Genomic DNA, 230,686 nt, shown 5'->3' on the forward strand with positions numbered 1-230,686 from the left:
GCTTTTAAAGGTCTTCTCTATGCTTGGCGCCGATGTTATGGGTTATGCATTAGCTCCTGAATCTGGCGCTAATCTTTACGAGTTAATAGATGGGGATAAACTCTGCGACTCAGTGATTGCAGACCTTCGCAATCGGGAGGCACTACATGCTGCAGTCAGCTCTTTCCAGCCAGACTATATTTTTCATCTGGCGGCGCAGTCGTTAGTTCGTTTATCCTACGAAATTCCTTCTGAAACTTTTGAGGTAAATGCAATAGGTACTGCAAATTTATTAGATGCAGCTAAACGGTTGAATAAACCCTGCAACTTAGTACTTATTACTACAGACAAGGTATACCAAAATAACGAATGGACCTATCCTTATCGAGAAAATGACAGGCTTGGCGGACATGATCCTTACAGCGCTAGTAAAGCTTGTACAGAACTTGTAATAGATTCATACCGGAATTCCTTCTTCAACTTATCTGGTTATGCTAACCATAAGAAAGCTCTTGCGGTTGCAAGGGCGGGGAATGTTATTGGCGGAGGCGATTGGAGTAAAGATAGATTAGTACCTGATATTGTTAAGGCACTATCAAGGCAAGATGCAGTGATAGTACGAAATCCACGATCGGTTAGGCCATGGCAACATGTTCTTGAACCTTTAGCAGGCTATCTACTTTTAGGTACACAGTTAGCTGCTAATCCACTTAAATTTAGTGGCGCCTTTAATTTTGGACCTTACTTTACTGATTCTTTACCGGTTATCGAAATGGTTCAAATGGCAATTAGCAAATGGGGGGCAGGATCTTTCGAAGTTCATGAGGATCCGGATCAGCCACATGAAGCTGCTTTATTAAAACTTGATATCAGCAAAGCGATCACTGAGTTAGCCTGGCAACCAAAGTTTGATGCTGCACAAGCCGTGGCTTATACAACAGACTGGTATAAAAACTGGCTAGTAAATCCGCAATCAGCTGCGACATATACTGAAAAACAGATTATTAATTTTTTAGCATGAAGTATTATTTGCCGGAAGAAGACTTGCAGCAAATTTTGGCAAGAACCCGCAACCTTTGGCCCCTAGTTGCTGGAAAAAGTATTTTGTTAACGGGAGGTACAGGTTTTTTTGGTAAGTGGATAACTGGTGCTTTTATTTATATAAATAAACAACTTCGCCTTAACGCTAAGCTCTATATATTAAGCAGGCAACCGGAAAAATTTTTATTAACATACCCGGAGTTTGAAGACGATGCTATAACCTTTATAAAAGGTGATGTTACCAGTTTTGAGTTTATATTTGAAAAGCTTGACTTTATTATACATGCAGCAACCGATGCGAATACCGCAATTAACAACGACAATCCAGCTTTAATATTCGATACCATAGTAGAAGGGACGAGGCACGTACTTGAGCTGGCAAAGAATAAGAAGGTTAAATCGGTATTACTAACCAGTAGCGGGGCAGTTTACGGCACTCAACCAGTTTCGGTAACTCATATAAGTGAACATGATTTCTTTGCTCCTGATGTTTTAGCGAGTAATGCTGATTATGGCGAAGGCAAAAGAGTAGCGGAAATGCTTTGTGCTATGTATTATCAAAGATACGGAATAGAATGCAAAATCGCCCGCTGTTTTGCATTTGCAGGTCCTCACTTGCCGTTAAATGAACGTTATGCATTAGGTAATTTCATTTTCAACGCTATTAATAATCAAAAGATAACCATAGTTGGTGATGGCTCTCCATATCGTTCTTATCTTTACGCCGCCGATCTTGTAATTTGGTTGTTTACAGTATTATTAAACGGACGTCCAAACCAAGCATATAACATAGGGTCAGATGAGGAAATCAATATTCTTGATCTTGCTGGGAAGATAAATAATTTAGCGAAAAAGAAATTACAGCTAGACGTAAAACAAGTTGCGCGCAATGGGGATATGCCATCAAGATATGTACCCTCTGTGGAGAAAGCAAAAAATGAATTGGGACTTAAGGTGTACACCGACCTTGATACCACTGTAAAGAAAACGTTAGAATTTTACAGAACAACAACAACGAACACTAATGCTTAGCTAATGTTTTTACCTTGTTATGCGGCTTAGTGTTACAATGAGGTTACTGTTATTAGTTAACCGGATAACTAACAAATTAACAGATAATCATAACTGATGAAGGCATCTGATTTCATAGCTACTTTTTTGGAGAAAAAAGGTGTCACCCATATTTTCGAACTTTCGGGAGGTATGATTACCCATTTGCTCGATTCTTTAAATCAAAAAACAGCAATAAACATTATCACCATGCACCACGAGCAGTCTGCCGCTTTTGCCGCTGATGCTTTTGGACGTGTTACTGGCATTCCAGGTGTGGCACTTGCAACTAGTGGCCCCGGTGCAACCAACCTTTTGACAGGAATAGGAAGTTGTTATTTTGATTCGACCCCAGCTATATTTATTACCGGACAAGTTAACCGGCATGAACAAAAAGGTGAAAGGCCTATACGCCAACTGGGGTTTCAGGAAACGGACATTATAGCAATGGCTAGGCCGGTTACTAAAGCCTGCTTCAAAATTGAAAGCGAACATGATTTGCCAAAGGTACTAGAAGATGCATTCCGAATAGCTACAGAAGGTCGCCCGGGTCCGGTGTTGATAGATGTACCTATGGACGTACAGCGCGCGCAAATAGAGCCGAGGCACGAAGTAGATAGCAACTCAGAGCCAGTTATACTTCTACATGATCAAATGCAGAAGATGATAGTTGATATAGAGAAAGCTAAAAGGCCCCTTTTGCTTGTTGGCCGAGGTGTAAGAGCAGCCTTTGCTATAGGGGAGATGAATGCTTTTCTCGAAAAAACCGAAATACCGGTAGTTACCACTTTGCTTGCTGTTGATGCTATAGCTCATGATAACCCGTTAAGGTTTGGTTTTATAGGTAGTTACGGCAACCGTTGGGCAAACATAGCTTTTGGCGAATGCGATCTGCTTATAGTTGTTGGCAGCCGTTTAGACATCAGGCAAACGGGTGCAGATGTGAAGTTTTTTGAAAATCGTACCATATACCATGTGGATTGCGAAGCCGGAGAAATAAACAATCGAGTAAAAGGCTGTATACCATTAGTTATGGATGCCAGACAGTTCTTCGTTAATTTTAACAATACCGCCCGAGATGTCTCCTTTAAAAGGCCAGATATGTGGTTTGATTATGTAAAGAGCTTGAAAGAGCAATGGCCTGACACCAAAGAACTCGACCCTAAAGGCATAAACCCTAACATTTTTATGCATAAACTTTCGCACAACTCAAGAGCGGCTAAATGTTATGTGGCAGATGTTGGGAGCCATCAAATGTGGGCAGCGCAATCAGTAGAATTGTATGAAGACCAGCTTTTTTTAACTTCTGCAGGTATGGGTGCTATGGGGTATGCATTGCCTGCCGGCATCGGAGCAAGTTTTGCACTTGGTATTAAGCCGGTGATTGTAATCGCCGGCGATGGTTGTATGCAAATCAATATTCAGGAACTTCAAACAATTGTGCGAAACAAACTGCCTGTAAAGGTGGTGATAATGAACAATAAAAACCTCGGAATGATACGCCAGTTTCAAGATAGCTACTTTGAATCGCGCTATCAATCAACTTACTGGGGTTACAGTGCACCGGATTTCCAAAAGGTTGCCGAAGCTTATGGTATAAGTTCTATGACAATAGCCGAACAAACCGAAATAGATGACGCGGTACGATGGATGTGGAATGAAGCCAATGCCGACAAACCTATATTACTGCAGGTAATGATTGATCCACATACAAATACCTATCCGAAGATTGCATTTGGCAAACCCATTACAGAAATGGAGCCTTTTGCCAAGCCGATAGAAATGGAAAGTACCTGATTTATATCAAATATAAAAATGATAAAAAACATTACTACTCCTGAACTGGAACAGAGCCTCCGAGCAATAGCTAAAGCTAAAACCACGCAAGTTATTGTACCGGGGAAAAACTATATACCCGTTACAGGCAAAGTTATTGATGAAGACGATATCTTGCTTGGTGTTGATGCCGCATTAGACGGTTGGCTTACCGCCGGCAGGTTTGCTAATGCTTTCGAAACAGATTTCGCCAGGTACTTTGGCGCATTTAAGGCATTACTGGTAAACTCAGGGTCGTCTGCAAATCTTGTTGCTTTTTACGCCCTTACGTCGCCAAAGCTTGGCGAGAGAGCGATTAAGCCGGGTGACGAAGTGATCACGGTTGCCGCTGGTTTTCCAACCACGGTAAACCCAATGATACAGTTTGGCGCTGTACCCGTTTTTGTGGATATAGATATAGCAACGCACAACGTTTTATCATCTGCTATCGAAGCAGCTGTATCGCCAAAAACTAAGGCCATAATGATAGCGCACTCACTGGGTAATCCCTTCGATTTGGATGAAGTAATGCGGGTTGCTAAGAAATATAACCTGTGGGTGGTAGAAGATGATTGTGACAGCCTTGGCGCCACCTACCGTGGACAAAAGACCGGAACTTTTGGAGATATCTCTACTTTTTCATTCTACCCGGCACATCATATTACAATGGGCGAGGGCGGTGCGGTGCTGATAAATAACCCGGTGCTGGCTAAAATTGCCGAAAGCTTTAGGGATTGGGGAAGGGATTGCTATTGTGAACCGGGAAAGGACAATACCTGCGGATGCCGTTTCTCACAGCAACTCGGCACACTGCCTTACGGATACGACCACAAGTACACCTACTCGCACATCGGCTTCAACCTTAAGGTTACCGATATGCAGGCTGCCTTTGGCGTATCGCAAATAAAGAAAATAGATCATTTTGTGCAGCGCAGGCGTGAAAACTACAAAGCACTATACGAGCGCATGAAGGAGTTGGAGGATATCTTCATCCTGCCGGAACCAACACCTAACAGCGACCCCTCGTGGTTTGGCTTTCTGCTGACCCTGCGGGAGGGTGATGCCGCAGACCGGCATATGCTGGTACAGCATCTGGAAGAAAATATGATTGGAACAAGGCTGCTGTTTGGTGGCAACCTGCTAAAACAGCCGGCCTATGCTAATATTAACCACCGGGTAGTAGGGGAGTTAACCAATACCGACATCATCATGAACCAATCGTTTTGGCTTGGGGTTTGGCCGGGCCTCAACGAAACTCATTATGATTATATTTTGGACGTTTTTAAGGACTACATTGCATAATGTTGTTGTTTGTTGCAGCTTCAATTCAATATTTTATCCAGAAACAAAATGCAGTTTAAAAAAATGTGGTTTTTGAAGGTTTTGGACAATGTAATTATCTGATCAGGAATATGAATTTAACAGAGGTAAAACTCATCAATTTACCAAAGGTGCTGGATGAACGGGGTAACTTGTCCTTTATGGAAGAAGGGGAACATGTACCTTTCGACATCAGGCGTACCTATTGGATATATGACGTTCCGGGTGGTGAACAAAGGGGTGGCCATAGTTACAAAACCAATCAGGAGCTTATAGTAGCGCTATCAGGCAGTTTTGACGTTATCGTTCAGGATGGTACTAGTGCTAAGGCGTTCACGCTAAACAGATCATATTACGGTTTATACATTCCTGCCGGTATCTGGCGGCACATCGAGAACTTCTCCACTAATTCGCTTGCGTTCGTAGTAGCTTCAACAGACTTTGATGAAGACGATTACGAGTGTGAATTTGATGATTATGTAACCTCTAAAGCAGTAGCACGATGAATACCGTTTACGACTGCTCTTTATATGAACTGCCTCGTATTCAGAACCGTACGGGGAACATTACACCAGTGCATAATAACCTGGAGATACCCTTTGCCATAAAAAGGGTGTTCTATTTATATGATATCCCGGGTGGCGAATCTCGTGGCGCACATGCTCATAGAACCTGTCACCAGTTTCTTATAGCAGCCAGCGGCAGTTTTGAGATTTTTTTGGACGATAGTAAGACTAAGCGTATTGTGCAGCTTAATCGACCCTATATAGGCCTGCATATTCCACCAGGAATATGGGCTTCTGAAGTTAATTTTTCCTCGGGTTCAATCTGCCTTGTATTTGCCTCAAATAAGTACGATGAGGCCGATTACATCAGGGAATACCATGATTTTTTGGCGCTCCGCAATAGCAAAAATTTGATCCGCTAATGGTGCAGTTCTTAGATTTATTAAAGGTTAATCAGCCGCATGCTGATGAACTTAGGGAAGCCTTTGAGCGTGTATTAAATTCTGGCTGGTATATACTAGGCAACGAGGTAAAGAACTTTGAAAATGAATTTGCACATTACTGCTGCGTTCAACATTGCATAGGTGTGGCTAACGGCCTGGATGCGCTTACACTCATTTTCAGGGCTTATAAAGAACTCGGCATAATGACCAATGGCGACGAGGTACTTGTTGCTTCAAACGCCTATATAGCCAGTATTTTGGCGATTTCTGCTAACAATCTTGTTCCTGTGCTGGTAGAACCCAATATTGACACCTACAATATTAATCCTTCGCTTATTGAAGAAAAAATTACTTCAAGAACCAAAGCAATTCTACCGGTTCATCTCTACGGACAATTGTGTGATATGGCGGCCATAAACGCCATCGCTCAAAAGCATGGGCTTAAGGTAGTTGAAGATTGCGCACAATCCCATGGCGCTTTACTTGATAACAAAAAGTGTGGCAATCTTGGCGACGCTGCAGGCTTTAGCTTTTACCCGACCAAGAACCTTGGCGCCTTAGGTGACGCCGGTGCAGTTACAACTAACGACAGTAAACTAGCCGAGACTATAAAAGCGCTGCTGAACTACGGTTCACATGTTAAATATCAAAACCTGTACAAGGGCGTAAATAGTAGATTGGACGAGTTGCAGGCGGCTTTTCTATCTGTTAAGCTAAAGTACCTTGATAAAGAGACAGGCATCCGCAGAAAAATAGCAACTTACTACCTAAACGAAATTAAAAATCCCGAGATAATTCTTCCGGAAGTAACATCAGAAGAGTCGCATGTTTGGCATCTATTTGTCATTAGGTGTAAAAATAGGGACAATCTGCAGGCATTTTTACAAAAACACGGCATTCAAACAGTTGTACATTATCCAATTCCGCCGCACAAACAACTTGCTTATCCTGCATGGAACAAATTAAATTATCCCATAAGTGAGAAGATACATGATGAGGTTCTAAGTATTCCCTTAGCTTTCCAGTTATCCAGTATTAATATCAAACAGATAGTGGACGCTGTCAATTTATATGAACGTTATTGCGAGTAAAAATATTTAGCGATACGCAATTTGCTCAGTTAGTTTTTAGTTTATCTAAGGTTAGTTAAAACAAATCCCAAAGTATATTTAACATCTGGTGAATGAAGATGATTTTACATCTTTGTACTAATTGATTCAAGGTTTGGAGTAGTAAATTATCCAACTTTTTCATAGCCCTATGGGCATGGAAGTTAAAAGACCACAACACTTATATCTTATTGGCAAATATGCTTAGAAAAATCTCATTACTAATTTTCATACTCTGGATTAAAATTAAGCAGTTGTTTTCGTTTTCACCAACAACTAAGCATTTACTGATTATAAAAATAGAGGCGATCGGAGACTACATTCTGTTTAGGAATTTTGCTCGTGAACTGAAAGAAAGTGATCAATATAAGCACTATAAGATAACTCTTTTAGGTAATAAAATATGGGGAGAACTTGCAGTTAAGTACGATAGTGATGTTTTCGACAACATCTATTTAATTGATCGTAATACGTTAGAACACGATTGGTTCAAGGTGTTCAATTACCTTAGAAGGATAAATTATGACACAGTTGTCTCCTGGAATTATTCACGTAATCCAATTACTGACATCTTTTCTTATGTTACTGCGGCCAAACACAAAATAGCTGTAGATGGAGACTGCAACAGTATAAGTCCTTTTATTAAAAGTCTCTTCAATGCAATTTGCTACAATCAGTTGATTAATGTTCCGTCGAGTATAAAGTCCGAGTTTGGCTACAATAAACACATAACAGAAACTCTTTTAAAGAAACCGTTAACTATCAGTAAGCCCACATTGGAGCCTTTGAAAATTGAAAATGATCCTAGATTTCACAAAAATCAAAATTATGTGCTATTAGCGCCTGGCGCGGGTGTTTTTAACCGCAAACCGACGGTTGATTTTTTAGCTCAACTTACTAAATACGTGGTTAGCAAATATCCCATTTATTACATTGGTGCTGGTGATGATTATATAACTGTACAGCAAATAGAAGATAAGCTTGATGTAGACGTCCAGTTTAAGTTGGTGAATTTAGTTGGCAAAACCACCTTGGCAGAACTTCCATCAATTTTAAAAAATGCCCGGATGGTTATAGCAAACGATAGCGGTATTTATCATATGGCAGTAGCAATAAATAAACCGGTTTTGTGCATAGCTGGGGGAGGACATTTTGAAAGGTTTGTGGATTATACCGAAAACCCCAATATAAAATTATGTTATGAACCAATGTCTTGTTTCAATTGCGATTGGAATTGCATTTTCAACTTTCAGCCGGAGCAACCTTATCCGTGTATAAAAAATATTTCCGCGACTAGGGCTATCAACGATTTTGTATCTTTGGACAATTTGTGTCACCCAGCTGAGCCTTTCGCTGTGTAAACTAATTAAGATATATACTTGAAATTAGCTAACGGAATAAGCATTATTACTGTTGTATATAATGCTGCATTACCTCTCGAGGAAACAATTAAGTCGGTAATAAAAGAACGCAATCTGGTAGACGAATTTATAATTATTGATGGTGGCTCTACAGACGGCACTGTCGAAGTTTTAAAAACGTATGAGCAACATATAACATCATGGATAAGCGAGCCAGACAACGGAATATACGACGCGATGAATAAAGGCTGGAGCAAAGCCTCCAACACTAATCATATCTTGTATCTAGGCGCAGGTGACACTTTGATTTCGCTTCCTAAGCCGTCAGATTTAAATACCGAAATTGTATATTACGGTAATGTAGTAATGGGTGATGGCAGCATTTTTAAAGGGAAAGCAGATATAAGACTGAAAATTGGAAACACGTTGCACCATCAAGCCCTTCTGATTCCCAAAAAGATAAATATAGATCCACCATTCGATCCTGTTTATAAGGTTTATGGTGATTTTGATTTCAATCAGCGGCTTTATAAAGCAGGTAGACAGTTTAAGCGTAATACTGATATAAAATCGTATATGATGCCTGACGGCGTTAGTCAGGACAACAAAACCATGGAATGGTATTACATTATAAAGCGTAATTATGGGTTAATGGTTGCTGTTTTGGGCTTCATTTACTACCATTTTCAGCGTTTAAAACGGTATTAAATTGCAGTTTACCAAATACCTAAACAATAATTCGGCTTACATTACTTACTCACCACATTGATCAATAGATAGTTATGATAAATCTTCCGTTTAATTAAGATGAACGATACAAAAATCAATATTCTGCTGGTAGTAGTATTATATAAGACAAATCTTATTGAGTCACCTACCTATAACTCTATCCTCAAGTCATTAAAGAAGGGTGGTTACAAAGCAGATATGGTAGTGTATAACAATAGTCCGCAACATGGTGTGTATGATGTTATTAGTGTACCACAACTGGATGTAACATACATTGAAGATGCCAGTAATTCTGGCGTAAGTAAAGCCTACAACGTAGCGGCCAAGATTGCAGAGGAAAAAGAAAAGAAGTGGTTGCTACTACTTGATCAGGATACTCATTTCCCCGAAAACACTATTGCAACTTATTTGAATGCACAAGCACTTTACCCACAGCACAAACTATTTGCTCCTATAGTAAAAGCAGGGCCTTCACGTATCGTTTCACCCTGTAAATTTAGGTTTATGCGTGGAGTTGCATTAACAAGCATTAGTCCTGGCATTTACAAGTTGAAAGGGATGTCTGTTATAAACGCAGGTATGTGTATTAGTTTAAATGCATTTCAACAAAATAATGGCTTTAATGAACTAATTAAATTGGATTTTAGCGATCATGATTTTATCAAAAGATTAGGTGAAAGTGTTACATCAGAATTAGTTGTAGTTGACATGATAGTTAGCCATCAACTATCCTCAGAAAACAACAACAGTATTGAAACTGATAAGGTTAGATTTGAATACTATTTACAAGGAGCAAAAGAAATACCTTCAACAAAGAAGGAGCGCTTTTTTGTTCAAGTAAGTTCTATAGCGCATATGCTAAAATTATCATTTTTGCATAAATCACCTTATTTTATGATGCGATTATTTGAAGTACATAATTCTAATTGATGGAAGAACTAGTATTCTCACTTGATCTCACAACATTATTCCTACTGGCTGCGGGAGTGTTTAGTATTTATTATTTTACTTTAAAGAGATATATATTCTTTTGGTTTGATCCATTGCTGTTTTATTTGGTTTTTAACAGCTGTAGTACTGCTTTTGTACTGTATTTATATTTTTGGGAACGCCAAATTTCAACTTTTTACCTTATCACTTTTGTTGTCTCTACAGTCGGTTTTATGACAGGCTTATTCCTGGGTTCAAAGTTGGCCTTAAAACAGATAGTACTAAATAAGCAGTTCAACACTGGTGTAACACATAAATACAACCAGGTATTTGATATCTTTTTAATCATAAGCATTGTAATTGTCGTCGGTTCGAATTTACTTATGCTTGTTGTTGTAGGTTCATTGCCAATTTTATCAGCTAATCCTTCCGAAGCTAAAATTGATCTTTACACAGGTGGCTGGGGTTTGGTCAGACGAATTGATTTAGTATCCGTAAATTTCATTTTTGCGGTGTCATTGCTAAAGTTATATCATCCCGTCAACTTAATTTCTCTACAAAAAAAGTTGTTTTATTGGCTATGCATTTTAATTGGAATCGGAATATTATTTACGATGGGTGCCAAAGGTTCATTAATAAATATTCTTAACACTTTATTTGGAGTTGCTTTAATAAATGCTTTTTTCAAGAAGGGTAATGAATCAAAGAAAACATTTTATAATATTAAATCAATAAAAAACTTCGGAAAATATGCTTTACTGGGCGCTGTTTGTTATATGTTTTTTGTCATAACAAAATCAGGTGTAGAAACAACGGCTTTTAATACATTTATTACTAGAATGGTGGCAGCTGGCGATACTTTTTATTTTTTTTATGTATATGATATGTACAAAGATTTTAAGGTCACGACGCTTGATTTTTTTACTCACATTGCTAACCCTATTTTAGGATTTTTGAGGATTACACCTTATGAGTATCCTGTGGGAGCTTATATGTTATATTATGCATTTGGATCTCCTCTTGGTTCATTAGGTCCAAACGCTCAGCACCACATCGAAGGATTACTTTATTTCGGTAAATACGGAGCTGTATTTTATTCTTTAGCAGTTGGGTTCATGATTGCTTTTTTGCGGTTATCTTTGTTAAACCGCGCTTTAAAAAAGCCCAATTTTTTAAGACTTTTGATCTTTACCTCGCTTGCATCAATTGCAATATCGGCGGCTGTCGAGTTTAATTGGTTTTTACTTCTATTTTATGATGTGTTGATTTTTGGTACGCTGCAATTTTTGCTATCCCTTGCTATAATGAATTATTTGCGGCAGAGTAAAATTTTTCAGAATGTATCGAGTTAGTGTTTGTATGGCCTCTTATAATGGCGAAAAATTTATTAAAGCTCAAATTGAAAGTATCTTGATACAGCTGTCTGAGAATGACGAGTTGATAATCAGCGATGATGGTTCTACAGATGATACGATAGCTATCGTAAATTCTTTTCAAGATAGCCGTATAAAGGTATTCGCCAATAATAATTGCAAAGGACCCGTGGGGAATTTTGAAAATGCATTATCGAAAGCAGCAGGAGAGATTATATTTTTAGCTGATCAGGATGATATATGGCTATCTAATAAGCTTAATACTCATTTAGCTTTACACCAGAACAATGACCTAGTCATTTCTGATGCCTTGGTAGTAACCTTGCAAGGTGCTGTCCTTCACCCATCTTTTTTCAACGCACGCGGATCTAAAAGGGGTTTTATAAGCAATATTCTCCGTAATTCATACACCGGCTGTCTGATGTCTTTTAATAGAAAGATATTAGATTTAGCTTTGCCATTTCCAAAGCAAATTCACATGCACGATTGGTGGATTGGTTTGGTTGCCGAGTTGAAGGGTACTGTAGTATTTTGCGATGAGAAGCTTATGCACTATGTTAGGCATCAGAGTAACGCTTCGCCTACATTAAGTAACAGCGGTTATTCCTTTGTAAAAAGGTTAAACAATAGGCTGCAATTAATCTACGCTTTATTAAAATTATCTTAGGAGTAGCTTTTTGTTGTGTCTTCTGCAAATACGACAGGTATCTCCGGTTTATATGGCGACTTACAAATTAGATTTACCCGCTTAATAACGCTAGGTAAGTTGTGTCAAGCAGTTTAAATCAATTGACCATTTACCCGCTCATCTAAATAATCAGTTTACCAAATTTATAAAAGTTAAGTACCTTTGACGGCTTTAGCTTACTAAACTTCAGATACCGACTTACTATAATTTAAATTGGATACTAAATACGCTTTGTGTATACCTACCTATAATGCCGGGGCTTTGTGGGAGAATACTCTAAAATCAATTGATCAACAAACTATAAAGGGTCTGCAAAAAATAATTGTTGATTCTGGGTCATCGGACAATACAGTTGATTTAGCCAAGACCCATGGATTTACGGTTATTGAAATAGCTAAAGTTGAATTCAATCACGGTAAAACCAGGCAGTTGCTTGTTAATAGCTGTTTTGCAGAATGCGAAATTTGCGTGTTTTTGACTCAAGATGCAATTCTGTCCCACAAAGATAGTTTAAGGTGGTTGTTGAATGTATTCGACGACCAAAATGTTGGCTTGGCGTATGGCAGGCAATTACCACGTGAGGGTGCAAAACCTTTAGAGGCACATTTAAGAACTTATAATTATCCTGCACTTTCAAATGTTCGTTCTGCAGCGGATATAAATAAATTAGGTTTTAAAGTTTTTTTTTGTTCTAATTCTTTCGCTGCTTATCGCAAGTCAGCCCTTAACAAAGTTGGCGGATTCCCATCAGAGTCAATCATGGGCGAAGATGCCATCGTAGGTGCTAAAATGATTAAAGCCGGCTTAAAGATAGCCTACGTAGCTGAAGCAAGCGTGTATCACTCTCATGATTACACAGCAATTGAAGAGTTTAAACGATATTTTGACACACGTGTTTTTCATGAGCAAAATGACTGGCTCATAAAAGAATATGGTAAACCTACCGGTGAAGGCCTTAAGTTCGTGAAGTCTGAACTGAAATTTGCTCTGTCAAATAATCCCGGGTATTTGTTAAAATCAATAGCGTCTATCGTTGCGAAATGGTTTGGTTATAAAGCAGGCGCTTATTATAAAAAAATCCCCTTTAATGTAGTGAGGAAAATATCTATGCACAAACATTACTGGAAATAAACTTTGACATTACAAAATTTTAAAACATAGCGCTACTTGATTGTGCTGCATCATATGCATTTAATTACATGAAATATACTATAGATGAAGATCTCCGAATTCTTGTGATAGGCGACCTTATGGTTGACCACTACATATACGGTAATTGTAATAGAATATCTCCGGAAGCACCTGTACCGGTGGTGGAGGTAGTAAAAGAATTATATACACTAGGTGCTGCCGGAAATGTTTTAGAAAATTTAAAAGCCTTTAATAGCTTACCTAGCGTTGTTGGTGTGTTGGGTGATGACGAACACGCTATTACCGTGTTGGACCAGCTAGATGCTTTAAAAGTATCATCGACGGGTGTGATAAAAGATAATGATCGCTGTACTATAGTAAAATCAAGAGTTCTTGTGGCGAATCATCAGCTAATTCGTCTCGACCGCGAAGTAATTAAGCCATTAGCCGCTGATAAAGAGAAGCTGATTTTGGAACATTTTAAAAGCTTGGTTAGAAATCATGACATAGTGCTTATTTCAGACTATAATAAAGGGTTGCTTACGCCAACTTTATTAAATGATGTAATCAAGATATGCCGAGATCAAGGTGTGCAAATGCTCTTGGATCCTAAAGGGAGCGATTTTTCAAAGTACCGGGGTATCAACATAATTAAGCCCAACAAAAAAGAGGCGGCTGTAGCATCTGGTATTGATATAACTGATAATAAAAGCTTAACAGCAGCTTGTATAAAGATACAAGAAATTACTCAATGCGATAGTGTAGTAGTAACGTTATCAGAAGATGGAATCGCATTGTTTAACGAAGGGAAATTGGAGATAATTCCTACAAAAGCACTGGATGTAGTTGACGTGACTGGTGCAGGTGACACTGTGTTGGCTTCATTAGGAGTTGCCTTAGCATCTGGTAACAGTCTTTATGATGCATGCCAATTTGCAAACTATGCCGCGGCAATAGTGGTAAGTAAAGTGGGTAGTGCTACTGCAACCTTAGATGAAATGCAGCAAAAGTTTGTGGAAAGATAATGACGATAGATCCTAAATCAACTATTATTATAACAGGAGCGGCCGGCTTTATAGGCTCTTGTATGGTCGGGTACCTTAATAAAAAAGGGATATACAATTTGATTTTAGTTGACGATTTTACGTCAGATACAAAGAAACTTAATCTTAAAGACAAAACGTTTTACAAACTTGTTGAGCGCACTGAGTTATTTAATTGGCTGGCGAGGTTCGATGGTATTATAAATGCCGTTGTGCACATGGGCGCTCGTACAGATACGGCGGAGTTTGATTATTCCATACATCAAAAACTTAATGTGGAATATTCCCAGGATATTTGGAGGTATTGCACCAAACACCAAATCCCTTTTATTTATGCTTCGTCTGCGGCTACTTATGGTGCGGGGGAATTTGGTTATATAGATGACCATGATGTTGTTGCTAAACTTAAACCATTAAACCCATACGGCATCAGTAAAAACGAATTTGATAAATGGGCACTTATGCAAACCGAATGTCCACCCAATTGGGCTGGGTTAAAATTTTTTAATGTATACGGGCCAAACGAGTACCACAAAGGCCGAATGGCTAGTGTTATATGGCATTCTTTCAACCAGATACAAACGGACGGACTGGTGAAGTTGTTCAAAAGCTATAAGCCAGCTTTCGATAATGGATGGCAGCTAAGAGACTTCATTTATGTAAAAGATATATTGAAAGTTGTTTATTGGCTGATGAATGTGATGTTTAATAAAAGCTGGCCTTTAAATAAAAACGGGTTATACAATTTAGGTACAGGCAAAGCCCGTAGCTTTTACGATTTAGTTACGGCTACCTTTAACGGTTTGGGTAAACAACCAGAAATAGAATTTATAGACATGCCTGTTGATATCCGCGACAAGTACCAGTACTTTACCGAGGCAAACATGAATAAACTAAAGAGCATAGGCTACAATGAGAAGTTTTATACCTTGGAAGAGGGTATATCTGATTACGTTAGGAACTATTTATCAAAACAAGAATATTATTAGAATGCAGCAGTATATCCAGTCTACTTTTGAACAGCATATTAACGTAGCCGATAAAACTTTGGTTAAGTTAAAAGAAGATATAGCAATAGCCAGCAAAATAGTGGTTGACGCTATAAGCAACGGAAAAAAAATTTTACTTTTTGGTAACGGGGGCAGTGCTGCCGATGCCCAGCATATTGCTGCGGAGTTTGTAGGTCGCTTTGTTAAAGAACGGCGCTCTTTGCCCGCTTTAGCGCTTACGACTGATACTTCTGCACTTACTGCAATAGCTAACGACTACGGTTATGACCGGGTGTTTGAGCGCCAGGTCGAGGGTCTTGCTACAGCCGGCGACATCCTCATTGGTTTGTCTACGAGCGGCAATAGCCCTAATGTTACAAAAGCCTTGATAAAGGGACGTGAGTTAGGCTGTAAAACAATTGGATTATCCGGGCGTGATGGAGGCGAATTGAATAGATGTTGTGATATCAACCTTATTGTGCCGTCGGATATCACTGCTAGGATTCAGGAAATGCATATTCTAATAGGTCATATTATTTGCGGAGCTGTTGATGAATTAATTGATTAAATAATTGTCTTATCAGTTTATAAAAAGTGAAATCTTGGCATTGTTTTGGAATAACTTATATGTGGTTTTATTGCTGTTTAACTTAATGTTTGAAAAATTTACAATTTTATTTAAGTTTGTACAGCATAAACCTTATCTAAAACAGCTGTCTACATTCATATGAATACACGCTACTCTAAACATCTTCCCGGGCTTGTTTTCCTAAGCGATCTGCTACTTTTGAATATTGCACTTTACACTTCTCATTTTGTAAAGTTCAATAATCTTGTTTTTAGCAATACATCAATCACCTTTATTTTATTGGTAAACATTGCCTGGGTTGTTGTATCGGCACTTTCTAAAAGCTTTTACGTTTTTAGACCATTATGGTTACGTGATAACATCAACAAATTCTTACTAACGCTTATTTATCATCTCCTTTGCGTTTTCGGTATAATTTACTTTTTCAAAATATTTAACATTTCCCGTACTGAGGTAATGCTTAGCTACACATTGTTCTTTTTGTTTGTAGTTGTACAACGTTCGGTACTGTTCTTTTTTCTAGACTATATACGTAAAAATGGATACAATCATAGACAGATAGTAATTATAGGTGATAATAATATTGCTGACCGTTTGATGAAATCTTTTTCTCAGCATCCGGAATATGGATATGACCTTGCAGATTACATCTCTGAGGAGCAAATATCAGGAATGGAAGAGCCTCAGCTTATACAACACCTTTTAAGTAAAAGTCCCAGTGAGATATTTGTATGTTACAAACAAATGAACACCGACTTGCTAAACAGGCTGGTGAGAATCGGCAATACTCATTTCATAAAAATTAAGGTTGTATCAGACCTGATGCTTGGCAATAACTACGCTCAGTTGATAAGTTATGATGATGTACCGGTGTTACAACTGAACTCTCACCCGGAGATAGGACTTAAAATAAGATTTTTAAAGAGGAGTTTCGACATTGGATTTTCGTTGGTAGTTATGGTTTTAGGTGCTCCAATATTTTTCATGTTGTACGTTACCACAAAGCTATCTTCAAAAGGACCTGCATTTTTTAGACAAGAACGTATAGGGCAAAACGAAAAGCCTTTTTACATCTACAAATTCCGTAGCATGAAGGTAAACGCGGAGCTTGCCGGTCCACAGTTGTCCAAGGATAACGACCCCCGAATCACTAAATGGGGACGTATTATGCGTAAAACCAGGTTAGATGAGCTTCCGCAGTTTTGGAACGTTCTAAGGGGCGATATGTCCGTTGTCGGGCCACGTCCGGAACGTCAATATTTTATTGAGCAGATTGTAGAAAAAACGCCTAGTTACAAAAAATTGCTGCGGGTAAAACCAGGTTTAACTTCTATAGGTCAGGTGCATTATGGTTATGCTGAAAACGTTGACCAAATGTGCGACAGGGTGCGGTATGATATGTTGTACCTGCAGAACATGAGCCTTAACTCCGACCTTAACATCATACTCAAAACTGTTAAGGTGATGGTACAGGGAAAAGGTAAATAATTGTGCCTGTCTTTTCAGACCAGCTGAACAGGTCGGTATACACACCGGATTTTCCACAACGAATAATATCTATAGTTCCGTCACAAACGGAACTTTTGTTTTATCTGGGGCTTGGCGAACGTGTTGTCGGTATAACTAATTACTGTATCCACCCGTCACCAGATGTAAGAACAGTTACTAAAATTGGTGGCACCAAAAAGCTTAATATAGATACTATACATAGCCTTAAGCCTGATCTCATCATTGCCAATAAGGAAGAGAATGAACGTAGCCAGGTAGAAGCGCTAATGAAGCATTATCCGGTTTGGGTGAGCGACATAGCAGACCTTAATGATGCTTTAGAAATGATTAAAGGGGTGGGGCAGATTACCGGCAGCACTATAGCAGCAAACCACCTTGTTAACAACATAGCGCTAGCTTTTAACGGCATACTTCCACTTATGCCAGCAAAAACTGCTGCGTACTTTATCTGGCGTAAACCTTACATGGTGGCCGGTAAGGGAACCTTCATTGATCAGATGATGCGGTATTGTGGCCTCATAAATGTTTTTGATGTTGACCGATATCCGGCTGTAACAGCAACGGACCTTATGGCGGCAGCACCAGAAGTTATTCTACTTTCCACAGAGCCATATCCATTTTCCGAAAAGCACCTCGAAGAGTTTAAGCGGATGGTGCCTAATGCCGATATCATTCTAGTAGATGGTGAGATGTTTTCGTGGTATGGTAGCAGGTTGCTACTTGCACCAAAATACTTCAACAGCCTCATTGCCGGCTTACAGCCGTAATTTATTAGCACCGTTAAGCTTCAGGAGTTATAAAATAAAAAGGCCTTTACAATTGTAAAGGCCTTTGTGCGGAAGAAGGGACTCGAACCCCCACGCCTCGCGGCGCCAGATCCTAAGTCTGGTGCGGCTACCAATTACGCCACTTCCGCATTTGGTTTTTAAGAGTTGGCAAAGATAGCTTTAATTAGCAAACTTTAAAACAGATCTTTCATTTTTTAGCTATGTGCCTCATTATGTCTGAATTAAATTTTACATCAGCACTAATAATGTAAAGAATACGTCGGGTTAGCGTTTAAGAGCGCATTGCCTGGGCCAATATCTCGTAAGAACGCAGTTTTGCTTCATGGTCGAATATATGTGATGTTACCATTACCTCATCAATACCGGTGTGTTCTACTAAAGCTCCCATCTTGTCCTTAACAGTTTGCTGCCCCCCAAAAATTGCGTATGACAACATTTGCTCAACAGCTTCCTGCTCGTAAATATTCCAGGCACCGTCCATACTGTCAATAGGCGGTGGGAGCAACTGGCGCTTGCCGGTTACCACGCCTTTTATAAACAATTGTACAGATGTTGCCAGTCGTTCGGCTTCTTGATCAGTATCCGCAGCCACAACATTGATGCAAGCCATCATGTACGGTTTTTCTAAGTGGACAGAGGGCACAAAGTTCTCCCGGTAAATATCAATGGCCTCCAAAAAGTAAGTTGGCGCAAAATGGCTCGCAAAGGCGTAGGGGAGGCCTTTGGCGGCAGCAAGGCGCGCACTATCTGTACTGGAGCCTAATATCCATATCGGGATATCCAGTCCTTCGCCTGGTATGGCCCGTACTTTAGCATCTGCGTTATCTGCCGAAAAAAAGTTTTGCAACCGCTCTACATCTTTTGGAAAGTTAAACGCTGCATTGAAGTTTTCGCCCCTTATAGCCAACGCAGTAAGCTGATCAGTGCCGGGTGCCCGGCCTAAGCCAAGATCTATCCTGCCCGGGTAAAGCGATGCCAGCGTACCAAACTGTTCTGCCACAACCAGCGGCGCATGGTTAGGTAGCATAATACCACCGGAGCCAACCCGGATAGTTTTAGTACCACCGGCTACGTAACCAATAAGAATTGAGGTAGCAGAACTTGCCACGTTCATCATGTTGTGGTGTTCGGCAAACCAATAGCGGTTATAGCCCCAATGTTCCGCATTGCGTGCAAGGTCGAGACTGTTAGGGAATGTATCTGCAGGGGTTTGGCCCTGTACCACAGTTGCCAGATCGAGTACTGAGTAGGGTATATGAGAAAGCGTGTTAGACATATGTAGATATTTACCTCAAAAATAAGGCCTGCTAAATTCAACAATTGTCAATTATTCACAAATGACTTTGCTTACACACTAATAAAACCGAGTTCATGTTACCGTTTTTGTAATATGTTGCTAAATTGTTGTTTTATAGATAGTTATTAGTAAATTCACTTAAACCAAATTAAACCTGTTTACCAATGAAGAATGTACAACACATACTTGCACGTAAAGGGAGTGCCGTTATTGCCGTTCCTGCCGCAACTACCGTATTAGACGTACTAAAGCTAATGGCCGAAAAGAACATTGGCTCGGTAGTGGTAACTGATCATGACAATCAGTATTTGGGCTTGGCGACAGAAAGGGACTATGCCCGTAAGATCATCCTGATGGGAAAGCACTCTGATGACACAACAGTAGGTGAGATTATGAGCATTAATCTGCCGCACATTACACCAAAAACATCAATAGACACGTGTATGCTGCTCATGAGCGAAAATAACATTCGTTATTTGCCGGTATTTGATGATCTGCATGTACTTTGTGGTATTATCTCCATTAATGATGTGGTTTACGAAACCATTCACTCCCAAAAAGAAACTATAGAGCAACTGCATAGCTATATCCACGCTACTTAATTATCTATTGCAAACAAGTTTGATAAAATATACTTTCAATAATTATTGAAAGTATAGATAATTGTTTTACATTTGTATTGTCTTAATCATCAATCAAATGTTCAACAATTCAATCAATAACAACACACTTTTACAGCTTGCCGGCCTTGGACAGGTAGGTCTTGCGCTTGGCTCACTTTTTATTCCTGGTGTATTAAAATGGCGCTCAGAACTGTCTAAGGTCAATCCGCTGATAAGGCAGATGTTTTGGGTGTACGCGGCTTACATATTTGTTATAAACCTCAGCTTTGGTCTGCTATCTATTTTATGCAGCGATGATTTACTTAGCCACTCTAGGTTAGCAACCATAGTCACCTGTTTTATAGCAGTGTATTGGCTATCAAGGGTAGCTATTCAATTCTTTTATTTTGACCGTTCGGCACTTCCTTCCGGTAAATGGCAACGGGTGGCCGAAGTGGTATTAGTGCTACTGTTTACCTGGTTTAGCCTGTTTTATAGCTTTCTGTTCTACGTGAATTTAAAGGGCTTATAAGATGGAAACAATTACACATGTTAGTTGCTTTGCGATAATTAATTTGCTGGTGATATTGGTTGGCTACAGCCTTATACGCGCAAAGGCTATATTGCTTAGCTGGATGCTGCTTATAAGTACCATCGCTCTTGTAAGCTACTTGTTCATTCAGGAGGGTGCAATATTAAGTATGCTGGCCATTATTGCCACAACCTTTACGGGTATGAAGGTGATTGCCGTTGCAGAGGTTTACCGCAACAAGAACCTTACACTTACTTTTAAACAGTGGTGTGTATATGCGATAGGGTGGGTAGGCATGCGTGCCGAACCGTTTGAAACCTTGGGTGCAAAACCGCTCCCGGGCGCCAGATCAATGATTATCACAGGCATCAGCAGGGTTGTGGCTGGTGCTGCGCTTATCTTGTTAGCACGGTATGTGGCGCATCGGTATCATGATGATGAGTTCACCTATTTAGCTGTCACGGCTTTGCTGTTGGTGGGCTTTAGTCTTGTGCTGCACTTTGGCCTTCTTGCTATAAGTGCCGGTATGTGGCGGTTGAGCGGGGTGAATACGTACCTGCTATTTCGGCAACCTGCCAGGGCGCTTAGCTTAACAGAACTTTGGAGCAAACGCTGGAACATAGCATTTAGTGAAATGACGTCTGTGGCTGTTTTCCGGCCGCTACGTAAAAGAATAGGTCCTGCGGCGGCATTACTTATAGCTTTTTTATTTTCTGGTTTACTGCACGAACTTGCACTGAGCGTGCCTGTGAACGCCGGCTACGGCCTGCCCACGTTATACTTCTTGCTGCAGGGCTTGCTCGTCCTCGTAGAAAAGCTTCTCATGAGCAGGAATTTATTTTTCCTAAAAAACAATTTGGTTGCGCGTGTATGGGTGTTCTTTTGGCTGGTATTCCCTATGCCATTGTTATTTCATCCTGCATTTATTAAAGGAATACTGTGGCCTATGGCAGGCTTGTAGCATTGTAATCAGGACTTTGAATAATAATTTTCTTCTGGGTATCTTACAGTCTCATGAATTTAAACGAAAGACAACCCGAATGGGGCTTTTATGCTGCTGATGGTACGCTTGTACCTATATCAGCGTTAACAGCCTCCAGCTTGAAGTATTTAGAGTATTCAGCTACTCAATTGAAGCACCTTTTGGAAGAGAATATCCCCGAAGAGCGTTATGAACAATGTGCCAATATTCGCGATGAGTTGTTGCGAAGAGCTAAGACTTTATAACTTTCTTATCATCTTTATAGCAACACTTACTACAGTCTGCAAATCCTTTCGCGTCTGATAATAGTCGGACTTTACAATTAGCTAGTCTCTTTAATTATTAAATAATTTAATTAGTAATTAAAACAATTGCTCAATTCCTCCTGTTGCTTCTATACAGTTCACGAAAATTGAATATCTAGAAGGTCCATATTACCGGGAAAGGTGTCAACCTATCTCTGATACTTTCCGCTCACCAACAACTAGTTTAACATTAATAATTTATAAAGGAAAGTGTGCATTCCCATATAAGGTATTTCTATGTAGTGTTTTGTTGTTTATTGGCGCCTGCGGTACCGTAATGTAGGGTGACCGCAGGCTCAATTAACGCGTAAATACTATTAAGCATTGTTATAAAACAACTTCTATATCAATATCATCTTAAAACAACATCTAAAAACCATGAAAAAGTTAGCAACCGCGTTTTTAACACTGGCAGCCATGTTCGCGGCACAGTTCACCAACGCACAAACCAATTCTGCCCAGCCGGATACGGCTACGGTAAATTTTATTACACAGGCCAGTACAGGCAGTTATAAAGAAATAGCTACAGGACGGCTTGCTCAAAAGAAGGCGCAAAGCGGACAGGTAAAAGCTTTTGGTACCCGCATGATAGCCGACCACTCGTTAGCCAATAATCTGCTTATGCGAATTGTAAAAGCAAAAGGTTACCAGGTACCTGCGCCACCATCAGCGGATGCGGTAAAAGATCCTATGCTGGACAATGCAAGTGGTGCGGCCTTTGATAAAGCTTATGCGGCTATGATGGTAGTTGACCACCAAAAAACAATAGCATTGTTTCAGCACGCTGCTAACACGTTGCCTGTCGCGAAGGTAAAGGCGTTTGCCAAAGCACAATTGCCCGTGTTAAAGAAACATCTTACCATGATACAGCAAATTAACAATAAGGTGAACGGCGCTAAGTAATAACCTGGAAAATGATACAGCACGGTAGCGCGGTGAGAGATTTGGTTGTGGATGAAGAGTGTTGCTGTGCTGTTTTCATATTCTAACTAAAGCAGACAAATGGAAAGTGAAAATATAAAGCCTGACTGCGACAATGATAACGTTGTACCCGGGCAGCAAAATTACCCAACACCAACCGATCTGGGCAACCACAATGCGCAATCCGGTGAGCAGATCATCCGCGGTGCTTCCCAGGAAGACCAGCTGGACTCGTTAAAGCAGAACGCTGCGGAGACCGGCCCCGGTGCCAACGAAATAGGTGCAACACCAAGCACGGGCGACGGGGAGCAGCACGGAGAAGATTAATTTAACAAACATCTACACAAATGAAAAAGCACTTAATTATTGCAGGCCTTTGTGCCTGTATGGCCTTTACTGCCTGCGGCGGGCAAAGCCAGAAGAACGATGCTGGTGACAGCGGTATGAAAACCGATTCGGCCAGCAGCAATCACGATGTTGGTAATAGTGCCGGTACACCGGACAGCAGCCAAAGTATGGGCAGCGATTCGTCAATGAGCCGTGCTAAGGAAAATGACACTTCACAACGCATGAAATAATCAATCAAATCAATAACTAAATAATGGCAAATTTCAATCCTGAACATAGCGAAGGGCCGGTGGCTAAAGCTATAGAACAACAAACGGCCAAACTGCCGTCAGATTTATTTTTATGGGCTGCATTAGCATCAATGGGGGTGTCAGCAGTTCTTAAAGTAACCAGCAAGCCTCACACTGCACTTTTCGTAGGTCAGTGGGCTGCTCCATTTTTACTATTAGGCCTTTACAATAAATTAGTTAAAGTAGAAGGCAGCGAATAACGCAACATGGCTAAAGTTAGCAACAGTAAAGAGCCCGCTGGTTACCAGCGGGCTCTTTACGTTTATAAAAGACGTTAATATTGTTTATCTATCATTAGATGTGAATGTGTTAACAATAATTATTTATTGTTTATCAATAAATAATTATGTTTGCAATATGACAAGCAAGCTTTATTATTGGCTTAAAGGGATAAAGGTAATCTTAGTTATAGCCGTACTGGGCTTTGGGTTTACCTTGTTTAATGCAGTTAGGCTCGCGGTCACATCTAAGCAAATGCGGGCGGAGGTGCTGCTGCAACATCCTGCAAAACAAGCCGCAGGTGGTGGCACGGTAGAAGTAAACGCCGGCACTTACCTGTTTCAATCCAATAAGGTACCAGACAAACTTATTTTCCGTCACACCTATCAAAACTGGGACTTGCTGCAATCGCTGTTTGCCTTTACAAGCTGCTGTTTATTGCTGTATACAATCAATGGAGTTAATACCGGCGGCCCGTTCAGCTTAAAGACAGCGGATCGGATCAGGACACTTGGTTTGGTTTTCATAGGCTATGGGCTGCTTAACATAGCTGCTTCGTTTTATATGCGCAACAGGCTGGCAGAGCTTACCTCTGCGCTGGATCTGCGCTACAGTACTTTTCCGGCAGATTTATCGTACCTCAAAATGGGTGTTTTTGTTCTCATCTTTTCATTGGTGTACCGCATTGGTGCGGCTTATCAGGAAGAAAATAACCTTACTATATAATATGGCTATCATCGTAAACTTAGATGTAATGATGGCCAAGCGCAAAATGTCGCTTAACGATCTGCAGCAAAAGGTTGGCATCACGCTGGCCAACCTCTCCATATTAAAAACCGGTAAAGCAAAAGCCATCCGGTTTGAAACCTTGCAAGCCATTTGTAAAGCCCTGGATTGCCAACCGGGAGACATACTGGAGTACCAGCCCGATTAACGCTATCTAATAGTCTTAAGCACATACAACTCATGAAGAAATATATCCTGATTGCCTTCGCGATCACCTTGCAGCTCACTACTGCTTTGGCAACTATAAAATCATCGCAACTTATCAGCAACCAACAAGTAAATGACCTTGTGCTGCTGGGGCGTATTTGGGGCTTGCTAAAGTACCATCACCCAGCAATAATAAAGGGCACTTACGATTGGGATGAAGAACTGATTAAAGTGCTGCCGGCCTATCGTAACAGTAAAAATACGAGTGAGCGAAATCAGCTGCTACTAAAGTGGGTAAGCTCCTTTGGCAATGTGCAGGACAGTAAAACTATACCCGACAGCCTTTTGACGAATGTAAAGCTTAAACCGGACTACGGGTGGATAAGCAAAAGCAACTTAATGCCTCAATTGGCTGATTTGCTTACAGCAATAAGTCATTATTCCGGTACGGAAGATCAGCATTACGTTAAGTTCATGGCCGAAGATGATATTGTGTTGCCATCATTTGTAAACGAAGCAGCCTACGCGCAAATGGCTTATCCTGCAGATGAATACCGCCTGCTGGCAGTTTACCGTTATTGGAACATTATTGAATACTGGTATCCTTACAAGTACCTGGCCGGGGTAAAATGGGAAGACTCCCTTAGACCATTTATAAAAGAAGCACTGGCTGCAGATGACGCGCTTGGCTACACCCGTTTTGTACAAAAAATGGTGGGCACTATACAAGACAGCCACGCAGTGGTTAGTTCCAGGCAAACCGAAGAACTTAAAGGGCGATGGGTGATGCCGTTTACAGTAAAATTTATGGATGGCAAAGCTGTAGTAACTTCTAACAGCAAGGACCTTCCCGCCGGTGTTGCTATTAAAACCGGCGACGTTATTGAGGCAATTGGCGGTAAAAGCGTTACTAAGATCATAGCGGATGAGCGCGCATATCTTTCGGCTTCAAATAGAGCGGTTGTACTACGTGAGATAGCTCGCATGATAACTCGCAGCACCGATTCTGTTGCTGATCTTACTATCATTAACAGCCAGGGCAAAAAGTATCCACTCAGGGTGAAGAACAGCCATTATACACTTAATGCAAGTGCACTGTACGACTTTCCTTACCAAAAAGACTCCAGTTGTTTTGTACTGCCTTCGGGCGTTATTTATTTAAATGCAGGTAAGTTTAAAGATAGCCAGGTAGCCTGGATAAAGCAACACTTGCCAGCTGCAAAGGGTTTGGTGCTTGATGCACGCCAATACCCCAGGACAGGAGCAGGGGCTTTGATCAATCTGTTGCAGACCCTTTTGATAGCTGACAAGGGTGCCATGAGCAAGTTCAGCACGGCAGTAAAAGGTTATCCAGGTTTGTTCCGGTTTGCAAAACCTTTTGAGATAGGGAAGGCAAATGCCGGTTATTACCGCGGTAAAGTTGCCGTGGTTGTGAACGAGGAAACACAAAGTACAAGCGAATTTTTAACCATGGCGTACCAATTGGTGCCAGGCATGAAGGTGGTTGGCTCAACCACAGCCGGGGCTGATGGCAATGTTAGCTATCCGTTTGCGTTGCCGGGAGGCTTTACAACTATGATAACCGGATTGGGTGTGTACTATCCTGATGGTAGAGAAACGCAACAGGTGGGTATACCTATAGATGTTAAGGTAAAACAAACAGTTGCCGGTTTCAGGAACCACAAAGACGAACTTTTGGATAAAGCCGTAGAGACACTTTCTAAGTAAAGAAATTAGTGCACCTACTTACTTGCCATGTTCCACAGCGTGAGAAAGGCTAACTGTGTTTGTTTCCTAAGCAGTTCGTAATTTACCTTATCAGGTGTATCTTCCGGCTTATGGTATTCTTTTACAAAGCCGCAATCGATCCGAACAAATGGGACACCTTTAACATAAAAGGGATACTGGTCTGATCCTGTAACCCGTCGTTGTGAAAACTTGGGTTGCTCGTAATAAGTGTCAAGCGTAAGCTTTAAAGCATCATTAGCATCGTATAATGATTGTCGCAAACCCCTGTTCAGTGTGTCCTTCACCAGTATGTAGGCGTAGTTAAGGCTGTCAGGAGCGTTATTCTTTTTATGAAGCGTATCCGGGCGACCAAGCATGTCTATATTGATCACAGCATGTATGTTACCAACCGCCACAACGGGATGCTCCGCAAAGTAGAAGGAGCCAAGCATGCCTCGTTCTTCGCCGGTGTACGATGCAAATATGATGGTTCGTTTTGGTTGGTAACCTTGCTTCGCTGCTTTGTTAAAAAGCGCGGCTACCTCCATTATAGCTGCTGAGCCGCTGGCATTATCAATAGCGCCCGGATAAATTATCTTCCCGTTCATGCCGTCATGGTCGTGGTGTGCAGATATAATTATGGCAGCAGCATTAGGGTCGGTTCCCGGTATCATGCCGATTACATTTGGTGCACTTACCTTAGTAAGTGTGCGGGTTCGGTTTACCGTAACGCTTGTTTTTAATTGCTGATAGGGTTTACTTTCCGGTACAGTCCAGCCATTATCAGCATCAACGTTTATGTTATCAGCCTTTAAAAGCTCCTGCAACATAGCTGCTGTAATGGCAAGTTCTGGCAAAGGTGCAGCTTCTGCAATTGCCTGGTGTTGCTGATAATGAGGTAAGAATTTTAACGCCCGTTTCATACTCGTAACACGTTCTACCCGGGGACTACTCCAAATAACCAACCGGGCGCCTTTAGTTTTTAAGGCCTTTTCCAGGCTGTCGAGATGTTTGGTGTCGGCCATTACCCCGTATTTTAATACAACTGCCATACCTGTAATATTCATTACCGGCAGGGTTTTATTTAATTCATCTATGGTGTTAAATGATGTAAGCACTACCGGTAAACTTGCAGCACTAAATGGAAGGTCGGGATATAGTTGCCATCCTTCAAATTCAGGTATTTCGCGGCCGTTGAGCACCATTGTTGCATGGTCATCAAACCGCGTAGCATCTACCGTTTGATAGAACGACGTGCCATTTGCGTAGGGTGCCTTTAAGTTTTTTTGTTTAAACCAGCCGGCAACATACCGGGCTGCCAATGTATCGCCGTGGCTGGCAAATATTCTGCCTTGCATTTTATTCGAGGCGAGCTTATACACCATGGTGCGCAGCTCGGCAGAGGAGCATTGCTGAGCAATGTTATTAATGGCAGATGGCTGAGCAAGGGATATGGTGACACTTGCCAATAAAAAACGCAACGGCAGGATAAATGTTAAACACTTGTTAATCATATCGCTAATATAATAAAAGGCGCTAAATGGTATTAATAGTCTAACCGGTATCTTAATTGCCGCTTAATCAAAAATTTATAAGTAGGCTATTTATCCGATTGCTGTCCGTTGGAGACATAGACCTGTAAAATGCTTTACCGGCAGCACCAATATGTATCGTTAGTAACGTCGCTATAGTCAATATTTATTTTTCGGGCGGTAACATGGCAGTAATTACTTGTTTACAGCCAAATAGTTGAGCTACTATTGTGTGTCTGAAGTGTCGATGTTATCCAGGCGGGCGTGGAGGTCACCTGGTAAAGCTGTATGCTCATTAAACCGTTTACGCAGCCTTGCATATTCCTGTCGCTCAAAAAGGCCGAATTTACTTTTAACATCATCCAGCAATGCTATAGCATGGTTTAGCAACTCCTTCAGGTTGGCATCGTGTGGTGTCATTAGCTTTGTTTTAGTTTACAAAGCTAATTAACAATTTAATTAAATACTAATTATTTTAGTATTTATGTGGTTGATAGGTTAATCATTTGTGCATGTTTTATAAGCAAGGAGTGATCGCGTAGCTATACTGCACATCAAGTTGCGACCTGAAATTGTTTCAGCAATTTAAAGTGTAACAACATCCTTGAAAAGTGTAACACAAACCTTAAAACTTTAACATGTTTAAAAATGTATATTTCATAGCATATTGGAAAACAGTATGATATGAATTTAGAAGCTAAAAAGGTGTATCAGGTGTAACACGTTTGTATGTTACACCTGATACAAGAAAGGCTTTCCGTTGGGAAAGCCTTTCTTGTTATGCTTATATACCTCCTGAAAGGTGTACGTCGGGCTTATGGCCTTCCGGGTCCGGATCTTCCTGCCAGTTGTTACCGGCAAAATCGCGGCGGTCTTCAGTTGTTTCCTGTTGCTCATCCGCTTGTGATTGCTGCTCCTGTTCGGCGGGTACTTCAGCAACAAATACTTCTTCTACCACTAGTACCGGTGGTTCATCGTAGGTTTCATCGTTGGCGCTGCTGGTTGCGTTGCCGCCGTCCTGCAGGTCCATATATTGTTTAAAGTTGCGTACGTCGCTATCCACCATGTTCTTAAACACCGGATTTAGCAAGTGCGCAACACCGCCGCCAAAGCCACCTGCCGGCGGGCGATAGGAGATAGTAACATCAACCAGGGTGCCATCACCTTCAGGGCTATCCTTAAAAGTAACCTTACCTGCATTATCAACCAATGAATCGGGCAGCGAGCTCCAGCCGATCTGATAACCTGGCGTATCATGCACGATCTCTGCATCCCAGCTTACCGCAGGTACGCCCAGGGGTAGCTTTAACACCCAGTGAGAACGTTTCTCATCAATAACCTCAACGCTTTCCAGGTGTTTCATGAAGAGCGGCAGGTTGTCCAGCTGGCGCCAGAAATCATATATTTCCTGGCGTGGCTTATTAATGAAGTATGATGAACGTATGTTAACGTTAACCGGTTCGGTAGAGTTGCGGCCCATGCGTGCATATAGTTCGCAATGCCCGGTAATGCCGCGGCTAAGCAGGTAACCGCCCGCTCCAATTTTAACTATACTCGAGAACGGGCTTTTAAATATTGATTTCAGCCCCGATAAAGCCAGGCGTGTGCCACCGGCAATAGAGAGGGTACGTTCGGCACTGGAGAGGTTAACCCCCGGCTCCTGATCCCTTACGGGTTCGCGCCATCTGCTGTTTAGTGTTGCTGTTGTTGTCATGGTTTCTAATGTGTTATCAGTTATCTAACAGCACATATACCATCGGGTTTTCTTTTAATGCAATTTATTTCCCTTGCTGTAAATAAACTTAAATTTTGAAAGGTCAGGCAAATACTTTTTCTTTCTAACGAGTTCATGCTGCATAATCAGCTGGCCAAGGTTTTTAAGAAAAGGTAGGCAAACGGTATCGTATTCGTACTTATTATCGTTAAGGATGCCGTCCTCGTTGGACTGTACAACGGCAGTCAGCATAAATTCAACCTTGTTCTTAAAGTCTACTATATAAGAGTTGTCTATGTCATAGCCGTATGAGTCGCCTACCTTATTGAAAATCCTTATATCGGGGTTGATATTAGCCAGGCTGTCGGCGCCATAGTAAAAAAACTTACAATAAGCAGGGTAGTAAGTGGGCCGCGCGTAACCGGGCTTACTGCTTTCTGTAGGGTACATACTCATATACTGGTAAATGAACTTGTAGTCTTCGGCACTTAAAACAAAACGTTCTTTAAAGGGGAACGCTTCAGGAAACAGCAACCTCCTAAGTACCATTTGCTGGTCTTGTAAAGGATACACATTTTTATCAGTGAAATCGAAGGGTTTCATTACCAGCTTGTCTTCGCTGTTAATATAACCGTTACCTTGCTGCATGTTTTCCAGTTGCATAGGATAGTTGTTGCTGTCGCGTTGTGCAGGTTTGGCGTAGACAGCTGCGTTATCTGCATAGAACACGACAGGGTTGGTATTACATGCATTTTCGCCGCCGTCGCCAACTGCTAGCCTCCCAACAACGCGGGTGTTATTAAGCCCATACTTTTTAAGTTTCTTATTGATCTCTTCGCGACCTACAAATTCGTATATGCGGTTATAAGCATCGTTATCGCTTACTAATAATATCTTTTTTATATAGTTGCTTATTGAAGGCTTACCTGTTTCTGATGAGGTATCCGTCATGACCTTCGTTTGGCCGGAGTAAGCACTATCTGTAATCATATCTGCGATTTTCAGGCTCTTAATACCTAACCTGTTCGCTTTTTCAAGAGCGAATATGGCAGCAGGCAATTTTACAGTACTGGCAGGGTAGAAATAATGTTTGGGATTAAGCCGGTAAGCATAAGAGGTAAAGTGCGGGAGGTTATTTTTATCACGATCAATTTGTGTGTAGATGATCTGCACCTCATTTTGAGCAGGATGTTTTAGTATGCTGCCGAACAGATCAGGCCGGGATTGCAACAGTTTTTTCAGGAACACGGTATCAGCCTTTTGGGCACATGCGGCACTGCCTAAAAACACCAGCAATATCAAGAGTCGAGTTGTCATAGGATAAATATAGACCCTTTTATTTGCGGATGATAATTGTTGTTGTACTTTTACCGCGCTTAAGGTTCCCGGTGTTGCCATCGGGATTAAAAGGGAATATGGTGTAAATCCGTAACTGTCCCGCAGCTGTAAGCTCCAACAACCAATGTCCATTCATATGGTCACTGTCGCCGAAAGGTGGCGGGAAGACCGGGCGAAGGGGAGCAAGTCAGAATACCTGCCTCAGCATCATATTATTCATAGCTTTCGTGGATTGAAGCCTGGATGTTACCTGCACTGCCCGTTGTGGCTGCGCGTGTTCCATTCTATTTATTCGTGCTATGTGATGATATGCGGTTTGCGCAATTACTATTTACATATATCACAACATGAACAAAGTTCTACTTAAATTATCCCTTCCTACAGTTTTATTAACCAGCTTGTTATGTGCTGAGTCTAAAGCGCAGGACAGCACCCGCTCCATAAATGAGGTGGTTGTTACCGCTACACGGTCGGCTAAAAAGCTACGTGAGACCGGCCGCGTTGTTACCGTGATTTCCTCACAAGAAATTGCAAGCGCACAGGGCAGGAGCCTTCCCCAATTACTGAATACAGTACCCGGAATTACCTTCTCCGGAGCTCAAAACGCACCTGGTCTTGCCACTTCAGTTTTCCTGAGGGGGGCATCAACCGGTAATACATTAATCCTGATCGACGGCTTCCCGGCCAACAACGCAGGATCTATCGATGGCAGTTACGACCTGAACGCTTTTCCTGTTGACCAGATTGAACGTATCGAAATTTTAAAAGGCAGCGGATCTACCCTTTACGGTTCTGATGCTGTTGCTGGTGTGATTAACATCATCACCAAACACGCGAAAACACAAGGATTGAAGGGGAACCTGCAGGCATCCGGTGGTAGTTATAACACTTTAAGGCAGTCCGCAGGGCTCAATGGCAAGTTAAACAAAACGGGCTTGGCTATTAATCTGTCCAACAATGATAGCAAAGGTTTCCCTGCAGCTGTTGATACCTTAGGTACCGGCACTTTCCGCAAAACTGGATTTCATCAGCGTTCGGCAAGCGTGAACGTTGACCAGGAGCTATCAAGAAAGTTTATATTAAACGGAAACCTGCAGGTAAGCCGCAATACAGGCAATCTGCCTAATGGCACGTTCACCAACGACGAGAATTATGATTATCGCAACACTTTTCTCTTTGGTGGGCTTGGCGCGACCGTGCTTCTGCCGAAGGGTGCTCTGAAATTAAAGGTTACGCAAAATACCGTTAAGAACAACTTTGAGAATCTTGGGCCGGATAACGACTCCACCCACCAGGTTACACGTAATATAGGCCGGATAACCAATGCAGAGGCTGTATTCAACTATGATCTGGGCAAGTACTTGGATATTACAAGTGGCGGCGGTTACAAGTATACCAATAGCAGCCAGTATAGCTTGTTCGAACAGGCTTTCTACCATCCCGAACCAAGTGTAATTCCCGCAGGTGCAGCAAACAACAGCATCAGTAGTGTTTATACATCATTGTTCTTTAAGTCGGATATCTTCCGCATAGAGGTAGGCGGCCGTTACAACCACCACAGTACTGCCGGCAATAAATTCACTTATACTATCAATCCGTCTGTGTTACTGGCAGATCAGTTGAAGATATTTGGAAACCTGTCTTCAGCGTTCAAAGCCCCCTCGCTGTATCAGTTAACGTCTCAATACGGCAACCTGGAACTTAAGCCTGAATATACAAAATCATACGAAGCCGGTTTCGACTGGGAGATCGTATCTAACACCCTGTCGTTCAATACAGCATTCTTCAAGCGTAATACCAGCAATGTTATCTACTTCTTTACCGATCCAAAAACATTCGCGTCAAACTATGAGAACGGCAGCTTTCAAAAAGACAAAGGTTTCGAAACAGAACTTAAATACAACAGTAAGGTGCTAACCGCCACTGCCTGGTATGCTTATGTAACAGGTAAGCTAACCGATGCTAAGGAACTACAAACCAACAATCTATATCGCCGTCCAAAAAACACTTTCGGTGCTAACGTAGCGCTTCAGGCAACCAAGCAAGTTTCTGTAGGTGTAACCTATAAGTACACCGGTGAGCGCCGGGATACTTACTTCAATCCGGTAAGTTTTAAAACAGACATCATCACTTTAAAGCATTACAACCTGGTTGATTTGCACCTGGGCTGGGCTGCAACAAGCAACCTGAGCTTATTTGGTGATGTTAACAACTTGTTGGACGTTAAGTATACAGATTGGGTGGGCTACAATACTATGCGCGCCAACTTCACCGTGGGTGCCAACTACCAGTTTAAATAGTGTTTTACATTGCAGAGGATTATCAATAAATTTGCTTCAACATAAAACTGATATGTCATTACAAAAGATCAATACCCGTAATACCGTACTTATCCTCATGATCATTGCAGCTGCGGCGTTCCGTTTTTTAAGCTACAAGTACACCGCGTTAAGTAATTTTACACCCGTAGGTGCTATTGCACTTTTCGGCGGAGCATACTTTACAGATAAATGGAAAGCTTACCTGGTGCCACTGGTTACCTTGTTTGTGAGCGACATTTTTATTAATTACCTGTATACATTTAAATGGGTATTGTTCTACAGCAGTTCTATATGGCTGTACGTTTGCTTTGCTCTGATGGTATTGGCAGGGTCGTTGATTAAAAAGGTTAACGTTGGCACTGTTGGGCTTGCTTCATTAGCGGCTGTGCTCATCCACTGGCTTATTATGGACTTGCCATGGCTATACGGTACTATGTACCCGCATACGCTTGCAGGATACGGTACTTCGTTGGTTGCAGCTATCCCATTTGAGAAAAATATGGTTCTCGGTGATCTTCTTTTCGGTACAATCCTTTTCGGCGGTTTTGAGTTAGCTAAAAGCAAGTACGCCGTTCTGCAAGGCAGGAAACAACTGGCACTTTAAGCTGGCTCCTGTAAAATATACAAGCGGCTTTGCATTTGCAGGCCGCTTTTTTGTTTTATAAAGACATCTTTTGCGGCCTTAACAATAACGATAAATGAAAAACATAATAGTACTCACCGGTGCAGGAATAAGCGCTGAGAGCGGCTTAAAAACCTTCAGGGATAGCGATGGATTGTGGGAAGGCTACAACATTGAGGACGTAGCAACTCCTGAAGCGTGGCAGCGTAACCCCGAATTGGTTCAGCAATTTTATAACGAGCGACGAAAAACTGTATTGGAGGCACAACCAAACGCTGCTCACCTGGCACTCGTGCGTCTACAGGAAAAGTATAATGTAACCATCATCACCCAGAACATAGATGACCTGCACGAACGGGCGGGATCTAAAAATGTGGTGCATTTACACGGTATTATCACCCGGGCGCAGTCGGGCATAAACCCCAATTTAACTTATCCCATAAATGGCTGGGAAATAAAGATGGGAGAGACCTGTGAACTTGGGTCGCAGTTGCGCGCCCATGTAGTGTGGTTTGGCGAGGCTGTGCCCATGATAGAAACCGCTGCACAGCTTTGTAGCGAGGCTGACGTGTTTATACTCGTAGGTACTTCATTGGCCGTATACCCGGCAGCCGGCCTTATCCACTATGTGCCGGCTGATGTTACCCGCTATATTATAGATCCAAATATTCCGGTTTCATCAGGGGCAAGGGTGGTAGAAATGCCTTATAAAGCTACCATTGGTGTACCTATGCTGGTAGATGAACTGCTCACAAACGCTTAACCTTAAAATTTAATGACGTCTTGTATATTTAACTGGAGCGGCGGTAAAGACAGTGCGCTCGCACTTTACCATTGCCTGAATAATCCGGAACTGGATGTACGATACCTGGTAACTACTGTAAATGATGCTGTTGATAGGATATCTATGCACGGCGTGAGGACAGAATTGCTGTTACAGCAGGCAGAAAGCATAGGCATTCCGTTGTACCAGATTCGTTTACCCGAAATGCCGGGCATGGAAGCGTACGATACAATTATGCGCGCTCACCTGGAGCGTTTTAAAAGTGAGGGGATCACACATTCCATCTTTGGTGACATCTTTTTAGAGGATCTGAAAAAGTATCGCGACGAGCGGCTGGCAGAAGTAGGGCTTACAGGTATTTACCCACTTTGGAAGCGCAATACCCGGGAGCTGATCGGCGAGTTTTTGCACCTTGGTTTCGGCACCGTGATAGCATGTGTGCAGGAGCGGCTGGAAGAATTTGTCGGCCAGGAAATAGGGGAAGAGTTGATAGCCAAATTACCGGATGATGTAGATGTATGCGGCGAGAACGGCGAGTTTCACACGTTTGTTTTTAAAGGTCCCATCTTCAAAAAACCTATCAACTACACCACCGGCGAAAGGGTTTTCAAATCTTATAATGCGCCCAAAAACACTAATGATACCTGCGGCGGCACTGCTCCTGCAAAATCTTTGGGTTTTTGGTATTGCGACCTTTTGCCTGCCTGACTTCGCATTAATTTGGCACATATACTCACCAAATTTAATTATTTAGTATTGTATAAATAACTATAAATCAGGTTTTAATATCTTATTTGGTGAACTTGAATGTTAATTAGACTCTACTTTTGAAGCAGAAATAAGTACTAATTGCAAAATTAAATTCTGTTTATTTGTTTAGTAAACCTGAAACATCTATTTACTAGCTACTTACAAAAGTTAGCGTTAGTAATTATATCTGTAATATGCTTCTTTGTAGTCTTTCAGCATATCAGCAAAACGGTCGGCAACAGTCTTTAGAAAAGCTTTATCCAGCAATTCAAAAACACTGTTTACACCATCGGTTAAATCCATCTCTGGAATTTTAAAAGTTTGCTCAAGAGAGCCTTTTTCTATCTTAACAATGAACTTTTGGTTCATGCTCAATATTGATATTTTAAAATCCGGGTGCGGGAGTTCTGCAATTATTCTCATGTGTTTTTAGTTGTGGTAAGAAGCCCTTGCAAAGGGTCTTGTCCGTTAATAGTTCCTGTACTACTGATGATCTCGAACCTGGCAAAAAGCTCCTCGCTGTACCAGCCCTCACTACGGGTTTTCTTTATCACTTCGGCGTGCTGCTTGCTGCCATAGGCAAAAGCTTTCATCTGGTCAAAACTCTCCCATATAGAAAAGGTAGCTTGCCGGTAAACCGGTGCTTCGCCAACGCCAATGGAGGTAATGTACCCGGGGGCAGTGGTCATTAGGTTAGCTACTTCATCCACGTGCGACCAAAAGTTTTTCAACCGGCTCATTTTAATGGTTGCCCGGGTGAGTACCGCTACTGCACCAGTTGTAATCTTGTTATCCGGTTTTCCAAAGGGTTCTTTGCCGTCCCACTTGCCATGGGCCTGCATTGGCCTGCATAAAATAGTCCAGCTTTCACGTCCCAGTAGCTTCCACCATTTGGCAACAAAAGAGCTTTCAGCAAACCGCTCATAATCTTCTATGCTGTCCCATGCGGCCATCAATCCCCACTGCTGCCAGTCGGGCTGCAGGTCGAACGTGCCGTTTCTGCCGCTGCCCAGCAGTTTCCAAAAGGTACAGCCCTGCTGCAGTGCCATTGGCAGGCGGTGTATGGCCATAGATAGCAATGCAAATGGAACCAGCGATTTTCTGTATCGAACAATGGTGAGGCTAACGATCAATTGAGGTTGTTTTTAGAAGCAAAGGTAAAACCGATAGTGGAAGGCTCGGGCCGATTTACAAGTAGTTTAGTTTTGTAATCTTCCAATTCGGTTTGATTAATTATGTCTCTATCGTATAACCATAAAAGGTTATTTGATATCTGATCTTGAGTTAAATATAGGGTATCATCAATATATCTGTTCAAATAGTACAATTTCTGTTTCGCATAGAATGAATTTACAAATAACTTTACTTCCTCTTCATTTGGAATGTTGTAGTATAAAGAAACGCCTTTGTTGCTGTATAATACCAGCAAGATGACGTTTTCGTATCTCATGTAAGCCAGAAAACAAAAAACACAAGCTAAGATTAGATAAACGATAATGTCGCCTATGCTACTACCTCCTTTCTCGAAGATATGCGAGTAGGTGCAGAATAATGCAAGAAAGCAAAATGCACCGGCAGCACCAGTTGACCATTTGTTATGACTTTTAGAGCGGTTAATCTTTTTAGTGATTTCTTCGAAATCGAACTCTAGCTGTAAGAAACTAAATGGTTTTTTAATTTTAACCTTAAGCGATTTGTCAGTGATCTCAAATATTTTGGTGGTAAACAGCCTTTGTTGCTTAAGTATAGCGGGCATTGCATTAATTTTGTTTCAAATATAACGAAATGGCAGAAGACCTACATATCATCCACTCAGCAACTAAGGCCGAGCAGTACGAATCACTTATTCCCCAGATTGAAGCACTTTTAACCGGAGAACCTGATTTAGTGGCCAACCTTGCCAACGTTTGCGCGGCGCTCAAGGAACAGTTTAAGTGGTTTTGGGTGGGCTTTTACCTGGTTAAAAATGGTGAACTGGTACTGGCGCCGTTCCAGGGGCCGGTAGCATGTACACGCATTGCCAAAGGAAAAGGCGTTTGCGGATCGGCCTGGGAGCAGGAAAAAACCCTGATAGTACCTGATGTAGAACTTTTTCCGGGCCACATCGCCTGTAGCTCCTTATCAAAATCAGAAATCGTTGTGCCTCTGTTTAGCAACGGGCAAGTTGTTGGCGTACTGGACGTTGATGCTGACGAAACCGACCAGTTTGATGAAGTTGACGAAAAGTACCTTACCCAAATAGTTGAGCTGATTAGGTTTTAATGACTAAGGTTTACCTGATTTCCGGCTTGGGTGCAGATAAGCGCCTGTACAAGAACATCGTTTTGCCTGATGGTTATGAGGCTATAACAACTGATTGGCTGCTGCCCTATCCGGAGGATACCCTAATAAGCTTTGCACAACGCATTATAGATACATACAAAATAGTTGATGGCGCTATCGTAATCGGAGTGTCCCTGGGCGGCATACTTGCCGTAGAGATTGCTAAAAAGGTAAAGCTGCAGAAAGTTATTCTGATATCGAGCATCAAAGCCGACAGCGAAGCGCCATGGTATTTTAAGTTGTTCAGGAACGTGCCTGTTTATAAAGGCATTCCGGGCAACCTCATGACCAAAGTCGGCTTTATGGTGCGGCCTGTGTTCGGCAAAATGATGCCCGACGATCTGGTATTGTTCAAAAGCATGCTGCGCAACTCATCGCCGGTATTTATGAAGTGGGCCATGCACGCGGTGCTGCAATGGCGAAACAATATTATCCCACCAAACCTTTATCACATCATTGGCGATAAAGACCAGGTTTTTCCGCCCGGCTACATTAAAGATCCAACAGCGGTGATCAAAGGCGGTACACACATTATGGTGTTCGACCGTGCCGCTGAGATAAATAAGCTATTGGCAGATATACTAAAACTACCGTGAAGTTAACTCCAGAATACTACAACAGCGACGACGTGGTTGCCTTAAGCCGCGACCTTATTGGCAAGTACTTATTTACCTGTATTGATGGTGAAGTTACCGGTGGATACATTGTTGAAACAGAGGCTTATGCAGGCGCAATAGATAGGGCATCGCATGCTTATGGCAACCGCCTTACCCCGCGTACGAAAACCATGTTTGAGCAGGGGGGGCTGGCATACGTTTACCTTTGTTACGGCATACACGAAATGTTTAACGTAGTCACTTCGGAAGCTGGACGCCCGCATGCCATACTCATTAGGGCTATACAGCCTACAGATGGTTTAGAGACCATGATGCGGCGCCGCAACATGGAAACAGTAAAGCCCAACATTACCAAGGGCCCCGGTTCGGTAGCTAAGGCATTAGGCATATCCAGGAACATAAATGCTTACAGTTTACAAGGCGATACCATATGGATTGAGGATAGGGGCCTTGTTTTTCCTGACAAGGAGGTAGCAGCAGGCCCACGTATCGGAGTAGATTACGCCGGAGATGATGCTTTGCTACCTTACAGATTTTATGTGCGTGGCAACATTTACGTAAGCAAACCGAACAAATAATTAACATAGCTGTTATACATTCATCTATAAAGAAAAACAGATGAGTGACTGGTCGAAAACAGAGAGCCTGAAATACCTTCAGGACAAAATTAATGAAGTTAGGACTGCTATGCTTACCACATACAACCCTGAAAAAGGGTTTAGCAGCCGCCCAATGGGTACAGCAGATGTAGACGCCGAAGGCAATATTTGGTTCTTCACCAATGAATTTTCTGCTAAAGTAAGCGAGATATCCGTAGAGAACACCGTATCGTTAACCTATTCGGATCCTAAGAACCATACTTACTTAAGTATTATGGGCGAGGCGGAAATTGTGGAAGACAAAAACAAAATGAAAGACCTTTGGAATCCTTTTATAAAAGCCTTTTTTCCTGAAGGCCTGGATGATCCAAAACTTGCTCTGATCAAAATTGCACCAACCGATGCAGAGTACTGGGACAGCAGCAGTAGCAGCATGGTGGTATTATTCAACATGCTTAAGGCGGCAGTAACCGGCAAAAGGTATGACGAAGGAAACCACGGCAAGATAGATCTGTAGCATAACATTAAATTCTTTAAGGCCGTCCTTTTTGAAGACGGCTTTTTTTGTGCATCAGCAATACGCCTTGTGCTTGAGTTCTCCTGAACTGGTGTCCCACTTTGACTTTTCTCAGGTGTCCCAAGCTATTGAATAACAAATACAATATTTGCCATAACAATTTGTATTACAGTGATCCAAGTATATCTTATTAAAGCTTTTGTACTGTCCCGCACTGTCCCGCCTTCGTTGTTCAACTTACTGTTAGTTAACATGTTAAGTATTTTGGGTGTCCCGGGTGTCCCACTCTAAAAGCGGGACACCTGAAAGAAGATCACGTGCTTGAACCAATACTGTCTATCAATTAATTTTAGCAACGTCAAATAGATCATGTTGATATTAATTTTGCGGTTTCTGCCTGTAAATGGTGAAATTAGTTGCCGATGATGTACCAGAACAATATAGACTTTGCCCGGGAGCTAGATGCTCAGGATGAGCTTAAAGATTTCCGTAACGAGTTCCTGATCCCTCAGCACAATGGTAAAGACGCTATTTATCTTTGTGGTAATTCGTTGGGTTTGCAGCCGCGGTCTGCAGCAGCTTACGTGCAGGAACAACTCAACTCCTGGCAGCACAACGCAGTAGAGGGCTGGTTCATGGGTAATGATCCTTGGCTGAGCTACCATAAGCCACTGCTAAAGCCTTTGGCAGATATACTTGGCACGCAGGAAAGTGAGATAACCATCATGAATTCGCTTACGGTGAACCTCCACTTACTGATGGTAAGTTTTTACAAACCAACCAGCAAAAGGTATAAGATCATAATGGAAGCCGGCGCGTTTCCGTCTGATCAGTACGCGGTAGAAAGCCAGGCGAGGTATCATGGATTTGATCCCAAAGAGGCTATAGTTGAAGTAGCGCCACGGCCGGGAGAACTTACGCTGCGCACCGAAGACATAGTCCAAAAAATAGATGAACATGCTGATTCACTTGCATTGGTGTTGTTCAGTGGAATTAATTACTACACCGGGCAACTGTTCAATATGGAAGCGATTGCCAAAGCCGGGCATGCAGCAGGCGCTTACGTCGGGTTTGATCTAGCACACGCAGCTGGTAACGTACCCGTTAAACTGCATGACTGGAACGCTGATTTCGCCTGCTGGTGTTCTTACAAATACATGAATTCGGGACCAGGAGGGATAAGCGGAGCCTTTGTGCACGAGAAACATTTTGGTGATACTTCTCTTGATCGTTTTGCTGGCTGGTGGGGTTACCGTCGTGATAAGCAATTTTTAATGGCACCCGGCTTTGAGCCCGAAGTTGGTGCAGAAGGATGGAACGTGAGCACGGCACCTATTCCGTTATTAGCGTTACACAAGGCTTCGCTGGATATATTTGCCCGTGCAAATCTAAACAGACTTCGAGCTAAAAGTGAGCTTCTAACAGGTTATTTGGAGTATTTGATTGCAGAGGTGAATGTCAAGATAGGACACGAGCAGTATAGCATAATTACACCAGGTGATAAATTGCAGCGTGGCTGTCAGCTATCGGTGGTTTGCAAAAGCAATGCTAAAGCTACCTTCAACTATTTAGCAGATAACGGCATTATTGGCGACTGGCGCGAACCTGATGTGATCCGCTTGAGTCCGGTTCCGTTGTACAATACATTTACGGATATTTATTCAACCGCAGAATGCCTTTTAAAAGCCTTTACAGACCTTAACTAACAACGATGGTATCTTACAATCCGCGGGAATGGTTCGCGCTCATATTCAAGTTTAACAAAGCCGATACTTTGCGCGAGCTTCTGCCACTGATGGCAACGGTTAGCTTGTATGCCGGACTGGTTACATTTTTAATGTTAGATGTATGGCAGGTACCGGAGACCAGCCTTATTCGCAAGATTATTTATGTGCATCAAACCATTGGATTCGTGTTCTCCTTACTATTGGCATTCCGTATCAATTCTGCTTACGACAGATGGTGGGAGGGCCGCAAACTTTGGGGAAGCCTGGTAAATAATAGCCGGAATTTGGCTATTAAGTTAAAACATCTTGTTGATAATCAAAATGCAACATATTTCAATTACATCATTCCCCTTTATGCCCGCAAGCTACGCGACCATCTGCGCGACCTTTACCGCGATGAAAGCACGCAGTTAATAGTGCTTGAGCCGACTAAACATGTGCCTAACCAGGTTGCTTCTGCTATCATTGGTAGGGTATATCAGCTAAATAACGCCGGAATAATTAACCCTGAGCAATTGGTAAGCATAACTGCAGAGATCACTTCTTTCACTGACATTTGCGGTGCGTGCGAACGCATCAAGAAAACACCAATACCATACTCCTATAGCGTTTTCATCAAAAAGTTCATCTTCATCTATATCATGACGTTGCCGTTTACATGGTGTTTCGATCTCAAGTACTTTATAATGCCAGTCATCGCCATTATTTTGTATGTATTTGCAAGTATTGAGTTGATTGCTGAGGAAATTGAAGATCCTTTCGGTTTTGACGAAAACGACCTGCCTGTTGACAGTATTTGCGAAGGTATCCAAAAGCACGTGGGCGAACTACTAGGCGAATGACTGTGCTTAAAATAGCTTACGATCCCATCTACGCGCACCCGCTGCCACTAGGGCACAGGTTCCCGATGCTCAAATACGAACTAATACCCGCTCAATTACTGCATGAAGGTGTGATTACTGAGGAAAATCTTTTTTCCCCGGAACCTTTGGATGAGGAGACAATTCTCCTGACGCATGATGAAGACTATTGGTATCAGCTTCGTGACCTTACGGTTCCGCCGAAAGAGCAGCGGAGAACAGGTTTCCCGCTGTCAGCAAAACTGATAGAACGGGAGATACGCATTGCAAAGGGGACTATTGATGGTTGTAATTATGCAATGCAGTATGGAGTATCCTTCAATGTTGCTGGTGGTACGCATCATGCGGGAAGTTACTGGGGAGAAGGATTTTGCCTGTTAAACGATCAAGCTATCGCAGCTAATTATCTGATAGATAACCGATCATGTTCATCTATTTTAATTGTAGATTTAGACGTGCACCAAGGCAATGGTACAGCTCAAATCTTTCAGCATGAACCGAGGGTATTTACTTTCTCTATGCACGGCGACAAGAACTTTCCTTTCAGAAAAGAACGTTCTGATCTTGATATACCGCTGGACGACGGCGTTAGAGATGAAGAATATCTTGAGCTACTAAGAAATACCTTGCCGGATCTTATTAAGGCCCGGAAGCCGGAATTTATATTTTATTTGGCAGGGGTAGATGTGTTAGCTTCAGACAAGTTGGGTAAGCTGTCATTAAGCCGGGAGGGTTGTAAAGCACGCGACCGCTTTGTATTAGAGCAATGTAAGCAAAACAATATACCTGTACAGGTAAGCATGGGTGGGGGCTACTCTCCGGACATCAAAGACATCGTTGAAGCGCATTGCAACACTTACAAGGTAGCAGTGGAGCTATTCTTTTGATCAAACGATAGCTCCGCTTCGTGCTTCTTACTCATTTTCTGGAACCGAAAGAACAGCATGATCGATGCAGACATTAGCCCACATACCAACCCGAACCATACGCCGATTACACCATAATTAAGATGTATACCAATCACATAACCTATTGGTAGGCCGATGACCCAGTAAGATAAAAATGTTAATATGGTCGGTACGTTTACATCACCCATGCCTCGCAATATGCCAAGACCAACTACCTGTGCGCCATCAAACAACTGAAAGAAGGCAGCAATGATAAGCAACTGTGCTGCAATGCTTACCACTGTTATATCTGAAGTATAAATATAAGGCAGCCATTGATTAAGTGCTGTGAATATAACTGCGGTAAAGCACATAAATGCTATTACAATGTGATAATTGGATATGGCTGATAATCGCAGTTTAGCATGATCACCAGCGCCGAAATAATTGCCTGACCTGATAGATGCCGCAGCTGATATGCCGGCTGCCATCATGTACGTTGTGGATGCTAAACTTATTGCTACCTGGTGAGCGGCCTGCTGTTTGAGTCCAATAGTGCCGATCATGATAGCAGCCCCACCAAACGCGCTCACTTCAAATACGTATTGCATAGCTACCGGAGCACCAATTTTCACCAGCTGTATAATCCTATCCCATTCAAAATTACTAACTGCAAAATTCCCCAGATATTTTTTGAACAGGGGAGAGCGCATCACATAAAATCCCATTACTATCGCCATCAGCACCCTGTCAAGCATTGTGCTATAGCCCACACCCTTAATACCTTGCGGTGGAATGCCGAACATCCCTTTCACCAGTATAATACCCACAAGAATGTTAAGCACGTTACCCCAAATAGTTATTTGCATAGCTTGTTTAGTGAAGCCAAGCCCTTCCGCAAATTGTTTAAAGCCGTTGAAAATGAGCATAGGGATGAGCGACAAACATAGCATAAAGAGGAATGGCTTAGCTTCGGCAACAACAGCAGGCGCTTGATGCAATTTATCAATGAAAAGCATTACACCGTAATACCCTAAACAAAACAAAATGACACCAGCAATTAAGTTCAGCAGCAAAGTGTTGGATAATAATCTACCGCATTCATCATAATTTTGCCGGCCATTATGTTGTGCAATCAAAGGTGTTATGCCATAGCTTATACCTATTCCAAGCACCATCGGTACAATAAAAATGCTTATTACTAAAGATACTGCGGCTAAAGAAGTGGTACCTGCAAAGTGACCGATGATAATAGTGTCAGACAGCTGCACCAGGGTATGGCCAAGCTGTGATATCACTACTGGTATAGCCAGTTTAAGGCTGTCCTGGTAATAGGGTTTATATTTATTGTAAAAAGCTCTCATTACTTTCGGGGTGCAAAAGTAACTAATTAATCGAGGTGGATGCGTTATGGATAAACTACATCGTGCGAACTTGGCACAAGATAAGTACTGAAGTTACTTGCTAGTTAACTGGCTGTGTAGAACTCTTCTTTCTCTGTTGTATGCACCCTAATTACGCCACTTAGCACCAGGTTCACGAGAATGCGTTGGGCCCTGCGGCGGCCAATGTTCAGCATCTCACAAAATTGCTTAATGTTTATCCGCTCTGATTTATCAAGATGTTCCAATAGAGCTTTTTCTTTTGACGAATATTCAATAAGTACACCTTTATCGCTGGATGATTGCCTTAATACTTCAACTACTATTTTGCTCGCTAACACGCTTTTATCTTTAACCCGTATGTAAACCCACCACTTGCCATCTTCAGCCAGCGAGTAATGCGGTTTTTCGCTGCTTTTAGGTATATCTACAACCAAAACCAATTTATCATCGTAGTAGATCTCCTCAAATATAGGATCCAGTGCGGGGCGGCAAAAGAAAGTTGCGGCACGGGTGATCATGTAACGTTCTTCATCTTCAGATTTCACACCTTTTATTGTACCATCGTCAAGCACGCCTATAAGCAGCCGTCCACCAACATTGTTAGCAAAAGACACCATTGTTTTGGCAATCTTCTCGCAACTGGTAATGGTCTTCTTAAAATCGAGCGATACGCCTTCACCCTCTAAAATCTGTCTCCTTAAGTTCATTGCCGTTTCTTGTTAATCTTTATAAGGCGTATGTATCTGCATCCAGTTCTCAGGATTGCTAACAATGCTGAAGCCAAATTGGCTGTACAATCCATGTGCATCCGACGTAGCTAGAGACCATCTTCGTAGTCCTTGCAATTCTGGGTGTGCAAGAATAGTTTGCATAAGCCATTTGGACAGTCCGGTTCCCCGATGTTCTTCAAGTATAAACACATCACATAGGTAAGCAAATGTCGCTTTATCCGTGATTACTCTGGCTAATCCAACTTGAGCATTGTTTTTGTATACCCCGAAACACATGGAGTTATCCAGAGCTATCCTGAGCTTCTCCTGCGGCATTCCTTTAGCCCAATAAGATTGCTTATCAAGGTAGTCAAATATCAAGTCAAAATCAAGCTTTTGCTTATCTGTAGAGATCTCGTAACCCTTTTTGTGAAAAGCATTATCGTTCATAAATACAGCCATATTTATATAAGGGTTTTAGAAATGTCAAGGTCTCTTACATAAACCTGTACCAGTACAGATACGCATAGCTCGCGTGAGTTGTTATAAAAATCAATTGGGAAGAATTGTTCGTACTTACCCGTTACAATTAACGTTTCCTTAGCTTCTTGTATTACTTTATCGTCTAAACTAATCTCAAAATGCAAATCAGTAAAAGCAGGCTTTAGAAAATTAATCTTAGCAGATTTAGACCATACTTTCAGATTGCGCTTACCATCTGAATTCAAAATTTGGTGAAATAGAACAGGTAAAAACGGATCTGCAGCGGCAAATATAGCCCCGCCGAATATTGAACCGTTATAGTTTTTATTGAGCAAACTTTTGTTTACCCTTACCTTTACACCCTTAAAATCAGGTCGAAAACCTATAGTCCAAATCCTTTGAAAGAGGAGAGGGGGGTACATACGCAAGAGCCACTTGAGGGTAGTTGCCGAAACTAGCATTGAGGCTAATATCAGAAAAAACATCTTCAATTCAGACGGATACTGCGAGTTTAATTTAATGTTGGTACGGTGTTTGCAAACTTTCAACTGATTTGGAAAACAAGTTAAAAGCTAACTGGTTGTACCATTTCATGTAATTAACAAAATCGTCAACTCTAACTTATACTACTATGAAAAAGCAATTTTTAAGTTTCGCGCTTGTCGCGGCAATGATCGGTGGATTGGCAGCAGGATGCAGTTCAGAGAAAGCAGCAGGCAGCGGATCAGATAGCACCAAAACAGATTCAACAGCAACAATGTCGACACCGGCAACTACAACTGATAGTACGGCCAAAACCGATACGACTACAAGAGACACCAGCAAAAAAGTTCCTCAGTAATTTTTTGCCATTACAAAAAGAGCCGGACAGTCGTCCGGCTCTTTTTGTTGTATTAGAATGCCGATTTAAGTACCCCGCCATCTGCCCGTAATGTGGCGCCATTAGTAGCTGATGATAACGGGCTAGCCACAAACGTAACCAGACTGGCTATTTCTTCAGGCTCAATAAACCTTTTTATTAGCGACGTCGGCCTGATGTGAGCGAAGAAGTCAGTTTCTATCTCTTCATGGGATTTGTTTTGTTCTTTAGCCATAGCTTTGATAAAATCTCCAACTCCCTCAGACGCTGTAGGACCGGGTAAAACAGTGTTCACGGTAACGTTTGTGCCGGTAGTAAGCTCTGCTAGTCCACGACTAACCGCAATTTGTGCAGTTTTAGTCATACCGTAGTGGATCATTTCCACAGGAATTTGGTAACCAGATTCGCTTGAAATAAAAATAATACGTCCCCAATTTTTTGTGAGCATTTTAGGGAGATAAGCACGTGATAAACGTACACCGCTCAATACATTCACTTCATAAAACTTGATCCATTCCTCATCAGGTATCTTACCAAATTCCTTAGGATCAAATATTCCAACGTTATTTACAAGAATGTCTACATCTGGTAAAGATGTTATAAGATGATCAATCTGCTGTACGTCAGAAAAGTCGGCAGCAATACCCCGAACGTTTTCATTACCAGTTTGGGACTTTATCTTTTCTACCGCATTGTTCACGCGTTCTGCACCACGACCATTAATAATTACAGTTGCACCTTCGTTTGCCAACGATTTCGCAATAGCATATCCAATACCTGCTGTTGATCCTGTTATTAACGCTACTTTGTTTTTTATTTGTAAATTCATCTTGTTAGTTGTTAAACTGCACAATCTTAAGCATGAATTGATGATAGTTTATCATCCTGATATCATTTAGTTATTTATAAATAACGGCCTGAATTAGGTGGTTTTAAAGCGTAAGATTTCTGATTAATTTATTCACATAATTAACATTATGTTAAGTAATGACGGCGAAATGTTGTCCTATCTTGAATAGTTACTTGCCAGGTTTGATAAACAAAAAAGCCACCTTGCGAGGTGGCTTTTTTGTTTGGTCATTTATTGTAAATCTTTAAGTATCTTATTGTATTTAGCAACGTTGGCGTCATCCTTTTTGCCTTTGTAGTAAATTATTAAATTACCTACCGCCTCAGGATTTTTTGGCTGTAACTCAACCGCCTTTAACAAGTACGGCTTAGCAGCTTCAAATTGTGCTGTCGCTTTAGCCATTAGATCATTATACTCTTTTTGTGTGGCCTTTGTTGGAAGGTTATTAGCCGCATTAAATGTATCAATTGCAGGCGACAGCAATGCTGAACCTAGGTTTAGAAGTGGTTCATAATAGTTAGGATCTAATTCTAAAGCCTTTTTGTACATAGCTACAGCTTTTTCGTAATACCCATCTTTCGTGGACTTTGCTGCTGTTTTAGCCGCTGCATCCTTAGATGATTTAACTTGTTGAACTGCTTGTTCAGCAATTTGCCCATACGCAACTCCCGCATAGTAATATAGCTCCTTACGTTTAGGTTCAGCCGCAATTGAAGCTTGTAACTTGTCAATAACTTCTTTTGATCTTCCTGACGTAATGTAGATTAACACCTCTCTTTCCCGTAATGAAGAACTTTTAGGGTATTTGGTTAAAGCTTCTCCGACTGTTTTAATTGCTCCGGCGGTGTCTTTGTTATTTAACATAGCCGGTAATAGAAATTTGTCGTAAATAGTTTCATTATCCGAGTATTTAGTGGTAACCAGCTTGCTAAAATTTGCTACAGCGGCAGGAAAGTTCTGTGAATTATACGCTGCTATACCAGTATAATAAATTGCCGTGGTATCATCAGGAAGTATGCGTTGATAGTTTTCAAAAGCCTTGAATGCAGAAGCATAATCTTGTTTGGCATAATAAGAAGCTCCTATAGAGCGCTGCTGAAGGGCCAGAGAATTGTAACCTTCTGCTATGATTTTTTTATATTCTCCTTTAGTATCTAACTCTTTAGCTTTTTTAAGCGCTTCTTCTGCAGTATTTGCCAGCGGCGCTGAAGTTGACGGTATACTATCTAGTTGTGCAAGCGTGGCATAAATGGCACCCTTAACGGCGAAGGTCTGTGGCAATGTGGCTGTTTTTTCATTAACAGCGGCTTTGTCAATAGATGTTTTTGCATTCTTTAAACTAGCTTCAGCCATTTTTGGCACCTGCTTTAGTCCCTGATACTTATCAAATTCACTTTGCGCATTATTCAGCTCACCTTTTTGCGCAAATGCAGTCATTGACATAACACCTAAAAGGCCGGCCATTAAAAATTTAATTTTCATACTTTCTGTTTTTGTATTTAAGTTGCGATGAACGTCGGAGCTCCTCTCCTCTTCATCCTAGTTGGTTACTTGTTTTAAACGTTCGGAAATATTCTCCAGCTGTGTTTGATTGCCGGTTTTTGCGTAGGCTAATTGAAGTACTTCCAGGCACTTTTTATCTCTGGGCACCATCTCATTAGCTTTTTCCAGCCAAAGTATTGCGTTAGTTATATTTCTGCCGTCGGTATCAGTTTTTACTTCGCTTTTTTTCAGGTACAGCAAGCCTAAATTGAAAACGGGTTCGTATGCAGCACCATTTAACTCAATAGCTCTTAAGTATAGAGACTCTGCCTTATCATACTGGTTTAGTCTGTCGTAACAATTCGCTGCCACAAATGTAATTTCTGCGTTGGCAGGGTTGTTCTCTATAAGTTGAATTAACAACGGTTCTAACGAGCGATAATCTTTTTTGTTGTTGTAGATATTGGCTTCGTCCTGTAGCAATTGCTTATCATTAGGCAGCAGGCGCCTTCCTCTTTTAATAACTTGAAGCGCCTTTGCAGTATCACCCATGGATTTATAAATTGCTGAGGCGGCGGTTATATACTCTATTCTTGTGCTGTCACTATTTAACAAATTAGTGATGTTTTTTGCTGCTTCCTGCAAATTTCCCTGCTTGTTGCTGGCAAATGCAATGTAGGCGTTTATACGTTTGTGATCCGGCGAGTAGGCTTTGGCCTTCTGGAAAGCAGCAGTTGCTTTTGCGAAATCATTGCTGCTGCTGTATTGAAACCCTCGCCTTATATAAACATTTGTTAGGCAACGTTTTGAATAGTCAATCTCTGGCTGAAATTTATATGCTTTTTGTCGTGCTGCAAGTTTTTCCAGTAAAGCCGATGTCTGATCCAGGAAGTTCTCCGGCTGATTAAGCTTGTTAAGCGAATCAATGTACAGGATACTTGAATTAACGATAAGCCTGTACATGTTCTTGTCCAGATCGTTCGAGTCTGACCGGGTTACGATTAAACTGTCTGCAGATTTTTTCGCTCGTGCTAAAAATTGCAGGTCGTTCTTCTGCTTATAAAAAGCAAGGTTGTTTACTACAACCTTTAACGCTTCTGATTGTGCAGAAGCAAAAGAAGTAATAAACAACCCTACAATTATCAGTAAACCTATTTTACGGGTATGCTGCATAGTAAATTATTATTGTTCTGTTGAATCGTCAGCCGGCTCCTCTCCTTCTTCACCTGTATCGATTTCTGTATCCGGACGAATAGGCAGATCTTCTGTACCTGCTTCAATATCGGCATCTGTTTCCAAAGCTATTTCTTTATCCATTTCTGCCTCAGCTACTATTGCTTCTTCTAAAGCTTCTTCCTCGCTGTGTTCTATTTTAGCAACTGATGCTATTGCGTCATTATCCTTTAATGTTATTAACCTTACCCCTTGCGTTGCACGGCCCATAACACGCAGCTCATTCATAGCTATACGGATAATGATACCTGATTTGTTGATGATCATCAGGTCTTCCTTATCTGTAACACCTTTTATGGCCACAAGGTTTCCAGTTTTTTCAGTTATGTTTAAGGTACGGACACCTTTACCACCACGGTTAGTAACGCGGTAATCTTCAATATCAGTACGTTTTCCATAACCTTTTTCAGATACCACCAACACAGTAGTCTCTTTATCATCAATGGCTATCATACCTACAACAACGTCGTTGTCGCTGTCTAAACTTATGCCACGCACACCTGTTGCGGTGCGGCCCATAGGCCTTACGGTAGACTCATTGAAGCGTATTGCCCTGCCAGATTGGAGTGCCATAACAATTTCGCTGCTGCCAGTGGTAAGTGTTGCCTCTAGTAAAGAATCGCCCTCGTTAATGTTGATGGCATTTATGCCATTAGCACGCGGGCGTGAATAAGCCTCCAGGGATGTTTTCTTGATGACACCTTTTCTGGTACACATGATAATAAAGTTATTATCAAGGTAATCCTGATCTTTAAGGCTCTTCAGTTTAATATAAGCCTTGATGTTCTCCTCTTTTGGTATGTTGATAATGTTCTGTATGGCACGGCCCTTAGAAGTACGTGTACCTTCAGGAATTTCAAATACCCTAAGCCAGAAACAACGACCCGCCTCGGTGAAGAACAGCATGTAATTGTGGTTAGATGCTATTAACAAGTGCTCTATAAAGTCAGCATCGCGACTGTTACTACCGATAGCGCCTTTACCACCTCTTCCTTGTCTGCGGTACTCGGTAAGGGAAGTACGTTTGATATATCCTTCACGTGAGATGGTAATTACAACGTCCTCATCCTCAATAAAGTCTTCTGTTTGCATTTCTGCAGACGAGTGAACTATCTCGGTCTTACGTTCGTCGCCATACTTTTCTTTTATCTCCAGCAACTCATCTTTGATGATCTGCATACGCAAACCCTCGTCAGCAAGTATTGATTTCAAATAATCAATAGTTTTCATCAGCGCATCGTACTCGTCACGAATTTTATCACGCTCCAGTCCGGTTAACCTTCTTAAGGTCATATCAAGAATGGCTCGTGCCTGTATATCGCTTAAACCAAAGTTTGATATCAAACCCTCACGGGCTTCATCAGGTGTAGATGATGCACGAATAAGGCGGATAACCTCTTCTATATGATCCAGCGCTATAAGCAAACCTTCCAGGATGTGGGCACGTTTCTCAGCTTCAGAAAGCTCGTACTTGGTACGGCGGATAACTACCTCATGGCGGTGCTCAACAAAGTGGTGTATAAGATCTTTCAGGTTAAGCAGCATTGGCCTGCCACCTACAAGTGCAATATTGTTTACGCTGAAAGATGTTTGCAGCGCTGTGTATTTATAAAGGTTGTTAAGAACGATAGCTGCGTTAGCATCGCGCTTGATCTCGTAAACCACCCGTATACCCTCGCGGTTACTTTCGTCGCGAATGGCCGATATACCTTCTATTTTCTTTTCGTTAACCAGTTCGGCAGTACGCTCAATCATTAGCGCCTTGTTAACCTGGTAAGGCACTTCAGAAACTATAATGCGTTCGCGATCGCCATTGTAGGTTTCTATTTCGGCGCGGGCGCGGATCACTACACGACCCCGGCCCGTTTCCAGCGCCTGACGAGGGCCTTCAAAACCGTAGATGATACCACCTGTAGGAAAATCAGGGCCTTTAACGTACTTAAGCAATTCGCTGATCTCTATCTGACGGTTGTCTATCAGCGCTACAGTTGCATCAATAACTTCAGAGAGATTATGCGGCGCCATATTGGTGGCCATACCTACCGCAATACCCGAAGCACCGTTTACCAGAAGGTTAGGGAACTTGGCTGGCAGAACCGTTGGCTCCTGCAGCGAGTCGTCAAAGTTCAGCTGGAAATCAATAGTATCTTTATTGATGTCGGCAAGCATTTCTTCTGCAATCTTCTCGAGCCTTGCCTCGGTGTAACGCATTGCCGCTGGTTCGTCGCCGTCTATAGATCCATAGTTTCCCTGGCCTTCTACAAACGGATACCTTAAGCTCCAGTCCTGCGCCATACGTACCATCGCGTCGTATACAGAGGTGTCACCATGCGGGTGGTACTTACCAAGTACCTCTCCCACTATACGGGCAGATTTTTTATAAGGTTTATTATTGCTAAGCCCCAGATCAAGCATGCCGTAAAGTACACGCCTGTGCACAGGTTTTAAACCGTCGCGCACATCGGGCAGCGCCCTTGATACGATAACCGACATCGAATAATCGATGTAAGCTGATCGCATTTCCTCATCAATGTTTATCGAAATTATTCTGTCTTCTCTGTGAGCGCTATCGTTTTCTGTCTCTTCAGCCATTGTGTTTCTAAGTGAGAAATATAATTAGTAAGTCGCTAGTTATAGATGTTTTTACACGACCTGCGAAGGTAAGAATTAATATGCTTGCAGGGGTAACTTTTTGCTAACAATCGGATGTTTTATCCACCTGTTTATACTTAAAACATGGTTAAAAGGCGGCCGGAACAACATGCAGCTACTTCACTTTTTTCCAGTATTCTAATACTGTTGTGCCATTGGGCAGTTTACCGCTGAAAGTAAGTGTGTCATGGCTTATTCTATATTGATAACGAAGTGTGGTGTTAAGCCATTTAGAAGGCTGTGAACTAAATGTTTGTGTTTCCAGGCAGGTGTCGGGTAATAGTTTATAGTCGCCCTTCTCGTATATGATAGTGTCCTCACCGGGTGCTATAAAAGTACCCTGGTAATCGGCCTTGCCATACACACGCTGTAATTTATATTCGGCAGAAGCTTTTTCGGGTTTACCGTTGTATATACCTCCGGCGTATTCGTAAGTGCCCTTGAAAGATTTAATAGTTGTAAAAGCAAATAAAAAACTAATTGCCGCTACAAAACATGCTGTATATCTTTTTAACATTGGATTGAAAGCAAAACAAATAAAACTGCTATAATGAAAATTGTTAGTGAAGGCAGTATCAATAGGCCGTAACTATAAGCGGCAGCCATTTCATCTTTCATATAACTTTGATACCATCTGACTATCATAACAAAAGTAGTTATAATAAAAATCAGGGCAGAGCTTAAAAGTATAGTACCTTGTACTGACTTGTCTTTAAATTAACAATGCTGTATATGCCAGAAAAATGTATACTATTATTGTAGCACCATTCTTGCGGAGTATTTTCTTATCTAAACCCAATTGATACCCTTTTTTAATAACGATAACGTTCTTGCTTCTTCGCTGCCTTCTTCAGGCTGAAAGTTATACGGCCACTTGGATGTTGGTGGTAAACTCATCAGTATCGATTCTATTCGCCCGTTAGTCTCCAGCCCGAACTTAGTGCCTGCATCATACACCAGGTTAAACTCCACATAACGGCCCCTCCGCAGGTATTGCCATTGTTGCTGTGCCGGAGTAAACTGCTTGCTGCGGTTGCGGTTTATTAACTCAACATAAGTCGGGATGAACGACCGGCCAAGCGCTTTGGAAAACTCAAAGATGGTTTCCCAGCTTATTTCATCATTGGCTGTAAGGCGATCGTAAAAAATACCACCGATGCCGCGTGTCTCCTCCCGGTGTTTTATGAAAAAGTAGTCATCCGCCCAAACTTTAAATCTGTGATAAAATTCGGTATTGAACCTGTCGCATACGTCCTTTAACTGCTGGTGGAAAAAACGCGCATCTTCATCAAACACATAATGTGGGGTAAGATCTATACCGCCGCCAAACCATCTCACAGGAGCGTCGCCGTCCTCAGCGGGCATCTCGAAGTACCGTATATTCATGTGAATGATGGGTACCAACGGATGGTTAGGATGTATTACAATTGATACCCCTGTGGCAAAAAAGTTATCATGTGGTACGTTAAGCGCCTTTTGTACCGAGGCTGGCAGCTTACCTTCAACTGCCGAAAAATTAACTCCGCCTTTTTCCAAAACATTACCATTTTGTATAACCCGGGTGCGGCCGCCACCGCCACCATCGCGCTCCCAAAGTTCTTCTTCAAACTTGGCCAGTCCGTCGGCAGCTTCAAGTGCTGCACATATTTCGTCCTGAATTAGGCGGTAATCTTCGGCTATTTGCTCTTTAGTAGGCATATGAGGTTAGTTATGATCAACCGGATAGCTGATCTTATACAAACAATGTCAAGCAGGCAAAGTTGTGAACTATTTAGCCGATAATCAAAAAAAGAATTATCCCGCAGGTACGCCTTCGAAGTGCGTCAATCAGCCTAAGCAGTCGATGCTTCGTCCTCGACGTAATTGAGATCCTTGCCAAAGCTCTCCTTAAGGCGGCTCAAAGAAAATAATGCAACGGCTGTTACGATGAACATCATCACGTACCCTGCTTTTATTATACTGGAATCTTTACCGCCATGTGCGGTAAAGTACCGCACAAACCATTCGAAGATTAGAGTTATGGGAATAAGCGCGCCACGGACAAAGTTGGGCACCGTGGTAGTAACCGTAGACCTGATGTTGGTGCCGAACTGCTCGGAAGCGATGGTGACAAATGTTGCCCAATACCCTACAGAGAAGCCCATAAACAGGCACAGCCAGATAAATTGCTTTTCGGTAATGCCGTACGCGTTGAGATAAAGGATAACGCTGATTAAAGACAGCACCTGAAACACCAGCATAGTAAGCCTGCGCGAGCGTGTTAGCTGTGCAAATATGCCGGCGAAAAGGTCTCCTATGGAAATACCGATGTAAGAATACATAATACCATCTCCCGCATTCAACGGCTCCTTAGCACCAAGCTCACGGCCAAATTCCGGTGATTGGGTGATGAGTATGCCCACCACAAACCACAATGGCATACCGATGAGTATACAATTAAGGTATTTAAAGAAGCGTTTTCTATTGGTAAATAGCATAAGCATATTGCCCTTAGATACTTTGCTGTCTGCCACATTTTTGTACATGCCCGATTCAAACGTACCTATACGTAGCAGCAACAATAGTACGCCTAACCCACCGCCAATAAAGTATGCATTTTGCCAGCCATGCTTAGCTGCCAAATTAGCGGCTGTAGCGCCAAATAAACCTACAACAGCCACTATCATGGTTCCGTAGCCACGGTTCTCTTTACTCAAAGTTTCGCTTACCAGCGTTATGCCGGCACCCAGCTCCCCCGCCAAACCAATACCTGCTATGAAGCGAATGGTTGCATAGGTATTAACATCGTGCACAAAACCATTGGCGAAATTGGCAACAGAGTAGAGCAATATAGACCCGAACAGCACTTTTATGCGGCCGTACTTATCCCCTATAATGCCCCACAAAATACCGCCCAATAGCAAACCAAACATTTGACAATTGATCACAAATTCTCCCTGTACCCGCATGTCTGCGTCGGGTATACCGATATCATGAAAGCTGGCTTTGCGTACAATGGCAAATACCAGCAAGTCATATATATCCACAAAGTAACCCAGCGAGGCTACTATAACCAGGAAGAGCGCGTTTTTGGTGATTTTTGCTGAAGGGGCTTGCGTCATAATGTCAACAAAGAAAATATTAGTTGGGCTAATGTAGATATTGCTGATAATGCAGCCTAATTTTTCTGCACAAAAAAGCCCCTGCTGCATGCAGGGGCTTTTATATTTTAATTATGTCTGATTAAACTTTTTTAACGTTTACAGCCTGTAATCCTTTTCTGCCGTCCTCAACATCATACTCTACAGTATCGTTGTCTTTAATTGCGTTAACACCGCCCTGCACATCTTTGAAGTGTACAAACAGGTCCTTACCATCTTCAGTAACTATAAAGCCATAGCCTTTTTGTGTGTTGAACCATTTTACTTTTCCAGTTTTCATAAATAATAAATTAATGGATTAAAATTTTGTTAAATGATCAGTAAGTAATTCAACTGAGTATAATGGTTTATAGATCAAGTATGGAATGTACAACTATCTACATCAAATATATAAAATTATTAATATCCAAGTAAAATATTTTCCGGGCGTTAAGAAAATGTAAATTAGGCATTTAAACAACAAAAGCCGCCCTGTAAAGAGCGGCCTTTGCCTATAACAATTTTGTGGATTACAGGATTATTTTACAGCCTGGAAAAAAGCTACGTTTGATGATGGAGTAACTTTCAACAAGAACTCGTCGGTACCTTTCTTAAGGTCAACAAAGTACACTGTGTTCTCAAAGCTGTTATCTTCGCCGGTTTCGTATTTGATTACTTCTTTAGCAAAGTAGCCTTCGTATTTAGCTGCGATTTCTTTTTTAGCTTTTTCTGGAAGAGCTTTGTATTGTACAGTTTGTGTTGTACCAAGCAATTCGCCACGCAGGCTGTAGAAAGCTGACATTTGATTACCGTCGATAGTGAAAGTAGCTTTCTGGAAGTTACCTGTAACTTTCCAGGTCACGTTTTCAGCTTTAACAAAATCGGTGTTGAATTTAGTAATGGCAGCGTAAGTTGCATTATCGCCTTCGTTAGTTGTAGCAGCAGTGTTAGCAGCGAATGAGTTAACGGTGAACAGTGCAGCAGTTGCGATGGTTAAAAATATCTTTTTCATATGTCTTTTACTTTTTAATTTCTGCAACAAATTTACACCTGCGTTGAGGAATTTCCAAATAACTGCGTACTTTTAAGATATTTTCACAACAAAACCTATCTAAATGAAAATTTTTTAAAATTAAAGGTGATAGTTAGTGTATATTTTACAATATGCTAATGAAATGTACTCATCCTTATTGTAAAATATACACTAAGTAAATCTATTACCTGTTTAGTTGATGTTTATTACATTATACTGACACGTTGGAGTATTTCAACCATTATCTGCAAAGCCGGGATATAAGGTCATCCCGCCGTCCATGAATATAGTGGTGCCTGTAATGTAGTCCGACTGGTCTGAAGCGAGCCAAACAGCAAGGTTGCCGATATCTTCCGGCTTGCCTATACGGCCATAAGGTATTAGTTCCAATAATTTATTGAGTGCTTCTGGTGTATCCCAAGCCTCCTTATTTATCGGTGTTTGTATAGCGCCCGGCCCAATACCCACTACCCTTATTTTATGTGGGGCAAGTTCCTGCGCCATGCTCTTCATCATCAGGCTTATACCGCCTTTGCTGGCTGCATAGTTTACGTGGCCAGCCCATGGAATAACCTCATGAACGCTGCTTATGCATATGATCTTTCCTGCTGCTTTGCTCACCCCTTCTACCACGCCCTTTTTTATAAACTCGCGAGCAGCTTCACGTGCGCACAGGAACTGGCCGGTTAGGTTCACACTAATAACCTTATTCCATTCGTCAAGTGTCATATCTACCAGCTTGGCGTCCTTCTGCAAACCGGCATTATTTACCAGTATATCTACATTGCCGTATTTATCTTTAGCAGCAGCAAACATCTTTAGTACCTCCGGTTCCTGGCTTACATCAGCCTGAAAGACGAAAGCTTCCCCGCCAGCTTGCTCAATTTGCGCTAAAACTTCGTTTGCAGATTCTTGATTATGAACGTAGTTAACCAATACTTTTGCGCCTGCTGCCGCCAAAGCAATAGCTATGCCTTTACCAATGCCGCTATCTGCACCGGTAACAATGGCAACCTGATTTTTGAGAGTTGTATTTGAGATCATATTTACCTTTTAAAAGGGAATGCCTTTAAGTAAATATGGTTTTAAAAATTTGCAGAATGCTTGTAATTTGAGGTATTCGTTACCAGCTAGAGTGGTTTTGTCTATTGAAGACGGCTTCGTAATAGAGTGATCTTTTAAACTTGTTCTGCTTTACTAATAGCGGCTTATTTGAAGTAAAGAGATAGTGATACTCAGGTTATTGTATGATAACTTTATTGTGAGATACTAGCTCAATCGTGTTGTAGGAGTTTATTCAGCTTACTAATGGCCGATTTACCTTTTAATTTAAGAAGCCAAGTTTTGGGAACGTACGTTTTGAAAGTAGCCCAAGGACTATCTTTTAACTCATTCCCGGAAAATACCGAGATCAGATATGTAAAATGATTTTCATTCCAGGCCCAAACTGTCAAGCCTCTTACATCAACCACAAATCTTAAGCTATATTCTTTCGTTGCGGTCCAATCGCATATAGTTTCTTTCAGGCAACTGTGACATGAAAACTGCCAAAAATTTTCTCTAAAATCAGTATCTGAAAAGTGTTCAAAGCTTGCAGGTGCTTTAGTATGGACAAGTGCTGCTTTATTCAGACATCCAGGACAAACAACATTTAACATCCGCGGGTATCTGTAATGTCCATAACGGATATGGCTACTTCCACCTGATAGCATTGAGCTTTGCATAGTTAATCTTACAACGCTTTTATATAATCTAAAAATAAGTACAAGGCTTTCCTTTTATCTTCAGTAAGATCAAAGTCCAGTCGGTGCATGAGGTAGTCCTCCAGGTCGAAATCTGTACGTTGTGGAAGTTCTTGCAGCAGCTCTTTACGATGATTAAGTCCGTACTTTAATGCTGCATCGAAATCTTTCATGAAGTCGTCAGGGATAGGTTTGTTGGCTATCCAGGCAGCAAATACCATCGGCAAGCCCGTAAACTTCTGCCACTCTTCGGCAAGGTCATATACAAACGGATATTGGTCTGTTTTACCAAAGGTGCGGTCGCCAATTTGTACAAAGGCAGTACGCTCATCAGTAGGCTCCGCATAGTCTGCGGCATCAATAATCAGTTCCGGCGATACTTTCCAATAGTTCTTTAACAGCACTTTCGCGAGGTTGTTAGAACTGCGTGACTGCGGGTCTAACTGAACACGGGCAGCTTCCCTGATGTCGCAGTTGCTAAAGATGAATACCGAGTTTACCGGGCCAACCGCGCCTATACAATAAGCCGAGACAATTTCCCACTGAGGCAGGCTGAGTGTAGCCGCCACGGGTATAAGGCCGATATCGGCTTTGTCATCAATTAGTTTTTGAGCACAGTCCGATGGCATATCAAGGCTCAGGTCTATCCTGTCCATTATGGCCGAGCGCTGTAGTCCGTATAAGAAAGGTTTTGTGTTGGTATAACTAACGGCGGATATTCTGATCTTTCTCACGTATCTGTTCTGAATTCTTTAAATGTTGAGCGTTGTTGAAATCGATGATCTCGTATCTTTCACCATCAAAGGCAACTTTATAAAGTACGAGATTTTGATGGGGAAAGCTGTCCATCTCGGTAAGCGGCTTGCCGGTAAGTACGCATAGCAGCAAACGCAAAGCACGGCCGTGCATACATATCAAAACCGTTTTTTCTTCGGGATGGCTCATGATAACCTTCAAGGCCTCCCGCTGACGAATCTCAACTTCGTTGGGACTTTCGCCACCTTCAAACTTAACGTCGAGGTCGCCGCTTACCCACGCCCGCATTAAGTCAAGAAAAGCACCTTTTGTTTCAGGGCTTGCGGGTTGCCCCTCGTATTTACCCCAGGCCAACTCGTCAAGTCCCTCCAGCTTTTCGTAAGGGATGCCTGCATCAATAAAGGGCTGTATGCTTTGCTGCGTACGCTTCAGCTTAGATATGTATATCTTATCAAAAGGTACATCCTTATAAGCATCATAAAACTGATGCGCTTGGGCCCGCCCCTCCTCGTTAAGATCAGTATCGCGGCCGCGGCCCTGTACTATGCCTTGTCTGTTAAGTTCGGTTTGTCCGTGGCGTACTATGTATAGCGTCTTTATCATTTTGTTAGATGCAGAAGGCCAAGCTTCAGAATTATTCCACTTTAAGCTTTATTCATTCTGCTTTTAGCTTAATTGATTACCGGCAGTTTGTAGTAGCGGGGTTTTTCCTGTTCCTCAAACTGATGATCTTTATAATCAGTTACTACGTTGTACAGCGTATCCCGTTCTATCGGGTGCCGTCCTGCATTTTTTATTAACTCTACCAATTGCCTGGTACTCATAGCAGGATGTTGTTCCTCCGCACCTGCCATAGAGTATATTTTGGTGGTATCATCCAGCGTACCATCAATATCATCCACACCAAAATTAAGTGAAAGCTGTGCCGTTGTCCGGCTGATCATAGCCCAGTAAGCTTTTACATGGTCAAAATTGTCCAGGTAGATACGTGCTATGGCGTAGTTGCGCAGGTCTTCCACTACTGTGGATTCCGGCACGTTGCTCATCTGATTGTCTTGATTACGGAACTTAAGCGGTATAAAGGTTTGAAATCCGCCGGTACGGTCCTGTAGCTCGCGCAGGCGCTCCATGTGGTCAACCCTGTGACAGTATTCTTCTATATGGCCGTAAAGCATGGTAGCGTTTGAGCGCATCCCCAGCTTATGCCATTCCTCGTGTATGGCCAACCACTGGTCGCCTGTACACTTGTCTTTGGCAATTTTGTCACGCACCTCCGGGTGAAATATTTCGGCTCCTCCGCCCGGCATTGATTCCAGCCCGGCATCCTTCATAAGCTTCATGCCGGTAGCATAGTCCAGCTTCGCTTTCTTGAATATATAGTGATATTCTACCGGAGTAAGCGCCTTTACATGCAACTCGGGACGATGCGCCTTGATCCGGCTAAATAGTTCGGCATAAAAGGGAACGTCATACTGAGGCAATACGCCACCCACAATATGTACCTCTGTAACAGGTTGATCATCGTATTTCTTTACAATGTCCAGCATTTCTTCCATGGTGTACTCCCACCCTTCGCCACGCTGTTTAATCAGTCGCGAGTAAGAGCAAAACTTACAATCGTATACGCACAAATTTGTTGGTTCGATGTGGAAGTTACGGTTAAAGTAAGTTTTATCGCCGTGTTTTTGTTCGCGTATGTAGTTGGCTAAAACGCCGAGGTAACCAAGTTCTGCTGTTTCGTAGAGCAGTACGCATTCGTTAAAAGTTATGCGTTCTTTTTGAAGAACCTTTTGAGCGATGGCCTTGAGTTCGGGTGAAAGCTGCGGGTTGTTTATCAACACCTGGAGGGCTTCTGGTGCTTCCATTTAACAAAATAATTTAGGCAAATGTAGCAAAAAGCGTGGGTATGGGGCAAAGTCAATTTAAGCCATTGGTGTTTGAACATCTAAAATGACGGTCAGTTTACCAAATCGGATAACCTCACGCGGGGTGACCTTTATCGAACCTAGCAAATCCTGGTATTTTTCCAAAGTAGATAATTTTAATGCGCCGCCTTGCAGCGTTTCTCCCAAACCATTTTTCTTCTACTAAAAAGTGTGGAAATTGAAGGTTTTGGAACGGCAAAATGTCCTTATATGGCTACTTGATCTCTTTCACAAACACCTTGATTTCTTTTATTTTAATACCGGTAAAACAATCGTCAGCACAGTTTTTTGGCACATAGCCTGCGGATGAAATAACACCGTTGTTTTCAGCTTCGAAGTAGATATCATTTTGCTTTTTGTCGACATTAAGCCATTCGTGCTTAGCTTTGGTATACACTTCATCTATGGTGAGTAATGGGTGCCCGTCGGTGTGGGTGTTTAATGTAGCGCCGCTTTCTGTCCAGCTATTTTCTACCACCAGTTCATTTGTATTTGGCTTGTAATGACCTGATTTATATTCGCGCAGATTTACCTTACCGTTTACAACTGTCAGCTTTGTTTCTGCATGGAAACCTGTCCAGGAGCCGAAGTACGCAATATAAGAGTAGGTATTGTTAGATGAGGACTTAAAATCTGACCATGCCTCGAGACTTTGATCCAGATCTGTGTTAATACCTTCCTTTTTGCAGGCAGAAAGGCTAAATATTGTCAATAGTACAATTGTGTAAAGGTATTTCATCAGTTTAGGGGTTTGATGTCTTGAGGTAATTACGTTGTGGATATGAATAACGCTACAACATTGCTGGATATTTCTTTTTATTTTGGCGGCAGTAATAATGTTGAATATGAATCTGGAAACTATAGCGATACACGCAGGAAACCATATAGATGAAACATCAAAAGCTGTAGTACAGCCTATTATAATGGCTACGACTTTTCAACGCGGCCAGGAGGGCGGTTACCCGGGCGGGCACATGTACAGCCGTGCATCAAACCCTAACCGTGCTTTACTGGAGAACGTATTAGCGAAACTGGAGGGCGGTATAGAGGCTGCAGCTTTTTCTTCCGGTAACGCAGCGGGAATGTCGGTGTTTCAGGCGTTGGAACCTAGTACCCACATTATTGCCCCTGATGATATGTATCATGGGCTTCGTAATCAACTTAAAACACTTTTTGCAGGGATATTGGAGTTTGATTTCGTTGACGTAAATGATCAAGGGGTTTTAAGGTCATACATAAAGCCAAATACAGGTGTTATATGGCTGGAGACGCCCTCTAACCCATTGTTAAAGGTTACAGATATTAAACAAGCTGTTGCAATAGCTAAAGAACACGGCATTAAGGTGGTTTGTGACAATACTTTTGCAACGCCGGTTTGCCAGCTGCCATTAGCTTTAGGCGCAGATTTGGTAATGCACTCTACAACGAAATACTTTGGTGGGCACAGCGATTTGATGGGCGGAGCGCTGATTACCGCAGAGAAGAATGAATGGTGGGAGAAGATACGCAACGTACAAACCATGGGTGGCGCTATCCCCTCGCCTATGGATTGTTACTATCTTACTCGCAGCATAAAAACACTGCCATACCGTGTTCGTGGGCATGTTGCAAATGCGCAGTTACTTACAGCTTATTTGGAAAAACATCCTAAAGTAGAACAGGTACTATACCCAGGCCTGCCATCACACCCCCAACATGAAATAGCAAAAGGGCAAATGACTGCTTTTGGCGCAATGTTCTCCTTTACGGTTAAAGGTGGCGAGCCAGAAGCGCGAAGGGTAATAAACACCCTTAAACTATTCACCCAGGCTACTAGTCTTGGTGGTGTGGAAAGCTTAATAGAACACCGTGCATCCGTTGAAGGTCCTGATACCAAGACTCCTTTTAACTTGTTGAGAGTATCCCCAGGACTTGAGCATATAGATGACCTTATTGCTGATCTGGAGCAAGCTTTAGGTTAATGGCGGTATGTTAAACAGTTGCTACGCGCTATTTATGTATTCAACACAACGCAAATTCACCAAATGTTTATAGCATGTTAATACCTGATTGACTTTTAGTAAACAAGTTTGAAGCATGAAAATTACTATTATAACTGGTGTTTTATCGGTGTTGATGTATACCGTAGCATCCGCTCAAATGAAGAGCTCGTTCGGCTTGGGTGCAGGCGTAAATCAGCCTTTAGCTGCAGGGTTTAAAATTGGATGGGGCGCTATAGCTCAGGGCAGTATTCGTTTAAACGATAAATTGGGGCTTGTACCCGCCATTGGGTACGAACGACTTAATGCTGAAACAAACCATACCTACACAATTAACAATGCCATTTACATTACCCGCAAAGCGGATATTTTGTACGCCGGATTAGCTGCAAAATACTATATAACAAATAGCATCAGCCTTAAGCTGGGAGCTATGGGGTATTTTGTGGCAGGCAGTGACGATGTTGTTGCAGGGGTTTACCCGTCGTTTGCGTTAGCTTACGAGCCTACAATCAACAACAGGAAAAACATCGAAATAAGCCTCAGGGCAGATGCAATAAAGTTGCGGGCCGATCCAGACTATACCAGGGTGATAGTAGGTCTGCGGGTGGTATATAATTTTGCTTTCAGAAGATAGCAATTTAGTTTACTACTTCTGGCAGTAGCTAAAAATTGATTCTCATTGAGGCATGTACAGGTAAGTAATATTTATGATATGACAATAAAATTGAAATATTATTTGGATAGTAAAATTATATCGCCATATATTTGGAACATTATTTGGTAGCGATACCTTGATCAATTCCCCTCAAAAGGATTTTGGTTTATAAAGAAGCGGCGAGAGATCAGGCTCAAAGAACCGCTGGCAACCCTCCGGAATGGAGAAGGTGCCAATTCCTGTCCCGGAAAATAACCCCGGGGGATATAAATTTTTAATCATGAAAAGTACGATCCACTTCCAGCACAATAATAAGCAATCACAAACGGTTAACCGTTCTGCATACAACCATATAAATGGCTGTATTTATATGTGTTGCTGCTGCTAGCCGGTAAACACACGTCCCTTTTATTTCTGAAGAAACGTGAAAAGCAGGATACCTTATCCTGCGCCTCAATCGTAATATTTCAACAAAATCCTTAAAATCTACAGAACATGTCAAGCTTAAAATTCGAAACTTTACAACTACATGCCGGACAGGAAGTTGATGCCACTACAGGTGCTCGCGCTGTCCCTCTTTACCAGACCACATCGTACGTTTTTAACAGTGCCGAGCATGGTGCAAACCTCTTTGCCTTAAAGGAATTTGGGAATATATATAGCCGTTTGATGAACCCCACCACTGATGTGTTTGAAAAACGCATTGCAGCTTTAGAAGGTGGTGTTGCTGCACTGGCAACAGCCTCGGGCCAGGCGGCGCAGTTTATTGCTTTGAATAACATATTACAGGCTGGTGATAACTTTGTTACCTCTCCTTTTCTTTATGGTGGCACTTATAATCAATTTAAAGTTGCTTTTAAGCGCCTTGGAATAGAGGTTAGGTTTGCCGAAAGCGACACTGCTGAGGCTTTAAAAAAGCACATAGATGATAAAACAAAAGCAATTTACGTAGAAACCATCGGCAACCCAGGATTTAACATTCCCGACTTTGAAGAGGTTGGCAAGTTGGCAAATAAACACGAGCTACCACTTATAGTCGATAATACATTCGGCGCGGGGGGGTACCTGTTTCGCCCGTTGCAGCACGGGGCGCACGTGGTTGTAGAATCGACCACTAAATGGGTGAATGGCCATGGTACCAGCATTGGCGGAGCTATAATCGACGGCGGCAATTACAACTGGGGTAATGGTAAATTCCCGCAGTTTACCGAACCTGCAGAAGGTTATCATGGTTTGGTGTTTGCTGATGTATTTGGTGTTAATGGTCCTTTTGGGAACATACAATTTATTATCAGAGCTCGCGTAGAGGGATTGAGAGATTTCGGTCCGTCACAATCCCCTTTTAACGCCTGGCTTAATATACAAGGGCTGGAGACGCTTTCTTTACGTGTGCAGCGTCACGTAGACAATGCACTGGAACTAGCTAAGTGGCTGGAGCAACATCCGCTGGTTGCTAAAGTCAACTACCCAGGTCTGGAGTCATCACTTCAACACACATTGGCAAAGAAATATCTTAAAAATGGTTTTGGCGCCGTACTGTCATTTGAAATCAAAGGTAATAAAGAGCTTGCTTCCAAAGTAATCGACAACCTTAAGCTTGTAAGCCACTTAGCCAACGTAGGCGATGCTAAAACATTAATTATCCAGCCATCGGCTACAACTCACCAGCAACTAAGCGAAGCCGAGCAAGCCGCAGCTGGTGTAACACCGGCAGGGCTTAGGGTAGCTGTGGGAATAGAACATATTGATGATATAAAGGCAGATTTTGAACAGGCATTTGCTAAAATAGAGCAACCTGAACTCGCATAACGATTTTAGTTTTTTTAGTTTTTAAGTGATGTTATCAGGGAGCAACCAAATAAGTTGCTCCCGCGGTAACGATAAAAAAGAAATGAGTTTACAAACTTTTAAATACACAGGCACATTTGAATTTGAAAATGGCCGCAAGTTAAAGGGTCTGCAAATAGGCTATCATACCTACGGTACTTTAAACAAAAAAGCTGATAATGTAATATGGGTATGCCACGCTTTAACTGCAAACTCTGACGTATTTGACTGGTGGAACGGCCTCTTCGGAGAAAATGACCACTTTAATCCAGATGAGCACTTTATAGTGTGTGCAAACATTATCGGTTCACCCTATGGCTCCGATAATCCGCTTACTATAAACCCGATAACAGGTCAGCCTTATTACCTTGCTTTTCCTGAATTTACCACTCGAGATCTGGCGAGAGCGCACCAACTCCTTGCAGATTGCCTGGAAATATCAGCTATAGAGATACTGATCGGCGGTTCGCTTGGAGGGCAGCAAGCTATGGAGTGGAGCATAATTGAGCCTGAACGTATTAAGAATTTGATACTTATTGCCACTAATGCGCGCCATTCACCCTGGGGTATTGCTTTTAACGAATCTCAACGCCTGGCAATCACTGCTGATCGTACTTTCTACGCCGGAGCGCCGGATGGTGGTGCTAAGGGCTTGAAAGCCGCTCGCAGTATAGCACTCCTATCCTACCGTGGTTATAAAACCTACGACATTACCCAGCAGGAAGAGGATAGCACGCTTTTAAGTGACTTTAAAGCATCATCTTATCAAAACTACCAGGGACAAAAACTTGTGAATCGCTTTAATGCATATAGCTACTGGTACCTTACCAAAGCTATGGATTCGCACAATGTTGGTCGTGGCAGAGGTAGTGTCGAGAAAGCGCTGAGCCTGATAAAAGCCCGTACTCTGGTCATAGGCATCAAAACGGACATGTTGTTTCCTATAGAAGAGCAGCAATATCTATTCAGACATATTCCAAAGTCAGCTTTCGCTGAACTGGATTCTTTTTATGGCCACGATGGATTTTTAATTGAAACAGAACTACTAACAAAAATAATCACGTCTTTTTTTAAGACGGACGTTAAAGGAAAAATAATAGAATTGCAAAAGATAGCTTAATGAGTAAGAAATTAAATATTGGCCTCTTCGGTTTCGGAGTTGTAGGCCAGGGACTATATGATATTATCCGTACCAAAAACCTCAACCTCGAAATTGTTAAGATCGCTATAAAAGATCCTAATAAACAGCGTACACTTCCGGAGGAGCTATTCACAACCGACCGTGACGAGATACTTAATAACCCCGAGATAAATACAATTGTAGAGTTGATAAACGATACCGAAGCAGCATTTGAAATTGTTTCGCGTGCACTTAGCTCTGGTAAGAACGTGGTTTCTGCAAGTAAGAAAATGATTGCTACTTACCTGAACGAGCTTATTGAACTTCAACATAAGCATGGTACGTCCCTGCTTTATGAAGGTGCAGTTTGCGGTAGTATACCGATTATTCGCAACCTTGAAGAATACTACGACAACGAACTGTTGCACTCTATTAGTGGCATTTTCAATGGATCATCTAATTACATCCTTTCTAAGGGTTTTTTGGAAAACCTGGATTATGATTCGGCATTAAAGCAGGCACAAGACCTTGGCTTTGCAGAGACGGACCCAACGATGGACGTTGGTGGCTTTGATGCTAAATTCAAGCTCATTATTGCAGCTTCGCATGCTTATGGTGTGATTGTAGACCCTAAAGATGTGCTTAACATAGGGATACAAAACCTTTCTGCTAACGATATCCAATACGCCCGCGAAAAAAACCTGAAGATTAAACTCGTACCAGTTGCTAAGGAGCTTGATGCACGGCATGTAGCAATGTTTGTATTGCCAAAATTTGTTACCGAAAGCGAGTTCCTTTATAACGTGGAATACGAATATAATGGTGTTACTGTACAGGCTGCATTTGCCGATCAGCAATTCTTTTTCGGCAAAGGCGCAGGGGGGCATCCAACCGGCTCGGCTGTATTGTCAGACATTGCAGCATTGCGTTACGATTATGCCTACGAATACAAAAAAGCAAAAGCCGTACGCGACTTAAACTTTACCAACAACGTAGAACTAAACATCTACTTACGTTATGAAGATGAAGAGTTGGTTAATGCGCTCGAATTTATTCATATAAAAGAGCGCTTTTATTCAGGTGATTATAAGTTTGTCACAGGAAAAATCAATTTGCAAAAACTGATCGACAATCAACAGCGTATATCAGACAACAAGGCATTCGTAGCCTTTGCCGATCAGCTAACAGGGGTCAGCTTAGCCTCGGCATAAATGCGAAAACGGAGTTTTTAGTAGATACTCCGGACGATTGAAAACAAAAGGCCCAAATTGGGCCTTTTGTTTTTAGAAAGAAATCACATTTAATTAACTATATCGTTCGGTTGATGTCCCATTTCTCCAGGTAATCCCCAACTTTTCTGACAAACCTCCCACCTAACATTCCGTCTACAACGCGGTGGTCGTAAGACAAGGACAAGAACATCATATGTCTTATTCCAATTGCATCACCTTGTGGTGTTTCAATAACGGCAGGTTTCTTTTTAATAGCACCAACGGCTAGGATAGCTACCTGCGGTTGATTAATAATAGGCGTACCCATCACATTCCCGAAAGTACCAACATTGGTTATGGTGAATGTGCCGTCCTTCACATCATCAGGTAAAAGCTTGCCAATGCGTGCACGGTTTGCAAGGTCATTTACCGATTTTGCCAGACCAAGCAAACTCAGTTCATCAGCCCTTTTTATAACTGGTACAATCAAATTCCCATTTGGCAAAGCTGTAGCCATGCTGATGTTGATATTCTTTTTCTTGACGATCTGTGTTCCGCTTACAGAAATATTGATCATCGGCATGTCAATGATAGCTTTAACTACCGCTTCTATAAAAATTGGTGTTAGGGTGAGTTTTTGTCCTTCACGTTTTTCAAACGGCCCCTTTACCTTATCGCGCCACTCTACTAACTCCGTAACGTCAACTTCCACAAAGGAGGTTACATGTGGCGAAGTATGCTTGCTGTAAACCATATGGTCAGCTATCAATTTACGCATACGGTCCATCTCTATTATTTCATCGCCACCTGAAACGGATACAGCAGGTTTAGACGCCGGTATTGCAGCTTCCGGCGCTGCTTGCTGTTTGACAGCTGCTTTAGCTTGCTCAGGTTCTTGTATTTGCGCTGGAGTGTCTTGTTCGACAGGCTTTGGTAGTGCAGCTGGTTTGGGTGAACTACCAGCCGTTCTATGTTCTAAATATTTAAGCAGATCATCTTTGGTCAGGCGGCCTTCAGCGCCAGTGCCTGGTATACTGTCAAGTTCGGCAGTATTAATTCCTTCCTGTACTGCTATGCTTTTTACTAGCGGAGAATAAAATCGATTTTCAAACTTGCCGCCTGATGCTTTCGGTACTTCTGCTTCAGCAGCATTGCTCTTATTCGTCTCAAGCTGACTTAATCCGGGTATCTTTGATACTACCGGATTGTCCTCTGCTTTTGTCTCCTGAGGTGTAGATGACAAAGGATCAACTGCAACAGGTAGTTGTTGTGCCGAACCCGGTTCTATCTCATTGCCAGGATCGGTTTCTATAACGGCAATGGCTGTACCTACCTGTACTACATCATCTTCCTTGTAAAGCTGTTCAATAAGTTTGCCCGCTACAGGAGATGGCACTTCAGAATCGACCTTGTCGGTCGCAATTTCCATCACTGCTTCATCAATCTCGATGTAATCCCCAAGACTTTTGGTCCATTTGATTACCGTTGCTTCCGCAACGCTTTCCCCCATTTTCGGCAGTAATAATTGGTATTTGGCCATACGCAGACTTTACTTCAAGTGGTCAAAATTATAGAATTTATAACATTATTCTTCAATTTCGTGCAGTAAAGTATTCAACATCGAAAATGCAGCTGTAGCACTTCTTTCAATGTTTTGAATACGCTTATTGCCGAATGTGAATTTCTTTGCTGATGTTTTTGTACCATTAGCAACGGCTATCCACACGGTACCCACTGGCTTATCGTCAGTGCCACCATCAGGACCGGCAATGCCTGTTACAGCAACAGAGTAATCGGACTTAAAGTTCCGTACAGCACCTTCAGCCATTTCAGTAACGGTTTGTTCGCTTACCGCGCCGTAGCTCAGTAAGGTCTCACTCTTGACTCCTAAGATATGTTCTTTCAAGGTGTTTGAATAAGACACAACTCCGCCTAAAAACACCGCTGATGATCCTGCATGTTGTGTTATCAAGTGAGATATATAACCTCCGGTACAGCTCTCCGCTGTTGATAACGTCAGTCCCTTACCAGCCATCAGGTTCAATATTGCTTTTTCCAAAGCAACATCCTCATCTGCAACCACAGCATACTTCACACGTTCAATGATCTTTGCGGCATATTCTTCAACTTGCGCACGTAGTAATGCTTCGTTGCTGCCGTCGGCACTCAAACGTAACCTCACCTGCCCTAACTTTGGCAGGTATGCAAGTTTAATGTTGGAGGGCAAAGCATCTTCTATATCAGCAATTTTCTCGGCCAGGAACGATTCTCCTTCGCCAGCAGTTAAAATGGTCTTGTGGATAATAAAAGGTAGTTTAAAGGTGTCCTTGAGCTTAGGTATAACCTCTTCTTCTACCATGTACTTCATTTCGAAGGGAACGCCCGGCATCGATACGTAAATTTTCTCGTTGTGATTAAACCACATTCCCGGAGCTGTACCATTCTTGTTTAAAATAACTTCGCAGTTGGCCGGCACTTCTGCCTGTTTCCGGTTCACGTCGAGCAAAGGGCGATTGTACTTGGCAAAGATTTGTTGTACGTTTTGTAACGCGGCTTCGTTTTGCACCATAACTACATTAAAATATTCGGCAAGAGTCTTCTTGGTAATATCGTCTTTAGTTGGCCCTAGTCCACCTGTTATCAGGATAATTTCCGCACGGCCGGCAGCTTCTTCCAGCGCTTTTAAAATATGTAAGCGGTCGTCCGAAACAGATGATATCTGCTTTACTCTAATACCAGCCTGATTGAGTTTTTCGGCCATCCATGCAGAATTGGTATCCACAATCTGGCCTATTAATATTTCGTCTCCTATGGTTATAATCTCTGCCAGCATTAGTTAAAAGATTGATTGTTGGTATAGTCGTTACGTTTACTCAGTTTCAAATCCTGCAAGATAGATGCTTTAACTTTCAACGTTACGTTGTACGACTTGTAAAAGCCAAAAGGCAGCCACTGTATCGATAGATCCCAGCAATGCAAGTCGCGATAAATGGCAAAAGAAGTTGCGCTACTTAATTTACCTGCCCTGATATCATAACTTGTATTGTACTGCACTTTCCATTTCTGTGTAAGGCTTACATCGCCGCTTAGCATAACCGTATTGCTAGACGAACTGTTGATGATATTGTTTTGAAAGTTAAATGAATAGTTGATGGATAAATTCCACGGAACGTTAAAGTCGATGTATGCACCTGGATCGCTGTTGATCATTGCCAACCGCTGTTCCTGATCTGGTGTCATGTTTGCGATGGTGTTATCCGTGCGCTGCTTTGGTCGAAACGTTGATGGATTTAAGCTTGCGCTCATGGAAAGATTAAAGTTTTGCAGTAGCGGGAATTTACCGTCGCTAAAACGAAGCTTGTTTATACGGCGAACATAGTTTTGCTTAACACCATTAGATATAGAATCTCTCACGAGAGTTTGGTATGGATCAAACAGACCGCTAAAATTGATATTGACTTTCTGGCTAAATATAGATGTGTGGCCAGACATGTTAATTGTCGAGAGCTTTAATGAGTCTGCTGCAAAATTGTAAAACGTAGAAAATGTTAAACCTTGCAGTATTGGTATTTTCCGGTCAACGCCAGATGTGTCGGTACTTTTCGCCTTTACTTTTGCCTCTATTGTATTATCAAGTGAAAAACCAATACCAGCTTGCTTTCCTATTGATGGTCCGCCATAAACCGACTGCTCAAAAATCGAGTAACGCTGGGCAGTGTATGGGTATGGTACCGATGCAGTGCTCACAGCAGTACGGTAGTAGCCGTAGCTTGGATCGCCATAGTCGGGACGATAATTAAAACTAATTTGTGGTGTGGTAGTAGTACGTATGGCTTTTATATTGCCTTTTTTAAACTGAATGGTGCTGTAAACCTTAGTAGACACACCAGCATTTAAGTTGTATTCGCCAGCACGGGCAAAGCCACCAACCGTATCAGTTATGGGTATCAACTGACCGTTAATACTTCCGCGGTCATAACTTTTCCTGATAGTTTGAAAGTACCAGCGTTCGGTATAACTACCGCCGGTATTAAACTGGAAGTATTTTAAAATGTTAAGGTTTAATGAGATAGGCACCTGGTGCTGGAAACCGTTTTGTAAACGGCGGGTGAGCGTCTCTTTAGTGAATAGCTCAGATTCTGGAACGGCGTTCAACTTATTAGTACCAACAAGGCTGTAACCCACATTTATCTTCTGATACCATTTTTGTTCCCCGACGCGATCTTTAGGATCAAAGGGGCTAATAGTAGCCATGTTAAAGCTAAAAGTGGGTAATTCTAATGTAACTTGTTTTTTTGTTAAGTCCTGAGAATGGCCTAAGCTGACGTTTAAGTTAAATGGCGTACCAGCCCAGGTTTTGCCATAAGTGATACTTGACCGAAGGTTATTCTGAGTTAGTGCTTCGAGGTTATAATTATTTTGACCGGGATTGTTCTGGTAATAGCTTGATGTTCCGGCGTTTACTGATGCACTGAAGGTTGTACCCGGATGTGCATTAGGATCCTGTGAGTGAGACCAATTGATGTTGAAATCTTTACGTGGAGGATCGCCTACTAAACCATAGTTGTGCGAACCGTAACTCAAAGTAAGGTTACCGCCGTATTTATAACGTTTAAGGTATCTTGAGTTAAGGCTTAGCTCGTAAGATCCTTTGGAAAAAATAGATCCCATTAACGTCGCATCAACGTTGTCATTTATAGCTTTATAGTAACCCAGGTTGCGTAGGTAAAAGCCTAAGCGCTGGTCTTCTCCGAAAGTTGGCAAGATCAAGCCGGAGGAGCGTGAATTTGGTTTCGGAAAAAAGCCAAAAGGCACCGCCAGCGGCAATGGTACACCCTCTATCTCCAGGTAAGCAGGGCCAGATATTATACGGTTCTTTTGGCCTATACCTTTTGTGATTACAATACCAAAGTGGGTATCAGGGAACGGCAGCTCACAGGTGCTAAAAATAACGTTTCGGTAAGCAACTTCATCTTCGCTTATGCGCTTAGCCTGCCCACCTGAAATATAGTTACCATCCTGTGTAGTGGCCGGGTTCCATATCTTACCTTTCTTACTGTCATAATTAAACAATAATGAGTCAGATGCTACCGGCTTTTCTTCTTTTTGCTTAGATAGCGGACGACCAATGTAGCGTTTTGTTTTAGGATCAATAGCTCCCCTGGCGAAAATTAAATGTCTTTTTTCATCTATGCGGATGTACTCGGCGTCGAGTTCAAAATCTTCATAGGTTACGTGGGCTTTACCATACAGGTAAGACAACTGATTTACACGATCGGTATGTGTCGAATCTTCCGCCGTAGCTTTAATTATCGACTTTAGTCCCCCCTTTGCTGTTGTATCGCTGCCTCCGGCCGACTTACGTGAAGAAGATTTAGCTGTGCTTTTCTGAATTGGTTTTTTCTTCAGGAGCTTACGGTCCCGTATAGTATCAAGCTTAATAATTGTATCTTTAGGAGCAATTTTGATAGAAATACTGTTTGCAGCAGCTATCGTGTTTGCTGTTAACAGGCTCGCAAGCAGAAAAAAGAGGCTTAGAAATTTCAAAATTAATATTGAATATTATTTTTGCAGATACAGTTAATACGGGTAACAGCGTTCAAAACTAATGAAAAATAAACTATTGAGCAGATTGAAAAAGTTGAACTTTGGTTGTGCAGCATTGGTAATAGCCTTCTCATTCTTTTCTTTAAGGTCGTTTTCGGCGGACAGGGATACGGTTTTAAATAGTCATAAGATAAAAACCATTATTATAGATGCTGGTCACGGCACCAGGTCAAATGGGTCTAGGTCAGGTGCTAATGGGTCATTCTCTTACGAAAGTAATGTAACGTTGTCTATAGCACTTAAATTACAGCAGCAGATAGAAAAATCGTTGCCTGACGTTAAAGTGGTCATGACCAGATCTACCGATGAGGATGTACCCTTCCGTACAAGGGCTAATATTGCTAACACAAATAAGGGTGATCTTTTCATCTCCATACACTGTAACTCACTACCAGATAGGCGGCATACAGAAGTTGTAGGTTATAAAAAAGGCAAACGGGGCAAAAAAACGCCTATTTATAAAACAGTTTCATCAGCAGATCGTTCAGGTAAGGGAGTTCTTTTACTTGTTTATAGTACCAAACGCACCGGACCGCAAGTGGAAGCCTTGCGCGAAAACGCCGATTTGTATGATGATAAGGATTACAAAGATCAGTACAACGGGTACGATCCTAATGATCCTGAATCATTTATCATATTGGAGGCGTTTAAAAACCGGTTCAGAAAACAAAGTATTCACTTCGCTAATTTAATTAATAGCGAGTTTGTTGATACCGACGGCCGCCGTAGCGAAGGTGTACGCGAACAGGTACTATTTGTGCTTGACCATACAGCGATGCCGTCTGTACTTGTAGAGACCGGTTATATTAACAACCCGGATGACGAAGAATACCTGAACTCGGAAAATGGACAGCAAGAGATTGTAAATTCCATTGTTAGGGCAATAACAAACTATAAAAAAGAAGCAGAACAACCACGGACTGAATAACTATAAAACAAAATCTACCTGCCTTGAAAATATCTAATGAAACTAAAGTCGGCGCGTTAACTGCTGTCGCCATTACAGTGCTTATATTATGTTATAGTTTCCTAAAGGGAAATGAACTGTTCTCCAGCTCTAATAAATTCTATGCCGTCTATCGCAGTGTAGAAGGGTTAACTGTATCAAAACCTGTATTGGTTAACGGTTTTCAAATTGGTTCGGTATCAAAAATGCAATTGCATGATGACGGCCGCACGACTGTTGAATTCAAGATCAACAACGATTACAAAATACCTAACAATACACTCGCAAGGCTGGAAAGTACTGATTTGCTTGGCGGAAAGGCGATTGTATTTGAACTGGGTAACAGCCGCGAATATGCTGAAGATAAAGACACGTTGCGCGCTGATATCCAGGGTAGCCTGGCAGAAAGCCTGCAGCCTATCCAGCGTAAAGCAGAAGTGTTGATGAACAAGGTAGACTCCGCAATGGGCGCCATTAACAAGATCTTGAATCCTAATTTCCAAAAGAATGTGGACCGGAGCTTTGCAAGTATTGCCAACTCATTGCAGACACTTGAGGGTACTACCAAAAAGCTTGATGGTATAGTGGGTGCTCAAAGCAATCACATTAATCAGATAATGAGTAATGCCGAAGCTACATCAGGTAATCTTAGAACAAGTACGGCAAAATTGGACGGTATTGCCACTAACTTTCAAAAATTCAGCGGCGATTTATCTAACTCAAATATCCAGCAAACGCTGGAAAACGCGAATAAAGCGGTAGCTGACTTACAAGCTACAATGGCTAAGATCAACAGTACACAAGGCTCTCTCGGCTTGTTAATGAACGATACCAAGATGTACGATAACCTTAACAATGCATCTAAGAGCTTAGACAACCTGCTAATCGACTTTAAAACACATCCATCACGTTACGTACACTTTTCAGTGTTCGGAAAAAAAGGTGACTAGATTATTGAAATTCATTAAGCAACAAAGGGCAATGATTTGATCATTGCCCTTTGTTATTTTAAATCTTTTCTAAAAAAAGGCATTTTAGTACCTATTCGCTTATTACAAATGTCTTGCCTTCTATTGCAAGCTCGGTATTAAGGAATATACTTTTTGCTTCTTCCAATAACTCATTCAATGCTTTATAACGAGCAGAAAAATGGCCTATAACAAGCTTTTCTGCACCTGTCTTTAAAGCTGCTTCACCTGCTTGTAACGCGGTAGTATGGTGCGTTTGATTGGCCCTGTCAAGCATATCGTGCATAAAGGTAGCCTCGTGGTACAACAAAGATGTTGATTGAATCTGATCAAAGTATTTGCCTGTGTACAAGGTATCTGAGCAATAAGCATAACTTTTAGGCTCTTCAGGATCAGTAGTTAAATAGCTGTTTTTGTACACGGTACCATTGGGCGCTTCGTAGTCACTTCCTTTTTTTAATGCCGAAAAATACGGAGTTGGGATGTCCAGCTCTTCTACCCTTTCTTTAATAATTTTCCGCAATCTTTTCTTTTGCTTAAACAGAAAGCCCGTTGTAGGTATTCTATGGTCGAGCGGGATGGTTTCTACTACAATGTCCTGGTTGTCCAGAATTACTGCCGCCTTATCTGCTGATGTAAAAAAATACTCAATAGGATAATGCAGCGTTGTTTCTGAGTATTTTAGTTGTACCTCTATAATCTCCTTTAAAGGTTCGGGGCAAAAAAGCTTTAACGGCTTTTTACGGCCGTTAAGATGCATAGAAGAAAGCAGGCCAACCAACCCCAGGTAATGATCGCCATGAAGATGGCTTATGAAGATGTGGTCTATACGGGCCGCTTTAACGTCAAAACGCAACATTTGCTGTTGCGTTCCTTCGGCACAATCTATAAGGTACAGCTTCTCATTTATATTAAGAACCTGTGCCGTAGGATTGCGATTGAATATGGGTGTTGCAGAACTGCTGCCCAGTATAGTGACTTCGAATTTCATACCGGGAAAACAAACTAATTATCTTGCCTCTTTTTTCAGTTCTTTCTCTATCTCTTCCATGAAAATCAGGTCGATAGCTTCTTCGCAAGAAGGTACAATTGAAAGCACATTATCTAGCTGTGAAATGGTTACTAAGCGGGCTACAGCCTCGTTTAAACCAGAAAGAATAAAAGATCCGCTAGCATTTTTGCAAAGGCGATGACCTACCAGTAAGCTGCTTAAACCTGAAGAGTCAGCAAACTTTACCTGTGATAAGTCAAGTATTATATTACGCTGACCTTCTGTGTTGATCAAGATCAACTCCGATTTTAGCTGCGGGGTAACGAGAGAGTTAAGTTTAGATTCGTTAAGCTTGATAAGTATATACTTCTCGTGCTTATCAACAGTATATTTCATTTTCGTTGAATTAAAGAGCTAAGATATAATTAATTTATCTTTTAATAAAAATTAGAGTTCCAGCAGCGCGCTGTTTATGTTGCGTTCTACACGTTGCAACACGTCTTCATCCCCCGGCTTAACAAAGGCTTCACCGGTAATTTGCTGGTAAAGCTCGATATACCTTTCTGATATAGATAGTACAATCTCGCGGGTCATCTCCGGGACAGTTTGCCCGTCTTTCCCCTGGAACCCATTGTCAATAAGCCACTTTCTTACAAACTCTTTAGATAGTTGTTTCTGAGGCTCGTTATTTTGCTGGCGCTGCTCATAACCATCGCTATAAAAGTAGCGGGACGAATCAGGCGTGTGTATTTCGTCGATCAAATATATCTGGTCGCCTACTTTGCCAAACTCATATTTGGTATCCACCAGTATAAGTCCCTGCCCTGCGGCTATCTCTGTACCACGAGCAAATAGTTTACGGGTAAAGTCTTCCAGTTGTAGATAATCAGCCTCTGTAACAATGCCTTTAGCTAATATGTCCTCACGGGAAATATCCTCATCATGACCAACCGACGCTTTTGTGGTTGGTGTTATAATCGGTTCAGGCAATTTGTCGTTCTCCTTTAAGCCTTCTGGCAGGGTAACACCACAAAGCATACGTTTGCCGGCAGCGTATTCACGCGCTGCGTGGCCGGCCAGATAACCGCGAATGACCATCTCTACTTTAAACGGTTCGCATATGCGGCCAATGGCAACGCTTGGGTCAGGCGTACTTATCACCCAGTTGGGTAAAATATCTTCGGTAGCTTTCAGGAATTTAGCTGCAATTTGATTGAGTACTTGTCCCTTGTACGGTATCGGCTCCGGTAAAACAACGTCGAAGGCAGAAATTCGATCTGTAACTACCATCGCCAGGTACTTATCCTTGATAGTATAAACGTCTCTTACCTTACCTTTATAGAAGGCAGTTTGCCCTTCAAATGCAAATTTTGTCTCTTTTATAGCGTTCATGTTAGTTGATGAGAGGTTAGTTAAATAGAGGTTAGTTACCGTTTAAGAACTGATTTAACCTCTAAACTCTAATCATTTATTGTATGTCACCGTAAGCTTCCAGTATGCGTCGTACCAATTTATGGCGCACTACGTCCTCTCCGCTCAGGTACACAATGTCTATACCTTTAATATCTGTAAGTATACGCAAGGCAGTGTATAAGCCAGACTGCTGCTTTTTAGGGAGGTCTATCTGTGTAACATCTCCGGTAACAATGAATTTCGCCGAAGGTCCCATACGTGTAAGAAACATCTTTAGCTGCATATCGGTAGCGTTCTGCGCCTCATCCAATATCACAAAACAGTTGTCCAGGGTACGGCCACGCATAAATGCGAGCGGAGCAATTTCAATTGTGCGGTTCTCCAGGTAAAGCTTTAGCTTTTCTGCAGGAATCATATCGTCCAGAGCATCGTACAATGGCCGCAGGTATGGATCGATTTTCTCTTTAAGGTCGCCGGGTAGAAAGCCGAGGTTCTCCCCTGCTTCAACAGCCGGTCGGGTAAGAATAATACGCTTGATTTCCTTATTCTTAAGCGCCCTTACCGCTAAAGCTACAGCTGTATAGGTTTTACCTGTACCTGCAGGTCCGATAGCAAAAAGTATATCGCTCTTGTTGATGCTATCCACCATTCGGCGCTGGTTGGTGGTACGCGCGCGCACCATAATGCCATTAGGGCCAAATACCAGTACTTCTCCGCTGGCAAACTTATCTGCAGGCGCACCCTCACTGGTAGCAGATGCAGGTACTGGTTTTGCACCAAGTATACGCTCTACGTCTATTGAAGTGAGATTTTGGAATTTTTCTACGTGTTGTACCAGGTGATTAAATTTATCCTGGAAAATGGCAAGTTCATTTTCATCACCTAAAACTTTTACATCGCTGCCGCGCGCAACTATTTTAAGCTTAGGGTATTGCTTTTTAATGATCTCGAAATGGTCGTTATTTGGTCCCCACAGTACAGCGGGATCTATGTGTTCAAGTGAAATTTTTAGCTCGTTCAATACTATTGATTTTTCAGTTGGCCGATTTTTATGAATTAAAAATTGAATATTTGCACCTTTAAATGCTATCACAAGATTAGCAATAAATATTTACAAAATTAATGGCAATTATAACTTTAACTACCGACTTGGGCGATAAAGACATTTATCAGGCAGCCCTTAAAGGTAGCATCTTAAAGTTGCTCCCAAGTGTAAATATTGTCGATATCACCAATAATGTGGCTGCCTTTAATGTGCAGCAGGCGGCCTTCATTCTGAAAAACAGTTTTTATTACTTTCCGGAAGAAACTGTGCACCTGATTGGTATCGATACGGTATATAACACCTATACCCGCTACCTTGCGATACGTTACAAAAACCACTACTTTGTTGGGGCAGATAACGGCATTTTTTCGCTGATGTTCGACTCACAGCCGGAGGAGATATTTGAGATAAATATTATGCAGGATCTTAAATTTCTGCATTTCCCTCTTGCCGATATATTCGTTAAAGCTGCGTGCCACCTTGCTAACGGCGGCACTCTTGCCGAGATAGGCCTGCCAGTTACGGAAGTGGAAAACAAAATGAACCTTCAGCCAACTGTCGACCGTAACCAAATAAAAGGAATAGTTATTTATATCGACTCTTTCCAAAATGTGATTACAAATATCACTAAAGATTTTTTCAATCGTGTCCAACAAGGGCGGCGGTTCGTGCTGTATTTTAAACGGAATGAAACTATCAGTCAGCTCAGCTGGCACTATAATGAGGTTCCCGAAGGCGAAAAACTTTGCCTTTTCGGCATAAGCGATCACCTGGAAATAGCCATAAATAAAGGAAACGCCAGCGGTTTGCTGGGATTAAATTTGGGTGATAGTGTGATTATTGACTTTCAATAGCTTACTGCATCTCCACCACGCTACCATCAATCCCCACGTTTTCGTCAAATTCATACAAGTTATCTGCAATACTCCGTTTAAAGCGTATTTTTACACTTTTGGATAAACTAAAGAATGGCAAGAGGACGATTGAATAGCGGCGCAAAAGCTGAAGCAGAACTACCCAAGGCAAAGATCGATAAACAAACCCTTCGCAAAATAGGTAAGCTGGTAAGTTACATAAAACCGTACCGGGGTAAATTCATAGGCGGCTTACTATTTCTAATCATCTCTAGCCTGGTTGGGCTAGCGTTCCCGGGCTTTTTTGGCGCGCTGATTGACGCGTCTCAAGGTACACAACGCTTCGCTTTTATTCCAGCTAACCTGTCAACCATAGGTAAAATAGCTGTTGTTGTACTGTTTTTACAAGGATTTGTTTCTTTTTTCAGGATAACCTGGTTTGTGCAGGTTGCAGAGAATGCCCTTGCTGCATTAAGGCGTGATACCTACTTTAAGTTGGTAACATTGCCAATGAACTTTTTTGCTAACCGCAGGGTCGGCGAACTGAACAGCCGCATATCGGCAGATCTTTCGCAGATACAAGACACACTTACCACAACCCTGGCGGAGATTATAAGACAGGTAATCATCATGATAGGTGGTATTGTCCTGCTAATGGTAATTTCTATTAAGCTTACTATAGCGTTGTTAGTGGTGCTTCCTATCCTCATTGTAGTTGCAATAGTGTTCGGAAAATTCATCAGGAAACTATCTCGGCAGGCTCAGGATCAGCTGGCAGAGTCCAACACTATTGTAGAAGAGACATTACAAGGCATTGCCAACGTGAAGGCATTTGTAAACGAAGCTTTTGAGGCCGGAAGATATCAAAAGAACTTACAGAATGTAGTTACACTGGCAGTTAAGGGTGCAAAGTATCGTGGCTTGTTTGGAGCATTTATAGTATTTTGCCTCTTCGGTACTGTTTTCTGCGAAATATGGTATGGCTCTTACCTGGTGTCTATACATGACAGGGGGTTAACCTTTGGACAGCTTACTAACTTTATAATTTATGCGGCATTTATCAGCGCGGCAATGGGTAGCTTGCCAGACCTGTATGCCAACCTGCAGAAAGCCGTGGGCGCCAGCGAACGTGTGCTGGAGATATTGGAAGAAACCGGCGAACCTGTTTCTATGAATGCTAGTGAAAATGCCATTATACAAAAGATCAGCGGCAACCTATCATTTGAGGTTGTAGAGTTCTTCTACCCTTCCCGCCCGGAAGTTACCGTATTACACGGCGTAAGTTTTGCCGCTGAGGCAGGGCAGAAAGTGGCCATTGTTGGGCCAAGCGGCTCGGGTAAATCTACCATGGCGGCACTTGTTCTTCAGTTCTATCATCCGCAGGGCGGCACCATTTTATTCGATGGGAAGCCTGCAGCTGATTACGCGCTTACAGATATCCGAAACCAGGTTGCTATTGTACCGCAGGACGTGCTGCTTTTTGGCGGCACTATACTGGAGAACATTGCCTACGGCAAACTTAGTGCAAGCAAAGAGGACATTATACAGGCTGCCAAACGTGCAAATGCCGACCAGTTCATCACCTCTTTTCCCGAGGGATATGATACTGTTGTTGGCGAACGGGGTGTCAAGCTCTCCGGCGGTCAACGCCAGCGCATTGCAATCGCACGCGCATTGTTGAAAAATCCTGCTATTTTAATCCTGGATGAAGCTACCTCTTCGCTGGACTCAGAGTCGGAGCGCCTGGTGCAGGAAGCATTGGAAGAGCTGATGAAAGGCCGTACCTCTATCATCATCGCCCACCGGTTATCTACTATACGTGAAGCAGATAAGATTATCGTGCTGGAAAAAGGCGTCATTATAGAAAGCGGGACACATCAGGAGTTGGTTGCTAACGAACAAGGCTTATACAGGTACCTTAGCCAGCTGCAATACGACGCTGTGCAGAGTTAAGTGTCCCGCTTTAAAAGCGGGACACCCGGGACACCTGAAGTATACAATTAGCTTATAGTGAGCCAGTTGACAAAGTAGAGCGGGACACTGCGGGACAGTACAAAAACTTTAACAAGTTGCATATAACTAATTATATGTTAGGTACTTATGTCATTTATCGCTTTGGGCCAAAGTAACTGCGGGACACTTGTGTACTGCCTTGACTGGGACACCTAGCCGAACCCGAATTTGCAGGAAATGATCTTAAAATTACCGGTACTGTTAGCAACTATTCAATCAAATCAAATTCTCCATCAATACTAAAATCGTCAATTTCCATACTAAATTCAGGGTGTAAATTATGCAATTGATATGCCTGAATTTCGACGAACCTAAACTATCTTGCGGGCTAATTAAAACACCTACTTTTGAAAAATAGCTTATTTGCACTTCTGTTCGTTTCTGCAGCTTCTGCGGCATCTGCACAAACCATCACTAAAGATAGTACTATCCAAAAAGCAACGCTGGATACCGCCCGTTATGATTCGCTGATGATACGCATGGCTAACGGCGACAAACGCTGGCCGGTAAAAAAATCGCCTTTACCCCTGCCCGGCGCTATATTGCCGTTTAACCGCGTTGTTGCCTACTATGGCAACATGTACTCCAAAAATATGGGTGCACTTGGCCAGTACGAGCCGGTAGAAATGCGTAAGAAGTTGATGGCTGAAGTTAAAAGCTGGCAAGATGCGGATCCGTCTACCCCGGTTAAGCCTGCTTTGCATTATATATGCGTGACCGCCCAAGCCGACGCAGGCCGTAATGGATTGCACAACCTGCGCATGCCCTTTAGCCAGATAGATAAAGTAATAGAGATGGCTAAACCGGTTAATGCATTGGTATTCCTGGACATACAGGTTGGTTTCAGCGATGTACAAACCGAAGTTCCGATATTAGAAAAATACCTTAAAATGCCTAACGTTCATTTTGGTATGGACCCGGAGTTCTCCATGAAAGAAGGCAGCGTGCCCGGTAAACGCATAGGCACCTTCGATGCCAAGGACATTAACTATGTAAGTGAGTACCTCGCCGGCCTCTGTAAGAAGTATAATCTGCCCCCTAAAATGCTGGTAATACACCGCTTTACTAAGCGCATGGTAACCAACTACCAGGACATTAAGCTGCGTGAGAACATACAGTTGGTAATGGACATGGACGGCTGGGGTGGCCCGGATCTTAAAAAAGGCACCTACAAGTATTTCGTACAAGGCGAACCGGTACAGTTCACCGGGTTTAAGCTGTTTTACAAAAACGATATTAAACCTGAACCCCACCGAATGATGACGCCTGAAGAAGTGCTCAAGCTTAAACCCGTGCCGATGTATATACAGTATCAGTAGTGTTACTAATAGCTCGACAGTTCACCATGGCAAGATGGAGGACTTGTCAGTCTGAGCTTGTCAAAGACTTATACGACATGCTAATGGTTCGACAGGCTCACCATGATAAGATGGAGAACTTGACAGTCTGAGCTTTGTCGAAGACTTGTACGACATGCTAAGGGTTTGACCAGGCTCACCACTTGCTAATTCTTCGACAGGCTCACCTGGACAGGTTAAAGCACTTGTCAGTCTGAGCTTGTCGAAGACTTATACTACGCGCTAATGGTTCGACAGGCTCACCATGACAGGTTAATTAGTATGTTAGTCTGAGCCTATCGAAGACCTATACTACACGCTAATGGTTCGACAGGCTCACCATGACAGGTTGATTAGTATGTCAGTCTGAGCTTGTCGAAGACTTTTAAGACTTGCTAATGGTTCGACAGGCTCACCATGACAGGTTAATTAGTACGTCAGTCTGAGCTTATCGAAGACCTATACTATGCGGCAACGGTTCGACAGGCTCACCATGACAAGATGGAGAACTTGTCAGTCTGAGCTTGTCGAAGACTTTTAAGACTTGCTAATGGTTCGACAGGCTCACCATTACAAGTTAATTAGTATGTCAGTTTGAGCTTGTCGAATACTTGTACGACATGCTAAGGGTTTGACCCAGCCCACCATGACAAAGTGAATGTAGTATCGGGAGCATTGCCAACACACGAATTTGCTATCTTGCAGCATGTACGCGCTGCTGAAACAAAACCTTGCTGAACGCCTGCCCCATTTCACCAATGAGCAGGTTACCGCATTTTGCAGCTATTTTAAGGTAAGAACAGTTAAACGTAACGAAACACTTTTACATGCGGGTGATGTGTGCCCGTACCTTTACTTTGTAAACAGCGGTTGCCTGCGGGTGTACATGATGGATGCTTCAGGTAGGGAGTCTACCCGGTTTTTAATTACCGAGGGCAGGTTTGGTACTGCTTTCCCAAGCTTTAATTTGCAGGAACCATCATTAGCTTATATCCAGAGCATTGAGGCGGGCGATGTACTTTTTATAGATCATCGCAGCTTCAATAGCCTTTTTGATGTTTTCCCGGGTTGGGAACGAGTGTACCGCATTGCTATCGAAAAGGATTATATAGCCTCTATCAAACGGATAGAAAGTTTAATTACCATGGATGCTACGCAGCGTTACAATAATCTCCTGGCAACCCAACCTACGCTGATACAGCGGCTGCCGTCAAAGATCATTGCCGATTACCTGGGCATCTCACAAGAGACCTTGAGCCGTTTAAAATCTAAAAAGTAAATTATTGACATTTGTCAAATTTTGTTGTTTCGCTTTTTAGGTCATTTGCATAAACAACAACAGTTATGTACAAAAAGCCTTTCATACTCACGCTCTTGCTCTCGCCTTTATGCTGCCTGGCACAGCAAGAAATTGGTGAGCGTACCATTAAATTTAACGATACGCTGAGGCACCGGCCATTAACAACGGAAGTATGGTACCCTACTACCGACAGCCGAGAACCATTTGAGATACCTAATTACCCCTTTGTACATATAAATACTGTTAGAGAGGCAAAGCTGCCTGCTACCAAGTGCCCGCTCGTGCTGATATCTCACGGCACCGGCGGCAGCCGCATGACCCTGGAGTGGCTGGCAGACGCGCTGGTGGCTAAAGGTTATATTGTGGCCGCGGTAGATCATTGGGGGAATACTTACGACAATAAGATTGCATTAAACTTTGTTACGCCATGGGAACGGCCGCAAGATATCAGCTTTGTGTTGACGCAACTGCTGCAACACCAGGAATTAAGCAAAGTGATAGATGAAAGGCGGATAGGTGCTGCGGGGTTCTCGATAGGTGGTTATACTGTTTTAGCGCTCGCTGGTGCAGAGCTTGACCTTGATGCACTAATCAAGTTTTCCGGCACACCACAGGGCATTAAAGAAATGACCATACCAGAATACCCCAACCTATCTGCATCACTGGATGAAGGCGCTGTAAGAGCCTCGTTCAAAAAAAGCCCAGATCTTAAAGATAATCGTATCAAGGCATTTTTTGCCATGTCGCCGGCAGCGGGACAAGGTATGCCCGATAAAAAGAGTGTGCGGAGAGTTAACTCCCCCTTGTTTATCGTAGGTGCGCAGAGCGATAGCATCTGCCCGGTAACTACAAACGCGGGCTGGTACTATAAACTTATCTCACGATCTAAACTATACATTGTGCCGGGCAAAACAGGACATTACGTATTTCTGAACGAAGCTGTGGGAGATACCAAAAAACAGGGAGGTATTTTATTTAACGATGACGCTACCGTTAACAGGCGTGCGGTGCATGATAAGGTAGCGGCAATAGCGGTAAGTTTCTTTAGCGACAGCTTAAAATAAAAAGCCCCTTTCGGGGCTATATTACAATTTATCTAACGCTTCTTGTTCTTTAAGGGCGTCTATATTGTTTGTGCTGTTGTAATTATCGGCCTGGCTGGTAAAATCTTCCAGTATGGAAGCTATTGTATCCAGGTTATCTGCAACGCGCTGGTGCATGTCCGGCAATTCTTTTTCAAGACGTTTATCGCCCAGGTCAATATTGTCAACTTCAATCTTGCCAAGCTTTTGAATAACAGCTTGCTGACTATTTTTCAAATCTTCCAGCTCGTTAACTATTTTGTGCATCAGCTCGTATTTCTTGATCTTATCCATATAATATGTTTTAGTGTACTTTACCAACTCGCTTAAAAATTTATTGTTTTACTATTTGGATTTATAAATTTCAACTAATAACTTAGTTGATATGAAAAGCATTATCTCAGCCCTTTTATTTACCTGCCTGTCGTTAGCGGTATCTGCCCAAACCAAAGTAGACGACGGCCAGCTGTTAGATTATTACCAAACACAACGCTTTGCCGAAGCCTCAGCTTATTTAAAGTCGGTGTATCCAGAGCCCGTTACCGATAAAAAAGCATTGTCGCAACTGGCATACACGTCAAACATGGCAGGTAACCTGCCGGATGCAGAGCGGTACTACCAGCGCATATATGATGCAGACTCCAGCAACACGGGCGTGCTGCTTAGCCTTGCCGGCATCAACCTGCGCCGGGGGAACAATACCAAAGCAGAAAATTATTACTTACAGCTAATAAAAAGAGACAGCACCAACTTTTTGGTTTACAAGCAGCTTGCCCGCATTAAGCAGGAGAAAGGCGATATATCCGGCAACATAGGATATCTGCAAAAAGCAAACAAGCTGAACCCTACGGAACCGGATGTAGCATCTGACCTGGCAGAGATGTACATTAACCTGAAGATGACCCCGGCAGCAGAAAAGGTGCTTAATGTAGCCACAGCTGCCGACCCGGAAAATATTGTACTGCTGGAAAGCCTGATGAAACTTACTTATGCTCAAAAGAAATGGCAGGAAACAGTAGACGCTTGTTTAAAGCTGATAAAAGCAGGCAGTGAATCGAGCATGATAAAAACCAAGCTGGCGGTATCTTATTACAACCTGAAGAACTACACCTGTGGCGTGGAGACCCTTGCAGAAATACCCGGCATTGGCCAAAACGAATTCACTTATTATTACTCGGCCATGTGCTTCAAAGCGCTTAAGGATAACAAACAGGCTATTGTGTTTCTTAATAAGGCTATAACCGATGGCATATCTCCCAGCATAGCATCTTACTACGGCGAGATAGCAGATAGTAATGAAAAGCTCATCAGGTATAAAAAGGCCATAGCGGCCTACCAAAAAGCACTACAGTTTGACGAGAACCCAATGATTTACTACTCGCTGGCAAACTTGTACGAAACCTATCTTAAAGACAAACACAGCGCGGTAAGGTATTATAAGAAGTATCTGGCAACAAAGCCACCGGTGGTACAAAAAGCTTATATAGCATATGCCACCAGCCAGGTAGAAAAAGGTAAATAATGTTAGCGCTGCATTAAGCGGGCAACGTACTTTCCGATAATATCAAACTCCAGGTTTACAACACTTCCCTGGCGCACATTGTGCAGGTTGGTATGCTCGTAAGTGTACGGGATAATGGCTACCGAGAAAAAGTTAGGTCCGGAGTTAACAACCGTAAGGCTTATACCATTAACACAGATGGAACCCTTCTCCACCGTAACGTTGCCAGTGGCAACGTCGTACTCGAAAGTATATTGCCAGCTGCCCTCCAGTTCGGTAAACTTGGTGCATACCGCGGTTTGGTCTACGTGGCCCTGCACAATGTGCCCATCCAGCCGGGCATTCATTTGCATACAGCGTTCCAGGTTCACAGGCTCGCCGACCTGCAGGTGCCCTAACGAGGTTTTGCTCAGCGTTTCCTCAATAGCGGTAACCGTGTGTGTACCGTCGGCTACGGCAACTACGGTGAGGCACACGCCATTATGCGCTACAGACTGATCTATCTTCAACTCGTTAGCTATAGACGATGCAACAGTGATGTGCAGGTTACCCTGCTCCTGTTTCAAATCGGTTATCCTACCTAGCGTCTCAATTATACCTGTGAACATTATTAAATTCTAGATTGTTGCGGCAAAGATATTGAGGCAATGTGATATCGCGAACTGCTGAATGTCATTTTTGATGATATGAATATGCGCTATTTAAAGCAGCTTGGCAGATCTATGCGCCTGTTGCGGAGGTCCTTCCCTCCTTCCAGCACGGATTTTAGATTTGTTAGATAAAACGTCCATCCAATCTGGCATTGTACCAGCAAATTTTTTGTCGGGTCGGGTTCCTGTGGTATATCTTCCTGTACAAGTTCCACTATGGTAAGGCCGTTGCGAGTACTTAGACTAACGGTAACGGTGGTGTTTTGGGTGAAAGTGAATTTAAGCTGATCTTTCCCGTTCGCTTCCAGCACACTTCCGCGCTCTACCACATCGTTATCGTAACCGTGCCAATGCCATTGATAGGTATCATCTTTTGAAATCTGTTCGTCAGTCTGGCGTTTGCGCATTGCTATAGAAAAGAAATCCGCTTTACGCAGGAACCAGCTCTCCAGTCCGCCCGGCGTTGCCCATGCAAGATAAACACTGCGCAAATCGGCTCGATAATCGCCGCAAAGTTTAAATTGTTTCCAGCGGATGTCTTCCATAGCAATAAGAGTTAATTGGTTTGTAAAGTAAAACTAAGTATAATGTGCGGTGTTTTATTTATTTATCAACCTGTTATGCCAAAACAAAGTGCCGGTATCCTGCCGTTCCGTATTCATAATAACACCCTACAGGTGTTCCTGGTTCATCCGGGAGGTCCTTTCTGGAAAAACAAAGACGCAGGCGTATGGTCAATAGCCAAAGGCGAGTACGAAGACGACGAAGAACCGCTTGATGCAGCAAAGCGCGAATTCACCGAAGAAACAGGGCAAACCGTTGATGGTGAATTTACAGATATTGGATCTGTTAAATACAAGAACGGCAAAGTTGTACGTGCCTGGGCAATAGCCGCTGATGTTGATGAGCAAAACATTACAAGCAATGTATTTAAACTGGAGTGGCCGCCAAAATCGGGTAAGATGATTGATGTGGAAGAAGTGGATCGCGCCGGGTGGTTTGATGTACCCACAGCAAAAGAAAAGATTATCCCCGCACAAGCCGACTTGGTAGACAACCTAAAAAAGTTGCTGGACAGCAGCCGCTAATCGCCCGGCTCGTAATCCACCGGCAGCATATTGGCCAGCTTGGCTTTAGACCAGGTACCTTCGTACAGCGGGCTTTCGGCAACAACAATTCCGTTCATGTCGAAGATGGCGTAATGCTTGCTGTTGAGTGTAATTACGCTGGTTTCAAAGTTCTCCATGTCCAAAGGCCGGTATATGTCCCTGAACTGTTCCTCCTCGTGCTTTTTGGTGTAAACCACATATAAGTAAGCGGGGAAGGTTATGGCAAATATTCCCTCACTTGGTGTACTCCTCAGGACGCTGGTAGAAGTAAGCGGAGGTTTTATCAAATTCTCGTGCCACCATTTTGGCACCTGCTGCTGGTTATACCAGTACAAAGCCGAATCGCGGTTAACCTCGCGGTATTGCTTTAGCTTACGGAGAACTAACTCTTCCGGCGGCCGGTTAGGGTTAGGTTCGCGGGTATAGTTGTACATTACAAAACCCTCGCTGGCAAGTTTATTCCTGTATAACGACCGATAGAAATGCTGCGGCGAACCGTAGTAAGCTTCCTCACGTTTTGCTTTCCATTTCTTTTTCTGCGCATCGCTGCCGGGCAGATCCTCGAACAAAGCCTTGCCCGAATAGTAAATAGTGTGCGATATACCATCGCTGCTAAAGCTATTGAGCAGGAACTTGGTGCGGTAGCCTAAAGCAGCATTTTCTACAATCAGGAACTCATCTGAAGATGCTTCAAGGGTTTGTTTTTTGCGGAAATACACCAGATCGAGCACGCGGGGGTTAACTACTTTACACAGTTTAGCGTTATCATTCACGCCGATGAATTCTTTTTTGAACTGCTCGTAGTTTTTCTTCCAGTCGGCATTGCTGATGATAGTCACCTGCCGCATCATCATCACCTTTGGGGTGAGTTCTATCTGCATATTTATCGGCCCGGAGCCCACCAGCACTTCTTTAGAGTATTCTTCGAAGCCTATAACGGTTACCACAAGGTTGTACTGTCCCGGCTTTACACCTTTAAGAGTAAAGCTGCCGTCTTCCGCAGAGGCTGTGCCGTAGCTGGCATTGCTGAGAAATACGCTGGCATTAGCAACAGTGCTTTTTGTTGCTGCGCTGGTAAGCTTACCGGTTATCAAACCATTCTGCGCCGCACATACAACGGGCAGGCAAAAACACAGCAACACAAACCAAAACCAGCGCATTAACAGGGTAAATTATTTATTGCGAATAAAGCTAAAATTTATGAAGAAGAAATGAAAACACCGCGGTGCATCTGTAACAATAATATTGAATAGAGTGGGAAGGCTTAGTCGCGCCATAGGTACGGGAAAAGTATCAGTGATGAGGCGATAACGATAGCGTTTATAGCAAATAGCACCCCTATGCTGCCATAGCTCACGCTGCGTTCGATACCATCCATTGCCGCTTTACTCACCCGAATAAGCACCAGTATTACAGGTATAACCACGGGAAAACTAAGGATGGCCATCAGGGTGCCATTGTTTCCCGCTTTGGAAGCAATGGCTGATATCATGGTGAATACGGTGGAAAAACTGGTACTGCCTAACAGCACGGCAATAAAGTAAAAAGGCATGTCGCCAACATTATTCGGGAAGAACAGAAGGTAAACTATTATGGCAAGCAGGCTTAGCAATCCCATCAGCAACGCATTGTATATAGTTTTAGAGAGGATGATTGCCTGCGGACTGGCAATGGTATAGTAGTAAAGTAACCTGCCCCTGCCCTCCTGCATAAAGCTCTTGGCAATAGCATTTACCGACGCAAACAACATTATGATCCAGAATAATATGTTCCACACAATTGGATACCCGGCACTATCGCGAAAACCGGCGTTGAGGTTAAAAGAGATATAGCAAACGAATACTGTGGAAACTATATAGAGCAGTATGCCATTAAAAGCGTACTTGGAACGCCACTCCAAAACGATCTCTTTTTTTAGCAGGTTAGCGGTTTCTGTAAAAAGCCCCATTGGCGCAAATATATGTAATAATGCAATCCATTTATTAGCTTTACAGTTTATGAGAAAACTTGAACTAAGGGGTAAATGGGTTTTGGTTACGGGGGCGTCATCTGGTTTGGGGCAGGAAATGGCAAGGCAGCTGGCAGTAAACCACCACGCTAACCTGATAATTGCCGCACGCAGAAAAGACAAGCTGGAAGAACTTAAAACTGAACTGGAGCAAACCGGGATCTTTGTAAAAGTGATGACCGCTGACTTGTCCTTACATGACGATGTGGTAAGGCTAATTGACGACTGCCTTGCAGATGGTAAACTGTACGGCGCAATTCTTAATGCTGGCATCACTTACTTCGGCAGGCACAGCGAATTACCCTGGGAGCAAGCCGAAACTATTGTTAAAACTAATGTAAGCAGCGTGGCTTACATGACAACACGCCTGGTAGCACATTTCGAGAAGGCAAAAGCAGAAGGTGGCGTGATGATCGTAAGCAGTATGGCTGCGCTCTTCCCGGTACCTTACCAGGCAATTTACTCCGCCAGCAAGGCGTTTATACTGGCGTTTGCCAATGCCTTGTCCGCAGAGATACAAAACCCTGCGCTGTCGTTGACTGTATATGCCCCCGGTGGGATAGCTACGGAAATGACCGAAGGTAAAAAGTTTGACGACCTTAAGGGATGGTTGATGCCGGTCAAGCAGGCAGCAGCGGAGGGACTAAGTGCATTTATCGGTCGAAAACACATACATATCCCTGGTTTTTTTAATCGTGTTGGTAATGTATTCATGAACTTTTTGCCAAGGAAGTTCCTTACCAAAAACATGGGAAAGGTGTACTATAAAGCTCTTTTGAAAGCCGAAAGCTTATAAGTAATGTTTGAGGCGTACCATAATACACCCGTAGGTTTTGTGCGCATACGTGCAGATGAACATGCTATAGTATCTATTAGCATCAGGGATGAGGGGCATGAAGAAAGTGTATCTGTATCTCCGTTAATTGATGCAGCTATTTTGCAATTAGACGAATACTTTGCAGGTAAAAGGCAGTCGTTTAATTTGCCTTTAAATCAGCCAGGTACCAATTTTCAAAAAGAGGTTTGGAATAACTTGGTGAAAGTACCGTTTGGCACCACGATGAGCTACCTCCAGCTGTCCAACCAAATGGGCAACCCGCTGGCAATGCGTGCTATTGCTGCAGCCAACGGCAAAAACAATTTATGGATAATAGTGCCCTGCCATCGCGTTATTGGCAGCGATGGTAGCCTTACCGGCTATGCAGGTGGCCTTTGGCGTAAGCGGTGGCTGTTAGATCACGAAGCCAGTGTTCTGGGTATCGGGCAAACTAAAATGTTTCTTTGAAACTTTTGCTTTTATTCACCAACTCAGCTATTTTCTTGTGTAGTTCTTCCGGCTCAAAAGGTTTGGGTAGCACATCATTCATACCGGCGGAGATTGCCTCCTTATGCTCGTGCTCATAAGCAGCGGCCGAAAGCGATATAATAGGTACGCTTCGGTTTGGTTCCTCAAGCTCCATTCTTATTGCACGTGCAGCCTGGTACCCGTTCATACCCGGCATGTGTGTATCCATTAGTACAAGGTCAAAGTTCCCATGCTTTAACTTTTCTAATGCGACAGTACCATTATCCGCAACTTCCACATTAATGCTCCAATCCTTTAGCATCTTGATGAGCATAAATTGGTTAATCATGTTATCCTCTGCCACTAGAACGTTTAGGTTGGTGAATGGCTCAAGCGTTTTGCTTTTCTTGACCGGCTTCTTTTCAGCTGTTTTTGCAACCGCGAACCAATTAATAAAATTAAAAACACTGCCCTTTCCTATCTGGCTGCTTACGGTAAGTTCTCCGCCTTTAAGTTCAACTAATTTCTTTACAATAGTTAAACCAAGCCCAGTCCCACCGTATTTGCTTGTGGTATCATCTTCTGCTTGTTCAAAAGAATCAAATATTTTAGAAAGGCTTTCCGTAGCAATGCCAATTCCAGTGTCTTCAACACTGAATTTTAATTTAACGTTATCTCCCTGTTTTTGTAGTACAGACACCTTTAACTTTACTTCTCCCCTGTCGGTAAACTTAATTGCATTACTTAGCAGGTTCATTAAAATCTGATTTATCCTTAACGAGTCTATTATCAGATTTTCCGGAACATCGTCGTCAACGTTAATTGTGAACTCGATACTTTTTTCGTCAGCACTGAATTTCAACAGGCCATGAACTGACTGAATTATCTCTCTTATGTTGTGAGAAGAACGTACAATGTTAAACTTTCCAGCCTCTATTTTAGATATGTCCAGTACATCGTTTATAACGCCAAGCAATGATTTAGATGATGTCTCCATCATGTTCAGCAAATTGTTTTGTTGTTCATTTACACCCGTGTTACGCAAAAGACTGGTTAGTCCGATTATGCCATTTACGGGAGTACGGAGCTCGTGGCTCATGTTTGCCAAAAATGTTTCTTTTACCTTTCTGCCATATTCCGCAGCCTCTTTTGATTTTATTAATTGCTGCTGATAACTTTTTTGTGGAGTATGGTCGCTAATGTTCATGAAAAGCACTTTGTTGCGATAGGACACGCGGCATTCTGCCCACATGATGCTTTTATCAAACGTATTGAACTGGAACTCGAATGCAGAGAACTTTTGATTATCCTTTATAACTTGCCCAAGCCGTTTCTTAAATGAATCCTGATCAGATTCTATAGCCAGGTCAATAATGCTTTTGCCGTAAACTTCAGCTTGTTTATAGCCTAATAAATCCTCTACTGCCGGGTTGATCGTTTTGATGCGGAGCGTACTGGCATCAACAGAACAAATAATATCCGCACTATGCTTTATTACTATTGCGTAGTTCTCAAGTTCGGTATTCTTAAGTTTTATTTCTTCCTGAGAACGGGCTAGTTGTATAAAGGAGTCTACCTTGGCAGACGTAACATAAGGGTCAAGCGGCTTGTACAGATAATCCACCGCTCCGGCACCAAAACCCTTGACTACATATTTGCTTTCCTTTGATATAGCAGTAACAAAAATTACCATTATATCTTTAGTTCGCGGGTTCGATTTAAGCATCTCTACCAGTTCAAACCCATCCATTTGGGGCATCTGAACGTCAACAAGCGCTATAGATATATGATTTTCCCAGGCAATCCTAAGTGCCTCATTGGGAGATGTTGTAGTAAAAAGCTTTATGTCCTTACGTTCCAAAAGGGCTTGAAGCGTAACAATATTTTCTTCCCGGTCGTCAACTACCAGGATGTTAATGGGGGCCATGTAATAAAAGGTTAAGTACTGTTTTGTAAAAGCTCAAAAATCTCCGTCGTGTGCAATATATATTCGGCAGCATCAATCCCTATAGCGGCGCCCGGCATTTCGCTCATCTCGGCGTCTTCCGGATTTTGAGCTATTGTTAAAGCTCCGCTTTGCCTCAATCTCAAAAGTCCGTTGGCACCATCCTGATTAGCACCTGAAAACAAAATGGCTGCGCAATCCTTACCATAAGAGTCTGCAACACTTTCAAAAGTAACGTCAATAGACGGCTTTGAATACCATACTGATTCAGACACATCCAGCGAAAAGTAGCCACCTTTCTCTACCAGCGTATGATAATTTGCCGGAGCAATATAAATAGCATTACTATCTATCGGGTCCTTATCGCTAATTTCCCGGATCAACATACGACTGTTTTCTGCAAACAGTTTTTCTATTTCGCTAAAAAAATTTTTCTTCCGATGAATAACAATGATGACCGTCTTCTTGAAGTCATGAGGGAACATTTTAACCATGCGGAACAATAGCTTAAACGAACCTGCCGACCCACCTAAAAGCAAGAATTTGGCAGCCTTGAAACGTTTTATCAAATCGTCTTTAGCTGCCAATTTTTTGATAGATGTTTTCCTTCTGATTTATCACCTTAAACTTCTTGCGAAAGTTGTCGCTACGAATAGTCTCCTTATTTCCTAAACACAAGTAACCCAGCGGACAAAGGCTGTTATAAAACAGATCGAGAATTCGCTCCTGTAACTCTGTCTCAAAATAAATAAAAACGTTTCGACAGCTGATCATCTGAAACTCGTTGAATACAGTGTCTGATATGAGGTTGTGTACGGAAAATAAAGTATTTTGTTTCAACTCGCTGTGCACGGCGGCTGCATCATACATTATTGTAAAGTGATCTGTGATGGAGCCTGGCAATCCGGTAAGCATATAATTTTCAGCATAGCTTTTAATCTTGCGTAAACTATAGATACCTTTTCTTGCCTCTTTAAGTACACCTGTATTAATGTCGGTACCGTAAATAAAGGATTTCTTTACCAGGTTCTCCTCTTTAAGCAAAATGGCTATTGAATACACTTCTTCGCCGGAAGAACAACCGGCACACCAAATTTTTGCATGCTGATAAGTGGATAAGTATGGAACAACCTGATCACGTAAGGCTCTGTAGAAAGCCGGATCACGAAACATTTCGGTAACGTTCACGGTGATCTCTTCTAAAAACTCCTGAAAAAAAGCCGGATCGTTTACAAGGATATGTTTCAGGTCATAAAACTCCAGCTTTTTTAGCATCATAATGCGGGCAAGCCGCCGCTTAAACGATGCTTTGGTATAGTCGCTAAAATCAAACCCGTGAATCTTCCGCACCAGGTCTATAAGCTCGGTTAACTGGGCCGATGTAATATTTATTTCCTTACCTGTAACTTCTCTCATATCAGCTATCAAGCCACAGCTGCATAAGGGCAATAAGCCTGTCCATATCTACCGGTTTGGTAATGTAGTCATTTGCACCGGCTGCTATGCACTTTTCCCTGTCGTCCTTCATTGCTTTTGCGGTTAAGGCGATAACAGGCAATTTTGCCCATTTGTTTTGCTTACGGATATACCTGGTAGCTTCGTACCCATCCATTTTTGGCATCATTATGTCCATAAGCACTATATCAATATCTGTTACTTCTTGCAGCTTGGCAATGGCCTCTTCCCCATCATTTGCAATCACCACGTTCAGGTCATACGTCTCAAGTGCGCTGCTCAATGCAAAAATGTTGCGCATATCGTCATCAACTACCAGTACCTTTTTACCCTTAAGGCTATCCTTGGTAACAGCGATGGCCTTCTTAGGGGATATTGCTGTTGATGGTTGCTGTGCGCCGGATGTCTCGCTGATTTTGTTCAGGAAAAGATTAACCTCATCAATAAGCCTGTCGCTTGATTTGCTGGTTTTTACCACCATGGCATTGGCGTACTGCATCAGCCTGTTTACAGAACTTTTATCAAGTTCCATAGCGGTGTTAATGATCACAGGTAAAGAAGAGAACTTTTCATCTGCCTTAATCTTGTCCAGCAGGTCAAGTCCGGATATATCAGGCAAATTGAGGTCAAGGATAACGCACTGATAGTCGTTTTCATTAAGCATCCTAAATGCCGATTCGCCATCAAAAGCCTGATCTACGGTAATGCCCTGGGCTTGCATCAGATCTTTTAATGCCTGGCTTTGTGCCTTATGATCTTCCACAAGCAAAATCTGTTTGAAACTTGTGCCGCTGGTGCTCATAATATCTGTAAACAACTTATCCAGCGATTCTGTGCTAATTGGTTTCTTTAAAAAGCTTATGGCACCTTCGTTACGTACCCGGTTTGCTGCGGCGTCTCCTGCCGACATCATGTGTACCGGGATGTTTACGGTTTCTTCGTTTGCTTTAAGCTCCTTTAATATCTGCCAGCCGTCTTTACCAGGCAGCATGATGTCCAATATGATAGCGTCAGGCTGCTTTTCTTTTATAATATCAACAGCCGACGTACCGTCATGAACCATAATAGCTTTATAGCCGTGATCGCGGGCGTAATCCTGCAATATGTTTGCGAAATTCTTGTCATCCTCAACTATTACAACCGTTGGCTCACCTGTTGATGTTACCTTTTTAGGTACAGAACTTAAAAAATTGGTGGGTGGTGTAAATGTATCTACCGTTGGTACCGCCGGCTCTTCTTTTACTTTGGCTACAGCTTCAATCGGCAGTATCAGGGTAAATTCGCTACCTTCACCCGGCTCGCTGGAAAGCGTAATATAACCACCCAACAGGCTAGCTAGTTCGCGACTAATTGAGAGCCCTAAACCTGTGCCCCCGTATTTACGGCTGGTTGAGCCATCTGCTTGTTGGAAGGCTTCGAAAATGATTTTTTGTTTATCGGCAGGTATTCCGATGCCTGAATCCTTTATGGAAAATGCAATGGTATTTGCCAAGGGCCCCGGCTTTGCGGTAACGGATATTTTTCCGTTTTCCGGTGTGAACTTAAAGGCATTAGACAGCAGGTTTTTTACTACTTGCTCTACCCTAACCTTGTCGGTAGTGATTGTATCCGGAACATCAGTCAGAATGGTTTTAAAGTCAATGTGCTTGTTAATAGCCATTTCTGCAAACAAGGATTGCACGTCGGCCAAGATGTCGGCAATGCGGATATCCTCGATTTGCATATCCAGTTTACCCGATTCAATTTTCGAAAGGTCAAGAATGTCATTGATCAGCGTCAGCAGGTCGTTGCCGGCATTAAATATGACACTGGCGTATTTGATCTGATCTTCTGAAAGGTTGGCTGGTTTGTTATCCTTTAAAATACGTGCAAGTACAAGTATACTATTTAGTGGAGTGCGTAATTCATGGCTCATGTTTGCCAAAAACTCCGATTTGTAGCGTCCGGTAGTTTCCAGTTCGTCAGCCTTCTGCGTGATAGATTGGCGGGCTTCTTCTATCGCCTGATTCTTTTCTTCCAGCAAACTAGCTTTTTCTTCAAGTTCGGCGTTAATGGTACGTAACTCCTCCTGCTGCACGCGTAGCTCCTCTTCAGAAGCTTGCAGCATCTCGGTCTTATTCATCAACTCCTCGTTGGTAACACGCATTTCTTCCTGCTGTGCTTCCAACTCTTCTGCCTGTTGCTGCGTTTCCTCGAACAGGTCGTGCATAATGGTACGTGCCTGTGCGGTGTTTACCGCTATACCGATATCATTTGCTACCAAAAGGATGTAATCCTTAACGCTTTCCTTCAGTTCGCCACGGAAACCAATTTCCATTACGCCTTTCAACTTTTTATCAAAGAAGAACGGAACAACAATAGCTTCAATCATCTCATCCTGTACGAGTGATGACCCTAAAACCAACTTATCGTTCAGCTTCCCTTTTACAACTACAGCACGCTCGTCCTGTGCAGCCTGGCCAATCCAGCCTTCAGTGATGTTAATACGTTTCTTTAAACCGCTTTCGTCTCCAAAGGCGTATGATGCGTAAAGGTCCAGGTGATTTTCAGCCTCATTAAATAAATAAATAGTGCCTGTGAGTGCCCCTGCATAAACACAAACCTCCTTTAGTATATTGCTTGTGAGTTCTTTTTCGCTTTGCTGGCCCTGCATTTTCTCGTTAAGGGTGCCTGTGCCCGTGAGTAGCCAGTTTTTCGATTCGTTTTCGGCGAGCACTTTTTCCAGCTCAATATTGGCAACACGAATCTCCTCTTCTATTTTCTTCTGCCTTGCAAAGGTGCCTTGTATGTAGTAAAAGAGTATCACCACAATAAGTACAAATACCATTGAACCAATAAGGATAACGATAATGGCTCTGTTCGATGCAGCGTCAGATTTGGCTTTGCGCTGTGCAAGCAAGCTATTCTCCATGCTTATAACGCGCTCATTAAGCCCCCGGATACTGTCCATGTTCTGCTTGCCGTTCAGGAACATATGGTTATTCACCATAAACTCCAGGCCTTTTGCTTCACGCGTCTCAATATTGGTTTTTAATACCACCAGTTGCCTGTTTACAAGGTCTTTTAATGAATCTATCCTGCGTAGTTGCTCCGGATTGTCCTGCACCATTTGTGATAGCTGGTACAAATTTTCGGTTATACGTGGTACCGCCTGGTTGTAAGGTTCAAGGAAAACTTTGTTATTGGTAGCGCCATAGCCGCGCATGCCGGTTTCACCATCAATAAGTAATTGCAGGACACTGTTGGTGGTTTTTATCACCTTTTGCGTGTGATCAACCATTACAGTATCATCCTCTAATTGCTTTATACTATTAAATGATAGTACGCCAACAGCTATAACAAGTATAATTGATACCGCAAAACCTGCCAGTACCTGGTTTCTGAACGAAAGTTTAAACATTGAATAAGATGTGGTTTTATCGTACAAATATGTTTAAAAAAACACTTGTACACTAATTATGCAGCAAGTTGCTGCAAATAAACATTATAGGTGTATTACACTTGTTTATAATCGCTTATCTGAGGCTTTCTGGTAAACAGCGCACCTGCAACCGAGAGTAACGATCCTGCAAATAACACATACCATCCCCATTTAAAAGCAATTTGCCGGGTAAGGAATGCGTTTATGCCCTTGAATGGTATAAAACTAAAGCTGGTTTTTACCTTAAGCACTGCGGCTATAAATAACACAATAACCAACGCCAGTGATATAAACGCAGCCAACTTTGTAACCTTTGCTTGGTTAAGCACCGCGCAGATGATGCCTATTATACCTACAAGCATCAATAAAAAACCAAATGGCTGGTTTAGCTGGTAAACGTTCCAGTTAAAGAGGTGAAAAGGTCGGAGCATTGGGCAGTACGTGCCTATGATAAGAACAATAAACCCTAAAACAGAGGTGAGCGAAGGCAGGCGCATGTGTTACTTTCTAATATCCATTTTGTCTGCGAAGTGGGCGCAATAATCGCGGAGATCTTCTACAATATTCTTTTCACCGGTTGCGCGTAGGAATGTATCGCCCATAGTTTGCAAGGTCTCGTAAAAGAAACGTTTCATTTCATCTACCGGCATATCCTTAGTCCAAAGGTCAATCTTAAGCGTGTTCTTAAAACTTTGATCCCATAACGAAAGCATCATGGCTTGTACAGGCAGCGCCTCTTTGTTCTGAGAATCTGTAGACTCCCACAGAATGTTTTCAGGAACGTTATTATCGTCGAGTTGAATAGTGAGCTTTATTTCGGCAGTTTTCATTTTACAAGAAAGAATATTACAGCCACCAAAGTTATAAAGCTTAGCTCTATAACCCACAGCTTTTTAGTTTCAGTGAAGAAATTACGAAAAATTATATCCAGCAATGACACAACCACCGCAAAAAGAATAAATATCCATCCTATTGTGGTGCTCCAATGCTCGTACGGGGAACCTGTAATTTTCGCGCCGTTTATAAAGATGTAGGTAGCAAGAGCAAAAAAGCCTGCAGTAGCAAAGTTAAGCGGTGTGAGCCTGAATTTGCGTGGTTGATTAATGTTTGCGGCCGCTTCGTTTTTGTGCGCCATATTTCTTTGCTGGTTTACTGTTTGGATGGTTTGGTTGTTTTTTAGCTTTAGCAGCTTCAAATTTTTTCTTTTGTGCAAGCGACTTCTTCTCGTGAAAGGCACCTTTAAACTCCGGGTCTTCCCTCCGCTTTTGCATATCTATTTCCTTAGCCTGCTCCTGCCGTTCGTCGTAAGGTGTCTCTTCCACAAAAACATCCTCCGGGAGTTTAGCTACAGGTATGCTTTGCCTGATCAGTTTCTCGATTTTGCGTATATAATACTCCTCGGCAGGGTTGCAAAACGTAATTGCCTCGCCATGTTGGTATGCCCTGCCCGTACGGCCTATGCGATGCACATAATCTTCGTACACAACGGGCACATCAAAGTTAATCACGTGGCTCACATCGCTAACATCAATACCACGGGAGGCCACATCTGTAGCTACCAGCATTTTCACTTCATCGTTTTTAAACGAATTAATGGAGTTGATGCGCGTGTTTTGCCCTTTGTTGGCGTGCAATACCTTCACCTCAGAGTCGCCAAACTTACGGATCAGGAACTTAGATACATCTTCTGCAGCTGTACGGGTTTTGCAGAAGATCATAAGCTTTTTAATCTCGTCGCTTCTGTCCAGGAGTACTTTCAGCAGATGTATCTTGGTTTTATTGTTGGGCACATGATACAAAGTCTGATTAACAGTTTGCGCAGGCGTAGCCTGCGGTGTGACTTCTATCACCACCGGGAACTCCAGGAAGTTTGAGGAAAGGTTATGCACCTTGTCTGACATGGTGGCTGAGAACAGCAGGTTTTGCCGTTTTACCGGTACCACTTCCAGTATGCGGTTTATCTGCGGCATAAAGCCCATGTCCATCATCTTGTCAGCTTCGTCAAGCACCAGTACCTGCAACGTTTTGGTAACAATATGGCCGGCGAGATAAATATCCATCAGGCGGCCGGGTGTAGCAACAATAATGTCAACACCTTTATTTATCTGTTCAATTTGTGTTTTTGGGCCAAGGCCACCGTACAAGACTACTGTACGTAGATCGGAATTTGCTGCAAAGGTTTTTATATTATCCTCTATTTGCATTGCCAGTTCCCGTGTAGGTGCAACTATCATAGCGCGGGCATGCTCGCCCTGCGCATACTTTAGTTTCATAAGAATAGGTAGCACATATGCGGCAGTTTTTCCTGTACCAGTTTGCGCAATACCCATAACATCCTGTCCGTTTAAAATTGGCGGAATAGCTTTCTGCTGTATAGGCGTAGGCTCGGTGTAACCGGCGTCGGCAATCGCATTTAATATCTGCCGGTTAAACTTAAGGTCTTCAAAGGATACAGCCATAGTCGCAAAGATAGTGTTTTAGTTGATTGAGGCTGAAACCTTGCAGGCCATCAATTTTCCGAAGCCCTGCTTTCGTGGTGATAATTGAACATATCCGGCTAAAACCTATCTTTGCTTTATGGGCACAATTCTCATCAAATCGGCTACAGTTGTTAATGAAGGAAAACAAATAATTGCCGATGTTTTAGTAAAGGACGGTTTAATTGATCGTATAGATAAAGAGATCAGCTCGAACGCTGACAGGATAATAAATGCGGAAGGCCTGCACCTTTTTCCCGGCTGTATAGACGACCAGGTGCATTTTCGTGAACCCGGACTTACACATAAGGGTGACATCTATACAGAGTCGAGAGCGGCTGTTGCAGGTGGCATAACTTCCTTTATGGAGATGCCTAATACTGTGCCTAATACTTTAACGCAGCAACTGCTTGAAGACAAATACCAGATAGCAGCCCGTAACTCCCTGGCTAACTACTCGTTTTTTATGGGCGCGAGTAACGACAACCTGGATGAGGTTCTGCGAACCGACATTAAAAACGTTTGTGGTGTAAAAGTGTTCATGGGCTCATCAACAGGTAATATGCTGGTAGATAACCCAACAACGCTGGAACAACTCTTTGCACAGTCGCCACTGCTCATTGCCACGCATTGCGAAGATGAAGCTACAATAAAGAGTAACCTGGAACATTTTAAACAACTCTTAGGAGACAATATAACGCCCAAAATGCATCCAAAAATACGGAGTGCTGAAGCTTGTTATATCTCCTCTTCAATGGCTGTTGAAATGGCTAAGAAACATAATGCCCGTCTTCACATCCTACATATTTCTACAGAACGTGAGACGCATCTGTTCAGCAATGAGTTGCCGTTAGCCCAGAAACGCATTACCTCAGAGGCTTGCATCCATCACTTATGGTTTAGCGATGCAGATTACGCAGAAAAAGGCAACCTGATAAAGTGGAACCCTGCAGTAAAAACCAAGGAAGACCGGGATGGTATATTAGCTGGCGTTGTTGACGGTCGGATTGACGTTATCGCCACAGATCATGCACCGCACACTATTGAGGAAAAAGCTCAGCCCTACCTGCAGGCTCCAAGTGGCGGGCCACTTGTACAGCATGCGTTAGTAGCCATGCTGGAACTTTATCATCAACGTAAAATAACGCTTGAACAGATAGCAGAGAAGATGGCTCACAATGTTGCTACCTGCTTCCAGATAGAGCAGCGGGGTTTTATCCGCGAAGGATACTGGGCAGATCTGGTGCTAGCTGACCTTGCAAAACAGTGGACGGTGACACCAGAAAATCTTCTTTATAAAAGCCGTTGGTCACCTTTTGAGGGGCAAAAATTCAACTCTGCGGTTACACATACAGTAGTATCAGGTAATCTCTTATACGAGCAAGGTCAATTTGTAGACGAGAAGGTTGGCAAGCGGATGACCTTTGACCGTTAGTTATTGTTCGATACCGTACGAACGTTGCATGGTTCCGTAACAGAGAGCGTCATTAAAAACAAGCAAAAACTTGTTATACAATGAGTTAGCTACATGGCATTTAATTTGCTGCATGTTGCTAATATCGCTGTAATGAAAAGTAACAGGCCACTTATAAGAATGACTTTCAGGCAGGAACGTTTCGATATCCTGATAAAAAAGCAGCGCAACGGTAAGGCTACCTTTAACGATCTCACCGAACTGGACGATATTGTTAATCGTGACCCTGATATACGCGAAAGCATATTGGAGGAGATGCAGGCAGATAGCGAACCACCTGCGCCCCATCAACCAGATGAGTCAATTCTTAATTTATCAGCTAAACCTCAAACAATATTAGAGCAGATAAAAGCCTTTATAAACAGATTATTATACACCAGCGAATCCGGTTTCTCGCTTGGTTACAAAGGGTAGCATTCCTGCTGTTAGGATTCCTGAGCGGGTGGAATGTTAGTCGCTTTTTTTTCAGGTGGTGTAGACACCAATTCTCCGTCTTCATTTACATACGCCATCATGCTCTCTAGATCAGTAGCACCTGGGTTGTCTTTGCGCGCTTGTTTACGCTCTTCTTTGTCTTGTTTCTTTTTTTGCCGGTTTTTTTCCATCTGTTTTTTCATGAATGTTGCCTGGGATTTAGCCATGTATCGATTAAAATTTAAATGAATAAAAAAGCATCTGCCTGTAGGCAGATGCTCACGATTAAATATGATGTGATATTTTAAACCAATTTTACATTTACCGCGCTAGGGCCTTTTTTGCCTTCTTCTATTTCAAACGTTACGTTATCGTTTTCACGGATAGTATCGATCAAACCTGTTGAATGAACAAAAACGTCGTTCCTGTTGTCACTCTGTGAAATGAATCCAAAGCCTTTAGTGACGTTGAAAAACTTTACTGTACCTTCTTTTTGCATTATGCTATTTTTAATAAGTGTGCAAGGTAGGGATAAATAACCAGTTCAAGGCATTATTTAAAGTTTTACTTTAATTTATAAATTAAACATACTAATAATCAATAAGTAAAGTTATATTTAAAGAAATACTTCTAACTGACTATCCGGCATCCTCAGTCCACCTGTACCGGCAGGTATAATTATTTAAGTACAACAACATGAGCAAGGAAAAAAGTTCTTCAAGAGAGAAGAAAAAAGAAAAGAGTGTTACGGTTAACAAAAAGGTATCTTCCTACCAGTCTGGTAAAGAAACAGTATCTGCTACACTTAATCCCAAACAAAAATAATCATGAACGAAAAAACGATTGAGGCAGAGACCCGCCTTTATTCATACGAACTAATGAACACTGCCCGTGAACATGGTTTTAAAGCGGATGATGTATGGGAACTTAGCCTGGTATCAGATACGGAGAAATCCCGATTGCAAAAAAACTACTATCCTACAATAGCAACTAAAATGCTGCCCGAAGCGGTTCTGGAGGTATATACTCAGCTAAAATCACGTTTAAGCAATTCACTTAATACCAGCGAAAACACACCGGACAAAAAGACCATAGCTGCTGATAGCCTTAACTATCTGGTAGCTTATAATCTAAAGCGCCCGCGTAACTAGTAATAGATTTGTACCAAAGTACTTTTGGTACACATCTATTTTATACCGTTTCGTTGTTCCCTTCTGGTGGTGTATCCAGGTAGCTCTTACTTACTGTGTCTGCTCCCGGCTCCCGTCGCTTGCCGTAGAATTTGGTTTGATTAAAATGGTCATGGTCATAAAAGTCTGTACCTACCATTACATTAGCGTCCGGTGCGACAAATACATTTCTTATTTGTGCTTCAGTGTCTGAGTCGATATCACGACCGTACTCATAAAGCGGCAGCGATAGAATTTGCGCCTTTGTAATATTGGGGATGATTACATTGTCTTTATGTTCATCCAGTTCTGCAACGCCTATGGGCATCAGCACACGGCCATCCTCAAGTCCAATATCGTTATTTTCCATGTGAACAATAATATAACGTACTTTGCGTGAAGCCGGATTAAAAAGCAATTCGTCAACCTCGCCTAATTTGTTCCCTTCAGAATCTCGGACGTCCCATCCCTGAATATCAGGTTGCCCGTCGGCTATTTCAAAGTCACTATCGCTTAGCTCTGTAAGCTTACTAATGTCATCGGTGTTATCTGTAGAAGCCATAATTAAAAGATTTAAAGTTTGCTTTGCTAATTCTTTACGGTATCTCGCGGGAAGGCTACTATCTCCACGCTCCTGTTTTGCTGCCGGCCACGGGCACTACCATTTTCTGCAATCGGTTGTGATTCTCCCAACGAGTGTACCGAGATCATTTCCCTTGCTAAGCCACCTTTATTCACCAGCCAGTCGGTTACCGCATTCGCTCTTTTGGCACCCAGGCTTCTGTTTTGCTCCGTGGTGCCCGTGCTATCTGTATGGCCGTAAACGCCAATAGCAGCATACTTGAACCGCTTGTTTAACGAATTAACTATCATCTGTAACCGTCCGTCTGCGCTGCCTTGTAACTTGCTGTCATTGGGGGCAAAAAGTACATTTTCACCTAACCCGTAAATGGTATATTTGGTGTTGCCTCTAACCACAATTGCAGTATCGGTAACTTCATTATAGCTGGATCGGGCAAGATCAAAATCAACGGATTCCCAGTCCGGCTGCGAAGTTGCCACAGTTTTTGTGGAATCAACATTACTGGTGCTATCTTTCCCAACAGAGTCTGCATCAGTGGTTTTAAGGGCCGTGGGCTGGTAGCTTTTGTTACAACCTCGGGCCAGTAAAAATACTACACCCAATAATACTACAGCCAGCACTATCCATATCCATATAGGGCTTCTTTGCTTCGGTTGTACATCCAGTTGTGCCATAATTAAAATTGATGGGGTAAATGTTTATATATCAAAGTATCGCGAGCATTTTTGGTTTTAAAAAATGTATTTAAACTTAATTGTGAGCAGCTTTATACACGACTGAATTTAAGATCTCGTGTAAAATCTTTGTTTCTGTACCTCCAATACAGCTGTTACTTTACTTACATTAGCTACATGAAAACTACCAACACCCTGGGCCGCCTTACCCGCGGCTGCATCACAACATTATTAGTGGTACCGGCTCTTTTATCTACAGGAACTTCTCTTGCGCAAACTAAAGACCCTGTAGTTGATGCCATTGTTAAAGAAGAAACCGACAATTCGCAACTACAGCCTTTGGCACATCAGCTACTAGATGGTATAGGATCGAGACTAGTAGGTAGCCCCGGCATGGCAAAAGCCGGAGAGTGGGCTCTTGCCAAATACAAAGGGTTTGGTATTACTGCACGTCAGGAAAAATGGGGTGAATGGCGCGGCTGGGAGCGCGGCATATCCCATATAGACATGGTATCACCCCGGGTACGTTCGTTAGAAGGTACGCAACTGGCGTGGAGCCCCAATATGAAAAAACCGGTTACTGCGGAGTGCATTATCCTGCCGGAATTTGCAGATTCCGTAGCATTCCAAAAATGGCTTCCTGCGGTTAAGGGCAAGTTTGTGATGATATCTATGCTGCAGCCAACCGGCCGGCCGGATTATAACTGGACTGAGTTTGGGACTAAGGAATCGTTTGAAAAAATGAAGGCAGAACGCACGGCGCAAACTGATGCCTGGCGCAAACGCATAGCAAATACAGGGCTAACTGCGCGTACGCTCCCTCCTGCATTGGAGAAAGCGGGTGCAGCCGGTATCGTCACCAACAACTGGTCTGCCGGCTTTGGTGTAGATAAAATATTCAGCGCTTATACAAAAAAGATCCCAACGGTTGATATTGCGCTGGAAGATTACGGAATACTTTACCGCCTGGCCGACGGTGGCGAAAAGCCAATGATTAAGATCCAGGCAGAATCAAAGGAACTTGGTGCTGTACCAACGTTTAATATTATAGGGGAAATTAAAGGAACAGAAAAGCCAAACGAGTACGTAATGCTTTCTGCTCACTTCGACTCGTGGGATGGCGGACAAGGTGCTACAGACAACGGTACAGGTACTTTAACCATGATGGAAGCCATGCGCATCCTCAAAAAAGTATATCCTAATCCAAAACGCACCATTCTGGTAGGTCACTGGAGCAGTGAAGAACAGGGCCTGAACGGGTCGCGCGCGTTTGTTGAAGATCACCCCGAAATTGTGGCAAATCTGCAGGCACTGTTTAACCAGGATAATGGCACAGGGCGTGTAGTAAACATTGGCGGCCAAGGCTTTCTTAATAGCTATGATTACATCAGCCGTTGGTTAACAAAGGTGCCGGCCAACATTCGTGAAGGTATTACTACTACCTTCCCGGGTAGCCCGGGTGCCGGTGGATCGGACTTCGCGTCTTTTGTAGCCGTAGGAGCACCTGGCTTTTCGTTAAGTTCACTTGGCTGGTCGTACGGTAACTACACCTGGCATACTAATCGCGATACTTACGACAAACTTGTTTTCGACGATATTAAGAACAATGCCATCTTAACAGCAATTTTGGTTTATCAGGCTTGTGAGGACCCCAACAAAACATCCCGCGACAAAGCCGTTATGCCAATTAACCCGCGCACGGGTGAGCAAAGTAAGTGGCCGTCACAAACCAAGGCAACCCGCCGCGGTGGTTTAGATTAAAGATAATAAACAGCATTTGCAGCCGTCTTGTAAGTAAACACAAGGCGGCTTTTTTTTACAACCAACTTCAAGAGAAAAACGTTATTTTATATACCCTTGCTATTAAATGTACAACTCTTACCTTTTTACTGCGTATAACATATTATGCCTGCAACTTGCTGCTGGTAATATCATCCACTCCGCTCAAATGAGTTTAAGCCTGTTTAAAAGTCCTGCTATAGCATTAGCTGCGGTGGTGATGAACCTTTCCCAGTGCCACACTAGCCAGGTTAAATCCAGCATGGATGTTACTGCCGATAGCAGCTCCCGTCAAAGGCACATTCATGCAGCCGTTCCCCTAAAAAATATGTTTGGCATCAACAGTTATGAATGGAATTTCTTAGAGAACCCCGCTGCACCAAACAATCGTAATGGCATTTACGAAGATAACATGGCGCTTATTAAGTCATTTAGTGCGGTCCGCCATTATCTAAACTGGAATAAACTGGAGAGTACCGAAGGCAATTACACCTATAACCCTACAAACAACGGCAACTGGAACTATGATCTTATTTATAACCGCTGTAAGCAGGATAGCATTCTTGTGCTTGCGGATATAAAAAACCTTCCGGTGTGGATGATGAACTCCTACCCTGCCGACCAACATAACGACGAGAACGTACCTGCTTACTATAACGCTGATAGGAGTTCGCCAAAATCGTATGTTGTACAGGCACGCACAGCCTTCCAATTTGCAGCGCGCTACGGTTATAATACCAACATCACCCCTACGCTGGTAAAAGTAGACGCTAGGCCACGATGGAAAAACGACCGGGTCAATGAAGTGAAGATTGGGATGGGTTTAATTAAATACATTGAATGCGGAAACGAGAACGACCGTTGGTGGAAAGGCAGCAAAGCAACGCAAACTCCCGAAGAATACGCTGCCAACCTTTCGGCATTTTACGACGGCCATAAGCATACGCTCGGCCCGAATGCCGGTGTGAAAACGGCAGACCCAGGCATGCAGGTTGTTATGGGCGGACTAGCTACTGCCGATGTTAATTATGTAAAACGTATGGTAGAATGGTGCAAGGCAAATCGCGGTTATAATGCTGACGGCACCATAAACCTGTGCTTTGATGTAATCAATTATCATCTATATTCTAATAATGGCAGCGTGCTAACTCACCGTAAAGCAACAACTGGTGTAGCACCGGAACTTTCCGAAGCGCCAGAAATTGCCAAGTCCTTTATAGATTATGCTAATAGCTTGCCCAACCATCCTCCTGTGTGGTTAACAGAGGCCGGTTATGACATAAATCAGGGCAGCTACCAAAAAGCGCCGCCAATAGGCACCAAAACAACGCTGATTACACAAGCTGATTGGATCTTGCGCACGTCACTACTATATGCGCGAATGGGTTTTAACCGTTTATTCTTTTATCAGTTGTTTGATGCTTATCCAAATAAAGCACAACAATATTCAACATCCGGGCTTGCTGAAGGCACAAAGCGGCGTCCTGCTGCTGACTATATTCTACAAACTACCCAGTTAATGGGCGATTATTCTTATGTAAGTACACTAAACAGCGATCCGTTAGTAGACAAGTACCAAAGAGGTAAAAAGGTGATGTATGTATTAACTGTACCCGATCAAAAGGGAAGAACAACACCCTTTACGCTTACACTTGGTACTGGTGTTAAATCTGCAATACTGTATAACCTTGTTCCGGGTTCTGACACTATGAAATCCACACAGCTAAAAGTTAACAATGGCAAAGTAACGATACAGGCATCTGAAACCCCGGTTTTTGTACAGCCTTTTAAATAGCAAGTGCCGATCGCAAGGTAGCTTGCAGTTGATGCACGTAAGTGCCGCCAAATAAATTAACGTGAACCAGCAGCGGATATAAGTTCCAGAGCTTTACTCTTTGCTCCCATCCCGGCTGAAGCGGGTAGATATTGTTGTACTCTTCATAAAATGCATCACCGAACCCACCGAATAGTTTGGTCATTGCTATATCCATTTCGCGGTTGCCATAATACACCGCAGGATCTATCAGGTATGGATTGCCACCGGTGTCAATCAGGTAATTGCCACCCCAAAGATCACCATGTACAAAAGCAGGCTGTTCTTTTGGATAAATATCGGGCAACTTACTGTAAAGTACTTCGAAATCCTTAACGTCATCTTTACTCAGCAAGCGGGCGTCAAAAGCTAAACGCAACAAAGGAGCAATCCGTTCTTCAATAAAGAAAGCAGTCCAGTCCTCATTGATTTTGTTGGCTTGATGTAACGAGCCGATAAAGTTGTCGGTTGAAAAACCAAAATGCTCATTGCTAACCTTGTGAAGCTTGGCTAGCTGCTCTCCCAGTTTTCTTAAGTTGTTATTAGTGGGCTGAACGCTATCTATCCACTCCAAGAGTAAAAAGCTATCGCTATCCACTTCGCTTTGTAAAATAACCTCCGGCACTTTGATAGTTTGACTAGCACCGATAGCTTCCAGCCCTTCTTTTTCCCGTAAGAACATGTACGGATAGCGGTCAAAAGAGTTTACTTTCAGGAAGTATTTACCTCTGGAAGTATTTAGCTGATAAGCTTGATTGATGTCGCCGCCGCTGACTGCATAATAGTTTTTTACGCTTACACCTAACTGTAACGCCACCTCTTCTACAACACTAACCTTCATTATGCTTTATTGTATATACAAAGGTTCAGGTTCAGCAAGCTTCTTTTCTTTAGGAAAGTAATATTTGCAATAGGTACAGTCATTAATGAAATCACGCCGTGAACCGTCAGGCTTATAATCATATTCCACCATTTTGTTATTACGCTGATCCAGTAGAGTATAATCTCGTAAAACACCTTCATTATACTGCCAGGACTCACTTTTACCATGTAATGCATCTACATAAGTGTACCGCTCTATCCTGCCAAAGTGATCATAATAGCATTCCTCGTAACTGCGGCCGTCATTAAAATAAACAGTAGTAAGCTGAGGTGCTTCGTTCCACTTGTTAGACCTTCTTAATGAGTCAAGTTTACGCGCATAAAATGAACTATCATGATTATGGTCGCCAAACAACGGATCTTTGTTGTTGTGCTGTTGATAATTAAAGTACCAGGCTATCTCTGCGGTATCTTGATAAATTATACGCTTAGTTTTCAAGCCTTTTTTGTAGTAAGTAATATCAACAAGGTGGCCAGCAGTGTCATAAATGCAGCGCTTACCATCGCGCAAGCCATTTTTGATGGTTTCTGTTATCCACTTCGCTCCGCTCGTATAAAAAATATTTCGGGTGCCGCTCAGCTTTTCTCCTTTTAGCTTTTGAATCAATTCAGGTTTCCCATTTGGATAAAACAGTGTTTTAGTAAGCGCATTTCCGTAAATGTTGTGTTCATATAAATGTCGAAGCAAGTCCAGATCATGTATGCCACTAAATCCACGCCAATCGCGCAGGCCCTGAACATCTTTATAAACAGATGTGTAAGTGCAACGACTGATATGCATCTTACCGGCCTGCATATAGCCAAATACCAGCCATTGTTGCCCTTTGTCTACATTAAGCGCACAATCATTTTGATAGTCCGAATTGTACAAAGAATCTGTTCCTGAACCCTTAAATACTTCAAGCACGTCAACCAGGATGTCACCACTTGTTCGTAGCTTGAAAACACCTGACCTTGGATCAAGAGGGGCCACTTGTTTAATGCTTACTAGCGCAACAAGATCGTATTGCTTCAGGTCTTCTTTTTTCTGAAATGGAAGTAAGGGAGAGCACGAACAAGCAAATGTTTTTACGGTAAAGAGTAGAAGTATTAAACAAAGGATATTCTTCATTGGGATTGGACTTACCTATGAAGTTAGCTAATTACTGTCGCCTATGCCAAATATCCGCTTAAAAAGTTATTTTTGCGATTGAATGAAGCATATCCGTAATTTTTGCATTATAGCGCATATCGACCACGGTAAAAGTACCCTTGCCGACAGGTTGTTAGAATATACCAATACTATAACTCAGCGCGAAAGCCAGGCTCAGCTTTTAGATGACATGGACCTTGAGCGGGAACGGGGTATCACCATTAAGAGCCACGCCATACAAATGGATTATGAGCTTGATGGCCAGAAGTATGTGCTGAACCTGATAGATACACCAGGCCACGTGGATTTCTCCTACGAAGTATCACGCTCTATTGCTGCATGTGAGGGCGCCTTACTGATTGTAGACGCGGCGCAAGGTATACAGGCGCAAACCATTTCTAACCTTTACCTGGCGCTTGAAAACGATCTTGAAATTATTCCCGTACTGAACAAGATGGACCTTCCCGGCGCTATGCCCGAGGAAGTTAAAGACCAGATTGTAGACCTGATAGGCTGCAAACGCGAGGATATACTTGCGGCATCCGGCAAAACAGGCATGGGTGTACATGATATTTTACGTGCAATTGTAGAGCGTGTGCCAGCCCCGGTGGGCGACCCTGAAGCACCTCTACAAGCGTTGATTTTTGATTCGGTTTATAACTCCTTCCGTGGCATTGTAGCTTACTTTAAAGTTGTAAACGGCGAGATCCGCAAAGGTGACCGTGTGAAGTTCTTCGCTACAGAAAAGCAATATATTGCCGAAGAGGTTGGCACACTTAAACTAAAACAACAGCCTAAAGACGTTATTAAAACAGGTGATGTAGGTTACATCATTTCTGGTATAAAAGAGTCTCGGGAAGTTAAAGTTGGTGATACCATCACGACCATTGCCCGCCCATGCGAAATCGGCATACAGGGCTTTGAAGAAGTAAAGCCAATGGTATTCGCAGGTATTTACCCGGTAGATACTGAAGACTACGAAGAACTGCGCGAATCTATGGCGAAATTGCAGCTGAATGATGCCTCGCTGGTTTTCGAGCCTGAATCATCTGCTGCTTTGGGGTTTGGTTTCCGGTGCGGCTTCCTCGGTATGCTGCATATGGAAATTATTCAGGAACGGCTTGAACGCGAGTTCAACATGACGGTGATCACCACTGTACCCAACGTGTCTTACCTGGCGCACAGCACCAGAGGTGAAGAGATAACGGTTAACAATCCGTCCGACCTTCCTGATCCAAGCAAGATCGACTTTGTTGAAGAGCCTTATATAAAAGCAACCATCATCACCAAATCGGAGTTTGTTGGCCCGGTAATGTCGCTTTGCATACAAAAACGTGGTTTTATTAAAAACCAGTCGTACCTCACGTCAGACCGTGTGGAACTGATCTTTGAAATGCCGATGGGCGAGATCGTATTCGACTTTTATGATAAGCTGAAAACCATTTCCAAAGGCTACGCATCATTTGATTACCACCAGATAGGTTACCGCCAAAGCGACTTGGTAAGGTTGGATATTAAATTAAACAGCGAACCGGTTGATGCTTTATCGTCATTGATATTCCGCGGAAATTCTTACGACTTTGGTAAAAAGATATGCGAAAAGCTGAAAGAGCTGCTGCCACGTCAACAGTTCGAGATTATCATACAAGCATCAATTGGTGCCAAGATCATAGCACGCGAAACAGTTAAAGCAATGCGTAAAGACGTTACTGCGAAATGTTACGGTGGTGATATATCGCGTAAGCGTAAGTTGTTAGAAAAACAAAAAGCAGGTAAAAAACGGATGCGCCAAGTGGGTAACGTAGAGATACCACAAAGCGCATTTATGGCTGTTTTGAAATTAGATTAACTAGAATCAAGAAACAAGAGTCGAGATGCAAGACAATAAGTATAAGTTTTGCTTCCTTTCCTGACTCTTGAATCTTACATCCTGACTCTCTTATGCAGTTATTAGACGGAAAATACGTATCGGAAAAACTCAAGGTTGAAATTGCTGAAGAAGCAGCTAAAATACTGGAGCGCACTGGCCGCAAACCGCACCTGGTTGCGGTGCTTGTAGGCCATGACGGCGGTAGCGAGACCTACGTGGCCAGTAAGATGAAAAATTGCGAAAAAGTAGGCTTTAAATCATCCCTTGTGCGTTACGAAGATACTGTTTCTGAAGAAGAGCTTTTGGCCAAAGTGGCTGAACTAAATGCCGACGAGGACATTGACGGTATTATTGTACAACTGCCGTTACCAAAGCACATCGATCCTGAAAAGGTTACCGAGCGCATAGACCACCGGAAGGATGTGGACGGTTTTCACCCGGTAAACCTTGGTCGCATGCAACGTAACTTACCATCATTTATCCCGGCTACACCTTACGGCATTACCTTAATGCTTAAAGAATATGGAATAGATACCGCGGGTAAGCATTGCGTAGTTGTCGGCCGTAGCAATATAGTTGGCTCTCCTATGAGCATCCTGATGGCGCGTAATACGCAGCCCGGCAACTGTACAGTAACTATATGTCATAGCCGCACACCCGATATTAAGAAGTTTACTCTTGATGCTGATATCCTGATCGTTGCTATCGGTAAAAAGAATTTTATTACTGCAGATATGGTTAAGGATGGTGTAGTGGTTGTGGACGTAGGCATGAACCGCGAAACTTCAACTGTGACTAAATCTGGTTACAAGTTGTATGGCGATGTAGATTTTGAAGGCGTGTCGCAAAAAGCTTCCTGGATAACACCGGTACCTGGCGGCGTTGGGTTAATGACCATAGTAGGTTTATTAAAGAACACCCTTGCGTCAGCAAACAAAGAGGTTTACAGCTAAGCGGATTATCTAAACGCCTGCTTTAACTTGTCCCAAAAAGAGTCCATCCCGACATATAGCACATTATCTTTCACTTTAACAGGGTAATGCTCTATGTAGTCGTTTTGACCGGGGTTGCCTTTGCCGGTATGCAGGTCATAACCAAAGCGGTGTATAGGGCAGATAAGTTTGCCATCTTTACACCATCCTTTGCTCAGGTCAAAGCCGGCGTGCGGGCAAGAGCTACCCAGTGCATACACCTCCCCTTCGTAGCCTACCAGGCAAATGTTCTTGCCGCCAGCCTTTACTTTTTTTATAAATGTTTCACCACCAGTCAGCACCGGTTCATCTACAGCAACCCACTTCATTAAAGGTCTATCTTCAGGTTCATTAACGATGGGTTCTTCATTACCTCATCCATACTGGTCACCAGTGTTACAGTGCGCCTGTCGGCAGATAGCATAGCCTTGCTATTATTAATCTTTTTTACCGGCCGCGCAAATCTTAACACCACTTTATAGGGCATATCAATCAGCATCGCTTTAGCTACTGATAACTTTGATCCAACCTTCTTTAAAAACAAGTTGAATTTATTCTTGTCAACGCTACGGTAGAATTTATTATCAGATATTTCGTAAACGTAATAGTCCTGCCCTGCTGTAAAACGCTGCCCTGCATCTATAGCGTTGTTAGTTTTAGAGGATCCATCCACCATGGTAAAGGCTGGACTATTTATCGGCAGGCTGGATATATGTTGGAGGTAGTACTGCAATTCGGCAGTAGTACTGGCTTTGTGCGTCAGGTTTACCTTCATTACATTGTTTTTCAGGTTCATTTTAACAGCCAGATCGCTGCCTTGCGCAAGCTTTATCTCTTCAGCGTTCATCTTGTTGGCTATGCTGTCTGGTAAAGCATTGTAGAAATTTATAGTGGTATCCTTAATCAGGCTGAACTGTGGTGTCTCGCGCACTGAGTCGGACAGCAAATTGGTTAATACAGAAACCGCCCTGCTCATGTCAAAGCCATATACCACGTTGCATGATCCATCTTTATTAAAGTCGTATCGTTCCTCAATGTCAACGCATGAAGAACAGCATAGCATCAATATAAATAACGCCGGAAAGTAAAGTTTCTTCATACAGGTCGGGCTGAGTGTAATTATATCACTGGTCTACAATACTTTATTCCATAAATCTAAGGGCAATATCTTACAAATAAAAGCGACTGCGCAACATATGAGGCTATTCATCACCAAAATATCACCTTTCGTCTTTGTGCTTTATGCTTTGCTGGCAATGGTGTACCTTTGCAGCCTTAATTATGGCACACCAGGTTCCGGAAGATGGCACGCTGCTTCCTTTAATGGAAGAGTTTTATACAATACAGGGAGAAGGATATAATACCGGCAAAGCAGCCTATTTTATCCGCCTTGGCGGCTGCGATGTGGGCTGCCACTGGTGTGATGTTAAGGAAAGCTGGGATGCTGAACTGCATGCCCTTACCCCTGCTGACCTGATAGTTGCGAATGCAGCTATGCACCCCGCAAAAGCCGTGGTAATTACTGGCGGCGAACCGCTTATTTACAATCTTGATTACCTCACTGCCAAATTACACGACGCCGATATCCGCACGTTTATAGAAACATCAGGCGCCTATCCCATTAGCGGTAAGTGGGACTGGATCTGCCTTTCTCCCAAGAAATTCAAAGCACCCACACAAAGCGTTGCGGATGTTGCGAATGAATTGAAAGTGATCGTGTTTAACAAGTCAGATTTTGCATTTGCAGAACACAACGCCAAATTGGTTGGGCCGGATTGTAAACTTTACCTGCAGCCCGAGTGGAGCAAGCATCTTGAAATGACCCCGCTTATTGTTGATTACGTTAAAGAGAACCCTCAGTGGGAAATATCCCTTCAAACGCACAAGTATTTAAATATCCCTTAAATGTGTAACTTAGGGTATTGATTCACGTATCAATACCACGATGCGCATTTCTATTTTCCTCGCTTTTTTTTGCCTGTTTTTCCCTGACTGCGTTTTTGCGCAGCAACGGCAATACACCACCACCAACCAGAACGCTATAAAAAACTTCGCTTTAGCCAATGAGAGTATCGACGAACACCTGTATGATGATGCAATAACCCAGCTGGAAAAAGCCGTGTCATCTGACAACAAGTTCATTGAAGCCCACTTTTTGCTGGGTGATGTGCTCCGCATGAAAAGGAACAATAAAGGGGCCGTGCAGCATTACCAAAAAGTCATTGATCTTAACCCTGAGTTCAATCGATCCGTCTACATGAAAATTGGCGACTCGGAGATAAACGAAGGTTTATACGCGGCGGCCCAGCAGCACCTGGAAAAGTACATTACCTATCCTAACCTAACCCCACAGAACGAGGCTGCAGCACGCAAGCTATTGCGCGATTGTACTTTCGCCATTGATGCGTTGCAGCATCCGGTAGCGTTTAAACCTCTGAATATGGGCGCTGAGATAAATACTGCAGCGGATGAATACCTTCCGGTAGCTACCGCCGATGAGAGCACCCTGATATTTACCCGTAAGATAAACAACAACGAAGATTTTTACAAAAGCGACAAACTGTCTACAGGCAAATGGCAAAACTCTGCATACTTAAGTAATGTGATAAACACACCAGCATATAACGAAGGTGCACAATCGATATCGCAGGATGGAAAGTATCTGTTCTTTACGGGCTGTAACCGGCCCGATGGACAAGGCCGTTGTGATATTTACATTTCGCAACGCAAAGGTGATGACTGGGGGAAGCCCGTTAGCCTAAGCGCACCCTTGAACACTCCTGGTTGGGAAGCACAACCGTCTGTAAGTGCCGATGGGCGCACCATGTATTTTGTAAGTAACCGCAAGGGCGGTTACGGTGGTTACGACATATGGAAATCACAACTAACAGATAAAGGTTGGAGTAACCCCGAGAATATGGGGCCAAACATCAACACTATCTACGATGAACAGTCGCCGTTTATCCATCCGGACGATAGCACTTTTTACTTTTGCAGCAATGGCTGGCCGGGTATGGGCGGCAAGGATCTTTTTATTTGCCGCATTGGTAAAGACGGTAAGTGGGGGAAACCCGCTAACCTTGGCTATCCTATAAACTCCAGCGGAGATGAGAATGGCTTGACCCTTACAGCCAACGGCGCTTATGCCTTCTTCTCCTCTAATAATTTGAAGGGTTTCGGCGGGTATGATATTTACACGTTTGAACTACCCGTAAACTTGCGCCCCAACGTTGTTACTTATGTGAAGGGGAACGTAAAAGACATAAAAACAAAAGAGCCATTGGAGGCGGTTGTTGAGATAATAGACCTTGAGAAAAATCTTCCTGTTTATCAGGACTACAGTTCCGAAGATTTGGGCGAGTTCCTGGCGACGCTGGCATCCGGTAAAAATTACGGACTCAACATATCTCGCCAGGGTTATTTATTTTATTCGGATAATTTTTCTCTAATTGGCCATGCCACCAAGAGCGCGTTCAACATCAATGTACTGCTCTCTCCAATTGAGGTCGGCAATAAAGTTGTGCTTAAAAACATTTTCTTCGATACAAATAAATTCGATTTGAAGATGGAATCGAAAGCGGAGTTACAGAAGCTTATTGAATTTCTGACGCTGAACGCAACCATTAAAATAGAGATTTCGGGCTATACTGACGATATCGGCAATGATGTGGCTAATCAGTCACTATCCGAAAACCGCGCGAAAGCTGTTTACAGCTACCTTGTTGGCAGCAACATCGCGGCAAGTCGGCTACTGTTTAAAGGCTATGGTAAAGCCGATCCTATTGTACCCAACACGTCGGACGATAACCGCAGCAAGAACAGGCGGACCGAATTTAAAATCATTGGTAAATAGCTTTCAGTAAAAAGTCCAAAGCCAAAGCACTGATGGCTTCGGCTTTGGACTATATAAAATTTTGCTTTAAGCCTAAACTTAATTGCCTACTTCGGACATAAATTTAATGCGCATTAGTTGCACTTCTTCACGGGTGTAGTCGTCGGTACCCAGTTCTACCAAAGCATCGTCAATTGAGTCTATTTCTGCTGTTTTAAAGTAGTCAAAAACTTCCTCCTGCTTGTCCTCGTCTATAACCTCGTCTATATAGTAGTTAAGGTTAAGCTTGGTACCCGAGTTCACAATTGTTTCTACCTCTTTAAGTATTTCCTCGTAAGTTAAACCCTTTGAAGCAGCAATGTCTTCCAAATCGAGGTGCCGATCAATATTTTGGATAATGAATACCTTCAATGCCGATTTGTTGGCTGCCGATTTGATCACCATGTCTACAGGTCTGTCAATATCATTGTCCTCAACATATTTCTTTATCAGGTCAATGAACGGCGCGCCAAACTTAGCTGCTTTACCGGCGCCTACACCATGTATCTGTTTCAGTTCATCAACGTTAACAGGATAATGTGTACACATTTCTTCCAAAGAGGGATCCTGAAATATAACGAATGGTGGAAGGCCTTTTTGTTTTGCAATTTTCTTGCGCAGGTCCTTTAGCATTTGCAGCAAAGCGGTGTCCAATGCCCCACCGCCTTGTTTAGGCCCGTCCTCGCCCTCATCCTCATCAGTAGGCCCCATTTCCCGATTTAGTATAAACCTGATGCTGTAAGGATTTTCAAGGAAGTTAAGGCCAGCCTTGGTAAGATGAAGCAGACCATAATGATCGATATCTTTAGCTATGAAGTTGTTAAGCAACGCCTGGCGCAGCAAAGAGTTCCACAGGTTCTCACCCGCTTCTATTCCCGACCCAAAGTAATCTAATTTATCATGCTCGTAGTTTTTTACCTGAGCATCATCCTTACCCATCAGTATATTAACGATATGGCAATCGTCAAACTTCTCACCGATGTGCTTTATCAAACTAAGCGCTCTGTGCAGGTGCTCCTCGCCATCAAAATGCGTTTTTGGTGCACAGCAATTGTCGCACATGTTATTGCAACCCGCCTCGTTAAAGTTCTCACCGAAATAATGCAACAGCTGTTTACGGCGACAAACAGAAGATTCAGCGTAGTCTATAACCTCTTTAAGTATCTGTGTACCTATCTCACGTTCGGCTACAGGCTTGTCCTTCATGAACTTCTGCAGCTTGTCTATATCTTTAGCAGAGTAAAAAGCTACGCAAACACCTTCACCACCATCTCGCCCGGCACGCCCGGTTTCCTGGTAATAACCCTCCATGCTTTTAGGCATATCATGGTGTACTACGTAACGAACATCGGGTTTATCTATACCCATACCAAAGGCTATGGTCGCAACGATAACCTCAACATCTTCCATCAGGAATTTGTCTTGTGTATCGGCACGCACTTTGGGATCAAGCCCCGCATGATACGGTAATGCCCTTACGCCATTCAGGTTAAGCGCCTCAGCTACTTCTTCTACCTTTTTGCGGCTTAAGCAATAGATAATGCCGGACTTACCCTGATTTTGCTTTACAAACTTTACAATCTCTTTGATAGCATTTCGCTTGGCCCTCACTTCATAAAACAGGTTAGACCTGTTAAAGGATGATTTATAGACCGTAGCGTTGTTCATCTGCAGGTTCTTCTGAATGTCCTGCTGAACTTTTGGCGTCGCCGTTGCCGTTAAAGCAATAATTGGAATATTGTCACCAATATTGCTGATCACCTGGCGTATCTTGCGGTATTCCGGGCGAAAGTCATGACCCCACTCAGATATACAATGCGCTTCATCTACCGCTACAAACGATACCTGGTTAAGGCGAAGAAAATCAACATTCTCCTGTTTGGTAAGTGATTCGGGCGCAACGTAAAGTAGTTTGGTTTTGCCGCTCAGGACATCGTCCTTAACGCGTATGATGTCGGCTTTGGTAAGTGATGAGTTTAAAAAATGTGCTATGCTGTCAGAGCCGCCAAATGCACGCAATTGGTCGACTTGATTTTTCATGAGTGCGATGAGCGGAGAGATCACTATCGCAGTGCCTTCGCTCATTAGAGCAGGCAACTGGTAACACATGGATTTTCCGCCCCCCGTAGGCATAATCACAAATGTGTCGTTACCTGCTAAAATGTTAGTTATAATCGCTTCCTGCTCCCCCTTAAAATTATCAAACCCGAAGAAGTTCTGGAGGTTATCAAAAAGCGATTTTTTAGCTTCAATCATTATATGTACTGTACTTAAATGTTTTAAAATTATGGTTCAAAATAACTAAAATTTATAAATAAACGGCGGGTTTAGTTAAAAATTTTATATAAAAATGATTAATCAACCAAAAACAATTTGTTTATTTACAGGGTTAAAGGAGGTGTAATTTAATTGTTGAAATATTTAGTTTTATTTCATATTAAATTTACAAATTAATGCCCACATTTAGCCATGGGTTTACCAAATAAAAATTCTTTTACCCTTAGCATGAATAAGAACTACTATGCCATTATTATGGCAGGCGGAATCGGCAGCCGTTTTTGGCCGATAAGCAGAACATCTCACCCGAAACAATTTATTGACATTCTTGGCACAGGCAAAACGCTTATTCAGCAAACGTATGATCGCTTCCTGAAAGTATGCCCTAAAGAGAACATTTATATTGTCACCAACGAGAACTACACCGGCCTGGTAAAAACCCAGTTGCCAGACATTGCCGACGACCAGATACTTACAGAGCCGGTTATGCGCAACACAGCACCTTGCGTTGCTTACGGATGTTTTAAAATTGAAAGCATAAACCCTGATGCCGCTATTGTGGTAGCACCATCAGACCACCTGATATTAGATGAGGCGGCTTTTGTTAGCGCTATAGAAAAGTCTATGCAAACCGCCATGTCGCAGAATTGCCTGGTGACGCTTGGTATTAAGCCTTCCAGGCCAGACACAGGCTATGGGTACATTCAATACACTGATCAAACAGTTAACGAGGATTTTCATAAGGTGAAAACTTTTACCGAAAAACCAACTGTCGATATTGCTAAAACCTTTATCCAGAGCGGCGACTTTTTGTGGAATGCTGGGATATTCGTGTGGTCGGCGAAAACTATAGTCGCGGCATTTGACAGCTACCTGCCGGAAATGCACGAGATATTTGCGGAAGCCCGTTCTGTATACAATACACAGGAAGAAAAAGAGTTTGTACACAAGATATACCAGCGCTGCATAAACATTTCTATAGACTACGGAATCATGGAAAAAGCCAGCAATGTATATGTGCTGCCATCCGAATTTGGTTGGAGCGACCTGGGAACCTGGGCTTCTATTTACCAGTTGGCTGATAAAGATTATGTAGGTAACGCGGTTATCCCTTCAGAAAAGGTAATAATGTACGATAGCAGCAACTGCATGGTTAACGTACCTGGCGAAAAACTAGTGATACTACAGGGATTGCATGATTACATTGTGGTAGAATCTAATAATTCTCTCCTTATATGCCCCCGCGACCAGGAGCAGAACATTAAGCAGGTGGTATCTGACGTTAAGAACAAATTTGGAACGAAGTACATTTAAAGATACAAGAATTAAGATACGAGAGTCAAGAACGCCTGGCATTATTGTTCAGGCGTTTTTCTTTCCTAATTCTTGGTTCTAACTTTCCTGGCTCTACTGTTGCCGCTGCCTTATAGCCTCGTATAATATCACACCGGTAGAAACGGACACGTTTAGTGATTCAATTTCTCCAAACATAGGGATCTTGGCGAGGTGATCTGATATCCGGATAATCTCATTACGGATGCCATCCTCTTCGGAACCCATAACTATGGCGGTAGGTGCTGTATAATCCGGTTTATATATGTAGTCGTTGGTTTTCTCGGTACAGCACACCAATTGCAAGCCCGATTCCTGCAGAAATCGCACTGTTTGCATGAAATTATCGTGCCTGCAAACAGGTATCTTGTATAATGCTCCGGCTGATGTTTTTATAGCATCAGGGTTTACCTGAGCCGATCCTTTTGCAGGAATCACAATAGCGTGTACGCCCGAACATTCTGCAGTACGGGCAATGGCGCCCATATTGCGTACGTCGGTTATCCCGTCAAGTACCAATATTAGCGGCACCTCTCCTTTCTCAAATATCTCGGGAATGATGTTCTCTATCTTTTGGTAAACTATAGGCGATATAAAAGCAATAGCGCCCTGATGGTTCTTTTGAGTAAGGCGGTTCAGTTTTTCTACAGGCACCTGCTGTGCAATTATCTGGTGCTGGTGCATTACCTGCTTCAACTCCGTTAGCAAACCGCCACCTAAGCCGCGCTGCAAGTACAGCGATTCTATCTCTTTGCCAGCCAGTATCGCTTCTATAATCGCCCTAATGCCGAAAACCATCTGGTTGCTTTCGCGCGGCGGCCTCGTTTCAAATGCCATTCCTTAGTTATTGTATTCGCGCAAAAGTAGTTATAAATACAATATTACCCCATAGTGTACTTCTAAGTGGCTAAATAGCTTTACTTTATTAACACATTCAAACTTTATTAACATGGCGTGATTATCAATGTATTAGCAACATCATAAACAAGTTACTAACATCTAATGTGGAGTAAATACCCGAAAATTTATGGTGCTGAGAATGATTTAGTTATCCACACGATACACTATGTGAACTATTCTGATGCACTGAACCCCATTTTTTGATATATTTTTGTTGAATGATCTTCGAGAACGATTCCACCAGTAACAAGCCGGGCACCGAACGCAGAAATCGCTTTAACACCCCTACGCCTTACGCCGGACTAGGCAAGCTGCCGCCACAGGCAACTGACCTGGAAGAAGCCGTACTTGGTGCGCTTATGCTGGAGAAAGACGCTCTCTCATCTGTTATTGATGTTTTAAAACCTGAGGTATTCTACAAAGACAATCACCAAAAGATATTCAACGCGATAAGAATACTGTTTGAGAAAACCTCTCCTGTGGATATCCTTACTGTAACCGCGCAATTACGCCAGCAGGGCGAGTTGGAGATGATTGGTGGGGCGTACTATATTACCGAGCTTACCAACCGTGTAGCATCAGCGGCTAATATTGAGTACCACTCGCGTATTATTATCCAGAAGTTCATTCAGCGCGAATTGATACGCATCTCTACCGAGGTAATTAACAGCGCCTACGAAGAAACCAGCGACGTACTGGACCTTTTAGATAAAGCAGAAAAAAACCTTTTTGAGATAGCACAAAGCAACCTTCGTCGCGACTCGCGTAAGATGGACGACCTGGTGCACGAGGCCTTAAAGGAGATTGAAGCACTTAAGGATAAAAAAGACGGCCTCACAGGTGTTGCGTCCGGCTTCACCGAGCTTGACCGCATGACGTCAGGCTGGCAAAAATCCGACCTGGTAATTATCGCGGCCCGTCCTGCGATGGGTAAAACGGCGTTCGTGTTAAGCTGCGCACGCAATGCCGCTGTAGACTTTGATAAACCGGTAGTAGTGTTCTCACTCGAGATGTCCTCGGTTCAGTTGGTGAATCGTTTGATATCCGGCGAGACCGAGATTGAGCAGGAAAAGATCCGTAAGGGTACACTGGAGGAATGGGAATGGCAGCAGATACACTCTAAAGTAGGCAGGCTTGAGCAGGCGCCACTTATTATAGACGACACGCCATCGCTAAACATATTTGAATTTCGGGCCAAATGCCGCCGTTTAAAGTCGCAGCATGACATACAGCTAATCATCATTGACTACTTGCAGCTGATGCAGGGTAAGGCCGATGGCAAAGGTGGCGGTAACCGTGAGCAGGAGATTGGTAGCATCTCACGCGCGCTAAAAACCGTAGCAAAAGAACTGAACGTACCGGTAATTGCACTGTCGCAGTTGAGCCGTGCGGTGGAGAACAGGCCGGGCGGTTCCAAACGCCCTATGCTTTCCGACTTACGTGAATCCGGCTCTATTGAGCAGGACGCGGATATGGTACTTTTCCTTTACCGTCCGGAATACTACGGACTGGATGTTGATGAAGACAACAACCCTACCCAGGGTGTTGGTGAGGTAATTATAGCCAAGCACCGTAATGGCGAGACCGGTCGTGTACGCCTTAAATTCGTTGGTAAATACGTTAAGTTTACGGATCTGGAGACCAATATGGACGGCTTCCCTCCTATGGGTAACGCGTTCACGGGCCTGGCGCCATCGCAGGATTTTGAAAAGCCAAACAACTTTATCATTCGCCCCTCCAGCATGAACGATATGGAGGATGAGCCGCCGTTTTAGCCCCCTAGCCCCCTGAAGGGGGAACTTCTTTATAGGGCTGTATTTAGTTTACCAGTGTTTCGCTTGGCAAAAGCGAAACACCTGGAACACTATATTCTTCTAAATAGCTGTTTTTAGGTTCTTACATCTATAAGCGAAACAACCCGAAACAGTACTATAGCTTCAGGCTAATTGACCAAGTCCTTGTTCAAGAATACGTTATGGAGATTATACTTCTTTGTATAACTAGAGCGAAACACATTGGAGCGAAACACCTTAACATTAAAGTGCCCTTACAAAAGCATGCCAGCAGCTATGCCTATTAAAATAATCACCGGCGCTTTTATCCTGGTATATCTCAGTAGTAAAAACGTGACCACCATTAATCCGTAGGCTAAAACATTCAGCTTAAAAGGCATTACCAGCAATATAAAAGCCGTAGCCATAAAGCCCACGGCTACGGCGTTTATCCCGCTCAGGGAGTTCTTTATTCGTGTTATCTTTTTCAGATCGTTCCAAAACGGCACAATAAAAAGAATCAGGATCAGCCCGGGTAAATTGATGCCGATTACCGCCACCAAACTACCTATTACCTGCCCAATAATACCGTAACCCTTGTTACCCATGCTAATGCCACCTACAAAAGAGGTGAAGGCAAACGTAGGCCCTGGCAAAGCCTGCTGCAGGGCATAACCTGTCAGGAACTCCGAATTACTCAGGTAGTGTTTAAGCTCCACAAATTCCGTGTACATCAAGGGTACAAGCACCTGCCCGCCTCCAAAAATGAGGATGCCGTTACGGTAAAAGTTTTCAAACAAACGTATCGGCAAACTAAACGGCGAAGTACGGTTCACGATAGCGCCAAGGGCAGCAAAAAAGAGCAATATACCGATGAAGTAAGCTACTTTATTGGGGTTCACATTAGAGTAAAGTTTCACTCTCAGTTCATTCTCTTCCTTCTGGGTTTCCAACGCTGATGAAATAATACCGCCAAGTAAGATCAGGATTGGGAACGCATACGGGTTTTGCAGGATCAGGGTAGACACAAGCGAACCAACCGCCAGCATAGCCGTGACTTTCGTCCGCAAAAACTTACGGGCAAAGGTGTAGGTAGCATAACCCACAATGCCAACCGCCATGGGCTGTACTATGCGCAGTATAGATGCAAATTGCGCACGGTCGCCAAACATTTTGTAGCTGATGGCCGCTAAACACATTACTGCGGCAGACGGCAATATCCATATCAGAAAGGTTATAATGGCCAGCCTAAGCCCGCCCACCTTCCAGGCGATTCCTACAAGCGTTTGGGTAGATGAAGGCCCGGGCATAATTTGCGAGAGGGCATTCAGTTCCATCAGCTCTTCCTCTGTCACATAACGTCGCTTTTCTACAAACTCGCGCAGCAAAACAGCAATATGCGCTTGCGGCCCGCCAAAAGAGGTAAGCGTATAAAGGGCTACATCCCTGATAAATAGTAGTTGCCTGCCTTTCAAATCTGGTCTGTTAACTCGCGTTGTCGACTACATAGTTAAGTTCCGTCACACCGCAAGTGAATTGCCTGCTTCCTGGTAATAGCTTTAGCTTTACTTTATCTTTAATGTTGGTAAACAACGGAATACCTTCACCAAGTAGTATCGGGTTTACAAACAGCCAGTAACCATCAATCAGGTTTTCCTGAATTAACGCATGTGTCGCGCTTGGGCTTCCAAACAGCAATATTTCACTGCCATCTGTTTGTTTGAGTTTGTTAATGCTTTCAACAAGATCATCGCTGATGATTGTTGTATTGGCCAGATCCGCACCTTTCAGTGTTTTCGACAACACAACTTTGTGCGCGTTTTTGTACCAGGCAGAATGGTCAATGTCATGCTTACTGGCGTCTGGTGCGTCTGCAGCTGTTGGCCAGTAACTTTCCATCATATCGTAAGTTACCCGGCCATATAAAGCCGTATCAGTCCCGCTGATCCGCTTACTAACATGGTCAAACAGCTCTTCGTCAACCTTGATCCAGTTCATTTCTCCATTAGGCCCCGCTACGAAACCGTCAAGGGAGATGTGCATAAATGATATTATCTTTCTCATAATTTAGATGTGGTTATCTTTGTTAAAGCACTAAGTAAGTACTTTTTGCCTGTGCTTTATTATTGTTAGTCTGCTCATAGCCGCAGGGGCCTAGTAACTTTTGTCTTGATACAAAAGTCGCCAAAAAATCAAGACTAAAAAAACCTTCCTCTCCCGGGCCTTTACCCCGGCTCGGTTTTTCGTCTGCCCCACGCTTCTATAAGCAGTTCTAATACTTCTACGAAACTGTCAAGTAAAACTATGAGCCAGACGAACAGAACGAAAGCTAAATATGCGGCCTCAGAACAGCTGGCGGGCACTGCAACTGCCTTGGCACTAACTTTCATAGGCTGTTATGCAGCCGCGAGCTTTCTTTGCGGTACTTTCTTTGGCAACCAAAGAAAGTACCACCCACAGGCTCATGTTTAAGCACTGCCATTCCTAACGGAGCATTGACTGACCGTGGACTAGTTAATAATCGTCGTCATCATCATCATCAAACCCCTTTGCCGCCATGTAAACACCCTGCAGTTCCGAAAAAGCATGCATATCCCTTTTTTCCTTGGTAATGCGCATGCCTGTTTCATAAGTGCTTATCGCATCATCCTTACGTCCTAAAGCTTCGTACAGTTTACCCAGGTGATAATAGGTGCCGGTATAACCCGGGTGATTGGTAACCAGGTCCTCGTAATAACTTAAAGCTTTCTCTGTATCGTTAAGGCGCAGGTACTCTGTAGCTAAAGCATATTTCAAGAATTCGTCGTTCGGTTCGTTCTGTATAAATGCCAACAGCTTGTCTAATCTGCTTGTGTCCATTTTTTACTGTGTGTTTTTTAACTAAATTTGCAACACCAAATACGTCTACCCGCAAATAAACCGCTTATGATGAAAATATTGGTATGTATCAGCAACGTGCCTGATACAACTACAAAAATAACCTTTACAGATAACAACACGCAATTTAATACAAACGGGGTACAGTTCATTATCAATCCGTATGATGAGATCGCCCTTGCGCGCGCTATCGAGCTTACAGATGGTGGTAAAGGCACGGTAACGGTTATTAACGTTGGCGATGCAGGCACCGAGCCTACCATACGTAAAGCACTTGCAATTGGCGCTACAGATGCCGTTCGCATTAACGCTAAGCCGCATGATGCCTGGTTTGTTGCTTACCAAATAGCTGAATACGCCAAAGCAAACGCTTTTAACCTGATACTTACCGGCCGCGAGTCCATAGACTATAACGGTTCCAAAGTTGCAGCTATGCTGGGCGAACTGCTGGATATACCTTCAGTATCTATTATCAAGAAACTGGATGCTGAAGATCAGCAGGCTACCGTTGAGCGCGAAATAGAGGGCGGTAAAGAAGTACTAACTATACCCTTCCCGTTTGTGGCCGGCTGTGCTGAAGGCGTTGCCGAACCAAAAATACCAAACATGCGGGGCATCATGAGTGCACGGACCAAACCACTCGCTGTTGTTGAACCGGTAGCTGTTGAAACCTTTTCGGAGATCATCAGTTATGAAACACCTGCCCCACGCGGACAGGTGAAACTGGTTGGCGCTGATGAACCTGCACAGCTTATAGAGCTGTTGCATACACAGGCGAGAGTTATTTAATAATTACCAAGAAGATTCTACTATGTCAGTTTTAGTATATGCGGAGAATGCCGCAGGCAAGTTCAAAAAATCTACTTTCGAGGTGGTGAGCTATGCCAAAGCAGTTGCCGATCAAAATAACACTAACCTCATCGCTATTTCTATTGGCGATGTAGCTGCGGACGATCTTACCGCGTTAGGAAAATACGGCGCAGAAAAAGTGCTGAACGTGTCTAACGATAAGTTAAAGAACTTTGTAAACCAGGCTTACGCATCGGTAATTGCCGAGGCTGCTAAAGCTCAGGGTGCAGATGTTATAGTGCTGTCAAATTCATTCTCAGGCCGCGGACTAGCACCGCGTGTAGGTGTGAAACTACAGGCCGGGGTTGCCGATGGTGCGGTATCATTACCTGACCGGAATGGTGGAAAATTTACGATTAAGAAAACTGCGTTTTCCGGTAAAGCTTTTGCTACGGTCGAGCTTACATCAGCTAACAAAGTGATTGCGCTGACGCCTAACTCTTTTAAGGTGGTAGAAAGCGGCAATACAGCACAGGTGGAAGACTTTAGTGTAGAAACCCGGGAATCTGATTTCAGGGCTATGCTGAAAGACATTGTTCAGTCTACCGATAAAGTTTCGTTACCCGACGCCGAGATAGTTGTTTCTGGCGGAAGGGGTTTAAAAGGCCCGGAAAACTGGGGATTACTTGAGGAACTTGCCGGTTTACTTGGCGCGGCAACAGCCTGCTCCAAACCGGTGTCTGATGCCGGATGGCGCCCCCACAGCGAGCACGTTGGCCAAACCGGTATAGCCGTAAGCCCGAATCTGTATATCGCAGTGGGAATTTCAGGTGCTATTCAGCACCTTGCGGGAATAAGTTCATCAAAAGTTATCGTTGTCATCAACAAAGATGCCGATGCGCCGTTTTTCAAAGTAGCTGATTACGGTATAGTAGGCGACGCGTTAGAAGTATTACCAAAATTAATTGCTGCTGTAAAAGAGTATAAAGCTTCAGCATAAAACAGACAGGTTGTGATGGGTAACGATATGAAAAAGATTAAGCTGGATATTGTTGGGCTGTCCTACAGCCAAACGCAATCCGGCGCGTATGCATTGGTTTTAGGTGAAGTTAGCGGCCGCAGAAGGCTGCCTATCATAATTGGCAGTTTTGAGGCTCAGGCAATTGCTATCGAGATAGAGAAAATGACGCCTAGTCGCCCGCTTACCCACGATTTGTTCAAGAGCCTGGGGCAGGCATTCAATATATCTGTGCAGGAGATTATCATTTACAACCTGGTTGACGGCATTTTTTATGCAAAGCTGGTTTGTTTTGATGGCAAACGCACGGTTGAAATAGACGCGCGTACCTCTGATGCCATAGCGGTGTCGGTACGATTCGAGTGCCCTATTTACACCTACGAGTTTATTCTCTCCACTGCAGGTATCGTTATAGAAGGCAATGACTTTGTTTACCTCGAAAACATAAACGAAACTAAAGAAGAAAAAACACCTAACACTCCTGCCGGGTCATTCAACTCCTTAAGTGACGACGAATTGAAGAGCCGTTTACAGCAGGCCCTTTCTGAAGAGGCTTACGAAAAGGCTGCGAAAATACGCGATGAACTAAACAAACGTCGCGCATCCTGAGATAACTCTGGTTGTAAGTTAATACCAATCTTTATGGTTTAGCGTGAATTGTGCTGTTTTGAGTTTTCCAATTCGCGGTAATTCGCTATTTTCCCCCTTTTAATTTAACATTGATAATCTTGTTTAAACTGGTGCAGTATGAATATTAAGTATCGCTTAATAGTGATGAATTTTATGCAGTTTTTTATCTGGGGGGCGTGGCTGCTAACTATTGGCGCGTACTGGTTTCAAAACAAGCAATGGAGCGGTGCCCAATTTGGAGCTATCTTTTCTACCATGGGAATTGCATCTATTTTCATGCCCACCATCACCGGCATACTTGCAGACAGGTACATCAACGCCGAAAAGCTCTATGGCATTATGCACATACTTGGTGCCGCGACGCTGTGTGTGCTGCCTATGGTAACCAACCCTACTACCTTCTTTTGGGTAATGCTCATCAACATGGCGTTCTATATGCCAACGCTCTCCTTATCTATAACAGTATCGTATTCGGCGCTTAAAGGTGAGGGCATTGATGTGGTAAAAGCTTTCCCTCCTATCCGTACCTGGGGAACAGTAGGCTTTATTGTAGCATTATGGACAGTAAGCTTAACCCACAACGAAACCTCAGCTAATCAATTCTATATTGCTGCGGCAATAGCGTTAGCTTTGGGATTGTATTCCTTCTCACTGCCTAAATGCCCGCCGCTGTTAAATCAGGCTGAGAAAAAATCCTTTTCAAGCAGGCTGGGTTTGCATGCCTTCGCTTTGTTTAAATCTTCACGTTTCGCCATTTTCTTTGCGTTTTCGTTGTTGCTTGGCGCAGCCCTCCAGCTGACCAATGCTTATGGTGATACTTTTATTCACGACTTTAACAACGTACCTGCTTACAAGGAAACCATCGCTGTGAAATACCCGGCCATTATCATGTCTATTTCGCAGATCTCAGAGACGCTGTTTATCCTGGCCATACCATTTTTCCTGCGGAGGTTTGGCATCAAGTACGTAATGCTGTTCAGCATGCTGGCCTGGGTACTGCGTTTTGGTTTGTTTGCCTTCGGCGATCCTGCCGACGGTTTATGGATGATCATCCTGTCGTGCATTGTTTATGGTATGGCGTTTGATTTCTTTAATATTTCCGGGTCGTTATTCGTGGAAACGCAGGCTGCACCGGAGATCCGTGGCAGTGCTCAGGGCCTTTTCATGATGATGGTAAATGGTTTTGGCGCTTTCCTGGGCAGTAACATCAGCGGCTGGGTTATAGACAGATTCTTCCTGCTGCCAAGTGGAGCTAAGGACTGGCACGGCATCTGGCTGGCTTTCGCTGGCTACGCGCTCGTAATAGCCGTAATATTCCCATTTGTATTTAAGTATAAACATAATGCGGCGCTTAAGCACGCAATACAACACGCTTAACGGCTCTGATGAAAAAGCATTACCGTCACGCCAACGATTGCCTTAACTGCGGCACTATACTGGAGGGAAAGTTCTGTCACAACTGCGGACAGGAAAACCTGGAGATGAAGGAGAGCTTCGGCCACATGGTAACGCATGCTGTGAGCGACTACTTTCACTTCGACGATCAGTTCTTCAGTACGCTTAAGCCACTGTTCTTAAAGCCGGGTAAATTAACTGTTGATTACCTGGCCGGCAAACGGGCCCACTACCTGCACCCGGTGAAGATGTACATCTTCATCAGTTTGCTGTTCTTTGTTGTATTGTTTAAAGGTGGCAAGCATGATTTTATTAAGGTAAACGATAAAGCCGAAACTAAAGAACAAAAAGGCGCAAACGAATTTCAACAAACCATAGCTCAGGATATTGCTAAAGACAAGAATCTTACTCCCGCTCAAAAAAGGGAATTACAGGGGAAGCTAAATACTTACGTGCCCGGTTTGGCAGGTACTGCTTTGAAAGATACAATTAAGTCTAAAAAAGAGCATGAAGGTAATTTCATTGTTTTCGGCAATGATCAAGAGAGCAAAACCTACGAGGAGTACCTTCTTAAACAGAGCAAATTGCCGGAAAGTAAAAGAGAGAACATCTTGGAACGTTACATCACCAAAAAGAGCTTTGACTGGCAAAAGCTCGGCAAAAGTGCGCCGGAGGTCTTTGCAGAAAGCTACAAGCACAATGTGCCCAAGGTAATGTTCCTGCTGCTTCCGCTATTTGCACTGATATTGCAGATGGCCTTTTGGAAGAACAAAAAATATTATGTAGAGCACATCATTTACTCTATTCACCTGCACTGTTTCATCTTTCTGTTCTGGATAGTTGTTCTGGTATTACAGCTGGTGATCCCTTACAAGTGGTTTTCGGATCTTACAAATACCATCTCCTTCTTTGTTATCCTGTGGTATATCTATCGTTCGTTGAGGGTGGTTTATAACCGCAGCCGCTGGCGCACTGTTAGTAAAATGCTGGGCGTGTTCATCATGTACATGCTTACCACAGCTTTCTGTTTCTTTATATTCATTGTTATTACGGCAATTACCTCTGTTTAAGGCTTAAGTTCTTTCTGCAAAGCCTCAATAGCATTTGCAAGGTAAGCTACTGGTGCGTTCCAGTTTATTGCAATCTCGTTCGTTGCGTAAGAGCGGTCGTCGTCTATGTAAGCTTCGTCCGGAACTGTAGAAGGTACCTGTATTTTATCCTGCATCCCAGGGTTCGGCCCGCCTGCTAGCAATCCCGGTACCGGGTCCACTACCCCATCAGCTACCGAAGGCCGGTGATGAGGGTGCATAGTTGGTTTGCTGCCAAAGCCTGTAACATAGCAATAGCCGCTACCGTTCCTGCCCAGTAGGTAGTCCAGGTTGGCAAGGGCGTAATCCAGGTACTTTTTGTTGCGAGTCAGCTTATATGCTTTTATAAGCAGTATACCCTGATTAGCCGCGTTGCTGTTGCTACCCCAGTTAAAGTTCCCTTTAAATTTTGTCATTACTGTTTGGTAAGCATTGCTGTCTGCGCCACTTACAAATATATCGGCAAAATTTATCAACCTATCTTTTATATCTGCCAGTATCAGGCGGTGATCCGGGTCTAACTCTTTACTGTCTGCCAGCGCATAATACCCCAGCAGCTTCACATTAGACCATGTTGGTACAGCAACCATTTCGCTTTTAGACATGTTTATCCTGGAAAAATACCCGTCCTTGCCGGTCGCCTTGTACAACTCGGCCGAGGCCCACAAAAACTCGTCACTTACATTTCTGTCGCCGTAAGTGCCGGTGGTAACGGCAGGCTTAAACTGCTTGTTAATGGCATCCTGTTCGTACAATACATTAGGGTTTTTAACTGCCCACTGGTAAGCATATTCCGAAACTTTCAGGCAGGAGTCAGCAAAACCTGGCAGTTCTTTATCAAAACCCTTAAATATGCGTGAGGCCTGTGCGGCAACTGCGGCAAGGTCCAAAGCGGCCGCCGTACTCTTTTGAACAACGTAACGGGTAGCTGTATCTTTATCCGGCATTTCCATTTTATCAAACTTGGCTGTAGTGAGTTTATGATAGACGCCGCCATCGTTAGGGTCCTGCATGGTAAGCATCCAGCGTAGGTTCCAAAGCACCTCGTCCAGCACATCAGGCAACTGGTTGTTGCTTTCAGGAATGTTCAGCTTTACAGTCTTCATATATTCGGGAAAGTCCTCGTACAAGGAAAGTAAGGTAGCTGTAGATATACCGCTGTTTACCACATATTTGTTGTAGTCGCCGGCATCATACCAGCCTCCGGGAGATGATACCACAGTGCCCGCGGGTCGTTTAGCATCAGCAGCTGAGGGATGCACCAGCACTTTATTGTCCGGGTGACCTGCTGCCCGGTGCCATTTGCCTGCATGCTTTTCGTCCAAACGAGTTGATGCGCGCATAAAGTAGAAAGCTTTTAATGTACCTGTCGCTACCCCGCTGTTAACTGAATTACTTACAGCAAAGGGGTATGATGTTGCCCCGCCTTTAACGGCCAGGGTGTAAGTGCCGGGTGCGGTAAAGTTGCTGAAATCGGCGATAGCCGTATACTTACCCGAAAAGCCCGGCTTTAATGATTGCTTTAACTTGCCAGTATAAACCACCTTACCACCTGCTTTTATAAGCTGGAATTCGGCGCCGGTACTTACAGTAACAACCGCTACTTTGGGAGCAGCGGGATAAAAGCCGACCTGGCTTAACCGGATAGCCACAGCACCACTGTTAGCATCCTGCGCCGCCAGTTTTAAAGATGTTAACGCCACCAACACACAAGTGGATAAAAAAGCTGTTTTGAGAAATGCCATTACTAAAGTTTTTGATAAATATAGCAGATGCTGCCATAAGGATTATAATACTTTATTAACGAATATTCCTGCAATGCTCCGCATAGTTTGTAAACAAAAAAGGCCTGCACAATGCAGGCCTTTTCTATAGGGTAAAAGTATTATTAGAACGCGTAACCTAAGCTCAGGTTAAATAAGCTTACGCGCGTTTTGTAATCGCTTGTGCCATCAAAGTAAGTTTGTTTAGTTAGACCGGCCTCGTAGCGAAGGTCTACAGATATTTTTTGTACATCTAAGCCTGCCCCTACTGTCCAGGCAAAGTTAGAGTCTTTGTAGTCCAGAGATATTGCGTTTCCGGCAGCACCAACGAAGCTCTGATCACGGTTGATAGCAAACGACAAAAGCGGGCCTGTGTAGAACCTGCCGCCCAAACCAAATGCACCTACTTTGCCGCCAAACAGCAAGGGTACATCTATACTGGTAAACTTAGCCTTGTTTGTAGTGGTGCTTGAATTGCCGTTATTGATATCTACGTTTTTGCTGGTAATATAAATTTCCGGCTGAAAATTGAAACCTAAAGCACCAAAGCGCGCCCAAAAACCTGCAAGATAACCAGCACGGTTATCACTGCTAAGCGAGCCGCTGCCTGATGATAAACTGGTTAAGTTGGCACCTGCCTTTACACCAAATTGTACTTTAGGTAATATCTGAGCTTGTGAAGCCACAATACCGCCGAACACGATACAGGCTGTAAGTAATAATTTTTTCATTTGTGATATAATTTTAGTGTTTAACAAAGGTTTGAAGCATTTGTTTAAGGCTTGCCTTTAAATGGAAATATCCGGCTAGCCGTTGATAATGGCTAGCCGGATATACGGTGGGATTTCTGCGATAAATGTAATATAATCTTGTAGTATGATGCAAATTTTATTATAATGATAATTTACCCTGGTAGTAATCTAAAATCTTGTTATAAATGTACACATCATACCTGGAGTTGATCAGGTTGATCCTGGCCCTGTCGAGGTTGTTCTTCGCCACCACAAAATCTACTGAAGTAAGCACGCCAGCGTTAAACCTGATCTCTGCCGTCCTGAACGATTCGGTATAAGCTTCTACTTGCTGTGCTGATGCCTGGTAGCGCTCATATGCCGATGTCATGTTCAGATATGCCTTTTCTACATCTTGCCTCAACTGCACTTTGGTAGTTTGCTCCACATAGATATTGTTTTGCAGCTGAATTTTAGCCAAAGCAACCTTATTGCGGTTTTGAAAATAGTTAAGGATTGGTATCCGCAAACTGACACCAAACTGGGTACCATAATTATTTTTGAACTGGTCCCAATAAGCAATAGTTTGATTATTAAGTGTAGCTGCGCTTGAGTAATTGGTAGATACATTGCCAAACAACCCAATGGTTGGTAGCAAGCTGCCCTTTGCCACGCTTACGCCTTTCTCAGCGCTTTGGCGCCTGAGCGTTGCTGCCTTTACATAAGCAAGCTGGTTAAGTGCAATGTTATATACCTGGTCGGCAGAGTTTGGTGTTTGTTTGGCAAGTTCTTCTGCATTTATGGGCTGCAACGTAATATTGTCCTTGTAAGGAATGTTCAATATCTGCAATAAATTCAGTTTGGAAGTTTTTAGCGTAGTAGCTGTATTTACAACCGAAAGCTGATTATCGGCATAAGTACCCTTCAGGTCGTACAGGTCAGACGGTAACTTGTTCGCGCCTTCCTTCTCCAATATTTGCAAACGGGCAACCTGCTGCCTGGAAACTTCCAGCTGGTTTTTCACCTGCGCTAAAAGCTCGGTATTGTCCAGCACCATCAGGTATGCGGTTATTACATTAATGGTTACCTGGTCTTTAGCCTGTTGCAGATCCATTTTGCCGGCCTGGTAAGCCAACGATGTTTGCTTTATGTTATTCAGATTTTGCAATCCACTGAACACGGTAAGATCGCTACCAAGGTTGTAATTGCCCGATTTAAAGGACTGCTTAACGTAGGTGTTTGTAGATGGGTCGATACCACGGCCGTTGTTAATGCTGTGGTCTACCTGTCCGTTGAGGGTTGGCAGCATGTTCTCGCGGGCCTGGTTCAGGTTTACCTGTGAAGTTTGCACCGCCAGCTCGCTCTTTTTTACGTCGAGGTTGTTCTTCACGGCAATATCTATACATTGCTGTAAACTCAGCGTTGTATCGGCAGATTGGCTGTGTGCAAGTGCCGGTGATAATAAATTAAGGCTAACAATTAAGTATTTAACGTATCGCATTTTGTGTATCAGTTCAGAATTTTGTTGAAGATTCTACCCTTCCATCCAACAGGTTAATAATGCGCGAACCATATTCTGCATTCTTTTCAGAATGAGTTACCTGGATGATAGTAACCCCGTCTTCTTTATTCAATTTTCTAAACAGCTCCATAATGTCCTCCCCTTGTTTGGAGTTAAGGTTACCGGTTGGTTCATCTGCAAGTAATAGCTTAGGGCTTGCAATAAGTGCACGGGCTATACCCACCAGCTGCTGCTGCCCGCCGGAAAGCTGCGAGGGAAAAAGGTCCTTCTTCCCAACTATCTGGAAACGATCGAGCATATCAGCTACCATCGCTTTACGCTCCGAACCTTTTACGTCCTGGTAGATCAGCGGTGTCTCAATGTTTTCGTAAACGGTAAGTTCATCAATAAGGTGGTAAGCCTGGAAAACAAAGCCGATGTATTTTTTGTACAACGCGGCACGTTGCTTTTCTTTCATTTGATGAACGGGCTGCTCTACAAAATAGTGATAGCCTGATGATGGTTCGTCCAGCATACCGATGATGTTGAGCAGGGTTGACTTGCCAGAACCGGACGGGCCCATAATAGATACAAATTCGCCCTCATCAACATCAAGGCTGATATCGTTTATAACGTAGTTCTTATTGCCGCCTACCTGGTAATACTTAGAAATGTGCTGTAGTGATAACATTTTAGTTGCTTGAGATAAATGAATGGTTGTTTACTGTTCGCAATTTCTTGATTTCATTTTGGCATTGAAGTATCAATAACATACCAAATTAGCAAAGCGCTGTTATACAATAACTTATAATTATTTTGGACAAGATCACTGTACGCTTATGTACAGACAGCCGTTCGGTATTGATACAGTTAAAGCTGCAACGGCGCTTTCATCAGAATAAAAGCAGGTCTTAAACGGGGAAGGCGGTGGTAAGCAAAGTAAGAGGTTGTTGCCGGATGCATTCGGTTGCGCTTGTGTTATAACAATTATTGACTTGGTCGGGATACTTAAATGTTAAAACTTGTGTGGTGTGCCTTATTGTGAAGCAATGAATAATCTTGCGGAATTTGTATTGTACAAGGTGTGTAAGTGCCTTACGAAAGTGTCCCACTTTCAGCTTCTGGAGGGTGTCTCAAGGAAGTTATTGATGGAGCGCATATTTACGCATAACAGTCACACGTAAAGGTCTTTGAATATAAATAGCTGAAGTATTTGTACTGTCCCGGTGTGTCCCGCTTCTTAAATGTATATAGCTATAAACCAGCTAATTATGTAAAAAGGCTGTCCCGGGTGTCCCGCTTTCTAAGCGGGACACCCGGGACAGCAAGTTGTAGGTAAGGATGTATTAAATTACCTCGTTGATGCTCATCTCCTTCAGTTCTTTTGGAACATTAGGTCGGCCGTTTTTGAACGCCTTACGCGGACTAAGCCCCAGCAGTTCAAACATGGCCATATCCTCATCAAATGACGGGTTTGGCGTAGTAAGTAGCTTTTCGCCTGCAAAAATTGAGTTAGCACCTGCCATAAAACAGAAGGCCTGCTCCAGTGTGCTCATCTCAGTACGGCCTGCAGAAAGGCGAACAACCGTCTTCGGCATAATAATGCGCGCTGTAGCGATCATCCTTATCATATCCCAGATAGCAACTCTCGGCTGATCTGCCAGCGGTGTACCCTTAACCGGCACCAACGCGTTGATTGGAACTGACTCCGGATGTTTGGGCAGGTTAGACAGCGTCTTCAGCATAGATATACGGTCCTCAACAGTTTCGCCAAGCCCGATGATGCCCCCGCTGCAAACAGATATCTTCGCTTTGCGCACGTTCTCCAATGTTTTCAGGCGGTCATCGTAAGTACGGGTTGTAATAATGCGTTTGTAATCGTCCTCAGAGGTATCAAGGTTGTGGTTATAGGCATATAGACCAGCATCCGCTAAGCGCTGCGCCTGATGCTCGGTAAGCATACCCAGGGTGCAGCATACCTCCATGTCCAACTCGTTTACTGCCTTAACCATGTCCAGCACTTTGTCAAAGTCGCGGTTGTCGCGTACTTCGCGCCACGCTGCGCCCATACAAAGCCTGCTTGCGCCGCCGTTCTTGGCCCGTTGTGCAACGGCAATAACTTCTTCCTTGGGCATAATGGCATGCACATCAACACCGGTGTTGTAGCGCGCAGCCTGCGGGCAATATGCGCAATCTTCCGGGCAGCCGCCGGTTTTGATAGAGATCAAGGAACTAATCTGCACTTCAGAATAATCCTTGTTTTCGCGGTGTATGGTAGCAGCGCGGTAAACGAGATCCAGCAGTGGTGAATGGTATATTTCAGAGATTTCTTCGGTTGTCCAGTTGTATCTTACTTCAGTCATAAGCATTGGTGTTATCGGCCCAAATTTATTTAAAAGTTTTGTTTACCTGTGTAATAAAAGCGTACTTGCCAGCCATAGGGGCAATAAAAATCCTATACAATCTGTAAAGGTGGTGATGATGATTGACGATGCTACAGCAGGATCAACCCCTACCCGCTTTAAAATCAGAGGAATAGAAGCGCCTGTAACTCCGGCTACTATCAAGTTTCCTGTCATAGCCAGGAACAGCACCAACCCCAGTACCAGGTTAGCATCGTAAAAATAAGCTACTGCGAAAATAATCAATCCATTTGCTGCACCGTTAATCAATCCTACCAAAAACTCTTTTAATACGGTGTTGTAAGCTTGCCGGTCGCTAAGGTCTGTGAGCGATATACGGCGAACCGTTACGGCAAGTGCCTGTGTAGCCGTGTTGCCACCCATTCCTGCTATTATAGTCATGTAAGCGGATATGATTGCCAAATCTTTTATGGTTGCATCAAAATGGCGGATAATAGAGGCGGCGAGAAAACCTGTAGCAAGATTAATCACCAGCCATGGTAAGCGGCTTTTTACCGCTTCCTGCCAATTACCGCTGAGTTCTTCGTCCTCACTTACACCTGATATCTTTAAGATATCCTCGGTGCTCTCCTGCTCCATTACATCGATGATGTCATCTACAGTAATTCGGCCCAGCAATTTCATATTATCATCTACCACTGGGATAGCTGTAAGGTTATATTGCGATATCAGTCCGGCAACATCCTCCTGGTCGAGGTCAGCCTTTACATATACGAAGTCTTTGATCACGAGATCACTTACCCGCGCGTCAGACCGGGCCTTAATAATAGACTTTACCGAAAGGATGCCTTGCAGAATATCGGCATCATCTACCACGTAAATGGTATAGAACTCTTCCATCTCCTCGCTCTGACGGATGATCTCTTCCAGCGCATCCTTCTTATCAAGATTGATGTTCACCTTAATAATCTCCGAGTTCATGAGGCCGCCTGCAGTGTCCTCGTCGTACTTCAGCAGCGCACGGATGTTGGTGGCATCCTCGTGATCTATATCCGCTAGTATCTCGTGCTGTTCATGCTCTTCTAATTGAGATATGATATCCGTCGCATCATCATAGTCCAGTTCCTCAACGATCTCTGAGCGCTTTTCGGGATCAAGATTCAGCAAAAGTTCCTCGGGGTGAGCCTCCTCCGTCATCTCCGATAGGACTTCAGATGCTATATCGGCCGGTAACAGGTTGATGATGCGCTCGCGGCCTTCCTGCGAAAGTTTTTCAAACAGTATCGCAATCTCCGAGGCATGATATTCTTTCAGAACTTCCTCAAGACCAGCATCATCGCCATCAAGCGCTACTTTAATTCGCTGCAGGTCCGATTTATCTATTTCAAAAGATTGCATATGCAGGCAAATTACGGTTTTTTACTGAATGACTGACAGGTAAAAGGCTGTATTTAAAAGCCGTTTAAGACGTTATCCGCTGTAGTTATAGGTTACCCTAGCTTTCTCTACTTTGTTGAGTTTGGCCATAACAGATTCTACCTGCGTTTTCCTGACGGAAAACTTTATGCTACAATTTAGTTCTGATGTTTGTTCGATAATTGATAGTTGCTCTTCTTTTATAATCCGCATTACGTCATTCATTTGAGGGTACTCGAACATAACGGTGTAAACATCATTAACGGTCTTCTCTACCACGCTAGCTTCTGCCAGAGCAGCCTCTGTAGCCGCTTTGTACGCGTTTATCAATCCCGGTACACCCAGTAGTGTTCCGCCAAAATAACGCACAACGACAACCAGTGTATTGGTGATGTCTTTAGAAAGCAAAGTATTTAGTATTGGCCGGCCTGCAGTGCCTGAAGGTTCTCCGTCATCGTTCACACGGAATACAGAGCGATCTATCCCCAGCCTTATTGCCCAGCAATGATGATTTGCCTTTGGATGAAGCGATTTTAGATTTGCTACCAACGGCTTTACCTCAGCGTCGTTTGTAATGGGATAAGCAAACGAAAGGAACTTACTTCCCCGGTCGCGAAAAATACCTTCAGCCGGTTGGGCGATGGTTTTATAGGTATCTTCGAAAAGCATTAATGTTGAGAGATCGTGATGATGATAATTGCGAAAACCGCTAAACCGATGCCTATCTTATTTAATAAACTAAGGCGTTCTTTAAATACCATTAAACCAACAAGTGCGGCTACTGTTATCACACCTATATTCATGGCAGAGAAAACAGCTGACGGGCTTGTTGATAGTTGTTGATGAGCTTTGATGTAAAACAGGATATTGCCGAAATTGGCTACACCCAATATCCACCCAAACATCATGTGCGGCCATGAAATGCGTGCTTTATTAGTGATTACCTGGTACAATAACGCAACCAGCGCAATAACAAAGGCTAGTATAAAAATAACGAAAAGAGAGGTGGTATATGGCAGCACCTTTACTCCCGCCACTTGCTTAAACAAAATATCTATAGCGCCAAAGCCCAGGAACACTATCAACAGGTAAATCCAAGCATTGCTGATGACCTTGCGATTAGCAGTTTGTTTTTGCCACGGGATTGAACATAGTATAGCAGCAAACCCAACAATTATACCCACTATTTTCAACGGAGTGAACGTTTCTCCAAACAGAAAATAGGATGCTACTAACGGGATGAATAACGAAAGGCGTTGTGCAACATCTGTACGCACAATACCTGCTACACGTACAGACGAAGCCATTACCATAAAAATTACCGGTAGCAAAATGCCAACGGCAATATATATAGGGAGCGGCGCGCCATTCAGATCAAGGTCTTCCAACTTAGGCCTAAAGAAGAACCACGTGAGCAAAATAGCCATAGAGTAGTTCCAGGTGATAGCCTGAAATACGTGTATGCTGTAGCGCCTGGACAGTTTCAGCAATATTGAAACTACCACACTACAGCAAACACTTAAAAAAACGTATAACATCAGCCTGTTAGCTATTGTAAAACAATTGTAATTGGTCGGCACCAATGGCATAGTGACCACCATTGGTGCCACTTATAACTGGTGGAGGTATGCCTTGGTTCAACACACCCGGTCCGGTAAAAATACGCGCTTCATCCCACAATCCATATTTAATGAAAGAATTTAATGTATACGCGCCACCTTCTATAATTACTGATTGAATATCCTGCATCCAGAGTTGGAACATCATATATTGTGGCAGGTAGTGGTTAAAGTCCTCTAATGCGATATACTTCATGTTGCCCTCTATATCCGTCTTCAGCTCATTAAATATCAAAGTTTCTGTCGATTGATCAAACAGGTGCAAGTCCTTAGGCAGTGTAAGCTCGCGGTCTATAACCACGCGTTTTGGATTGCGGCCTTGCGCGTATCGTACATTTAGCTGGGGATTGTCATTTAAGGCAGTGTTTCTTCCAACCAATATGGCATCTTCTTTGGCGCGCCATTGGTGTACCAACTTGCGGCTTTCAGGTCCGGTAATCCAATGCTGGCTGCCATCACGGGGAGCAAAAAAACCGTCTGCTGTTTGCGCCCACTTTAAAATAATATAAGGGCGTTGCTTTTGTACACGGGTGAAAAAACGACGATTAAGGTGGCGGCTTTCCTGTTCCAACACACCAACGGTTACATCAACACCTGCAGCCTTTAATTTTTCTATCCCCTTACCATCTACCTGTGGGAAAGGGTCGCGGCAGCCTACAACTACATTTGGTATTTGGTGTTTAATAATTAAATCTGCACATGGCGGAGTTTTGCCGTAATGCGCGCAGGGTTCAAGAGAAACATAAATTGTTGATCTTTTTAGCAGATCCACCGCATCCGGGTACTTCTCAACCACCTGGTTGATTGCGTTTACTTCGGCGTGTGGTCCGCCATATTGCTTATGGTAGCCTTCCCCAATCACCTTATCGCCACACACCACTACAGCACCCACCATCGGGTTAGGGCTCACAAACCCAGCTCCAAGTTCAGCAAGTTCAAGGCAGCGCTGCATGTATAATTGATGATCAGGCATGCAGCAAAAGTAACATTAATCTTAATTGCTGCCTTAATTATGCACCAGCTGATTGTAATTCAGCAGTAATATAAGCCCGGGTAAATGCCCGGGCTTATTAGTGTTACAGTTTAGCGTAAAACCGCGAGAAGTATTCCGGATTTTTAGTGCCGTAGCTTTTGATGTTGTTACTAAGAGATACCCAGTCTTTAACCGTGTATTCCTGAGCACCAGTCTTCACTTCATGAACGAAACGAAAACGAACATTGTCGCCTTCTTTTATATCCTCAAACGTGGGCGCGGAAGGCTCAATGTTAAGCCTTATTTTAAAGCCGCCATCCACTACTACTATAGCGCTTTTCCATTTTCCGTTAGGGTACTTTTGTACAGAAGTAAGCTTGCCGTCTGTAAACCTTACAGCGTTGGCTTCATACAAGAAAGCATACTTTGGTAGCACGCGCTCTTCTTTGCCAATGTTATAAATTACTTTATTGTCTTTCTCTATTGAAAGCGGGTTTATCACGACAGGCTGGTCTTTGCCAAAAAATATCAAACCTGGTTCTATTTTCACCTCATCGCCTGGGTTTAAAAGGCCTGAAATAGTGAATTTACCCGGACTTGGTGAAAGCAGATACCTATCGCCTTCGTGTAACAGCATATATCCGTTCACATGTCCGAGAAATGCCTTGTAATTGGTGTCAACAATAGCTACTACTTTGTATGATAACGTTTTGCCGCTTATTTTACTAATCAACTCCTGCTTGTGTTTAAATTCCGGAGAGCTAAATAATAACTGTGCCGCTTTCCTATTTTTTTCCTGCTCTTCTTTAATCTCCTTTCCGTTACGGCGAATTCTCTGGCGATATTTGTTGATTTCGTTAGTTGTGTCAGCTGCAGGCTCGCTTTGTTTGGGCTTGTTACCCAACTTTTCGTTTACTTGTTTAAAGTTAGCAAAGGCTAAACAGCTTATTACTACTACCGGTAGTATAAGCACGTAAATAATCTTTTTCATATTAGCTGTTGGTTTGTTAAATAACATAGTGATGCGTTTTTTTAGCGGGACTTTGCTAAAGCTATGAAAGAGCGAGCTGTTGCCGGATACTGCAAGTTTGAAAAGCAATTGTGCATAAGCACCTTTATCATCTCTACCAGCAATTATGCGGTCTACTTCAAACTCGTGGTTTTCTTCTATCGAACGTATGTAGAAGTAAGCAAAAGGGTTAAACCAAAGAATAATTTGAACCAATCGCGCAACTAGCCGGTCGGCAGAATGCATAAGTTTAATGTGTAGCATCTCATGGGCAATAACTTGTTTCAGTTCGTCAGGATGCAACTCTTCATCATTCACGAAAATTATGTTCAGGAAAGAGCTGTTCGCCAGCTTGGCACCACCTTTCAGCACTTTAACGGTGCCTAATCGCATCAGTTGTTTGCCCCTGATACGACGAAAGAATAAACTTAATGTGAACACGAGTCGAACGCCCGAAGCAGTTGCAATTGCTATATAAAAACCCTGCAGAGCACTCAGCCAGTCAAACGTGATTTTAGCATCTCTGTTTAACGTAGTGCTGACTGATATTGCTGGCTCCTCCTGTATATTGCGCACATAGTAAATTGGTTCTAAGACAGGTAGTGGTTCTGCGGTATTTACAGGAAGGTGCAATGCGGGGATAGCAAAACTGAGCAGCAATGTACCGATCAGATAACAGCGGTTTGTAGTAAAAAACGTATATCTGCGTAGCAGCAGGAAATAGAAGGCGTAAAATATGCCTGTACAGGCGGATACCTGCAAAAGGTAAATTAGTGCTTTCATCCTTTTGTGTTTTTATTGATGATGTCTTTGATCTTGTTCAGGTCCTCCTCACTTAGCTTTTCCTCTTTAACCATAAAGGAAAACAGGCTTTCTACCGAGCTGTCAAAATACCCCGTGAACATTTTTTTAAATGATGCCTTGCGGTACTCAGCTTTGCTGATGGCCGGAAAATATTCGTAGGTTTTTCCGTACGCCTTGTAATTTACATACCCCTTCTTTTCGAGTAAGCGCACAACTGATGAAATGGTATTGTACGGTGGTTTAGGATCTTCAGGCAATGCATCTATAATGTCTTTTACAAAAGCCTTTTTCAACTTCCATATCACTTGCATTACGCGTTCTTCTCCCCTGGTTAGTTCTTCCATATCCAAATATACAACGTACTTTTCAGTTTTACAACTTAAAATTAAGTTATATAATTTATTTTTCAGTTATGACAGGTAATAAATTGGTAACGAGCATGAAATGTTACGGAAGTAATTATAAAAGGGTTGGTTAAAGCATGTTATTGAGTACTACAGCCGATCAAACCGTCTAAGTACAATGTTATCACTAAATTCAAATTTCAAAAATCTTGTTTGTAAATCCTTCTGCTGTTTACTTTACTGGCAAACCATTCTTTAAATTTACCTATTATTGCCATCGGACTTATATAGTATATGTATGCAGGCATTGCATGTGATAAAAATTGGTGGTAACGTAATAGATAATTCTGAAAACCTGCACAGGTTTTTAAAGGACTTTACCGCACTTGAAGGATTTAAGATACTGGTACACGGAGGTGGGAAAGTGGCTACCCAAGTGTCGGAAAGTATGGGCGTAGAAGCGCGTATGATCGACGGCAGGCGGATAACAGACATTGACACCCTGCGGATTGTAACTATGGTATACGGCGGGTTGATCAATAAAAACATTGTTGCCCAATTACAACGCTATGGCACAAACGCCATTGGTTTAACGGGAGCTGACGGCGACTTTATCCGGGCTAAAAAGCGTCCGGTAAAAACAATTGATTACGGCTTTGCAGGCGATTTAGCTGAAAATTCCATTAATCCGGAAAGCATTGGTAAATTACTTGATGCAGGGTTCACTCCCGTTTTTTGCGCGCTGACACATGACGGTGAGGGGCAATTATTAAATACTAATGCCGATACTATCGCTTCTGCGCTGGCTGTTGCGCTATCTGAACTGTACGATACAACGCTGGTGTATTGTTTCGAGAAAAAAGGTGTTCTTCAGGACATTGATGATGAAGATTCATTGATACGGGAAATAGACCCTGAACGATATGAAAAGTTAAAGACAGAACAAATAATCCACAGCGGCATGCTGCCAAAGATGGATAATGCATTTACAGCCATCTCCTGCGGAGTTAAGGCTGTTATAATTGGTCATTCCGATGATCTCGGTCAGCTGAAAAAGGATAAAGGTTTTGGTACACGCTTAAGCAAATAACATGGAAACACAACAGCATATAGCCATATTGGGCAGCGGTAACATAGGATTGGCATTGGCCAAAGGTTTAGTAAAGGCAGGTATATTTACTCCTCAGCAAATCACGCTTACGCGGCGCAATACAGCAGCTTTAGCGCCACTTGCGGCCGACGGCTACAACGTTACAGCAAATAACACCGAAGCTGTTACCAAGGCAGACATTGTTGTGCTTGCCATTTTACCGCAACAACTAAATAAACTGCTTGATGAAATTAAGCCAGCTGCTATGGAAAGCAAGCATTTGCTGATATCGGTCGTGTCCGGCGTAAGCTGCCAGGATATTCGCAATCAGCTTGGCTTACAAGTTCAGGTGATTCGCGCTATGCCAAACACAGCGATAGCAATTGGCCACAGCATGACCTGTATAGCTACTGATAATGCTTCCGCAGCAAATGTAAGCCTCGTCAAGTCACTGTTTGATACGGTTGGCGTAAGCATCCAGATTAATGAAGAACTAATGACTTCCGCTACCGCTTTATGCGCCTGTGGTATAGCGTTTTTCCTGCGGTCTATACGTGCTGCATCACAAGGTGGAACCGAAATAGGTTTTCATGCTCATGATGCGCTTAAAATGGCTGCGCAAACAGCTAAAGGAGCCGCCGACCTTCTGCTTCAGCTTGCCTCACATCCAGAACAGGAGATCGATAAGGTAACATCCCCGAAGGGCTGTACTATTGCGGGCCTTAATGAGATGGAGCATAACGGCTTTAGTTCCGCCATGATAAAAGGCATTAAGCTTTCGGCAGAAAAAGCCGGCGTGCTTTATAAAGGCAGTGAATGACGCTATAATCTTATATAAATTGTATACGCCAAATCACTTCAAAATGCCGGATGTGCAGGAAGCAGTAAGCTTTATGCAGCGGTATAGTTTTGCAACTATTGTTAATACGCAGGATGGTCTCCCTGTGGCCGCTCACATTCCCTTCATTGTAGAGCAGCGGGATGGAGCAATAGTTCTGCTATCGCACTTTGCAAAAGCAAACCCGCAGGCTGCTGCCAGTCTTAATGGAACGTCGTTAGTTATCTTCTCGGAACCGCACGCTTACATATCGCCATCTAATTACGAAAAGGTTCAAAATGTGCCCACATGGAACTACATTTCGGTTCATGCTTACGGAAGAGCAAAATTGATTGATGATGTGGCTGATGTAGAAGCGCTGTTGAAGAAGATGATTAGCTTTTACGAGCAAGGCTATTTGCAGCAATGGGACAATTTAGAGGAGGATTATAAGCTGAAGATGATGAAAGGCATTGTGGCGTTTGAGATTGTGGTAGACGGTCTGCAGGCTAAAAAGAAACTCAGCCAAAATAGGACAGAAGCTGAACAGCAGAGTATTATTAAAATATTTAGCCAGTCTGGTGATGCGAACGAACGACAAATAGGCCAATACATGAGCCGCAATCATTAGCTACCAGCTTCTTTGTTCTTGTAAGTGGAATTAATCATGCGGTTAAGTGTAAGCCCCTGCACAATTATGGAGAATATCACAATAAAATAGCTACCAGAAAGGATAAAGTGCCGGTATGGCGATGCCGGTAATGAGAGTGCCAGCGCTATGGAGATACCTCCCCTTACTCCTGCCCAGGTAAGGATATTTACATTATTGTAATTGATGTTTAATGATCTGCGAAGAAAAGTAAGCGGCACTAATATACTCAGCCATCTTGCAGCTAATATCAGAACTATTCCTATTCCACCGGTGATCCAATAGTTCTTAATATAAGGCAGGTTGATCATCTGTAAACCAACCATCACAAAAAGAATTGTGTTTAATAACTCATCAATCAAATTCCAGAACTTCTCCAGCGCTTCGTGCGAATGCTCCTTTGTATCTGCATTAATAGACCGCGCACCTGCAAATAAACCAGCGGTAACAACGGACAGCGGTATAGAAACATTCAGATAAGATGCCGCTACGGAATTAAACATTACCACGCCTAGCGACACCAGTACGATTGTCTGAAAGTCGTTTACTGAGCGCATCAATCTAAAGGACAGATACCCACTTGCCGCCCCCATAGCAATACCGCCAAAAACTTCCTGTATAAATAGCATAACCGTTTTGCCCAGATCAAAACTGTCAGTTCCCGAACGGGTGATTTCCAGAAGAGTGATGAACAGCACCAAGCCTATCCCATCGTTAAACAACGACTCGCCTGCAATAATGGTTTCCAAATTTGAGGGCAGCTTTGAATGCTTTACGATAGCACCCACCGCAACGGTATCTGTAGGCGAAACTAATGCGCCAAACAGCAGGCAGTAGATGAACGGTATTTTAATATCTATAAGCCCCGCAACAAAATAAAGTAATGTGCCGAATAGAGCTGTAGAAAGAAGCACGCCAATGGTGCTGAGGAGCAGCACCGGCCGCATTTCGCGCTTTAGTTTTCTTACGTTTAAGTTGAACGCGCTGGCAAACAGCAGAAAACCGAGCATCACATTAAGTACTATGGTAGAAAAGCTGATATTGTTGGCCAAAATAGTAAGGTATTTGACCACGCCGGGATATATGTTTTCTACGGCTATCGTCAGAATAGAGCCAGCGATAGCCAAAGACATAATGCCGATGGTACCGGGAAGGCGGAGAAAGCGCGCGTTTATGTACGAGTAAAACGCACATACCATTACCAACAGTGCTATAATTAAGAAAAGGTGCATACGCGTATCAGCTAAACATTCAGCTCCACGGCTATTTGGCCGTAGGATCTGTCATCATTGTATTCGTATCAAAGTGGTGTATAACCAGCCTGTTATCGCTATTGCGCGTAAGATAGTTTGTTGCCCAGTTAAAGAAAACTATCGTCTTATTACTAAAGCCTGCCAACGATAACAAGTGCACAAACATCCACAATATCCAGGCAAAAAATCCCTGGAACTGCAGGTGCTTAAGATCGGCCACAGCCTTGTTGCGACCAATAGTTGCCATGGTACCCAGATCATTGTACTTAAACGGCTTGGTTGGTCGGCCTTCTATTATGTTCACCAGGTTTTTGGCCAGCTGCTCGCCTTGTTGCAGTGCTACTTGTGCTACACCTGGGTAACCGTTAGGAGCACCTTCTGTAACTACAGAAGATACGTCACCAATGGCAAATACGTTATCATAGCCAACTACCTTGTTTATCTCGTCTGTTATTACCCGGTTGCCTTTAGCGATCTTTTCTGCTGGCAAGCCTTGAGGCATCTCGCCTCTTACACCTGCCGCCCATAGCACATTACGCGTTTTTATAACGATGCCGTCGTCAATCTTGAGTGTTAGGCCATCATAACTCTCCACATGCACGCTGTTGTATATGGTAATACCCAAGTCTGTCAAAAACTTCTTGGCTTTGCTTGATGCCCCTTCCGACATTGCTGCTAGCAGTTCTGGTTTACCTTCCACCAGAAATACTTTCATATCAGCATCGCACAAGCCGGGGTAGTCTTTACAAAGGATGTACTTCCGCATTTCAGCAATGGCTCCGGATAACTCCACACCTGTAGGTCCGCCCCCAACCACAACAAATGTGAGCAAAGCATTGCGTTCGGCTTCATCAAACGTTACTAAAGCTTTTTCCAGGTTCTGGAGGATCAGGCTTCGCACATTCAGCGCCTCGGCAATGTTCTTCATGGGAAGCGTGTAATGCTCTAGTTGTTTGTTCCCGAAATAGTTTGTATTTGCGCCGGTTGCTAATACCAGATAGTCGTAATGGATATCGCCAATGTTGGCTGTCACTATCTTAGCTTCAGTATCAATTTTCTGTACTTCGGCTAAATGAAAAGTAAAGTTCTTTTGCTTGCTGAAGATCCTCCGGATAGGAAAACCGATGGAATCGCCCTCCAGCGCACCCATTGCAACCTGGTACAACAGCGGCTGAAAAGTATGGTAGTTATGTTTATCAAGCAGTAACACCTCAACAGGTGCGTTCCTGAGTTTTTTGGCAAGTTGTATACCGGCAAAGCCGCCACCGATGATCAATACACGGGGCCTCGCCTTAATTTTTTTATCCATATTGATGTTTAACCCGCTGCAAAATAAGCATAAACGGTTCGGTATGTTGTTTAGCAATAACAGGCTAAAGTAAATATGTGTTTGCTTTAGTTCATTTTAACCAATGTTAATGGCTGTCATCATTCCAAAGCAGGTGATGCTCCAGGCTTTCTGGCTGAATAATAACAAAGCGTACCAGCTTGAACTCCGCTTTCACTTTATCGCGTATGCGGTCTATAGCAATATTTATTTCTTCCGTATCCAGGTCTTCCTTAAACGCTACGATCAGCATGAGCAACACCTCACTGGGTGACTGATAAGTTGATAATATATGCTGCACTTTCACTACATGATCATCGCCTTCTACCAGGTGACATATTTTTTCTCTCGTTTGAGTTGACACTCCTTCGCCCATTAATAAACTGCGACTTTCACGTGCCAGGATAGACGAAACGATAATCAAAATAATTCCAACCAGCAGCGACGCGACACCATCCAAATAAGGAAGATTAAGTTTGTGGCTGAGGTAAACGCAGATAATTACAATAAACAAGCCCGCCACTGCTGCAGCATCTTCAAACAGCACCAGGAAACTGGACGGATCTTTACTTTTAACTACGGCTTCCCACCACGGTGTAGCACCGCGTATTTGATTAAATTGTTTTAACGCGATAAATAAGGATGTCCCTTCAAAAACTATTGATAGTGAAAGTACAATATAATTAATCGTTGGGTCGCCCATCTTTTCCGGGTGAATTATATGCGTAATGCCCTGATAAATTGATACGCCGCCGCCTAATCCAAAAATCATTATGGATACAATGAACGACCAAAAGTATAACTCTTTACCATACCCGAACGGATGCATAGCATCGGGCTGTTTTTTGCTGCGATGAAGCCCCAGCAGCAGCAATAACTCGTTTACAGTGTCAACCACCGAATGGACTCCCTCGGCTATCATCGCTGCGCTGTTACTAATGGCACCTGCTATAAATTTGGTTATAGCGATAAGTAAATTGGCAGCCAGTGCCGCGTATATTGATAGTTTTGATGATGCCATGAATTAGCCTGATAACAGTATTTACAAGCTTAAGTTTTAGCTTTCGAATGCGATAATAAGTGGTATTTGCATATTCTTTCCTGCATTTACTTTCAAATTGTTATTATTGACGACAAAACTACTATACATTAATGTACCAGTACCGTCGCGTCATTATTAAGATAGGCTCTAACGTAATTACTCAGCCAAATGGGCTGCCTGATCAAGAACGTCTCTCCCATTTGGTTGAACAGGTTGCCGCCATACGCAAGCAGGGTATTGAAGTGATCTTGGTATCGTCAGGAGCTGTAGCCTCAGGCAGGAGCCTGATAAAAGTTGGTGACAAACACGACGCCGTAGCTGCCCGACAATTATTGGCTTCAATAGGGCAAGTAAAACTTATAAATACTTACACGCACCTTTTCGAAAGATATGACACACTTTGTTCGCAAGTGCTGGTAACCAAGGAAGACTTTCGCGACCGCGTACATTACCTTAACATGCGCAACTGCCTGGAGATATTGCTGCAACACCATGTGGTTCCGGTGATAAATGAAAATGATGTTGTATCAGTAACCGAGTTAATGTTTACCGATAATGACGAACTTGCGGGGCTTATAGCCTCTATGCTGAATGCCGAGGCGCTAATTGTACTTACCAATGTTGATGGTATTTATACCGGCGACCCTAAACTCCCCGAGTCAACAGTAATTCAGGAGGTGACCAGTGAGGGAATTGATCTCTCCTCTTTTGTGAGTTCAGCACGTTCTCAGTTTGGGCGTGGCGGTATGATAACAAAATCTACCATTGCGCAAAAAGTAGCTCAACTAGGTATTGCAGTTCATATTGCTAACGGCACAATTGATGATATTTTAACAGAGTTGCTTGCAGGCAAGGCTGTGCATACCCGTTTTGTGCCTGAAAAAAAGAAATCGGGTAAAAAGAAATGGCTTGCGCATGCAGAGAATGCCGCAACCGGTGTCGTTCAGGTAAATGAGGGCGCGAGTAGTGTTTTGCTTTCCAATAAGGCATCAAGTTTACTGCCTGTAGGTATTATAGAAATCATTGCTGATTTTAAAAAAGGCGACATCATCCGCATATTGGATGAACATAACAAGCTCATAGGCTTAGGACAGGCCGAGTACGGAGCTGACAAGGCCCGGGAACTTAAGGGATTGAAAAAACAGCGCCCGCTTGTACATTACGATTATCTTTACTTACAGGCATAGCCATGGCTTACAACAAATATTTCGAGAACGCGGTCGCCGCCGCCCGGACGCTGAACCTTGCACCCGATCTAACAAACGCCGTGTTACTGGGTGTAGCAAAAGCCGCCGTGGCGCAAACACCGATGCTGCTGGCAGAAAACCAGAAAGATCTAGACAGGATGGATCCTGGTGATCCTAAATACGACCGACTGAAACTAACTCCCGACCGTATAGCCGCTATTGCTGCTGATATTGAGAATGTGGCGGGATTAGAGAGCCCTCTCGGTAAAGTTTTATCGGACGATACGCGTCCTAATGGCTTGCAGATAACAAAGATAAGGGTACCTCTGGGTGTGGTAGGTGTTATCTATGAAGCCCGTCCGAATGTTACTTTTGATGTATTTGCATTGTGTTTTAAAACTGGTAACATCAGCATATTAAAAGGTGGAAGCGATGCAGAATTTTCCAACAAAGCCATTATCAACATCATCCATACAGTATTATTGCAACACGGAATAGATGTAAATGCTGCTACCCTCCTGCCACCCGAACGCGAGGCGACTGAAGCCTTGCTAAATGCGGTTGGTCATGTAGATGTGCTGATCCCACGCGGCAGCCAGAATTTAATAGACCATGTGCGCAGCAACGCCAAAGTACCGGTAATAGAAACAGGGGCTGGTATTGTGCACACGTATTTGGATGAAACTGCCGATCTGCAAAAGGCCGCAGCTATTATTGCGAATTCAAAAACCCGGCGTGTAAGCGTGTGCAATGCTTTGGATTGCCTTATCATCAATTCATCAAGGTTAGAGGACCTTCCTATTCTTGGGTTGCCATTGGCCAGCAAAGGTGTAGAACTTTATGCAGATGAACCGTCCTTCGAGGCTCTCAAAAGTCATTATCCTGCGGGGTTGTTGAACCTGGCACAGCCTGAACATTTCGGGACAGAGTTTTTGTCGATGAGAATGTCAATCAAAACAGTTGCTAATCTCGAAGAAGCGCTAAAGCACATAGCCAAACACAGTTCAAAACACAGCGAGGCCATTATATCAGAAAATGCAGTACATATAGAAGCCTTCCTAAACCGTGTTGATGCAGCTGCTGTATATGTGAATGCCTCTACGGCATTTACTGATGGAGCTCAGTTTGGTCTCGGTGCAGAGATTGGCATCAGCACACAAAAACTGCACGCCCGCGGACCCATGGGACTGGAAGAACTTACTAGCTATAAATGGATAGTGCGCGGCAATGGCCAGATAAGGAACTAATATTAACACCTAGGCCAACAATGCCCTAAAAGCCTGCGGCCAAAAAGCTTGCCTTTGGACACCTGCCGATACGCCTATATTTAATAAGTATTGAGATAGTCATTAATAAAAATGGCCCATCGATCCGATAGGCCATTCTGTAATTCAAAAAATTTCCGTCTATACAGCAATACTCTCAACCGCTTTTTCAAACGCATGTTCCAGTACGCCGGGTACCTTTAAGCCTTCAGCACGGTATACGGTTACATCGCTGACGCCCAACATGCCAAAAACGCTTCTCAGGTAAGGCTCAATAAAGTCGTAGCCTTTCATTGGCCCTTCTGAATAGATGCCGCCGCTGGAAATGGCCAAATAAACTTTCTTGTTGTGCACCAATCCTTCAGGCCCTTTTTCAGAGTAACGGAACGTTTTACCAGCACGGATAATATGGTCTAACCAGGCTTTCAATGTTGAGGGAATACTGAAGTTGTACATGGGCGCATCTATTACAATAACGTCAGCGTCCATTAGTTCGGCTATTGCTTCGTCGCTGTGTTTAACGGCGGTCGCCAGTTCAGGGCTATGCTGCTCTGCAGGTGTAAAAAAGGATGTTAAATGCACTTCTTCCAAATGAGGGAACGGTGTACTGGTAAGATCGTGCACTGTAACTACGCTGTCCGGTTCTTTTGCCTGCAGCTTTTCTACTATTGCTTTACCCAGTTTTTTACTTACCGACGCGTTACCGCGGGGGCTCGAAATAAGATGTAATATTTTCATGTTTTATCTATTTTAATGATGGACAAACCTATGTTTGTTTACTATTAAAAAGATACTACTATCCCAAAGGATAGTGGTATGCTTTTGGATAGTTAGCACCTTTGCACTATGCCGTACGACAGAAAACACAATAGTAAAGAATGTACCGGAGCCATGAATTCTGTAAAAGATGCGCTCTACGTACTAAGTGGTAAGTGGAAGTTGCCCCTCATTTTGGCGCTTAGCGAAGGGCCGATGAGATTTAACGAGGTGCAAAAAGCACTGGCGGACATTACTCCTAAAGTATTATCAAAGGAACTGCGCGACCTGGAACTAAATGAGTTTGTGGAGCGTAAGGTGTTTGATACCGTACCCGTTACCGTCACTTACGAACTTACCCCATATAGCCAATCTGTGTGGCCCATTATAGACGCTTTAAAAGTTTGGGGATCACAGCATCGTGAACGGATAATCAAGACCAGGCGAACTGCTATAACCACCGAGGAAGCATAAAAGGTGTCCCGCTTTTAAAGCGGGACACCTGGGACAGGTAAATATAATAACTTACTGACCCTTAATAGTTTACAACTTACAAGCGGGACACACCGGGACAGTACAAATACTTTAACCAAAATTATATAATACACTATCTAATAAGTAGTTATGCAATTATTACAACTCTCAAACTGGAAAGGCTGGGACACTTCATTTACGACAACTGGGACACCAGTCTTCTTACACTGGTCGCTTATTTTAGCTGATCCAGATGATGCCTTATATGGGCTATATAGTCGTTCGCCAGGAACTCTACTGTAACAAAGCTTACTTCGTGCCGGCCATTGTCGCAGGTGATGCTTATTCTGTTGGGTGGATAATTTACAAGCACTCTTACTATCTGCATGTTTAGCAAACGCCAAAGCTGCAGCAGTTCAAATATGTCGGCATCATTGTAGTGCTGTACCTGCACCCATTCGTCCTGGAAGTATACCAGCTTAAAGCATTCTTCGTAGGTGCACCTCACCAGGCGCTGTAAGTTAATGTGTGCGCTATCTATCAGGTGTCCTATAATCTGCTTGTTGCTCCATTTACCGGGCGCGCCGGTATGGTTCCAATTAATGAGGGCCGACCGGCTGCCAAGAAACCCATTCACTACATCTTTCAACTGATTGGCAACATCTATCATGCTAAGGCAGGTTTAAAGAAATTTGATTTTAAAGATGGCGATTTCCACATTAATAATTCAAAAAAAATTAACTTCAAGCCCTTAAACACTACTATGGCGCTTAATTACATCTGGATAGCCTTTTTTCTTATAGCATTTGTTATCGCGTTGTGCAAGCTCATCTTCCTGGGCGATGTCGACGCTTTTAAATTGCTGGTAGATGGCATGTTCGATATGTCAAAGTCATCAGTAATGGATATTGCTTTACCCCTTGCGGGCAACATGGTGCTGTGGCTGGGTATCATGAACATAGGGGAACAAGCCGGCGCCATGAACTTTTTAGCGCGCATAGTAGGCCCTTTTCTTAGCCGGCTCTTTCCGGGGGTACCAAAAAACCACCCGGCCAATGGGCAGATGATGATGAACTTTTCGGCTAATCTTTTAGGGTTGGACAACGCTGCTACCCCGCTCGGGCTGAAAGCAATGGGTAGCCTGCAGGAGCTTAATCCTGATAAAGAAACCGCATCTAACGCGCAGATAATGTTCCTGGTGCTGCATACTTCCGGTTTACAGCTTCTGCCTGTAACCATTATCGCGCAACGTTATATACTACATGCTAAAGATCCTGCTGACGTATTTCTGCCCTGCATAATTGCCACCTATGTAGCAACGGTAATTGGTATGCTTGCTGTAGCTATAAAGCAAAAAATAAACCTGTTTGACAGGGTTATACTAGCCTGGCTCGGCGGCATGACAGCCTTTATAACCCTGCTGGTTTGGTATTTCACCACGCAATTAAATCACGATCAGATATCTTTAGTATCTAAGGTCATCAGCAATACGCTTATATACTGTATCCCGGTGGTTTTTATATTAGGGGCAATGCGCAAACGCATAAACGTGTTTGAAGCGTTTATAGATGGCGCTAAAGAAGGCTTTGGCGTGTCTGTCAAGATCATTCCGTATTTGGTTGCAATGCTGGTTGCAATCAGTGTTTTTCGTAACAGTGGTGCGTTAACTTACCTTAACGACGGCATGCGCTGGCTGGTGACACAGGCAGGGCTGGACACCCGTTTTGTTGATGCCCTGCCGGTAGCTTACATGAAACCGCTCAGTGGCTCTGGCTCAAAAGCGATGATGATCAGCACCATGCAAACTTATGGGGCAGACAGTTTTGCCGGTAGGCTGGGCTCTGTATTCAACGGTTCGGCAGATACTACATTCTATATTGTTGCGCTTTATTTTGGTTCGGTAGGCATAAAGAAATCACGCTACGCCATTCCATTTGGTTTAATAGCTGACCTCGCCGGTGTTATAGCTGCAATTTTTATCAGCTACTTATTTTTTGGATAGCAAAGTATACCTGAAGTTACTCTGTAAAAAAGCTAAGCATTACAGCGCCCTTTCTAAGATTACCGCTATCTAAAGTGTAGATAATACAATATCCTTCTATCTGATAAAAAGGTATTTACCTGTTTATCAGATAGTTAAAATTTCATTATTTTTTTAATTTAAAGCAACTTTCAAGCATCCACACCCGTAAAAATAATCGATTACACAAATGACAACCGCTCTGCTTTGCAATCGGTTTAACTGTGAAAGTCTCCCTCTAATTGATTTTTACGAGTTTGAATGGATAGAATTTCTACTAAAGTCCTTTTACTTACTTGTTGCTTATTTTTCCTGTTTGCTGCAAGCGGCTTTGCCCAAACAATAACAATAGGTACTATAGATTCCGGCCCATACGGACAGGGATCAACCATTGCTGCACCCTTTGAGTTGAACACATCCGCAGGATGCACAAGCTCTACCAATATCTTCACTCTTTACCTTTCAGATGCCGCCGGCAATTTTGGTTCTGCTACGGCTATAGGAACATACAAGGGTTTTTATGGAACCTTTGTAAATGGTTTAATCCCAATTGGAACACCGGCAGGCAGCGGCTATAAATTGCGCATTACCAGTTCCGATCCCGCTGTATTGCCAAGTACTTCAGCGCAATTTACCATAACCGCGTCAGATGGCATACAGGCCGGCGTTACATCGCAGTCTATTAATAGCGACAACCCGGATGTATTTGGCGCGTGCATTGGAACCAATAACGCTGCATATCCGTTTGTGAACGCATCATCTAACGGCGCTACCACCACCGCCAGCTTTTATAACGAACTATCAAAAACAAACGAAGGTACCATACCGGTAGACGGGCACTCCTTTAATGCAAAAGCTGCAAACTATACGGTGTTGGCAAGGGCCGAAAGTAGCGGAGTAGTTGGCACAAAAGCTTACACACTTATCAACAACGTAGTAAACAACAGTTTTGGCGCATCTGGCAGTAACCTGGTTTGTTTAAACGACAAAAATAAACTCACTTATATAGTAGACGTAAGCACAGCAAACGGTATCCAGAAAAACTATCCGGGCATTATCTATAACGTTACGTGGGGAGATGGCTCCAGCACCAATTACAGCCTTTGTGATCTTGTTAACTCTGGAGGATTAATACAGCATTTGTACAAGGCTGCATCCTGCGGAAACGTGGTTAATGGCCAGGTAAACGTGTTCCAGGTTGATTTGCAACCAACCAGCCCTTTTTGCGGTAAGGTAGGCACTTTGGTTACCGGTTATGCAAAGGTATTGTCCCCTCCTGTCAACAAAATAACCGGCCCGCTTACAGGCTGTACAAATACAGTTGTCTCGTTCAACAATTCGTCAGAAACCGGGCAGGATCCAAATGCCACCACTGCCGACTGTACAAACAGCAATGCTAAATACACCTGGAGTGTAGACGGGGTGGTTGTAGCCTTAAACTACCCGGTGTCGCAACCGTTTGAACACACCTTTACCACTAGCGGGCAGCATACTGTAACATTGCATTTGCAGGACGGGAGTAACATCTGTGATGTTAAGGATGTAGAAACGACTATTTGCATCCAAAATGCTCCAAAGCCATCCTTTACTCTGCCCGACGGAGGCGCTATATGTACCGCAGGTCCGCTTAAACCTGTAAATACTTCGGTAGTAGACGAGGTATGTAGCACAGGAACCGTATACAAATGGATAGTTAAAGGGCCGCAGCCTATAACCTATTTAAGCGGTACAAACGCCAACAGTAAAGATCCGCTCTTCAATTTTACCGCGAGTGGTGTTTACACGGTACAGTTAAGCATCAACACAGCGTCTTGTGGCGAAGTACTATCATCTATTGGTACAGTTGCGGTTAACCTTACTCCTACAGCAACATTATCACCGGACGCGTTATTGTGCGGCAAGGGACTAACACTAACTTTCGGTCCGTCGGGTACGGTAACCAAAACCATCCTCACCGGCACCCAGCTGGAATTACCCGGTACCTACACGTGGACAGTTAGCGGTGGCGCTTACAGCTTTGCCAATGGCACAACTGCTAACAGTAAATCGCCTCAGATCTTGTTTAACGATTACGCGGTTTATACCGTGAAGGTAACTCATGTTAACAATTGCGGTACCGCCACCGATTCGCAGCAGCTGGCGTTCCAGGAAGCACCCGTTGTAACCTCCGGTGGAGATCAAACCATTTGCGAGGGTAGTTCTGCAACGCTTCAGGGTAATATCACCGGCAATGTTGTAAGTTATAAATGGTCAGGCGGTACAGGTACCTTCTCGCCATCGCGCAATGTACTGCAGGCAGTTTACACACCATCTGCAGCAGAAATAAGTGCAGGCACAGTGACGTTGTCTTTGGATGCATTAACCACCCTTGCGGCGCCGTGTAACCTCATAAGCAGCACCGCTACCATTGCTATTACACGTAAAGACAATATTACCAGTACAGCAACAGCAGATGTTTGTACAGGACAAAACTTCAACTACAATATAACTTCGGCTAACCCTCTTAGTACATACAGCTGGACTGCGGTACTCACTTCTGGTAACGCGATTGGCTTTGCGGCTACAGGCAGCGGCCCAACCATAAGCGAGATCATCAACGCTACAGGTACGGACGATGCTGTAATTACCTATATCATCACGCCAACAACGAACGGCTGTCCCGGCAATCCATTTAAGCTTACTGTAAACGTTAACCGTATACCAAACATCAGCGCATCGCCATCAGCTGTTTGCAATACGCAGGCTGCTAATGTTGTTATCACGTCTAGCACGGCAAACACCACCTACACCTGGACAAGTATTGCTACTGCCGGTATAACAGGTAACAGCAAACAAAACACGCCAGTGGCAATTAGTGCCATTCAGGATGCTCTTACCAATACCGGTAATGCAAATGGCACCGTAACCTACACTATCACACCTTATCATGGCGCTTGCTCCGGCGCTCCCATAGATGTAGTTGTAACTGTTTATCCTGCTCCTGTACAGGCGAGCGCAGGCCCTGATGAAGCAATATGCGCAGGCCCCACCTATCAGCTTAAAGGAAATTCGCCAGCGCCGGGCACGGGTGTATGGACGCTGGCTTCCGGCCAAGGCGGCATAACTTTCTCCGACAACACTAACCCTAATGCTATAGTTAGCGGCCTGCAACCCGGTAACGTTTACCAGTTTATATGGTCGGTTTATTCGTCACCATCCTGCCCGCCAACAAACGATACTGTTAACATCACAGTAGATGAGCCAACTATAGCCGGTACTATAGCCGGTTCAGCAACCACATGTTCAGGTTCAAATAGCGGCTTGCTTACTTTATCAGGCAATAATGGTAAAGTGCTAAGCTGGGAATCATCCACAGATGGTACAACCTGGGTTAATATTGCCAACATCACTGCGCAGCAAAGCTATCTTAATCTCACCCAAACCACTTTTTACCGGGCAGTTGTACAAAATGGCGGCTGCAATGTAGAACGATCAGCAACAGCCACTATTACGGTTAATCAGCCTGTACAAATAGCCAACGCAGGCGCCGATTTTACCGTTTGTAACGCCGCGTCCGCCAAACTTAACGGCAACAGTCCCCTGCCATATACGGGGCATTGGACACAGGTAAGCGGCCCGGCAGTAACTTTTGCTGACACGGCAGACCCTCAAACCCAGGTTAATGGCCTGATAGCAAATAATACTTATAAATTTACATGGACAATTACCGGCCTGCCACCCTGCGGCGACTCGCAGGACAACGTAGAAATATTTGATGCCCCTGATGTAATTGCCGCTTTTAAAACCGATAAAGCAGAAGGTTGCGGACCCGTAACTGTGCAGTTCAGCAATACGTCGTCGCTTATCACAGGTACATCGTTTCTCTGGGACTTTGGTGACGGTTCTGCTACTTCAACAGAGGTAAACCCTGTACATACTTTCCAGCCAAAAACAGACGGAAGGGATACTATTTATCATGTTTCGCTCAGCCTTCCGGCCAACTGCGTACAGCGATCACCGTTTGTGTTGGACATTCTGGTAAGGCCAGCTACCCCGGTTATTAAGATATCGCCGGATGAGCTAACCGGCTGCGGAAGTTTAGCCATACGTGTACAAAACCTTTCGCCAGGCAATAATACAGGTTACGATTACTACCTGTACGACAATAAAGGAAAGCTGGCGTTGCCTGTCATACACAAGACGGATAAGTCTCCAGTGCAATTCGCAGCGTTATCGCCAACTGTTACTACAGTTTACACGCTTTACGCAGTAGCTACAGGTTATTGCGGCACCACAAGCGAGAGCACGCATATTAATATCACAGTTTCCCCTGCCGCGTTTATTGCGCGCGCTTTTGCGAAAGACAACCTGCATAAAGGCTGTGCCCCGCTAAACGCCACGTTTGTAAATATATCCACCAGTGGCGATACCTTCAGGTACCGCATTACAGACGCCAATGGAAAGCTGGTGGAAGAGATACAAGGCAGCCCAACAGAACAACCATATACATTTGCAAAACCAGGTATTTATTACGTGCACACCATTGCCATAAACGATTGTGCTGCTGTAGTATCTAAAGACAGTTTACAATTTGAGGCCTATGCCTTGCCTGAGCCAAACTTTGATGCAGATATAAGATCAGGATGTAAGGCTATCACGGTTAATTTTAGTAATCTCACACAGGCCAATGCAGGCACTCCGGCTTCATCGCTTAGCTATGACTGGGACTTTGGCGATGGCAAGCACTTTTCAGGCTTTACGCCGCTGCCGCATACGTACTCGTCAAAGAGCCCTTCGTATACCGTAAAACTCACCGTAACTAACCTGGCAACAGGCTGTGTGCAAACAGTTACCAAAACAGATTTCATAAAGGTAACTGCTGCTCCAAACGTCGATTTCACAGCAACACCGAGCTTTGTAACGAGCATTCCCAATTATCACTTTGCATTTGACGACAGAACATCCGGCAACCCGGTGAGCTGGCATTGGGATTTTGGTGACGGATCAACGGACATCGGCCAGAACCCAAGCCATACCTATGCCGACACCGGCACTTACAAAGTGACGTTGCGCGTGCTTAACCGTGAAGGCTGCGACAGCACCATTTCACATAATGTGCAGATCACAGGCATACCAGGGCAACTATACCTGCCAAATGCTTTTATGCCAACCGGCAGTACTACCGAACTGCAAACTTTCATGGCCAAAGGTTCGGGTATAGAAAGCTGGCACATGCAGGTATTTAATAACTGGGGCCAATTGGTGTGGGAAACCACCAAGCTAAGCAGCAAAGGCGAACCTATTGAAGGTTGGGACGGCACTTTCAAAGGCAGCCCGGCTCAGCAAGGTAATTACGTTTGGCAGGCAACCGCACATTTCCTGAACGGAACAGATTGGAAAGGCATGACTTACAATAACTCCCTGCCTAAACGCACGGGTATAATACATTTATTAAGGTAAGATGAAGAGGATAACGACGGTTTGTATTATTGTATTTATGGGGTTACTCAGCGGGTTGAGGGCAACGGCACAGGACCACATGTATTCGCAATTCTTTAACAACCCCGTATATCTCAATCCTGCACTTAACGGGCAGTTTGAGGGTGATCTGCGCATGAACCTAATTTACCGCAACCAATACACTACCGTTGGCGGCGGCGGACTCTCCTACATGTCGGCTTCAATAGATTATAATGTTCCGCGTTTTGGCGGCGGGTTCGGCCTTATATTCACCCGTGCCAGCGAAGGAACAGCTTATTTAAACAAGAACAATATATCGGGTATTTACTCCTACAGTGTTGGGTCTGATGATTTTGTGTTGTCTTTTGGTCTGCAGGCGGGTGTTAGCAACCGGTCGGTAGATTACAGCAAGCTGGTTTTTGGCGACCAGATAGATCCGCGCCTGGGCTATATTCCCGGGCTGCCCACAGCGGCAGATGCAGGGCTATTCAACAACAAGTTCTACTTTGATTCGGGCGCTGGTGTAAACGTGACAGCAGGTGAGTTTAACATAGGTGGTGCTTTGCAGCACATCAACCGGCCAAACGAATCGTTCACGGGTGTTCCTGCAAAGCTGCCCATGCGGGGTACTTTTCATGTGAGCTACCGCTATAACATCACGCAGGACGACAATGTGGATGAGGATCAAAAATCGTACATCATTCCTTCTGTGGTGCTGTACAAGCAATCTACTGCACAGTCGCTAAACGTAGGCGTCCAATATAAACGACGTAGCATAAACGCCGGGTTGTGGTACCGCAGCGGTGGCGTAAGTGGCCCGGGTGCAGTGGTGGTCTCTTTTATTTTCGACGTTTTTATCAATCGCGAAGGTGCAGAAAAAATGCGGCTTGGTGTAAGTCATGATGTACCTTCTGGCAGAGGCCTCAACTACAGCAACACCAGCGGGACTACCGAGGGTAGTATAGGCTATGAAACTACGTTGCCGTCGAGACAGAACGACTACCGCAAATTTAATGGTGCCCGCAGATGCTACGATTTTTATTAGTTTTGGAACTTATTACGATTTAAAGCGTAGTAAGCTCTTATGAATCAGGATTACTTACAGGATAAAACGGTAAAAAAGAAATCTGCTGTGAAAGCAGCTTACCTGCTGGTATTAGCGGGAATAGCAATAATTATAATTGTGATTAAAATTGCAGGTTCCGGATCATTGCCGAGCTTCAATGGTTTACCAACGAGCGATGCTGCATATTCCATAGCCAAGGTGTACATAAGGCCAACAGTACGGTCTACAAGCGTGTCATTTGAGGATGGCAATTATAAGTTCGCAAAAAAGTCAGATTCAGTCTATGTGATAAAGTCATCCTATACAGCTAAAGATCCCAACGGCGAAAGGTCCACCACCAATTTCACCATTTCATTGCGTTACCTCGGTGGTAATGCATCAAGCGAAAGCAGCTGGAGCATGCTCGACCTTAACCAGGATTAATCCTTATCTTCAGAAGGTATGGATACGAGAACAAAGGACTTTATCATAAACGGGTCGGCTGTTATTGGCAGGGCGCAATATCAAACTATTGTAAACAGTGGCCATCACAACATTATAGCTGATGAACCGGTTGAAGATGGCGGTACGGATACTGGTATGTCGCCTTATCAATTATTGTTGGCTAGCCTTGCGAGCTGTACGGCTATTACCCTGCGCATGTACATCAACCGTAAAATGTGGGCAATAAACGAGATAAAAGTTAATCTGGAGATGTACCGCACGAATGACGGAATATTGATTGACAGCCGCTTATACTTTAAAGGTGAAATTACAGAAGATCAAAGAAAGCGCTTGATAAAAATTGCTGATGCCTGCCCTATTCACAAAATACTGGTAGGAAACATCACTATTAACACCAGCCTGGCGCAAGAATAACTATTTAAGTCCTTTTACAAAAATATCTATCAGCAGCAAACGCTTATTGTGTATCTCGTCAAGGTGCTCCATTTTGGGGAATGACACCTTCTTTTGAGGCAGCGCGCCAACTTTAATCCCCTGCAACGCGTCCAGGAATACGTCAACGATTTCTGAAGGGTTATTAACCGAACTGATTTTGCCAAGTTCAGCTTCCGCCTCAATAGCATTTACTAATAACTGCATTTCGGCTTCATGTATATCAGTTATCAGCGACCATATGCTGTCAGGCAAATTTTGTTCGTTAAGTCTTATAAAATCGAAAAAATTATAATTAGTGACAATGAAATTGTGGTGAGTATTCACCTGAAACTCGAACGCGTCTCTCAGGCTGGTAAAATCATCTCTTTTATCTTCGAGTTGTTTCAGGTATTCGTTAGCCAGCTTGCGCATTACAGCCATGTACAGCTCGCTTTTGTCCGGAAAGTAATAGTAAAGCAAAGCCTTAGACATCGATAGATCGCCGGCTATTTCGTTCATTGTGGTTTTAGAATAACCGTAATGCAAAAAACGCTGATGAGCAGCGTCTAAAATTTTTTCACGTTTAATATCTTGAGGATCTATGCCTGCATTCATTTTAAGTATATTCTCCCGGAAAGATGTATAAAGCCTGACTAATTTAACAAAAGTATCAAAATTTCAGGAGCACACCCGATTCACGCTCAAAGATGATATTCAGATGGAAAAATCAAGCATCTTGTGCGATAGCTGCTCCGGCAGCAATTACCAGCACATCTTCAACTGCTCCAATATAAGGATCGGGAATTTCTGTTCTTTTAACCACAGCTCTGCGCAGTAAAAAGCAACCAAAAGTGGAAGCAACAGCGGCCGCTCCTCCAATTAAACCGCCAATAACCGGAGCTTTTCCGTTTGCACGATATACAACACTCCCAACCAGCATTCCCGATAATGCTCTCCCTATTAATCCCGGAGCACTTGTGCGATTAGGGGCGGTAGGTAGCTTATCTCCTACCAACTCTCCTGCAGCAAGTACCTTAAAAACCTTTGAAGCAGTTATGCTTTGCATAAAAGACAAAGGATCTTGACGCAGGTAGCGCGACTGATGTCTACTGTACATATGCGAAGCGACTGCCGGCGCATACATAGTCCTCATGCCTGCAACTAGTCCAAGGCCTACGACCTGTAAAAAAGCTTTATCTGGTGTGATATTCATTTTATCTGCTTTAAAGATTTTAGAAAAGCAACAATCATTCCTAAAGCGGCTATCATTCATTTTAAATAAACAATTAGATACCTAAAAAACTTATTATGATATAATACCTTAAACTAAACTTATGAAACTACATGAAAATAACGCTCTTGGGGAGCTTGGGAGCGCCATTGGGAAAGGCTTGCTTGCAGGGCTTGCAGCAACAGCAGCAATGACGCTATCACAAACCATAGAGATGAAGTTTACAAAACGAGAACCTAGTGATGCTACGGTTACCGTGGCCGAAGATGTCACGGGTGCTAAACCGGCTACAGAAGAAGACAAACAAAAACTTTCTCAAGAGATACATTGGAGCTATGGAACAGCCTGGGGTGTCGCGCGCGGAATAATCGGCTTAACGGGCCTGAAAGGCTGGCCGGCAACGCTTGTTCATTTTGGAGCGGTGTGGGGCACGGCCCTGGTAATGCTGCCGAAGCACGATGCTGCTGAACCCATAACAGAGCAGGAACCAAAGGCAATTGCCATTGATGCCTTACATCATGCTGTTTACGCAATAACAGCAGGCTTGGTTTATGATGCGCTGGACGCAGGGAGCCGGCGCGAACGTAAACTTAATAAGATGGCCCGCACCTTTAACAAGCTTGTACAGAGATATAGGTACGTTGCGTAACAGCGTCGGGCCTGTTTCAAATAAAAAGCCGCATCAGAATTCTGACGCGGCTTTTTACATTTTAGCAAACGCTATTAAACTTCTGCTATTTCTATTTTGCGCTGTTCTTCAACTTTGGTCTCTTTTTTTCCGAAGAAGTAATTCTTCATATTAACGCGTATGATATACATACATGGTACAAGTATCAACGTTATAACGGTTGCAAAGCTAAGACCGAATATCATCGTCCAGGCTAACGGTCCCCAGAAAGCAACGTTATCTCCACCAAAGTGAATATGCGGATCAAAATGGGTGAACAAGCCGACAAAGTCGATGTTAAAACCAACTGCTAACGGTATCAACCCGAGTATAGCTGCTGTAGCCGTAAGCAGTACCGGTGTCATACGGGTATGCCCGGCCTCAACCACTGCATCGTGCAGGTTAGTGCCCTGCTCAATCAGCATATCGGTAAATTCTACCAGCAATATACCGTTTCGCACAACAACACCAGCAAGTGCTATAATACCTACACCTGTCATTACAATGGCCATGGTCATACCAAAGATGCTTACACCAAGCAGTACACCAATAATACTAAAGAAGATCTCGGAGATGATGATTACGGTTTTACCTACCGAGTTAAATTGGATCATCAGGATAATGAGGATTAAACCGAATGATGTTACCAAAGCCCCTCCAAGGAAGCTAACAGCTTCTGCCTGGTCTTCCTGACCACCACCCTGCCTGATGATGATATCATCAGGATGTTTAAAGTTTGCTAACGCCTTGTAAATGTTGTTATTTACGTCATTAGCGTTATACGGCTTTATCACACTCGAACCTAAAGTAAGCACGCGCCGCTGTTGTTTACGCTTAATGTTACTATAGGTATCTGTATACCGTATATCGGTAAAGGCCGAAATAGGTACCTGGCGTATAGCACCACCTGTTGCCAAATCGCGATAGGTAATTTTTAAGTTGCGCAGTTCATCTATGTTGCCGCGCTGGCTTTCTAAAGCTCTTACTTTAATCTCGTAATCATCCTCTTTGGTGTTCCGGAAATCGGCAGCTTTGGCGCCAAATATGGCGGTACCCAGTGCTTGTGTGATCTGCCCGCTGGTTATCCCTTCGCGGTTGGCACGTTCACGGTCAATGTCAAATACGATTTCAGGCTTATCGTTTTGTACATCGGCAACCAGGTTTTCTATACCAGCGATGTTTTGTTTGGCAAGAAAAGTTTTTAAACGGTTGCTGGTTTTCACAAGCGAATCCAGGTTATCTCCTATCAACTCTATTGAAATGTCTTTCTGTACCGGTGGACCGCTATTCTCCTGTGCTACGTTTATTTTAGCTCCCGGTACACCTTGTACCGCTTTACGTATTTTAGCCAAAATTACTTTTGTGTCTTTTCCATTTCTTTTTCCAAACTCCTCAAAAGCTACAGTGACTTTACCTTTGTTTTGGTAATCGCCCTGGTCCTCATCGGTCGGGTCGGTTACGCCTTTGGTAACGTTAGATATTACAGAAGTTACAATGTCTTTGTCAGGCTCAACAATAGCGGCAACACGCTTTTCTATTTTCTTGGTCACTTCGTTTGTTGTCGCCTGGTCGGTTCCTATTGGCATCGTGATATACACGTAAACAAAGTTAGGGTCGCCCGACGGAAAGAACTCCGGTGTTTTTCCACGCACAACCATCAGCACAATAGCCAGTATGAACAGTACAAACGTTCCTAATAGCACAGTCACTGGTCGTTTTACCGCACGCTCCAGCCATTTAGCATACCAATTTTGGAAACTTGGCCACACATTTTTTTGAAACCTGTCAATTATTTTAAGCAGGAAGAAGTGGTTAAGCAGGTACAGCACTATAATAAGCACCATAAAGTTACCCACACCAAAGTTTATCAGGTAAGCTACAACGGTAGCAATGCCGAGGTAGATCAAAGCACGTTTGGTTGCTTTGTCAAACTTAGGGTTATCGTGTTCACCTTCTACGTGCGGCTTCATAAAATCTACGGCAAATACCGGATTCATGATGTAAGCCACTACTAACGACGCTAGCAAAGTGATGATAAGTGTTATAGGCAGGAAGAACATGAAGTCGCCTATCAAGCTGTTCCAAAATGCCAGCGGCACAAATGGTGCAAGGGTGGTCATTGTGCCGGAGAATACCGGTAAGAACACCTCTCCTGCTGCAGTTTTAGCAGCTTCCTTAATGGGTACTTTACCATTTTGGAATATACGGTGCGTATTCTCTATTACCACAATGGCATCATCCACTACTATACCTAAGGCAAGCAGGAAGGAGAACAGTACGATCATGTTGAGCGTAAAGCCTATCCACGGCATCACCAGAAATGCAATAAAGCACGATAATGGAACCGATAGCGCCACGAAGATGGCGTTGGTAGTACCCATAAAGAACATGAGGATAACGGTAACCAGTATAAACCCGATGATAATGGTATTAATAAGGTCATTCAGTGTAGTCTTCGTCTTGGTAGACTGGTCGCCTGTTACAGTGATGTCTAACCCTTTAGGAAAAGATGTCTTTTTCTTATCCAGAATAAGGTTATTGATCTTTTCCGAAGCTTCAATCAGGTTTTCCCCTGCACGCTTACTTACGTTAAGGGTAATTACGTTTTTGAAATTAGGGTTGTCGTTGGTCTTTAAACGCGCGTAGGTCTCCTGCTCCAGAAAGGAATCCTTTACCTCAGCTATGTCGCGGAGGTAAACCGCTTGTCCTTTAGGGTTACGGATAACCATTGCAGCAACCTGATCGGCATTCTTAAAATCCTGCTTAATATCGATACTCCTGCGGACGCCATCTAGTTTAATAGTACCAGCAGTAGAAAGGATGTTCTCGCGCCCCACAGCACCGGTAATATCATCAAACGTAATCTGCGCCGCTGCCATTTTATTCAGGTCGACATTGATCTGGATCTCCGGGGTTAGTGCACCAATCTCGTCAACTTTAGATATTTCTTTGTAGCTTTCTATCTCATCCTTTAAGATATCAGCATACTCTTTCAGCTTCTTAAGATCGTAATCACCCGAAAGGTTGATATAAAGAATAGGCAGGTCGGATACGTTAATGTCCGATATGGTAGATTCTTTTAAGTTTACATCTCCCTGCGGAAGATCCTGTTGAGCTTTGTCGACGCCTTCTTTAACACGCACCTTAGCATCGTCCAGGTCAACATCAGCCTGAAACTCGGTAGTGATGATCGATACGTTTTGCACCGAATTAGATGTCACCTTCTTTAACCCTTTAAGGGATTTCAGCTGCTTTTCTATCTGCCTGGTCACCAAGTTCTCGATATTCTCAGGGGATTGACCGGCGTATATGGTGCTGATAAATACCTTCTTCTGCGCGATATCCGGGAAGTTTTCCTTTGGGAGATTATTGTAGCTGATCAGGCCCATTACCGTGATCAACAAAATGAGCACGTAAATAGCCGTTTTATTATCTATGGCCCAACTGGAGGGCGCAAATTCTTTCTTTAGATCTTTCATCTTTTTAACAGATCAGGGGTAAATTAATTAGCAGATGCCGCAACCTTTAGCTTGTCGCCATTCTCAATATCAGTAGCACCTTCGGTCACTAATTGATCGCCGGCTTTAAGACCAGATAATATTTCAGACTGTCCGCCGTAAGTAACACCTACTTTAACGGGCACACGCTTGGCAATACCGTTTACGTTGGTGTAAACAAAGTCTCCGTCTTCTGAGCGCTGCACTGCTTTTACAGGAATAGCAATAGCGTCTGCTTTAGTGTAATCTGCAATTTTAATTATTGCGGTCATGTTAGGGCGGAGTGAAGAACGTACAGGTAATTTTATCTCAACTGCAAAGCTGCGTGAAGTTGGGTCAATTGCTTTTGCAGCAAAAGTAACCTTCGTAGTAAGCGAATCTTTCGCATCAGGTATTAATATCTTAACCGCATTACCAGTTTTAACGCTACCGGCGTAAGACTCAGGGACGTCTGCTTTTACCTTCAGTACATCTGCATTTACAATGCGAATTCCTGTTTGTCCCGGCTGTGCAACCTGGCCCAGTTTAAGGTCCATTTGGTCAATTGTACCACTTATAGGAGATACTATGCGGTAAAGGTTTGCCTGCTCGCGCAATGCACTAAGTGATTTTTTACCTGCCTGTAAGTTGGTTTGTGCTTGAAGGAATTGCACTTCGGTACCTATCTTCTGATCCCACAAAGCTTTCTGACGCTGATAAAGCTGTGTTTGCAACGAGAGTTGTGCTTCTGCCTGTGCTATTTGCTGGCGCAGCACGCTGTTATCCAGTTGTACCAGCACCTGCCCTTTACCTACATGCTGCCCTACCTTTACGTATATATTAGTGATAGTACCAGGTGATTGCGGATAGGCTGTCACGTTATCCTGTGCATCTATCTTGCCCTGTATCTGTACATAGTTTACAAACGAACCCGATTTCACCTCGGCAACGCCTACTTCAATTGCTTTAGTAGAATCTACAGTTCCTACTTCGGCCTGCAGCTTGCTTATTTTGGAGTTGATCTCCTGCTGCTGTTTTTGCAAGTCGGCAAGTTCGGCCTTTTTATCCTTTGGTTTAGAGCACGCCGCCGCTAACAGGATGACAGGTATGTATATTAATTTTTTCATGTTATATATTGTGTATAATGTTTTAGTTTATTACTGAATTTTCCCGTAAGCCCTGTTCAAATCCACGCGGCTCACCAATGCATCATAAAGGCTTTGTATGTATTGGTTATCAGCGGTCTCCAAAGCGGTTTGCGCCTGCGTAACCTCAATGCTGGAACCTACCCCCTGCTGATACTTAATTTTAGAAACCCTTAATACTTCCCTGGCTAGATCCTGGTTACGCTTTTGATTATTAAGAGACTGAATACTATTAAAGTACATGATCCTTGCAGATTCCGCCTGTAGCGTTAAACCATTTTTAAGGCCATTTAACAGGTTGCGATTTTTTTCAACCACAATGGCGGCTTGTTTAACCCGGTTAGTACGCTGGAAACCACTAAATATTGGTACATTCAACGTTAAGCCAATGTAGCTTGATGGAAAGCTGGTAGAATATAAATTACCAAAGCTGTTGTTCTGGTATGATGATGCGTAACTGGCATTGGCACTTAAAGTAGGCAAGAACTGCGCTTTTTGACGCCTAAGGTCGAACTCAGTAAGCTTTAGATTACTTTCACTTAACTTGTATTCTATCCTGTTCTTATAAAATGTGCTGTCTGTTAACGTTTCAGCCACGTTCTGTTCAAGAGGAACACTGGTCAGATCATCTCTAAGTGTTAACACGTCATCGGCACTCATCCCTAGCTGGAACTTAAGCAACTGATAATTCAGGGCAAGTAGCCTTAATGTGTTCTCGCGGGTTGTTACCAGGTTATTATACTGAACAGAAATACGATCGACATCTATTTTCTCTACAAAGCCCTGTTTGTTTTGGGCAGTGGTTTGTTTTACCTGTTCAGATAGTTGTGCAATGTTGGCGTCAAGCAGTTTTACCTGTTCGTTGCTCACCAGTACCTGGTAGTAAGCCTTTGTAACCTTGGCAGTGATGTCAATTCGTGTATTTTGATAGCTGCGTTCGTAAAGTTCTTTGTACGTTTTACGTCCCTGCAAACCGATGATGTAACTTGGGTCAAAAAGTAGCTGACTAAGAGTTAGTGCAAGATTAGATTGATATTTAACACCAAACTTTACAGGAATGAACGTTCCTGCGGGCTGACCAAAAAACTCGCCCGGAAGCAATGTTGTAGGGACTTTAAGATAATCCTGGAAAGTAGCTGCTCCACTTATCTGCGGGAAGCCCTGTCCAATAATTTCTTTCACCCGGTAATCGGCGCTTTTAACGTCCAAGCCAGCGTTTATAGCAGTGTCCTTATGTGACAGTGCGTAATCTACTGCCTCCTGCACACTGAAGTTAAAGGTGCGGGGCGTTTGCTGTGTTTGCGCCCGTGCTGTAAAGCCGGCTGCTACACAGCTAATTATTAAGAGTATTCGTTTCATTGTATTTATATGATAGGTCTGTTTATGTTGTTTGTGCAAAAAGAAGGTATTTATTGACAGCCTTATGTCAGCAGGCTTTTTATAAAATTGCATGTTCTGTTTTGTATTGATCAAGCAACTTATGCCCCTTTAGGGTACAAATGCCGTAGTTAAAATGCTCCTGTAATTGCATCTGTACCTTCCAGGTATTAAATTGGCCTATCGGGAAGATCTGAGTATTAAAACCCATCTCCACCTGGTTCACCCGCATCCTGGCAATAATTTTAACATCCAGGTCTTCTCTCATACAGCCCTGTTCAATACCTTTAATAATTAGTTCTTCCAGTTTATTGGTTATAACTTCTGATTTGAAGCGCTGAAATTCGGCCCACGCATCAGGATGATATTTTTGCAGATCATGAAAAATAATGGGATTTATTCTGGAGAAGATCTCTTCAGAACATTTCATCATATTAATCATCTCTTCAATAACATTGGCGGAGCTGTTGATTATGGCCGTCATCTGGTCCTCATCCTCCTTTAATTTAGCCTTAATCAAAGCAATCACCAATTCATTTTTGTCACTAAAAAACTGGTAAATGGTTTTCTTAGACATCCCCAAATGGCGGGCAATATCGTCCATAGTAACGCTCTTGATACCTGCCTGTAGAAACAGCTCTAAACTTCCTTGTGTTATTCGTTCTTGTTGACTCATTGACTTCAATGGTCAAAACTATGGAAACATTTTTAGATTTCAAAGTTTCCGGACAAAAATACTTGTTAAAGACAAATTCATCTAAATCGCCGCACGTTCTTTATTTGATTATCTTTGCAAAAACTTTATACATGGAATTAAATTCCTTAACCGCCATCTCTCCCGTTGACGGCCGCTACCGTAATTCAACTGCTGATCTTGCAGCTTATTTTTCTGAATTCGCTCTTATAAAATACCGGGTATTTGTAGAAGTTGAATACTTTATTGCATTATATCAGCTACCAGTAAAGCAGCTAGACGGCTACGATAATGGTAAAACTGAACTATTAAGGGATGTTTACCGCAATTTTACTGAAGATGATGCAGCATCGATTAAGGAGATTGAGACAACAACCAACCATGATGTTAAGGCTGTAGAATATTTTATAAAAAAGAAGTTCGACGAGCTGGGGCTTTCAGCTTTTAAGGAGTTTATCCATTTCGGGTTAACCTCCCAGGATATCAACAACACAGCTATACCTTATTCGTTTAAGGCGGCTATACATGATGTTTATATCCCGCAGTTGCACAGTCTTATTGATGTGCTGAGGCACTATGCTGCGGAGTGGGCAACTGTGCCGCTGCTTGCACATACCCATGGGCAGCCAGCTTCGCCAACCCGTTTGGGGAAAGAAATAGAAGTTTTTGTAGAAAGATTGATCAATCAGCTGCACCTGTTGCGCGCAGTGCCTTACTCGGCAAAATTTGGCGGTGCCACAGGTAACTTCAACGCACACAAAGTTGCTTACCCTGATACTGACTGGAAAGCTTTTGGTAACCACTTTGTAAATGATGTGCTTGGCCTTCACCGTTCGCAGTTTACCACCCAGATAGAGCACTACGACAATTTTGCTGCACAATGCGATGCGCTGAAAAGAATAAACAACATTATCATAGATCTGGACCGCGACATGTGGACCTATATATCTATGAATTATTTTAAGCAGAAGATAAAAGCTGGTGAGATAGGTTCATCGGCAATGCCACACAAGGTAAATCCGATTGACTTCGAGAACAGCGAGGGCAACCTGGGTATCGCCAATGCCATGTTCGAGCATCTTGCTGCAAAACTGCCGATATCACGCCTGCAACGCGACCTTACCGACTCTACTGTGCTGCGTAATATCGGTGTGCCAGTTGCTCATACCTTAATAGCATTGAAATCTACCATTAAAGGCCTTAATAAATTGCTGCTCAACCAAACAGCCATTAACGACGACCTTGACGCCAACTGGGCGGTAGTTGCAGAAGCTATACAAACGATTCTAAGACGCGAGGGATACCCCAACCCATATGAAGCTTTAAAAGAGCTCACTCGTACCAACACACAGGTGAACGCAAATACCATTGCGGAGTTTGTTAATACTTTAGAGTTATCTGCGAGCGTTAAAGAAGAACTAAAGGGAATTTCACCGCATAATTATACAGGCATTTAAGTTGTTAGAAGTTCAAGATCCTCTGTCAGCAAGGCGTAAAACTAAGTTTTGAAGACACTAGCAATAAAAAAGCTGATTACATTTGTTCATATAAAATAGCAGATAATGAATATTAACGTATATACCGAATCTACCCCTAACCCGGCAACCATGAAGTTCATTGTGAACAAGTTGCTTATTAATGGCAGCGTGGATTACGCCACAAGAGAAAGTGCCGAAAAGTCTCCTTTTGCTAAAGAATTGTACAAGTTTTCTTTTGTAAATGGTGTATTCTTCGCCAGCAATTTTGTTACCGTTACAAAAACAGAAGGTACTGAGTGGGACGATATTGAAGCCATACTTAAGGAGTTTGTAAAAGGCGCAGTAGAATCAGAACTGAAAGTACAGGAAATTGAGCAAACCGGTGAGGTGGAGTTTGAAGGTACGGATACAGAAATAAAAATTCAACAAATATTGAACGACTATGTTCGCCCGGCTGTTGAGCAAGACGGCGGTGCTATAAGCTACCGTTCTTTTGACGAAGGTGTTGTAACTGTAGAGCTTCGCGGATCATGCAGCGGATGCCCATCTTCTACCGTAACATTAAAAGCCGGTATAGAAAACCTGTTGAAACGTATGGTACCTGAAGTAACCGAAGTTGTATCTGAAGCCTTATAACTGATCCTTAAGATAAAATAAGAAAGCCGGTTGATCAATCAACCGGCTTTCTTATTTAAGCACATTTTTATTGATCAATCTTTAAAGTACTTGTTGATGTAATCCAGCATTTCAGCAGTTATTTTGCCGTTGGTAGCCAACAGTTCACTAGTGTTTACCACTTCACTCCCACCTTTAAAGTTTACTACGTCGCCACCGGCTTGTTTTAAAATTACAATACCTCCTGCTATATCCCAGGGATTAAGATTGTATTCGTAATAACCCTCGAACCTACCACAAGCTGTATAAGCCAGATCGACTGCGGCAGAACCTAGACGACGTAAACCATGGCAGTTGCGCATTAGGTCGGCAAAAAGATCTATATAAACTTGTTGCTTGCTAAAATCATAATATGGGAAACCAGTAGCAATCAGGCTGTCCGCAACCTTTGCCTTATTACTTACCCGTATCTCTTTTCCGTTCAGGTATGCAGGCGAATCGGTATGGGCGTAAAAGCATTCATCCTGATTTATTTCATATACCACCCCAAGCACCAGTTCGTCGTTCTTTTGCAAACCAATACTTACCGAGTACACCGGTAAGCCATGAATAAAGTTGGTTGTACCATCTAACGGGTCGATAATCCAGTTATAGGTCTCGCCTACTTTGGTTGTGGTTTTTTCCTCGGTGATAAAGCCGGCTTCCGGTAAAACTTTTTCCAGTCCGGCCACTATCTTTTGCTCGGCACCTTTATCAACGTACGATACAAGGTCATTTAAGCCTTTGTACTCTATTTTATCAGCGTCAAAGCTAAGCCGCTCCTGCCGGATAAAAGCGCCTGCTTCTTTTGCTATTTCAGTTACGTTCCCGATGATTCGATTGAGTGTCATGACTGCGTTTGTGTTTTATTGATAGACTGAATGAAAATACTTTGTGTATAAAAAAGCTTGCCACAAACAAGCTCAAAGCAGCGCCAATACGTGCTACAGGTGGGTAAATATCTAACACCTGTATTAATACCTTTAGTATAGCAAGATTAGCTATAAACCCGATCACCGCCACTGCAAAAAAACGACTGAACTGCTTACTGGATGATGATTTTGAACCGGTAAACACCATGTACTTGGTAAGTGTGAAGTTGATAGCTACGCCTAAGCAGTAAGAAATCGCCAGCGACAAGGTTGCATTCCGCATGGTAAAAGCGGTGAACTTGTATGTTTTCTGTGTAAATACGTGGTGATATAACAAATAGAAAGTAGATGCATCAACTAAGAAACCCGCACCGGCAGATAGCAGGAAGCGCATTACTTCGTTATTCTTAACCTTATGCCACAAACCTTCAGGCATTAGCTACCTTATGGTTTTTGTACCGCTGATTGCCAAAGTAAATTAAGGCAGTACCGCCTAACACCATGATTACAGATATAAGTTCTGCTTGGGTGAAAGACAGGCCACCAACATTGTAACGGGTATTTACACGTATCAGTTCTACCATAAAGCGCTCTATACCGGCTAATATCATGTATATACCAAACAGTGCGCCTGGTGCTTTAACCTTTTTGCGGATAGACCAGATGAACAGGAATAATAGTAAGCAAACCACACATTCGTAAAAAGGCGTTGGATATACCGGTAAAGTAAGCTGATTACAGAATTTGCCTACACAACCAGGAATATGATTGCCCGGGTCAGACTCGTTCACGTTATGCGGATAGCTGAATGACCACATCCAGTCGGGTGCCCAGCTAAACCAGATTGGTTTTGGTTTAAGGTTAGGGATGCCCCAGTCACCGTCACCGGCCATCTGGCAGCCTATACGGCCGAGACCGTAAGCAAGCATCATACCTGCAGCGCCAATGTCGAGCATGTCCAGCGGCTTTACGCCATGTTTATTGGCAATATATAATACCGCCGCACCACCGCAGATAAGTCCACCATAAAAAGTTAAACCACTAAAACCGATTAGCATGCCGACAGGGTCGCGCATAAACTCGCCCCAGTTCTCGAGCGCGTTAAACAATTTCGCACCCGCAAACCCCCAGATAGCTGCCCATAGCAAAATGTTGCCCATCAGTTCATATGGATGAACGGTAACCTCCTGCTGTTCCGGCTTGGTTAATACTTGTTTCTTGTTTTCGTAATAAGCCCAATACGCCATACCCGCACCCAGCAAAATGCCGCCAATCCAGTTACCACGAAGGGACAACAGGAATGCTTGCGAATCATTTATCATTTCGTTGTAGTGAAACGCAGCATCTACAACTTTATAACCGAATATAAAGCCGAACAAACCATTGCCTATTAGCTCTGCGGCAGATACAGGAGCACCTACGATAATAGTCTTTTTAAATGTACGAATGTATCCGGCTTCTTCTTTCCGTTTAAACTCCTGTGTAAAGGCCCAATAAGCACCCATAAAGGCAATAGCTACAAAAAACCCAAATGTTTGTATAGGAAGTGGTAAGTGTAAGCCGGTTAAATATTCTATAAGCGAAGTGAGCGTTGGAAACATAGCAGGTATTTGTAAAGGCGAATATAGCTTTAATGAGCTAATATTTCTGCGCTTTCGGTTATTTCAACATCACCGTCGGGTGATATTTGCGTTAGGTGAACTGTCTTAAGTTCATTTACCAGTACAGGATCGTACTTGGTTTTTACCTTTACATAATTGCGTGTAAAGCCATGCATAAAGCCATCCTTTATATCTCCTTCGAATAGCACTTCATCGCTTTTATTAAGCTGGCTTTCATAGAATGAACGGCGTTTCTTATCACTCAGGATGTGCAGCATTTTGCTTCTGTCGGCACGGGTTGATCCTGGCACTGTACCAGTCATCCCGGCAGCAAGTGTATTGTCTCTTTCAGAGTAAGTAAAAACGTGCAGGTAGGATACATCTAAGTTGTTAAGGAAGTTGTAAGTATCTACAAAGTCCTCTCTTGTTTCGCCGGGGAAACCTACAATAACATCCACACCAATACAGCAGTCCGGCATAGCTTCTTTTATCTTCGCTACACGGCTTGCGTACAGTTCTCTTTTGTAACGCCTGCGCATAAGACCCAGTATTTTGTCTGAGCCAGATTGCAGCGGAATATGAAAGTGAGGCACAAACCTTTTTGACGTTGATACAAACTCTATTATCTCGTCGCTAAGCAAGTTTGGCTCTATTGACGATATACGTATGCGGTCTATGCCTTCAACCTCGTCAAGGGCTTTTACCAGATCAAAGAAGCGATCTTCACGGTTGCCATTGCGAATACCAAAATCTCCCAGATTAACCCCTGTCAAAACAATCTCCTTAACGCCAGAAGCTGCAATTTCATAAGCTTGCGTTATTGCATGCTCAATGGTATCGCTGCGGCTTGCGCCACGTGCTAAAGGTATAGTGCAAAAAGAACAGCTATAATCGCAGCCATCCTGCACTTTTAAGAAAGTACGTGTACGGTCGCCAATAGAAAATGATGGAACAAACTCATTGGCTTGTGTTACCGGCTGATTGTAAACAACTGTTTTAGGATTCTTAGTTAGATCGGTAAGATATTCTACTATCCTGAACTTCTCTGCAGCACCCAATACCATATCTACACCGGGTATATTTGATATTTCGGCAGGTTTCAATTGAGCATAGCAACCCACAATGGTCACATGCGCGTTTGGGGATATTTTAAGCGCTTCTTTAACAATCTTCCTGCACTTCTTGTCAGCATTTTCGGTCACCGAGCAGGTGTTTATAACATAAACATCCGGAGTGTTGGTGAAATCAACTGTTTGAAAGCCAGCCTCGTTAAACATGCGCCCGATAGACGATGTCTCCGAGTAATTTAGCTTGCAGCCAAGTGTATAAAAAGCAACCTTCTTGTTCATTTTCAGGCCGCAAAGATAAGTATTTGTGCTGAAACCCTAAACACCAAAGCTAAAAGCGACTTTGCTTTAACAATCGATGCTTCAAGATCGAACAGCGTACTACCCGTCGAGCATCGGTGCTTAGTTATCTTCGCTCCAGCGGTAACTGTCATTTTCAAGACCAATAAGATCGATTACACGATTTACAACCGTGAGCGCGACATCTTCTATGGTCTTGGGTTTGCTGTAGTATGATGGTACAGCTGGGCAAATTATACCGCCGGCTTCTGTCACCGTTTGCATGTTTCGTATATGGATGAGATTGAGAGGGGTATCGCGTGCAACCAGTATTAAGCGCCTGCGTTCTTTGAGGATGACATCGGCTGCCCTGGTAATCAGGTCATCCGACACGCCCGAGGCTATGCGACCGAGTGTTCCCATAGAGCAGGGCACCACTACCATAGTATCAAACCTTGCTGAGCCGGAGGCGAACGGAGCCATAAAGTCGCTCTTGGCATAGAATTTAAAGGGATAATTGCTATAAGCGGTATTATCTAATTCAAATTCCCACACCTGCTTTGCATTATCAGACATTACTACAACCACTTCTGCCACCTGTTGGTGTAGCTGCTGAAGCTTGTCTAACAACAATTTAGCATAAATAGATCCACTGGCTCCGGTAACTGCAACTACAATTTTTCTCATCATCTTGGCAACAAACGTACGGAAGAAAAGTTAGTGCACAAAAAAGGGTCGAATAACTCGTACTCGACCCTACATCTACCTATGAAAAACATGCCCTTTGAGCGGGCACAACAAATATAAAAACAGTTTTTGTATTTATAAACTATTTGTTAAAAAATTTTTAAGCTTTTGTACTTAGATTTTTTTCAATTAAAGTCTGTATAATTCCGTCCACCATACCCACTGTTGGCACATACATATTCTTGATATTAGCGCATTTAAGCACAGTAAGGTAAATTTCGCAAGCCGGTATTATAACGTCCGCACGGTCCTGGTTGAGCCCTAATACGTTGATGCGGTCCTTCATCGAAAATGAATCAAGATAATTATACAGCGACTTCAGTTTAAGATAGGTAAGCGGCGCATCGTCTTTCTCGCCGGATAACTTATAAAGCTTGTTAATGTTGCCACCGGTACCTATGCCAAAAATGTTCCTGTGATGACGTGTGTGTTCGCGTAAAAACTCCCGCATTTCATTCCAAGTCTCTTCTTTATCCTGGTTGTCCAGTATACGAATGGTTCCTAAATTAAATGATTGTGAAGCCAGCAGCTCGCCTTTGGAGAACAGCGATAATTCGGTGCTACCACCGCCTACATCAATATACAGGTATGTTTTATCCTTATCAATATTTACTTCTGCATGGCTGGCAGATATTATTCTTGCCTCCTTCTCCCCTTCAACAATCTCTATGTCTATTCCAGCCTCTTTTTTTATCTGAGCCACAACTTCGCTGCCGTTACCGGCCTCGCGCATAGCTGATGTAGCACAGGCCATATAATGTTCTACCTTAAAAACATCTATCAAATTCGCAAACGCCTGCATGGTCTTTACCAGGTCATCCGCTTTCTTCACCGAAATGCGGCCATTCAAAAATGCGTCGTCACCAAGGCGCACCGGCACACGTACCAAGGTGTTCTTTTTAAACGAGTACGAACCGTTATTCTCTATAATATTTGCTATCAGCAGCCTAACCGCGTTAGATCCTATGTCAATTGCAGCGTATCTCAAGTTGTTGCGTTTTTAAGTTTCAGGTAATTGTATATATCTATCTGCGACCTTGTAAGGGCCTCTGCATTAGTTTTGTGATATTTATTAGCGCTGGTTCCGGTAAGTTCCCTGGCCTTGGTATTGTCGCGCAATTGTATATCTATTATGTCGCGCACCTCTTTCTTTAACACCGGATCGTAAATAGGGAAACCAACCTCTACACGGTTGTCTATGTTACGTGTCATGAAGTCGGCCGAGGTAAGATATATCAGTTCATCTCCTCCGTTGCAGTAAATGTGCACACGAGCGTGTTCCAGAAATTTATCTACAATGCTTATTACTTCAATGTTCTCACTAAATCCTTTTACTCCGGGAATAAGGCAGCACATTCCGCGAACGATCATTTTTATTTTCACCCCTGCATTGCTTGCCTGATAAAGCTTAGCTATCATTTGCTCATCGGCAAGGCTGTTCATCTTAAAAATCATGTACGCTTTTTTCCCTGCTTTTGCGTTTCTAATCTCCGTGTCTATCAACCTGTAAATTGCAGGCCGTGAGTCAATCGGTGATACGATAAGGCTTTTAAGATCTTTTGGGAGGGTAAGTTTATTTAAGGCCCTAAACACAGCTACCATATCTGCCGTGATCTTTTTGTTTGATGTGAGCAGCGTATGATCCGCATAAATGCGTGCGGTTTTCTCGTTAAAGTTACCAGTAGACAAACAACCGTAATAAGCTGGTTTGCCTTTTTCCATCCGTTGTACCAGGCATATTTTAGAGTGCACTTTATACCCGTCTATACCATACAATACATTTACCCCCTCTTCTTCCAGCCTATTGCTCCAATAAATGTTGTTTTGTTCGTCAAACCGGGCACGCAGCTCTACCAGGCAGTTTACCTTTTTGCCGTTCTTGGCAGCATTTATCAGCGCGTAAATAATTTTTGAGTTCTCCGCCAGACGGTAAACCGTTATGCTGATCTCCTTAACTTTCGGATCAATAGCCGCTTCGCGAAGGAAATGTATAATGTAATCAAACGACTGGTATGGTGTGCTAATGAGGTAGTCGCGTTTTGCGACCATGCTCATAAGGCTTTTGCCAAACATCAATCCATCCACCGGCAACGGGCGTGTTTTGGAATATTCCAGCTCAGGACGACCTACGTTGGGGAAGTTGATAAAATTTTTAAAATTGTGGTACCTGTTGCCCGGAATCAGGTTTTCGCCCTGCAGTCTCATCTTCTTAACTAAATGGGCTAGCATGTCCGGAGGCATTTCGGTGTCGTATAAGAGCCGCATCGGCTTACCTTTACGGCGTTTCTGTAAGCTTTTAGCAAGCGAATCGATAAACTTCTCGCTAACTTCTTTATCCAGGTCAAGCTCGGCATCACGGGTAAGCTGTATCGAATACGCCTCTATGCTGTCGTGCTCAAAAATGAAAAATATATCTTCGAGGCTATACCTGATGATGTCATCCAGAAGGATAATAAATTTCAGTTTGTTGGTGTCTGGTAGAACTAAAAACCGTGAAAGATTGTCGGGTATCTCTATAAGCGCGTAGCGGCATTTACGTCCGCGGGTAAGTTTTACAAAGAAATAAATAGCGCGGTCGCGTAATTCGGGGAATGGTAACTCATCATCCAACATGATGGGAACCAATGTAGAAAGTAGTTTATCCCTAAAGAACTCCTTAACAAACTCGCCACGGGTAACGTTCAATTGCTTATCGTTCAGCAGGAATATTCTTTCTTCAGCAAGTTCTTTAACTATAATATTCTCATATAAGTTGTTAAACTTCTTTTCCTGCTTTATTACTATGTTCTTGATCTGACTAAGCAACTTTTTAGGGTTGTAACCTAATATTTCTTTTGCTTTTTCATTCAGGTTGGCCAGGCGGCTAAGCGTAGCTACACGTACGCGGTAAAACTCATCAAGATTGGAAGAGAAGATAGCTAAAAACTTCACACGTTCTATAAGCGGTACAGTTGGGTCGGCAGCTTCCTGCAAAACCCTGTCGTTAAAGTATAGCCAGCTTATTTCCCTATTTACAAGTGGAAGGTTTTTAGTATCCATAAAGCACAAATCTGCTTATTTATTTATTAAGGTAATATTAAGAAATTGTAACGTGTGTAAAGCAGGTAAACCATTTAGCCGCACTATAGTTTATGGTGGAATACAAAACTTACATTAGCTTTGCACAAAAAACACCAGTTATGCCATCATTTGATATTGTAAGCAAGATAGACGGACAAACGCTTGATAACGCTATTAACACCGCAAAAAAGGAAATATTAAACCGCTACGACTTTAACGGTTCTAAAAGCTCAATAGAGTTGGACAAGAAAACAAACGAGCTTACCGTAGTCACCGAAAATGATATGCGCCTTAAAGCTATCCAGGACTCTATCATAAGCCGCATGATGAAACAGGGACTTGACCCCAAAGCGCTTGACTTTGGAAAAGAGGAATACGCCTCCGGTAACATGATACGCAAAGAAATTAAGGTAAAGGAGGGTATTGATAAAGAAGTTGCCAAGAAGGTTGTGAAAAAGATAAAAGACAGTAAACTTAAAGTTGAAGCCTCTATAATGAACGACCAGGTGCGTGTGACTGCTAAAAAAATCGACGATTTACAGGCTGTAATAAGCTTGTGCCGTACAGAAGATTTTGGCCAGCCGCTGCAATATATTAACATGAGGGCTTAGCGGTAAATACTGGCGGTGTCCTTGATGTTGCCGGGACACCGTCAGCTTTATTATAATAGCTTAAAACTTTGAACTGCTGATTCAAACAGCGGCTGATACTTACCAACCTGAGATGTAAGCGAAGAGGCGGTTAATACGTAAGCTGTATTGTCTTTAGGAAGTATGTACGAGTTAATCGCAATGTCGCGGCCTCCGTATTGATAAGAGTAAGTTAGCTTTTTACCTTTTAAACCAGCTGCCTCTATATCTTCAGTTTTCAGGTTCTGTATCTTCATGGCCTCCATCTGCTTTAAGTTAAAGTCGATATATTCGGCCATCGTTTTACCCTTCATATCATCTGCCAGCACATTCATGTTCGGTGAAAAATCACCGTCTTTTGGACCTGCAATAATCAGTAGCGCAAATTTACCGGCGGTTCTCTCTGACTTTTTCCAACCTTCCGGCTTGGTAATCTGATACTGAGTTGTTGACACAACGTTTGTGTCTGCCCCACCATTTACAGGCTTGGTCTGGCTTTCAGAAGTTGATAAACTGTCTTTTTTATCGGCTGAGCTACCGGAGCCTTTGCAAGCGGCAAAAAACAACAGTCCTGCCGCTAAAAATACCAATTGTGATTTCTTCATATATGCTGGTTATTATGATGGTTATATGGTACTCAACACCAAAATTTTCAAATAGTTCCAAAAAAAAACCGCCCATTGCTGGGCGGCCTTCAACTAAACCAAACTTATGAAAACACACTTTAATTATTTAATAGCTATTTCGCGTGACTGAAATTTAGCTTCTTCTCTTTTTGCAACAGTAAGTTTCAATATACCGTCGGTGTAGTCAGCTTCGATTTTTGAATAATCGGCTGTTTCTGGCAAAGTAAATGAGCGTACAAATGAGTTGTAGCTGTATTCGCGTTTGCTGTACTTTTTAGTTTCTTCGTTGTTTTCAGATCTCTTTTCGGCTGAAATGCTTAACACATTTTTGTCAAGGCTAATCTTAAAATCTTCTTTCTTTAAGCCTGGTACTGCAAGTTCGATGTGGAACTCGCCATCGTTTTCTGCAATGTTAACAGCAGGCACACGGGTAACCAATTTGTCGCTGATGAAAGAATCGTTTAAGAAAGATTCGAATACATCTGTGAAAAACGGATTAGCATTGCTTTTTAAACCGTTGTTAAATTTTACTAGTGTCATTTTTATATCCTCCTGAGTTTTTGTTTTATTAACTTCGTAACCATTATATCAAGTGATATACCAACGGCATTTAGTGAAGCAATTCACGCCAATATGTCCGGAACAAAGCAAACTTACAGACAAACTGTCTTAAAATGGCTGAAAAACTATCAGATTACAAATACAAAACCCCTATTCACATCCGGTTTTCGGATATTGATTCCGTAGGTCACGTTAACAACGCCATATATCTTACCTATTTTGAGGTGGCGCGTATCAGCTATTTCAGGAATGTTGCAGGTTGGGACACCAAAACTACCGGGATAATTGTAGGCAGATCGGAGATCAACTACTTAAAGCCTGTAACTATTGAAGATAAGATTATGTGCTATGTAAGAGTAGTACGTATTGGCAATAGCAGCTTTGATGTAATGCACGTTCTGGTGAAGCTTACAGAAGGCAATGAAGAGATCTGCACTACTTGTAAAACAGTCTGCATTAGTTATGATTACTCGGCAAATAAATCTGTTCCGATTCCCAAAGATGGCCGGAGCAAGATGATAGCCAACGATGAGCCCAGGCTAATTTTGAATACAAACTGATAATTGCATGATTTTTGAAATTTTTTTAAGAACAAGAAATTGTTAAAACAGTTCTTTCTAATAACTTTGTCTCTTCATTATAACCTTGTTACATTTATGTTAAAGTTCACCTTATCTCTCGCTGCAATCTGCCTTTCTGTTACTACGCTTTTTGCTCAGAAGCTGGAAAAACCCCAAATAGATAAAATTAAATCCGACACAGTATGGAAAACTTCTGAAGAAAGGATTTACACTCATTTAACCATGTCTAGCGGAGAGGCCTTATATGCCTACGCATTGAAAGTTAAAACAAGTTTTGTCTTGGTTTTAAAAGTGGAAATTATGAATGGGCCTACTACTTTTTCGGTTACAGAAGACGATATTACAAACGTAAAATTCACAGATAACACGGTAATAGACCTAAAACCGTTTACTCCCGACGGCTCTTATGCTCAAACCAAATTTTTAACAGGCGGAACGAAAACCGCAGCAGTCGTTTTCTACGAGCTTTCGGATGAAAATCTTCAACAGTTGAAAAATAAGTCGATATCCATTGTCCGTATAGCAACAAAAGGCGCTAGCAACCTAGACTTTGAACTCAAACCAAAGAACTCAGATACAATTAAGAAGGAATTTGAATTAGTAACAGCAATTAAATAGCACTTTCTAATATAAGTTGCTGGGACAAGACATTTTCTTCAGTAACTTATATTAAACTCATTTGAACTTCAGAAAATCTTACCCGGATTTAATATTCCGTTCGGATCGAAGACCTGTTTTATACCTTTCCATAAAGCGAAGTGCACCGAAGAGTATTTTAGCGGCATAAAATCTTTTTGAACCAGGCCGATGCCGTGTTCACCAGAAAGGGTTCCGCCTAATGCTACCGTTAGCTCAAATATTTCGGTGATGCCATCTTTAAGCTTGCTACTCCAGTCTTCGTCGCTCATGCCGGCTTTGATGATGTTCACATGCAGGTTACCGTCACCGGCATGACCATAGCAAACTGATGAGAACCCGTATTTACTGCCGATAGCCTTTATGCCGTTGATCAGCTTTGGCAGGGCGGCGCGGGGTACAACCGTATCTTCCTCCTTATAAATCGAGTTAGACTTTACTGAGACTGCCATGGTACGCCTGATGCGCCATATTTCTTCCTTTTGCGCGGCGGAATCAGCAAAAAGCACATCCTGGCAATTGTACTGCTCCAGCACACCGTTTATTTTTTCGCAATCGGCAAAGATCGCTTCGAGATCAGAGCCGTCAGCTTCTATCAGCAAGAAAGCTTCCACGCCATCCTTCAGGTCGAAGGTAAGCCCGTCGTGTTCTATCACCCACTCTATCCCTCGGCGTTCCATAAACTCCAGTGCAGAAGGAACTATACCCGCCCTGAATATTGCAGACACCGCTGCACATGCATCTTCATTGGTGGCAAAAGATGCCAGCATTAAAGCGTCCTGTGTAGGTTTTGGTATCAGTTTGGTCACTATCTTGGTTACTATACCTAACGTGCCTTCGCTACCTATAAGCAGCTGCGTAAGGTTATAACCTGACGCATATTTAAGCGTGTTGGCACCTGTCCAGATGACTTCTCCGTTTGGCAGCACTACCTCCAGGTTTAGCACATACTCGCGGATGGTACCATATTTTACCACCCTGGGCCCACCACTGCAGTTAGCCACATTACCGCCTATAAAGCAACTTCCTTTACTAGCCGGGTCTACGGGGTACAATAATCCTTTCTCCGCAGCCGCATTAATAAAAACCTCAGTAATTACACCCGGCTCTACAATAGCTTGCAAGTTAGCTTCGTCAATATCAATAATCTTGTTAAACCGTTCCATCGAGATCAGCAAACCGCCATTAACCGCCAACGCGCCACCTGCCAGGCCTGTACCGGCGCCACGGGGCGTCACCGGGATAAGGTTGTGGTTACAAAGGCTCATCAAAGCAGATACTGCTTCCACTGTTTGTGGCTTTACAACTACTTCCGGGAAGTAAACCAGGTCTTCAGTCTCATCATGACTGTAATCCTGTATCTCTGCCTGAGAGGTCAGCACGGCATCTGCACCAACAATTGCTGTTATTTCCTGCAATAGCTGCTCAGTTATTTTATTGTAGATCATTATTTGAATACTATTTGGCGTAGCTGATGGTCACCACGGAATTCTTTACCGGACCACCAAGGGCCGGGTTTGCTTTTCTGATAGTAACAGATGATGTTTTAACAAAGTTGTGCCTTGCGATAACGGCATTGATAATGGATTGCGCAACTGTTTCTATGAGCTTACGGGTATGCCCCATTTCCGCTTTAGCGATATTGTAAAGCTCCTCGTAGTTAACGGTGTTGGCTATTTTATCGTCACTGAAATCATAAGCATTGTCAAACGCTACCTCTATATCAACAACAAAGCGAGTACCCAAAAGCTGTTCTTCAGGGTAAAAGCCGTGGTATGCGAAAAACTCCGCTCCTTCTAAAGCTACTTTAACCATTAGCCAAAAGTAAATATTGTTTACAGGAATACGGAATTGAATTTAACTCGCTTCGGCAAGTTTCTCGTTCTCTAAAATGTTGAGCAGGGCTTTTTCCGCCGTATTAAGCTCAGATGCTTTTACATCCTTTTCCTCATCAAGTTCACTGATGTATTTGAACAGCGTACCTTCTTCGTAGCTTTTTATTACCGTTGGGTGTACATAGTATTTCTTGCAAACCGTACGCGTATTGCCCAGGTTTATAGCAACTTCGTCCAGAACGCTTACAATCTTTTTGCGGCATTCCGACTGGTTATTATATTCACCGACTGATTTAAATGCATATAACGCGCTAACACTACCCGCCCATGTACGGAAATCCTTTGCGGTAAAATCTTCCCCGGTGATCTCTTTTAAATAGTGGTTAATGTCGCCAGAACCAATTGTGCAGCGTTGCCCCTCTTCATTATAATACTGAAAAAGCTCCTTGCCAGGGATGTCCCTGCATTGTTTCACCAGCTTGGCCAGCTTTTTACTTTGCAGCGCTATTTTGTGGAAGACGCCCTTTTTACCCTTAAATTCAAAATTGATCTGTGAGCCTTCGATCTTAACGTGCTTATCCATCAGCGTGGTGAGCCCAAATGATCCATATAGTTTTTTGTAGGATTCGTTACCTACGCGTATGCTCGTAAGCTCCATTAACCTCACAACAAGCGCTACAACCTTTTCATGATCAAGATTGCGGCGGGCAAGGTCATGATCTACCTGCTGGCGTATTGCGGGCAAGTGCGCCGCAAAAGTTTGTAAACGGTGGTATTTGCTTTGATTGCGGATTTTGTTCCAATATGGGTGATACCGGTACTGCTTACGGCCGGCTGCATCTGTACCTGTAAATTGCAGGTGCCCGTTCTCGTACGGAGATATCCAAACGCTGGTATATGCCGGCGGGATCACCAGCTTGTTGAAACGTTGGATGACTTCTTTATCCTTTACTAAATCACCGTGGGAATCGTAATAACTCCAGCCTTTGCCTGATTTCTTTCGGGTGTAACCGGGTGTTGAATCTGAAACATAACGCAAGCCTACCGCTTTCGCGGTGATCTTTGGGTCGCGACCAATTTTTTCTAACTTTTTGAGGAGACGGTTCATCTGGAGTTTACAACATCTGATAACGTTATAAGTTTTACGGGCTTACCTACTCCTTTGACGCTTATTAATACTTTGTATAGCTGATGTATTTACACTATCTTTAATAACATCAACATCCCGAATGCAATTTATCCCAGTAGCACTTACAATAGAGGCAAACGCCGGCTTGCTGAATTATCCTGAATGCGCCGAATCGTTGCAGGAGTCTATTAACTTCTACTCGCGATCTGGCTTTGCCCCGCCCTGGATATGCTATTATGCGACCGAAAATGGAGAGCTAATCGGCTGCGCAGGCTACAAAGGGCCACCTGTAAACGGACGCGTTGAAATTGCTTACGGTACCTTCCCTGCGCATCAGCAAAAAGGCGTAGGCACTCGCATTTGCCAAAAACTTATTGAACTTGCTTTGCTTACAGATCCTTCGGTGAGCATTATAGCACACACGCTTGCGCAGGACAACTATTCATCACGCATTCTAAAGAAGAACGGTTTTACATTTACAAGCAGTTTTGAAGACGAAGAAGATGGCATGGTATGGCTGTGGAGCCATCAGCCCGATAGCAAATGAAAAGTCCGGATGAAAGTTGCAGCTTTCAAGTCCGGACTTGTAGCGATTTAAACCAGGCTTATATGCCCGCTAATTGCGAGATCACGTATTCTACCTGATCAGGGTGGACATCCAGGTGGGTTACAAACCGTATGCGGTGCGTATCTGTGGTGTTGGCCTTTATTCCTTTAGCTTCCAATTTAGTTAATATACCCTCAGCAGGCGCTTCTGTATCAAACAAAACAATGTTAGTTTCAACCGGCACCACATTAGTTACCCATCTTTGTTTACTGAGCTCCTCACCTATTATTTGCGCGTGTTTGTGATCTATTTTCAAACGCTCCACATGATGGTCTAGCGCGTAAATGGCTGCAGCAGCTAGAAAGCCTGCCTGGCGCATACCTCCGCCCAATACCTTGCGTATCCGCCGCGCATAAGCAATGGTCTTTTTGTCGGCTAACAACACAGAACCTACAGGCGCGGCCAACCCCTTGGACAAACAAACAGAAATACCGTTGAAGTACTTACCATAGTCACTGGCTTTGTCGCCGGTGTGCGCCAGGGCGTTAAATATACGTGCACCATCCAAGTGCAACTTCAGGTCACGATTATGGCAAAGTTGAGCAATAGGTTTTATTTGCTCCAGTGTGTAACAGCTACCGCCGCCTTTATTAACCGTGTTTTCCAGCACCACGAGGCTGGTGTTTGGGTAATGTATATTTTGCGAGTTGATCTCGGGTTCTATCATTTCCGCGGTTATAATACCCCGGTAGCCATTAAGCAATCGGGTAGAAACGGCCGAATTGAACGCTATACCTCCACCCTCGTAACGGTACACGTGGGCTGTTTGATCGGCAATCAGTTCGTCCAGCGGATTGGTAAAACATTTAATAGCTATCTGGTTGGTCATGGTACCCGAAGGGCAAAAAATAGCCGCCTCCATCCCAAACATCTCAGCGGCTTTTTGCTCCAGCGCGTTTACGGTTTCATCCTCTCCAAAAACATCATCACCAACTTTGGCGCTCCACATGGCTTCAAGCATCCCGGCCGTAGGCTTGGTCACGGTATCGCTGCGCAGATCAACAGTCATCATATTGCGTTATTTCTATTATTTTTGAACATCAAATATCTAAATCTTGAGCGTAAAGTGTGATTGTTTATTGTCTTTTTGGTGTTACAATAGAACTCAGAAATAAACAGTTGTACTTTGCGTTAATTGAAGCAGACAATATACATATGCACAGCAAAGTAATATTCGGAATAGTTTTGTTGATGTCGTCCGCATCAGCCTCATCTGCGCTTGCTCAAAAATGGCTACCCGGCCACTTTACCGATGCAAAAGGCAACCGGTCTGATGGCTTTATTTACCAGAACCCCGGCGGCAGCGGACCGATAAAGAATGAAGGTTTTATTGAGTTTAAGGATGGCGAGAAAACCAATCCTTACAAGCTTAGCACCAGCGATCTGCAATCATTTGTTGTTGGTAAGGACAGCTTTGTGGTGGCGCATGCTCCCGGTAATGAGACCTGGGCGAAAAAAGAGTATGATTTTGTACGTGTAGCCGTTGACAGTGATACCAAGATTTATGTTACCCGTGGTGCTGGCAGCGGCGATGGCGGTGGTGGCATACACGTTTCACCAGGCTTCGGCTTGAGTACCGGCGGTGGCTACGGCACATCATATGGGGGTGGTTTAGGTATATCGCTCGGCGGCGGCAATGGCGGTGGCGGCAAACAAAAAGCCACTTATTACTACGGCAGTAACACCGCGACCATGCAGCACATTACTAATGAAAATTTTGTTGACGTAATGAGCGAAGCTATGGGCGACGAGCCTGAGGTGGTAGAGCAGATACGGGCAGGTAAATTCGGCCTTAAAAACATGGATAAGCTGCTACAATACTTTGAAAAAGTAAAGGCGTCCCGTAAGTAACTATTTTCATTTAACGGACACTAAAATCAAATGGCGACAGGTTTAAAGCCATCGCCGTTTGATTTTAGAGCCTAAGCTATTTATTTGCCAAAAGTGTAAAACACAGATACGCCTAAGCCATTGTTAATAAAGTTGAAGTTTACGCCGTCTCCGTCGCTGTTACCTGCGACGCCGCCGTCGGCATTATAGTGCTGGTAATTTAAATTGGCAAGCATAAGCGCTACCCCCAGTTTTTTAGTTGGGTAAAACAAGAGGTCGAGATTTAATCCACCAGTATATGAGTTGCCAGTAGTTTTAGTTTCCACACCGCTTCCTCCACTCAAGTTGGTAACGGTTGAACTATTGCGGTTGTAAGTGAAGTAAGGCCCAGTACGTATCCCTATTTTACTTTCGTACATAACATACTTGCGCAGATAAATACTGGCTCCGAAGTTGTAATTTGTTTGTTTTTGAGTGTAGTAGGCTGTTCCGACATTATTAATTTTAGTTAAGCCGTATTGCAGTCCGACACCCAGATCGAGATTGTTACTAAGGAATGTGCTGTAATTTGGGCCTATGTAAAAATTAGTGTTTTTTTGATCCTGAGTGTACATGATTCCCGATGCCTGATCAAAGATGTTGTTGTTGGTGGTTGCTCTGTAAAACTGAAGATTGATGCCAAGCGTGCTGTTGCCCTTCTCTGTTTGTGCAAAGGCACAGCCTGTAAATAGAAGAAATGCAATTACTGTAGCGAGTGTTTTTTTCATGTTATTGGTTTTAAGTTTCGTCTTTAACGGGCTCGAGTAACTAATATTTTAGTTAATTATCTGTTTGAAACTTTATTTTTTTTAGATGTATTTTCGCGCTTGAACACAGCAATAACAAGCAAAAACTAACGTTTTAGTTGGTTTTATCTCGTTTGCACCTTTTCAATAATTGTTTCACTATGAGAAAATCGATAGCTATAGATATGGACGGCGTCATTGCCGATGTAGAACAACAGTTTGTTGATTGGTATTATCGTGACTATGGCGTGTTGCTGACCAAGGAGGATCTGGTGGGCAAAAGTGATGACACGCTTTTCCCTGAAGCAGGGCTTGCACGCAAAATGGTGCTTTCGCCAAATTTCTTCCGTACCTTGAAGGTTATGGATGGTGCTGTAGAAGCTTTGCAAAAACTAACGGAAAAGTACGAGGTGTACATTGTTTCCGCAGCGATGGAATTCCCGCTTAGTCTTGGTGAAAAACTTGCCTGGCTGAATGAACACTTCCCATTTATCAGCTGGCGCAACATCATCTTCTGTGGCGATAAAAGCATTATCAACACGAATTACATGATAGATGATCACCTTAGAAACCTTGATAACTTTAAAGGTAAAACCATTATGTTTCATGCATTTCATAACGTAAGCTATAACAACCACGTGCGTGTAAACAACTGGGACGAAGTATTGGCATTGTTTGACAAGGAGGCATAAGCAGCGCTATGCAAAGCATAAAACAGGTTTTTACCAGCTTCCATCAGGCGCTTGACGAGCTTTACGGACCCACCGAAAGCGAAGCGGTAGCTATGCTGGTGATTGGTGAATTAACCGGCTACTCACGTGCAAAGATCAAGGCATTTCCCGACGACGTGATTACTTCAGAAGTTGAAGAGAAATTACCAAAAATACTTAGCGAGCTAAAAACAGGCAAACCGGTGCAATATATACTTGGGAGTACGGAGTTTTATGGGCTATCCTTCCTGGTAAACCCATCCGTACTCATCCCCCGCCCCGAAACTGAAGAACTTGTTGAGTGGATTTTAAAGACCTGCAGGAAACAGCCACAAAACCTTTCGAAAATTCATTTGATGGACATTGGCACAGGCAGCGGCTGCATTGCCGTCAGTCTCAAAGGGAATCTGGTTAACGCTGTAGTAAGTGCCATTGACATTTCAAACGAAGCTTTAAAAACTGCCGAACGAAATGCAGTTATGAATAATGCGAAGATTAACTTTATTAACGCCGACGTTCTTGAGACATCGGTAATCTCGCAACTCGATACGTTTGATGTTATAGTGTCCAATCCGCCCTATGTAACGCCTGCTGACAAAGCTTTGATGCACACCAACGTAAACAAATTTGAACCGCATACGGCGCTGTTTGTACCGCAGGAAGATCCACTGCTGTTTTACCGGGCCATAGCTGATATTGCTGCAGAAAAGTTAAACCCTGGCGGATATCTTTTCTTCGAGATAAATGAACGTTACGGGAAAGAAACGGTTGAATTGCTAGATGCCAAGCAATTTACAGACATACAGTTAAGGCAAGATATGAGTGGTCGCGACAGAATGATCAGAGCTACCGCGCCGCTTAAGGCTTAGTAGACCGGGGATGAAATTCGGTTATTACGCTTTTTAAGTAACTTCTATCCAAATGAGTATAGATTTCCGTTGTGGTGATGCTTTCATGGCCAAGCATCTCCTGCACCGCTCGCAGATCGGCACCTCCCTCAACCAAATGGGTTGCAAATGAGTGGCGGAACGTATGCGGACTAATGGTCTTCTTTAAACCTACCGTTGCGGCAAGTTCTTTTATCAACAGGAACACATATACCCGCGACAGCTGCTTACCGCGGCGGTTTAAAAACACCATATCCTCTTCACCTTTTTGTACAGGGACATGTATACGCAACAGCTCTATCCATAATTTCAAGGCCTTAACAGCTGCACTACCTATAGGTACTAGGCGCTCTTTGCTGCCCTTGCCGGTGACCTTGATAAATTCTATTTCAAGATGCAGGTTAGACAGTTTCAGCTCCGTCAGTTCCGACACACGCAGGCCGCAGCCGTACAATACCTCCAACATTGCTTTATTGCGGGTGCCCTCTGGTTTGGACAGGTCTATAGCAGATATCATCTGGTCAATTTCCTGTACGCTTAATGTATCCGGCAGCTTGCGGGTTATCCTGGGAGTTTCGAGCAATTCAGACGGATCAGCCTTGATGTAGTCTTCCATTAGTAAGAATTTATAAAATGCTTTGATACCCGAAATAATGCGCGATTGTGTGCTCGGGATCATGCCTAACTCGTTTACCCAAGCGATGAAATCCCTTAGATCTGTTAAAGAAAAATCTGTAGGCGATTTCTTATCTATTTGTAATTCAGAATACTGGTATAGTTTATCTATATCTTTAGTATATGCATCTATAGAGTTCGCTGATAAAGAGCGTTCCAGTTTGAGGTAAGCCTTAAAGCTTTTTGTTGCCGAAGCTCTGTTCAATTGATTTTTGTTTTAGCGTTTTATATTTATGTTTGAGCAAATGAAGATACAAATTATCAACGGCCCTAATTTAAATCTCCTTGGTGTTAGGGAAAAGTCTATCTACGGCAATACTGATTTCGAGAGCTACCTTGCCACTCTAAAGCAGCGTTTCACCGATATAACCATAGATTACTACCAGAGCAACATTGAAGGCGAAATTATAAACAAACTGCACGAGATAGGTTTTACTTACGACGGAATAGTATTAAACGCCGGAGCTTACACCCATACATCCATTGCCATAGCAGATGCTATTGCGGCAATTAACACCCCTGTTATTGAGGTACACATCTCCAATGTTTACAAGCGCGAGGAGTTTAGGCATACATCTATGCTGGCAGCCAGTTGCAAAGGTGTGATAGCAGGCTTCGGCATGAACTCATACCAGTTGGGGATGGAAAGCTTTTTAATTGAGCTGTAGTTTGTGCTTCACGCAAAAGCTCGACAATAAAACCGGTGTTATTAATCTATTTGAATCATAAGCATTTTTATACCTCACGATGAACCGGGTAGTTAAAATATTTGTTCCGTTACTGCTCATATTGGGTTTATTTACAATTGATTGTGTAGCACAATCATCTAAAAAGGAACGCAAGCTAAGTGTGCGCGACTCGTTGCGGCAATCTATCCTGCGCCGCGACTCAATGATGAGGTCGTTTAAGAAGTCGGATACCACCATTAATACCCTGCTACAAAAAGTAGAATATTACACCAGTTCGTTCAACCAGATTAAAACAAGCCTGTCGCGCAATATCGATACCGCCGACATCAGTACAGGGCTTCCCTCCTTTGAGCGCCGTGTTGGGCTTATAAAGACGCTCATAGACAACGACAGGAGCAGCACCCTCCGCTATCTGTACGCCATTCGCGATATACTTACCCGCAGCGACACTCAACTGGACATATGGCAGGAACGTCTTAGCGATATCAACGCCAAATTGCAACAGAACCAGAGTGAGCTTTCGGCTATGAGCAAAGACTCTGGCCTACGCATTGTGCCGGCAGACAGCAGCCTGCGTACATCCTTTTTGGTACAGAAGATCGCGATTGATTCTAAACATAAAAGGCTGGATACCATTAACAAAAAGCTTCTGCTTAAAGTAGGTTTATTGCAGAACCGGGTGGCATCGGTATACATTTCGCTTATAGATCTGCGTGACCAGATAGATCTTAAGATACGGGAGTTCAGCGTGCAGGCATTGTCTGACGAGGACAACAGCATCTGGCACATGGGCGATAATACCGAAACGGATTTCCCGTCGGCACTTTCAAAAACGATAAACATGAATAGCCGCCTGCTTAACTTCTTTGTAGGCCGCGACCCGCTTATCCACTTTGCAGGTCTAATGATACTTGTGCTGTTCTTTATCTGGATCTATACCAATACCCGCAAGGTAATGCGTGTGAAAGATGCCCCGCACACCGTATTGGAACATGCTAAATACGTGGCGTTCTCGCCGCTTACTTCAACACTGGTGGTCACGTTCGCCATTGTGCCTAACTTTTACGACCACCCTCCCGTTGTGGTGCTCGAGATATTTTTCACCATCCTTATTGCTTCGATACTTGTTTTGGTAAAGCGCACCTGTCCGCCTGAATTGTTTAAGTTCATGCGTGTATTGTTTTGCCTTACAGCCGTTTATAGCTTCAGTAATTTATTTGTTGAGGTTTGTGATACCGACAGGGTGATTGTATTGCTGTTAGCTTTGGCTACTGCCGTGGTTAGCTACCGTTTTTACCTGGTAGTGAAAAAGGAACCCGGGGATTACCTCCCCTATACGGTACCTGTGTTGCGGCTCTTTATCATTTTGCTAACCGCATCATTCCTTTGCAACCTGTTTGGAAGGGTCACCTTATCCAAAATAATTGGTGTTACTGCGGTGTATAATTTGTGGCTGGCACTGGGCATGTATTACCTGGTGCAGATCATTATGCAAAGCATGTTCCTGCAGTTGGAGGGCAACAAGAACAGCAACTCGCTAAGTTCCTTTATCGACTTTAAAATGCTCCAGAATAAGTTCCGCAGCATTTTAACGGTACTTGCCGCAGTGCTTTGGCTGGTAATGCTTACACAGAACCTGAGTATAGAGGATGCGGTGTTCACTTACATCAAGAACTTCCTGACGCAAACACGCAGCCTGGGTGGCGCAAATACCACATTCACATTTCAGAGCATCATCATTTTTATTGCGGTTATCTGGCTCTCTTCCGTAGCTGCCCGTATTATCAGCTACCTTTATGAGGTAGCAGGAAAAAGTGCAACGGATATAGACATATTAAAAAAGAAGAACCGCACTTCTACCCTGCTTATCAAGATCGCTGTTTTTGCCGTGGGCTTTCTGCTGGCAGTAACCGCATCTGGCTTCCCGCTGGATAAGATAACAATCATTATTAGTGCCTTCGGTATAGGTATTGGTTTTGGCTTGCAGAATATTGTGAACAATCTGGTATCAGGCCTTATTCTCGCATTTGAAAAACCTATTCAAATAGGTGATATAATTGAGGTGGATAACCGCAGCGGTACCATTATGGAAATTGGCATCCGCAGCAGTAAGATAGCTACAAGCGATGGCGCGGAGGTGATTATACCCAACGGAGATCTTATTTCTCATCACGTTATTAACTGGACGCTGAGCAATAACAACCGGCGTGTGGAGCTGATCATCGGTGTGGCGTATGGTTCTGATATTGAAAAGGTAAAACAGGTACTATCGGACCTGTTGTGCAGCCGGGAAGACATTATGGACAACCCGGCGCCTCTGGTGTTTGTACATAATCTTAATGAGAGCTCGGTAGACTTTCGCCTGTTGTTTTGGGCTGCTGATATTACCAAGTGGCTATCACTTAAAAGTAACATACTTACAGATATTTACGCCACTTTTGCTCAGGAAGGAATTGAGATACCTTTCCCACAACGCGACCTCCACTTACGCCTCACAGAAACGCAAACCGATCTGTTTGCCAGTCAGGCCAAGTCAAAAGTTACTTCGGACGAAAAGGATCTTGATGGCGGTATATCAGGTAATTAAAATAGCTCTGGTTGTTGGTTGTTTTTGATTAAAAAAGAATTACACCTTAGCTAAAATCCTGCTTATCCAACTCACTGAACTTCTTCTTTTTCACCACAAAAAAATCCCACACAATGCTGCGTTTGTAGGTATGAGATGCGATGTGGTTACGTTGTGGAGAGGCGATGGCTTTTGGTTGCTGTTTTTTTGATTGAAAAAGCCCCCGTACAAAGTTCCTGTGCGCCTTACTAATTGCCCAGGCGTTTTTAGCCCTTCCATCCGCCAAAAACTTTACCAAAGCGAGCAGATCCATCCAGAAGCGGATGAATATTACACGGAACGCTTTACCTGCAGGCAGGTTGTTCTTTAAGAGCAACAGGTTATTACGGAAATTGAGGTAAGTTTTATAAGGGCTCTCGGCGTTAAGTGTGCCACCTCCTACGTGGTACACTACCGACTGTGGACAATAGACAATTTTATAGCCCATGTTCTTTAACCGCCAGCAAAGGTCAATCTCTTCCATGTGGGCAAAAAAACTCTCGTCAAAACCGCCGGCCTCATCCCAGTACTTCTTTTTTATGAACAGTGCCGCGCCTGATGCCCAAAATATTTCATCCTGCTTGTCGTATTGCCCTTTGTCCTCCTCCAGTTCCGTGAATATACGTCCCCTGCAGAATGGATAACCATACTTATCAATATAGCCACCGGCTGCACCCGCATACTCAAAATAACTCTTTTGATGGTAAGACCGCAGCTTTGGCCCTGCTGCTGCAATTGCTGCATCACTTTCCATTAGCTGTATAACGGGTTCTATCCACCCCGGTTCCACCTCAACATCAGAGTTCAGCAGCACATAATAATCTGCCTCTACGCTGCTTAACACACGGTTATACCCACCTGTAAAGCCATAATTCTCGCTATTCTCTAAAATAGCCACATCAGGGTACCTGCCTTTAAGGAAGGCTACAGACCCGTCTGTTGATGCATTATCGCCTACAACAACCTGCAGGTTTGGGTATGATGATGCCAGTACCGAAGGCAGGAACTGTTCCAAATACTTTTGTCCGTTCCAGTTTAGTATTACTACGGCAACTTTGGGCAGTTTACTCATTTATTAAAGTTCTCGGGTTTAAATTTCCAGCGCTTGTGGCTCCATAACCAGTACTGGGGTGTTTCGTTTATCTGCCGCTCCAGGTATCCTACGTGGCTGTTAGTTATCTCGTACTCAGCTGTTTCTTTCGGGTGCTCTATCAGGGGTATGAATTGAAAGGTGTAATACCCCCTCCTGATGCGTTCTATACGGTAAAATACAACCACAGCATCTGTCATTTTTGCAAGCTTCTCTATCCCCAGGAAAACCGCTGTAGGTTGGTTTAAAAAACTGGTGAAGTAATTCACTTCGTTTATGCCAGGCGTTTGGTCTGATGCCAGGGCGGTAATTGTTCGCTCGTTTTTTACCGAAAGCACAGTTCGTAATGTCTGCTTCATAGACACCATTGTAGAGCCAAACCTTGCACGCTGCTTGTTCAGAAAGTTGTCGAAAATGGGATTGTTCAACGGTTTATAAACAATAATGGTCTTATTTGGGGTAAGCAGGCCAAAGGCCAGTGCCGACATTTCCCAGTTACCATAATGCCCTGCTGCCGCTATTATGCTCCTGCCCTGGCTAAAATAATGCTCTACAATCTCGAGATTTAGCATTCGCATGCGCTTACGCAGTTCCTTTTCGCTAATGCTGACCATCTTAAAGGTTTCTACCAGTAAGTCGGCCATATAGCGAAAGTACTCTCGTTCTATCTTCAGCCTTTCGCTAACCGTTTTCTGAGGGAAAGCATTTTGCAAATTATCCCTTACAACTTTAACCCTGTACTTTATTAAGTGGTACATGATAAGGTAAAGCAAGTCTGACACAAGGTACAAGAACCAGAATGGCAGCAACGAAAACAGGCACCAGAAAAATATACCCACATTGCCACCCGCCTTTTTTAACATTATTTTAACCAATTTTGCTGCAAAAATAGGAAAATATATCATGATAGGTCGCGGCGCTGTTTTACCCTTGTTCTACCTCCCACCCGTTGAATACTTTACGCAGCTTAACAAATTTAAGCCGGACGTGGTAATAGAAAGGGAAGAACACTTCCCAAAGCAAACCTATCGCAACCGAGCAAACATTTACTCCCCTGATGGTGCATTGAGCCTGGTGGTGCCGGTTATAAAAGGATCTAAAACCCACACCAAAATAAAGGATGTAAAGATAAGCTACGATTTCAGGTGGCAGCGCCTGCATTGGATGAGCCTGGAAAGCTGCTACAGGCGCTCTGCCTATTTTGAGTACTACGAAGACCAGTTTGCACCCTTTTACCAGAAGTATTACGACTTCCTGTTTGATTACAACCAGGAGCTGCTGGAACTATTGCTTAAGCTGATGAAAATAAAACTTCCACTGCAATTTACCGAAACTTACGAAGCAGAGTACAACGGCCTTACCGATATGCGTTATAGCATTAGCGCTAAAACGCCCCCTGTGGTGGAACAAAAACCCTATTTTCAGGTTTTTGAAGAACGGCATGGGTTTTTAAAGAACCTGAGCATTGTCGACCTCCTTTTTAATCAGGGGCCGCAGGCAGTAAATTATTTATAGTAATGGGCACTTTTAACACCCGCGTACACTTCAAGAACCGCAAGTCTAAAATTAACGTGGGTGCGCAGCCCGGAACCATCGACATTCCGGAAGACGCGTTGCCGCCCAAGATCGTGATCTACTCGTTCAACCAAAACGATCTGCAAACTAGCGAAGGTACGGACATGAAAACCATTACCGAGCAGATTAAGGTTTGTAAGGATCATACCCATTGGATAAAAATTAACGGCTTGGGTGATGCTCAACTGATAGAAGATATAGGCACTTTCCTGGGCATTAATCACCTGGTACTGGAGGATGTGGTGAATACTCATCAGCGGCCTAAGTTTGACGAATACGACAACTATGTTTTTGGCACCAGCCGCATCATCTTTTTTAACAAGAATAAAGAACTGGTGAACTGCCAGTTTAGCGGTATAGTAAAGGACAATATTGTCATCAGCTTTGAAGAAAGCCATACCGACTATTTTGAATCTGTAAAAGCGCGCTTAAAGGCCGGCAAAGGCCTTATACGTACTGCCGGGCCCGGCTATATATTTTACGCGCTTACCGATACCATACTGGACAATTACTTTGTAGTGCTGTCGCAAATAGGCGACCGTATTGATGCTACCGAGGACAAACTTTATCTACGACCCGACAAAAGCATCATGTTTGAAGCACAACAGTTAAAGCGCACGCTGATCATCATTCGCCGTTCCTGCTGGCCGGAGAGGGACAAGATCAATGATATGATCCGCAGTGAAAGCGACCTGATCACGAAGGACGTGAAAATATATCTCCGCGATGCCTACGACCATTGTATACAGGCGATGGATATGGTAGAGAGTTACAAAGAGGTAACCAGCAGTATTATTGACCTTTACCTGAGTATGGTGAGCAACCGCATGAACGAGATCATGAAAGTGCTAACCATCATCTCGGTAATTTTCATCCCACTTACGTTTATTGCAGGTGTTTATGGTATGAACTTTAGCAGGACGGACACTCAGGGGCGTGTAATACCCGACAATATGCCCGAACTTTATACACACCATGGTTATGTTTATGCGCTTGGCGGCATGATAATCCTGGGTCTTATACAGGTGTTTATCTTTTGGAAAAAAGGCTGGTTTAATAAGTTGTAAACCATCTTTACCACACCTTGGCTAAATTTCTCCGTTCGGAGGGTTACCATACCCGATCAAACCACGCTATTGCCACCTATTGCTCCCAGCCGGTTTTCTTTAAAGCCGGGTCATTCTCCTTGGAAAGAAAATTATTATCAGACAGTGGTGCTGCCTCCCAGTCCAAAATAGCCTCATCAGGTACAATATTCACCGGAACTTTCCATGATGTTGAAGTTTCGTTGTAGGCCAGGTTAGACTGTAATGAATAACAGCTGATGATAGACCACCGCGGCGTATCTGACAAATTTGCCTCAGACCTGTGGAGCAGGTTACTATGGAAGAAAAGCGCATCGCCGGGCTCTAATTCACAGTAAACAAGGTCCATAGTTTTTAAGGCATTTTCAACCATCACCATATCTGCGCCTACTTGCTCGCCTGCAAAACCATGGTTAACCCGGCCAAGCCGATGCGATCCTTTGATGACCTGGAGACATCCATTCTGTTTATTAGCCCGCGTCAGCGCAACCATCACGCTCATTAATTCATCGGGGAACATAAATTGATTTTTATACCAGTAACCATAATCCTGGTGCCACTCCCAGGCACCACCTACACGGGGTTCTTTTTGCATCAGTTTGCTGTGAAAGTGACATACCGGCGCATGTTCACCCAAGAGTTGTGCTACCGGGGTTATCATCTTTTTGCTGCGGGTGAGGTAACCAAACACATCATTACCAGGCGTAAACCAAAGCGACAAACGCGTTTTCTTCCCGGTTTGATCATTAAGATCAAGCGCGTTCTTGCTCATGGCAGTATCGGTAACGGCAGCGTTATACATCGTCTCCGTTTCTGCAGTGCTACAGAAATTCTTTATAATGATATAACCGTCTCTGCGATATTGGGCAAGTTGTTCTTCATTGAGCGTGTTGCTTGGCATGGTTCTGTAATTGGTTATAGTAAATGTAAACAATTGCAATGTATTTTATTAGTTGACTTGCTAGCCGCAGAATGGCTGAGTGAAAAATAAGTTACAGAGGCCTTATCATCATAATGCCTTAAGATGGTTACTTTTGACACGTGAAACTGTACATCAGGAACATGGTTTGCAGCCGCTGCAAAATGGCTGTAAGATCCGCCTTTGAACAAGCCGGCTTAAAGCCCTTATCTGTTGAGCTTGGTGAAGTTGAACTTACTACCGAACCTGATAAGCTAACTTATGAACGGCTCGAAAATGAGTTAAAACCATTGGGCTTCGAGATAATAGACGACCGGAAAAGCCGGATAATAGAACAGGTAAAAACAGCCGTCATCAGCCTGATCCATCACCAGGAAGAACAGCCCGGCACCAACTTATCCGATTACCTTGCGGGAAAGCTCAACTACGATTATGGCTATTTGAGCAATTTATTTTCTGAAGTAGAAGGGACTACTATAGAAAAGTACTTTATTGCTCAGAAAACTGAGAAAGTTAAAGAACTATTGATGTACGATGAACTGACCCTTTCGCAGATTGCGGACAAAATGGGTTATAGCAGCGTAGCTTACCTCTCATCGCAGTTTAAGAAGCAGACGGGGCTTACGCCCACCTTCTACAAATCTTTAAAGGAAAACAAGCGCCGGAACATAGAAGATATTTAGAGCGTACCTGTACTAAAATTGCTGTGTTAAGTGTCCCAAGTTTGCTGTCCCACTTAACGACATTGAAAATAGTTTAATCGTTTAATACTCTAGCTATTAAATAATTAGCGTATTCTAAGTAAAGCTTTTGTACTGTCCCGGGGTGTCCCGCTCTGCTAAGTTAAGTCCTTATCTATCAGCTTAATGTACGTTTCATCTGTCCCGGGTGTCCCGCTTTCTAAGCGGGACACCCATCATCAGCAATCAGTAGATTTTATAAACCATTTACATGATTACATAAACACTGCCTCACTGTGGCGACGTATCTTTGTCTCATTAAAATTAATAACAATGACACATACCTATCATATAACCGGAATGACCTGCCAGGGCTGCGTTTTCAAAGTGCAGTCGGTGCTATCGTCAGTTCCCGGCATCACCAACGTTGAGGTGGATCTTCCAAATAATAATGCAAAGGTCAGCATGGATCATCACGTCCCTACAGCAGATCTGCAGGCGGCTTTCGCTCCTTATCCAAAATATGGTTTAACAGAAGAAACCCAGCACCAAAATGTGCCAAGCTTTGTCGATACTGAAGATAAGCGCTCCTTTGTTGAGACATACAAGCCGGTGTTACTGCTATTTGGCTATATACTGGTGGTATCGCTGCTGGTAAGCACCACCACAGGCTTTGACTGGATGTTAGCCATGCGTGTATTTATGGCAGGTTTCTTCCTGGCGTTTTCCTTTTTTAAGCTCCTAAACTTGCAGGCATTTGCAGATAGCTACGCCATGTATGATGTTGTGGCACGCAGGTTTAAGACCTGGGGCATTATTTACGCTCTCCTGGAGCTTGGGCTTGGCGTAGCTTACGTCGCTAACTTTAATCCGGTGGTGGTAAACATTATCACCTTGCTGGTAATGGGTGTAAGCATTATAGGGGTATTACAAAGCGTCCTCAACAAAAAGCAAATACAGTGCGCCTGCCTGGGCTCGGTTTTCAACCTGCCCATGAGCACACTTACAATTATCGAGGACGCCGTGATGATATTAATGAGCGCAGCAATGCTTGTGGTTACTATTTAGTCCCATTTAAAATTTACCTCGCGGTTGTTTAGCTTCCATTTGGCAGGCAGTGGATTGCTCATCCAGTCCAACGGCTCGCCTGTAGGCTGAACGCGGGCGGCATGTGCAAAAGCTGTCTTTATAGCGGCTTTTTTGTCCACGTCGAGTATATCCAGTTCTGCAGATATGAATAGCGGTGAGCCGCTTTCAGAAAGCAACTGCAGCCATTGACGGTTCTTTTCCCAAGGCACATCTTTTGTAAGGCCTACGCAGTCGCCATCAGCCGCATAAAAGGCGTTATGCTGCGGCAAACGGAAGCCGAGGGTATTCACACCGTACTTTTTGGTTCGCTCCCACTCACGACCGCTGGTGTCGTCGCCAATACGGTTGAGTTCAAATACACCGGCAGAAAGGTGGCTCATGGTATTGCAGCCAATAATGTACATATCTCCTGCTGCTCCTCTTATCGCCTGATACAGGTTATTGATGATTTCCGCGTTCGTTTTGGTTTGATCCTGAAAGGTCCATCCTGGTGCAGTGAAGGTATCTTTCATTTGGAAACCCCACCTGCCGAAGATATCCCAGGTGCTGAAGTCGTGCTTAACCATTTCATAACCCCATTGTTTGTATAAGCGAATGTTGCGCTTAACCCGTTCAACATTCTCGGGAATAGTTGGATCGAGTATTAATTCATCATTTTGGTCACGGCCTTTTATCTTCGGTGAAAGCAGCGTTTTACTATCATCTTTACGGGCAATTAGCGGTCGCGTCCACAAGCCAGGGCGCATACCCAACCCCTTTATCTCTTCACCCATCTTGTGCATATCCTTGAACTTTTCATTAGCTATAGAAAAGTCGTCAGGCTGCTGCCACCCGTCGTCAATTAAAGAGAATGGTTTATTAGCAGTATTGGTAACAAACTGCGCCATCGTAGCTGTTTGATCTTTTATGGTTTGGTAAGAGTTTTTACCATATGCCACATACCAATCATTAATACCGTATACCGGCTGTTTAGGTAAACGTGGTTTAGGGCACATCATCTTACAAAAGCGGTGATCAGTGGCATAAGCATTCTCTCCGGCGCTGCTTGAAGTAGTTATGATGTCTGACGCGTGCAATTTGCGATCGCCAAGTTTTACGCCGCCAGCACCGGAGTGTGTATCAATAGTAAGTGCAAGCTCATCTTCGCTTACTCCCCACCAACAAATAGTACTACAGCCGGTTTTTACACCAAAGGCAGCGGTGTTTGTGCCATCGTTAATTAAAACATACCAGGGATTTTTAACTTTCGCGTCTACAGATTTCCAGCCCATATCGGCATAGGTACGTTCCCAATGGTCGCCAAGGACTTCGCTAGAGCTTTTTACTTTGTTCTTCCAGGTTAACCTCACTCCCATCAGCTCAGCTTTAGGAGACTGAATGTATACAGATTTAGAATCTGCGCCGGATTTGATATCTACTCGGATATCCTGGTAGCTAAAGCCAGTTCCGCTACGGGTCATCTTTACCCATTGGTCGTTGATGTTTACCCAGGCTGCGTCGGGCTGTTGTACCAGCGCGAACGTACCAGCTGCGTATGTAAGATTACTAAACATAGCCGCGGCGGTACCTGCGACAGAAAGCTTAAGGAAATTGCGTCTTAACATAGATGTTTTGTTGTTGCGCTAAAACTAAAAATTTAATCTAAAATATGTTGTAACAAATAGAAAGTATGAAGGTCTAAAAACAACGGAATGTTAAAATCAACTTACGACGAGCATATGAACTGGAAATTTTTCTCCCGAAAAAAAGATGATGCGACCAAACCTAAAAAGAGCAAAACGCGAGAATGGCTTGATGCTATTTTGTTTGCTTTAGTAGCGTCTACTATAATAAGAGGGTTACTTTTTTCTGCATTTGCTATCCCCTCCGCATCCATGGAAGGCAGCCTGATGACCGGTGATTATCTTTTTGTAAGTAAGCTTGCTTATGGCGCGCGGATGCCAATGACGCCAATTGCTATACCCTTTACCGAATCAACCGTTACTAATTTAAATATAAAAACTTACTGGGACGGCTTACAGCTGCCATACTATCGCTTGCCGGGTTTAGGCAAGGTAAAGATTGGTGACGCGGTAGTCTTCAATTATCCTGCTGAAGTTGTACCGCGTCCGGTAGATATGCGTGTACATTATATTAAACGTTGCGTAGGTCTGCCAGGTGATATCATCACCATTGTTGATGGACAAGTTTATGCTAACGGAAAAGCGGAAAAGAACCATCCGCAAGCTCAAACATCTTACATAGTAACTACTGATGGTAATAACCTTAACCCAGAACTAATCCAGAACTTGCATATCGAAGTAAGGCAACAGTTGGACGCTGCTAATTACGAGATGATCATTCCCGCCGACAGCTATAACGAATTTAAGTCTACAGCAGGTATCAAAGCAATTAAGCCGGTGATTGAGCCAAAAAATGCTGCTGACATCCGCGTCTTTCCGCAGAGTACATTATTTAAGTGGAACGAAGACAATTTTGGCCCGCTCCTTGTCCCTAAAACAGGCACTACAATTAAACTAAACGATTCTACAATGGCGCTATACGGCCGTGCTATTGAGGTTTACGAACACAACAAACTCGAAGTTAAAGGGAAAGACATCTACATAAATGATAAGAAGGCTGATACTTATACCTTCAAAATGAATTACTACTGGATGATGGGCGATAATCGTCACAATTCCGAAGACTCACGCTTTTGGGGTTTTGTGCCTGAGGATCACATTGTGGGTAAAGCTGTAATTACCTGGATGAGCCTGGATAGTGAAGGTTCGTTCTTCAGTAAAGTACGTTGGAATCGCATCTTCAGGCCTATTCACAGTGTAGACCAGTAACATATCCTGCTGCTGATCACAAACCATTCTTTGCCAATACTGTTAGCATAGTACCATTATAACATATGCTGACAAAAAAAGTAAAATACTTCCAGGTTGGACAGGGCGTATGGGGCATGCGCCTTGCCTTTGTTAATATTTACATGATTGCCAACCGTCGAAGTGCGGGCAAGGGTTGGGTGCTTGTTGATACCGGCATTAAGGGATCAGAAAAAAAGATCATTGCAATGGCCGAAGCACTGTTCGGCCCCGGTACACGTCCATCGGCTATAGTGCTTACCCATGGTCATACTGACCACGCGGGCTCTGTTTGCGAGCTGCTTAAAGTTTGGGATGTACCCGTGTACGCACATCATATGGAAGCACCTTACCTTACCGGGCGCTCTTCGTATCCACCCGTCGATCCTGAAACCGGCGGCGGATTGATGAGCCTGATGTCGGTAATGTTCTCTACCAAGCCCATAAACATCAGCAAGAACCTTCGGGAAATAGATATGTACGACGGCATTCCCGAATTACCCGAATGGCGCGTCATCCATACTCCGGGGCACACTGCCGGGCATGTATCGCTGTTTTTTCCACTTAATACAACCCTGATAGCAGGTGATGCTTTTACTACTACTCAAGCCGAGTCGGCGTATTACCTGCTTACCTACAAAAAGAAAATTAGCGGCCCGCCCAAATACATTACCAGCGACTGGAAAGCCGCGGCCCATTCAGTACGTAAGCTTGCAGCGCTGCAACCTCGTATAGCAGCAACCGGGCACGGCCCGGTTATGAGGGGTAAAGAACTACAGGGCGAATTAAATTACCTGGCTAATCGTTTTGAGGAAATTGCTGTGCCGTTGGCCGGCAGGTATGTCCGGCGTGCTGCTATAACCAATGAGGATGGTGTAATGTACGTTCCGCCTTACAGGAGTAGCCCCAAACTAAAAACTGCAGCTGCAATAACAGGAGCTTTAGTTGGTTTTTTGTTGGTAAGCAAAGCAGCAAAAATGTGGTAAGCCGGTCAGCTTTAGCTAACTTCGGCACGTGGAAAACATAGGCCCCGACCCGCAACTGCTTATCGATATCGTAAAAACAAAAATGCCATTTGGCAAATACAAGGACACGCTGGTGTGCGATATCCCGGTAAGTTACTTGGAATGGATGCACCGCAAGAACGCCTTCCCTGCAGGAAAATTGGGTATGCTGATGCGTACAGCGTATGAGATTAAAATTAACGGTCTGGATAAATTGTTGTGGGCCTTAAAAGATAAAACACTCAAGTAGTTGCGCTGACAAACTGTCCCGCTTTGAGAGCGGGACACCCGGGACACGTGAAATACACAAACACCTGTGTAATAAGGGCTTACATTGTTAAAGCGGGACACACCGGGACAGTATAAACACTTTAGATAAAATTTACAAATACCTGTTGAACAGCTTATTAACGAAATTACACGGCTTTTTAATTTTACGCTGGGACACCCGAAAAATGTACAAGTTGGGACACCTGAAAACCCGTTGATACAATGCTACGTTTACGCTCAAATGACAACCACTTTGTAAGGTTTCGTCGTATCTTCATACAAATACTATAAAAAAGATCATGAAGAAAATAGCATTATATCTTGCATCTATTATCCTGTTTGTGGGTTGCGCAAACGGACAACCGAAGACTAACCAAAACGCAATGGCACCACTTCCAAAAGCTGGCGCTGGCGAGGCAGTAGCTACATTTGGCGGAGGTTGTTTCTGGAGCATGGCCGAGGCTATGAGTGAGTTAAAAGGTGTTAACAAAGTAGTTTCGGGTTACGCCGGGGGCAATACCGCTAACCCTACTTACGAAGATGTAAGCAGCCGCACAACCAACCACGCGGAAGTTGTCCAAATCTACTACAACCCTAAATTGATCAGCTATGCAACATTAGCCGAAGCATTCTTTTTTGCACACGATCCTACTACGTTAAACCGCCAGGGACCTGATGTAGGTACTGATTACCGTTCTATCGTGTTTTACCGCAACGCCGAGGAAAAAGCAACATTGGAGAACACCATTAAAAAGGTAAATGCTACAAAGCATTACAGCAACCCTATAGTTACACAAGTAGTACCTTTTAAAACATTTTATATTGCGGAGAACTATCATCAAGGCTACTACCGCATACATGGCGATAACCCCTACATCAGCAGTGTTTCTGAGCCCAAGGTTATGAAGTTTCGTAAGGCGATGAAGGCAGAGTTAAAGCCTGAGTTTCAGAAATAATTCATAGGATTTACAAGATTTTAGAAGATCGTTTGTAACCAACATCTTGTAAATTCTCAAATTCTGTAAATTCTGATACAGACATCGTACCTTTGTCATTGCAAAACGTTCTATCGCTGCCCCTAACAAGGCGGAGGAAAGTCCGGGCAACACAGAGCATCCTGCTTCCTAACGGGAAGGCGCCCACAGCGGGCGACAGCAAGTGCCACAGAGAATATACCGCCCCTCACGGGGTAAGGGTGAAAACGTGAGGTAAGAGCTCACGGCTTTGCCGGGCGACCGGTATCGCGGTAAACCTCAGGAGTTGAAAAACCAAATAGGTCCTGGAAGCGGAGCTGCTCGCTCCCTTAGCGAAAGCTACGCCAGGATGGGTAGGTTGCTTGAACCTGCCGGCAACGGCAGGGCCAGATAAATGATAGAAGCCCTTTTAATAAGGGAACAGAACCCGGCTTATAATTTTGCGGCTGAACGGCCCCCTTCTTGAAGGGGGCTTTTTTATTTAGCTTCCATTCGCCTAGCTGAGAGCAACGTTACTATTAATTTAGTCCCCTTTTTTCGATTCTCGCATAGAGGTCGACGATTCAGCAACGTTGAGGTGATTCGATGCTGAGCGCGCTATTGGTGAGTTAACTTGACCCCTGCCCCTCTCTGATAAGAAAATAGAGGTTTTAACTCCTTTTTCGTCTGCTGCTTTTTAACCCTCTTTGCGCGCAGCGGAGAGAGGGTCGACGAGCGAAGTAAGGTCGGGGTGAGTCGATGCTGAGCGTGCAATTGGTAAGTTGACTCACCCGTGCCCTCTCTGCTACGCAAAGAGGGTTTTTAACTCTTTTTTCGTCTGCTGCTTCACCTTTGCGCGTAGCGGAGAAAGAATCGAGAGCAAAGCACGTCGGATGAGTCGATTGTTCCTGAATAAAAGTGTTTAATATTCTATACATTTTTTATATTAGCACCAAAACATTACTACCTATTTCTAGTTTAACAGCTAATGGCAAAAATTTTAATAATTGATGACGAGCGGTCGATCCGTAGCACTCTCCGGGAAATTTTAGAATACGAGGATTATACAGTAGAAGATATCGATAACGGCGTAGACGGGTTGGAACTTATTCGTAAGAACGACTACGACCTGGTGTTGTGCGATATTAAGATGAACCGGATGGACGGTATGGAAGTACTTACTGAAGGACTTTCCATTAAGCCGGACCTTCCGTTTATCATGATATCCGGCCACGGCACTGTAGAAACTGCCGTTGAGGCCAGCAAAAAAGGCGCGTTCGATTTTATATCAAAACCGCCTGATCTGAACCGTTTGCTCATAACCGTACGTAATGCCCTTGACCGCGGTAGCCTGGTTGTTGAGGCTAAGGTTTTAAAACGTAAGGTATCCAAAGTTCGCCCTATTCTCGGCGAATCTCAGGCAATCATTAAAATTAAAGAAACTATAGAACGTGTAGGCCCTACTGACGCCCGCGTACTGGTTACCGGTGCCAATGGTAGCGGTAAGGAGCTGGTTGCACGCTGGCTGCACGAGAAAAGCAATCGCAGCAATGGACCTATAATAGAGGTAAACTGTGCCGCTATCCCTTCAGAACTTATTGAAAGTGAACTGTTTGGTCACGAAAAAGGCTCGTTTACATCAGCTATCAAGCAGCGTATCGGTAAATTCGAGTCTGCAAACGGTGGTACATTGTTTTTGGATGAGATTGGCGACATGAGCCAGTCTGCCCAGGCAAAAGTTCTGCGTGCATTACAGGAAAGCAAAATAACCCGTGTAGGTGGCGAAAAAGAGATAGATGTTGATGTACGCGTAGTAGCGGCAACCAATAAAGACCTGTTAAAGGAGATTGAAGCCGGTAACTTCCGTATGGACCTTTACCACCGTTTAAGTGTGATACTGATACATGTACCGCCATTGGTAGAACGGCGGGATGACATTGCATTGCTAACACAAGCTTTTTTGGAGGAGATATGCAACGAGTACGGCATGCCTACCAAGAAAATATCAGACGCTGCGCTGGAAGCCTTAAAGGCATTGCCATGGACAGGTAACATCCGCGAGCTGCGCAACATGGTAGAACGTTTAATTATATTAAGCGATAAAACGATTACTGATGGTGACGTAAAATCCTTTGCAAATCCATCCGCACCTGTTGCTGCCACAGCCGCTGCCCCTGCCCCGCAGACAGATTTCGATCAGTTTACCAACTTCCAGGAATATAAGGACTTTGCTGAGCGCGAGTACATCAAATTTAAACTGGAAAAGAACAACTGGAATGTATCTAAAACTGCCGATGATATTGATATTCAGCGCAGTCATCTTTACAGTAAAATAGAAAAATTCGGTTTGAAGCGGGGAGAATAATCTTTCTAATAATATATAGAAATAGGCCGCTGTGAACACTAACGGCGGCCTATTTGTATAAACTTGTTTATGCTAACGTTAAGTTTATATCTTTAATGTTGGCGAGGCGTTAACTACAACGCTTAACTCCAATTTAGTTGATTTTGATAGGTGTTAAATCATAAATCTGATTTATATTTAGGCAATTAATAACAACCTATGCTTATCAATTTCGGAACCGGCTTTTACGGCAAAATAGCCGATCACAAAGGCCATTGGATTGAATCCAAATTCTTTTACATCTTGTTTATCCCATTGTTTCCGGTTGGGTCTATGTTCGTCACAGGCTCTGAGTGGCGTAAGCGGCAAGGAATAGATATTTCCATGCAAACCAAAAGTGTAGTAGCAGTTTACGCTCGTCTGTTTTCCGGGCTCTTCGCGGCAGGCCTACTGTACCTGATCTTTGACCAACTAAATTACCTTCGTTTTGATGAACCGTTTACCTATTTGCTGCTCTTATTAACGGCGGGGATGATAGCTGCCTGGGTGTACTTTTTCTTTTATTTTGGAAAACCAAGCGAAGCAGATATCCTGATGAGGGAAAAAGTTCATAGTGTTAGCGGTGCTTATGCCTTACCGCACTGGCTTGATCACTCGACGCTTTGGAACCTTTTTGAAACCTATGAGAAACGTTACAGGGAGCGTTATCCTGAAGCAGACTGGAGGCAGGACTTGGACGACGCCAACCTTGATCCGGAGCGTAAAAGGATGCTTTATGGTATAGCTTTGTTCAATTGTATGGTTAATAACCTGCCCGAGAACGATGATCTTTTTGCCAAAGCAGATAATTTATATGAGATAACATAACAGCTATTTTTATAAATCCATCTAAGGAGCAGCAAATGCTTACCTTAGCAGCACTAAATTAAACCCATCATGAAAAAAACATTACTGTTAGTTGCCGTTATGGCCTTTACATGCGTATCAGCATTTGCGCAGTTAACAAAAGACCAGATAGTGACCGAGTGGACACGCGCTAAAAATTACACCAAAGCCTATTTGGACGCAATGCCTGTAGATGGTTACGCTTTTAAAGCTACACCAGAGGTACGCAGCTTTGCGGGCCAAATGTTGCACCTTGCCGATGCCAACTACTTTTTTGTAGGTGTAGCAAGTGGCAAAGAAAGCCCGCTGGGCAAAAATGTATCGTTAGAAAAAACGGTCGCCCAAACAAAAGAGGCCACCACTAAAGCGGTGCTGGATAGCTACGATTTTGCTATAGCCGCCATACGGGGAATGACCGAAGCTCAGTTTGCCGAAGTGGTTACGCTGCCAATGGGCAAAGATATGAAAGCCAGCAAAGGCCAGATGCTGGCAAAAGGTTTCGAGCATCAAACTCACCATCGCGGCCAAACTACACCTTACTTAAGGCTTAAAGGTGTTACTCCTCCCCCTGAAATGTTGTTTTAACTATGCATATAAATGAAAAACGGCGAAGGATATTATCCTTCGCCGTTTTTGTTTAATCAGCCCGTGCCAAGTACAATGTTCTTATTGCTCAACATTGTAACCATAGCTTTTAGTTGTATTAAACTATAGCTTAAAACAGCCCAAAATTGGGCATTTACTAAACCATATTTCTGTTTTTACGTATCTTAGGGACGTTTGGTAAACTAGTTTAATGAAGAAATTACTTTTTGTTCTGTTGCTTTTCCCGGCCATGTGCATGGCTCAATCTGCCAGCGATTACCTCACCAGCGGTAACACGAAGGCTAACATGAAAGACTATAAAGAAGCCATTGCAGATTTCAGCAAATCTATTCAGCTGAACCCTGCTGTGGCACGCGCGTACCTTTACCGCGCTAATGCCTACAGCAACCTTGCCGACTACACCAGCGCCGTTGCAGATTTTACAAAAGCCATTCAACTAGACCCACGGCTGCTTGACGCGTGGCATTATCGTGCAAACGCAAAAAGCAACCTGAAGGATTACCAGGGTTCTGTTGATGATTTTACTAAAGCTATATCGCTTAACCCACAGTTTGGAGAGCTTTATAAATACCGTGGCGTTGCAAAAGCAAACCTTAGAGACAATAAAGGTGCAATTGCTGATATGGACATTGCTGCGAAGCTGCTGCCGAACGATGCCGACCTGATATTTTACCGGGCCAACTCAAAGGGCAATATGGGCGATCACAAAGGTGCGATAGCTGATTACAATGAATCTATAAGATTAAAGCCTGAAAATGCCGAAGCATGGTTTTACCGTGGCAACGCTAAAGTAAATCTCCGCGATTATAAAGGTGCGATAGCAGATTACAAGAAAGTTATCGAACTTAATCCGCAAATGCCCCAGTTGTACCAATACCTCGCAAGTGCATCAAGCAATGCAGATGATAGCAAAGGTGCAATCGAGTTTTTTGACAAAGCTATAGAGCAAAGCCCTAAAAAAGCAGATTTATACCTTGGGCGGGGTATCGCAAAAAACAACGCCGGAGAGAAACAGGAAGCGCTTGATGATCTTTCAGCTGCTGTAAGGATGAACCCTAAGTTTGATGAGGCTTACCAGAACCGTGCGGACATCAGAATATCGATGAAGGATTTCAAAGAAGCACTTGCTGACGCGGATACCGCTATAAAAATCAATCCGAAAAATGCTTACGGGTATCTGTCCCGCGCTAAAGCCAAAATAGAACTGAATGACACCACCGGCGCACTTGCCGACTTTGCGACCACCATTAAAATGGAGCCAAAGGCATCCTACGCTTACGTAGGCAGCGGAGACATAAAAGCCTCACAGCGCGATTATGCGGGTGCTATCGCGTTGTATACAAAATCATTAGGTATAGACTCCCGTAATCCGGATGCACTGCTGCACCGGGCTAGGGCAAGGATGAAAAGCGGGGATGTTGAAGGTAGTCTTGCTGATTTTAAAGCCGCTATCGAGTCAACTCCGCAAAACAACGAATTATACATTGCTTACGGTAAAGCGCTGATTGCCAGCGGCAGATATGCTGAAGCCGTAAAACTTTTTGACAACGGCTTGCAGGTAAATGCCAAGAACATCAACTTTTATAGCTGGCGCGGTGTGGCAAAAAGCAAACTGGGAGATCTCACCGGCGCAATGGCAGACCACGACCTTGCTGTTAAGCTTTCACCATCATCTTCAGAGGCTTACGTTAATCGCGGCAACAGCCTGGTAGCGCTGCAAAAGTATGATGAAGCCCTTAAGGACATCAACAAAGGCATCTCTCTTAACGAAACCAATGATGAGGGTTACCTCGCCCGGGCAGAGCTAAAAATGGCTAAAAAGGAATACTTGGGCGCTCAGTATGATTACATTAACACGCTGTTACTCAATCAGAACAATACTAAAGCTTACGCCGGCAAAGCAGTCGCTGAAAGCGCTTTAGGCGACACCCTCGCTATGCGAAAAGACCTAAATACCGCCCTGAAACTTGAACCCAGGAGCGCCGAAGTCATCCTGGCACGCGGCGTAACAAACATGAACTTAAAACACTGGCCCTTAGCTATTAAAGACTTTTCTGCAGTTATTCTGATGGACTCAAAAAATGGCTTGGCCTATCTTAACCGTGGGGTAACCAAAGCACAATCAGGTGATAAAACCGGTGGCTGTGCGGACCTCAACAAGGCATCACAACTTGGTACGCCTGGTGCAAACGAGCAATTGGCTGCGTACTGCAGATAGCGCAGCGTCTAAATTCGTGTTTGAAATGCATGAGCAAAACCTTCAAAAACCACATTTTTTTAAGTGTGGTTTTTGCTTTTAAAAGGAGCCGTGCTAAGTATATTTAAATAGCACCTTTTTTTAGCTCATCAGCGGCAAAGTTAGCGGCACGGGCAGTTAGTGCCATGTAAGTTAGTGAGGGGTTCTGACAGGCAGACGAGGTCATGCAGGCACCATCAGTTACAAAAACATTTGGAGCATCCCACACCTGGTTATGTTTGTTCAGTACAGATGTTTTTGGGTCGAGCCCCATACGCGCGGTGCCCATCTCGTGGATGCCATCACCAACATTATGGCCGGTGTCATGCGTTTCTATATTCTTTACACCGGCTGCTTCCAGCATTGCCTTAGCTTCCTTAACAATATCTATCCGCATTTTGCGCTCATTGTCTTTTATTTCGGCATCCATAGCCAGCACAGGTAAGCCCCACTTGTCTTTGCGGTTCTTATCAAGAGTGATCTTATTCTCATGGTACGGCAGCAGTTCTCCAAAACCACCAATACCTATCTGCCATTCGCCCGGTTCGGCGAGGGCATCTTTATACTTGCCACCTACGCTGTACTCCGCAATCTCCCTTGACCACCCCTGCCTGCTCGCACCACCCTGATAACCAAAGCCACGCAGGTAATCGCGCTTATCGTCAAATAAATTGGCAAAACGTACTACGTATACGCCATTGGGCCGGCGTCCGTAATAATATTTATCTTCATAGCCGTCTACAGTGCCACTGGCACCCAGGTTATAATGGTGATCCATAATGTTATGGCCTAACTCCCCGCTGCTGCTGCCCAGCCCGTCCTGCCAAACATCAGTAGCGCTATTCATCAGTACCCAGGCGCTGTTAAGCGCAGAGGCGTTCAGGAAAACTACTTTAGCATAGTACTCATAAGTTTTATTGGTTTCTGCATCAAGCACCTCCACTCCTGTCGCCCGTTTGGTGTTCTTATCATAAATAACCCGAGTAACTATAGATTGCGGCCGTACAGTAAGGTTACCGGTAGCAAGCGCCGCCGGCAATGTAGATGATTGTGTACTAAAGTACCCGCCAAACGGGCAACCTTCCCAGCACCTGTTGCGATACTGGCAACTCGTACGGCCCGGTATCGGCGCTGTAACATGTGCTACCCTGCCGATAATCATGTGCCTGCCAAATTTCTTTTTAATGCTTGCCGCTACGTCCTTCTCTACGCAGTTCAGATCCATAGGCGGCAAAAAGTGGCCGTCAGGCAGTTGCGAAAGCCCTTCTAAAGACCCACTTATGCCGGCAAATTTTTCTACATGATCGTACCATATAGCCAGGTCTTTGTAGCGGATAGGCCAATCTATGGCCCAGCCATCCTTGGCATTAGCTTCAAAATCATGATCGCTCCAGCGGTAACTTTGCCTGCCCCAAAGGATAGACCTTCCACCCATCTGGTATGACCGCCACCAGTTGAAAGGCTTTATTTCGGTATATGGGGCGGCTTGTTCGTCCGTCCAGTAATCCATTATAGGTTCCACTGCTCCCCACCCACGGGATATTACAGGCCGTTGCTTACGCTGTTCCTGGGTTGGTACCCGTCGATGCGGGAAATCCCAGGGATTGTCCTGAGCTGTTTTGTAATCTTTAATGTGTTCGAAGTTTCGGCCGCGCTCCAGCATCAATGTTTTTAAACCGCGCTCGCTGAGTTCTTTGGCAGCCCAACCTCCGCTGATGCCCGAGCCTACAACAATAGCGTCGTACGTGTTACCGGCCTTAGCCCTAAGATTAAGATTTGGTGCAGTCATAAGTATAGGATTGGCTAGAAAAGATGTAATTGGTTAAACAATACTATCAATTAACAGCCAATAAAACAACCGTATTATTAACATTTATTATTGTTGATATTAAATCGATGCAAAAAATTATTTTTACTGCATGCTTAACGTTAGCGATCTATACATCTATCCCATTAAATCATTAGGTGGTGTTAAGGTAAACTCAGCCGTGCTCACCGACCGGGGCTTACAGCACGATCGCCGATGGATGCTGATTGACGAGAACAATCGCTTTCTGTCCCAACGCGAGAACATACAAATGGCCTTGCTAAAAGCCAGCCTGGTTGCTGAGGGAGTAAAGGTAACTTACACGCCGGATGAAGCTTCTATTGTCATTCCTTTCGAACCTGTAACACAGGCCACCATTGATGTAACCATCTGGGACGACACCTGCAAAGGGCAATTGGTGAGCGAAGAACTGGATAAATGGTTCAGCAATAAATTGGGCATAAACTGCAGATTGGTTCACATGCCGGATGATAGCTTGCGACAAACAGACCTGCGGTATACCAACGAAGGTACCGTTACGTCCTTTTCTGATGCCTATCCTATGCTTATTATCGGGCAGAGTTCGCTTGACGACTTAAACAAACGCTTAGACGAGCCGCTGCCCATGGATCGCTTCCGGCCCAATATTGTGTTTACAGGAGGTGAGCCTTACAGCGAAGATACCATGAAGCACATCCGCATAAACAACATCGACCTTTTTGGTGTGAAGCTTTGCGCCCGGTGTGTAATGACGACGGTAGACCAGACATCGGGCATTAAAGGCAAAGAACCCTTAAAAACTCTGGCCAAGTACCGGCTCAGAAACAATAAAATCTATTTCGGGCAAAACCTTGTATACCTGGGGGACGGAAAACTAAGCGTGGGTGATGAGCTACAGGTTATAGAGGAACATACGGAGGATCGGTTCTTTATCTAACAGATAACCTACTTGTAACTATTATTTTAAGGGACGCATTTTAATTACGTCCCGGTTTATAGATTTACTCATGCAATTGCCTTTTCGGCCTCTTCCATAAATTTTGCCTGCGTTTCGGCAGCATGTTTTATCACGTCATTTCGTTTCGTAAGCAGCTTACGCATGTATGGCTCCAGCAGGAATTTATCGACTATTTTACCCACCCAGCCGAAAGGTGATCTGAAAATGAATTCGTCGCTCATGACAGTTGCACTACCCTTTCGAAAGTATGCAGGTGACGCAACAACTTGAACGGGCCTTTTACTATTTCATCAATAAAGTACTCGGGCCACTTCATCTCACTAATTCTGATCGTCATCCTGAACTTTATTCCAAAATGCCTCGCTTCCCAGGTTACCTGATCATTTAGTTCCATGTGTCCGAATAGCTTGCCTGCTACGGCACGCTCTCCTGTATGCTGCATAGAATTCAGGTGAAGATCTATGCTCCGGGAAAGATCAAAGCAGATATCTGCAGGAGAATTTATGTTGGTGGTTAATTTGATAATAGACATTGTATTAGTTTTTAGTTTACTCACCCCCTGCCCCTCTCTCCCCTATTGCGGAAAGAGGGGGTGCTGTCAGCGGGTCGCTTGTTTTTATGTTCTTGTTCTAAACCCTCTTTCCGCAAAGCGGAGAGAGGGTCGGCCAGCGTAGCGTTGCCGGGGTGAGTCAGCTACACGCGCAGGCTTAACAGATCGTGAACAGCGTGTTCTGCCTTACTGTAGGTGAACACATAGCCACTTTGTAACAGCCTTGTCGGCGCTACCCACCGGCTTTTCAGCACCAGTTCTGTTTCTGAACCGATGATGAACATCCCTATTTCAAGCAGCCACTGCGGTGCCGGTAATCCAAATGGTATTCCGTAAGCTTTGCGGATAATCCGCATCAGGTCCTTGTTCTTTATTGCCTCCGGAGCAGCGCAGTTAATCACACCATCTAGTTCGGGATGATCAAATATGTGTGCTGTTACGCGTGCAGTATCGTGCTCATGTATCCATGATACATATTGTTCCCCGTCGCCCTGTTTGCCGCCAAGCCCAAATTTTGCAAGGTTAAACAACCGCGGAAACGCGCCATCGCCCCTGCCCAGTGCAATTGCATGCCGGAGCGCCACTTTGCGGGTGTTTGGCGTATTAGTATTAAAAAATGCCTTTTCCCATTGTTTACAAACTTCTATAGAAAACCCGGTGCCTATCTCGCCGGTTGCCTCATCCTGCGCATGGTCTTCGGCGTGGCGGTAAATGGTAGATGAAGCCAGGTTGATCCATACCTTGGGTGGATTAGCAAGTTTGCCAATCACCTTCCCTAACAATGTAGTTGGCACCACCCGTGAGCGGACGATCTCTGCTTTGTTCTTTTCGGTATACCTGCAGTTAACGTTTTTACCACACAGGTTAATCAGCATGTCGGCGCCCTCCAGTATAGCGGTCCAGTCACCTTCATTAACTGCGTCCCACACCATCGTCCTGACATTGCTGTCTGTTGACGCCGGTTTGCGGCTCAGCAAAATAACTTCGGTTGCCAAGGGCTTGTAATAGTGAGCAAGCACGGTACCCAGATAACCGTTACCTCCTGCGAGTACTATCTTATGGTATTTCATATCTGTTTAGTTTAAAATAATAGCCAGCAGCGCCAAACGATACACTACCCAACTAATAGTGAGCAGCCAGCCTAGCTGCATTAGTTTTGTACGGCGGATATGCTCTAAAAACATGAGCCCGGCCACTGCTAAAAAGCATAAGGTACATATAAGTGCAGATAAGCCCAGTAGTTTAGCTACGAGTATTACTGGCAGCAGCAATAACGCACCTGCGAAAGAGATGGTCATCATGTTACCCAGGTAGTCCCAGCGTTTGGCAGGCGCATACAGGCTGATAATTATACCCTGAAAGATGATCTGCCCGCCACAGACATAGTATTCCCGCAATGTGTCGCCAAGGGGTACTAAAGGGGTTAAGTAATGGGCGTATACCGTAAGTATACTGCCCACTATTAACCATGTAAACAACAAATAAAACAAACGGTACCCCAGTTTAAAGGCGGGCTGTATGCCATCCTGTGCATGGGTTGCAGGTATAATTACCCTGCGGTTGTAGGATATAAAGGCGTAAACCTTTTTCATGATCCAAATGAACGGAGCAAATGAAAACAGTGGTTTTAAAAATGGTACACTGTTGCCGATAACCTTAAACAAACTGTCTACCCCATAACTAACTTCACCGGTGCGGGTGTCAACCAAAGCTATCTCGTTCACTGCACGCTGCCGGTCAACCATGGGGCAAACCTCTGCAGGCATTTGCTGGTAACTGGCCCTGCCGTTGGCATCAAGCATACCGCTGCGGGTGAACGCTTTTGTGTAAGCCTGGCACATGGGGCACTCGGCATCGTAAAGAATGATGTGGTTATTTAAGGTTTTCATGGCTAATGGTTTGCATGCGTTGTGCCACTGTTAAAGTATGTTGAGCCCTGTTCCTCAGTTTAAAAAAGATAATAAGGTTAAGGAAGTGCATACCGCCAAGAATTAATATGATCCACCCTACTTTATAGCTCAGTACCTCTATCACCATTTGCGTATTAAGGATAATGTTGGTCTCCTTTAACGCCAGGCTCATGTAGCCGATGTTGACAAGATAAAAACCAACTACCAGGAGTTTGTTCACGCTGTCGGCGAGGTCGGTGTTGCCGTGGAAAATGTCGACCAGGAAGATACGCCCGTTCTTGAAAAGTACCTTGGCTACCCAAACAGTTAGCAAAATGCTGGCTAATAAATAAACAAAGTAGGTTAGGATGAAGTAATTCATGACGATTGAAGTTTAAGTGAGTAATTTAATTTTCAGTAAAAAATGAAAGAACAATTTAAAAATAAATGCATTGTGGTGAATGCATGTACAAATATAAAAATACTTTATTGAACTTTCAAAATTTATTGAAATTAAATTTACGTTATCTTATCCCCTATGTTACTTATGTGGAATGATATTTGAAACTGGGAGGATATGCAGCCTAAAAACATTCACTTTATTATCAATCCCGCTTCCGGTAAAGAAGAACCCATCCTTAGTTATATCAACAGTGCCATAAAGGACACCAAAATTGCCTGGCAAGTAACGGTTACCACCCGTGAGGACGATATTTATAATACAGCCAAAAAGCTGGTGGGTAAAACAGATATAGTAGTTGTTTACGGGGGCGATGGCAGTATAACTAAAGTTGCCAGGGCATTGCAGGGCACTCCTACCCCTATGGGCATTATTCCGGGTGGCACGGCAAATGTCATGTCTAAAGAACTGGGCATCCCCCAGGATGCTAAAGAGGCCATAGATATTATTGTAACAGGGAAATATAAAGTTGCAGAGATGGACATGGGCGAAGCCAACGGGGACTCGTTCCTGCTGCGAATTAATCTCGGCATCATGGCAGACATGATCATAAACGCCGATCCTGCTTTAAAAAGCAAGATAGGCCAGGTAGCATATGGTGTAACTGCGGCTAAAACTGCTGCTGCCGCCGAACCGGTAAGCTACAATATGACCGTAGACGGAAAAGAGATAATGGAAAAAGGCGTATCATTAACCGTGACAAACGCCGGTAATATGGGTTTTGGAGACACCAGCCTGGTTGAAGGCATTAGTATATTTGACGGATGGCTGGATGTTGTACTGCTCACCAGCGCCGATCCGCTCTCGTTATTGCAGGCTGCAGGTACAGCTTTCCTGAACATAGATACTGATGTAGTAAAACACTGGAGGGCGAAGGAAGTAATCATCCTGTTAAACAAACCTACCCCGTATATATGCGACGACTGCGAAGAAAAGGCAGAAAAGATTGAAATAAAGCTACTACCTAAAGCGCTGAAGGTGCTGGTACCATCTCAAAAGAACAAATAGATGCTGGAAAAAGTTAAGAGCACGTGGCTTATTGTCGTAATCTTTTTGGAAAAGATGATCGACATTATGCACCGGTATATATTCGGTTTGCCTAACCTTAAACGCAGCCAGATCACAGCCAATCTTTTTCTTGGTAGCCAGTATAATTTAGTTGGCTTGAAAAAGCTTAAAGCACTTGGGGTAACCGCTATAGTAAACATGCGTATCCATTCGGTTTATACTGAAGCACAGTATGAAGGTTTTAAATACCTGCACCTGCCTACAATAGATAATACCCCGCCTGAGCTGGATATGCTGATGAAAGGTGCAAGTTTTATAGAGAACGAAATAAAAGCAGGCGGCAAGGTGTATGTGCATTGCCGGCAAGGGCTTGGCCGTGGGCCTACTATGGCTATTGCATACCTTATAAAAGCCGGTGCTACTTACGAGGACGCTTTTAAATTGGTTAAGAGTGTACGCAGATTTATAAACCCCAGGCCCGGGCAGCGTAAACGCTTGAAAGAACTGGAGCGTGTATGCCGTTTAGCCGACAGCCAGGTTAAAGCATGATCATTACTGTGGCAGCTTAACCTTGTATACTCTAAATGGATAAGCCACCTTATCTTCTCCCCCGTTGTATTTGGGTAACCGGTTCATTTGCGACGCGCTAAAGTACAGGTAACCATCATTGCCAATACCAAATGAATCCGGCCAAATATTACGGTCATCCTGTACCAGCATATGCAGCTTTTTATCCGGGGAAAGATATTGAATAGCATGATTTGGTGAATCGCTCAAGTAAATATTCCCTAACTGATCGCTTATCATACCGTGGCAAATGCCCGTTTCCGCAACCAGCTCAACTTTTCCGGACAGAACTGCATCTGATAATTTTGTGTTAGCCAGCAGGTCTGTTGTTATTCTGTAAAGTTTGGTTTGATTGATGGCGCGAAAATAAAAGTATTTGTAGTCGCGGCTGAGCGCTATACCGTTTACATTAGATACGAACGCGTTTCCCTTTTCGTCAACCACATCTTTGCCATCCAGATGCAGCTTAAAGCCAGGCTCCGCCAGGGTTGCTTTATCGTCCTGCAGCACTACCCGGCTCTTACCTGTATTCAGGTCCAACACAATTATAGCGTGCAAACCGGGGTCAGATAAGTAAGCCAGCTCACGGCTATTGTCTACACAGACGTCGTTGAGTGCACTTTTATCTTTAGGCAGATCATCAAAGGTGTAAATGCGCTTCACAGCATTGTCATCAAGGCTTATCTTCATCAGCTTAAATTGCCCTTGCTTTGATTTTGAATTCCCTATTACAGCAGCACCGCCGGCCGGTGCAGAATCAAGCACCCATAAACAGTTACGGTCATCAGCATACAAATCCTGTACATTAACGAAGTGAGCGTCCGGATTATCAGGTACATAATGGTTCCATGAGGTGTCGGGATAAGGCACTCGTTTGCCGTCAATGATCTCTGTAAGCCCGTACAAAAAAGGCTCGCGGTGCGGAAAGGAGACAAACAGGCGGTTGCTTGATGGCGCAACCGTTACACCGATTGGCTGATTCTGGCCGAAAGATGCCACTTCTATCAGCTTTTCGCTTTTTTGTGCAAAGGCAGGTAGCGAAAACAAACTTATCATCAAAATAACTGGGGCGATGTGTTTCATTTAGATACTTAATGCCGTTTAACTACAAATAGTTTCTCATTTTTTAGCCCTGATTATACTACACGTTAAATGATGGCGAAAAATAATTTAAACTGCACCCTGCTCCTTAAAATTTACTTGTTAAAATTGCGTTGTTTATTTTTATCGGTGCAGTTATGATTTAGCGGCATAAATTTCCATATTTACCCAATGTTCAGCAGTATAAGAAACCGGTTCCTCAGATATCTGATCATCTTTATATATTTTGTTATTATCTTTTTCTGTGCCATTGAGTTAAACTTTTTATGGCTCTTCGGCTACTCGCCGGACATGAACGATATAAAAACGCCTGTGCTCTCCCTCTCATCAGAGGTTTACACGGCTGATGGCAAACTAATCGGCCGCTTTTATAAAGAAAACCGTTCCCCTGTAGATTATAAAGGCATATCCCCTAACCTGATAAATGCGCTTGTAGCAACAGAAGACGCCCGCTTTTACAAGCATCACGGGGTAGACTTCTATGGCTTTATGACGGGCATGCTCTCTACCGCCAAAGGCGATAGGCGCGGTGCAAGTACCATCACCCAACAATTAGCCAAAAACCTTTTTAATACGCGTAAGCGTAAATCTCAGGGTGTAATAAGGCATGTACCCATACTGCGTACTGTAGTGTTCAAGTTTAAAGAGTGGCTTACCGCATTTAAAATAGAACACGTTTACAGCAAGGAGCAGATCCTCACCATGTACTTTAACACCGTTCCGTTTGGCAACAATTCATACGGTATTAAAACGGCAACTTTAAAGTACTTTAACACCACTCCTAACAAGGTTACACCAGCGCAGTCCGCAACACTGGTGGGCATGCTAAAGGCCACATCTACCTACAACCCGGTTACTCATCCTGATCGCGCTTTAGACCGCCGCAACATTGTGCTGGGACAAATGTTAAAATACAACTTTCTAAAAAAACCCGAGTACGACAATTATAGCAAGCAGCCCCTGGCGCTCGATCTTAGCTATGTGGACAACAGCGGACAAGGCGATTCTTACATACGCCGTGCAGTTGAAAAATGGCTTGACAAATGGTGCAAGGACAACAACTATGACCTGTACGAAGACGGCCTGAAGATTTATACTACTATCGACAGCAAACTACAGCAATATGCTGAAGAGGCTGTTGCTGATAAGATGAAAATGCTGCAACGCCGCTTCAATAACCTTTGGGGCAATAAAAACCCCTGGCGCGACAGCAAAGGCGTTGAGATAAAAGACTTCCTGCTGAAAGCAGAGCAACGCTTACCTATATATAAGCTGCTGACCAAAAAGTACAAAGGCGATACCGTAGAGATCAACAAGTACTTTAATGCCAAAAAGCGCATGACCGTGTTCACCTGGAAGGGTGATCAGGATACCACCTTCTCCAGCGCAGATTCGATTAAGTATTACACCAAGATCCTGAATACCGGTATGATGACAATGGAACCATCTACAGGTAAAATAAAGGTATGGGTTGGCGGTATCGATCATCAATACTTTAATTACGACCACGTAAACCAGGCAAAGCGCCAGGCGGGCTCTACTTTCAAGCCGTTCGCCTATGTTACTGCTTTGGATAATGGCTTTACCCCTTGCGACAAGTTTACTGATAAGCCGGTGAGCATCAAATTTAAAGACGAGGGAAAAGATGATATATGGGAGCCCAACAATGCTGACTTTCACTTCTCGTACCGAGAAATGACACTGCGCTGGGCTATGGGAAAATCAGTAAACTCTATTACAGCACAGCTTACCGAGCGTGTTGGTTGGGACAAAATTGTTCAATATGCACATAAACTGGGTATCGAAAGTCCGCTAAAATCTGTACCATCAGTGTCATTAGGATCTAATGATGTTTCGGTGTACGAGATGGTGAGAGCCTATAGCACATTTTTGAATAAGGGAAAAAAGGTTGACCCCTTACTGGTAACCAAAATTACTGACCAGCGCGGCGAACTGATCCAACAGTTTGACTTGAAAGAAGAACAAGTGCTGAGCCCTGAAACGGCATGGCTGATGCTTTATATGTTCCGCGGCGGTATGGAAGAACCTGGCGGTACATCACAGGCGCTTTGGGAATACCCTGGTTTATGGAAGAAGGATAACCAGATAGGCGGCAAAACCGGCACCTCAAGCGATTACGTTGATGGATGGTATATGGGTATAACAAAAGACCTGGTCACAGGTATATGGGTTGGCGCTGATGACCGCAGTGTACACTTCACCACCTCGGAAACAGGCGAAGGATCGCATACGGCGCTGCCAATCTTTGGCGAGTTTATGGAAAAGGTTTACGCAGATGCAAAAACCGGCTATAGCTATGGGCCGTTTCCTAAACCCTGGGTGAAGATCACCAAGGAGTACATGTGCCCTACGCCGCATTACGCTGAGGCGGATACCGCATCGACCGACAGCACTCAAATGCCTGTGGACACATCGACCGTTATACAGGCCCCGGCAACCGAAGAAGCCCCTGAGAACAATCCGCCGCCAGGTAACAAATAACTAGAATAAGGATGCTTATACAAGCATCCTTTAATTATATTAGTACGTATTGTAATAGCTTATGAATAAACGCTACTCCCTCAGTATTAAACTTCCTGTTATTTTACTTTGTATGGTTACGGCATTGCTGTTTAACCATCAGCAAGCCAAAGCACAATATTTCGGGCAAAATAAGGTCCGCTACAAAAACCTCAAGTTCAAGGTTTATAAAACGCCTCACTTCGAGATTTACTATTACATTAAAAACGACAGCTTACTTAAGCGCTTTGCCCAGGAAAGCGAGCTTTGGTACACGTTACACCAACAAGTTTTCAGGGACACCTTTAACAAGCCAAACCCTATAATTGTATACGCCAATCACCCCGATTTTCAGCAAACTACAGCTATAGATGGCGAGATAGGCGTTGGTACGGGCGGTGTTACGGAAGGCCTTAAGAACAGGGTTGTGATGCCATTTATGGAGACTAACCAAACCACCCGCCACGTGCTTGGTCACGAGTTGGTACATGCTTTCCAATACCACACTTTACTTGGTCACGATTCATCCAGTTTTGAAAATATCGGCAACTTGCCTTTATGGATGATTGAAGGTATGGCAGAGTATCTGTCCATAGGTAAAAAGGACGCGTATACCGCAATGTGGATGCGGGACGCTTACCTCAACCACGACATCCCGACTGTAGAAGCACTAACCAACAGCAGTAAATATTTCCCATATAGGTATGGAGAAGCGTTTTGGTCGTTTCTAGGTTCCACTTACGGCGATACTATTATAGTTCCATTCTTTAAGAACACGGCTCGTTTTGGGTTGGAATATGGCATAAGGCGAACTTTTGGGTATGATCATAAAACGCTCTCGCGTCTGTGGAAAAACTCCATTGAGAACACCTACAAACCTTACCTTAAAGATACCGTACAAAAACCTGTAGGTTTAAGGGTAATAGATGACAAGGTAGGCGGCGACCTGACCGTAGCGCCCGCTGTAAGCCCCGATGGCAAGTACATTGCCTTTCTGTCGTCCAAAAGCTTGTTCAGTATCGACCTTTATCTGTCTGATGCACGAACGGGGCGGATAATAACAAGGCTGACCAGTAAAACGGCAAATTCGCATGTTGATGAGTTTAACTTTATAGAATCGGCTGGTGCATGGTCACCGGACGGGAAACGGTTTGCATTCAGCGTATTCAGTAAAGGACGTAACCGCATGCTCGTGGTATCTGTGCCGGATGGGCGAATCCTGAATGATATATCCATGGGCAAGGCTGAGCAGTTTAGCAACCTCACCTGGTCTCCGGACGGCAAAAATATTGCTTTCCAGGGCTTATCAGAAGGGCAAAGCGATCTGTACATGTATAATTTCGATACGAAGTCTGTAAGACAACTTACCAATGATAAATTTTCTGATTATCAGCCAAGCTTCTCCAGGGATGGCAGAAAGATCATCTTCAGCAGCGATCGTACAACTTATGATAAAGTACTATCGCAGGAGATTACCTTTAATTTGGCAGAACTTGACCTCGCAAGCGGTAAGGTAACAGACATTAACGTTTTCAACCACGCCAATAACCTCAACCCTATTTACTCTGCCGATGGTACGCAGGTATTTTTCCTGAGCAACCGCGATGGCTTCCGCAATATGTACCGCTACACTTTGTCAACCGGAAAGCTAGAGCAGATGACAGATTTGTTCACCGGCATTTGCGGTATTACCGAGTATTCTCCCGCGCTAAGCGTATCTGCCAATGACGATGTGGTGTATTCTTACTACCGTGCACAAAAATACAGCATCTATAACGCAAAAGCGTCGGAGTTTAAACCTGTGGTGGTTGATCCAGGAGCAACCAATTTCGAAGTAGCAATGCTGCCGCCAACACGTGCTGTGGGTGTAGATTTGATAAATTCTAATCTGAATAATTACCTGGCGTATCCTAAGATCTCTACAGATTCTATCACTAGCATTGCTTATAAGCCTAAGTTCAAAATGGATTATCTGGCAAGTAATGGTATCGGAGCTTCAGTAGGTTCTTATGGTACAGGGTTGTCAAGCGGTGTACAGGGCGTTTTCAGCGATATACTTGGCCGCAACCAAATTTATGCGGGTGCGGCGGTGAACGGCGAGGTATATGACTTTGGCGGACAAGTAGTTTACATCAATCAGCAAGGCCGCTGGAACTTTGGCGTTGGCGCCTCTCATATACCTTATCAATCCGGCACCTACGGCGTAAGCCAAACCACTAGGCAGTACAACGGTCAAACCGTTAATGTGCTGGACCAGCACACCGATATTATTAGGACGTTTGAAGACGCTTTCCAATTATTTACCTCCTACCCTATATCCCGTTCTACACGTGTGGAACTTGGTACAGGCGCCTCGCGTTATAGCTACCGGGTAGACAGGTACAGTACCTACTACCCTTATGATTCTACAGGAGTTGTATATAACGCCATAGACTTCGAAAAACATAAGATCTCGCGCGAACAATTCAGGGGCGAAACCGGCTATGACCTTGTTCCTTTTACAACCTACCAGGTAAGCACGGCTCTGGTTGGCGATAACTCAGACTTTGGTATAGCTGCGCCGCTAAATGGTTACCGCTACCGTATAGAAGCTCAATACAATCTGGGTACATACAAGTTTTTTGCACCTACTATAGATCTGCGTAAATATGTGCGTGTACAACCCGTAACCTTTGCCGCAAGGTTATATGGTTATGGTCGTTTGGGTGATGAGGCGAGAGGACTTTATCCCCTGTTTGTTGGTTACCCGTTCCTGATACGAGGTTACGAAGCGCAAAGCTTTTACAACTCAGAACGTGTTGGAACTAACAACTTTACTATCGATCAACTCTCAGGAAGCCGTATTGCAGTAGCAAACTTTGAGATGAGGTTACCGTTTACAGGTCCGGAGAAGCTTTCTGTTATAAAATCTAAATTCTTATTCTCTGACCTTAATATATTTTTTGATGCAGGTTTGGCTTGGAACAAAGGTGATAAGGTACAATTTAAAACCAACCCGGAGTTGCTAAGGGTTGCTCCAGTGGTTGACCAAAACGGAGCGCCTGTAATAGATCCCGCAACGGGCAACCAGGCGGTAAGTGCAGTATACAGCCGTGTTCCTGCATTAAGTGCAGGTATATCACTAAGGGTAAACTTCTTCGGGTATTTTGTACTGGAGCCATACTACGCATTTCCGTTCAATCGTACCGATGTTAAAAAACCGGTATTCGGTTTAACCTTCGCGCCGGGCTGGTAACCTCTTTATGTAAGTAAATTGGAGATCGGCTAACGCTGATCCTTTTTTATTTTAAAGATTCTAACGCAGTGTAAGGAATTGTACGATTAAACGACCAATTCATGACAATCGGATCGACATCGAATTCGTAACTTAATAACATCGGACACCAGCGTCCATCATCAATCAGGAAAATAAATGAAAAAGTTAATTTTAGCCGTACTCATGGTAAGCATTTTTGGGCTTATCAGCTGTGAGAATACAAACGGACAAGCAAAAAAACAACAGGCCAACAGGCCAAAAAGTAAACCTGCTGCAGAGTGGAAAAAAACGCTAACGCCAAACCAGTACAATATAATGGTGGAGAGCGGCACAGAGCCACCTTATAAAAACGCTTATTACAACAACCACGAAAAAGGTGTTTACGTAAGCGCTGCTACCGGCGAAGTTTTGTTTACATCTGACGATAAGTTTGACAGCGGAACAGGCTGGCCAAGCTTTGTAAAGCCGGTTGACCCAAGTAAAGTAGAAATAGTACGCGATAACAGCTATGGCCTGTCCCGCGATGAAGTAATTGAGAAAAGCACAGGTTTGCACCTTGGACATGTGTTTGACGACGGCCCCGCCAACCGCGGCGGCAAACGTTACTGCATGAACTCCGGCGCATTAAAGTTTATTAAAAAGTAACCAGCCTGCGCGAAGGTTGAATAGAAGGCCGTCCGTAAAAAGCGGATGGCCTTGTTTTTACCCCGCTTTCGTAGTTTAAACCTATTGTAAGATCCACCCAGTCGGTATTAACCGCCCTTATCATTTTCTCTTTTTGCGGCCTGGTATAAGTGCTCACTTGTTTAAAGCGCTCCATGGCCTGCTCCTCGGTATTAATCTCTTCAAAATAAACCAATCGGTTTAGTTGCTGCGCGCTATCAAAAAATAACGTCGGCATTTCGCTGTAGAACTTAATGGTTTTCAGCAGGTCTGTGCACATTCCTACGTGTAAGTTCTTACGGTTCCTGTCGGTGATGATATAAACAAACCTCTTCATTTGATAAAAAATTTTGCCGGTTTAAAAAATAATTACTAATTTTATGAGCATAAAAATACTAACTATTTTAGCAAAAGCAAATTTTTATGTCAAAAATTTCATCAAATATTAAATTTCTTCGCAAAAAGAAGGGATTAACACAACAGCAGTTCGCCGATCAGGTAGGCATAAAACGTTCTTTAGTAGGGGCTTACGAAGAAGAACGTGCTGAACCAAAGTATGAACTACTAAAATCATTAGCATTATTTTTTGACATATCGATTGATGATTTTATCAATGAAACTATAGATGAAAAATGGGCACCCAAGCCAAAAGGCAACCCAGCAAACCTTAGGGTGCTAAGTATTTCGGTAGATAAAGAGGATAATGAAAACATAGAAATGGTACCAGTGAAAGCGAGTGCAGGGTATCTTAACGGGTATGCCGATCCGGAATATGTTGCCGCCCTGCCTAAATTTTATCTGCCCATGTTTAAAAATGGCACTTTCCGTGCTTTCGAGATCAAAGGTGATTCTATGCTGCCGCTTCCATCCGGTTCTGTTATAATAGCGGAGTACCTGGAGAACTGGGCCGATGTAAAAGCGGGTGAAACCTATATAGTAGTTTCTAAAACTGAGGGAATTGTTTACAAGCGCGCAGGTAACAAGTTTAAGGAGAATAAAAAGCTGAAGCTAATATCTGACAACCAGGTGTATGATCCGTACGAAATAAGCGGCGAAGATATATTGGAGATATGGAAAGCAAAGGCATTTTTATCTACTCAGTTACCCGAGCCTACACCTGAGCCGACTATGGAAAGCCTTAC

At 43.4% G+C, this 230,686-nt stretch carries 224 protein-coding genes, 1 tRNA gene, 1 other RNA gene and 2 riboswitches (2 of these 228 cut by a window edge); of the genes, 117 read left to right on the forward strand and 109 right to left on the reverse strand.

The window, feature by feature from the left end; genetic code table 11:
• The 18 genes from rfbG to AC59GT_RS07945 form a co-directional block, all read left to right on the forward strand.
• Window positions 1–1,000, forward strand: partial view of a CDP-glucose 4,6-dehydratase gene (rfbG, locus tag AC59GT_RS07860; RefSeq protein ID WP_497237602.1) — the 3' portion only. Its footprint begins 86 nt before the window's first position; the window shows 1,000 of its 1,086 coding nt (coding positions 87–1,086); its start codon lies off the left edge, out of view; the stop codon is at window positions 998–1,000.
• Entirely contained in the window at window positions 997–2,052 is a 1,056-nt protein-coding gene (locus AC59GT_RS07865; protein WP_497237119.1) for an NAD-dependent epimerase/dehydratase family protein, read from the forward strand. Before rfbG ends, AC59GT_RS07865 begins: the two co-directional genes overlap by 4 nt.
• A 96-nt stretch (window positions 2,053–2,148) precedes the next feature.
• Window positions 2,149–3,867, forward strand: coding sequence for a thiamine pyrophosphate-binding protein (locus AC59GT_RS07870; RefSeq protein ID WP_497237120.1), 1,719 nt, complete (start codon window positions 2,149–2,151; stop codon window positions 3,865–3,867).
• 18 nt (window positions 3,868–3,885) lie between these two features.
• A complete protein-coding gene (gene rfbH, locus AC59GT_RS07875; protein ID WP_497237121.1) occupies window positions 3,886–5,187 on the forward strand; it encodes a lipopolysaccharide biosynthesis protein RfbH in 1,302 nt (433 codons plus the stop codon).
• 110 nt (window positions 5,188–5,297) lie between these two features.
• Complete coding sequence (locus AC59GT_RS07880) at window positions 5,298–5,711, forward strand: sugar 3,4-ketoisomerase (RefSeq protein ID WP_497237122.1); 414 nt, start codon at window positions 5,298–5,300, stop codon at window positions 5,709–5,711.
• Window positions 5,708–6,133 (forward strand): sugar 3,4-ketoisomerase, encoded by a 426-nt coding sequence (locus AC59GT_RS07885; protein WP_117381712.1) that lies wholly within the window; start codon window positions 5,708–5,710, stop codon window positions 6,131–6,133. The genes AC59GT_RS07880 and AC59GT_RS07885 overlap by 4 nt, the downstream gene beginning before the upstream one ends.
• Window positions 6,133–7,245 carry a DegT/DnrJ/EryC1/StrS family aminotransferase gene (locus AC59GT_RS07890; protein WP_497237123.1) on the forward strand — a complete coding sequence of 371 codons (1,113 nt, stop codon included), beginning with the start codon at window positions 6,133–6,135 and terminating at the stop codon, window positions 7,243–7,245. The genes AC59GT_RS07885 and AC59GT_RS07890 overlap by 1 nt, the downstream gene beginning before the upstream one ends.
• A 218-nt stretch (window positions 7,246–7,463) precedes the next feature.
• Entirely contained in the window at window positions 7,464–8,624 is a 1,161-nt protein-coding gene (locus tag AC59GT_RS07895) for a glycosyltransferase family 9 protein (protein WP_497237124.1), read from the forward strand.
• Between the two features lie 18 nt (window positions 8,625–8,642).
• Window positions 8,643–9,332 (forward strand): glycosyltransferase, encoded by a 690-nt coding sequence (locus AC59GT_RS07900; RefSeq protein WP_497237125.1) that lies wholly within the window; start codon window positions 8,643–8,645, stop codon window positions 9,330–9,332.
• A 99-nt stretch (window positions 9,333–9,431) separates the two neighbouring features.
• A complete protein-coding gene (locus tag AC59GT_RS07905) occupies window positions 9,432–10,283 on the forward strand; it encodes a glycosyltransferase family protein (RefSeq protein WP_497237126.1) in 852 nt (283 codons plus the stop codon).
• Window positions 10,283–11,635, forward strand: a complete 1,353-nt coding sequence (locus tag AC59GT_RS07910; RefSeq protein WP_497237127.1) for a hypothetical protein — start codon at window positions 10,283–10,285, stop codon at window positions 11,633–11,635. Before AC59GT_RS07905 ends, AC59GT_RS07910 begins: the two co-directional genes overlap by 1 nt.
• Before the next feature lie 7 nt (window positions 11,636–11,642).
• On the forward strand, window positions 11,643–12,323 hold the full coding sequence (locus AC59GT_RS07915; RefSeq protein ID WP_497237128.1) for a glycosyltransferase family 2 protein: 681 nt from the start codon (window positions 11,643–11,645) through the stop codon (window positions 12,321–12,323).
• A gap of 234 nt (window positions 12,324–12,557) precedes the next feature.
• Window positions 12,558–13,475: a glycosyltransferase family 2 protein gene (locus AC59GT_RS07920; RefSeq protein WP_497237129.1), complete on the forward strand. Its 918-nt coding sequence runs from the start codon at window positions 12,558–12,560 to the stop codon at window positions 13,473–13,475.
• A gap of 68 nt (window positions 13,476–13,543) precedes the next feature.
• The gene (rfaE1, locus tag AC59GT_RS07925; protein ID WP_497237130.1) at window positions 13,544–14,500 is read left to right on the forward strand and encodes a D-glycero-beta-D-manno-heptose-7-phosphate kinase; all 957 of its coding nucleotides are present in this window, start codon (window positions 13,544–13,546) and stop codon (window positions 14,498–14,500) included.
• Entirely contained in the window at window positions 14,500–15,507 is a 1,008-nt protein-coding gene (gene rfaD, locus AC59GT_RS07930) for an ADP-glyceromanno-heptose 6-epimerase (protein ID WP_497237131.1), read from the forward strand. The genes rfaE1 and rfaD overlap by 1 nt, the downstream gene beginning before the upstream one ends.
• Window positions 15,431–16,075 (forward strand): D-sedoheptulose 7-phosphate isomerase, encoded by a 645-nt coding sequence (locus AC59GT_RS07935; protein ID WP_497237132.1) that lies wholly within the window; start codon window positions 15,431–15,433, stop codon window positions 16,073–16,075. Before rfaD ends, AC59GT_RS07935 begins: the two co-directional genes overlap by 77 nt.
• A 159-nt stretch (window positions 16,076–16,234) precedes the next feature.
• Window positions 16,235–17,584, forward strand: coding sequence for a sugar transferase (locus AC59GT_RS07940; protein ID WP_497237133.1), 1,350 nt, complete (start codon window positions 16,235–16,237; stop codon window positions 17,582–17,584).
• Between the two features lie 2 nt (window positions 17,585–17,586).
• On the forward strand, window positions 17,587–18,372 hold the full coding sequence (locus AC59GT_RS07945) for a helical backbone metal receptor (RefSeq protein ID WP_497237134.1): 786 nt from the start codon (window positions 17,587–17,589) through the stop codon (window positions 18,370–18,372).
• A gap of 67 nt (window positions 18,373–18,439) precedes the next feature.
• Here the strand turns inward: AC59GT_RS07945 and AC59GT_RS07950 are convergent.
• Together AC59GT_RS07950 and AC59GT_RS07955 are read right to left on the reverse strand one after the other, a co-directional pair.
• A tRNA-Leu gene (locus tag AC59GT_RS07950) sits at window positions 18,440–18,521 on the reverse strand.
• A 143-nt stretch (window positions 18,522–18,664) separates the two neighbouring features.
• Complete coding sequence (locus AC59GT_RS07955) at window positions 18,665–19,669, reverse strand: LLM class flavin-dependent oxidoreductase (protein WP_497237135.1); 1,005 nt, start codon at window positions 19,667–19,669, stop codon at window positions 18,665–18,667.
• Window positions 19,670–19,854: 185 nt separating this feature from the next.
• Between AC59GT_RS07955 and AC59GT_RS07960 the strand changes: the two genes are divergently transcribed.
• From AC59GT_RS07960 to AC59GT_RS08010, 11 genes are all read left to right on the forward strand, one after another.
• Window positions 19,855–20,292 carry a CBS domain-containing protein gene (locus AC59GT_RS07960; protein WP_497237136.1) on the forward strand — a complete coding sequence of 146 codons (438 nt, stop codon included), beginning with the start codon at window positions 19,855–19,857 and terminating at the stop codon, window positions 20,290–20,292.
• A gap of 97 nt (window positions 20,293–20,389) precedes the next feature.
• Complete coding sequence (locus tag AC59GT_RS07965) at window positions 20,390–20,824, forward strand: hypothetical protein (RefSeq protein ID WP_497237137.1); 435 nt, start codon at window positions 20,390–20,392, stop codon at window positions 20,822–20,824.
• Between the two features lies 1 nt (window position 20,825).
• Window positions 20,826–21,785, forward strand: a complete 960-nt coding sequence (locus AC59GT_RS07970) for a wax synthase family protein (protein ID WP_497237138.1) — start codon at window positions 20,826–20,828, stop codon at window positions 21,783–21,785.
• Between the two features lie 53 nt (window positions 21,786–21,838).
• Window positions 21,839–22,051, forward strand: a complete 213-nt coding sequence (locus AC59GT_RS07975) for a hypothetical protein (protein WP_497237139.1) — start codon at window positions 21,839–21,841, stop codon at window positions 22,049–22,051.
• A gap of 438 nt (window positions 22,052–22,489) precedes the next feature.
• A complete protein-coding gene (locus AC59GT_RS07980; RefSeq protein ID WP_497237140.1) occupies window positions 22,490–23,014 on the forward strand; it encodes a DUF4142 domain-containing protein in 525 nt (174 codons plus the stop codon).
• A 99-nt stretch (window positions 23,015–23,113) separates the two neighbouring features.
• Window positions 23,114–23,359, forward strand: coding sequence for a hypothetical protein (locus tag AC59GT_RS07985; RefSeq protein ID WP_497237141.1), 246 nt, complete (start codon window positions 23,114–23,116; stop codon window positions 23,357–23,359).
• 20 nt (window positions 23,360–23,379) lie between these two features.
• Window positions 23,380–23,610: a hypothetical protein gene (locus AC59GT_RS07990; protein WP_497237142.1), complete on the forward strand. Its 231-nt coding sequence runs from the start codon at window positions 23,380–23,382 to the stop codon at window positions 23,608–23,610.
• Window positions 23,611–23,633: 23 nt separating this feature from the next.
• A complete protein-coding gene (locus tag AC59GT_RS07995) occupies window positions 23,634–23,870 on the forward strand; it encodes a hypothetical protein (protein ID WP_497237143.1) in 237 nt (78 codons plus the stop codon).
• Window positions 23,871–24,027: 157 nt separating this feature from the next.
• Window positions 24,028–24,615 carry a DUF2975 domain-containing protein gene (locus AC59GT_RS08000; RefSeq protein ID WP_497237144.1) on the forward strand — a complete coding sequence of 196 codons (588 nt, stop codon included), beginning with the start codon at window positions 24,028–24,030 and terminating at the stop codon, window positions 24,613–24,615.
• A 1-nt stretch (window position 24,616) separates the two neighbouring features.
• Complete coding sequence (locus AC59GT_RS08005) at window positions 24,617–24,823, forward strand: helix-turn-helix domain-containing protein (RefSeq protein ID WP_497237145.1); 207 nt, start codon at window positions 24,617–24,619, stop codon at window positions 24,821–24,823.
• A gap of 32 nt (window positions 24,824–24,855) precedes the next feature.
• Complete coding sequence (locus tag AC59GT_RS08010; protein WP_497237146.1) at window positions 24,856–26,550, forward strand: S41 family peptidase; 1,695 nt, start codon at window positions 24,856–24,858, stop codon at window positions 26,548–26,550.
• A gap of 14 nt (window positions 26,551–26,564) precedes the next feature.
• On the opposite strand, the gene AC59GT_RS08015 is transcribed toward AC59GT_RS08010, so the two are convergent.
• From AC59GT_RS08015 to AC59GT_RS08030, 4 genes are all read right to left on the reverse strand, one after another.
• Window positions 26,565–28,064, reverse strand: coding sequence for a M28 family metallopeptidase (locus tag AC59GT_RS08015; RefSeq protein ID WP_497237147.1), 1,500 nt, complete (start codon window positions 28,062–28,064; stop codon window positions 26,565–26,567).
• A gap of 243 nt (window positions 28,065–28,307) precedes the next feature.
• The gene (locus AC59GT_RS08020) at window positions 28,308–28,502 is read right to left on the reverse strand and encodes a hypothetical protein (protein ID WP_497237148.1); all 195 of its coding nucleotides are present in this window, start codon (window positions 28,500–28,502) and stop codon (window positions 28,308–28,310) included.
• Window positions 28,503–28,866: 364 nt separating this feature from the next.
• Entirely contained in the window at window positions 28,867–29,796 is a 930-nt protein-coding gene (locus AC59GT_RS08025; protein WP_497237149.1) for an SRPBCC family protein, read from the reverse strand.
• Window positions 29,797–29,850: 54 nt separating this feature from the next.
• Window positions 29,851–31,113, reverse strand: coding sequence for a serine hydrolase (locus AC59GT_RS08030; protein WP_497237150.1), 1,263 nt, complete (start codon window positions 31,111–31,113; stop codon window positions 29,851–29,853).
• Window positions 31,114–31,158: 45 nt separating this feature from the next.
• A riboswitch (cobalamin riboswitch) is annotated at window positions 31,159–31,352 on the forward strand.
• Window positions 31,353–31,481: 129 nt separating this feature from the next.
• On the opposite strand from AC59GT_RS08030, the gene AC59GT_RS08035 reads away from it, so the two are divergent.
• The 4 genes from AC59GT_RS08035 to AC59GT_RS08050 all read left to right on the forward strand — a co-directional run bounded on the left by AC59GT_RS08035 (window position 31,482) and on the right by AC59GT_RS08050 (window position 35,569).
• On the forward strand, window positions 31,482–33,434 hold the full coding sequence (locus AC59GT_RS08035) for a TonB-dependent receptor plug domain-containing protein (protein ID WP_497237151.1): 1,953 nt from the start codon (window positions 31,482–31,484) through the stop codon (window positions 33,432–33,434).
• 52 nt (window positions 33,435–33,486) lie between these two features.
• Complete coding sequence (locus AC59GT_RS08040) at window positions 33,487–34,059, forward strand: DUF6580 family putative transport protein (protein WP_497237152.1); 573 nt, start codon at window positions 33,487–33,489, stop codon at window positions 34,057–34,059.
• Between the two features lie 94 nt (window positions 34,060–34,153).
• A complete protein-coding gene (locus tag AC59GT_RS08045) occupies window positions 34,154–34,840 on the forward strand; it encodes an SIR2 family NAD-dependent protein deacylase (protein WP_497237153.1) in 687 nt (228 codons plus the stop codon).
• A gap of 12 nt (window positions 34,841–34,852) precedes the next feature.
• Window positions 34,853–35,569 carry a Dph6-related ATP pyrophosphatase gene (locus AC59GT_RS08050; protein ID WP_497237154.1) on the forward strand — a complete coding sequence of 239 codons (717 nt, stop codon included), beginning with the start codon at window positions 34,853–34,855 and terminating at the stop codon, window positions 35,567–35,569.
• 216 nt (window positions 35,570–35,785) lie between these two features.
• On the opposite strand, the gene AC59GT_RS08055 is transcribed toward AC59GT_RS08050, so the two are convergent.
• The 3 genes from AC59GT_RS08055 to AC59GT_RS08065 are packed head-to-tail and all read right to left on the reverse strand — an operon-like array spanning window position 35,786 to window position 37,367.
• The gene (locus AC59GT_RS08055; protein ID WP_497237155.1) at window positions 35,786–36,034 is read right to left on the reverse strand and encodes a hypothetical protein; all 249 of its coding nucleotides are present in this window, start codon (window positions 36,032–36,034) and stop codon (window positions 35,786–35,788) included.
• A complete protein-coding gene (locus AC59GT_RS08060) occupies window positions 36,031–36,744 on the reverse strand; it encodes a DUF3291 domain-containing protein (protein WP_497237156.1) in 714 nt (237 codons plus the stop codon). The genes AC59GT_RS08055 and AC59GT_RS08060 overlap by 4 nt, the downstream gene beginning before the upstream one ends.
• Window positions 36,741–37,367, reverse strand: coding sequence for a hypothetical protein (locus AC59GT_RS08065; RefSeq protein WP_497237157.1), 627 nt, complete (start codon window positions 37,365–37,367; stop codon window positions 36,741–36,743). The genes AC59GT_RS08060 and AC59GT_RS08065 overlap by 4 nt, the downstream gene beginning before the upstream one ends.
• A 29-nt stretch (window positions 37,368–37,396) precedes the next feature.
• Between AC59GT_RS08065 and AC59GT_RS08070 the strand changes: the two genes are divergently transcribed.
• The 7 genes from AC59GT_RS08070 (at window position 37,397) to AC59GT_RS08100 (ending at window position 43,140) form a co-directional block, all read left to right on the forward strand.
• Complete coding sequence (locus tag AC59GT_RS08070; protein WP_497237158.1) at window positions 37,397–37,873, forward strand: GAF domain-containing protein; 477 nt, start codon at window positions 37,397–37,399, stop codon at window positions 37,871–37,873.
• A complete protein-coding gene (locus AC59GT_RS08075; protein ID WP_497237159.1) occupies window positions 37,873–38,529 on the forward strand; it encodes an alpha/beta hydrolase in 657 nt (218 codons plus the stop codon). Before AC59GT_RS08070 ends, AC59GT_RS08075 begins: the two co-directional genes overlap by 1 nt.
• The gene (locus AC59GT_RS08080; protein ID WP_497237160.1) at window positions 38,526–39,128 is read left to right on the forward strand and encodes a DNA-3-methyladenine glycosylase; all 603 of its coding nucleotides are present in this window, start codon (window positions 38,526–38,528) and stop codon (window positions 39,126–39,128) included. Before AC59GT_RS08075 ends, AC59GT_RS08080 begins: the two co-directional genes overlap by 4 nt.
• A gap of 40 nt (window positions 39,129–39,168) precedes the next feature.
• A complete protein-coding gene (locus tag AC59GT_RS08085; RefSeq protein ID WP_497237161.1) occupies window positions 39,169–39,666 on the forward strand; it encodes a pyridoxamine 5'-phosphate oxidase family protein in 498 nt (165 codons plus the stop codon).
• 422 nt (window positions 39,667–40,088) lie between these two features.
• Window positions 40,089–41,372, forward strand: a complete 1,284-nt coding sequence (kynU, locus tag AC59GT_RS08090; RefSeq protein WP_497237162.1) for a kynureninase — start codon at window positions 40,089–40,091, stop codon at window positions 41,370–41,372.
• A 5-nt stretch (window positions 41,373–41,377) separates the two neighbouring features.
• Window positions 41,378–42,235 (forward strand): bestrophin family protein, encoded by an 858-nt coding sequence (locus AC59GT_RS08095; protein WP_497237163.1) that lies wholly within the window; start codon window positions 41,378–41,380, stop codon window positions 42,233–42,235.
• Between the two features lie 2 nt (window positions 42,236–42,237).
• The gene (locus AC59GT_RS08100; RefSeq protein ID WP_497237603.1) at window positions 42,238–43,140 is read left to right on the forward strand and encodes a histone deacetylase family protein; all 903 of its coding nucleotides are present in this window, start codon (window positions 42,238–42,240) and stop codon (window positions 43,138–43,140) included.
• Here AC59GT_RS08100 and AC59GT_RS08105 read toward each other — a convergent pair.
• From AC59GT_RS08105 to AC59GT_RS08120, 4 genes are all read right to left on the reverse strand, one after another.
• Window positions 43,110–44,504, reverse strand: a complete 1,395-nt coding sequence (locus AC59GT_RS08105; RefSeq protein ID WP_497237164.1) for an MATE family efflux transporter — start codon at window positions 44,502–44,504, stop codon at window positions 43,110–43,112. The genes AC59GT_RS08100 and AC59GT_RS08105 overlap by 31 nt on opposite strands.
• Before the next feature lie 104 nt (window positions 44,505–44,608).
• Window positions 44,609–45,232: an AlbA family DNA-binding domain-containing protein gene (locus AC59GT_RS08110; protein ID WP_497237165.1), complete on the reverse strand. Its 624-nt coding sequence runs from the start codon at window positions 45,230–45,232 to the stop codon at window positions 44,609–44,611.
• Between the two features lie 12 nt (window positions 45,233–45,244).
• Entirely contained in the window at window positions 45,245–45,697 is a 453-nt protein-coding gene (locus AC59GT_RS08115) for a GNAT family N-acetyltransferase (protein ID WP_497237166.1), read from the reverse strand.
• Window positions 45,698–45,699: 2 nt separating this feature from the next.
• Window positions 45,700–46,140: a DUF4442 domain-containing protein gene (locus tag AC59GT_RS08120; protein ID WP_497237167.1), complete on the reverse strand. Its 441-nt coding sequence runs from the start codon at window positions 46,138–46,140 to the stop codon at window positions 45,700–45,702.
• A 209-nt stretch (window positions 46,141–46,349) separates the two neighbouring features.
• Between AC59GT_RS08120 and AC59GT_RS08125 the strand changes: the two genes are divergently transcribed.
• A complete protein-coding gene (locus AC59GT_RS08125) occupies window positions 46,350–46,559 on the forward strand; it encodes a hypothetical protein (RefSeq protein WP_497237168.1) in 210 nt (69 codons plus the stop codon).
• Window positions 46,560–46,611: 52 nt separating this feature from the next.
• Here the strand turns inward: AC59GT_RS08125 and AC59GT_RS08130 are convergent, their stop codons facing one another.
• The 14 genes from AC59GT_RS08130 to AC59GT_RS08195 form a co-directional block, all read right to left on the reverse strand.
• The gene (locus AC59GT_RS08130; protein ID WP_497237169.1) at window positions 46,612–47,406 is read right to left on the reverse strand and encodes an SDR family NAD(P)-dependent oxidoreductase; all 795 of its coding nucleotides are present in this window, start codon (window positions 47,404–47,406) and stop codon (window positions 46,612–46,614) included.
• 252 nt (window positions 47,407–47,658) lie between these two features.
• Window positions 47,659–48,909 carry a tetratricopeptide repeat protein gene (locus tag AC59GT_RS08135; protein ID WP_497237170.1) on the reverse strand — a complete coding sequence of 417 codons (1,251 nt, stop codon included), beginning with the start codon at window positions 48,907–48,909 and terminating at the stop codon, window positions 47,659–47,661.
• A gap of 57 nt (window positions 48,910–48,966) precedes the next feature.
• Window positions 48,967–50,082 carry a tetratricopeptide repeat protein gene (locus AC59GT_RS08140; RefSeq protein ID WP_497237171.1) on the reverse strand — a complete coding sequence of 372 codons (1,116 nt, stop codon included), beginning with the start codon at window positions 50,080–50,082 and terminating at the stop codon, window positions 48,967–48,969.
• 9 nt (window positions 50,083–50,091) lie between these two features.
• Entirely contained in the window at window positions 50,092–52,734 is a 2,643-nt protein-coding gene (gene gyrA, locus AC59GT_RS08145) for a DNA gyrase subunit A (protein WP_497237172.1), read from the reverse strand.
• Window positions 52,735–52,909: 175 nt separating this feature from the next.
• The gene (locus tag AC59GT_RS08150) at window positions 52,910–53,311 is read right to left on the reverse strand and encodes a hypothetical protein (protein WP_497237173.1); all 402 of its coding nucleotides are present in this window, start codon (window positions 53,309–53,311) and stop codon (window positions 52,910–52,912) included.
• A gap of 272 nt (window positions 53,312–53,583) precedes the next feature.
• Complete coding sequence (gene hemF, locus AC59GT_RS08155) at window positions 53,584–54,492, reverse strand: oxygen-dependent coproporphyrinogen oxidase (RefSeq protein ID WP_497237174.1); 909 nt, start codon at window positions 54,490–54,492, stop codon at window positions 53,584–53,586.
• A gap of 134 nt (window positions 54,493–54,626) precedes the next feature.
• Window positions 54,627–55,895 (reverse strand): MFS transporter, encoded by a 1,269-nt coding sequence (locus tag AC59GT_RS08160; protein WP_497237604.1) that lies wholly within the window; start codon window positions 55,893–55,895, stop codon window positions 54,627–54,629.
• Window positions 55,896–56,016: 121 nt separating this feature from the next.
• Window positions 56,017–56,214 carry a cold-shock protein gene (locus tag AC59GT_RS08165; RefSeq protein WP_117381623.1) on the reverse strand — a complete coding sequence of 66 codons (198 nt, stop codon included), beginning with the start codon at window positions 56,212–56,214 and terminating at the stop codon, window positions 56,017–56,019.
• Between the two features lie 237 nt (window positions 56,215–56,451).
• Window positions 56,452–56,925, reverse strand: a complete 474-nt coding sequence (locus AC59GT_RS08170) for a hypothetical protein (RefSeq protein WP_497237175.1) — start codon at window positions 56,923–56,925, stop codon at window positions 56,452–56,454.
• 255 nt (window positions 56,926–57,180) lie between these two features.
• Window positions 57,181–57,990, reverse strand: a complete 810-nt coding sequence (locus AC59GT_RS08175) for an SDR family oxidoreductase (RefSeq protein WP_497237176.1) — start codon at window positions 57,988–57,990, stop codon at window positions 57,181–57,183.
• Between the two features lie 688 nt (window positions 57,991–58,678).
• Window positions 58,679–59,422 (reverse strand): menaquinone biosynthetic enzyme MqnA/MqnD family protein, encoded by a 744-nt coding sequence (locus tag AC59GT_RS08180; protein ID WP_497237177.1) that lies wholly within the window; start codon window positions 59,420–59,422, stop codon window positions 58,679–58,681.
• Window positions 59,394–60,047, reverse strand: coding sequence for a histidine phosphatase family protein (locus AC59GT_RS08185; protein ID WP_497237178.1), 654 nt, complete (start codon window positions 60,045–60,047; stop codon window positions 59,394–59,396). The genes AC59GT_RS08180 and AC59GT_RS08185 overlap by 29 nt, the downstream gene beginning before the upstream one ends.
• A gap of 68 nt (window positions 60,048–60,115) precedes the next feature.
• Entirely contained in the window at window positions 60,116–61,309 is a 1,194-nt protein-coding gene (gene mqnE, locus AC59GT_RS08190) for an aminofutalosine synthase MqnE (RefSeq protein WP_497237179.1), read from the reverse strand.
• 274 nt (window positions 61,310–61,583) lie between these two features.
• The gene (locus tag AC59GT_RS08195; protein WP_497237180.1) at window positions 61,584–62,108 is read right to left on the reverse strand and encodes a hypothetical protein; all 525 of its coding nucleotides are present in this window, start codon (window positions 62,106–62,108) and stop codon (window positions 61,584–61,586) included.
• Between the two features lie 106 nt (window positions 62,109–62,214).
• Between AC59GT_RS08195 and AC59GT_RS08200 the strand changes: the two genes are divergently transcribed.
• The 5 genes from AC59GT_RS08200 to AC59GT_RS08220 all read left to right on the forward strand — a co-directional run bounded on the left by AC59GT_RS08200 (window position 62,215) and on the right by AC59GT_RS08220 (window position 68,164).
• Entirely contained in the window at window positions 62,215–63,330 is a 1,116-nt protein-coding gene (locus tag AC59GT_RS08200; protein ID WP_497237181.1) for a trans-sulfuration enzyme family protein, read from the forward strand.
• A 115-nt stretch (window positions 63,331–63,445) separates the two neighbouring features.
• Window positions 63,446–63,985, forward strand: a complete 540-nt coding sequence (locus tag AC59GT_RS08205; protein ID WP_497237182.1) for a hypothetical protein — start codon at window positions 63,446–63,448, stop codon at window positions 63,983–63,985.
• A 184-nt stretch (window positions 63,986–64,169) separates the two neighbouring features.
• Window positions 64,170–64,279: riboswitch (SAM riboswitch) on the forward strand.
• A gap of 222 nt (window positions 64,280–64,501) precedes the next feature.
• Complete coding sequence (locus AC59GT_RS08210; RefSeq protein WP_497237183.1) at window positions 64,502–65,815, forward strand: O-acetylhomoserine aminocarboxypropyltransferase/cysteine synthase family protein; 1,314 nt, start codon at window positions 64,502–64,504, stop codon at window positions 65,813–65,815.
• 82 nt (window positions 65,816–65,897) lie between these two features.
• Window positions 65,898–66,953, forward strand: coding sequence for a homoserine O-acetyltransferase family protein (locus AC59GT_RS08215; protein WP_497237184.1), 1,056 nt, complete (start codon window positions 65,898–65,900; stop codon window positions 66,951–66,953).
• Window positions 66,953–68,164 (forward strand): homoserine dehydrogenase, encoded by a 1,212-nt coding sequence (locus AC59GT_RS08220; RefSeq protein WP_497237185.1) that lies wholly within the window; start codon window positions 66,953–66,955, stop codon window positions 68,162–68,164. The genes AC59GT_RS08215 and AC59GT_RS08220 overlap by 1 nt, the downstream gene beginning before the upstream one ends.
• A gap of 97 nt (window positions 68,165–68,261) precedes the next feature.
• On the opposite strand, the gene AC59GT_RS08225 is transcribed toward AC59GT_RS08220, so the two are convergent.
• Genes AC59GT_RS08225 through AC59GT_RS08235 form a run of 3 tightly spaced genes read right to left on the reverse strand, consistent with a single transcriptional unit; the run spans window position 68,262 to window position 73,711 of the window.
• Window positions 68,262–69,704 carry a dihydrolipoamide acetyltransferase family protein gene (locus tag AC59GT_RS08225; RefSeq protein ID WP_497237186.1) on the reverse strand — a complete coding sequence of 481 codons (1,443 nt, stop codon included), beginning with the start codon at window positions 69,702–69,704 and terminating at the stop codon, window positions 68,262–68,264.
• 45 nt (window positions 69,705–69,749) lie between these two features.
• Window positions 69,750–70,997 (reverse strand): competence/damage-inducible protein A, encoded by a 1,248-nt coding sequence (locus tag AC59GT_RS08230; RefSeq protein WP_497237187.1) that lies wholly within the window; start codon window positions 70,995–70,997, stop codon window positions 69,750–69,752.
• Window positions 70,997–73,711 (reverse strand): putative LPS assembly protein LptD, encoded by a 2,715-nt coding sequence (locus tag AC59GT_RS08235; protein ID WP_497237188.1) that lies wholly within the window; start codon window positions 73,709–73,711, stop codon window positions 70,997–70,999. The genes AC59GT_RS08230 and AC59GT_RS08235 overlap by 1 nt, the downstream gene beginning before the upstream one ends.
• Before the next feature lie 61 nt (window positions 73,712–73,772).
• Here AC59GT_RS08235 and AC59GT_RS08240 point away from each other — a divergent pair, with 61 nt between their 5' ends.
• Window positions 73,773–74,699: an N-acetylmuramoyl-L-alanine amidase family protein gene (locus AC59GT_RS08240; protein ID WP_117381610.1), complete on the forward strand. Its 927-nt coding sequence runs from the start codon at window positions 73,773–73,775 to the stop codon at window positions 74,697–74,699.
• 23 nt (window positions 74,700–74,722) lie between these two features.
• The gene (locus AC59GT_RS08245; protein ID WP_497237189.1) at window positions 74,723–75,667 is read left to right on the forward strand and encodes an MlaD family protein; all 945 of its coding nucleotides are present in this window, start codon (window positions 74,723–74,725) and stop codon (window positions 75,665–75,667) included.
• A gap of 91 nt (window positions 75,668–75,758) precedes the next feature.
• Here the strand turns inward: AC59GT_RS08245 and AC59GT_RS08250 are convergent, their stop codons facing one another.
• The 4 genes from AC59GT_RS08250 to AC59GT_RS08265 all read right to left on the reverse strand — a co-directional run bounded on the left by AC59GT_RS08250 (window position 75,759) and on the right by AC59GT_RS08265 (window position 79,110).
• Window positions 75,759–76,676 carry a ribonuclease Z gene (locus tag AC59GT_RS08250; protein WP_497237190.1) on the reverse strand — a complete coding sequence of 306 codons (918 nt, stop codon included), beginning with the start codon at window positions 76,674–76,676 and terminating at the stop codon, window positions 75,759–75,761.
• Window positions 76,677–76,694: 18 nt separating this feature from the next.
• Window positions 76,695–77,072 carry an STAS domain-containing protein gene (locus tag AC59GT_RS08255; protein WP_117381607.1) on the reverse strand — a complete coding sequence of 126 codons (378 nt, stop codon included), beginning with the start codon at window positions 77,070–77,072 and terminating at the stop codon, window positions 76,695–76,697.
• A 51-nt stretch (window positions 77,073–77,123) separates the two neighbouring features.
• Window positions 77,124–78,068 (reverse strand): phosphoribosylaminoimidazolesuccinocarboxamide synthase, encoded by a 945-nt coding sequence (locus AC59GT_RS08260; protein WP_497237191.1) that lies wholly within the window; start codon window positions 78,066–78,068, stop codon window positions 77,124–77,126.
• Window positions 78,069–78,144: 76 nt separating this feature from the next.
• Window positions 78,145–79,110 (reverse strand): PhoH family protein, encoded by a 966-nt coding sequence (locus AC59GT_RS08265; RefSeq protein ID WP_497237192.1) that lies wholly within the window; start codon window positions 79,108–79,110, stop codon window positions 78,145–78,147.
• 101 nt (window positions 79,111–79,211) lie between these two features.
• Here AC59GT_RS08265 and AC59GT_RS08270 point away from each other — a divergent pair, with 101 nt between their 5' ends.
• The 5 genes from AC59GT_RS08270 to AC59GT_RS08290 all read left to right on the forward strand — a co-directional run bounded on the left by AC59GT_RS08270 (window position 79,212) and on the right by AC59GT_RS08290 (window position 85,702).
• The gene (locus AC59GT_RS08270; protein ID WP_497237193.1) at window positions 79,212–79,988 is read left to right on the forward strand and encodes an SAM hydrolase/SAM-dependent halogenase family protein; all 777 of its coding nucleotides are present in this window, start codon (window positions 79,212–79,214) and stop codon (window positions 79,986–79,988) included.
• Between the two features lie 114 nt (window positions 79,989–80,102).
• On the forward strand, window positions 80,103–81,941 hold the full coding sequence (locus AC59GT_RS08275) for an ABC transporter ATP-binding protein (RefSeq protein WP_497237194.1): 1,839 nt from the start codon (window positions 80,103–80,105) through the stop codon (window positions 81,939–81,941).
• A gap of 407 nt (window positions 81,942–82,348) precedes the next feature.
• The gene (locus AC59GT_RS08280; RefSeq protein ID WP_497237195.1) at window positions 82,349–83,320 is read left to right on the forward strand and encodes a hypothetical protein; all 972 of its coding nucleotides are present in this window, start codon (window positions 82,349–82,351) and stop codon (window positions 83,318–83,320) included.
• Between the two features lie 724 nt (window positions 83,321–84,044).
• Window positions 84,045–84,617: a Crp/Fnr family transcriptional regulator gene (locus tag AC59GT_RS08285; protein ID WP_497237196.1), complete on the forward strand. Its 573-nt coding sequence runs from the start codon at window positions 84,045–84,047 to the stop codon at window positions 84,615–84,617.
• 65 nt (window positions 84,618–84,682) lie between these two features.
• Complete coding sequence (locus AC59GT_RS08290; RefSeq protein ID WP_497237197.1) at window positions 84,683–85,702, forward strand: alpha/beta hydrolase family protein; 1,020 nt, start codon at window positions 84,683–84,685, stop codon at window positions 85,700–85,702.
• 21 nt (window positions 85,703–85,723) lie between these two features.
• On the opposite strand, the gene AC59GT_RS08295 is transcribed toward AC59GT_RS08290, so the two are convergent.
• Entirely contained in the window at window positions 85,724–86,014 is a 291-nt protein-coding gene (locus AC59GT_RS08295) for a hypothetical protein (RefSeq protein WP_497237198.1), read from the reverse strand.
• 91 nt (window positions 86,015–86,105) lie between these two features.
• On the opposite strand from AC59GT_RS08295, the gene AC59GT_RS08300 reads away from it, so the two are divergent.
• Entirely contained in the window at window positions 86,106–87,242 is a 1,137-nt protein-coding gene (locus tag AC59GT_RS08300; RefSeq protein WP_497237199.1) for a tetratricopeptide repeat protein, read from the forward strand.
• A 2-nt stretch (window positions 87,243–87,244) separates the two neighbouring features.
• On the opposite strand, the gene AC59GT_RS08305 is transcribed toward AC59GT_RS08300, so the two are convergent.
• Window positions 87,245–87,829, reverse strand: a complete 585-nt coding sequence (locus tag AC59GT_RS08305; protein WP_497237200.1) for a riboflavin synthase — start codon at window positions 87,827–87,829, stop codon at window positions 87,245–87,247.
• An 89-nt stretch (window positions 87,830–87,918) separates the two neighbouring features.
• Entirely contained in the window at window positions 87,919–88,416 is a 498-nt protein-coding gene (locus tag AC59GT_RS08310; RefSeq protein WP_497237201.1) for an SRPBCC family protein, read from the reverse strand.
• Window positions 88,417–88,491: 75 nt separating this feature from the next.
• On the opposite strand from AC59GT_RS08310, the gene AC59GT_RS08315 reads away from it, so the two are divergent.
• Entirely contained in the window at window positions 88,492–88,959 is a 468-nt protein-coding gene (locus AC59GT_RS08315; protein WP_497237202.1) for an NUDIX hydrolase, read from the forward strand.
• On the opposite strand, the gene AC59GT_RS08320 is transcribed toward AC59GT_RS08315, so the two are convergent.
• On the reverse strand, window positions 88,956–90,140 hold the full coding sequence (locus AC59GT_RS08320) for a carboxypeptidase-like regulatory domain-containing protein (protein WP_497237203.1): 1,185 nt from the start codon (window positions 90,138–90,140) through the stop codon (window positions 88,956–88,958). The two genes, AC59GT_RS08315 and AC59GT_RS08320, sit on opposite strands and share 4 nt — an antisense overlap.
• 104 nt (window positions 90,141–90,244) lie before the next feature.
• The gene (locus AC59GT_RS08325) at window positions 90,245–90,928 is read right to left on the reverse strand and encodes a heme exporter protein CcmB (RefSeq protein ID WP_497237204.1); all 684 of its coding nucleotides are present in this window, start codon (window positions 90,926–90,928) and stop codon (window positions 90,245–90,247) included.
• A 49-nt stretch (window positions 90,929–90,977) separates the two neighbouring features.
• On the opposite strand from AC59GT_RS08325, the gene AC59GT_RS08330 reads away from it, so the two are divergent.
• On the forward strand, window positions 90,978–91,784 hold the full coding sequence (locus AC59GT_RS08330) for an SDR family NAD(P)-dependent oxidoreductase (protein ID WP_497237205.1): 807 nt from the start codon (window positions 90,978–90,980) through the stop codon (window positions 91,782–91,784).
• Window positions 91,785–91,787: 3 nt separating this feature from the next.
• Window positions 91,788–92,273 carry a methylated-DNA--[protein]-cysteine S-methyltransferase gene (locus AC59GT_RS08335; protein ID WP_497237206.1) on the forward strand — a complete coding sequence of 162 codons (486 nt, stop codon included), beginning with the start codon at window positions 91,788–91,790 and terminating at the stop codon, window positions 92,271–92,273.
• Here the strand turns inward: AC59GT_RS08335 and AC59GT_RS08340 are convergent.
• The 8 genes from AC59GT_RS08340 to AC59GT_RS08375 form a co-directional block, all read right to left on the reverse strand.
• A complete protein-coding gene (locus tag AC59GT_RS08340) occupies window positions 92,257–94,200 on the reverse strand; it encodes a response regulator (protein WP_497237207.1) in 1,944 nt (647 codons plus the stop codon). The genes AC59GT_RS08335 and AC59GT_RS08340 overlap by 17 nt on opposite strands.
• An 11-nt stretch (window positions 94,201–94,211) precedes the next feature.
• Window positions 94,212–94,805, reverse strand: coding sequence for a chemotaxis protein CheB (locus tag AC59GT_RS08345; protein ID WP_497237208.1), 594 nt, complete (start codon window positions 94,803–94,805; stop codon window positions 94,212–94,214).
• A complete protein-coding gene (locus tag AC59GT_RS08350; protein ID WP_497237209.1) occupies window positions 94,795–95,634 on the reverse strand; it encodes a CheR family methyltransferase in 840 nt (279 codons plus the stop codon). The genes AC59GT_RS08345 and AC59GT_RS08350 overlap by 11 nt, the downstream gene beginning before the upstream one ends.
• A gap of 1 nt (window position 95,635) precedes the next feature.
• A complete protein-coding gene (locus AC59GT_RS08355; RefSeq protein ID WP_497237210.1) occupies window positions 95,636–99,073 on the reverse strand; it encodes a response regulator in 3,438 nt (1,145 codons plus the stop codon).
• Between the two features lie 95 nt (window positions 99,074–99,168).
• Window positions 99,169–99,591, reverse strand: a complete 423-nt coding sequence (locus tag AC59GT_RS08360; protein WP_497237211.1) for a hypothetical protein — start codon at window positions 99,589–99,591, stop codon at window positions 99,169–99,171.
• Between the two features lie 3 nt (window positions 99,592–99,594).
• Window positions 99,595–99,924 carry a gliding motility protein GldC gene (gene gldC / locus AC59GT_RS08365; protein WP_117381587.1) on the reverse strand — a complete coding sequence of 110 codons (330 nt, stop codon included), beginning with the start codon at window positions 99,922–99,924 and terminating at the stop codon, window positions 99,595–99,597.
• The gene (locus AC59GT_RS08370; RefSeq protein ID WP_117381586.1) at window positions 99,921–100,229 is read right to left on the reverse strand and encodes a hypothetical protein; all 309 of its coding nucleotides are present in this window, start codon (window positions 100,227–100,229) and stop codon (window positions 99,921–99,923) included. Before AC59GT_RS08370 ends, gldC begins: the two co-directional genes overlap by 4 nt.
• Window positions 100,195–101,553, reverse strand: a complete 1,359-nt coding sequence (locus tag AC59GT_RS08375) for a DEAD/DEAH box helicase (RefSeq protein WP_497237212.1) — start codon at window positions 101,551–101,553, stop codon at window positions 100,195–100,197. Before AC59GT_RS08375 ends, AC59GT_RS08370 begins: the two co-directional genes overlap by 35 nt.
• 118 nt (window positions 101,554–101,671) lie before the next feature.
• Between AC59GT_RS08375 and AC59GT_RS08380 the strand changes: the two genes are divergently transcribed.
• Window positions 101,672–103,006, forward strand: coding sequence for a dihydroorotase (locus tag AC59GT_RS08380; protein WP_497237213.1), 1,335 nt, complete (start codon window positions 101,672–101,674; stop codon window positions 103,004–103,006).
• Window positions 103,007–103,138: 132 nt separating this feature from the next.
• Window positions 103,139–103,459 carry a hypothetical protein gene (locus AC59GT_RS08385; protein ID WP_497237214.1) on the forward strand — a complete coding sequence of 107 codons (321 nt, stop codon included), beginning with the start codon at window positions 103,139–103,141 and terminating at the stop codon, window positions 103,457–103,459.
• 11 nt (window positions 103,460–103,470) lie between these two features.
• On the opposite strand, the gene AC59GT_RS08390 is transcribed toward AC59GT_RS08385, so the two are convergent.
• Window positions 103,471–103,686, reverse strand: coding sequence for a hypothetical protein (locus AC59GT_RS08390; RefSeq protein WP_497237215.1), 216 nt, complete (start codon window positions 103,684–103,686; stop codon window positions 103,471–103,473).
• Window positions 103,687–103,763: 77 nt separating this feature from the next.
• Complete coding sequence (locus AC59GT_RS08395; protein WP_117381581.1) at window positions 103,764–103,958, reverse strand: cold-shock protein; 195 nt, start codon at window positions 103,956–103,958, stop codon at window positions 103,764–103,766.
• Between the two features lie 197 nt (window positions 103,959–104,155).
• Between AC59GT_RS08395 and AC59GT_RS08400 the strand changes: the two genes are divergently transcribed.
• Window positions 104,156–104,284, forward strand: coding sequence for a hypothetical protein (locus tag AC59GT_RS08400; protein ID WP_262511247.1), 129 nt, complete (start codon window positions 104,156–104,158; stop codon window positions 104,282–104,284).
• 2 nt (window positions 104,285–104,286) lie between these two features.
• Window positions 104,287–104,610, forward strand: a complete 324-nt coding sequence (locus tag AC59GT_RS08405; RefSeq protein ID WP_497237216.1) for a hypothetical protein — start codon at window positions 104,287–104,289, stop codon at window positions 104,608–104,610.
• Window positions 104,611–104,650: 40 nt separating this feature from the next.
• Here AC59GT_RS08405 and AC59GT_RS08410 read toward each other — a convergent pair whose 3' ends face one another.
• Window positions 104,651–105,190, reverse strand: coding sequence for a PRC-barrel domain-containing protein (locus AC59GT_RS08410; protein WP_497237217.1), 540 nt, complete (start codon window positions 105,188–105,190; stop codon window positions 104,651–104,653).
• Between the two features lie 26 nt (window positions 105,191–105,216).
• Entirely contained in the window at window positions 105,217–105,885 is a 669-nt protein-coding gene (locus AC59GT_RS08415; protein ID WP_497237218.1) for an OmpA family protein, read from the reverse strand.
• A gap of 177 nt (window positions 105,886–106,062) precedes the next feature.
• On the opposite strand from AC59GT_RS08415, the gene AC59GT_RS08420 reads away from it, so the two are divergent.
• Window positions 106,063–107,646: a M20/M25/M40 family metallo-hydrolase gene (locus AC59GT_RS08420; protein ID WP_497237219.1), complete on the forward strand. Its 1,584-nt coding sequence runs from the start codon at window positions 106,063–106,065 to the stop codon at window positions 107,644–107,646.
• Between the two features lie 106 nt (window positions 107,647–107,752).
• Window positions 107,753–109,459 carry a hypothetical protein gene (locus tag AC59GT_RS08425; RefSeq protein WP_497237220.1) on the forward strand — a complete coding sequence of 569 codons (1,707 nt, stop codon included), beginning with the start codon at window positions 107,753–107,755 and terminating at the stop codon, window positions 109,457–109,459.
• Here AC59GT_RS08425 and AC59GT_RS08430 read toward each other — a convergent pair.
• Window positions 109,452–110,318 carry a fructosamine kinase family protein gene (locus AC59GT_RS08430; RefSeq protein WP_497237221.1) on the reverse strand — a complete coding sequence of 289 codons (867 nt, stop codon included), beginning with the start codon at window positions 110,316–110,318 and terminating at the stop codon, window positions 109,452–109,454. The two genes, AC59GT_RS08425 and AC59GT_RS08430, sit on opposite strands and share 8 nt — an antisense overlap.
• Before the next feature lie 6 nt (window positions 110,319–110,324).
• Complete coding sequence (locus AC59GT_RS08435; RefSeq protein ID WP_497237222.1) at window positions 110,325–111,470, reverse strand: hypothetical protein; 1,146 nt, start codon at window positions 111,468–111,470, stop codon at window positions 110,325–110,327.
• 82 nt (window positions 111,471–111,552) lie between these two features.
• Here AC59GT_RS08435 and lepA point away from each other — a divergent pair, with 82 nt between their 5' ends.
• Window positions 111,553–113,340, forward strand: coding sequence for a translation elongation factor 4 (gene lepA / locus AC59GT_RS08440; protein ID WP_497237223.1), 1,788 nt, complete (start codon window positions 111,553–111,555; stop codon window positions 113,338–113,340).
• A gap of 92 nt (window positions 113,341–113,432) precedes the next feature.
• The gene (locus AC59GT_RS08445) at window positions 113,433–114,314 is read left to right on the forward strand and encodes a bifunctional 5,10-methylenetetrahydrofolate dehydrogenase/5,10-methenyltetrahydrofolate cyclohydrolase (protein ID WP_497237224.1); all 882 of its coding nucleotides are present in this window, start codon (window positions 113,433–113,435) and stop codon (window positions 114,312–114,314) included.
• 5 nt (window positions 114,315–114,319) lie between these two features.
• On the opposite strand, the gene AC59GT_RS08450 is transcribed toward AC59GT_RS08445, so the two are convergent.
• Entirely contained in the window at window positions 114,320–114,661 is a 342-nt protein-coding gene (locus tag AC59GT_RS08450; RefSeq protein WP_497237225.1) for a Rieske (2Fe-2S) protein, read from the reverse strand.
• Entirely contained in the window at window positions 114,661–115,431 is a 771-nt protein-coding gene (locus tag AC59GT_RS08455; RefSeq protein ID WP_497237226.1) for a hypothetical protein, read from the reverse strand. Before AC59GT_RS08455 ends, AC59GT_RS08450 begins: the two co-directional genes overlap by 1 nt.
• Before the next feature lie 182 nt (window positions 115,432–115,613).
• Between AC59GT_RS08455 and AC59GT_RS08460 the strand changes: the two genes are divergently transcribed.
• Both AC59GT_RS08460 and AC59GT_RS08465 read left to right on the forward strand, forming a co-directional pair.
• On the forward strand, window positions 115,614–116,237 hold the full coding sequence (locus tag AC59GT_RS08460) for a 7-carboxy-7-deazaguanine synthase QueE (protein WP_497237227.1): 624 nt from the start codon (window positions 115,614–115,616) through the stop codon (window positions 116,235–116,237).
• A 40-nt stretch (window positions 116,238–116,277) separates the two neighbouring features.
• Window positions 116,278–118,185 carry an OmpA family protein gene (locus AC59GT_RS08465; protein WP_497237228.1) on the forward strand — a complete coding sequence of 636 codons (1,908 nt, stop codon included), beginning with the start codon at window positions 116,278–116,280 and terminating at the stop codon, window positions 118,183–118,185.
• A 78-nt stretch (window positions 118,186–118,263) separates the two neighbouring features.
• Here the strand turns inward: AC59GT_RS08465 and recQ are convergent, their stop codons facing one another.
• On the reverse strand, window positions 118,264–120,456 hold the full coding sequence (gene recQ, locus AC59GT_RS08470; protein WP_497237605.1) for a DNA helicase RecQ: 2,193 nt from the start codon (window positions 120,454–120,456) through the stop codon (window positions 118,264–118,266).
• 252 nt (window positions 120,457–120,708) lie between these two features.
• On the opposite strand from recQ, the gene AC59GT_RS08475 reads away from it, so the two are divergent.
• Complete coding sequence (locus AC59GT_RS08475; RefSeq protein ID WP_497237229.1) at window positions 120,709–121,794, forward strand: mannose-1-phosphate guanylyltransferase; 1,086 nt, start codon at window positions 120,709–120,711, stop codon at window positions 121,792–121,794.
• A gap of 93 nt (window positions 121,795–121,887) precedes the next feature.
• Here AC59GT_RS08475 and rlmB read toward each other — a convergent pair whose 3' ends face one another.
• Complete coding sequence (gene rlmB / locus AC59GT_RS08480; RefSeq protein ID WP_497237230.1) at window positions 121,888–122,649, reverse strand: 23S rRNA (guanosine(2251)-2'-O)-methyltransferase RlmB; 762 nt, start codon at window positions 122,647–122,649, stop codon at window positions 121,888–121,890.
• A gap of 281 nt (window positions 122,650–122,930) precedes the next feature.
• Between rlmB and dnaB the strand changes: the two genes are divergently transcribed.
• Complete coding sequence (gene dnaB / locus AC59GT_RS08485) at window positions 122,931–124,487, forward strand: replicative DNA helicase (RefSeq protein WP_497237231.1); 1,557 nt, start codon at window positions 122,931–122,933, stop codon at window positions 124,485–124,487.
• Window positions 124,488–124,759: 272 nt separating this feature from the next.
• On the opposite strand, the gene chrA is transcribed toward dnaB, so the two are convergent.
• The 3 genes from chrA to AC59GT_RS08500 all read right to left on the reverse strand — a co-directional run bounded on the left by chrA (window position 124,760) and on the right by AC59GT_RS08500 (window position 127,343).
• Window positions 124,760–125,959, reverse strand: coding sequence for a chromate efflux transporter (chrA, locus tag AC59GT_RS08490; protein ID WP_497237232.1), 1,200 nt, complete (start codon window positions 125,957–125,959; stop codon window positions 124,760–124,762).
• A 10-nt stretch (window positions 125,960–125,969) separates the two neighbouring features.
• The gene (locus tag AC59GT_RS08495) at window positions 125,970–126,548 is read right to left on the reverse strand and encodes a dihydrofolate reductase family protein (protein ID WP_497237233.1); all 579 of its coding nucleotides are present in this window, start codon (window positions 126,546–126,548) and stop codon (window positions 125,970–125,972) included.
• A gap of 450 nt (window positions 126,549–126,998) precedes the next feature.
• Complete coding sequence (locus tag AC59GT_RS08500) at window positions 126,999–127,343, reverse strand: tetratricopeptide repeat protein (RefSeq protein ID WP_497237234.1); 345 nt, start codon at window positions 127,341–127,343, stop codon at window positions 126,999–127,001.
• Between the two features lie 69 nt (window positions 127,344–127,412).
• On the opposite strand from AC59GT_RS08500, the gene AC59GT_RS08505 reads away from it, so the two are divergent.
• The 5 genes from AC59GT_RS08505 to AC59GT_RS08525 all read left to right on the forward strand — a co-directional run bounded on the left by AC59GT_RS08505 (window position 127,413) and on the right by AC59GT_RS08525 (window position 132,263).
• On the forward strand, window positions 127,413–128,150 hold the full coding sequence (locus AC59GT_RS08505; RefSeq protein ID WP_497237606.1) for an electron transfer flavoprotein subunit beta/FixA family protein: 738 nt from the start codon (window positions 127,413–127,415) through the stop codon (window positions 128,148–128,150).
• A gap of 22 nt (window positions 128,151–128,172) precedes the next feature.
• The gene (locus tag AC59GT_RS08510) at window positions 128,173–129,150 is read left to right on the forward strand and encodes an electron transfer flavoprotein subunit alpha/FixB family protein (protein WP_497237235.1); all 978 of its coding nucleotides are present in this window, start codon (window positions 128,173–128,175) and stop codon (window positions 129,148–129,150) included.
• Window positions 129,151–129,177: 27 nt separating this feature from the next.
• Window positions 129,178–129,777, forward strand: a complete 600-nt coding sequence (locus tag AC59GT_RS08515) for a bifunctional nuclease family protein (RefSeq protein WP_497237236.1) — start codon at window positions 129,178–129,180, stop codon at window positions 129,775–129,777.
• Window positions 129,778–129,915: 138 nt separating this feature from the next.
• Window positions 129,916–131,175 carry a nucleoside permease gene (locus AC59GT_RS08520; RefSeq protein WP_497237237.1) on the forward strand — a complete coding sequence of 420 codons (1,260 nt, stop codon included), beginning with the start codon at window positions 129,916–129,918 and terminating at the stop codon, window positions 131,173–131,175.
• A gap of 8 nt (window positions 131,176–131,183) precedes the next feature.
• The gene (locus AC59GT_RS08525; RefSeq protein WP_497237238.1) at window positions 131,184–132,263 is read left to right on the forward strand and encodes a DUF3667 domain-containing protein; all 1,080 of its coding nucleotides are present in this window, start codon (window positions 131,184–131,186) and stop codon (window positions 132,261–132,263) included.
• On the opposite strand, the gene AC59GT_RS08530 is transcribed toward AC59GT_RS08525, so the two are convergent.
• From AC59GT_RS08530 to AC59GT_RS08580, 11 genes are all read right to left on the reverse strand, one after another.
• Complete coding sequence (locus AC59GT_RS08530) at window positions 132,260–134,026, reverse strand: glycoside hydrolase family 9 protein (RefSeq protein ID WP_497237239.1); 1,767 nt, start codon at window positions 134,024–134,026, stop codon at window positions 132,260–132,262. The genes AC59GT_RS08525 and AC59GT_RS08530 overlap by 4 nt on opposite strands.
• A gap of 143 nt (window positions 134,027–134,169) precedes the next feature.
• A complete protein-coding gene (locus tag AC59GT_RS08535; protein WP_497237240.1) occupies window positions 134,170–134,775 on the reverse strand; it encodes a porin family protein in 606 nt (201 codons plus the stop codon).
• A 160-nt stretch (window positions 134,776–134,935) separates the two neighbouring features.
• Entirely contained in the window at window positions 134,936–136,276 is a 1,341-nt protein-coding gene (locus AC59GT_RS08540; protein ID WP_497237241.1) for a TolC family protein, read from the reverse strand.
• A gap of 13 nt (window positions 136,277–136,289) precedes the next feature.
• Window positions 136,290–136,967, reverse strand: coding sequence for an ABC transporter ATP-binding protein (locus AC59GT_RS08545; protein WP_117381557.1), 678 nt, complete (start codon window positions 136,965–136,967; stop codon window positions 136,290–136,292).
• 655 nt (window positions 136,968–137,622) lie between these two features.
• Window positions 137,623–138,639, reverse strand: coding sequence for a biotin synthase BioB (gene bioB, locus AC59GT_RS08550; protein WP_497237242.1), 1,017 nt, complete (start codon window positions 138,637–138,639; stop codon window positions 137,623–137,625).
• A gap of 42 nt (window positions 138,640–138,681) precedes the next feature.
• Entirely contained in the window at window positions 138,682–140,037 is a 1,356-nt protein-coding gene (gene mgtE / locus AC59GT_RS08555; protein WP_497237243.1) for a magnesium transporter, read from the reverse strand.
• Window positions 140,038–140,109: 72 nt separating this feature from the next.
• A complete protein-coding gene (locus tag AC59GT_RS08560; protein WP_497237244.1) occupies window positions 140,110–140,724 on the reverse strand; it encodes an IMPACT family protein in 615 nt (204 codons plus the stop codon).
• Window positions 140,724–141,593, reverse strand: coding sequence for an EamA family transporter (locus AC59GT_RS08565; RefSeq protein WP_497237245.1), 870 nt, complete (start codon window positions 141,591–141,593; stop codon window positions 140,724–140,726). The genes AC59GT_RS08560 and AC59GT_RS08565 overlap by 1 nt, the downstream gene beginning before the upstream one ends.
• Before the next feature lie 7 nt (window positions 141,594–141,600).
• Window positions 141,601–142,647, reverse strand: coding sequence for a bifunctional diaminohydroxyphosphoribosylaminopyrimidine deaminase/5-amino-6-(5-phosphoribosylamino)uracil reductase RibD (ribD, locus tag AC59GT_RS08570; RefSeq protein ID WP_497237246.1), 1,047 nt, complete (start codon window positions 142,645–142,647; stop codon window positions 141,601–141,603).
• 103 nt (window positions 142,648–142,750) lie between these two features.
• Entirely contained in the window at window positions 142,751–144,439 is a 1,689-nt protein-coding gene (locus AC59GT_RS08575; RefSeq protein ID WP_497237247.1) for a M56 family metallopeptidase, read from the reverse strand.
• Window positions 144,436–144,804 carry a BlaI/MecI/CopY family transcriptional regulator gene (locus AC59GT_RS08580; RefSeq protein WP_497237248.1) on the reverse strand — a complete coding sequence of 123 codons (369 nt, stop codon included), beginning with the start codon at window positions 144,802–144,804 and terminating at the stop codon, window positions 144,436–144,438. Before AC59GT_RS08580 ends, AC59GT_RS08575 begins: the two co-directional genes overlap by 4 nt.
• A 298-nt stretch (window positions 144,805–145,102) precedes the next feature.
• Here AC59GT_RS08580 and argB point away from each other — a divergent pair, with 298 nt between their 5' ends.
• The 3 genes from argB to AC59GT_RS08595 are packed head-to-tail and all read left to right on the forward strand — an operon-like array spanning window position 145,103 to window position 147,342.
• A complete protein-coding gene (gene argB / locus AC59GT_RS08585; protein ID WP_497237249.1) occupies window positions 145,103–145,894 on the forward strand; it encodes an acetylglutamate kinase in 792 nt (263 codons plus the stop codon).
• Between the two features lies 1 nt (window position 145,895).
• A complete protein-coding gene (proC, locus tag AC59GT_RS08590; RefSeq protein WP_117381551.1) occupies window positions 145,896–146,714 on the forward strand; it encodes a pyrroline-5-carboxylate reductase in 819 nt (272 codons plus the stop codon).
• On the forward strand, window positions 146,707–147,342 hold the full coding sequence (locus AC59GT_RS08595; RefSeq protein ID WP_497237250.1) for an FMN-binding negative transcriptional regulator: 636 nt from the start codon (window positions 146,707–146,709) through the stop codon (window positions 147,340–147,342). Before proC ends, AC59GT_RS08595 begins: the two co-directional genes overlap by 8 nt.
• On the opposite strand, the gene AC59GT_RS08600 is transcribed toward AC59GT_RS08595, so the two are convergent.
• The 3 genes from AC59GT_RS08600 to AC59GT_RS08610 form a co-directional block, all read right to left on the reverse strand.
• A complete protein-coding gene (locus tag AC59GT_RS08600; protein WP_497237251.1) occupies window positions 147,339–148,592 on the reverse strand; it encodes a cation:proton antiporter in 1,254 nt (417 codons plus the stop codon). The genes AC59GT_RS08595 and AC59GT_RS08600 overlap by 4 nt on opposite strands.
• 31 nt (window positions 148,593–148,623) lie before the next feature.
• Window positions 148,624–149,922: an NAD(P)/FAD-dependent oxidoreductase gene (locus tag AC59GT_RS08605; RefSeq protein WP_497237252.1), complete on the reverse strand. Its 1,299-nt coding sequence runs from the start codon at window positions 149,920–149,922 to the stop codon at window positions 148,624–148,626.
• A 106-nt stretch (window positions 149,923–150,028) separates the two neighbouring features.
• Complete coding sequence (locus AC59GT_RS08610; RefSeq protein ID WP_497237253.1) at window positions 150,029–150,961, reverse strand: cation diffusion facilitator family transporter; 933 nt, start codon at window positions 150,959–150,961, stop codon at window positions 150,029–150,031.
• Between the two features lie 131 nt (window positions 150,962–151,092).
• Here AC59GT_RS08610 and proB point away from each other — a divergent pair, with 131 nt between their 5' ends.
• The gene (proB, locus tag AC59GT_RS08615) at window positions 151,093–152,169 is read left to right on the forward strand and encodes a glutamate 5-kinase (protein WP_497237254.1); all 1,077 of its coding nucleotides are present in this window, start codon (window positions 151,093–151,095) and stop codon (window positions 152,167–152,169) included.
• A gap of 2 nt (window positions 152,170–152,171) precedes the next feature.
• Window positions 152,172–153,416, forward strand: a complete 1,245-nt coding sequence (locus AC59GT_RS08620) for a glutamate-5-semialdehyde dehydrogenase (protein WP_497237255.1) — start codon at window positions 152,172–152,174, stop codon at window positions 153,414–153,416.
• A gap of 159 nt (window positions 153,417–153,575) precedes the next feature.
• On the opposite strand, the gene AC59GT_RS08625 is transcribed toward AC59GT_RS08620, so the two are convergent.
• Complete coding sequence (locus AC59GT_RS08625) at window positions 153,576–154,172, reverse strand: FMN-dependent NADH-azoreductase (RefSeq protein WP_497237256.1); 597 nt, start codon at window positions 154,170–154,172, stop codon at window positions 153,576–153,578.
• Between the two features lie 108 nt (window positions 154,173–154,280).
• On the opposite strand from AC59GT_RS08625, the gene AC59GT_RS08630 reads away from it, so the two are divergent.
• Window positions 154,281–154,664: a winged helix-turn-helix transcriptional regulator gene (locus AC59GT_RS08630; RefSeq protein WP_497237257.1), complete on the forward strand. Its 384-nt coding sequence runs from the start codon at window positions 154,281–154,283 to the stop codon at window positions 154,662–154,664.
• A gap of 235 nt (window positions 154,665–154,899) precedes the next feature.
• Here the strand turns inward: AC59GT_RS08630 and AC59GT_RS08635 are convergent, their stop codons facing one another.
• A complete protein-coding gene (locus tag AC59GT_RS08635; RefSeq protein ID WP_497237258.1) occupies window positions 154,900–155,334 on the reverse strand; it encodes a DinB family protein in 435 nt (144 codons plus the stop codon).
• Between the two features lie 93 nt (window positions 155,335–155,427).
• Here AC59GT_RS08635 and AC59GT_RS08640 point away from each other — a divergent pair, with 93 nt between their 5' ends.
• The 5 genes from AC59GT_RS08640 (at window position 155,428) to AC59GT_RS08660 (ending at window position 164,047) form a co-directional block, all read left to right on the forward strand.
• On the forward strand, window positions 155,428–156,666 hold the full coding sequence (locus tag AC59GT_RS08640; RefSeq protein WP_497237259.1) for a nucleoside recognition domain-containing protein: 1,239 nt from the start codon (window positions 155,428–155,430) through the stop codon (window positions 156,664–156,666).
• A 279-nt stretch (window positions 156,667–156,945) separates the two neighbouring features.
• Window positions 156,946–162,123, forward strand: coding sequence for a PKD domain-containing protein (locus AC59GT_RS08645; RefSeq protein ID WP_497237260.1), 5,178 nt, complete (start codon window positions 156,946–156,948; stop codon window positions 162,121–162,123).
• A 1-nt stretch (window position 162,124) separates the two neighbouring features.
• Window positions 162,125–163,168, forward strand: coding sequence for a PorP/SprF family type IX secretion system membrane protein (locus tag AC59GT_RS08650; RefSeq protein WP_497237261.1), 1,044 nt, complete (start codon window positions 162,125–162,127; stop codon window positions 163,166–163,168).
• Window positions 163,169–163,207: 39 nt separating this feature from the next.
• On the forward strand, window positions 163,208–163,612 hold the full coding sequence (locus AC59GT_RS08655) for a hypothetical protein (protein WP_497237262.1): 405 nt from the start codon (window positions 163,208–163,210) through the stop codon (window positions 163,610–163,612).
• Between the two features lie 18 nt (window positions 163,613–163,630).
• On the forward strand, window positions 163,631–164,047 hold the full coding sequence (locus AC59GT_RS08660) for an OsmC family protein (RefSeq protein ID WP_497237263.1): 417 nt from the start codon (window positions 163,631–163,633) through the stop codon (window positions 164,045–164,047).
• Here the strand turns inward: AC59GT_RS08660 and AC59GT_RS08665 are convergent, their stop codons facing one another.
• A complete protein-coding gene (locus AC59GT_RS08665; protein WP_497237264.1) occupies window positions 164,048–164,662 on the reverse strand; it encodes a TetR/AcrR family transcriptional regulator in 615 nt (204 codons plus the stop codon). It lies immediately after the preceding gene.
• A 112-nt stretch (window positions 164,663–164,774) separates the two neighbouring features.
• A complete protein-coding gene (locus tag AC59GT_RS08670) occupies window positions 164,775–165,260 on the reverse strand; it encodes a DUF4126 family protein (RefSeq protein ID WP_497237265.1) in 486 nt (161 codons plus the stop codon).
• Window positions 165,261–165,381: 121 nt separating this feature from the next.
• On the opposite strand from AC59GT_RS08670, the gene AC59GT_RS08675 reads away from it, so the two are divergent.
• Entirely contained in the window at window positions 165,382–165,927 is a 546-nt protein-coding gene (locus tag AC59GT_RS08675; protein WP_497237266.1) for a hypothetical protein, read from the forward strand.
• A gap of 74 nt (window positions 165,928–166,001) precedes the next feature.
• Here AC59GT_RS08675 and AC59GT_RS08680 read toward each other — a convergent pair whose 3' ends face one another.
• From AC59GT_RS08680 to AC59GT_RS08695, 4 genes are all read right to left on the reverse strand, one after another.
• Window positions 166,002–169,424: an efflux RND transporter permease subunit gene (locus tag AC59GT_RS08680; RefSeq protein ID WP_497237267.1), complete on the reverse strand. Its 3,423-nt coding sequence runs from the start codon at window positions 169,422–169,424 to the stop codon at window positions 166,002–166,004.
• A 23-nt stretch (window positions 169,425–169,447) separates the two neighbouring features.
• A complete protein-coding gene (locus tag AC59GT_RS08685) occupies window positions 169,448–170,548 on the reverse strand; it encodes an efflux RND transporter periplasmic adaptor subunit (protein WP_497237268.1) in 1,101 nt (366 codons plus the stop codon).
• Window positions 170,549–170,578: 30 nt separating this feature from the next.
• A complete protein-coding gene (locus tag AC59GT_RS08690) occupies window positions 170,579–171,925 on the reverse strand; it encodes a TolC family protein (protein WP_497237269.1) in 1,347 nt (448 codons plus the stop codon).
• Between the two features lie 79 nt (window positions 171,926–172,004).
• Entirely contained in the window at window positions 172,005–172,619 is a 615-nt protein-coding gene (locus AC59GT_RS08695; protein WP_497237270.1) for a TetR/AcrR family transcriptional regulator, read from the reverse strand.
• 131 nt (window positions 172,620–172,750) lie between these two features.
• On the opposite strand from AC59GT_RS08695, the gene purB reads away from it, so the two are divergent.
• Together purB and AC59GT_RS08705 are read left to right on the forward strand one after the other, a co-directional pair.
• Window positions 172,751–174,094 (forward strand): adenylosuccinate lyase, encoded by a 1,344-nt coding sequence (purB, locus tag AC59GT_RS08700; protein WP_497237271.1) that lies wholly within the window; start codon window positions 172,751–172,753, stop codon window positions 174,092–174,094.
• A 105-nt stretch (window positions 174,095–174,199) separates the two neighbouring features.
• Window positions 174,200–174,751, forward strand: a complete 552-nt coding sequence (locus AC59GT_RS08705; RefSeq protein WP_117381529.1) for a NifU family protein — start codon at window positions 174,200–174,202, stop codon at window positions 174,749–174,751.
• Window positions 174,752–174,825: 74 nt separating this feature from the next.
• Here the strand turns inward: AC59GT_RS08705 and AC59GT_RS08710 are convergent, their stop codons facing one another.
• The 7 genes from AC59GT_RS08710 to ppk1 all read right to left on the reverse strand — a co-directional run bounded on the left by AC59GT_RS08710 (window position 174,826) and on the right by ppk1 (window position 182,374).
• A complete protein-coding gene (locus AC59GT_RS08710) occupies window positions 174,826–175,620 on the reverse strand; it encodes an inositol monophosphatase family protein (RefSeq protein WP_497237272.1) in 795 nt (264 codons plus the stop codon).
• Window positions 175,586–176,077 (reverse strand): GtrA family protein, encoded by a 492-nt coding sequence (locus AC59GT_RS08715; RefSeq protein WP_497237273.1) that lies wholly within the window; start codon window positions 176,075–176,077, stop codon window positions 175,586–175,588. The genes AC59GT_RS08710 and AC59GT_RS08715 overlap by 35 nt, the downstream gene beginning before the upstream one ends.
• Window positions 176,070–177,242 carry a prolipoprotein diacylglyceryl transferase gene (locus tag AC59GT_RS08720; RefSeq protein WP_497237274.1) on the reverse strand — a complete coding sequence of 391 codons (1,173 nt, stop codon included), beginning with the start codon at window positions 177,240–177,242 and terminating at the stop codon, window positions 176,070–176,072. Before AC59GT_RS08720 ends, AC59GT_RS08715 begins: the two co-directional genes overlap by 8 nt.
• A gap of 29 nt (window positions 177,243–177,271) precedes the next feature.
• Complete coding sequence (gene mtaB, locus AC59GT_RS08725; RefSeq protein WP_497237275.1) at window positions 177,272–178,591, reverse strand: tRNA (N(6)-L-threonylcarbamoyladenosine(37)-C(2))-methylthiotransferase MtaB; 1,320 nt, start codon at window positions 178,589–178,591, stop codon at window positions 177,272–177,274.
• A 120-nt stretch (window positions 178,592–178,711) separates the two neighbouring features.
• Entirely contained in the window at window positions 178,712–179,278 is a 567-nt protein-coding gene (locus AC59GT_RS08730) for a UbiX family flavin prenyltransferase (protein WP_497237276.1), read from the reverse strand.
• 157 nt (window positions 179,279–179,435) lie between these two features.
• Window positions 179,436–180,323: a Ppx/GppA phosphatase family protein gene (locus AC59GT_RS08735; protein ID WP_497237277.1), complete on the reverse strand. Its 888-nt coding sequence runs from the start codon at window positions 180,321–180,323 to the stop codon at window positions 179,436–179,438.
• Entirely contained in the window at window positions 180,320–182,374 is a 2,055-nt protein-coding gene (ppk1, locus tag AC59GT_RS08740) for a polyphosphate kinase 1 (protein WP_497237278.1), read from the reverse strand. The genes AC59GT_RS08735 and ppk1 overlap by 4 nt, the downstream gene beginning before the upstream one ends.
• A gap of 140 nt (window positions 182,375–182,514) precedes the next feature.
• Between ppk1 and AC59GT_RS08745 the strand changes: the two genes are divergently transcribed.
• The gene (locus tag AC59GT_RS08745) at window positions 182,515–183,006 is read left to right on the forward strand and encodes a YajQ family cyclic di-GMP-binding protein (RefSeq protein ID WP_117382935.1); all 492 of its coding nucleotides are present in this window, start codon (window positions 182,515–182,517) and stop codon (window positions 183,004–183,006) included.
• Window positions 183,007–183,056: 50 nt separating this feature from the next.
• Here the strand turns inward: AC59GT_RS08745 and AC59GT_RS08750 are convergent, their stop codons facing one another.
• Together AC59GT_RS08750 and AC59GT_RS08755 are read right to left on the reverse strand one after the other, a co-directional pair.
• Entirely contained in the window at window positions 183,057–183,629 is a 573-nt protein-coding gene (locus tag AC59GT_RS08750) for a hypothetical protein (protein WP_497237279.1), read from the reverse strand.
• Window positions 183,630–183,752: 123 nt separating this feature from the next.
• On the reverse strand, window positions 183,753–184,190 hold the full coding sequence (locus AC59GT_RS08755; protein WP_497237280.1) for an Hsp20/alpha crystallin family protein: 438 nt from the start codon (window positions 184,188–184,190) through the stop codon (window positions 183,753–183,755).
• A 134-nt stretch (window positions 184,191–184,324) separates the two neighbouring features.
• Between AC59GT_RS08755 and AC59GT_RS08760 the strand changes: the two genes are divergently transcribed.
• Together AC59GT_RS08760 and AC59GT_RS08765 are read left to right on the forward strand one after the other, a co-directional pair.
• The gene (locus AC59GT_RS08760; RefSeq protein ID WP_497237281.1) at window positions 184,325–184,771 is read left to right on the forward strand and encodes an acyl-CoA thioesterase; all 447 of its coding nucleotides are present in this window, start codon (window positions 184,325–184,327) and stop codon (window positions 184,769–184,771) included.
• A 96-nt stretch (window positions 184,772–184,867) separates the two neighbouring features.
• On the forward strand, window positions 184,868–185,410 hold the full coding sequence (locus tag AC59GT_RS08765; protein WP_497237282.1) for a hypothetical protein: 543 nt from the start codon (window positions 184,868–184,870) through the stop codon (window positions 185,408–185,410).
• A 68-nt stretch (window positions 185,411–185,478) separates the two neighbouring features.
• On the opposite strand, the gene AC59GT_RS08770 is transcribed toward AC59GT_RS08765, so the two are convergent.
• Genes AC59GT_RS08770 through AC59GT_RS08780 form a run of 3 tightly spaced genes read right to left on the reverse strand, consistent with a single transcriptional unit; the run spans window position 185,479 to window position 188,371 of the window.
• Entirely contained in the window at window positions 185,479–186,876 is a 1,398-nt protein-coding gene (locus tag AC59GT_RS08770) for an FAD-binding oxidoreductase (protein ID WP_497237283.1), read from the reverse strand.
• 10 nt (window positions 186,877–186,886) lie between these two features.
• Window positions 186,887–187,243 (reverse strand): dihydroneopterin aldolase, encoded by a 357-nt coding sequence (gene folB, locus AC59GT_RS08775; RefSeq protein WP_497237284.1) that lies wholly within the window; start codon window positions 187,241–187,243, stop codon window positions 186,887–186,889.
• A 42-nt stretch (window positions 187,244–187,285) separates the two neighbouring features.
• Window positions 187,286–188,371 (reverse strand): DNA topoisomerase IB, encoded by a 1,086-nt coding sequence (locus tag AC59GT_RS08780; protein ID WP_497237285.1) that lies wholly within the window; start codon window positions 188,369–188,371, stop codon window positions 187,286–187,288.
• A gap of 121 nt (window positions 188,372–188,492) precedes the next feature.
• Here AC59GT_RS08780 and AC59GT_RS08785 point away from each other — a divergent pair, with 121 nt between their 5' ends.
• A complete protein-coding gene (locus tag AC59GT_RS08785; protein WP_497237286.1) occupies window positions 188,493–188,939 on the forward strand; it encodes a GNAT family N-acetyltransferase in 447 nt (148 codons plus the stop codon).
• A gap of 58 nt (window positions 188,940–188,997) precedes the next feature.
• Here AC59GT_RS08785 and AC59GT_RS08790 read toward each other — a convergent pair whose 3' ends face one another.
• Window positions 188,998–190,011: a threonine aldolase family protein gene (locus AC59GT_RS08790; RefSeq protein WP_497237287.1), complete on the reverse strand. Its 1,014-nt coding sequence runs from the start codon at window positions 190,009–190,011 to the stop codon at window positions 188,998–189,000.
• A gap of 143 nt (window positions 190,012–190,154) precedes the next feature.
• Between AC59GT_RS08790 and AC59GT_RS08795 the strand changes: the two genes are divergently transcribed.
• Entirely contained in the window at window positions 190,155–190,850 is a 696-nt protein-coding gene (locus AC59GT_RS08795) for a hypothetical protein (protein WP_497237288.1), read from the forward strand.
• Window positions 190,851–190,930: 80 nt separating this feature from the next.
• On the opposite strand, the gene AC59GT_RS08800 is transcribed toward AC59GT_RS08795, so the two are convergent.
• Window positions 190,931–191,596, reverse strand: coding sequence for a hypothetical protein (locus tag AC59GT_RS08800; protein WP_497237289.1), 666 nt, complete (start codon window positions 191,594–191,596; stop codon window positions 190,931–190,933).
• A 179-nt stretch (window positions 191,597–191,775) separates the two neighbouring features.
• On the opposite strand from AC59GT_RS08800, the gene AC59GT_RS08805 reads away from it, so the two are divergent.
• Together AC59GT_RS08805 and prmC are read left to right on the forward strand one after the other, a co-directional pair.
• Complete coding sequence (locus AC59GT_RS08805; protein ID WP_497237290.1) at window positions 191,776–192,306, forward strand: 5' nucleotidase, NT5C type; 531 nt, start codon at window positions 191,776–191,778, stop codon at window positions 192,304–192,306.
• 8 nt (window positions 192,307–192,314) lie between these two features.
• Complete coding sequence (prmC, locus tag AC59GT_RS08810; RefSeq protein WP_497237291.1) at window positions 192,315–193,193, forward strand: peptide chain release factor N(5)-glutamine methyltransferase; 879 nt, start codon at window positions 192,315–192,317, stop codon at window positions 193,191–193,193.
• Here the strand turns inward: prmC and xerD are convergent.
• Window positions 193,183–194,091 (reverse strand): site-specific tyrosine recombinase XerD, encoded by a 909-nt coding sequence (gene xerD / locus AC59GT_RS08815; RefSeq protein ID WP_497237292.1) that lies wholly within the window; start codon window positions 194,089–194,091, stop codon window positions 193,183–193,185. The two genes, prmC and xerD, sit on opposite strands and share 11 nt — an antisense overlap.
• A 40-nt stretch (window positions 194,092–194,131) precedes the next feature.
• On the opposite strand from xerD, the gene aroQ reads away from it, so the two are divergent.
• Both aroQ and AC59GT_RS08825 read left to right on the forward strand, forming a co-directional pair.
• Window positions 194,132–194,554, forward strand: a complete 423-nt coding sequence (gene aroQ, locus AC59GT_RS08820) for a type II 3-dehydroquinate dehydratase (RefSeq protein WP_497237293.1) — start codon at window positions 194,132–194,134, stop codon at window positions 194,552–194,554.
• A gap of 79 nt (window positions 194,555–194,633) precedes the next feature.
• The gene (locus AC59GT_RS08825; protein WP_497237294.1) at window positions 194,634–197,162 is read left to right on the forward strand and encodes a mechanosensitive ion channel family protein; all 2,529 of its coding nucleotides are present in this window, start codon (window positions 194,634–194,636) and stop codon (window positions 197,160–197,162) included.
• A gap of 46 nt (window positions 197,163–197,208) precedes the next feature.
• On the opposite strand, the gene AC59GT_RS08830 is transcribed toward AC59GT_RS08825, so the two are convergent.
• On the reverse strand, window positions 197,209–198,252 hold the full coding sequence (locus tag AC59GT_RS08830; RefSeq protein ID WP_497237295.1) for a glycosyltransferase family 2 protein: 1,044 nt from the start codon (window positions 198,250–198,252) through the stop codon (window positions 197,209–197,211).
• Window positions 198,249–199,133 (reverse strand): lysophospholipid acyltransferase family protein, encoded by an 885-nt coding sequence (locus tag AC59GT_RS08835; RefSeq protein WP_497237296.1) that lies wholly within the window; start codon window positions 199,131–199,133, stop codon window positions 198,249–198,251. Before AC59GT_RS08835 ends, AC59GT_RS08830 begins: the two co-directional genes overlap by 4 nt.
• 40 nt (window positions 199,134–199,173) lie before the next feature.
• On the opposite strand from AC59GT_RS08835, the gene AC59GT_RS08840 reads away from it, so the two are divergent.
• The gene (locus AC59GT_RS08840; RefSeq protein ID WP_497237297.1) at window positions 199,174–199,785 is read left to right on the forward strand and encodes a WbqC family protein; all 612 of its coding nucleotides are present in this window, start codon (window positions 199,174–199,176) and stop codon (window positions 199,783–199,785) included.
• A gap of 2 nt (window positions 199,786–199,787) precedes the next feature.
• On the forward strand, window positions 199,788–200,912 hold the full coding sequence (gene corA / locus AC59GT_RS08845) for a magnesium/cobalt transporter CorA (RefSeq protein WP_497237298.1): 1,125 nt from the start codon (window positions 199,788–199,790) through the stop codon (window positions 200,910–200,912).
• A gap of 76 nt (window positions 200,913–200,988) precedes the next feature.
• Here the strand turns inward: corA and AC59GT_RS08850 are convergent, their stop codons facing one another.
• Window positions 200,989–201,831: a phytanoyl-CoA dioxygenase family protein gene (locus AC59GT_RS08850; RefSeq protein ID WP_497237299.1), complete on the reverse strand. Its 843-nt coding sequence runs from the start codon at window positions 201,829–201,831 to the stop codon at window positions 200,989–200,991.
• A 182-nt stretch (window positions 201,832–202,013) separates the two neighbouring features.
• Here AC59GT_RS08850 and AC59GT_RS08855 point away from each other — a divergent pair, with 182 nt between their 5' ends.
• Together AC59GT_RS08855 and AC59GT_RS08860 are read left to right on the forward strand one after the other, a co-directional pair.
• Complete coding sequence (locus AC59GT_RS08855; protein WP_497237300.1) at window positions 202,014–202,532, forward strand: helix-turn-helix domain-containing protein; 519 nt, start codon at window positions 202,014–202,016, stop codon at window positions 202,530–202,532.
• Window positions 202,533–202,862: 330 nt separating this feature from the next.
• On the forward strand, window positions 202,863–203,597 hold the full coding sequence (locus tag AC59GT_RS08860; protein WP_497237301.1) for a heavy-metal-associated domain-containing protein: 735 nt from the start codon (window positions 202,863–202,865) through the stop codon (window positions 203,595–203,597).
• Here AC59GT_RS08860 and AC59GT_RS08865 read toward each other — a convergent pair.
• Window positions 203,594–205,222: an alpha-amylase family protein gene (locus tag AC59GT_RS08865; protein ID WP_497237302.1), complete on the reverse strand. Its 1,629-nt coding sequence runs from the start codon at window positions 205,220–205,222 to the stop codon at window positions 203,594–203,596. The genes AC59GT_RS08860 and AC59GT_RS08865 overlap by 4 nt on opposite strands.
• 87 nt (window positions 205,223–205,309) lie before the next feature.
• Between AC59GT_RS08865 and lepB the strand changes: the two genes are divergently transcribed.
• The 9 genes from lepB to AC59GT_RS08910 all read left to right on the forward strand — a co-directional run bounded on the left by lepB (window position 205,310) and on the right by AC59GT_RS08910 (window position 214,747).
• Complete coding sequence (lepB, locus tag AC59GT_RS08870; protein ID WP_497237303.1) at window positions 205,310–206,449, forward strand: signal peptidase I; 1,140 nt, start codon at window positions 205,310–205,312, stop codon at window positions 206,447–206,449.
• Between the two features lie 65 nt (window positions 206,450–206,514).
• On the forward strand, window positions 206,515–207,453 hold the full coding sequence (locus tag AC59GT_RS08875) for an MBL fold metallo-hydrolase (RefSeq protein ID WP_497237304.1): 939 nt from the start codon (window positions 206,515–206,517) through the stop codon (window positions 207,451–207,453).
• Between the two features lie 28 nt (window positions 207,454–207,481).
• The gene (locus AC59GT_RS08880; protein ID WP_497237305.1) at window positions 207,482–207,721 is read left to right on the forward strand and encodes a DUF3820 family protein; all 240 of its coding nucleotides are present in this window, start codon (window positions 207,482–207,484) and stop codon (window positions 207,719–207,721) included.
• Between the two features lie 319 nt (window positions 207,722–208,040).
• The gene (msrA, locus tag AC59GT_RS08885; RefSeq protein WP_497237306.1) at window positions 208,041–208,697 is read left to right on the forward strand and encodes a peptide-methionine (S)-S-oxide reductase MsrA; all 657 of its coding nucleotides are present in this window, start codon (window positions 208,041–208,043) and stop codon (window positions 208,695–208,697) included.
• Window positions 208,698–208,794: 97 nt separating this feature from the next.
• Window positions 208,795–209,166: RNase P RNA component class A (gene rnpB / locus AC59GT_RS08890), an RNA gene on the forward strand.
• A gap of 516 nt (window positions 209,167–209,682) precedes the next feature.
• Complete coding sequence (locus AC59GT_RS08895; protein WP_497237307.1) at window positions 209,683–211,059, forward strand: sigma-54-dependent transcriptional regulator; 1,377 nt, start codon at window positions 209,683–209,685, stop codon at window positions 211,057–211,059.
• 198 nt (window positions 211,060–211,257) lie between these two features.
• Entirely contained in the window at window positions 211,258–211,905 is a 648-nt protein-coding gene (locus AC59GT_RS08900; RefSeq protein ID WP_497237308.1) for a hypothetical protein, read from the forward strand.
• 69 nt (window positions 211,906–211,974) lie between these two features.
• Window positions 211,975–212,508, forward strand: coding sequence for a DinB family protein (locus AC59GT_RS08905; RefSeq protein ID WP_497237309.1), 534 nt, complete (start codon window positions 211,975–211,977; stop codon window positions 212,506–212,508).
• Window positions 212,509–212,719: 211 nt separating this feature from the next.
• Entirely contained in the window at window positions 212,720–214,747 is a 2,028-nt protein-coding gene (locus AC59GT_RS08910; protein ID WP_497237310.1) for a tetratricopeptide repeat protein, read from the forward strand.
• A 103-nt stretch (window positions 214,748–214,850) separates the two neighbouring features.
• Here the strand turns inward: AC59GT_RS08910 and AC59GT_RS08915 are convergent, their stop codons facing one another.
• Window positions 214,851–216,554: a GMC oxidoreductase gene (locus AC59GT_RS08915; RefSeq protein WP_497237311.1), complete on the reverse strand. Its 1,704-nt coding sequence runs from the start codon at window positions 216,552–216,554 to the stop codon at window positions 214,851–214,853.
• 130 nt (window positions 216,555–216,684) lie between these two features.
• On the opposite strand from AC59GT_RS08915, the gene AC59GT_RS08920 reads away from it, so the two are divergent.
• Window positions 216,685–217,509, forward strand: coding sequence for an MOSC domain-containing protein (locus AC59GT_RS08920; protein WP_497237312.1), 825 nt, complete (start codon window positions 216,685–216,687; stop codon window positions 217,507–217,509).
• A gap of 68 nt (window positions 217,510–217,577) precedes the next feature.
• Here AC59GT_RS08920 and AC59GT_RS08925 read toward each other — a convergent pair whose 3' ends face one another.
• The 5 genes from AC59GT_RS08925 to AC59GT_RS08945 all read right to left on the reverse strand — a co-directional run bounded on the left by AC59GT_RS08925 (window position 217,578) and on the right by AC59GT_RS08945 (window position 220,351).
• Window positions 217,578–217,751, reverse strand: coding sequence for a hypothetical protein (locus AC59GT_RS08925; protein WP_497237313.1), 174 nt, complete (start codon window positions 217,749–217,751; stop codon window positions 217,578–217,580).
• Window positions 217,748–218,062 (reverse strand): SRPBCC family protein, encoded by a 315-nt coding sequence (locus tag AC59GT_RS08930; RefSeq protein ID WP_497237314.1) that lies wholly within the window; start codon window positions 218,060–218,062, stop codon window positions 217,748–217,750. The genes AC59GT_RS08925 and AC59GT_RS08930 overlap by 4 nt, the downstream gene beginning before the upstream one ends.
• Window positions 218,063–218,223: 161 nt before the next feature.
• Window positions 218,224–219,150, reverse strand: coding sequence for a TIGR01777 family oxidoreductase (locus AC59GT_RS08935; RefSeq protein ID WP_497237315.1), 927 nt, complete (start codon window positions 219,148–219,150; stop codon window positions 218,224–218,226).
• A 6-nt stretch (window positions 219,151–219,156) separates the two neighbouring features.
• Window positions 219,157–219,969: a DCC1-like thiol-disulfide oxidoreductase family protein gene (locus AC59GT_RS08940; RefSeq protein ID WP_497237316.1), complete on the reverse strand. Its 813-nt coding sequence runs from the start codon at window positions 219,967–219,969 to the stop codon at window positions 219,157–219,159.
• Entirely contained in the window at window positions 219,953–220,351 is a 399-nt protein-coding gene (locus AC59GT_RS08945) for a hypothetical protein (protein ID WP_497237317.1), read from the reverse strand. The genes AC59GT_RS08940 and AC59GT_RS08945 overlap by 17 nt, the downstream gene beginning before the upstream one ends.
• Window positions 220,352–220,546: 195 nt before the next feature.
• On the opposite strand from AC59GT_RS08945, the gene AC59GT_RS08950 reads away from it, so the two are divergent.
• Together AC59GT_RS08950 and AC59GT_RS08955 are read left to right on the forward strand one after the other, a co-directional pair.
• Window positions 220,547–221,437 (forward strand): diacylglycerol/lipid kinase family protein, encoded by an 891-nt coding sequence (locus AC59GT_RS08950; protein WP_497237318.1) that lies wholly within the window; start codon window positions 220,547–220,549, stop codon window positions 221,435–221,437.
• Complete coding sequence (locus AC59GT_RS08955) at window positions 221,438–221,986, forward strand: dual specificity protein phosphatase family protein (protein ID WP_497237319.1); 549 nt, start codon at window positions 221,438–221,440, stop codon at window positions 221,984–221,986. It begins immediately after the preceding gene.
• 3 nt (window positions 221,987–221,989) lie between these two features.
• Here the strand turns inward: AC59GT_RS08955 and AC59GT_RS08960 are convergent, their stop codons facing one another.
• Window positions 221,990–223,087 carry an L-dopachrome tautomerase-related protein gene (locus tag AC59GT_RS08960; protein ID WP_497237320.1) on the reverse strand — a complete coding sequence of 366 codons (1,098 nt, stop codon included), beginning with the start codon at window positions 223,085–223,087 and terminating at the stop codon, window positions 221,990–221,992.
• Window positions 223,088–223,276: 189 nt separating this feature from the next.
• On the opposite strand from AC59GT_RS08960, the gene AC59GT_RS08965 reads away from it, so the two are divergent.
• The 3 genes from AC59GT_RS08965 to msrB all read left to right on the forward strand — a co-directional run bounded on the left by AC59GT_RS08965 (window position 223,277) and on the right by msrB (window position 229,526).
• Window positions 223,277–225,607 (forward strand): penicillin-binding protein 1A, encoded by a 2,331-nt coding sequence (locus tag AC59GT_RS08965; RefSeq protein WP_497237321.1) that lies wholly within the window; start codon window positions 223,277–223,279, stop codon window positions 225,605–225,607.
• Between the two features lie 61 nt (window positions 225,608–225,668).
• A complete protein-coding gene (locus AC59GT_RS08970) occupies window positions 225,669–228,860 on the forward strand; it encodes a TolB family protein (protein ID WP_497237322.1) in 3,192 nt (1,063 codons plus the stop codon).
• A 177-nt stretch (window positions 228,861–229,037) separates the two neighbouring features.
• A complete protein-coding gene (gene msrB, locus AC59GT_RS08975; RefSeq protein WP_497237323.1) occupies window positions 229,038–229,526 on the forward strand; it encodes a peptide-methionine (R)-S-oxide reductase MsrB in 489 nt (162 codons plus the stop codon).
• Here msrB and AC59GT_RS08980 read toward each other — a convergent pair.
• Window positions 229,516–229,881, reverse strand: a complete 366-nt coding sequence (locus AC59GT_RS08980) for a GIY-YIG nuclease family protein (protein WP_117381466.1) — start codon at window positions 229,879–229,881, stop codon at window positions 229,516–229,518. The genes msrB and AC59GT_RS08980 overlap by 11 nt on opposite strands.
• 86 nt (window positions 229,882–229,967) lie before the next feature.
• Here AC59GT_RS08980 and AC59GT_RS08985 point away from each other — a divergent pair, with 86 nt between their 5' ends.
• Window positions 229,968–230,686, forward strand: partial view of an XRE family transcriptional regulator gene (locus tag AC59GT_RS08985; RefSeq protein WP_497237324.1) — the 5' portion only. Its footprint extends 55 nt past the window's final position; the window shows 719 of its 774 coding nt (coding positions 1–719); it begins with the start codon at window positions 229,968–229,970; its stop codon lies off the right edge, out of view.

The sequence above is a fragment of the Mucilaginibacter sp. 320_HR genome (assembly GCF_059691875.1).

Excerpts from the sequence above, each read along its gene's own strand:
- AC59GT_RS07865 (WP_497237119.1), top strand. The coding sequence starts at position 997 with ATGAAGTATTATTTGCCGGAAGAAGACTTGCAGCAAATTTTGGCAAGA.
- AC59GT_RS07870 (WP_497237120.1), top strand. The coding sequence starts at position 2,149 with ATGAAGGCATCTGATTTCATAGCTACTTTTTTGGAGAAAAAAGGTGTC.
- rfbH (WP_497237121.1), top strand. The coding sequence starts at position 3,886 with ATGATAAAAAACATTACTACTCCTGAACTGGAACAGAGCCTCCGAGCA.
- AC59GT_RS07880 (WP_497237122.1), top strand. The coding sequence starts at position 5,298 with ATGAATTTAACAGAGGTAAAACTCATCAATTTACCAAAGGTGCTGGAT.
- AC59GT_RS07885 (WP_117381712.1), top strand. The coding sequence starts at position 5,708 with ATGAATACCGTTTACGACTGCTCTTTATATGAACTGCCTCGTATTCAG.
- AC59GT_RS07890 (WP_497237123.1), top strand. The coding sequence starts at position 6,133 with ATGGTGCAGTTCTTAGATTTATTAAAGGTTAATCAGCCGCATGCTGAT.
- AC59GT_RS07895 (WP_497237124.1), top strand. The coding sequence starts at position 7,464 with ATGCTTAGAAAAATCTCATTACTAATTTTCATACTCTGGATTAAAATT.
- AC59GT_RS07905 (WP_497237126.1), top strand. The coding sequence starts at position 9,432 with ATGAACGATACAAAAATCAATATTCTGCTGGTAGTAGTATTATATAAG.
- AC59GT_RS07910 (WP_497237127.1), top strand. The coding sequence starts at position 10,283 with ATGGAAGAACTAGTATTCTCACTTGATCTCACAACATTATTCCTACTG.
- AC59GT_RS07915 (WP_497237128.1), top strand. The coding sequence starts at position 11,643 with ATGGCCTCTTATAATGGCGAAAAATTTATTAAAGCTCAAATTGAAAGT.
- rfaE1 (WP_497237130.1), top strand. The coding sequence starts at position 13,544 with ATGAAATATACTATAGATGAAGATCTCCGAATTCTTGTGATAGGCGAC.
- rfaD (WP_497237131.1), top strand. The coding sequence starts at position 14,500 with ATGACGATAGATCCTAAATCAACTATTATTATAACAGGAGCGGCCGGC.
- AC59GT_RS07935 (WP_497237132.1), top strand. The coding sequence starts at position 15,431 with ATGAGAAGTTTTATACCTTGGAAGAGGGTATATCTGATTACGTTAGGA.
- AC59GT_RS07940 (WP_497237133.1), top strand. The coding sequence starts at position 16,235 with ATGAATACACGCTACTCTAAACATCTTCCCGGGCTTGTTTTCCTAAGC.
- AC59GT_RS07955 (WP_497237135.1), bottom strand. The coding sequence starts at position 19,669 with ATGTCTAACACGCTTTCTCATATACCCTACTCAGTACTCGATCTGGCA.
- AC59GT_RS07960 (WP_497237136.1), top strand. The coding sequence starts at position 19,855 with ATGAAGAATGTACAACACATACTTGCACGTAAAGGGAGTGCCGTTATT.
- AC59GT_RS07965 (WP_497237137.1), top strand. The coding sequence starts at position 20,390 with ATGTTCAACAATTCAATCAATAACAACACACTTTTACAGCTTGCCGGC.
- AC59GT_RS07970 (WP_497237138.1), top strand. The coding sequence starts at position 20,826 with ATGGAAACAATTACACATGTTAGTTGCTTTGCGATAATTAATTTGCTG.
- AC59GT_RS07975 (WP_497237139.1), top strand. The coding sequence starts at position 21,839 with ATGAATTTAAACGAAAGACAACCCGAATGGGGCTTTTATGCTGCTGAT.
- AC59GT_RS07980 (WP_497237140.1), top strand. The coding sequence starts at position 22,490 with ATGAAAAAGTTAGCAACCGCGTTTTTAACACTGGCAGCCATGTTCGCG.
- AC59GT_RS07985 (WP_497237141.1), top strand. The coding sequence starts at position 23,114 with ATGGAAAGTGAAAATATAAAGCCTGACTGCGACAATGATAACGTTGTA.
- AC59GT_RS07990 (WP_497237142.1), top strand. The coding sequence starts at position 23,380 with ATGAAAAAGCACTTAATTATTGCAGGCCTTTGTGCCTGTATGGCCTTT.
- AC59GT_RS07995 (WP_497237143.1), top strand. The coding sequence starts at position 23,634 with ATGGCAAATTTCAATCCTGAACATAGCGAAGGGCCGGTGGCTAAAGCT.
- AC59GT_RS08000 (WP_497237144.1), top strand. The coding sequence starts at position 24,028 with ATGACAAGCAAGCTTTATTATTGGCTTAAAGGGATAAAGGTAATCTTA.
- AC59GT_RS08005 (WP_497237145.1), top strand. The coding sequence starts at position 24,617 with ATGGCTATCATCGTAAACTTAGATGTAATGATGGCCAAGCGCAAAATG.
- AC59GT_RS08010 (WP_497237146.1), top strand. The coding sequence starts at position 24,856 with ATGAAGAAATATATCCTGATTGCCTTCGCGATCACCTTGCAGCTCACT.
- AC59GT_RS08015 (WP_497237147.1), bottom strand. The coding sequence starts at position 28,064 with ATGATTAACAAGTGTTTAACATTTATCCTGCCGTTGCGTTTTTTATTG.
- AC59GT_RS08020 (WP_497237148.1), bottom strand. The coding sequence starts at position 28,502 with ATGACACCACACGATGCCAACCTGAAGGAGTTGCTAAACCATGCTATA.
- AC59GT_RS08025 (WP_497237149.1), bottom strand. The coding sequence starts at position 29,796 with ATGACAACAACAGCAACACTAAACAGCAGATGGCGCGAACCCGTAAGG.
- AC59GT_RS08030 (WP_497237150.1), bottom strand. The coding sequence starts at position 31,113 with ATGACAACTCGACTCTTGATATTGCTGGTGTTTTTAGGCAGTGCCGCA.
- AC59GT_RS08035 (WP_497237151.1), top strand. The coding sequence starts at position 31,482 with ATGAACAAAGTTCTACTTAAATTATCCCTTCCTACAGTTTTATTAACC.
- AC59GT_RS08040 (WP_497237152.1), top strand. The coding sequence starts at position 33,487 with ATGTCATTACAAAAGATCAATACCCGTAATACCGTACTTATCCTCATG.
- AC59GT_RS08045 (WP_497237153.1), top strand. The coding sequence starts at position 34,154 with ATGAAAAACATAATAGTACTCACCGGTGCAGGAATAAGCGCTGAGAGC.
- AC59GT_RS08050 (WP_497237154.1), top strand. The coding sequence starts at position 34,853 with ATGACGTCTTGTATATTTAACTGGAGCGGCGGTAAAGACAGTGCGCTC.
- AC59GT_RS08055 (WP_497237155.1), bottom strand. The coding sequence starts at position 36,034 with ATGAGAATAATTGCAGAACTCCCGCACCCGGATTTTAAAATATCAATA.
- AC59GT_RS08065 (WP_497237157.1), bottom strand. The coding sequence starts at position 37,367 with ATGCCCGCTATACTTAAGCAACAAAGGCTGTTTACCACCAAAATATTT.
- AC59GT_RS08070 (WP_497237158.1), top strand. The coding sequence starts at position 37,397 with ATGGCAGAAGACCTACATATCATCCACTCAGCAACTAAGGCCGAGCAG.
- AC59GT_RS08075 (WP_497237159.1), top strand. The coding sequence starts at position 37,873 with ATGACTAAGGTTTACCTGATTTCCGGCTTGGGTGCAGATAAGCGCCTG.
- AC59GT_RS08085 (WP_497237161.1), top strand. The coding sequence starts at position 39,169 with ATGAGTGACTGGTCGAAAACAGAGAGCCTGAAATACCTTCAGGACAAA.
- kynU (WP_497237162.1), top strand. The coding sequence starts at position 40,089 with ATGATGTACCAGAACAATATAGACTTTGCCCGGGAGCTAGATGCTCAG.
- AC59GT_RS08095 (WP_497237163.1), top strand. The coding sequence starts at position 41,378 with ATGGTATCTTACAATCCGCGGGAATGGTTCGCGCTCATATTCAAGTTT.
- AC59GT_RS08105 (WP_497237164.1), bottom strand. The coding sequence starts at position 44,504 with ATGAGAGCTTTTTACAATAAATATAAACCCTATTACCAGGACAGCCTT.
- AC59GT_RS08110 (WP_497237165.1), bottom strand. The coding sequence starts at position 45,232 with ATGAACTTAAGGAGACAGATTTTAGAGGGTGAAGGCGTATCGCTCGAT.
- AC59GT_RS08115 (WP_497237166.1), bottom strand. The coding sequence starts at position 45,697 with ATGGCTGTATTTATGAACGATAATGCTTTTCACAAAAAGGGTTACGAG.
- AC59GT_RS08120 (WP_497237167.1), bottom strand. The coding sequence starts at position 46,140 with ATGTACCCCCCTCTCCTCTTTCAAAGGATTTGGACTATAGGTTTTCGA.
- AC59GT_RS08125 (WP_497237168.1), top strand. The coding sequence starts at position 46,350 with ATGAAAAAGCAATTTTTAAGTTTCGCGCTTGTCGCGGCAATGATCGGT.
- AC59GT_RS08130 (WP_497237169.1), bottom strand. The coding sequence starts at position 47,406 with ATGAATTTACAAATAAAAAACAAAGTAGCGTTAATAACAGGATCAACA.
- AC59GT_RS08135 (WP_497237170.1), bottom strand. The coding sequence starts at position 48,909 with ATGAAAATTAAATTTTTAATGGCCGGCCTTTTAGGTGTTATGTCAATG.
- AC59GT_RS08140 (WP_497237171.1), bottom strand. The coding sequence starts at position 50,082 with ATGCAGCATACCCGTAAAATAGGTTTACTGATAATTGTAGGGTTGTTT.
- gyrA (WP_497237172.1), bottom strand. The coding sequence starts at position 52,734 with ATGGCTGAAGAGACAGAAAACGATAGCGCTCACAGAGAAGACAGAATA.
- AC59GT_RS08150 (WP_497237173.1), bottom strand. The coding sequence starts at position 53,311 with ATGTTAAAAAGATATACAGCATGTTTTGTAGCGGCAATTAGTTTTTTA.
- hemF (WP_497237174.1), bottom strand. The coding sequence starts at position 54,492 with ATGCCTACTAAAGAGCAAATAGCCGAAGATTACCGCCTAATTCAGGAC.
- AC59GT_RS08160 (WP_497237604.1), bottom strand. The coding sequence starts at position 55,895 with ATGACGCAAGCCCCTTCAGCAAAAATCACCAAAAACGCGCTCTTCCTG.
- AC59GT_RS08165 (WP_117381623.1), bottom strand. The coding sequence starts at position 56,214 with ATGAAAACTGGAAAAGTAAAATGGTTCAACACACAAAAAGGCTATGGC.
- AC59GT_RS08170 (WP_497237175.1), bottom strand. The coding sequence starts at position 56,925 with ATGAAAAAGATATTTTTAACCATCGCAACTGCTGCACTGTTCACCGTT.
- AC59GT_RS08175 (WP_497237176.1), bottom strand. The coding sequence starts at position 57,990 with ATGATCTCAAATACAACTCTCAAAAATCAGGTTGCCATTGTTACCGGT.
- AC59GT_RS08185 (WP_497237178.1), bottom strand. The coding sequence starts at position 60,047 with ATGATAAAGACGCTATACATAGTACGCCACGGACAAACCGAACTTAAC.
- mqnE (WP_497237179.1), bottom strand. The coding sequence starts at position 61,309 with ATGGAAGCACCAGAAGCCCTCCAGGTGTTGATAAACAACCCGCAGCTT.
- AC59GT_RS08195 (WP_497237180.1), bottom strand. The coding sequence starts at position 62,108 with ATGAAATACCTTTACACAATTGTACTATTGACAATATTTAGCCTTTCT.
- AC59GT_RS08200 (WP_497237181.1), top strand. The coding sequence starts at position 62,215 with ATGAATCTGGAAACTATAGCGATACACGCAGGAAACCATATAGATGAA.
- AC59GT_RS08205 (WP_497237182.1), top strand. The coding sequence starts at position 63,446 with ATGAAAATTACTATTATAACTGGTGTTTTATCGGTGTTGATGTATACC.
- AC59GT_RS08210 (WP_497237183.1), top strand. The coding sequence starts at position 64,502 with ATGTCAAGCTTAAAATTCGAAACTTTACAACTACATGCCGGACAGGAA.
- AC59GT_RS08215 (WP_497237184.1), top strand. The coding sequence starts at position 65,898 with ATGAGTTTACAAACTTTTAAATACACAGGCACATTTGAATTTGAAAAT.
- AC59GT_RS08220 (WP_497237185.1), top strand. The coding sequence starts at position 66,953 with ATGAGTAAGAAATTAAATATTGGCCTCTTCGGTTTCGGAGTTGTAGGC.
- AC59GT_RS08225 (WP_497237186.1), bottom strand. The coding sequence starts at position 69,704 with ATGGCCAAATACCAATTATTACTGCCGAAAATGGGGGAAAGCGTTGCG.
- AC59GT_RS08230 (WP_497237187.1), bottom strand. The coding sequence starts at position 70,997 with ATGCTGGCAGAGATTATAACCATAGGAGACGAAATATTAATAGGCCAG.
- AC59GT_RS08240 (WP_117381610.1), top strand. The coding sequence starts at position 73,773 with ATGAAAAATAAACTATTGAGCAGATTGAAAAAGTTGAACTTTGGTTGT.
- AC59GT_RS08250 (WP_497237190.1), bottom strand. The coding sequence starts at position 76,676 with ATGAAATTCGAAGTCACTATACTGGGCAGCAGTTCTGCAACACCCATA.
- AC59GT_RS08255 (WP_117381607.1), bottom strand. The coding sequence starts at position 77,072 with ATGAAATATACTGTTGATAAGCACGAGAAGTATATACTTATCAAGCTT.
- AC59GT_RS08260 (WP_497237191.1), bottom strand. The coding sequence starts at position 78,068 with ATGAACGCTATAAAAGAGACAAAATTTGCATTTGAAGGGCAAACTGCC.
- AC59GT_RS08270 (WP_497237193.1), top strand. The coding sequence starts at position 79,212 with ATGGCAATTATAACTTTAACTACCGACTTGGGCGATAAAGACATTTAT.
- AC59GT_RS08275 (WP_497237194.1), top strand. The coding sequence starts at position 80,103 with ATGGCAAGAGGACGATTGAATAGCGGCGCAAAAGCTGAAGCAGAACTA.
- AC59GT_RS08285 (WP_497237196.1), top strand. The coding sequence starts at position 84,045 with ATGTACGCGCTGCTGAAACAAAACCTTGCTGAACGCCTGCCCCATTTC.
- AC59GT_RS08290 (WP_497237197.1), top strand. The coding sequence starts at position 84,683 with ATGTACAAAAAGCCTTTCATACTCACGCTCTTGCTCTCGCCTTTATGC.
- AC59GT_RS08295 (WP_497237198.1), bottom strand. The coding sequence starts at position 86,014 with ATGGATAAGATCAAGAAATACGAGCTGATGCACAAAATAGTTAACGAG.
- AC59GT_RS08300 (WP_497237199.1), top strand. The coding sequence starts at position 86,106 with ATGAAAAGCATTATCTCAGCCCTTTTATTTACCTGCCTGTCGTTAGCG.
- AC59GT_RS08305 (WP_497237200.1), bottom strand. The coding sequence starts at position 87,829 with ATGTTCACAGGTATAATTGAGACGCTAGGTAGGATAACCGATTTGAAA.
- AC59GT_RS08310 (WP_497237201.1), bottom strand. The coding sequence starts at position 88,416 with ATGGAAGACATCCGCTGGAAACAATTTAAACTTTGCGGCGATTATCGA.
- AC59GT_RS08315 (WP_497237202.1), top strand. The coding sequence starts at position 88,492 with ATGCCAAAACAAAGTGCCGGTATCCTGCCGTTCCGTATTCATAATAAC.
- AC59GT_RS08320 (WP_497237203.1), bottom strand. The coding sequence starts at position 90,140 with ATGCGCTGGTTTTGGTTTGTGTTGCTGTGTTTTTGCCTGCCCGTTGTA.
- AC59GT_RS08325 (WP_497237204.1), bottom strand. The coding sequence starts at position 90,928 with ATGGGGCTTTTTACAGAAACCGCTAACCTGCTAAAAAAAGAGATCGTT.
- AC59GT_RS08330 (WP_497237205.1), top strand. The coding sequence starts at position 90,978 with ATGAGAAAACTTGAACTAAGGGGTAAATGGGTTTTGGTTACGGGGGCG.
- AC59GT_RS08335 (WP_497237206.1), top strand. The coding sequence starts at position 91,788 with ATGTTTGAGGCGTACCATAATACACCCGTAGGTTTTGTGCGCATACGT.
- AC59GT_RS08340 (WP_497237207.1), bottom strand. The coding sequence starts at position 94,200 with ATGGCCCCCATTAACATCCTGGTAGTTGACGACCGGGAAGAAAATATT.
- AC59GT_RS08350 (WP_497237209.1), bottom strand. The coding sequence starts at position 95,634 with ATGAGAGAAGTTACAGGTAAGGAAATAAATATTACATCGGCCCAGTTA.
- AC59GT_RS08355 (WP_497237210.1), bottom strand. The coding sequence starts at position 99,073 with ATGTTTAAACTTTCGTTCAGAAACCAGGTACTGGCAGGTTTTGCGGTA.
- AC59GT_RS08360 (WP_497237211.1), bottom strand. The coding sequence starts at position 99,591 with ATGCGCCTGCCTTCGCTCACCTCTGTTTTAGGGTTTATTGTTCTTATC.
- gldC (WP_117381587.1), bottom strand. The coding sequence starts at position 99,924 with ATGAAAACTGCCGAAATAAAGCTCACTATTCAACTCGACGATAATAAC.
- AC59GT_RS08370 (WP_117381586.1), bottom strand. The coding sequence starts at position 100,229 with ATGGCGCACAAAAACGAAGCGGCCGCAAACATTAATCAACCACGCAAA.
- AC59GT_RS08375 (WP_497237212.1), bottom strand. The coding sequence starts at position 101,553 with ATGGCTGTATCCTTTGAAGACCTTAAGTTTAACCGGCAGATATTAAAT.
- AC59GT_RS08380 (WP_497237213.1), top strand. The coding sequence starts at position 101,672 with ATGGGCACAATTCTCATCAAATCGGCTACAGTTGTTAATGAAGGAAAA.
- AC59GT_RS08385 (WP_497237214.1), top strand. The coding sequence starts at position 103,139 with ATGAAAAGTAACAGGCCACTTATAAGAATGACTTTCAGGCAGGAACGT.
- AC59GT_RS08390 (WP_497237215.1), bottom strand. The coding sequence starts at position 103,686 with ATGGCTAAATCCCAGGCAACATTCATGAAAAAACAGATGGAAAAAAAC.
- AC59GT_RS08395 (WP_117381581.1), bottom strand. The coding sequence starts at position 103,958 with ATGCAAAAAGAAGGTACAGTAAAGTTTTTCAACGTCACTAAAGGCTTT.
- AC59GT_RS08400 (WP_262511247.1), top strand. The coding sequence starts at position 104,156 with ATGAGCAAGGAAAAAAGTTCTTCAAGAGAGAAGAAAAAAGAAAAGAGT.
- AC59GT_RS08405 (WP_497237216.1), top strand. The coding sequence starts at position 104,287 with ATGAACGAAAAAACGATTGAGGCAGAGACCCGCCTTTATTCATACGAA.
- AC59GT_RS08410 (WP_497237217.1), bottom strand. The coding sequence starts at position 105,190 with ATGGCTTCTACAGATAACACCGATGACATTAGTAAGCTTACAGAGCTA.
- AC59GT_RS08415 (WP_497237218.1), bottom strand. The coding sequence starts at position 105,885 with ATGGCACAACTGGATGTACAACCGAAGCAAAGAAGCCCTATATGGATA.
- AC59GT_RS08420 (WP_497237219.1), top strand. The coding sequence starts at position 106,063 with ATGAAAACTACCAACACCCTGGGCCGCCTTACCCGCGGCTGCATCACA.
- AC59GT_RS08425 (WP_497237220.1), top strand. The coding sequence starts at position 107,753 with ATGTACAACTCTTACCTTTTTACTGCGTATAACATATTATGCCTGCAA.
- AC59GT_RS08430 (WP_497237221.1), bottom strand. The coding sequence starts at position 110,318 with ATGAAGGTTAGTGTTGTAGAAGAGGTGGCGTTACAGTTAGGTGTAAGC.
- AC59GT_RS08435 (WP_497237222.1), bottom strand. The coding sequence starts at position 111,470 with ATGAAGAATATCCTTTGTTTAATACTTCTACTCTTTACCGTAAAAACA.
- lepA (WP_497237223.1), top strand. The coding sequence starts at position 111,553 with ATGAAGCATATCCGTAATTTTTGCATTATAGCGCATATCGACCACGGT.
- AC59GT_RS08445 (WP_497237224.1), top strand. The coding sequence starts at position 113,433 with ATGCAGTTATTAGACGGAAAATACGTATCGGAAAAACTCAAGGTTGAA.
- AC59GT_RS08450 (WP_497237225.1), bottom strand. The coding sequence starts at position 114,661 with ATGAAGTGGGTTGCTGTAGATGAACCGGTGCTGACTGGTGGTGAAACA.
- AC59GT_RS08455 (WP_497237226.1), bottom strand. The coding sequence starts at position 115,431 with ATGAAGAAACTTTACTTTCCGGCGTTATTTATATTGATGCTATGCTGT.
- AC59GT_RS08460 (WP_497237227.1), top strand. The coding sequence starts at position 115,614 with ATGGCACACCAGGTTCCGGAAGATGGCACGCTGCTTCCTTTAATGGAA.
- AC59GT_RS08465 (WP_497237228.1), top strand. The coding sequence starts at position 116,278 with ATGCGCATTTCTATTTTCCTCGCTTTTTTTTGCCTGTTTTTCCCTGAC.
- AC59GT_RS08475 (WP_497237229.1), top strand. The coding sequence starts at position 120,709 with ATGAATAAGAACTACTATGCCATTATTATGGCAGGCGGAATCGGCAGC.
- rlmB (WP_497237230.1), bottom strand. The coding sequence starts at position 122,649 with ATGGCATTTGAAACGAGGCCGCCGCGCGAAAGCAACCAGATGGTTTTC.
- dnaB (WP_497237231.1), top strand. The coding sequence starts at position 122,931 with ATGATCTTCGAGAACGATTCCACCAGTAACAAGCCGGGCACCGAACGC.
- AC59GT_RS08495 (WP_497237233.1), bottom strand. The coding sequence starts at position 126,548 with ATGAGAAAGATAATATCATTTATGCACATCTCCCTTGACGGTTTCGTA.
- AC59GT_RS08500 (WP_497237234.1), bottom strand. The coding sequence starts at position 127,343 with ATGGACACAAGCAGATTAGACAAGCTGTTGGCATTTATACAGAACGAA.
- AC59GT_RS08505 (WP_497237606.1), top strand. The coding sequence starts at position 127,413 with ATGAAAATATTGGTATGTATCAGCAACGTGCCTGATACAACTACAAAA.
- AC59GT_RS08510 (WP_497237235.1), top strand. The coding sequence starts at position 128,173 with ATGTCAGTTTTAGTATATGCGGAGAATGCCGCAGGCAAGTTCAAAAAA.
- AC59GT_RS08515 (WP_497237236.1), top strand. The coding sequence starts at position 129,178 with ATGAAAAAGATTAAGCTGGATATTGTTGGGCTGTCCTACAGCCAAACG.
- AC59GT_RS08520 (WP_497237237.1), top strand. The coding sequence starts at position 129,916 with ATGAATATTAAGTATCGCTTAATAGTGATGAATTTTATGCAGTTTTTT.
- AC59GT_RS08525 (WP_497237238.1), top strand. The coding sequence starts at position 131,184 with ATGAAAAAGCATTACCGTCACGCCAACGATTGCCTTAACTGCGGCACT.
- AC59GT_RS08530 (WP_497237239.1), bottom strand. The coding sequence starts at position 134,026 with ATGGCATTTCTCAAAACAGCTTTTTTATCCACTTGTGTGTTGGTGGCG.
- AC59GT_RS08535 (WP_497237240.1), bottom strand. The coding sequence starts at position 134,775 with ATGAAAAAATTATTACTTACAGCCTGTATCGTGTTCGGCGGTATTGTG.
- AC59GT_RS08540 (WP_497237241.1), bottom strand. The coding sequence starts at position 136,276 with ATGCGATACGTTAAATACTTAATTGTTAGCCTTAATTTATTATCACCG.
- AC59GT_RS08545 (WP_117381557.1), bottom strand. The coding sequence starts at position 136,967 with ATGTTATCACTACAGCACATTTCTAAGTATTACCAGGTAGGCGGCAAT.
- bioB (WP_497237242.1), bottom strand. The coding sequence starts at position 138,639 with ATGACTGAAGTAAGATACAACTGGACAACCGAAGAAATCTCTGAAATA.
- mgtE (WP_497237243.1), bottom strand. The coding sequence starts at position 140,037 with ATGCAATCTTTTGAAATAGATAAATCGGACCTGCAGCGAATTAAAGTA.
- AC59GT_RS08560 (WP_497237244.1), bottom strand. The coding sequence starts at position 140,724 with ATGCTTTTCGAAGATACCTATAAAACCATCGCCCAACCGGCTGAAGGT.
- AC59GT_RS08565 (WP_497237245.1), bottom strand. The coding sequence starts at position 141,593 with ATGTTATACGTTTTTTTAAGTGTTTGCTGTAGTGTGGTAGTTTCAATA.
- ribD (WP_497237246.1), bottom strand. The coding sequence starts at position 142,647 with ATGCCTGATCATCAATTATACATGCAGCGCTGCCTTGAACTTGCTGAA.
- AC59GT_RS08575 (WP_497237247.1), bottom strand. The coding sequence starts at position 144,439 with ATGAAAGCACTAATTTACCTTTTGCAGGTATCCGCCTGTACAGGCATA.
- AC59GT_RS08580 (WP_497237248.1), bottom strand. The coding sequence starts at position 144,804 with ATGGAAGAACTAACCAGGGGAGAAGAACGCGTAATGCAAGTGATATGG.
- argB (WP_497237249.1), top strand. The coding sequence starts at position 145,103 with ATGCAGGCATTGCATGTGATAAAAATTGGTGGTAACGTAATAGATAAT.
- proC (WP_117381551.1), top strand. The coding sequence starts at position 145,896 with ATGGAAACACAACAGCATATAGCCATATTGGGCAGCGGTAACATAGGA.
- AC59GT_RS08600 (WP_497237251.1), bottom strand. The coding sequence starts at position 148,592 with ATGCACCTTTTCTTAATTATAGCACTGTTGGTAATGGTATGTGCGTTT.
- AC59GT_RS08605 (WP_497237252.1), bottom strand. The coding sequence starts at position 149,922 with ATGGATAAAAAAATTAAGGCGAGGCCCCGTGTATTGATCATCGGTGGC.
- AC59GT_RS08610 (WP_497237253.1), bottom strand. The coding sequence starts at position 150,961 with ATGGCATCATCAAAACTATCAATATACGCGGCACTGGCTGCCAATTTA.
- proB (WP_497237254.1), top strand. The coding sequence starts at position 151,093 with ATGTACCAGTACCGTCGCGTCATTATTAAGATAGGCTCTAACGTAATT.
- AC59GT_RS08620 (WP_497237255.1), top strand. The coding sequence starts at position 152,172 with ATGGCTTACAACAAATATTTCGAGAACGCGGTCGCCGCCGCCCGGACG.
- AC59GT_RS08625 (WP_497237256.1), bottom strand. The coding sequence starts at position 154,172 with ATGAAAATATTACATCTTATTTCGAGCCCCCGCGGTAACGCGTCGGTA.
- AC59GT_RS08630 (WP_497237257.1), top strand. The coding sequence starts at position 154,281 with ATGCCGTACGACAGAAAACACAATAGTAAAGAATGTACCGGAGCCATG.
- AC59GT_RS08635 (WP_497237258.1), bottom strand. The coding sequence starts at position 155,334 with ATGATAGATGTTGCCAATCAGTTGAAAGATGTAGTGAATGGGTTTCTT.
- AC59GT_RS08640 (WP_497237259.1), top strand. The coding sequence starts at position 155,428 with ATGGCGCTTAATTACATCTGGATAGCCTTTTTTCTTATAGCATTTGTT.
- AC59GT_RS08645 (WP_497237260.1), top strand. The coding sequence starts at position 156,946 with ATGGATAGAATTTCTACTAAAGTCCTTTTACTTACTTGTTGCTTATTT.
- AC59GT_RS08650 (WP_497237261.1), top strand. The coding sequence starts at position 162,125 with ATGAAGAGGATAACGACGGTTTGTATTATTGTATTTATGGGGTTACTC.
- AC59GT_RS08655 (WP_497237262.1), top strand. The coding sequence starts at position 163,208 with ATGAATCAGGATTACTTACAGGATAAAACGGTAAAAAAGAAATCTGCT.
- AC59GT_RS08660 (WP_497237263.1), top strand. The coding sequence starts at position 163,631 with ATGGATACGAGAACAAAGGACTTTATCATAAACGGGTCGGCTGTTATT.
- AC59GT_RS08665 (WP_497237264.1), bottom strand. The coding sequence starts at position 164,662 with ATGAATGCAGGCATAGATCCTCAAGATATTAAACGTGAAAAAATTTTA.
- AC59GT_RS08670 (WP_497237265.1), bottom strand. The coding sequence starts at position 165,260 with ATGAATATCACACCAGATAAAGCTTTTTTACAGGTCGTAGGCCTTGGA.
- AC59GT_RS08675 (WP_497237266.1), top strand. The coding sequence starts at position 165,382 with ATGAAACTACATGAAAATAACGCTCTTGGGGAGCTTGGGAGCGCCATT.
- AC59GT_RS08680 (WP_497237267.1), bottom strand. The coding sequence starts at position 169,424 with ATGAAAGATCTAAAGAAAGAATTTGCGCCCTCCAGTTGGGCCATAGAT.
- AC59GT_RS08685 (WP_497237268.1), bottom strand. The coding sequence starts at position 170,548 with ATGAAAAAATTAATATACATACCTGTCATCCTGTTAGCGGCGGCGTGC.
- AC59GT_RS08690 (WP_497237269.1), bottom strand. The coding sequence starts at position 171,925 with ATGAAACGAATACTCTTAATAATTAGCTGTGTAGCAGCCGGCTTTACA.
- AC59GT_RS08695 (WP_497237270.1), bottom strand. The coding sequence starts at position 172,619 with ATGAGTCAACAAGAACGAATAACACAAGGAAGTTTAGAGCTGTTTCTA.
- purB (WP_497237271.1), top strand. The coding sequence starts at position 172,751 with ATGGAATTAAATTCCTTAACCGCCATCTCTCCCGTTGACGGCCGCTAC.
- AC59GT_RS08705 (WP_117381529.1), top strand. The coding sequence starts at position 174,200 with ATGAATATTAACGTATATACCGAATCTACCCCTAACCCGGCAACCATG.
- AC59GT_RS08710 (WP_497237272.1), bottom strand. The coding sequence starts at position 175,620 with ATGACACTCAATCGAATCATCGGGAACGTAACTGAAATAGCAAAAGAA.
- AC59GT_RS08715 (WP_497237273.1), bottom strand. The coding sequence starts at position 176,077 with ATGCCTGAAGGTTTGTGGCATAAGGTTAAGAATAACGAAGTAATGCGC.
- AC59GT_RS08720 (WP_497237274.1), bottom strand. The coding sequence starts at position 177,242 with ATGTTTCCAACGCTCACTTCGCTTATAGAATATTTAACCGGCTTACAC.
- mtaB (WP_497237275.1), bottom strand. The coding sequence starts at position 178,591 with ATGAACAAGAAGGTTGCTTTTTATACACTTGGCTGCAAGCTAAATTAC.
- AC59GT_RS08730 (WP_497237276.1), bottom strand. The coding sequence starts at position 179,278 with ATGATGAGAAAAATTGTAGTTGCAGTTACCGGAGCCAGTGGATCTATT.
- ppk1 (WP_497237278.1), bottom strand. The coding sequence starts at position 182,374 with ATGGATACTAAAAACCTTCCACTTGTAAATAGGGAAATAAGCTGGCTA.
- AC59GT_RS08745 (WP_117382935.1), top strand. The coding sequence starts at position 182,515 with ATGCCATCATTTGATATTGTAAGCAAGATAGACGGACAAACGCTTGAT.
- AC59GT_RS08750 (WP_497237279.1), bottom strand. The coding sequence starts at position 183,629 with ATGAAGAAATCACAATTGGTATTTTTAGCGGCAGGACTGTTGTTTTTT.
- AC59GT_RS08755 (WP_497237280.1), bottom strand. The coding sequence starts at position 184,190 with ATGACACTAGTAAAATTTAACAACGGTTTAAAAAGCAATGCTAATCCG.
- AC59GT_RS08760 (WP_497237281.1), top strand. The coding sequence starts at position 184,325 with ATGGCTGAAAAACTATCAGATTACAAATACAAAACCCCTATTCACATC.
- AC59GT_RS08765 (WP_497237282.1), top strand. The coding sequence starts at position 184,868 with ATGTTAAAGTTCACCTTATCTCTCGCTGCAATCTGCCTTTCTGTTACT.
- AC59GT_RS08770 (WP_497237283.1), bottom strand. The coding sequence starts at position 186,876 with ATGATCTACAATAAAATAACTGAGCAGCTATTGCAGGAAATAACAGCA.
- folB (WP_497237284.1), bottom strand. The coding sequence starts at position 187,243 with ATGGTTAAAGTAGCTTTAGAAGGAGCGGAGTTTTTCGCATACCACGGC.
- AC59GT_RS08780 (WP_497237285.1), bottom strand. The coding sequence starts at position 188,371 with ATGAACCGTCTCCTCAAAAAGTTAGAAAAAATTGGTCGCGACCCAAAG.
- AC59GT_RS08785 (WP_497237286.1), top strand. The coding sequence starts at position 188,493 with ATGCAATTTATCCCAGTAGCACTTACAATAGAGGCAAACGCCGGCTTG.
- AC59GT_RS08790 (WP_497237287.1), bottom strand. The coding sequence starts at position 190,011 with ATGATGACTGTTGATCTGCGCAGCGATACCGTGACCAAGCCTACGGCC.
- AC59GT_RS08795 (WP_497237288.1), top strand. The coding sequence starts at position 190,155 with ATGCACAGCAAAGTAATATTCGGAATAGTTTTGTTGATGTCGTCCGCA.
- AC59GT_RS08800 (WP_497237289.1), bottom strand. The coding sequence starts at position 191,596 with ATGAAAAAAACACTCGCTACAGTAATTGCATTTCTTCTATTTACAGGC.
- AC59GT_RS08805 (WP_497237290.1), top strand. The coding sequence starts at position 191,776 with ATGAGAAAATCGATAGCTATAGATATGGACGGCGTCATTGCCGATGTA.
- prmC (WP_497237291.1), top strand. The coding sequence starts at position 192,315 with ATGCAAAGCATAAAACAGGTTTTTACCAGCTTCCATCAGGCGCTTGAC.
- aroQ (WP_497237293.1), top strand. The coding sequence starts at position 194,132 with ATGAAGATACAAATTATCAACGGCCCTAATTTAAATCTCCTTGGTGTT.
- AC59GT_RS08825 (WP_497237294.1), top strand. The coding sequence starts at position 194,634 with ATGAACCGGGTAGTTAAAATATTTGTTCCGTTACTGCTCATATTGGGT.
- AC59GT_RS08830 (WP_497237295.1), bottom strand. The coding sequence starts at position 198,252 with ATGAGTAAACTGCCCAAAGTTGCCGTAGTAATACTAAACTGGAACGGA.
- AC59GT_RS08835 (WP_497237296.1), bottom strand. The coding sequence starts at position 199,133 with ATGTTAAAAAAGGCGGGTGGCAATGTGGGTATATTTTTCTGGTGCCTG.
- AC59GT_RS08840 (WP_497237297.1), top strand. The coding sequence starts at position 199,174 with ATGATAGGTCGCGGCGCTGTTTTACCCTTGTTCTACCTCCCACCCGTT.
- corA (WP_497237298.1), top strand. The coding sequence starts at position 199,788 with ATGGGCACTTTTAACACCCGCGTACACTTCAAGAACCGCAAGTCTAAA.
- AC59GT_RS08850 (WP_497237299.1), bottom strand. The coding sequence starts at position 201,831 with ATGCCAAGCAACACGCTCAATGAAGAACAACTTGCCCAATATCGCAGA.
- AC59GT_RS08855 (WP_497237300.1), top strand. The coding sequence starts at position 202,014 with ATGGCTGTAAGATCCGCCTTTGAACAAGCCGGCTTAAAGCCCTTATCT.
- AC59GT_RS08860 (WP_497237301.1), top strand. The coding sequence starts at position 202,863 with ATGACACATACCTATCATATAACCGGAATGACCTGCCAGGGCTGCGTT.
- AC59GT_RS08865 (WP_497237302.1), bottom strand. The coding sequence starts at position 205,222 with ATGTTAAGACGCAATTTCCTTAAGCTTTCTGTCGCAGGTACCGCCGCG.
- lepB (WP_497237303.1), top strand. The coding sequence starts at position 205,310 with ATGTTAAAATCAACTTACGACGAGCATATGAACTGGAAATTTTTCTCC.
- AC59GT_RS08875 (WP_497237304.1), top strand. The coding sequence starts at position 206,515 with ATGCTGACAAAAAAAGTAAAATACTTCCAGGTTGGACAGGGCGTATGG.
- msrA (WP_497237306.1), top strand. The coding sequence starts at position 208,041 with ATGAAGAAAATAGCATTATATCTTGCATCTATTATCCTGTTTGTGGGT.
- AC59GT_RS08895 (WP_497237307.1), top strand. The coding sequence starts at position 209,683 with ATGGCAAAAATTTTAATAATTGATGACGAGCGGTCGATCCGTAGCACT.
- AC59GT_RS08900 (WP_497237308.1), top strand. The coding sequence starts at position 211,258 with ATGCTTATCAATTTCGGAACCGGCTTTTACGGCAAAATAGCCGATCAC.
- AC59GT_RS08905 (WP_497237309.1), top strand. The coding sequence starts at position 211,975 with ATGAAAAAAACATTACTGTTAGTTGCCGTTATGGCCTTTACATGCGTA.
- AC59GT_RS08910 (WP_497237310.1), top strand. The coding sequence starts at position 212,720 with ATGAAGAAATTACTTTTTGTTCTGTTGCTTTTCCCGGCCATGTGCATG.
- AC59GT_RS08915 (WP_497237311.1), bottom strand. The coding sequence starts at position 216,554 with ATGACTGCACCAAATCTTAATCTTAGGGCTAAGGCCGGTAACACGTAC.
- AC59GT_RS08920 (WP_497237312.1), top strand. The coding sequence starts at position 216,685 with ATGCTTAACGTTAGCGATCTATACATCTATCCCATTAAATCATTAGGT.
- AC59GT_RS08925 (WP_497237313.1), bottom strand. The coding sequence starts at position 217,751 with ATGAGCGACGAATTCATTTTCAGATCACCTTTCGGCTGGGTGGGTAAA.
- AC59GT_RS08930 (WP_497237314.1), bottom strand. The coding sequence starts at position 218,062 with ATGTCTATTATCAAATTAACCACCAACATAAATTCTCCTGCAGATATC.
- AC59GT_RS08935 (WP_497237315.1), bottom strand. The coding sequence starts at position 219,150 with ATGAAATACCATAAGATAGTACTCGCAGGAGGTAACGGTTATCTGGGT.
- AC59GT_RS08940 (WP_497237316.1), bottom strand. The coding sequence starts at position 219,969 with ATGAAAACCTTAAATAACCACATCATTCTTTACGATGCCGAGTGCCCC.
- AC59GT_RS08945 (WP_497237317.1), bottom strand. The coding sequence starts at position 220,351 with ATGAATTACTTCATCCTAACCTACTTTGTTTATTTATTAGCCAGCATT.
- AC59GT_RS08950 (WP_497237318.1), top strand. The coding sequence starts at position 220,547 with ATGCAGCCTAAAAACATTCACTTTATTATCAATCCCGCTTCCGGTAAA.
- AC59GT_RS08955 (WP_497237319.1), top strand. The coding sequence starts at position 221,438 with ATGCTGGAAAAAGTTAAGAGCACGTGGCTTATTGTCGTAATCTTTTTG.
- AC59GT_RS08960 (WP_497237320.1), bottom strand. The coding sequence starts at position 223,087 with ATGAAACACATCGCCCCAGTTATTTTGATGATAAGTTTGTTTTCGCTA.
- AC59GT_RS08965 (WP_497237321.1), top strand. The coding sequence starts at position 223,277 with ATGTTCAGCAGTATAAGAAACCGGTTCCTCAGATATCTGATCATCTTT.
- AC59GT_RS08970 (WP_497237322.1), top strand. The coding sequence starts at position 225,669 with ATGAATAAACGCTACTCCCTCAGTATTAAACTTCCTGTTATTTTACTT.
- msrB (WP_497237323.1), top strand. The coding sequence starts at position 229,038 with ATGAAAAAGTTAATTTTAGCCGTACTCATGGTAAGCATTTTTGGGCTT.
- AC59GT_RS08980 (WP_117381466.1), bottom strand. The coding sequence starts at position 229,881 with ATGAAGAGGTTTGTTTATATCATCACCGACAGGAACCGTAAGAACTTA.